Genomic DNA, 223,826 nt, shown 5'->3' with positions numbered 1-223,826 from the left:
GATCCGACACGTCGTACTGGCGCATCTCGCCGGTGCCCCAGCACGACACGTAGAGGAAGCGGTCGTCGAGCGACAGGTCGATGTCGGTCACGAGCGGCGGCACCGCGCCGAACGCTTGCAGCAACGGCGGCAGTTCGTCGGCCGCGGCCGGTTCGGGCGGGATCGTCGCGGTCTTCTTCACATGGAACTTGCCGTCCTCGCGCCACCAGGTCCAGATCGAGCCTTCGAGATTCGTCGTATCGACCACGACGCCGACGAATCCGTATTCGCGCACCGGGTCGTGCGCGGGCCGCACTTCGAGCGCCATCTGGTGCTGCGCGCCGAGATCGATCGTCTGCACGTTGCGCCGTGCGCGCAGGTCCCAGAAATGCAGCCGGTGCCCGTATTTGTTCGCGAGCAGGTCCTCGGGCACGATGCCGTTCTCGAATTGCGGCGGCAGCGCCCATTCGCTCGACACCATGTAGTCGCGCGGCAGGTTCCACCAGAAATCGTAATGCTTGTCCTGCGGGCCGCGATCGATCTCCCAGCGGCCGAGCACGTCGAAGGTTTCGCAATCCATGATGAAGATGCCGGGCGCGCCGTCGGTGCCGTCCTTGCCCGCGCCGCCGAGCGTGCTCACGTAGATGCCCTCGGGGCCGCAGTGGACGGTGTGCGGCCGCGAATAACCGGTCTTCGCGAAGATCTCGTCGGGTTCGATGATCTTGTGGATGCGCGCCTGCGTCGGATGCGGCTTCGTGTCGATCACGTAGATGCGCGACGAGCGCAGGCCGGGGATGATCAGGAAGCGGCGTTCGAGGAACGCATGGCCGGTCAGCGGCGACAGCGCCGACGAACACGCATTCCAGCCGAAGTGGTGAAACTCGTCGCCGGTGTTCGGCATCGTCACCGTGTGCACGATCTTTCCGTAGGTCGGCGAGCCGGGCTTCACGTCGATCACGGCGAGTGCGTCGGGTCTGGAAAAATCGGGGCTCAGCAACAACGTATAGGCAAACTGTTCCGCCGGCGCCTGCATCGCAAGCTCGGGCGAAGCGTGAAATGTCGGGTCAGGCCGCATGCTCATGGTGATGCCCTCTCGGTGGTATCGGATCACGGACGCACGGTCGTTCGCTGCTCGCGTGCGGGTCGAGGTTGCCGCGCGGCGCGTTGCTCGCCGGCGGGCGCGATCGGCAGGCGGACGCACGCGTTGGCGACACGCGCGGCGCCGTGCATCAGATCGTGAAAGCGGGTGAAGACGATGTACCGGATCGCCGCGCCCGGGGTGACACGGGCGCACGACATCGCGATGGTGAAGGTGAGGCGTCGGCTCGCGACGTGGCGGCGACCGGGCCCGCCACGCGGGCGATGTCTGTCAAGACGTGCATATCGATGTTCCGGCAGATGATGGGTACATCAGGGGCGGGCGTGCATCGGACGCTTTGCGTGGCCGGACGGTTTGCCGTCGCGTCACGCGTGCCTAAGTGTAGTCGAGAAACGAGCGGCCGGACGCGCGCGGCACCTGTGCGATCTGCCAGGTTCGCGCGCGAGTGAGATACTTGCCGAAGTGCCGCTGCGTCGCGTACCACGGACGCGCAGCGGCGAGACGGAACGGTGGCGCCGGCACCTGCGTGCCGGCCGCTGTCATCAACGAGGGTCTGATTTCATGGTGAACGAAATGCTTGAAACCGCGACGTTGGGAGGCGGGTGTTTCTGGTGCACGGAGGCCGTGTTTCTCGACGTCGACGGCGTGACGGCCGTCCAGTCGGGCTACGCGGGCGGGCACACGCGCAATCCCGGCTATCGCGACATATGCGAAGGCGACACGGGCCACGCGGAAGTCGTCAACGTGACGTTCGATCCGGCGCGCATCGGCTATCGCGAGATCCTCGAGATCTTCTTCGCGACGCACGATCCGACCCAGTTGAACCGGCAGGGCAACGACGCCGGCACGCAGTACCGGTCGGTCGTGTTCACGCATTCGGATGCGCAGCGCGACACCGCGCTGGACGTGATCCGCGAGCTGGAGCGCGAGCAGGTGTTCGGGCAGCCGATCGTCACGCAGGTCGTGCCGCTCGACGGCAACTACTGGCCGGCCGAGGACTATCACCAGAACTATTACGCGCGTAACCCGGGGCAGGGCTACTGCTCGGTCGTGATCGGGCCGAAGCTCGCGAAATTCCGGCAGAAATTCTCGCACCGGCTGAAGTCGCTGCGCGGCGCGTAAGCGCGCGACCGGCGGGAACGGGCCCTAAGCCGCCTCGTTGCGCCACTGCGCGCACGCGGCGGCGATCTCGCGCGCGAGCGCGATGCACGACAGCGGCGCGGAGCCTTCCGCCTTGTTGTTGATCGTGATGATCACCGGCTGGCCGGCCAGCGCGTAGCGCGCGGCGAGTTCGGCGAGCGCGGAGCGGGTGGCCGGATCCTCGTCGACGAGCTTGTCGAACGGCTCGTACTTCGCTTTCGCCTGTTCGTACTTGAAGCCGCCGTGCAGGCTCCAGCGCACGATCAGCGGGCCCGGCGCGTCGCCGTCGAGCAGCGCGAGCGCGGCGGCCTGGCGCAGCGGGTCGGGCATCCGCGCATGCAGGCCGACGCAGTAGCGCACGCCGAGCGCGGCGAGTGCGCGGATGAAGCGCGGCGTGAGCAGGCTCGCGTCGCGGATCTCGATCGCGTAGCGCGGGCCGTCGGTTTCCGACGGCAGCGGCGGCAGCGCCGCGAAGAACGCGGCGAGCCGGTCGATCAGCGCGGCCGGTTCGGCGAGCAGATGATCGGGCAGCGGCGAGAACTGGAACACGAGCACGCCGGCCTTCCGGCCGAGCCCTTCGAGGCACGGCTGCACGAATTCCCGGGTGGCGAGCTGCGCGTCGAGGAAGGTCGGGTTCGGTCCCGACGGCTCGCCGCGCCGGCCGCGCACGACCGCGTCTGTCACGGAGGCCGGCGCCTTCACGACGAAGCGGAAATCGTCGGGCACCTGCTGCGCGTAGCGCAGGTAGTCGGCGACGGACAGCGGGCCGTAGAACGACCGGTCGAGACTCACGCTCTTCAATAGCGGATGTGCGCCGTACGCCTCGAGCCCTTCGCGCGACAGTTTCGTCTGCGCGAAATCGCCGTCGTAGACGATGCCGTTCCAGCCGGGGAAGTACCACGACGACGTGCCGAGCCGGACGTTCGGCGGCAGGCCGGCCGCTGCGTCGGCGACGTCCGTTGCGATCGGCGCGGGCAGCACGCCGCGCCGGCGCCGGCCTTGCTTCGGCGGCGCGGCCGGCGGAGACGGTTCGTCCCACAGCAGGCCGGACGCGGGCGGCGGTGCTTCGTCGGAAGGGCGGGAGGCTGCGCGGGCGGGCGGCGCCTGCCGCGCATCGTCATGCGGGTTCGACGTCACGCGTTCATCGGCGTTTGCAGCGGGCGTGTCGTCCGCGGGCGGCGACGCGCGTGCAGCGTCCGCCGGCACGCCGAACAGGTCGAATTGTCCGTCGGCGTGCGACCCGTCCGTGTCGTCGTGCCGCTGTCGTTCCGGCGGCGCCTTGCGCCGCGTCCTGCCGTCACCCATGCATGCCCAGCGTGAGGCGCCGCCTAGCGCGGCAGCGCGTGTTCGTACATATAGCGCCGCGACCACGGCAGCGTTTTCGCGCTGCGTCCGGCCTTGCGGCACACGATCTGGAAGATCGACACATCGTCGTGCTCGAATGCATACGCGCAGCCGGCGAGATACACGCGCCAGATGCGGAATTTTTCGTCGTCGACGAGTTTCCGCGCTTCCTCGGCCTTCGCCTCGAAGTTTTCCGCCCAGATGTCGAGCGTGCGCGCATAGTGCCGCCGCAGGCTTTCGACGTCAACCGCTTCCAGCCCGCCGCGCTGGGCCGCTTCGAGCGCGAGGCTGATGTGCGGCAGCTCGCCGTCCGGGAACACGTAGCGATCGATGAACTCGCCGCCGCCGAGCGCCGTTTCGCCGCTTTCCGCGTCGGTCGACGTGATCCCGTGGTTCATTGCGATGCCGTCGTCGGCGAGCAGTTCACGCACCCGCGAGAAGTACAGCGGCAGGTTCTTGCGGCCGACGTGCTCGAACATCCCGACGCTCGTGATGCGATCGAACTGGCCGTCGACCTCGCGGTAGTCCTGCAGGCGGATCTCGATCTTGTCTTCCAATCCCGCGGCCTTCACGCGCGCGGTCGCGAGGTCGAACTGGTTCTGCGACAGCGTCACGCCGAGACACGTCGCGCCGAACTTCTGCGCGGCGCGCAGCACGAGCGCACCCCAGCCGCAGCCGATGTCGAGCAGGCGCTGGCCCGGCTGCAACTGGATCTTCGTCAGGATGTGGTCGATCTTCTTGATCTGCGCGGTGGCAAGATCTTCGTCGCCGTTCTCGAAGTACGCGCACGAGTACACCATGTTCTCGTCGAGCCACAGCCTGTAGAACTCGTTCGAGACGTCGTAGTGATACTGGATCGCCTTCTTGTCGGTGTTCTTCGTGTGGCTGAAGTAGCGCTTCACGCGCGCGAGCTTGCTCGCGCTCGTCACCGTGCTGCGCGCGAGCGAGTAGCTGATGTTGATGATGTCCGACACCTTGCCCTCGATGTCGATCTTGCCCTTCACGTACGCCTCGCCGAGATTGTCGAGGCTCGGTTCGAGCAGCAGCGGCAATGCCGACGCGCTGTTCACCTTCAGCGTGACCTGCGGCGCGCTGAAGGTGCCGAAATCGAGTTGGTCGCCGTTCCACAGCACCAGGCGTGCCGGTATGTTCGCTTTCGCCCGTACTTCGTCCGCCCACTGTGCCAGCTTCTTTTCCCAGAACATTTGGATTCTCCGTTTGTTCGTTGAATCGAATACAGCCAAGTATCTTGACGGCGCTCGCCGCTTGCGACGCGGGCGCCCGGATGCAACACGAGACACGACCGGCGTGCGCCGGCGCCGCGCTTACGGCGACAGGCGCGAGATCGTCCAGTCCGGCGACGTGTCGGCGTCGCGCGTATAGAGCAGGCGGTCGTGCAGCCGCGACGGGCGGCCCTGCCAGAACTCGATCGAGTCGGGCACGAGGCGGTAGCCGCCCCAGTGCGGCGGGCGCGGCGGGTTGTCGCCGTAGCGTTCGCTGACGGCCTGTTCGCGTGCTTCGAGCGTCGCGCGGCTGTCGATCACGGCGCTCTGCTCGGACGCCCATGCGCCGATGCGCGAGCCGAGCGGGCGCGACGCGAAATAGCGGTCGCTCTCCTCGGCGCTGGTTTTCTCGATCCGGCCTTCGATGCGCACCTGGCGCTCGAGCTCGATCCAGTAGAACAGCAGCGCCGCTTGCGGATGCTCGGCGAGGTCGCGGCCCTTGCGGCTTTCGTAATTGGTAAAGAAGACGAACCCGCGTTCGTCGACGCCCTTGATGAGCACGATCCGGGCCGACGGCCGGCCGTCGGCGCCGACGGTCGCGAGCGTCATCGTGTTCGGCTCGGGCAGTTGGGCGGCAAGCGCCTCCTTGAACCAGCGGTCGAACTGGACGAAGGGGTCGTGGGCGGCATCGGCTTCGTCGAGCGAAGCACGTGAATAGTTGATGCGGAGATCGGCGAGAGTCGTCATGTTATGCAAACGCTTCAATCTGGGGCCAGTATAGCGAACGCGCGAGAATCGTGCGTGCACAGTGGCGCGTGCGAGCGGGGAGTTCAGGCAAAATAGAGGGCTGCTCGACTTACGTTTTCCTTGCTGCCATGTCCACCGCCGACGCTGCCCCGCCCAGTTCTTTTGATCTTACCCCGAGCCCGAAAATCCAGCTTGACGTGGATCGAGAGCGGCGTTTCGGCGGCGTCGCGCGGCTGTACGGCGCGCCGGCGGCCGCCGCTTTCGAGCGTGCGCATGTCGCGGTGATCGGGATCGGCGGCGTCGGGTCGTGGACGGCCGAGGCGCTCGCGCGCAGCGCGATCGGCACGCTGACGCTGATCGATCTCGACAACGTCGCGGAAAGCAATACGAACCGGCAGATCCATGCGCTCGACGGCAATTACGGCAAGCCGAAGGTCGACGCGATGGCCGAGCGGATCGCGCTGATCGATCCCGCGTGCCGCGTGAACCGGGTCGAGGATTTCGCCGAGCCCGACAACTTCGACGCGCTGCTCGGCGGCGGTTTCGACTACGTGATCGACGCGATCGACAGCGTGCGCACGAAAGTCGCGCTGATCGCATGGTGCGTCGCGAAGCGGCAGCCGCTCGTCACGGTCGGCGGCGCGGGCGGGCAGCTCGACCCCACGCGCATCCGCATCGACGATCTCGCGCTGACGATCCAGGATCCATTGCTGTCGAAGGTGCGCGCGCAGTTGCGCAAGCAGCACGGCTTTCCGCGCGGGCCGAAGGCGCGCTTCAAGGTCAGCGCCGTGTATTCGGACGAGCCGCTGATCTATCCGGAAGCGGCCGCATGCGACATCGAGGACGGCGCGGAGCCGTCCACGGCCGCGCATGTCGCGGGGCTCAACTGTGCGGGATTCGGTTCGAGCGTGTGCGTGACCGCGAGCTTCGGTTTCGCAGCTGCCGCGCATGCGCTGCGCGCGATTGCGGCGCAGGCCGCCGGCTGAGCGGCGAAGCGCGGGCGTTGCTTCATGCTGCGGCGCGGGACACGCGCTGCCAGCGATACGGCGAACCAGCCGGGCCGTGGCGGCCCGGCCGGTCGTTCGTTCGTCAGTTGAGCGCCATGCTCAGCTTGCGTCGCCATGCGGTGACGATATCGGGGCGGTCGCCCGCCAGCTCGAACACCGAGATCATCGTCTTGCGGCCCAGGTCGTCGCCGTACGCGCGGTCGCGCAGCACGATTTCCAGCAACTGTTCCAGTGCACCTTCATACGCGCGCCGCGCGATCAGGCTCTGCGCGAGGTCGAAGCGCGCGTCGAGATCGCCGGGGTTCGCCGCGATGCGCGCTTCGAGCGCGTCGGTCGGCGGCAGGTCGGCCGTTGCGTCGAGTGCGTCGAAACGGGTCTTGATCGCCTGGTAGCGCGGATCGCCGCCTTCCACGATCTGCGGCGACAGGCGCTCTGCCTCGGCGCGCGCGACTTCGACCTGGTTGTTCGCGAGCAGCAGGTCGATCAGGTCGAGCCGCGCGTCGTCGAAACCGGGGTTCAGCGCGAGCGCCGCTTCGAGGTGTGTGAGCGCGTCGTCGTAGCGCGATTCGGCCATCGCGTATTGCGCGGCGCGGCGTTCGGCTTCCTCGGGCGCCGGCAGCAGCCGGTCGAGGAACGCGCGCAACTGGCCTTCGGGCAGCACGCCGACGAACTGGTCGACCGGGCGCCCGTCCGCGAACGCGATCACGTGCGGGATGCTGCGCGTCTGGAAGTGCGCGGCGAGTTCCTGGTTCTCGTCGACGTTGACCTTCACGAGCTTCCAGCGGCCTTCGTAATCGGCTTCGAGTTTTTCGAGCAGCGGGCCGAGCGTCTTGCAGGGGCCGCACCACGGCGCCCAGAAGTCGACCAGCACAGGCGTGTCCAGCGACGCCTCGATGACGTCTTTCTCGAATGTGGCAAGCGTGGTGTCCATGTCGTTCTCTTCGGTTCGAATATCGTCAGGATGGGGCCGGCGCGCCCCTTTTTCAACGCGGCTTCGACTCGGGCAGCGGAATCCACTCGGTTTCGCCCGGCACCTTGCCCATTTCCTGGCGCGTCCAGGCTTCCTTCGCGCGCGCGATCGCGTCGCGGCTGCTGGCGACGAAATTCCATTCGATGAAGCGCTCGCCGTCGATCTTGTCGCCGCCGAGCAGCATCGCGCGCGCGCCGCCGGCGCTCGTCAGCGTGACCGTTGCGTCCGGCGCGAGCACGGCCATCTGCTCGGCCGGAACCGGCGTGCCGTCGATCGCGAGATCGCCGTCGACCACGTAGACCGCCCGCTCCTCGTGCGACGCGTCGAGTTCGATGCGGCCGCCGGCCGCGAATTCGGCCGCGACATACAGCGTGCGCGAGAACGTCGTGACCGGCGAACGCAGCCCGAATGCGTCGCCGGCGATCACCGTCAGCGACACGCTGTGTTCGTCGCGCTTCGGCAGCGTGTCGGCCGCATGGTGCTCGAACGACGGCTCGGTGGTTTCGTGCGCGCGCGGCAGCGCGACCCAGGTCTGGATGCCGTGCACGGTGTGGCCGTTTGCGCGCTGCGCGTCGGGCGTGCGTTCGGAATGGACGATCCCGCGGCCGGCGGTCATCCAGTTCACGTCGCCCGGCACGATTTCCTGCCGCGAGCCGAGGCTGTCGCGGTGCAGGATCGCGCCGTCGAACAGGTAGGTGACGGTCGCAAGCCCGATATGCGGATGCGGGCGCACGTCGAGCCCCGTGCCGGCCGGCAGCGTGGCGGGCCCCATGTGATCGAAGAAGATGAACGGGCCGACGAGGCGCGCGGCGAGCGCGGGCAGCGTGCGGCGCACCTGCAGGTTGCCGATGTCGCGCACGTGCGGCTTCAGCAGGGCTTTGATCGAGGCGGTCATGGCGGGTCCTGTGGGGCGGCGGGGGATGCGGGTCATTGTACTGGCCGCACGCGATCGACGCGCATGGCCGATTCCATGCGCCCCGCACGGGTATCCGGCCCCGCGACGAATCCCCGGTAGACTGACCGGCTTCTCAGGAAAACGCCGGGCCGCCCCAGGTTTTCCGCCCCGAAGGAAGTCCCCTTGTGGGATGCCCCCCCTCGAGGGGCCTGGCGCGAAGCGACAGGGCCGGGGGCACTTTGCACAACGATTCGACAATCGAGGAGACGCCGATGATGGCCCCGAAGGACTTGCTGCTCGCGCTGGTCGTGATCCTGGCGTGGGGCGTGAACTTCGTCGTGATCAAGGTCGGCCTGCACGGGATGCCGCCGATGCTGCTCGGCGCGCTGCGTTTCACGCTTGCAGCCGTGCCCGCGGTGTTCTTCGTGCGCCGGCCGCAGATTCCGTGGCGCCTGCTGGTGCTGTACGGCGCGACGATCCAGCTCGGCCAGTTCGTGTTCCTGTTCACCGGCATGTACGTCGGCATGCCGGCCGGCCTCGCATCGCTCGTGCTGCAGTCGCAGGCGTTCTTCACGCTCGTGTTCGCGATGCTGTTCCTCGGCGAGCGGCTGCGCGTGCAGAACCTGGTCGGGCTCGCGATCGCCGCGGGCGGGCTCGTCGTGATCGCGGCGCAGGGCGGCCGTGCGATGACGCTCGCGGGTTTCCTGCTGACGATCTGCTCGGCCGCGATGTGGGCGGTCGGCAACATCGTCACGAAGAAGGTCGGGAAGGCGAACCTCGTGTCGCTCGTCGTGTGGGCGAGCCTCGTGCCGCCCGTGCCGTTTTTCCTGCTGTCGCTGTGGTTCGAAGGGCCGCAGCGGATCGCGACCGCGCTCGCCGGGCTGAACGGCGCGTCGATCTTCGCGGTCGTCTATCTCGCGTTCGTCGCGACGCTGCTCGGCTACGGGCTGTGGAGCCGCCTGCTGTCGCGCTACCCGGCCGCGCAGGTCGCGCAGTTCTCGCTGCTGGTGCCGATCGTCGGCCTCGCGTCGTCGGCGCTGCTGCTCGACGAGCACCTGACGCGCGCGCAACTGATCGGCACGGCGCTCGTGATGGGCGGGCTCGCGGTGAACGTGTTCGGCGGGAAACTGATGCGCCGCGTCGCGGTGTCGTGACGCGCCGGCACGCGCTGCGTGCCGGCGGTGGGGCGGGGTGGCCGGGTACGGCCGTCAGGCCATCCGGTTCTTCGCGAGCGGCGGATTCGCGGCGAAATAGCGCTTGATGCCGCGGAAGATCGCGTCGGCCATCTGGTCGCGATAGCTGTCGTCGTTGAGCCGGCTCTCTTCTTCCGGGTTGCTGATGAACGCGGTCTCGACGAGGATCGACGGAATGTCGGGCGCCTTCAGCACCGCAAACCCGGCCTGCTCGACCGAGCCCTTGTGCAGCTTGTTGATGCCGCCGACTTCCTTCAGCACGTAGTTGCCGTAGCGCAGCGAATCGCGGATCTGCGCGGTCGTCGACATGTCGAACAGCGCGCGGTTCACGGCCGCGTCCGCCGTCTTGATGTTGATGCCGCCGATCAGGTCCGACGAGTTTTCCTTGTTCGCCATCCAGCGTGCCGCGGCGCTCGTCGCGCCGTGGTCGGACAGCGCGAACACCGACGAGCCGCGCGCGGACGGCGTCGTGAACGCGTCCGCGTGGATCGACACGAAGAGATCGGCGCCCACGCGGCGCGCCTTCTGCACGCGCACGTTCAGCGGCACGAAGAAATCGGCGTCGCGCGTCATCATCGCGCGCATGTTCGGCGCGCCGTCGATCTTCGCGCGCAGCTTCTTCGCGATGTCGAGCGCGATGTGCTTCTCGTACGTGCCGCCGCCGCCGATCGCGCCCGGATCCTCGCCGCCGTGGCCCGGATCGATCGCGACCGTCAGCAGGCGCACGGTGCCGCCCTTGCCGGATTTCGGCGCGGTGAACTTGTAGGTGTCGCCGTCGTCGTCGCTGTCGTCGCGGCGCGCGATGACGGGCGGCGGCTTGACGGCCGGCTTCGCGGGCGTCGAAGGCGTGGCCGCGGCGGGCGGCGTGTGCGGTGTGGCCGGCGTGTTCTGCGCGAAGCGCTGGAAGAACGCGTCGCTGTTGTCGTTGCCCGCGACGGGCGGCGTCGACGGCCCGTTCAGCGCGCTCGGCGGCTGCATCTGCTGCGCGCGCGCCGTGTCGTTGAGCGCCTGTTCCTTGCGTTCCGTCTGCGCGATCAGGTCGGTCAGCGGATCGGGTGCGACGGCCGGATACAGGTCGAACACGAGCCGGTACTTGTAGGTGCCGACCGGCGGCAGCGTGAACACCTGCGGCTTCACCGAGCCTTTCAGGTCGAACACCATCCGCACGACGTGCGGCTGATACTGGCCGACGCGCACCGACTGGATCTGCGGATCGTTCGGCGCGATCTTCGACACGAGGTCGCGCAGCGCCTGGTCGAGATCGAGGCCGTTCAGGTCGACGACGAGACGGTCGGGACCCTGCAGCAGTTGTTGGCTATTCTGCAGCGGCTGGTCGGATTCGATCGTGACGCGCGTGTAGTCGCGCGCGGGCCATACGCGCACGCCGAGCACCGACGATGCATGCGCGAGCCGCGGCGCGACGAGACCGAGCACCAGCGTCGACGCGCCCGCGCACAGGATCTGGCGGCGCCGCCAGTTATGCGTCGCGGTGGCCGCCGATTCGATCGAGCGGAACGGTTTGATCAACATCTTTCGAGACATGCCTTTCCTGAAGCGCTGTACGCCCGGACGGTGAGGGCACGGCCTTCGCCATCCACGTCGAGCGAGAAAACCAGATCGGGCACGCCGAGCAGCGCGCCCGCCTGTTGCGGCCATTCGACGAGGCAGATCGCGCTGGAATTGAAATATTCGCGAAAGCCTGCATCGGACCATTCGGCCGGATCGTTGAATCGATACAGATCGAAGTGATAGACCTCGAGTTCCCCATCGCTGCGTTCGAGCGCGTACGGCTCGACGAGCGTATAGGTCGGGCTGCGCACGCGTCCCTGGTGGCCGAGGCCGCGCAGGATCGCGCGCACGAGGCTCGTCTTGCCCGCGCCGAGATCGCCGACCAGCTGGATCTGCAGCCCGTCGAACGCGTGCGCGCGGGCGAGATCGACGCGCGCCGCGTCGAGCGCGTGCGCGAAGCGGGTGCCGAAGGCCTCGGTCGCCGCTTCGTCGGCGAGTGCGATCACGCGCTCCGCGAACGGGGCTGGCAGCGTGACGGCATGAGGCGTATGGGACGTGGCTGGCATTCTCGTAAAATAGTGCGATGAACCGATTACCGGAACTCGCCGCATCCGACAGGCCTTCGACTCGTGCCGAAGGCGCGGCGCCGTGCGCGCTCGACGATGCGGCCTTGACTGCGCTCGCCACTCGCATCAGGGAGTGGGGGCGCGAATTGGGTTTCGGGGCGATCGGCATCAGCGATACCGATCTCTCGGATGCCGAAGCAGGCCTCGCCGCCTGGCTGGAAGCCGGATACCACGGCGAAATGGATTATATGGCGAAACATGGGATGAAACGCGCGCGTCCGGCCGAACTTGTGGCCGGTACGCGACGCGTGATTTCCGTGCGGCTCGCCTACCTGCCGGCCGAAACGCTCGCCGCCGGCGCGCCCGACGGCGAGCCCGGCGCGCTCGCGCCGCACGACTGGCGCGCACGCGAACGGGCGCGGCTCGACGATCCGCAGGCGGCCGTCGTGTCGATCTATGCGCGCGGCCGCGACTATCACAAGGTGCTGCGCAACCGGCTGCAGACGCTCGCGGAGCGCATCGAGCGCGAGATCGGCGCGTTCGGCTACCGCGTGTTCACCGATTCGGCGCCCGTGCTCGAGGTCGAGCTCGCGCAGAAGGCCGGCGTCGGCTGGCGCGGCAAGCACACGCTGCTGCTGCAGCGCGATGCGGGCTCGCTGTTCTTCCTCGGCGAGATCTACGTCGACCTCCCGCTGCCGACCGACGCGCACACGTCGCCCGACACCGCACCCGAGACGCCGGGCGCGCACTGCGGCAGTTGCACGCGCTGCATCGACGCGTGTCCGACCGGCGCGATCGTCGAGCCGTACCGCGTCGACGCGCGTCGCTGCATCTCGTACCTGACGATCGAACTGAAAGGCAGCATTCCCGAGCCGCTGCGGCCGATGATCGGCAATCGCGTATACGGCTGCGACGACTGCCAGCTCGTGTGCCCGTGGAACAAGTTCGCGCAGGCCGCGCCGGTGGCCGATTTCGACGTACGGCACGGCCTCGACCGCGCGACGCTCGTCGAGCTGTTCGGGTGGGACGCGGAAACGTTCGAGACGCGGATGCAGGGCAGCGCGATCCGGCGCATCGGCTACGAAAGCTGGCTGCGCAATCTCGCGGTCGGGCTCGGCAATGCGCTGCGCGCGAGCGCGGACCGGCTTGCGCCGCAGGCGCGCGACGCGATCGTCGCCGCGTTGCGCGCGCGGGCCGACGATCCGTCGCCGGTCGTGCGCGAGCATGTCGAATGGGCGCTGCGTGCCGCGTGAAGGCGGCGTAAAGTGTCGTCGGCGCGCGGCGGTGCCGCGCGCATCCATCGCTCAGGAGAGGGCAATGTTCAATGCAGTCATCGACGCGCCGTTCGGCAAGGTCGGCATCCGCACGGATGCCGAGGTGGTGCGCGAGATCGTCTATCTGCCCGAATCGGTGAAGTCGGTCGATCCGGATTCGCCGCTCGCGGAGCGCGCGGTCAAGCAGATCGAACGTTATTTCGAGCGCGCGTCGGCGCGTTTCGACCTGCCGCTCGCCGAAGTCGGCAGCGCGTTCCAGCACCGCGTGTGGGACGTGATCAGCGATATCCCGCCCGGCACGGTGCTGACCTACGGCCAGGTCGCGAAGCGGATCGGCAGCGCGCCGCGCGCGGTCGGCCAGGCGTGCGGCGCGAACTACTTTCCGCTCGTGATCCCGTGCCATCGCGTCGTCGCGGCGGGCGGCCTCGGCGGCTTCGCGAACCACGACGACAACGGTTATTACCAGAAGGTGAAGCGCTGGCTGCTGGCGCACGAAGGCGTGCCGTACTGATGAGCGAACCGCTGATTTCCCCCGAAGCCGACGGCGATGCCGCCGCGGCATCGCCCGCGCTGCTCGCGAGCCGTGCGTCGATCGACGTGTTCTGCGATGCGCTGTGGCTCGAGCACGGGCTCGCGCGCAACACGCTCGACGCGTACCGGCGCGATCTGGTGCTGTTTTCCCAATGGCTGGCCGCGACGCACGACGCACCGCTCGATTCGGCCGACGAGGCGATGGTGACGGGCTACATCGCCGCGCGCAGCGACGGCAAGGCGACGTCGTCGAACCGGCGGCTGTCGGTGTTCCGTCGCTATTACGGCTGGGCCGTGCGCGAGCATCGCGCGAGCGCGGACCCGACGCTGCGGATCACGTCCGCGAAACAGGCGGCCCGGTTTCCGTCGACGCTGTCCGAGGCGCAGGTCGAGGCGCTGCTCGGCGCGCCCGACATCGGCACGCCGCTCGGCCTGCGCGATCGCACGATGCTCGAGCTGATGTATGCGAGCGGGCTGCGCGTGAGCGAGCTCGTGACGCTGAAGACCGTCGAGGTCGGCCTCAACGAAGGTGTCGTGCGCGTGATGGGCAAGGGTTCGAAGGAGCGGCTCGTGCCGTTCGGCGAAGTCGCGCACGGGTGGATCGAGCGTTACCTGCGCGACGCGCGGCCGGCACTGCTCGGCGCACGCGCGGCCGACGCGCTGTTCGTGACCGCGCGCGGCGACGGGATGACGCGCCAGCAGTTCTGGAACATCATCAAGCGCCACGCGCAGCAGGCCGACGTGCGCGCGCACCTGTCGCCGCACACGCTGCGGCATGCGTTCGCGACGCACCTGCTGAACCACGGCGCCGACCTGCGCGTCGTGCAACTGCTGCTCGGTCACAGCGACATCTCGACCACGCAGATCTATACGCACGTCGCGCGCGAGAGGCTGAAGACGCTGCACGCGCAGCACCATCCGCGCGGCTAGCGCACGGGGGGCGCGCAAATCCGGCACGGCGCGGGCTCCGCCGGGCGCGCCGGCCAGCCGGCGTCAGACCAGTTCGCGTAGCTTGTGCTTCAGCACCTTGCCGGTCGACGCCGCCGGCAACGCGTCGAGTACGCGGATATGAGCAGGGCGTTTGTAGGGCGCCAACCGTTCCGCGCACCATGCGTGCAACGCCGCTTCGTCCGCCGCGGCACCCGGCACCAGCTCGACGAACGCGAGCACTTCCTCGTTGCCTTCGACCGCGCGGCCGATGACGGCCGCTTGCACGACGTCCGGATGTGCGTTCAGCACCTGCTCGACTTCGACCGGATACACGTTGAAACCGGACCGGATGATCAGTTCCTTGCTGCGGCCCGCGATTGTCACCGCGCCGTCCGCTTCCTGCCGCGCGAGATCGCCGGTGCTCAGCCAGCCATCCGGCGACACGGCCGCGCGCGTCGCATCCGCGTTGCGGTAGTAGCCGAGCATCACGTTCGGCCCGCGCACGCGGATCTCGCCGACTTCGCCTTGCGGCACGTCGGTGCCGTCCGGCGCGACGATCCGCATGTCGACGCCCGGAATCGGCACGCCGACCGAACTGTCGGCGCGCGGCGCGTCGAGCGGCGTCTGCGTGATCGTCGGGCTGCTTTCGGTCATCCCGTAGCCGTTGTGCAGCGGCACGCCGTACGTGCGCTCGACGCGCGCCTTCAGGTTCGCGTCGAGCGGCGAGCCGCCCGAATACGCGAAGCGCAGGCGCGGCGTGTGCCATGCGTGGCCGTGCGTGTGCAGGTGTTCGAGCAGCTTCGCGTGCATCGCGGGCACGCCCTGGAAGATCGTGACGCCTTCGTCGGCGAGCGCGACGCGCACGGCCTCCGGCGCAAAGCGCGGCGCGAGACGCAGCGTCGCGCCCGCATACAGGCTGCCGAGGCAGACCGACGCAAGCCCGTACACGTGCGACACCGGCAGCACCGTGTAGACGACGTCGTCCGGCGACACGCGGCGCAGCGTGCTCGACGTCGCCGCGATGAACAGCAGGTTGCGGTGCGACAGCATCACGCCCTTCGGCGCGCCGGTCGTGCCGGTCGTGTAGATCAGCGCCGCGCATTGCGCGGCACCGTCGGCGGCCACCGGTTCGGCAAGCGCGCTCGCATCGACGCGATACGACCACGCGCCGATGTCGACCGGCAGCGCGCCGGCCGGTGTAGCGCTGAGCCGCGCCGCGTGGGCGCGTGCGTCGGGCGATGGGTCGGTCGCGAACGCGATCAGCTTCGGACCCGCGTGCGCGGCGATCGCATCGAGTTCGCCGGCCGACAGCCGCGCGTTCGACACGAGCGCCCACGCGTCGAGGCGGGCGACCGCGAACAGCAGCACGATCTGCGCGACGCAGTTTTCCGCGACGATCATCACGCGGTCGCCGCCTTGCACGCCGAGGTTCGCGAGCCGCTCAGCCGCCGCATCGACGGCCTGCGACAACTCGCCGTACGACAGGCGGCGCGCGTCTTCGATCAGCGCCGGATGCGCGGGCGCGTGCTCGGCCCAGCGCGCGGGCACGTCGGCGATGCGGCCGGGCAGCGCGGCCAGCAGTGCTTTGACGTCGAGCGGCTCGGATGAACGGATGGTCGAGGGCATGGCGTCTCCAGAAAAGGGGCGGGCGGCGGCGTGACGATGTTTGCGAACGATCGTGCCATGACGGCGCGCACGCCACAATCGGCCAATCGGGCAATAGCGCTTCGCGATGTCCGCAATGATGATGAGCGGGATCGTTGCGGCGATGACGCGGGCCGCCAGGCGGAAAACGGGCCGCGAGTATACCGCCGGCGCGGGCACGCGATCGCGCGAGCGCTGGTCGTTCGCCATTAGAATGCCGCCATGAGCAAATCCAGACACGTGTCCGAAACCCCCGCGACCCAGCTGTTGCGCCGCCACGGCGTCGCGTTCGGCGAGCATCCGTACGAATACGTCGAGCACGGCGGCACCGGCGAATCGGCGCGCCAGCTCGGCGTCGACGAGCACAGCGTCGTGAAGACGCTCGTGATGGAGGACGAACATGCGAAGCCGCTGATCGTGCTGATGCACGGCGACCGCACCGTGTCGACGAAGAACCTCGCGCGGCAGATCGGCGCGAAGCGCGTCGAGCCGTGCAAGCCCGACGTCGCGAACCGTCACTCGGGCTATCTCGTCGGCGGCACGTCGCCGTTCGGCACGCGCAAGACGATGCCCGTCTACGTCGAGGCGACGATCCTCGAATTGCCGACGATCTACCTGAACGGCGGCCGTCGCGGCTACCTCGTCAGCCTCGCGCCGGCGGTGCTCACGTCGCTGCTCGGCGCGCAGCCCGTACAGTGCGCGAGCGTCGACTGAGGGTTTCACCTTCGTGGCAGCCCGCGCTCGTTCGGTAGAATGGGCGCCGTTTCGGCTTGCCGCGCACAGCCGTCCCTTTACCGATACGTTGAAAGAAGAGTCCTCCGCATGCAGATCCTGCTCGCCGCCCTCGTTGCCTACCTGATCGGTTCGGTGTCGTTCGCCGTCGTCGTCAGCGCCACGATGGGCCTGGCCGACCCGCGTTCATACGGGTCGAAGAATCCCGGCGCGACCAACGTGCTGCGCAGCGGCAACAAGAAAGCCGCGATCCTGACGCTCGTCGGCGACGCGTTCAAGGGCTGGATTGCCGTGTGGCTTGCGCGGCGCTTCGGCCTGCCCGACGTCGCGGTCGCATGGGTCGCGATCGCCGTGTTCCTCGGCCACCTGTATCCGGTGTTCTTCCGCTTCCAGGGCGGCAAGGGCGTCGCGACCGCGGCCGGCGTGCTGCTCGCCGTGCACCCGGTGCTCGGGCTCGCGACCGCGCTGACCTGGCTGATCGTCGCATTTTTCTCCCGCTATTCGTCGCTCGCCGCGCTGGCGGCGGCCGTGTTTGCGCCGGTGTTCGACGTGTTCCTGTTCGGCACGGGCCACAACCCGGTCGCATGGGCCGTGCTCGCGATGAGCGTGCTGCTTGTTTGGCGTCACCGCGGCAACATTTCGAAGCTGCTCGCGGGGCAGGAGAGCCGGATCGGCGACAAGAAGAAGGCGGCCGCGGACGGCGGCGCGCAGGACGGCGGGAAAGCCTGACGAAGCGGCGTTTGCCGCGCGCCGGGCGCGCCGCGTGTGCGGGGCCCGGCGGGATGACCGGACGGATCGGCCGGCGATCAGTCGCGGAAGTTGTTGAAGTCGAGCGGCGTATCGGTCACGTCCTTGCGCAGCATCGCGATCACGCCCTGCAGGTCGTCGCGTTTCGTGCCCGCGACGCGCACCGCGTCGCCCTGGATGCTCGCCTGCACCTTGATCTTGCTGTCCTTCACGAGCCGCACGATCTTCTTCGCGAGATCGCCCGTCACGCCTTTCTTCACGGTGACGATCTGCTTGACCTTGTCGCCGCCGATCTTCTCGACCTTGCCGTAGTCGAGGAAGCGCACGTCGACGTTGCGCTTGGCCAGCTTGCTGATCAGCACGTCCTTGACCTGGCCGAGCTTGAAATCGTCGTCGGCGAACAGCGTCAGCTCGCGTTCCTTCTGCTCGACGCGCGCGTCGGAGCCCTTGAAGTCGAAGCGCGTCGAAATTTCCTTGTTCGACTGCTCGATGGCGTTCTTCACTTCGATCATGTTCGCTTCGGAAACGACGTCGAACGATGGCATGGTTTTCTCCCTTGAGATGCGGGCACCCGGCTCGCGCGCGGGCACTCGCTATAATTGCGGACTGTTTGCCATTTTACCGATGCCCCTCCGTTTGCCCAAGGCCGGCCGTTCGCCGCCCCGGGCCGACGTGACCGCGAATGCCGATGCCTCCTGACGATTCCGCCCTGTCGCTGCTTCCCGACCATCCGCTCGCCGCGCACAACACGTTCGGCATCGTCGCGAACGCACGCGTCGCCGCGCGCATCACGCACGCGGCGCAATTCGAGGCGCTGCATCGCGACCCGCGCGTCGCGAACCTGCCGCAGCTCGTGCTCGGCGGCGGCAGCAATGTCGTGTTCACGCGCGATTTCGACGGCGTCGTGCTGCTCGACGAGATCGCGGGCCGCCGCGTCGTGCGCGAGGACGACGACGCGTGGTACGTCGAGGCCGGCGGCGGCGAGAACTGGCACACCTTCGTCGCGTGGACGCTCGAACACGGGATGCCGGGCCTCGAGAACCTTGCGCTGATCCCGGGCACCGTCGGCGCCGCGCCGATCCAGAACATCGGCGCGTACGGCCTCGAGATGAAGGTGTATTTCGACTCGCTGGTCGCGGTCGAGCTCGCGACGGGGCGCAGCGAGCGCTTCGACGCCGCGCGCTGCGCGTTCGGCTATCGCGACAGCTTCTTCAAGCGGGAAGGGCGCGGCCGGTTCGCGATCGTGTCGGTGACGTTCCGGCTGCCGAAGCGCTGGACGCCGCGGCTCGGCTATGCAGACGTCGCGCGCGAACTCGATGCGTGCGGCGTCGCGCAGGCCGCGGCGACCGCGCGCGACGTGTTTGACGCGGTCGTCGCGATCCGCCGCGCGAAGCTGCCAGATCCGCTCGCGCTCGGCAACGCGGGCAGCTTCTTCAAGAATCCGGTGATCGATGCCGCGCAGTTCGATGCGCTGCGCGCCCGCGCGCCCGATGTCGTGTCGTATCCGCAGCCGGACGGGCAGGTGAAGCTCGCGGCCGGCTGGCTGATCGACCGCTGCGGCTGGAAGGGGCGTGCGCTCGGCGCCGCGGCCGTGCACGACCGCCAGGCGCTCGTGCTCGTCAATCGCGGCGGCGCGACGGGTGTCGAGGTGCTCGCGCTGGCGCGGGCGATCCAGCACGACGTGTTCGCGAAATTTGGCGTCGAACTGGAACCGGAGCCGGTTTGCCTGTGAGCCGGGCGACGACGCCCGCGTGACGGAACCGCGGCGGCTTTCGCCGATTCCACACGGCAAGCCGTCCCTTTTTTTCTCGAGGCGCGCCGCTCGCGCGCCGTCGTGTCCCACATCGCGCCGCACCGCTCGGCGACGATGCGCGCGTCGCGCCGTTCTGCCGCCCGTCCATCCACGCCGTCGCGTCACCCCGGCCGCCGCACCCGTCATCCCCTTGACTCTCATTTAACCATGAAGTTAAATGAGAGTCATGCGTTCCACATCCGATTCCCTGTCTGCGGTGTTCTCCGCGCTGGCCGACCCTACCCGGCGCGCGATCCTGGTGCGGCTGGCCGAGGGCGCGGCGCCCGTCGGCGAGCTGGCCCGGCCGTTCGACATGTCGGCGCCGGCGATTTCGAAGCACCTTCGCGTGCTGTCGGAGGCGGGGCTGATCGAGAGGGAAGTCAATGCGCGCTGGCGAATCTGCCGGTTGCGCGCGGACGGGATGCGCGATGCGCACGGATGGCTCGAAGCCTATCGGCAATATTGGGAAGAGAGCCTCGATCGACTGACGGCGTTCGTCGAGCAAACGTGCGCGGGCGGCACGGCCGGCGACGACGCCCCACCTCGGCGGGAGAAGTCATGAGTCAGGCAGCGACATTTCATCTCGAGTTGAACCGGTTCATCCGCGCGCCGCGCGAACGTGTTTTCGACGCGTTCACGAACGAAACTGCGCTGGCGACCTGGCATTGTCCGCGCGGGATGAGCGTGATCGAAGCAAGCGCCGACGCGCGGGTCGGCGGCAAGTACCGCATCGTGATGGGCGGGCGCGACGGTTCGCGTCACATCGCGGGCGGCGAATACCGGAAAGTCGATCGCGTCGACTTTCTGGCGTACACATGGGTGTGGGAGGCCGGTTCGATGCCGGCCGACCTGAAGACGCTGATCGAGGTCACGTTCACCGACAAGGACGGCGGCACGCATCTGCACATGCGTCACAGCGGCTTTCCGGGCGAGCAGGAGCGCGATTCGCACATGGGCGGGTGGCAATCGGTGTTCAACCGGCTCAACGATCTGCTGGACCCGGAGGGCAGCGCGGGTACTGTCGTCGTGATCGGCGATCCGCGCAGCAGCTATTGCCGGACCGTGCGCATGGCGCTCGTTGAAAAGGGCGTCGCGTACACGTTGCAGCCGCTGCCGCCGCATTCGCCGGAAGTGCTCGCGCACAACCCGTTCGGACGCATCCCGGCATTCTGCGACGGGCCGATCGAGTTCTATGAAACGCGTGCGATCCTCGGTTATATCGACGAAGCGTTCGACGGCCCGAGCCTGCTGGCCCAGTGGGGCGTGACCGCGCATGCGCGCGGCGAGCAATGGATCAGCCTGATCAATTGCCACGCGTACGATGCGATGGTGCGCCGCTATGTGCTGCAGTACGTGTTCCCTAAAGGCGAGAACGGCCAGTCCGATCGCGCGGTGATCGACGCGGCGCTGCCCGACATCGACAAGCACCTGCAGGTGTTCGACGCGGCGTACGGCGGTCGCGATTACCTGGTCGGCAGCGAGTTGTCGATGGCGGATCTGTTCCTGGCGCCGATCCTGGCTTACGTGGGCATGTTCCCCGAAGGGGCGGAGTTGCTGCGGAAATACCCGAACGTCACGCGTGCGCAGGCGGTGATGCGCGAGCGGCCAAGCTTTGCCGCGACGCAGCCGGCACCGGGTTGAAGCGGGCATCGGCATGAGCGTGCATGCCGCGCGGGTGGCGGGAAAATAAAAAGCGCCGGCTGTGCCGGCGCTTGTCGCTTGCGACGAAGCAGCGCGCGTCAGTGCTTCAGCCGGCCGAGCAGCAGGAACTCCATCAGCGCCTTCTGCACGTGCAGGCGGTTTTCCGCCTCGTCCCACACGACGCTCTGCGGGCCGTCGATCACGCCGGCCGTCACTTCCTCGCCGCGGTGCGCGGGCAGGCAGTGCATGAACAGCGCGTCCGGGTTCGCGTGGCCCATCATTTCCTCGTCGACGCACCAGTCGGCGAACGCCTTCATCCGCGCTTCGTTCTCGGCTTCGAAACCCATGCTCGTCCAGACGTCGGTCGTCACGAGATCGGCGCCCTTGCACGCTTCGTTCGGATCGTCGAACACCTCGTAGAACGGCGCGCTGTCGGGCGACACGAGCTTCATGTCGAGCGCATAGCCCGGCGGGGTCGACAGGCGCAGCTTGAAGCCGAGGATCTGCGCGGCTTCGATCCACGTGTAGAGCATGTTGTTCGCATCGCCGACCCACGCGACGGTCTTGCCGGCGATCGGGCCGCGGTGCTCGTAGTACGTGAAGATGTCGGCGAGCACCTGGCACGGGTGGTATTCGTTGGTCAGGCCGTTGATCACCGGCACGCGGGAGTTCTCCGCGAAGCGCTTGATGACCTCCTGCTCGAACGTGCGGATCATGATGATGTCGACCATCCGCGAGATGACCTGCGCGGAATCCTCGACGGGCTCGCCGCGGCCGAGCTGCGTGTCGCGCGTGCTCATGAAGACGGCGTGGCCGCCGAGCTGGAAGATCCCGGCCTCGAACGACAGGCGCGTGCGCGTCGAGCTCTTCTCGAAGATCATCGCGAGCGTGCGGTCGTGCAGCGGGTGATAGGTCTCGTAGTTCTTGAACTTGCGCTTCAGGATACCCGTGCGTTCGAGCACGTACTCGTAGTCTTCCAGCGAGAAATCCTTGAACTGCAGGTAGTGACGAATGGTTTTGGCGGTCATGAAGCGAAATACGGCGGGTTTCACCCGGCAGCGAGGCCGGACGGCGCCGCCGTCGGGTGTGGATAACTCAAAGCAGCATAAAGGATTTTCTGTGCTTTGACGAGCCACGGAGAGAAGCGGGGCACGATCGCCGCGCGCGGCCGGCGGCACGGGAAGGGGGCGTCGGGACGACGCGCGATGGCGCGCTGCGGTATAATCGAAAAGTTTTCTCCAGCCCGGCAGGCAAGCCTTTTCGCGCTCTGCCGGACACAAGCCGTGCGCTGCACAAATCCGGTGCAGCACACCGGCGGCGCACGTCGACGTCCTGTTTTCGGGATATCCGAATGCTTGTGCCGCCGTCCATTCCAGCTTTGTGTTCGCGTATCCAGGCGCCGTCGCCTGGGCATCGCCGGGCCGTCACTTGGGTAACCACATGGCTGAATCCCCTCCGACCGAATTCTTCATTCAGGGCATCACGAAAGACGGGAAAAAGTTTCGTCCGAGCGACTGGTCGGAACGTCTGGCCGGTGTGATGGCCTGCTTCGGGCCGGGGGCGAGCGGGCCGAATGCGCGTCTCAAGTATTCGCTGTACGTGCGCCCGACGATGCTCGGCGACCTGAAATGCGTGATCCTCGATTCGCGGCTGCGCGACATCGAGCCGATGGCGTTCGATTTCGTGCTGAATTTCGCGAAGGACAACCACCTCGTCGTCACCGAGGCGTGCGAGTTGCCGGACTACGGCGCGAAGAAGTGATGCCGACGGGCGAGGGCGCCTGGTGCGCCCGCCCTGGCTGCCGCCAGCCGGTGCGATGCCCGGCGACAGGCAGCAAAAAAGCCCGCCTAGGCGGGCTTTTTTGCGATCGCAGGAAACAGGAACGCCCGCGCGAGCGGGCGTACCGGATTTACGCTGCTGCCTGCAGACCCTTGACGGCTGCGGCCAGGCGGCTCTTGCTGCGAGCGGCCTTGTTCTTGTGAACGATCTTCTTGTCGGCGATCGTGTCGATCGTCTTCACGGCAGCCTTGAACAGATCGGCAGCCTTTGCGTGGTCGCCGGCTTCAACAGCCTTGCGAACCGACTTGATCGCGGTACGGAATTTCGAGCGCAGCGCCGAGTTGTGCGAGTTTGCCTTCGCGGCCTGGCGGGCGCGCTTGCGTGCTTGTGCGGAGTTAGCCATGACGGTTCCTTATCCTGTCCTGTTTCCAGAGCTTGGAGCCTGACGGCCAAGCGCTGCTTTTCGATCCGTCCCCTGAGAACGATTGCCCAGGGGCGCATAAAAAAACGGTGAGTTTAACCGAGGCCGGGACATGAAAACGGCAGTTGCCGTGCATGTACGAGCCCAGAAACGGGCGATTATAGCAACAAAATCAAGCGAGTGGCAAGTTCAACGTGATACCCGCCGGGCGGGGCGCCGGCGGCGTGCGCGCTTTTCGGCATCGGCCGGTGGCCGGGCCACGCAACCTCCGTATAATAAGCGCCCCATGAATCTATTCCGAGCCCTGCTGACGGTCAGCGGCTTCACGCTGCTGTCGCGCGTGACCGGACTGGCCCGCGAGACGCTGATCGCCCGTGCGTTCGGCGCCAGTCAATACACCGACGCGTTCTACGTCGCCTTCCGCATCCCGAACCTGTTGCGCCGCCTTTCTGCGGAAGGCGCGTTCTCGCAGGCGTTCGTGCCGATCCTCGCCGAGTTCAAGAACCAGCAGGGGCACGATGCCACGAAGGCGCTCGTCGACGCGATGTCGACCGTGCTTGCGTGGGCGCTTGCGGTGCTGTCGGTTGTCGGGATCGCCGGCGCGTCGTGGGTCGTGTTCGCGGTCGCGTCCGGCCTGCACACCGACGGCCAGGCGTTCCCGCTCGCGGTCACGATGACGCAGATCATGTTCCCGTACATTGTGTTCATTTCGCTGACGACGCTCGCGTCCGGCGTGCTGAACACGTACAAGAGCTTCTCGCTGCCCGCGTTCGCGCCGGTGCTGCTCAACGTCGCGTTCATCGCCGCGGCCGTGTTCGTCGCACCGCACCTGAAGGTGCCGGTGTTCGCGCTCGCGTGGGCCGTCATCGTGGGCGGCGTGCTGCAGTTCCTCGTGCAACTGCCGGGCCTGAGGAAGATCGACATGGTGCCGCTGATCGGCCTCAATCCGTTGCGCGCGCTGCGCCATCCCGGCGTGAAGCGCGTGCTCGCGAAGATGGTGCCCGCGACGTTCGCGGTGTCGGTCGCGCAGCTTTCGCTGATCATCAACACCAACATCGCGTCGCGGCTCGGGCAGGGCGCCGTGTCGTGGATCAACTACGCCGACCGCCTGATGGAATTCCCGACGGCGCTGCTCGGCGTCGCGCTCGGCACGATCCTGCTGCCGAGCCTGTCGAAGGCGCACGTCGACGCCGATTCGACTGAATATTCGGCGCTGCTCGACTGGGGGCTGCGCGTCACGTTCCTGCTCGCGGCGCCGAGCGCGCTCGCGCTGTTCTTCTTCGCGACGCCGCTCACCGCGACGCTCTTCAACTACGGCAAGTTCGATGCGCATACCGTCACGATGGTTGCGCGCGCGCTCGCGACCTACGGGATCGGCCTCGTCGGCATCATCCTGATCAAGATCCTCGCGCCGGGCTTCTATGCGAAGCAGGACATCAAGACGCCCGTGAAGATCGCGATCGTCGTATTGATCGTCACGCAGATCTCGAACTACGTGTTCGTGCCGCTGATCAGCCATGCGGGCCTTACGCTGAGCATCGGCGTCGGTGCGTGCCTGAACTCGCTGCTGCTGTTCCTCGGGCTGCGCAAGCGCGGCATCTACCAGCCGTCGCCGGGCTGGCTGCGCTTCTTCATGCAGCTCGTCGGCGCGACGCTGGTGCTCGCGGGCGTGATGCACTGGTTCTCGATCAGTTTCGACTGGACCGGGATGCGCGCGCAGCCGCTCGATCGCATTGCGCTGATGGCCGCGTGCCTCGTGCTGTTCGCTGCACTATATTTCGGTATGTTGTGGGTGATGGGCTTCAAATACGCTTACTTCAGAAGGCGCGCCAAGTGACGACCGCAATGACCCGCGTCCTCGACTACTTCAGCACGCTCGTGGCGGACGACGACAGCCTGCCCGTCACGGAGACCGCGCTGTCGCTGGCGCAGGACGCGTATCCCGACCTCGACCTGCAGGGCACGCTGGCCGAACTCGACATGCTGGCGGCGCGGCTGCGCCGGCGGCTCGCCGACGATGCGGACCTGAAAGGCCGCGTCGCCGCGCTGAACGACTTCTTCTTCCGCGAGCTCGGCTTCGCGTGCAATCACAACGATTACTACGACCCCGATAACAGCCACCTGAACGCCGTGCTGAAACGGCGGCGCGGGATCCCGATCTCGCTGTCGGTGCTGTACCTGGAACTCGCCGAGCAGGTCGGCGTGCCGGCGCGCGGCGTATCGTTTCCCGGCCATTTCCTGCTGCGCGTCACGCTGCCGGACGGCGACCTGATCATCGATCCGACCAATGGCCATTCGCTGTCCGAAGCCGAGATGGTCGAGATGCTCGAGCCGTACGTCGCGCGTGCGGCCGGCGCGGTCGACAGCGCATTGCGCGCGCTGCTGCAGCCCGCGACGAGTCGCGAGATCATCGCGCGGATGCTGCGCAACCTGAAGACGATCTATCTGCAGACGGAACGCTGGCAGCGGCTGCTCGCGGTGCAGCAGCGGCTCGTGATCCTGTTGCCCGAGCACCTCGACGAGGTGCGCGACCGCGGTTTCGCGTATGCGCGGCTCGATTACCTGCGCCCCGCGCTCGAGGATCTCGAGCAGTATCTCGGCGAGCGGCCGGAGGCGGATGACGCGACCGTCGTCGAGTCGCAGGTGACCGAATTGCGGCAGCGGATGCAGCGCGACGGCGAGGACTGAGCCACCGCGCGACTGCCGGAACCCGGAATGAAATACGCCCGCATCACGGGCGTTTTTTTGCGCGCTTACTTCGGCTGCATCCGGATCGCGCCGTCGAGGCGGATCACTTCGCCGTTGAGCATCGGATTCTCGACGATCTGGCGCACCAGCATCGCGTATTCGGCCGGTTTGCCGAGCCGCGGCGGGAACGGCACCATCGCGCCGAGCGCGTCCTGCACGTCCTGCGGCATGCCGAGCAGCATCGGCGTCTCGAACAGGCCGGGCGCGATCGTCATCACGCGGATGCCGCTGCGCGACAGGTCGCGCGCGATCGGCAGCGTCATGCCCGCGACGCCGGCCTTCGAGGCCGCGTACGCAGCCTGGCCGATCTGTCCGTCGAATGCGGCGACCGACGCGGTGCTGACGATCACGCCGCGCTCGCCGTCGGCCGTCGGCGCGGTTGCGGCCATCGCGGCCGCCGCGAGCCGGATCATGTTGAACGTGCCGACGAGGTTCACGTTGATCGTCTTCGCGAACACGTCGAGCGGATGCGCGCCGTCCTTGCCGACGGTCTTCGCGGCGGGCGCGATGCCCGCGCAGTTCACGAGGCCGCGCAGCGTGCCTGCGCGCGTTGCCGCGTCGACGGCCGCCTGCGCGTCGGCTTCGCTCGACACGTCGCATCGTACGAATACGCCGCCCAGTTCGGTCGCGAGCGCGGCGCCCGCCGCCTCGTTCAGGTCGGCGAGCACGACCTTGCCGCCTGCCTGCGCGAGCATCCGCGCCGTTCCGGCGCCGAGGCCCGATGCGCCGCCCGTGATCAGAAAGACGTTGCCGCGAATCTCCATGACTGTCTCCTTTGTCGACCACCCTTGGCGCTTTAGCGCTCAGGGAGGTCCCATGCAAAGCGGTTGTGCTGTCCGATGCGAAGCGATCGGCTGAAAAGCCGTGCGCCGGTTGGCGGGGCGCATGCATCCAACCGATTGTACGAGGCGCCATCGCGCAGCGGCGAGACAAGAACGATCGTGCGAATCTCGGCCGGGCGAAAAAAAAGCCGCCCGGACAGGGCGGCTCGCGGTGCGCAACGCAGTGCTTTTACTTCAGTGCGTCGAACGCGCGTTCGCGGATTTCCTCGACGGTGCCGAGGCCCGAGATCTTGCGATACTGCGGCGCCTTCAGGCCGTTTTCCTCGCCGCGCTGCGCCCAGTCGCCGTAGTACTTGATCAGCGGCTTGGTCTGCGCTTCGTACACTTCGAGACGCTTCTTGACGGTTTCTTCCTTGTCGTCGTCGCGCTGGATCAGCGGTTCGCCCGTCACGTCGTCCTGGCCTTCGACCTTCGGCGGGTTGAACTTGACGTGGTACGTGCGGCCCGATGCCGGGTGCGTGCGGCGGCCGCTCATGCGCTCGATGATTTCCGAGAACGGCACATCGATTTCGAGCACATAGTCGATCGCGACGCCGGCGTCCTTCATCGCATCGGCCTGCGCGATCGTGCGCGGGAAGCCGTCGAACAGGTAGCCGTTCGCACAATCGGATTCCTTCAGGCGCTCCTTGACGAGACCGATGATCAGGTCGTCCGTCACGAGCTTGCCTTCATCCATGAAGCGCTTCGCTTCGATGCCGAGCGGTGTGCCGGCCTTCACGGCCGCGCGCAGCATGTCGCCCGTCGAGATTTGCGGGATGCCGAACTTTTCCTTGATGAAGTTTGCCTGGGTGCCCTTTCCCGCGCCGGGCGCGCCCAACAGGATCAAACGCATGGTGATATCTCCAAGTATGTAGATTCGTGTGGCGAGACGCAAAGGCGCCGGCGACTGCGTGCGCGGGGCTTGCCTGGCGCGTGGCGGACCGGTCTGATGCGGCGCGTCGGCTTCGGCGACGCGCGGCTGCCGGCAAGGCCGCGGGCGGGGTCAAGCGAGGACGCGCTGGTCGCGGACGGCTCGCACAATCGCCTGATTATGCCACGGGTTATTTTGAACCCGGCTGAAAAAGGGCCTGCACGCGCGCCAGATCGGCCGGCGTGTCGATTCCGGCTTCGGGCGCGGTCTCGGTGATTAGCACTGCGATGCGCTCGCCGTGCCAGAGCGCGCGCAGCTGTTCGAGCTGCTCGGCCTGTTCGATCGGCGCTTGCGCGAGCGACGGATAGGTGCGCAGGAAACGCGCGCGATACGCATAGAGGCCGATGTGCCGGTACACCGGAAATGCAGGGGCCGGCATCGTCGCGACGTCGGGCCAGTGCGGCTGGTACGCGTCGCGGCTCCACGGAATCGGCGCGCGCGAGAAGTACAGCGCGACGCTCTGCGCGTCGAGCGCGACCTTCACGACGTTCGGGTTGAACACGTCGGCCGCGTCGTGGATCGGGTGGGCTGCGGTCGCGATCGCGCAGGCCGGATGCGCGGCCAGGTGCGACGCTACGTCGCGCACGAGCACCGGGTCGATCAGCGGTTCGTCGCCCTGCACGTTGACGACGACGGTGTCGTCGCTCCACCCGAACGTCGCCGCGACTTCCGCGAGCCGGTCGGTGCCGGACGGATGATCGGCACGCGTCAGCACCGCTTCGAAGCCGTGATCGCGCGCCGCATCGAGCACGCTCTGCGCGTCGGAGGCGACGAGCACCTGCTGCGCGCCCGCTTCGCGCGCGCGTTCGGCGACGCGCACGACCATCGGCTTGCCGCCGAGATCGGCGAGCGGCTTGTTCGGGAGGCGCGTCGACGCGAGCCGGGCGGGAATGACGGCGATGAAGGGTTGCGGGTGAGTCATCGGGGGAAACGGTGAGAAGGACGGGGCGGGTGGCGCGTCCGGAGCCGGTCGCCCGGCGGCGTTCGGCGACCCGGCCGGGGCCGGGTCGCCTTCGAATCGTTGCGCCGCTCGAGCGGCCTGGCGGCTTAGCGGCCGGCCGGGTCGACCGGCGTGCCTTCGACGGTCTGGCGCGCTTCGTCGACGAGCATCACGGGGATGCCGTCGCGGATCGGGTAGGCGAGCTTGTCCGCGTTGCAGATCAGCTCCTGCGCGGCACGGTCATAGTGGAGCGGGCCTTTGCAGATAGGGCACACAAGGATTTCAAGCAGGCGAGCGTCCACGGAGTTTCTCCACAACGAGGGCAATGAGGCGAGGGTCGAGCGCGGCTTCGACAGGGACGACCCAGAGTCGAGCGTCGCGCCAGGAAGCGCCCAATTTTACTGCATCCTTCTCGGTGATCAGGATCGCATCGACGGCGTCGTCGACGAACGGATTGTCGGCAAACGCGTAGTGGTCGGGCAGCGCGCGCGTCGCCGGCGCGAGACCGGCCGCGCGCAGTGTCGCAAAGAAGCGCTCCGGCGCACCGATGCCGGCCGCGGCGAGCACGCGCTCGTGCGCGAACTGCGACAGCGGGCGGCGCAGCGCGGGCTGGTCGAGGTGCCACGCGGCGCCCGGCGTGAGCGCGAGCGCGTAGGTGTCGGGCCACGGCGGCAGCGCGCCGCTGTATGGGTCGTTGACGAGCGTGGCGTCGCGGTGCCGCGACAGCGGCTCGCGCAGCGGGCCGGCCGGCAGCAGGAAGCCGTTGCCGCCGAGCCGGTGGTCGAACACGACGAGCTCGACGGTGCGCGCGAGGCGGTAGTGCTGCAGGCCGTCGTCGCTGACGATCACGTCGACGTCCGGATGCGCGGCGCGCAGCGCCTGCGCGGCCGCGACGCGGTCGGGGCACACCCAGACGGGCGCGCCGGTGCGGCGCGCGATCAGCAGCGGCTCGTCGCCGCCCACGCTTGCGCGCGATGCGGGGGTGACCGCGGTCGGCGCTTTCACGTTCGCGCCGTAGCCACGCGACACGATGCCGGGCGTGAAGCCGGCCGCGCGCAACGCGTCGACGAGCGCGATCACGGTCGGCGTCTTGCCGGTGCCGCCGACGGTCACGTTGCCGACTACGACGACGGGCACGCCGACGTCGACCGACTTCTTCCAGCCCTGTGCGTAGGCGGTACGCCGCAGCGCTGCGCACAGGCCGAACACGCAGGCGAACGGCGTGAGCGCCCACGCGAGTGCGCCGCGCCGCTGCCATTCGCGTGTCAGGCGCGCTTCGAGCCGGCCGAGCGGGCCGCCGGGCGCGCTCATCGGGCCGGGCGCGGCGCGTCGTGCGCCGCGGCGTGGGACGGATTCGTCAAGGCGGATTCTCCGTTGGGCGGCGCATGCCGCGGGGTCTGCGGAAGGCGGCACTCTAGCGCGCCGCATGCGGACGCGGCAAGCGCGACCGGCCGACGCATCCCGCGGGGCCGGATCGCGACGGGCTGTGGATAACTCTGTGAAGAACTCCCCGGTCGATGGCCTCAAACGCCCGCCGGGTGGGCCTCGAATCGGATGAGAATCATTTCGAAAGGTTTAAAAATCTATAAAAATCAAAGTGTTATCGCGAATCGTCTGGTTTTTTTCGCGGTTTCAAAGCGTTTTACGTGCACGATTGCCAAAGTGTGGACACCTTCCGCGCGTCGCGACGCATGCGACCGGTGCTGGACGCCGTGCGCGTGTCGGACTATCGTGTCGCCGCCAGCATTCATCCGACCGTCCATGTCTTCCGACTCCCCTTTTGCAGCACCCGGCGCGACCCGCAGCGGCGACGAAGTGATTCCCGTTTCGGCGCTCAATCGCGCGATTTCGACGATGCTCGAGCGCTCGTTTCCGCTGCTGTGGATTTCGGGCGAAGTGTCGAATTTCACGCGCGCCGCGAGCGGCCACTGGTATTTCTCGATCAAGGACCAGCAGGCGCAGATGCGCTGCGTGATGTTCCGCGGCCGTGCCCAATACGCGGAATTCACGCCGCGCGAAGGCGACCGGATCGAGGTGCGCGCGGTCGTCACGATGTACGAGCCGCGCGGCGAAGTGCAGCTCAACGTCGAGGCCGTGCGGCGCACCGGGCAGGGGCGCCTGTACGAGGCGTTCCTGCGGTTGAAGGCGCAGCTCGAGGGCGAGGGCCTCTTCGCGCCCGAGCGCAAGCGGCCGCTGCCGGCCCACCCGCGCGCGATCGGCATCGTCACGTCGCTGCAGGCCGCCGCGCTGCGCGATGTGCTGACCACGCTTGCGCGCCGCGCGCCGCACATTCCGGTGATCGTCTATCCGGCGCCCGTGCAGGGTGCCGGTTCCGCCGAAAAGCTCGTCGCGGCCGTCGAGGCCGCGAATGCGCGGCGCGAGGTCGACGTGCTGCTGGTCTGCCGCGGCGGCGGCTCGATCGAGGATCTGTGGTCGTTCAACGACGAAGCGCTGGCGCGCGCGATCGCGGCGAGCGAGCTGCCGGTCGTCAGCGGCGTCGGGCACGAAACCGATTTCACGATCGCTGACTTCGCGGCCGACGTGCGCGCGCCGACGCCGACCGGCGCGGCCGAGCTCGCGAGCCCGCAGCGCGCGCTGCTGCTGCGCGAGGTCGGCGACCGCCAGCGTGCGCTCGCGCGCGGCATGGAACGCAGGCTCGAACAGCGCGCGCAGCAGCTCGACTGGCTCGCGCGCCGGCTCGTGAGCCCGGCCGAGCGGCTGCAGCGGCAGCGCACGCACGTCGAGCAGCTCGCGGTGCGGCTCGCGTCGGCGGCGTCGCGGCCGGTGCGCGACGCGCGCGCGCGGTTCGCGCTCGCGCAGTTGCGCTGGCAGCGCGCGCGACCCGATCCGTCACAGGCGCGCCAGGCGCTCGCGGGGCTGTCGCAGCGTCTCGCGGTTGCATTGCAGCGCCGTCACGAACGCGACACGGCACGTGTGTCAGCCTGTGCGGCGCGGCTCGAGGTGCTGAGCCCGCAGCGCACGCTCGAGCGCGGCTATGCGGCGCTCATCGATGCGCAGACGGGTCGCGCGGTGCGCGCGCCGAACGCGCTGAAGCCGCAGCGGCGTCTGACCGTGCATCTCGCCGAAGGCTCGGCCGACGTCACGCTCGCCGACGTGCAGCCGCGCCTCACCGATACGATCTGACGTTAACCGGCGCACGCGAAGCGACGGGTCGAAACGGGCGTCCCGCGCACGGGAACGGATGCGGCGCTCTGCCGGCTCGTCCTGCCGGACGATGCGCCAACATCGCTTTTCCGCATACCGCGGATAAATGGCCCGTGAGTTTGCGGGGTTATTCGTCCTCGCCTACAATCGGACGCTCGGCAGCATTCAACACAAGCCCCCCTACATACTCAACGAAGGAATCGCCATGGCTCATACGCTCCCGCCGCTCCCGTACGCTGAAGACGCACTCGCGCCGACCATCTCGCTCGAGACGATCCAGTACCACTACGGCAAGCACCATCAGGCTTATGTGACGAACCTGAACAATCTGATCCCGGGCACGGAATTCGAAAACCTGTCGCTGGAAGAGATCGTGAAGAAGTCGTCGGGCGGCATCTTCAACAACGCCGCGCAAATCTGGAACCACACGTTCTTCTGGAACAGCCTGTCGCCGAACGGCGGCGGCGCACCGACGGGCGCGCTGGGCGATGCGATCAACGCGAAGTGGGGTTCGTACGACGCCTTCAAGGAAGCGTTCACGAAGGCTGCAGTCGGCACGTTCGGTTCGGGCTGGGCATGGCTGGTGAAGAAGGCTGACGGTTCGCTCGACATCGTGTCGACGAGCAACGCAGCGACGCCGCTGACGACCGCCGACAAGGCACTGCTGACGATCGACGTGTGGGAACACGCGTACTACATCGACTACCGCAACGCACGTCCGAAGTTCGTCGAAGCGTTCTGGAACATCGTGAACTGGGACTTCGCAGCGAAGAACTTCGCGTAAGTCCGGCGCCTGCGCGCTTCTACAGCGCGCGGCACCCACGAAAAAGCCCTCGAAACGAGGGCTTTTTTGTTTTTGTCCGGCAAGACGGCGCGCGGGGCAAACGGACGATCCGCCGCGATAGCGCAACGCGGCGACGGCGGGGCGTCGCGTGGCGGCCGTTGCGCGGTGTTCAGTGCGTACCGTTGCCCAGCCCGCTCGCGTGGCGCAACGCGTCGATGTCGACGAGTTCGATCTCGCCGACATGCAGCCGCACGATGCCGTCGGCCTGCAGCGCCTTCAGCAACTGGTTGGTGGTCTGCCGCGTCAGCGACAGCATCGACGCGAGCGTTTCCTGCGACAGCCGCACGCGCGTGCGCCCGGCGCTGATGCCGCCGTAGCCTTCGGCGATCATCAGCAGGCGCGCGGCGAGCCGCTGCGCGGCCGGCATCACGCTCATCGATTCGACGGTCAGGAAGCTCAGGCGCAGCTTTTGCGCCATCAGCAGCGCGAACTGCCGCCAGTATTGCGGCGTCGCGTCGAGAATCGCGAGCAGCGCGGTTTGCGGCACGTGCAGCAGCAGCGCGTCGTCGAGCGCGATCGCGTCGTGCGTGCGCGGCTGGCCGTCGAACAGCGCGATTTCGCCGAACCACGTGACGGGCTCGGCGACCGTCAGCAGTGCTTCCTTGCCCTGCGGGTCGACCGCACCTATCGTGAGTGAACCGGCCAGTACCGCGTACAGCCCGCACGGCGGGTCGCCGCGCCGGAACAGCGCGTGGCCGGCCGGCAGGCGGCGCAGCGCTGCACGGCCGAGCAGGTCCGCGCGCAACGCGGGCGGCAGCGCGGCGAACCACGGGTTCGCTTCGATCTGCGGCAGGTAGGGGGCGAGCGACGAAGGCATGGGCACGCGATGTCGGGTAGCTGACAGAGGTTCTCGGGCGTGACGCGCATCATAGCGCTCAATAACCGACCAGGAGACGCGATGAAGACGCTCGAAGACCATCTTTCCCAGTATGCGGCCTACCATCGCGACGCGCGCAACATCGCGACGCATCTGGTCGGCATCCCGATGATCGTGTTCGCGGTCGAGGTGCTGCTGTCGCGGCCGGCGATCGGGATGCTGGCCGGCATCGCGCTGTCGCCGGCACTGCTGCTCGCCGTCGCGTTCGCGGTGTTCTACCTGCGTCTCGACCTGCGGTTCGGGATCGTGATGACCGCGCTGTTCGCGCTCGGCCTGTGGGCCGCACAGGCGCTCGCGCTGCTGCCGACCGCGCAATGGCTCGCGATCGGCATCGGCGCGTTCGTCGTCGGCTGGATCGTGCAGTTCGTCGGGCACTGGTTCGAAGGGCGCAAGCCCGCATTCGTCGACGATCTGGTCGGCCTGATGGTCGGGCCGCTGTTCGTCGTCGCCGAGGTCGCGTTCTTCGCGGGGCTGCGCGGCGACGTGCGCCGCGAAGTCGAGCGGCGGGCCGGGCCCGTGCACGGCGGCGCGCACTCGCATGTCTGACGCGCCGGTCTGCGTGGTCGGCGCGGGCGCCGTCGGTTGTTATCTCGGCGGCCGGCTTGCGGCAGCCGGCGCGCCAGTGACGCTGGTCGGCCGCGCGCGGATCGGCGACGCGATTCATCTGCACGGGCTCACGCTGACCGACCAGCGCGGCTATCGCGCGACGCTCGCGCCGGCCGATGTCGCGTTCGCGACCGATCCGGCCGCCGCGGCCACCGCGCGGCTCGTGCTCGTCGCGGTGAAGTCGGCCGCGACGCGCGACGCCGCGGCGCAGCTCGCCGGCGTGCTGCGGCCCGGCACGGTCGTGATCAGTTTCCAGAACGGCCTGCACAATGCCGACGTGCTGCGCGACGCGCTGCCGCAAGCGACCGTGCTGGCCGGCATGGTGCCGTTCAACGTGATCGAGCGCGGGCCCGGCGCGTTTCACCAGGGTTCGGCCGGCGCGCTCGCGGCCGAGGCGTCGCCCGCGCTGCAGCCTTTCATCGGCGCATTCGCGCGTGCCGGGCTGCCGCTCGCGCTGCATCGCGACATGCCGGCCGTGCAATGGGCGAAGCTGCTGCTCAACCTGAACAACGCGGTCAATGCGCTCGCGAACCTGCCGCTGCGCGACGAACTCGCGCAGCGTGCGTACCGCCGCTGCGTCGCACTGGCCCAGCGCGAAGCGCTGCACTGGCTTGCGCGCGCCGCGATCCGCCCCGCGCGGCTGACGCCATTGCCGGCCGCGTGGATCCCCGCCGTGCTCGATCTGCCCGATGCGGCTTTCCGCGTGCTCGGCGGCCGGATGCTCGCGATCGATCCGCTTGCGCGTTCGTCGATGTCCGACGATCTCGCGGCGCGCCGTGCGACGGAAGTCGAGTGGATCAATGGCGAGATCGTGCGGCTGGCCACACGCTTCGGCGCGCAGGCACCCGTCAACGCGCGACTGTGCGCGCTCGTCCATGACGCGGAAAACGCTGCGGCCCGTCCGGCGTGGCGCGGCCACGCGCTGTGGGCCGAGCTGACCGCGCAGGCGCCGCGCACGGGCGCCGCGCGGGCCGCGTAGGCCGGCTTTGCGCCATCGTTGCGCGGGTCGTACGCGATGCCACAGGCGGGGCGCAACGGCTAAGATGCGAGGTGCGTCATACGACGCCTATGCGGAGCCATCACCATGGTCGATCGCCCGACTCTCGACGCCTACGACGCCCATGCCGCGCAATATGCGCAGGACTGGCTCGACCAGGCCGCGCCCGACGACATGTATGCGCTGCTCGAACAGCATTTCTCGCCTGGGCCGACCGCCGACGTCGGCTGCGGAGCAGGGCGCGATACAGCCTGGCTCGCTTCGCGCGGCTTCGTCGTGCGCGGCTACGACGCGAGCGCCGCGCTGCTCGACGAAGCGCGGCGGCGCCATCCCGACCTGAGCTTTGAACTGTCCGCACTGCCGGCGCTGGCCGGCGTGCCGTCCGGCGCGTTTCGCAACGTGCTGTGCGAGACGGTCGTCATGCACCTCGAACACGCGGACGCGGCGGCGGCCGCCGCGCGACTGGCCGATCTCCTGATGCCGGGCGGCACGCTGTACCTGAGCTGGCGGGTGGCCGGAAACGGCGCGCTGCGCGACGAGCGCGGCCGCCTCTATACGCCGCTCGACTCCGCGCGGATGCATGCGGCGCTCGGCGCCGGCATGCACGTGATCGACGAGCATGAAGTCGTCAGCGCGTCGTCCGGCAAGCGCGTGCACCGGCTGATCGTGCGCAAGGCGGCCGCTGCCGCGTGAAGGCGGCGCGCCGTCGCGTTCATTCGCGGCTGAGCGCCGCTTCCCAGTTGATGTCGACGCACAGCACCTGCATGCCGGCCGCGACGGGTGCGGCGACCGACGCGGTCACGCACAGGTGTGCCTCGTTGATCGACAGGTAGGGCGGCGTCAGATGCACGCGGCCCGGCGCGCGCATCGCGTCGATGAAGTACGGGCGGCGCTCCCAGCTCGCGCCCTCGGAATGCAGCAGCGGCCGGAAGCGCTTGGCGCGCTGCGATACGCTGCCGCGCGCGAGCACGTTGTCGCCGATCTGGCGCCCCGATGCGTCGAGCAGGAAGCAGCGCGCGGTCTCGGGCAGCCCGAGCACGGCGGCGGCCGCGTCGGTGAGCGATGCGCCCGCGCCGAGCTTCTGGCTCGCTTCCTCGAGCGCGGCGACATACGGCGCGAGCCGTTCCGCCTGCTTGCGCTCGCGTTGCGCGACGCGCAGCCGCAGCGCGGCTGACAGCGTATCCATGCAGCCCGCGGCGGCCTGCGGTTGCACCGGGTCGACGCTTGGCCCCGCGAAATACTGGCCCTGCACGAAATCGACGTTGCACTCGAGCGCGATCATTGCGTCGCGCTCGGTCGACAGGCCGCCCATCAGCACGAGCTGGCCGGATTCGTGCAGCAGCGACACGAGCCCCGGCAGCACGCGTTCGAGATGCGAGTGCTCGCTCGCCTGCGCGAGGATGCCGCGGTCGAGCGTGACGATGTCCGGATGCAGGTGCCACACGCGGTCGATGTTCGAATGCTTCGCGCCGAACCCGCCGAGCGCGATCAGGAAGCCGGCCTTGCGCAGCCCGTCGACGATCGCTGCATAACGCGGCGTCTCGCCGCCCGCCTGCTCGGGCACCTCGAGCACCACGCGGTGCGGCGGCAGTCCGAGCGCCTTCAGGTTCGCGAGCAGCGCATCGCCGTAGATGGTGTCCATCAGCGCGGCCGGATGCAGGCTCAGGAAGAGCCATTCGTCGTGACTGTCGAACGCGTGGAAGTTGCCCAGATGCAGCGATTCGGCGAGCCGGCCGAGTTCGAGCAGGTCGCCGCGCCGTGCCGCCTGCGTGAACACCTCGTGCGACGCCACCTGGCGGCTTTCCTCGTCGTGCGCGCGCAGCGACGCGTGATAGCCGATCGCGCGGCGGTGCGACACCGAGAAAACGGGCTGGAACACGCTGAACACGGTGTAGCCGCCGTACAGCACGGTGCGCCGGTTCCCGTCGTCGCCGGCGACGGGGCGGGGCGGCTGAAAGCCGGGGGGATCGATTTCGATCATGCTCATGATGTCGGCCGAAGGAGGACTGCCAGTTTACCTAGAGAATAGGCGAGCAAGAAGCATGCACGGCATCGCGCCTCATGCGGCGGCCCGTCGCGGCCGGAGAATGGGGCATCGCGGCGCATTTCGCAGAGGCCGGCTGCACCGCAATGGTGCGCGCGGTGGCGGTGCGGCGCCCGAAACGGCGCGCGCCGCGCGTCACGCGCGCTCGGATGGGTCGGTCTTGCGCGCAGTGCTGCGGATCTCGGGTGCGAGCTGCGCGAAGATCCATGCGGACGCGGCCGTGATGATCCCGACGCAGATGAACGTCGCATGGAACGCGGGCAGCGTGTTGCTCGGCGTGACGGTGCGCAGCATGCCGGTGAACGTCGCGAGCAACGCGCCGGCGACCGTGACGCCGAGGCTCATCGACAGCATCTGCACGAGCGAGAACAGGCTGTTGCCGCTGCTCGCTCCGCCGGTGCCGAGATCCTTCAGCGTCAGCGTGTTCATCGCGGTGAACTGCATCGAGTTGAAGCCGCCGAACAGCGCGAGGTGCACGACCTTCACCCAGACGGGCACCGTGTCGCGCATCAGCGCGAAGCTCGCCATCATCACGCCGACCATGATCGTGTTCGCGAGCAGCACCTTGCGATAGCCGTGCCGCGTGATCAGGCGCGTGATGATCCGCTTCGAGAACATCCCGGCCGCCGCGACCGGCAGCATCATCAGCCCGGCCTCGAACGCCGAGTAGCCGAGGCTCACCTGCAGCAGCAGCGGGATCAGGTACGGCATCGCGCCGCTGCCGATCCGCGCGAACAGGTTGCCGAGCAGCCCGACGCTGAACGTGTGGATCCTGAACAGTTCGAGCGAGAAGATCGGCTGCGGCGCGCGCACCGCATATAGCCCGTACGCGACGAAGCACGCGAGGCTCAGGATCAGCAGCACGAGCACGGCGGCGTGCTGCATGCCGAGATCGGCGAGCCCGTCGAGCGACAGCGAAATCGCGACCATGCCGATCGTCAGCAGCAGATAGCCCTTCATGTCGAAGCGGCCGACGGCCGGGTTGCGCGAATCGGGCATCGAATAGAAGGTCGCGATGCAGCCCGCGACGCCGACCGGCACGTTGATCAGGAAGATCCAGTGCCACGACGCGATCTTCACGAGCCAGCCGCCGAGCGTCGGCCCGATCAGCGGGCCGATCAGGCCGGGAATCGCGACGAACGACAGCGCGGACAGGTAGCGTTCGGCCGGAAAGGTGCGCAGCACCGCGAGCCGCCCGACCGGCAGCAGCATCGCGCCGCCGACCCCCTGCACGACGCGGAACGCGACGAGCTGCGTCAGCGTATGCGCGTTCGCGCACAGCAGCGAACCGAGCGAGAACACCAGGATCGCGCTGAAGAACACGCGCCGCGTGCCGAACGTATCGGCGAGCCAGCCCGACACGGGGATCATCACCGCCATCGTCAGCGAATACGCGATCACGACCGACTGCATCCGCAGCGGCGATTCGCCGAGGCTCGCGGCCATCGACGGCAGCGCCGTGTTGACGATCGTCGCATCGAGCGTCTGCATGAAGAAGCCCGTCGCAACGAGCCAGAGCATCACGGTGAGGTTCTTTTCGCCGGGAGCGGCGGCGGGCGGGCGTTGGAACATGAAGGCGGGCGGTGGCGCGGGACAGCCGACATTGTAGGGAAAGCCGCCGCACGGTGCAGGTTCGGTGCAGGCGCAATGCGAAGCCCGGCCGGCGAATGTCCGTCCCCGTCGGCTGACCAGTACAGTTCAGCCAAAAGTGTCTGTCGCCGTATCTGTCCGTGTGCTGCCACTGTCAGAAATACTGGAGCCATCGAACCCGTGCGACCAGGAGGCTGCCATGCGCGAACTGCGACTTTACGTGATGGACGGTGACGAGCCGGCCGGACGGTGGCGGATCGTCGATCGCACCGTGCTCGAGGTGGCCGAAGGCGACGTCTGGGTGACCGTCGAGGGCCGGCCCGAAGACCACTGGCTCGGCGCCGGCGATTCGCTGACGTTGATGCCCGGCATGCGCGTGTGGGTCAGCGCGGGGCCGCACGGCGCGACCTTCGCGTTCGGTCCGCTCGCGGTGCCGGCCGTACGCGCCGCGCATGCGTGGTGGCGGCCGCTCGTCGCATGGCGCGACGGCCGCCGTCACACAGCCGCGTCGCTGCCGACGTAGCGCGCCCGGGGCCGGATCAGCTTGCCGTCCGCGTATTGTTCGAGCGCGTGCGCGATCCAGCCGGCCGTGCGGCCGGCCGCGAACAGCGTGAACGCCGCGCCGTCCGGCAGCGCGAGCGTGCGCTCCAGCGCCGCGAGCGCGAAATCGATCGCCGGCCGCAGGCCCGTTGCCGCTTCGACGCGCGCGGCGAGCGCGCGCGCCATGTGCAGCGCCGGGCGGTCGGGCGCGGCCGCGTGCAGTGCGTCGAGCAGCGCCAGCGCGCGCGGGTCGCCGTCGGGATAGAGCGGGTGCGCGAAGCCGGAAAGGGCCGTGCGGCCGCCGTCCGCGCGTTCGTCGTGCGCCAGCCGCAGCGCGAGGAAGCGATCGAGGTCGGCGGCGCGGGCCGCTTCGTCGAGCAGCGTGCCCGCGCGGAACGTCTCGCCGCCGTGGCGCGGCCCGGACAGCGCCGCGAGCCCGCCCGCGATCGCGCCGAACAGGTGAGTGCCGGTCGACGCGATGCAGCGCACCGCAAAGGTCGACGGATTCAGTTCGTGATCGGCGCACAGCACGAGCGCGCGGCGCAGCAGGTCGGCTTCGTCACGCCGTCGCACGCGCCACGCGGCCGCAAGCTGCCGGTGCACGGGCGCATCGCCCGGCGCGATGCCGGCGAGCGCGGCCGTCGCGACGCGCAGCAGCAGCGTGGCCGCATCGAGCTGCGCGTCGCGCCCCTGCGCCCACAGGCGCGGCAGCGACGCGGCCGCGGCGGGCAGCAGCACCAGCGTGCGTTCGAGCGGCGCGAGATGCGCCCAGCGGCGTGCCCAGTCGTCCCACTGAGCGGCGTCGAAACCGGTCGACGCGAGCGACGCGGCGGCAAGCCGCGCGGGCGGACAGTCCCAGAGCCTCGCGGCCGTCTGCTCCAGCGTCGCCTCGTCGGCAAGCGCGATCGCATCGGCGCCACGGTAGCGCAGGCGGCCATCGGCGATCTGCGTGATCCGCGATTCCAGCACGGGCACGCCCCAGTCGAGCGACCGCTCGGCGACGCCGCCCGCGCGTTTCGCGTCGGCGCGGCGGCGCGCGAGCAGGCGCACCTCGTCCGCGTCGTAGCGGCGGCGCTTGGTTGCGCCATCGGGCAGCGAGCGCAACAGCCCGCGACTCACATACGCATAGAGCGTGCTCACGCTGACGCCGAGGGTGCCGGCGGCTTCCTGCGCGCTGAGGGATGTCATGCCGGTCGCTCCTGTCGGGGCGCATGAAGCGCGGCCCCGCTACAACTATTCGTTATGTATTGATTCGTGCAATCAAGATTGATCGCGCCTGTCGCGAATTCTAGACTCGATTCCATCTCCCCTCCGACGCCGAGGCGCTCACTTCACCATGACACCCGAACTCGCATTGACGCATCTGTGGCAACTCGCACACGGCGACCGCGGCGCGCTGGCCCGCGCGACCGTGACGGGGCAGGACCCGACGCTGCCGTCGACGTTCCATGTCGGCACGCTCGCCGCGGCAACGATCGCGGCCGCCGGGCTCGCGGCGGCCGAATGCCACCGGCTTCGCACGGGCGTCGCGCAATCCGTCGACGTGTCGGTGCGCGACGCGCTCGTCGCGTTCCGCAGCGAACGCTACCTGCGCGTGGACGACGGTCCGCCGCCGGAGTTGCGTCATCCGGTGACGGGCTTCTACGAGACGCGCGACGGGCGCTGGATCCAGCTGCACGCGAACTTCCCGCATCACCTGCACGGGATCCTCGACGTGCTCGGTTGCGGCGCGCAGCCGGCCGACGTCGCCGCGGCGATCCGCACGTGGGACGGCGCGGCACTCGACACCGCGCTGGCCGAGGCTGGACTGTGTGCGGCATTGATCAGAACACCTGATGAATGGGCGGCGCACGAGCAGGCGCATGCGATTGCGTCGCTGCCGCTGTTCGAGATCGAGCGGATCGGCGACGCGCCGGTCGAGCCGATCGGCCGCGGCGAGGCCGGCCAGCCGCTCGCGGGCGTGCGCGTGCTCGATCTCACGCGCATCATCGCGGGGCCGGTCGTGGGCCGCACGCTGGCGTCGCACGGTGCGCAGACGCTGCTCGTCAACGGCCCGCACCTGCCGAACATCGCGCCGCTCGTGATCGACAACGGGCGCGGCAAGCGTTCGACATGGATCGACCTGCGCGACGACGCAGGCGTCGATACGCTGCACGCGCTCGCATGCGACGCGGATGTGTTCCTGCAGTCGTACCGGCCCGGCGCACTTGCGGCGCGCGGTTTCGCGCCGCAGGCGCTGGCGGAACTGCGGCCCGGCATCGTCTGCGTGTCGGTGTCCGCATACGGGCATGCGGGGCCGTGGGCGAAACGGCGCGGCTTCGACAGTCTCGTGCAGTCGGCGAGCGGGATCGCATGGCAGGAGCAGCAGGCCGCGCACGCGGACGAGCCACGCCATCTGCCGTGCCAGGCGCTCGATCATGCGACGGGTTATCTCGCGGCGTTCGGCGCGATGATCGCGCTCGCGCGGCGGGCGCGCGAAGGGGGAAGCTGGCACGTGCGGCTGTCGCTCGCGCAGACGGGGCGCTGGCTGCAGTCGTTCGGCGCCGTGCCGGACGGCCTGCAGGCGCCCGATCTCGCGGCTGCCGACGTGCGCGACCGGATCGACCGCGTCGCGTCGCCGTTCGGCACGATCGACGCCGTGCGGCCGGCCGAGCGGTTGTCGGCGACGCCGCCGTCGTTCGCGCGGCCGCCTGTGCCGCTCGGCACCGACGATGCGCGCTGGTTGTGAGCGCCGGCGGCGCGGCTTGCGTTACTTGCGCAGCTCGACGACGAAGTCGTAATAGTCGTTGCGGCAGTAGGTATCGGTCAGCTCGATCGCGCGCTGGTCCGACGTATAGCCGATTCGCGTGATCAGCAGCAGCGCGTCGTGCGGCGCGATGCCCATCTGCTCGGCGATCTCGTCGGTCGCGTTGACTGCGCGGAAATGCTGCAGCGCGCGCACGATCGGCGTGCCGCGCGCTTCGAGATAGCTGTACAGCGAACCGCCGATCGCCTGCGGATCGGGAATCAGCGTCGCGGGGAACGTCGAGTTCTCGACGGCCATCACGATGCCGTCGGCGAGGCGCAGGCGCTTCAGGCGCGTGACCGACGCGGCCGGCGACAGCCCGAGCTGGATCACCTCGTCGCGGTTCGCGGGCTGGATCTCGCGTGCGATCCATTGCGAGCTCGGCTTGAAGCCGCGGCGCTCGAGCATTTCGCTGAAGCTCGACAGCCGCGACAGCGGATCCTCGTAGCGCGGCTGGATGAAGTTGCCCGCGCCCTGCGTGCGGCGGATCAAACCCTGCTCGACGAGCAGCGCGATTGCCTTGCGCGCGGTGATGCGCGACACGCCGAGCGCATCGGACAGCACGCGCTCGGACGGCAGCGCCTCGCCGGCCGTCCAGCGATTGTCGTGGATTGCGTCGCCGAGCTTGCGGGCGAGTTGCAGGTAGAGCGGCGTGTCGTTGTCGGGGTCGGGGCGCAGGTCCTGCCAGCGGTCGTCCGTGGGTGACTTCATGGAATGGGTATCGATCAGGTTGCGGCCATTCTAAGTCATCATGCGGCGCCGTTATAGCCGGTTTTTGCCGTGCAATAGGCCGGTGTCGCGCCGATTGACTACACTGATGCGTCGTATTCCATGCTTCGGCCGCGGTGCGCGGCCACGAATCCGCAACGAGGAGCGCATGACAGACACGATCGCCACGGTCGTCCTGCCGGACGGCGAGACGATTCCGAAGCTTGGCCAGGGCACCTGGGAAATGGGCGAGCGGCCGGCCCGCCGCGCGGACGAGATCGCCGCGCTGCGCGAAGGCGTCGAACTCGGGATGACGCTGGTCGACACGGCCGAGATGTACGGCGAAGGCGCGACCGAGTCGCTCGTCGGCGAGGCGCTTACCGGCCTGCGCGACGACGTGTTCCTGGTCAGCAAGGTCTACCCGCATCATGCGAGCCGGCGCGGCGTCGTCGCCGCGTGCGATGCGAGCCTCAAGCGCCTGTGTACCGATCGGCTCGACCTGTACCTGCTGCACTGGCGCGGCTCGGTGCCGCTCGAGGAGACGGTCGAGGGCTTCGAGGCGTTGCGACGTGCGGGCAAGATCCGTCACTGGGGCGTGAGCAACTTCGATACGGCCGACATGGCCGAACTCGTCGACGAGGCGGGCGGCGGTGCGTGCGCGACCAACCAGATCCTCTACAACATCGCGCGGCGCGGCCCGGAATTCGACCTGCTGCCGTGGCTCGCCGAACACCGGATGCCGGCGATGGCGTACAGCCCGGTCGATCACGGGCGGCTGCCGAAGCGCTCGCCGCTCGACGAGGTTGCACGGCAGCGCGGCGTGTCGGTGATGCGCGTCGCGCTGGCATGGGTGCTCGCGCAGCCGGGTGTATTCGCGATCCCGAAGGCGTCGCGGATCGAACATGTGCGCGACAACCGTGCCGCGCTCGATTTCGTGTTGAGCGATGACGAGCGCGCGCAGCTTGACGCGTACTTCCGTGCGCCGCGCAGCAAGCGCGCGCTCGAGATGCTCTGACTGTACCCGGCCGGGCCACGCTTCCGGTCAGTGGTTGCCTCCGGACGATCCGCCGTTGCCGTTGCCAGTGCCGTTGCCGTGACCACCGCCATCGCCGTCGCCGTGGCCACCACCATGGCCGTGGCCATTGCCGTCACCGTTGCCGTGGCCGCTACCACCATTGCCGTGACCACCGCCATCGCCGTCGCCGTGGCCACCACCATGGCCGTGGCCATTGCCGTCACCGTTGCCGTGGCCGCTACCACCATTGCCGTGACCACCGCCATCACCGTCACCGTGGCCACCACCATTGCCGTGACCACCGCCATCACCGTCGCCGTGGCCACCACCATTGCCGTGGCCATTGCCGTCACCGTTGCCGTGGCCGCTACCACCATTGCCGTGACCACCGCCATCGCCGTCACCGTGGCCACCACCATTGCCGTGGCCATTGCCGTCACCGTTGCCGTGGCCGCCACCACCATTGCCGTGACCACCGCCATCACCGTCGCCGTGGCCACCACCATTGCCGTGGCCATTGCCGTCACCGTTGCCGTGGCCGCTACCACCATTGCCGTGACCACCGCCATCGCCGTCACCGTGGCCACCACCATTGCCGTGGCCATTGCCGTCACCGTTGCCGTGGCCGCCACCACCATTGCCGTGACCACCGCCATCGCCGTCACCGTGGCCACCACCATTGCCGTGGCCATTGCCGTCACCGTTGCCGTGGCCACCACCACCATTGCCGTGACCACCGCCATCGCCGTCACCGTGGCCACCACCATTGCCGTGACCACCGCCATCACCGTTGCCGTGGCCACCACCACCATTGCCGTGACCACCGCCATCGCCGTCACCGTGGCCACCACCATTGCCGTGACCACCGCCATCACCGTCGCCATGGCCGCCACCGTCACCATGTCCGCCATGGCCTCCGCCACCCGAGGTACCGCCACCCGAGGTACCGCCACCCGAGGTACCGCCACCCGAGGTACCGCCACCCGAGGTACCGCCACCCGAGGTACCGCCACCCGAGGTACCGCCACCCGAGGTACCGCCACCCGAAGTACCGCCACCCGAGGTACCGCCACCCGAGGTACCGCCACCCGAGGTACCGCCACCCGAAGTACCGCCACCCGAAGTGCCACCACCCGAAGTGCCACCACCGGAGCCACCGTTGCCGGACGAATTACCTCCTCGGCCCGTGCCGCTCGTACCGCCGGATGTTGCGCCTGTCGCTCCGCCGACACCAGCAGGTCCCACTGCACCGTTCCCGTTATTTCCGCCGCTGCCGCTGCCGCTGCCGCTGCCGCTGCCGCTGCCGCTGCCGCTGCCGCTGCCGCTGCCGCTCCCGCTCCCGCTCCCGCTCCCGCTCCCGCTCCCAGCGTTGCCGCCACTGCCGCTCGCGCCGGCACCTTTACCGCCAATTCCACCGCCGGCAAAGTCGTGCACCGCGCACGCAGCCGGATTGGCTGCGCAGGACGAAGCGTCCTCGACCAGCGTCATGACGGTGTCCGCGTTGGCAATCGCGTCGGGCGGGGCATCAGGTGTTGCGTTCTGTGCGACTGCATACGAGCAGCAGCACGCAAACGCGGCCGCGGCCATCAAGGTCGCGCGATAGCACCGTCCCGCCGCGCGGAACGGTTGTTTTGTCTTAAGCATCATGGCCTCCCCATGCGCGCGATGCCTCGTCGCCGCGCGACTATCTACGAGTGGTGCAGGGGGCCAGCAAAGATTCGTTATCCTATCGGCGGCCGATTGCCTTCGGGCCGGCGCTTGAAGCCAGCCGCGAACGCGGATCGGCACGCGGGCCCGCCGTGCGAAGCCCTATCAGCGAGATTCGTGCCACCGGCCGCTTACGCCCGCGGCGCAAGGCGCGCGTATGCATGCGACGGCGCATGAAGCGTCGTCGCGGGCGTTTTGTTTCCGAAATGAAACGTCTGAGCGATGCTCAGCGCGCCGGCGCGTCGGCCGCGCGCTGCCAGCGGTGGAACAGGATCGAGGCGATCCAGCAGACGAGGAACAGCGCGACGATGCCGTAGCCGATCGAGCCGAAGCGTTCGCCGAGCGCATCGAGCGCGTCGCGCACGGGGCCCGTCAGCGACAGCTTGTCGGCGAGCAGGCCGGCCGCCTCGATCCCGCCGATCGCAAGCGCGACGGCCGCCGACACGAATGTGATGCTCGCGTTGTAGAGCAGCTTGCGCTGCGGATCGTCCATCGCCCAGCCGTACGCATGAATCATCAGCACGTTGTCGGTCGAGTCGATCAGCGTCATGCCGGCGGTGAACAAGGCGGGAAACAGCATGACCGTATAGACCGGCAACCCCTGGCTCGCCTGTGCGGCGGCAATCGCGAGCAGGCCGATTTCGGTTGCAGTATCGAAACCTAGCCCGAACAGCACGCCGACCGGATACATGTGCCAGCTCTTCGACACGAACCGGAACAGCGGGCGCAGCAGCCGCGACACGAGTCCGGCCGGGCGGTGCACATGCGCGGCGCCGTGAGCGTGCTCCGGGGTGCCGCGATAGCGACGCCACACGTCGCGCAGGATCATCAGGTTCACGCACGCGAGCACGAGCAGGAAGGTCGCCGACACCGCCGTGCCGATCGTGCCGCCGATCTCGCGGAACGCATCGAACCGGTCGCGCAGCGCGAACGCGGTCAGCGCGATGCCGAGCGTCGCGGCGATCACGATCGTCGAATGGCCGAGCGAGAAGAACAGCCCGACGCTCACCGGACGCTGGCCGTCCTGCATCAGCTTGCGCGTTGCGACGTCGATCGCCGCGATGTGATCGGCGTCGACCGCATGACGCAGCCCGAGCCCGTACGCGATCGCCGCGGTGCCGAGCAGCAGCGGATGGTCGCGCAGCACCGCGAGCGCCCACAGCCAGACGGCGACGTTCGCGGCGATCAGGCCGGCGTAGAGGGTCAGCAGGCGGCGCAGGGCAGGGGTGGGCGGCATCGGGACGGTTCCATCTGACGAATCGCGATGCATTGTGGCATGCGAAAAAAGCGCGTGGCGTGCCGATCAAAAAGCCGCGAGCGGTCCGCACCGGACGAAAAAAAGCCCGTCCGGAACCGGACGGGCCTGTCATGCGGCGGGGCGCAAGCGCCCGGGGCTTACTTGGTCTTCGCGCTGATCACGCCTTCCGATACGTTGGCCGGCGTTTCCGCGTAGTGCTTGAACTCCATCGAGTACGTCGCGCGGCCCTGCGTGGCCGAACGCAGCGACGTCGAATAGCCGAACATCTCCGCGAGCGGCACTTCGGCGCGCACGAGCTTGCCGCCGCCACCTGCGATGTCCTCCATCCCCTGCACGATGCCGCGCCGGCTCGACAGGTCGCCCATCACGTTGCCCATGAAGTCCTCGGGCGTCTCGACCTCGACGGCCATCATCGGCTCGAGCAGCACCGGCTTCGCGCGGCGCATCGCTTCCTTGAACGCCATCGAGCCGGCCATCCGGAACGCGTTTTCGTTCGAGTCGACGTCGTGGTACGAGCCGAACGTCAGGTGCACCTTCACGTCGACGACCGGGTAGCCCGCGAGCACGCCGCTCTTCAGCGTTTCGGTGATGCCCTTGTCGACGGCCGGGATGAATTCGCGCGGAATCACGCCGCCCTTGATCTCGTCGAGGAACTCGTAGCCCTTGCCCGGGTTCGGCTCGAGCGTGATCACCGCGTGGCCGTACTGGCCGCGGCCGCCCGACTGCTTGACGAACTTGCCCTCGACATCGGACGCCGTCGTGCGCACCGTCTCGCGATATGCGACCTGCGGCTTGCCGACGGTCGCTTCGACGCCGAACTCGCGCTTCATCCGGTCAACCAGGATTTCGAGGTGCAGCTCGCCCATCCCCGAAATGATCGTCTGGCCGGACTCCTCGTCGGTCTGCACGCGGAACGACGGGTCTTCCTGTGCAAGGCGGTTCAGCGCGAGGCCCATCTTTTCCTGGTCGGCCTTCGTCTTCGGCTCGACGGCCTGCGAGATCACCGGCTCCGGGAATTCCATCTTCTCGAGGATGATCGGCTTGGTCGGATCGCACAGCGTGTCGCCGGTGGTCGCTTCCTTCAGGCCGACGGCCGCCGCGATGTCGCCCGCGCGCACTTCCTTGATTTCCTTGCGCTCGTTCGCGTGCATCTGCAGGATCCGGCCGAGCCGTTCCTTCTTGTCCTTCGTCGCGTTGAGCACCGTATCGCCGGATTCGACGACACCCGAATACACGCGGAAGAAGATCAACTGGCCGACGAACGGGTCGGTCATGATCTTGAACGCGAGCGCCGAGAACGGCTCGTCGTCGCTCGGATGGCGTTCCGCCGGTTTTTCCGGATCGGCGAAGTCGTGGCCGAGGATCGCCGGCACGTCGACCGGCGACGGCAGGTAGTCGATCACCGCGTCGAGCATCGCCTGCACGCCCTTGTTCTTGAACGCGCTGCCGCACAGCATCGGCACGATCTCGTTCGCGATCGTGCGCTTGCGCAGCGCGGCCTTGATCTCGTCCTCGGTCAGCGATTCATGGTCGTGCAGATACTTCTCGAGCAGTTCCTCGCTCGCTTCCGCCGCGGCCTCGACCATCTTCTCGCGCCATTCGTGCGCAAGCTCGACGAGATTCGCGGGGATCTCCTCGTACGAGAACTTCACGCCCTGGCTTTCGTCGTCCCAGACGATCGCCTTCATCTTGACGAGATCGACGACGCCCTGGAAATGATCTTCCGCGCCGACCGGAATCTGGATCGGCACGGCGACGCCCTTCAGGCGCTCGCCGATCTGCCGCTGCACGCGGAAGAAGTCGGCGCCGACGCGGTCCATCTTGTTGACGAACGCGATGCGCGGCACCTTGTACTTGTTCGCCTGGCGCCAGACGGTTTCGGACTGCGGCTGCACGCCGCCGACCGAGTCGTAAACCATGCACGCGCCGTCGAGCACGCGCATCGAGCGTTCGACCTCGATCGTGAAGTCGACGTGGCCCGGGGTATCGATGATGTTGATCCGGTGTTCCGGATAGTTGCCGGCCATGCCTTTCCAGAAGGCCGTGGTCGCCGCCGACGTGATCGTGATGCCGCGTTCCTGCTCCTGCTCCATCCAGTCCATCGTGGCCGCGCCGTCGTGCACTTCACCGATCTTGTGGCTCACGCCGGTGTAAAACAGGATGCGCTCGGTCGTCGTGGTCTTGCCGGCATCGATGTGAGCGCTGATCCCGATATTGCGATAGCGCTCGATGGGGGTTTTGCGGGGCACGTGAACCTCCTGGTGGTTCGGATCGTAAGCGGGCAGGCTGGGCCGGCCCGGGTTTGGAACAAGCGAGACTTAAAGCATAGCGCTTGCGCGTGGCTTTTGCAGATGCGGCCGGCACCGGCGGAATCAAGCCGGGCGGCGGCGCCGGCTGACGAAAAAAAAGCCGGCGCGCACGGGCGGCCGGCTTCGGTCGGGGCGCGGCGCGAGGCCGCGGATCGCCGTTACTGGGCCTTCGGCAGGCCGTCGAGCTTCATGCCGGGCTTGATGCCCTTCGCCGCGAACCAGCCCTTGCTCATTTCGAGCGCATAGACGCCGTTGTTGCGCGGGCAGTGGTTGTCGGTCGTCTCCGCCTTCATCTCGTCGATGTCGGTGATCGTGCCGTCCGCACGGATGAATGCGATCGACAACGGGATCAGCGTGTTCTTCATCCAGAAGCAGTGCACGGCATTCTCGTTGAAGACGAACAGCATGCCTTCGTTCGGCGCGAGCTGCGAACGGTACATCAGCCCCTGTTCGCGGTCGGCGTCGTTCGCGGCGACGGCCGCGTCGATCACGTACATGCCGGCGCGCAGCTTCACGTGCGGGAACTCGCTCGGCTGCTTGGCGCCGGGCGGCATCTGCGCGCTGGCGGCCTGCATGCCGAGGGCGAGGACGGCGAGCGCGGCGGGAAACACGGCGGCGCGCGCAAGGCGGCCGAGCGACGAGCGCAGGGAGAATTGCACAGCAAGGCTCCTATCTGGAAAACGAGACCCGCATGGTACGCGATGCGCGCCGGCGGGCACAAAAAAGAAAAAGGCAGATCGCCTTGCGGTGATCTGCCTTTCAACGCCGTAAGAACGGCAAGACTGCGTGTTCTTGACTGCGTTATTACAACCCGCTTGCTTAGTTCGAAGCAGCTGCCGGGGCTTCGGCTTCGCTTGCAGCCTTCTTCGCAGCGTGGTGCTTCTTAGCTGCGTGGTGCTTCTTGTGCGTTGCCTTCTTAGCCGGTGCCGAAGCAGCTTCTGCCGGAGCAGCAGCAGCCGGAGCGGCCGGAGCCGAAGCTTGTGCGAAAGCAGCCGTTGCGAAGAGGCCAGCGACCAGAGCGGCGATCAGTTTGTTCATGTTGTGTTCCTCAGCTTTAGTTAATTAACCAAATGACCCGGCATAGGAGTCATGACGTCTAACGGTGCCATCCACCTTTCGGTTGACAGACGCTTCGAGAAATTTCTCATTGCGCTGCGGGCGCCGAATCGTATTCGAAGAAAACGTCGCTTTCGTGACGCAAACACGGGTTCGGCTGCCAATGCCGGATAGCTCAGGGTGGCATCTGCGTGATTTAACGCGCGATCTTCGCAGGCGGTTGACGAAAAAGATGACGAAAAATTCGCGTGTCCGGAATCCGTCATCCGGCGGGCGCGAAACCGTCCCACGGCGCGCGTGGCGGCAGCGCAATTGTTTCGCCTGGCGCAATGCCGAGTGCGAATATATCCAGCGAACCGATGCCGACGCGCACCAGACGCAACGTCGGGAAGCCGACGGCCGCCGTCATCCGGCGCACCTGCCGATTCTTGCCTTCGGTGATCGCGAGCTCGATCCACGTGGTCGGGATCGCGGCGCGGTAGCGGATCGGCGGGTTGCGCGGCCACAGCGCGTCGGGCGGCTCGATGAACTCGGCGCGGCACGGGCGCGTCACGTAGTCGCCCAGATCGACGCCGCGCGCGAGCGCCTTCAGGTCGGCCGGGCCCGGCGCGCCCTCGACTTGCGCCCAGTAGCGCTTGACGAGCTTGTGGCGCGGCTCCGCGATGCGTGCCTGCAGCGCGCCGTCGTCGGTGAGCAGCAGCAGGCCCTCGCTGTCGGCGTCGAGCCGGCCGGCCGCATAGACGCCGGGCGTTTTTACCCAGTCGCCGAGCGATGGCCGCGTCTCGTGCGCGGAAAACTGGCAAATCGTGCCGAACGGCTTGTTGAGGGCGATCAGGTTCATGGCAGGGCGCCCGCCCGCGCGCCGCGGGAAGCGGGGTGGGCGGTCTATGGCAAATGGCGGAATCTTAATGCATAATACGGAACGGCAAGTCCTCTGTCTTATATAAGACATAAGTGAGGTCTTGATACGCAGTGCCGCGCTTCATGCCGAAGTGCCCGGTTGGGGCGCTAGAATAGCGGCTCGCTGTTGCCGTCACGGGGTGGCCATGCCGCGCCCCCGCCGCGCGCGCAGCTTCGACCAGCATCACCTGCTCAGCCACGTCACTGGAGTCGATCATGCCGTATCAGCACATCAAGGTTCCGGAAGGCGGTGACAAGATCACCGTCAACAAGGACTTCTCGCTCAACGTTTCCGATCAGCCGATCATTCCCTATATCGAAGGCGACGGTACGGGCTTCGATATCACGCCGGTCATGATCAAGGTCGTCGACGCGGCGGTCGCGCATGCCTACAAGGGCAAGCGCAAGATCCACTGGATGGAGATTTTCGCGGGCGAGAAGGCGACGAAGGTGTACGGTCCGGACGTATGGCTCCCGGACGAAACGCTGCAGGTGCTGAAGGAATACGTGGTGTCGATCAAGGGGCCGCTCACGACCCCGGTCGGCGGCGGCATCCGTTCGCTGAACGTCGCGCTGCGCCAGGAACTCGACCTGTACGTGTGCCTGCGCCCGGTCCAGTACTTCAAGGGCGTGCCGTCGCCGGTGCGCGAGCCGCAGAAGATCGACATGGTGATCTTCCGCGAGAACTCGGAAGACATCTACGCGGGCATCGAATGGGCCGCGGGCTCCGAGCAGGCGAAGAAGGTGATCAAGTTCCTGCAGGACGAGATGGGCGTGAAGAAGATCCGCTTCCCGGAAACCTCGGGGATCGGCGTCAAGCCCGTGTCGACCGAAGGCACCGAGCGTCTCGTGCGCAAGGCGATCCAGTATGCGATCGACAACGATCGCAAGTCGGTCACGCTGGTGCACAAGGGCAACATCATGAAGTTCACGGAAGGCCTGTTCCGTGACGCCGGCTACGCGCTGGCCCAGAAGGAATTCGGCGGCGAGCTGATCGACGGCGGCCCGTGGATGCGCGTGAAGAACCCGAAGACGGGCAACGAGATCGTGATCAAGGATTCGATCGCCGACGCGTTCCTGCAGCAGATCCTGCTGCGCCCGGCCGAATACGACGTGATCGCGACGCTGAACCTGAACGGCGACTACATCTCCGACGCGCTGGCCGCGCAGGTCGGCGGCATCGGGATCGCGCCCGGCGCGAACCTGTCGGATTCGGTCGCGATGTTCGAGGCGACGCACGGCACCGCGCCGAAGTACGCGGGCAAGGATTACGTGAACCCCGGTTCCGAGATCCTGTCGGCGGAAATGATGCTGCGCCACCTCGGCTGGACGGAAGCGGCCGACACGATCATCGCGTCGATGGAGAAGTCGATCCTGCAGAAGCGCGTCACGTACGACTTCGCGCGCCTGATGGAAGGCGCGACGCAGGTGTCGTGCTCGGGCTTCGGCGAAGTGCTGATCGAGAACATGTAAGTCCCCTTGCGGGGTGGGCCGGAGCGTTTCCGGCCGCCCCGGCGCCTACTGCCGGCGCCGGGGCGTTTCGTGGATGGCAGGTTTGTTGGCAGGGCGGTCCGGCATGCGGGCCGCGGCGCCGCGATGCGGCCCGGATGCCCTGCAAGGTAGAACATGACGGCCCTCGCAATACCACCGCCCGGCTGAGCCGGCGCGCTCCTTTCGCGACCGACCCGGTCGCTCCCCGCCGGTTACCGCCGGCGCTCCTCAGTCCAAATTTTCACGTAGCAACGCATCGACCATGTCCACTTCGCCCAAGATCATCTACACCCTCACCGACGAAGCGCCCGCGCTCGCGACCTATTCGCTGCTGCCGATCGTCAAGGCCTTCACGCGCTCGTCCGGCGTCGCCGTCGAAACGCGCGACATCTCGCTCGCCGGCCGCATCGTCGCGGCATTCGCAGACATCCTGCCGCCTGAGCAGAAGGGTTCCGACGATCTGGCCGAGCTGGGCCAGCTCACGCTGAAGCCGGAAGCGAACATCATCAAGCTGCCGAACATCAGCGCGTCGGTGCCGCAGCTCAAGGCCGCGATCGCCGAACTGCAGGCGCAGGGCTACAAGCTGCCGGCCTATCCGGAAGATCCGTCGACGGACGAAGAGAAGACCGTCAAGGCCCGCTACGACAAGATCAAGGGCAGCGCGGTGAACCCGGTGCTGCGCGAAGGCAACTCCGACCGCCGCGCGCCGCTGTCCGTCAAGAACTACGCACGCAAGCATCCGCACAAGATGGGCGCATGGCAGGCCACGTCGAAGGCGCACGTCGCGCACATGAGCGAAGGCGACTTCTACGGCAGCGAGAAGTCGGCGCTGATCGCCGATGCCGGCAGCGTGAAGATCGAACTCACGACGGCCGACGGCGCGAAGAAGGTCCTGAAGGAAAAGACGGCCGTGAAGGCCGGTGAAGTCATCGACGCATCGGTGATGAGCCGCAACGCGCTGCGCAGCTTCATCGAAGCGCAGATCGCCGACGCGAAGGCGCAGGGCGTGCTGTTCTCGGTGCACCTGAAGGCGACCATGATGAAGGTCTCCGATCCGATCCTGTTCGGCCATTTCGTGTCGGTGTTCTACCGCGACGCGCTCGCGAAGCACGCGGACGTGCTGGCGCAGGCCGGTTTCAACCCGAACAACGGGATCGGCGACCTGTACGCGCGCCTGAAGGACCTGCCGGCCGACACGCGCGAAGCGATCGAAGCCGACATCAAGGCCGAGTACGCAGTGCGCCCGCGCCTCGCGATGGTCAACTCGGACAAGGGCATCACGAACCTGCACGTGCCGAGCGACGTGATCGTCGACGCGTCGATGCCGGCGATGATCCGCGAGTCGGGCTGCATGTGGGGCCCGGACGGCGAACTGTACGACGCGAAGGCCGTGATTCCGGACCGCTGCTACGCGGGCGTCTACCAGGCCGTGATCGAGGACTGCAAGCAGCACGGCGCATTCGATCCGGTCACGATGGGCAGCGTGCCGAACGTCGGCCTGATGGCACAGGCGGCCGAAGAATACGGTTCGCACGACAAGACGTTCCAGATCCCGGCCGACGGCGTCGTGCGCGTCACCGATGAAGCCGGCAGCGTGCTGCTCGAGCATGCCGTTGAGTCGGGCGACATCTGGCGCATGTGCCAGACGAAGGACGCGCCGGTGCAGGACTGGGTCAAGCTCGCGGTGAACCGCGCCCGCGCGACCGGCGCACCGGCCGTGTTCTGGCTCGATCCGGCGCGCGCGCACGATGCGCAGATCATCGCGAAGGTCGAACGCTACCTGAAGGATCACGACACGAACGGCCTCGACATCCGCGTGCTGACGCCGGTCGAAGCGACGCGCTTCTCGCTCGAGCGCATCCGCGCGGGCAAGGACACGATATCGGTCACCGGCAACGTGCTGCGCGACTACCTGACCGACCTGTTCCCGATCATGGAACTCGGCACCAGCGCGAAGATGCTGTCGATCGTGCCGCTGATGGCCGGCGGCGGGATGTTCGAAACGGGTGCGGGCGGTTCCGCGCCGAAGCACGTGCAGCAGTTCGTCGAGGAAGGCTTCCTGCGCTGGGATTCGCTCGGCGAATTCCTCGCGCTGGCAGCGTCGCTCGAACACCTCGGCCACGCATACCAGAACCCGAAGGCGGTCGTGCTCGCGAAGACGCTCGACCAGGCGACCGGCAAGTTCCTGGACGAGAACAAGTCGCCGGCGCGCAAGGTCGGCGGCCTCGACAACCGCGGCAGCCACTTCTACCTGTGCCTGTACTGGGCACAGGCGCTTGCCGAGCAGACGGAGGACGCCGCGCTGAAGGCGCAGTTCGAAGGCGTGGCGAAGGCGCTGTCCGACAGCGAAGCGCGCATCCTGGAAGAACTGGCGGCTGCGCAGGGCAAGCCGCAGGCCATCGGCGGCTACTACCGTCCGAACGTCGACCTGACGAGCCAGGCGATGCGCCCGAGCGCGACGCTGAACGGCATCGTCGACGCGGTCGCCTGACGCCGGTCGCGCAATCGCGCGAGCCAATGCGTGTGCCGGCGCGGCGGGTTTTGCCGTCCGCCGCCCGACGCAAAAGGAAAACGCCCCGGACGCCCGGGGCGTTTTTCGTTGCAGGTTTGCCATTCAGACGTGAACGATTTCCCACTCGGCGATTTCGTGCGGCACCTCGAGCGTCGCCGTGTCCATTTCGGACAGTTGCGGGCAGTCGCCGCGGGAGATGTGGTCGGCTGCCACTTCGGGGCACGAGAACGCGCCGAGCAGGGCGTTGCCGAACGTCGCTTCCCAGCCGCCGTTACCCGGCAGGATGTAGAACGACCCGAGCGCTGAACCAAAGCGAAATCCCTTCATTTCCGTTCTCCCTTTCTGATTACAAGCGATTCTGTTGTGCCGCCCGCCGGCTCGGCCGGCTGTGGCCCGACTGGCTGCTTGCGGCTGGTTCCGTATCGAACGTCGTGGCGAAGCGTCAGTGCATGGAACAAAGTCTACGTCCGCGACCCGGCCGGATGGTGCGCGTAGAGCAGCTTCTCGAAACAAAAAATCCCATTTAAAAACAACGCATTATTTTTGTCGTTTTGTATTGCGGAACGATTTTTGGCATCGCGAAACAGGAAATTTGTGCCCTGCACCACGAATTTTTACAACGCAGGGACTTGTTCCGCATCGTGAAATATTGACGGTTTCGGGGGAGGAGGACGTGACGAGCGCCAATGCAGGGACGGACAGGCCGGTGCCGAGCGGTCGCCCGGAGGGCGTAATGGGAGCGGGTAAGCGGTGGTAGCGGTCGCCGGCGAAGGGCAGCGCATCGCGGATTGGCGCTTCCGTCGACGCGTGCCGAATCCGGCGCGACATCGCCGCGCACTGCGGCGTATCGCCGCCCGACCGGCGGCGGCACGCTTCGACAGGGGCCTGCGGTTATGATGACGCGGGCATCAGGTTTCGCGTCGCGCATCGGCATTCGAGCCGGCCGGCGCGGGCGTCGCGGCTGCCGCGCGACGCAGCATGGATAACGAGGAACGATTGATGATACGGAGAACCTTCCTGTCGCGCGCCATCGGTGTCGCGACCGCGTCGCTGTTCGCGCGCACGGCGTGGGCGCAGCATGCCGGTCATGCTGGAATGGCCGGCATGGATTCGATGGACGACATGCCCGGCATGTCAGGAATGTCGGCTCACGCGCAGCACGGCAAGCCCGCGCCGGCCGCGCTCGCGGCCGCCGACGCATTGCCGGCCGGCGCGCCGCTCGCGGCGTTGCGCACGCTCGCAAACGAAAGCCGCGAGCCCGGCACGTTCCGGGCCACGCTGGTGGCGCAGCCCGTTGCGCGGCCGGTGCTGCGCGGTGTGCGGCCGACCACGTTCTGGCAGTTCGGTGCGGGCACGCAAGGCCCCGTCGTCGGCCCGCTGATCGACGTGCGCGAGGGCGATACGGTCGAGATCAGGTTCGTGAACAAGCTGCCGCAGCCGTCGACGATCCACTGGCACGGCTTGCCCGTGCCGCCCGACCAGGACGGCAACCCGTCCGATCCCGTCGCACCTGGCGCGTCGCGCGTGTACCGCTTTACGCTGCCGAAGGGGAGCGCCGGCACCTACTGGTACCACCCGCATCCGCACATGATGACAGCCGAGCAGGTGTTTCGCGGGCTGGCCGGCCCGTTCGTCGTGCGCGCCGCGGACGATCCGCTCGCCGGCTGGCCCGAGCGCAACCTGTTCGTGTCGGACCTGAAGCTTGCGCGCGACGGCACGATTGCACCGAACGACATGATGGACTGGATGAACGGCCGTGAAGGTCAGTTCGTGCTGGTCAACGGCGCACGCCGGCCGCGGATCGACGTCGCCGGCGACGAACGCTGGCGCGTATGGAATGCGTGCAGCGCACGCTACCTGCGCGTCGCGTTCGACGACGGCCGCGCGTTCGAGCACGCGGGCACCGACGGCGGACTGTTCGACGCGCCGCGCCGCGTGACTTCGCTGCTGATCGCGCCGGGCGAGCGCGCGGAGCTACTGGTGCGCACCGGCGATCGCGCGTCGCGCGCGGTGCTGCAGGCGGCCGAATACGACCGCCGCAAGATGGCGATGTCGCACGACGACGGCCACGGCAGCCTGCCGCCCGATCCGGCGCTGGCGCTTGCCGATGTCGCGTTTGCGCCTGCCGAGGCGCGCGCGCTGCCCGCGACGCTGCGCGCGGTGCCGCCGCTGGGCGAACCGGTTGCGCACAAGACAGTCGCGTTCGGCGAAGAAATGGACATGGACGCGATGATGAAGGGCGCGGCACACGGCCGCCCGGCGGGCATGCGCTTCACGATCAACGGCGAGACCTACGCGCCGCACCGTGCGACGCTGACGAGCCGGCGCGGCGACGTCGAGCGTTGGGAGATCCGCAATGCCACCGACATGGACCATCCGTTCCACCTGCACGGCACGCAGTTCCAGGTGATCGAGCGCGCGTCGGGCGGCTCGCGCACGGCCGAACCGTTCCGCGCATGGCGCGATACCGTGAACGTGCGCAGCGACGAAACCGTGACGATTCTCGTCACACAAGACATGCCTGGCGAACGCATGTTTCATTGCCACATTCTCGAACACGAGGATCTCGGCATGATGGGCACGCTGAAGGTTGTGTAACGACGGCGCTAATGTGTTTCACATGCCGGATCAGTTTCCGATCTGCATGCGTGACAAGACAATACGTGTTCAATAATCGGGATTGAACGAAAAGGCCGGCCAATCGATAATCGATTGGCCGGCCTCAAAAAAAGAAACCCGGCGCAATGCGCCGGGTTTCTTCGTCCGATATCCGATGCCTTTATGCGGCCTGGATGTTCGACGCTTGCTTGCCCTTCGGTCCTTGAACGACGTCAAAGCTCACCTTCTGGCCTTCCTTCAGCGTCTTGAAGCCATTCATGGTGATAGCCGAGAAGTGAGCAAACAGATCCTCACCGCCCTCGTCGGGAGTGATGAAACCGAAGCCCTTCGCGTCGTTGAACCACTTAACGATACCAGTTGCCATACCTACTTCCCCTGTCACACAGTCGCTGCTACTTACCACGAGCACGCTCGAAAAGCTAAACGACCGGAAAATGCAGCCGTTCCCCCCTCACAAGCTCACCTCGGCCTCTTTCATTTCGCCAACCGGCAATTTGAAAAAAGTGCCAGCTTGATTGTTGGCGCTCTTTATTGGAGTGTCAAGTGGAATTTTTAGACGTATGGAGGGCCGTTGTAAAGAACCCATTTTCAGGGTTTTTCCGGCTTTGCTTCGCAGCATGCGGCCAAGCGCGGGGACTTGAAAAGCCGCATAATCGGCTCATATACCAGGCTCGAGTGACACGCGTTCGAGTCGTCCCGGCTTGTGGGATACTGGATGCGGATACGACGTTCCGGTGCGGTCCCCCTGACGGTTCGTGTTCCGCGCCACGCGTGAAAGCCGGCACCGCAGCCGGCTTTCGTATGGCGCGAAGACGATCGCGTGTTCCGGGATACCGGGGAGGGCGCCGGCCGGTCGGTCGGGTAATGGCAGGATTGCGGGCCTGTCCGAGTTGTTTAGAATGGGTGTATGGCGATTATCCCGGACAAGCAGGACAGTACCGTCCTGGAACGCAAGCAGCAGAAGCTCAAGCCGCCTTCGATGTACAAGGTGGTGCTGCTGAACGACGACTTCACGCCGATGGAGTTCGTCGTGATGGTGGTCCAGGAGTATTTCAAGAAGGATCGCGAGACGGCCACGCAGATCATGCTGAAGGTCCATCGCGAAGGGCGAGGAGTTTGTGGGGTCTATACGCGGGACATCGCGTCGACCAAGGTTGAGCAAGTCGTTACCCATGCGCGGCAGGCCGGGCATCCGCTGCAGTGCGTGATGGAGGAAGCATGATTGCCCAGGAATTGGAAGTCAGCCTGCACATGGCGTTCATGGAAGCACGCCAGGCGCGCCATGAGTTCATTACGGTCGAGCATCTGCTGCTGGCCCTGCTGGATAATCCGACGGCAGCCGAGGTGTTGCGCGCGTGCGCGGCAAACATCGAGGACCTGCGTCAGAACCTGCGCAATTTCATCCACGACAACACACCTACCGTCCCGGGCACCGACGATGTCGATACCCAGCCGACGCTCGGTTTCCAGCGCGTGATCCAGCGCGCGATCATGCACGTCCAGTCGACGTCGAACGGCAAGAAGGAAGTGACCGGCGCGAACGTGCTGGTCGCGATCTTCGGCGAGAAGGATTCGCACGCGGTGTACTACCTGCAGCAGCAGGGCGTCACGCGCCTCGACGTCGTGAACTTCATTTCGCACGGCATCGCGAAGACGAACAGCGGCGAAGCCGCGAAGTCGACCGACGCGAACGCGGAAAGCGAAGACGCGAATGCGCAGAAGGAAACGCCGCTCGCGCAGTTCACGCAGAACCTGAACCAGATGGCGAAGGACGGCCGCATCGATCCGCTGATCGGTCGCGAGCCCGAGGTCGAGCGCGTCGTGCAGGTGCTGTGCCGCCGCCGCAAGAACAATCCGCTGCTCGTCGGCGAGGCCGGCGTCGGCAAGACCGCGATCGCGGAAGGGCTCGCCTATCGCATTACGCGCGGCGAAGTGCCCGACATCCTCGCGAATGCGCAGGTCTACTCGCTCGACATGGGCGCGCTGCTCGCAGGCACCAAGTATCGCGGCGATTTCGAGCAGCGTCTGAAGACGGTGCTGAAGGAGCTCAAGGAGCGTCCGCACGCGATCCTGTTCATCGACGAAATCCATACGCTGATCGGCGCGGGCGCCGCGTCGGGCGGCACGCTCGATGCGTCGAACCTGCTGAAGCCGGCGCTGTCGTCGGGCACGCTCAAGTGCATCGGCGCGACCACGTTCACCGAGTATCGCGGCATCTTCGAGAAGGACGCGGCGCTGTCGCGGCGCTTCCAGAAGGTCGACGTGAGCGAGCCGACCGTCGAGCAGACGGTCGCGATCCTGCGCGGCCTGAAGTCGCGCTTCGAGGAACACCACGGCGTCAAGTATTCGTCGGGCGCGCTGTCGGCCGCGGCCGAACTGTCGGCGCGCTTCATCACCGACCGTCACCTGCCGGACAAGGCGATCGACGTGATCGACGAGGCGGGCGCCGCGCAGCGCATCCTGCCGAAGTCGAAGCAGAAGAAGACGATCGGCAAGAGCGAGATCGAGGAAATCATCTCGAAGATCGCGCGCGTGCCGCCGCAGAGCGTGTCGCAGGACGACCGCAGCAAGCTGCAGACGCTCGACCGCGACCTGAAGAGCGTCGTGTTCGGCCAGGATCCGGCGATCGACGCGCTGGCGGCATCGATCAAGATGGCGCGCGCGGGCCTCGGCAAGATGGACAAGCCGATCGGCGCGTTCCTGTTCTCCGGCCCGACGGGTGTCGGCAAGACCGAAGTGGCGCGCCAGCTCGCGTTCACGCTCGGCATCGAGCTGATCCGCTTCGACATGTCGGAGTACATGGAGCGTCATGCGGTGAGCCGCCTGATCGGCGCGCCGCCGGGCTATGTCGGGTTCGACCAGGGCGGGCTGCTGACCGAAGCCGTCACGAAGAAGCCGCATTGCGTGCTGCTGCTCGACGAAATCGAGAAGGCGCATCCGGACATCTACAACGTGCTGCTGCAGGTGATGGACCACGGCACGCTGACGGACAACAACGGCCGCAAGGCGGATTTCCGCAACGTCATCATCATCATGACGACGAACGCGGGCGCCGAGTCGATGCAGAAGGCGACGATCGGCTTCACGACGCGCCGCGAAACGGGCGACGAGATGACCGACATCAAGCGCCTGTTCACGCCGGAGTTCCGCAACCGCCTGGATTCGATCATCAGCTTCCGCTCGCTCGATGAGGAAATCATCATGCGCGTGGTCGACAAGTTCCTGATCCAGCTCGAGGAACAGCTGCACGAGAAGAAGGTCGACGCGCTGTTCACCGACGCGTTGCGCAAGCATCTCGCGAAGCACGGCTTCGACCCGCTGATGGGCGCGCGGCCGATGCAGCGGCTGATCCAGGACACGATCCGTCGCGCGCTGGCCGACGAACTGCTGTTCGGCAAGCTCGTCAACGGCGGTCACGTGACGGTCGACGTTGACGAAAACGACAAGGTGCAGTTGTCGTTCGACAAGCTGGCGAATCCGCCGCACAAGCCGAACGAAGAGACGGTCGAAGTCGAGTAAGCGATAATTCGTTGTTCATGCGAACGGCGCGGGAAGTTCTCCGCGCCGTTTCGTTTTATCCGGCGCCGGCGGCGCAATGGTGGTGCAGGGGAGTGGTAAGGCAGTGACACAACAACAACGGTCGTTCGACAACATCGTCGCGCGCGAACAAGGGTTGCGCCACGCGCTGACGTCGGGGCAGATGGCGATGATCGCGATCGGCGGCGCGATCGGCACGGGGTTGTTCCTCGGCAGCGGGTTCGCGATCGGGCTTGCCGGCCCGAGCGTGCTGGTCTCGTATGCGATCGGCGCGCTGATCGCGCTGCTGCTGATGGGTGCGCTCGCGGAAATGACCGTCGCGCATCCGACGGCCGGCTCGTTCGGCGCGTATGCCGAACACTACGTCGGCCCGCTCGCGGGCTTTCTGGTGCGTTATGCGTACTGGTTCGCGGTCGTGTTCGCGATCGGCACGGAGATCAGCGCGATCGCCGTGTTCATGAAGTACTGGTTCCCGGCCGTGCCCGGCTGGTACTGGGTGATCGGCTTCTCCGCGCTGCTGATCGCCGTGAACCTCGCGAGCGTCACGCTGTACGGCTCGGTCGAATACGCGTTCTCGCTGCTGAAGATCGCGGCGATCGTCGTGTTCATCGTGCTCGGCGCGTATTTCGTGTGGTCGGCGCCGGCCGCATCGGGCATCGGCTTCGCGAACTACACCGCGCACGGCGGTTTCATGCCGAAGGGGCCGTGGGGCACCTGGGTCGCGGTGATCGTCGCGATCTTCAGCTACATGAGCATCGAGGCCGTCGCAATTGCCGCGGGCGAAGCGCGCGATCCGCAGCACGCGGTCACGCGCGCGTTCCGCTCGACGGTGTTCCGGCTCGTGCTGTTCTACCTGCTGACGCTGTCGCTGATGCTCGCGATCGTGCCGTGGACCCAGGCCGGCACCGACGAAAGCCCGTTCGTGAAGGTGATGGCCGCGACGCACGTGCCGTACGCGGCGGGCGTGATCAACTTCGTGCTGCTGATCGCGGCGCTGTCGGCGATGAACAGCCAGCTCTACGTGACGACACGGATGATGTTCAGCCTGTCGCGCGCACGGCTCGCGCCGGCGGTGTTCGGCCGGCTCGGCACGAATGGCGTGCCGCGTGCGGCGCTGTGGATCTCGACGAGCGGCGTCGCGGTGGCGGCCGTGCTGGTTGCGCTGGCGCCCGACACGGCGTTCACCGTGATGATGGCGATCGCGATGTTCGGCGCACTGCTCACCTGGCTGATGATCTTCGTCACGCACCTGCGCTTCCGTTCGCAGTATCGCGGCCCCGCGCTCGCGTTCCGGATGTGGGGGCACCCGTTCGGCAGCCTGCTCGGCGCGGGGCTCGTCGCGGCGATCCTGTTCACGACCGCGTTCACTCGCGAATTCCGGATGACGATGGTGGTCGGCATCGTGTTCGTCGTGCTGCTGACGCTCGCGTATGCGCTGCACTACCGGCACCAGCACGCGCGCTGACGGTGCCAGCGCGGCCGCCCACGGCCGCGCCTGCCGGCCATCCCGATCTTCACGTTCGCTAAGGTTCCGTTAAGCCGGCGGCGACTAACATTCGATCCTGTCCGCGATGCGAGCCGGTACGCGCCGGCTCGCCGCTTTCCTGTAAAAAGGGGTTCGAATGAACAAACTTCCCGAAATCACGCTTGCGTTCTGGATCATGAAGATCTGCGCGACGACGCTCGGCGAAACCGGCGGCGACCTGCTGTCGATGACGCTGAACGTCGGCTACGCGGTGAGCTCGATCATGCTGTTCGGTTTCTTCCTCGTGACGCTGGGTGCGCAGCTCAAGACGACGCGCTATCGCCCGGCGATCTACTGGGCCGTGATCGTCGCGACGAGCACGGCCGGCACGACGATGTCCGACTTCATGGACCGCACGCTCGGCCTCGGTTATGCCGCCGGCTCGTCGATCCTCGTCGCGATCCTGCTGGCGATCTTCGCGGTCTGGCGGCTCAGCGGCGAATCGCTGTCGGTCGACCTGATCCGCACGCGCAAGGTCGAGCTGCTGTACTGGATCGCGATCCTGTTCTCGAACACGCTCGGCACCGCGCTCGGCGATTTTCTCGCGGACAGCTCGGGGCTCGGTTTCGGCGGCGGCGCGCTGCTGATCGGCGGGCTGCTTGCGGCGATCGTGCTCGCGCACTATTTCACGCGGATCTCCGGCGTGTTGCTGTTCTGGGCCGCGTTCGTGCTCACGCGTCCGTTCGGCGCGACGGTCGGCGACCTGCTGACGAAGCCGGTCGCGAAGGGCGGGCTCGCGCTCGGTACGGTCGGCTCGTCGGCCGTGCTGCTCGGCGTGCTGGTCGCGTTGGTGATCTATGCGAGCATCGCACAGGCACGGCGACGCGAACCGGTACCCGCTCGGATCGCGCAGCCGGTCAGCGAATGACGGCGAACGGAAAAAGAAAAGGGGCCGCGAGGCCCCTTTTTTGCGTTGCGTCGTTCAGTGACGGCCAGTGCTGCCGAAGCCGCCTGCGCCGCGATCGCTTTCCGCGAAGTCGTCGACGATGTTGAACTGCGCCTGCACGACCGGCACGATCACGAGTTGTGCGAGCCGCTCGAACGGGTTCAGCACGAACTCGGTCTGGCCGCGATTCCACGTCGAGACTATCAACTGGCCCTGGTAGTCGGAGTCGATCAGGCCGACGAGGTTGCCGAGCACGATGCCGTGCTTGTGGCCGAGGCCCGAGCGCGGCAGGATCAGCGCCGCATAGCCGGGGTCGGCGAGGTGGATCGCAAGGCCGGTCGGCACGAGCGTCGTTTCGCCCGGCTGCAGCGTGACCGGCGCGTCGAGGCACGCGCGCAGGTCGAGGCCCGCGCTGCCGGTGGTCGCGTAGGCGGGCAGGTAGTCGCGCATGCGCGCGTCGAGAATCTTCAGGTCGAGTTTCATGCGGTCGTCGAATCGGTCGGGAAAGGCGCGGCGGCGCAGACCGCCGCGCGGGAGATCAGATCAGGCGGTTGTCGGGCAGGCGCTTCGCGATTTCCGCGACGAGCGCATGCGCGAGTTCGTCCTTCGGCGCGCGCGGCAGGCGCGTGAGGCCGGCGGCCTCGAACAGCACGACTTCGTTGTCGTCGCGGCCGAACGTCAGCGGCCCGAGGTTGCCGACGAGCAGCGGCACGTTCTTGCGTTTGCGCTTCTCGTCGCCGTGCACGTCGAGATCGCCGCTTTCGGCCGCGAACCCGACGCAGAACGGCGGATCGGGCAGCGCCGCGACCGATGCGAGGATGTCGGGGTTCTCGACGAATGCGAGCGCCGGCATCTTGCGGTCGGCGGTCTTCTTCATCTTGTGCTCGGCCGGCTGTTCGACGCGCCAGTCGGCGACCGCGGCCACCGCGATGAAAATGTCGGCATCGGTGACGGCATGCATTACCGCGTCGTACATCTGCTGCGCGGTCTGCACGTCCTGGCGGTACACGCCCCATGGCGTGTCGAGCGCGACCGGCCCGGCGACGAGATGTACGTCGGCGCCGGCCTGCTGCGCGGCGCGCGCGAGCGCGAAGCCCATCTTGCCGCTCGAGCGGTTCGTGAGGCCGCGCACCGGGTCGAGCGGCTCGAACGTCGGGCCGGCCGTGATCAGCACGCGCCGATGCGCGAGCACCTTCGGCGCGAAATGCGCGACGATCGCTTCATAGATCGCCTCGGGCTCGAGCATGCGGCCGTCGCCGACTTCGCCGCACGCCTGCGCGCCCGAATCCGGGCCGAGCACCGACACGCCGTCCGCGCGCAGTTGCGCGACGTTGCGCTGCGTGGCCGGGTTTTGCCACATCTGGCGGTTCATCGCGGGAACGACGAGCAACGGACAGTCGCGCGCGACGCACAGCGTCGACAGCAGGTCGTCCGCGAACCCGTGCGCGAGCTTCGCGATGAAATCCGTCGACGCGGGCGCGATCACGATCGCGTCGGCTTCGCGCGACAGGTCGATGTGCGCCATGTTGTTGTCGATGCGCGCGTCCCACTGGCTCGTATAGACGGGCCGGCCCGACAGCGCCTGCATCGTGACGGGCGTGATGAATTGCGTGGCGGCTTCGGTCATCGCGACCTGCACGGTCGCGCCGGCCTTCGTGAGGAGCCGGGTGAGCTCGGCGATCTTGTAGCAGGCGATGCCGCCCGTCAGGCCGAGAACGAGGTGTTTTCCTGCGAGTTCTGCGTGTGCCAACTCAGGCCTCCAAGGGTCAAACGGGACGGCCGGCGCGAGGCCGGCCGTCGACGCCGAGTATGCGCGCTTAGCGCGAGCCGCGCACGCGACGCAGTTCGTCGTAGATCAGCAGCACCGCGCCGACCGTGATCGCGGAATCGGCGAGGTTGAACGCCGGGAAGTGCCAGGCGCCGAGGTGGAAATCGAGAAAGTCGATCACGTGACCGTACACGAGCCGGTCGATCACGTTGCCGAGCGCGCCGCCGAGGATCAGCGCGAGCGACACGCTGAACAGCCGCTGGTGGCCGTGGCGCTTCAGCAGGAAGCAGATCACGAGCGTCGCGCCGATGCCGAGCGCGGTGAACGCCCAGCGCTGCCAGCCGCTCGCGGTCGACAGGAAGCCGAATGCGGCGCCGCGGTTGTACACCAGCACCAGGTTGAAGAACGACGTCAGCGCATGCTGCGCGCCATACGCGAACGTTTTCAGGATCGCGATCTTCGACAGTTGATCGAACAGGATCACGATCAGCGAAATGCCGAGCCAGGGCGCAAGCGCGCCGCTGGCCGGTTTCGACAGGGTTTTCGCCATATTTAAGCAGCGCTCCGGATTTCGCCGTTCTCAAACAGGTTCGAGAAGCAGCGGCCGCACAGCGTCGGATGATCGGCGTGCGCGCCGACATCGTCGCGGTAGTGCCAGCAGCGTTCGCACTTCTGGTACTTCGATGCGGCCACGTCGACGCTTTCCTGTGCTTCATCGTCGACCTTGACGACCGTCGCGGCCGACGTGATCAGCACGAACTTCAGGTCTTCGCCGAGGCTCGTGAGCGCGTCGTAACGCGCGCCGCTCGCGTGCACGGTTACTTCGGCCTGCAGCGACGAACCGATGCGGTTCGCGGTGCGTGCTTCCTCGAGCGCCTTCGTCACGTTGCCGCGGACGTCGCGCAGCAGCGCCCACTTCTCGATCAGCGCGGCCGAGCCGTCGATTTCCGGATACGCGTAGTAGGTTTCCGTGAAGATCGTGTCGCTGGCCGGCTGAAACACCTTCCATGCTTCTTCCGCCGTGAACGACAGGAACGGCGCGAGCACGCGCAGCAGGCCGTGCGTCAGGTGGTACAGCGCCGTCTGCGCGGAGCGGCGTGCGCGCGAATCGGCCGCGCTCGTGTACAGGCGATCCTTCAGCACGTCGAGGTAGAACCCGCCGAGATCTTCCGAGCAGTACGTCTGCAGCTTCGCGACGACCGGGTGGAATTCGTATTTCTCGTAGTGGCCGAGCAACTCTGTCTGCAGTTGCTCCGAGAACGCGACCGCATAACGGTCGATCTCGAGCCATTCGCCGACCGGCACCGCGTGCTGCGCGTAGTCGAAGTCCGACAGGTTCGCGAGCAGGAAGCGCAGCGTGTTGCGGATACGGCGATAGCCTTCGGTCACGCGCTTCAGGATTTCCTCGGAGATCGCGAGCTCGCCCGAATAGTCGGTCGACGCGATCCACAGGCGGATGATTTCCGCGCCGAGGCGGTTCGCGACTTCATGCGGGTCGACACCGTTGCCGAGCGACTTGCTCATCTTGCGGCCTTCGCCGTCGACCGTGAAGCCGTGCGTGAGCAGGCCCTTGTACGGTGCGCGGCCGTCGATCATCGACGCGGTCAGCAGCGACGAGTGGAACCAGCCGCGATGCTGGTCCGAGCCTTCGAGGTACAGGTCGGCCGGGAACTGCAGTTGATCCTTGTGCGAGCCGCGCAGCACGTGCCAGTGCGTCGTGCCCGAGTCGAACCACACGTCGAGCGTGTCGCGGTTCTTTTCGTACAGGTTCGCGTCGTCGCCGATCAGCTCGCGCGGGTCGAGCGTCTGCCAGGCCTCGATGCCCGACTGCTCGACGCGTTTCGCGACTTCCTCGAGCAGTTCGAGCGTGCGCGGATGCAGCTCGCCGGTTTCCTTGTGCACGAAGAACGCCATCGGCACACCCCACTGGCGCTGGCGCGACAGCGTCCAGTCGGGACGGTTCGCGATCATGCTGAACAGGCGCTGCTTGCCCCACGACGGGTAGAACGCGGTCGCGTCGACGCCTTCGAGCGCCGTTTCGCGCAGCGTCTTGCTGCCGTCGCGCGGCGTCACGTCCATGCCGGCGAACCACTGCGACGTCGCGCGGTAGATGATCGGCGTCTTGTGGCGCCAGCAGTGCATGTAGCTGTGCGTGTACTTCTCGCTGCGCAGCAGCGAGCCGGCCGCGTTCAGCGCCTCGACGATCTTCGGGTTCGCATCCCAGATCGACAGGCCGCCGAACAGCGGCAGCGATTCGATATAACGACCGTCGCCCATCACCGGGTTGATGAAGTCCGAATCGGTCATCCCGTGCGCCTTGCAGGACATGAAGTCCTCGATACCGTACGCGGGCGACGAGTGCACGACGCCGGTACCGGTGTCGGTCGTCACGTAGTCGCCGAGGTAGACGGGTGCGGTGCGCTTGTAGCCGGGGTGGGCCGATGCGAGCGGGTGGTGGAAGCGCAGGTTCGCGAGCTTGACGCCCGGCGTGGTCGCGACGACGCGGCCTGTCAGCTTGAACTCTTCCATGCACGCGGCGACGCGCTCTTCGGCGATGATCAGCAGCCCGCGCTCGGTGTCGACCAGCGCGTAGACGATTTCCGGATGGAGGTTCAGCGCCTGGTTCGCGGGAATCGTCCACGGCGTGGTGGTCCAGATCACGATGCCGCCTTCGGCGCGCGGCAGTGCCGGCAGGCCGAACGCCTGCGCGGTCTTGTCCGGTTCCGCGAATGCGAACATCACGTCGATCGTCGGATCAGTGCGGTCCTTGTACTCGACTTCCGCTTCGGCGAGCGCCGAGCCGCAGTCGAAGCACCAGTTCACCGGCTTCAGCCCGCGATACACATAACCCTTCTCGATGATCTTGCCGAGCGCGCGGAGCTCTTCCGCCTCGTTGACGAAGTTCATCGTCTTGTACGGGTTGGCCCAGTCGCCGAGCACGCCGAGGCGCTTGAAGCCGACCTTCTGCTTCTCGATCTGCTCGGTCGCGTACGCGCGTGCCTTGCTCATCACTTCGGCCGCCGGCAGCGACTTGCCGAACTGCTTCTCGATCTGGATCTCGATGGGCATCCCGTGGCAATCCCAGCCCGGCACGTACGGCGCGTCGAAGCCGGCCATGTTGCGCGACTTGACGACGATGTCCTTCAGGATCTTGTTGACGGCGTGGCCGAGGTGGATGTCTCCGTTCGCATACGGCGGGCCGTCGTGCAGGATGAACTTCGGCCGGCCCTGGCTGGCCGCGCGGATCTTGTCGTAGATGCCGCGCTCTTCCCATTCCTTGACCCACTGCGGCTCGCGCTTGGGCAGGTCGCCGCGCATCGGGAACGGCGTGTCGAGCAGGTTGACCGGATACTTGGCCTGCGGTTTCGAATCGGCTTTCTTGTTGCTCATGATGGGATCGCTATCAAATCGGGGGACGCTCGTGCGTCGTGAATCGGGTATGCGCGCGCGTGTGCGACGCGTGGGTGCGGCGCGGGGCGCCGCCGTCCGGATCAGCTAATTCGGTCGGTTGCCGACGTCGCGAAGCCCGTTGCGCGGCTGCCCGGCGCACGGTCGCGCTCGATGAAGTACGCGCGTGCATTCGCGACGTCCAGTGCGATCGCGCGCGACAGCGCCTCGAGATCGTCGAATTTCGCTTCGTCGCGCAGCTTCTTCAGGAATTCGACGCGGATGAGCTTGCCGTACGCATCGCCATGCCAGTCGAGCAGGTGGACTTCGAGCAGCACGCGGCCCGAATCGTCGACGGTCGGGCGCAGGCCGAGGCTCGCGACGCCCGGCAGCGGGGCGGGGCCGAGGCCGTGCACCTGCACGACGAAGATGCCCGCGAGCGCCGGCCGCTTGTGCGCGATCGGCAGGTTCAGCGTCGGGAAGCCGAGGTCGCGGCCGAGCTTCAGCCCGTGCGCGACGTGGCCGCTGATCGCATAGCCGTGGCCGAGCGCCTGCGCGGCCGCGTCGAGATCGCCGGCCGCGAGCGAGGCGCGCACGCCCGAGCTGGAGATGCGCGTGCCGTCGCTGCCGGCCACCGTGCCCATCTGCTCGACTTCGAAGCCGTATTGCTCGCCGGCCGCCTTCAGCGTGTCGAAGGTGCCCGCGCGCTTCGCGCCGTAGCAGAAATCGTCGCCGACCATCATCCAGCGCGTGTGCAGGCCGTTCACCAGCGTACGCTCGACGAACGCCTGCGGCGACTGGCTCGCAAACGTGTGGTTGAAGTGCTCGACGACCACGCGGTCGACGCCGTGCTCGCGCAGCGCCTCGAGCTTGTCGCGCAGCATCGCGATGCGCGGCGGCGCGCCGGCCGGGTTGAAGAATTCGCGCGGGTGCGGTTCGAAAGTCATCACGCACACGGGCAGGCCGCGCGCGTCCGCTGCCGCGCGCACGCGCGCGAGCAGGGCCTGGTGGCCGCGATGGACACCGTCGAAGTTGCCGATCGTCAGCGCGCACGGGGCGCGGCTCTCGGCGTTGGGCAGGCCGCGGAAGACTTTCACGATAGCGGATGCAGCGTCGGGGAATGGGCGGTGGGATGCCGCAAAGCAGAAGATTATAAACGTTCGGGCGGGCCGGCGGCCGAGAAGGCGGGAAACGCGGGGGCGAATGGTAAAATTCGCGGATGAAAAAACTCGTGATCCTGATTTCCGGTCGCGGCAGCAACATGGAGGCCATCGTCCGCGCGTGCGCGCAGGAACGCTGGCCGGCCGAGGTCGCTGCCGTGATCGCCAACCGGCCCGATGCGGCCGGCCTGGCTTTTGCCGCGTCGCACGGGGTGGCGACCGCGGTGGTCGACCACCGGTCGTTCGACGGCCGCGACAGCTTCGACGCGGCGCTCGCCGCCGAAATCGACCGCTTTGCCCCCGATCTCGTGATCCTCGCGGGCTTCATGCGCATCCTCACGCCGGCATTCGTCAGACGATACGAAGGCCGGCTGCTGAACATTCACCCGTCGCTGCTGCCGAGCTTCAAGGGCATCCACACGCACCAGCAGGCGCTGGATGCGGGTGTCGCGCTGCATGGCGCGAGCGTGCACTTCGTGATTCCCGAGCTCGACAGCGGTGCGATCGTCGCGCAGGGCGCGGTGCCCGTGCGCGCGGGCGACGACGCGGTCGCGCTCGCGCGGCGCGTGCTGACGGTCGAGCATGTGCTGTATCCGCGCGCGGTGCGCTGGTTCGTCGAGGGGCGCTTGCGCCTCGAGAACGGCCGGGCAGTGGTGGCGCCGGAAGAGGCGCGCTGGATTTTCGCGGATCAACCGCATACCGAAACGAGTGAGGGCGTATGAAGCTGCACGGATTCCTGATCGGCCAGACCGAGACTTTGCTGGCCGAGGTGCTGAAGTTTGCCGGCCCCGCCGACGCGACGACGAGCCGGTTCTTCCGCGCGCACCCGAAGCTCGGGCATGCCGAGCGCGGCGTGATCGCCGAGGCCGTGTTCGCGGTGCTGCGCCGGAAGATGGAGTTTTCGCATCTTGCCGAGAGCGGCACGGGCACGCCCGCGCGGCGTCTCACGCTGCTCGGCCTGATGCAGACGGCCGGCCGCAATGCGCTGAGGCCGTTTTTGTCCGACACCGAGTCCGCGTGGCTCGAGCACGTGTCGAAGATCGATCCGGCGAGCCTGCCCGTGCGCGTGCGCACGAACCTGCCGGACTGGATCCACCAGGCGCTGTCGGCCCGTTTCGACGCCGAGGAGCTCGCGCAGCTCGCCGCCGCGCTGAACTACCCGGCGCCGCTCGACCTGCGCGCCAACGCGCAGAAGGCGACCCGTGACCAGGTGATCGACGCGCTGCGCGCGAACGGTATCGATGCGGGTGCGACGCCGTTCGCGCCGTTCGGCGTGCGGGTGGTCGGCAAGCCGGCGCTCACGCGCCTGAAGCTGTTCGAGGAAGGCCAGATCGAGGTGCAAGACGAGGGCAGCCAGTTGCTGTGCTCGCTGGTCGCGCCGCGCCGCGGCGAGATGATCGTCGATTTCTGCGCGGGCGCGGGCGGCAAGACGCTCGCGCTGGGCGCGATGATGCGCTCGACCGGGCGCCTCTATGCGTTCGACGTGTCGGAAAAGCGTCTCGCGAAGCTGAAGCCGCGCCTTGCGCGCAGCGGTCTGTCGAACGTGAACCCGGTGCTGATCGACAGCGAGCACGACGCGAAGATCAAGCGGCTCGCAGGCAAGATCGACCGCGTGCTGGTCGACGCGCCGTGCAGCGGCCTCGGTACGCTGCGCCGCAATCCGGACCTGAAGTGGCGCCAGTCGCGCACGGCGATCGACGAACTGACGCCGAAGCAGGCATCGATCCTTGCGAGCGCCGCGCGCCTCGTGAAGAAGGGCGGCCGGCTCGTCTACGCGACCTGCAGCGTGCTTGACGCCGAGAACGAGCGCATCGTCGAGCAGTTCCTGGCCGACCATCCCGAGTTCGTGCTGGTGCCCGCGCAGAAGGTGCTGGCCGACCAGCGCATCGAACTCGAGACGGGCGACTACCTGTCGTTGTGGCCGCACCGTCACGCGACCGACGGCTTCTTCGCCGCGGTGCTCGAGCGGCGCGCGCAGTAACGACGGCCCGGACGGACGATGGAGAATCTGCAGAGCCGCCTGCTCTCGCACCGGCTGGCATCGGTGATTCGCGACTTTCACCAGCCGGTGATGATCTGGCAGGCGGCGATCCTCGTCGGCGCGCTGTGTTTCGCGTGGGTGGCCGCGCGCTTCGTGCACGGCCGGATCGATGCGCGCCGCCGGGCGGCCGGACGCGCGCCCGGCGCGGGCGCGGATAGCCTGAAACGCGCGTTGTTTCCGTTGTTCGGCGGCGTCTTCGTGGGCGTCGCGCAGCTCGCGTTCGACCCGTTCATGTCCACGTCGCTGCTGTCGCTCGCGCTCGTGCCGTTGTTCGGCATCGGGCTGATCTACGTGCTGTTCTTCTTCGCGCGGCGCGTGTTTGCGCGCGACGGCCACACGCATGCGTGGCTGTCGATCGTCGAGAAGATCGTGTCGACCGCCGTGTGGGCCGCGATGGTGCTGACCGTGCTCGGCATCCAGCGCGACGTGCTCGGCTGGCTCGACAGCGTGCAGTTCCGCGTCGCCAATGCGCACCTCACGCTGCTGTCGCTGATCTCCGGCGCGCTGTGGGTCTGCGTGACGCTGATGGTCGCGATGTGGCTCGGCTCGGTGCTCGAGGATCGCCTCACGCGCGCAAGCACGCTCGACGCGAACCTGAAGGTCGTGCTGTCGCGGGTCGGCCGCGCGCTGCTCGTGTTCGCGGCGATCCTGATCGGGCTGTCGCTCGTCGGCATCGACGTGACGGTGCTCGGCGTGTTCGGCGGCGCGGTCGGCGTCGGCCTGGGCTTCGGGCTGCAGAAGGTCGCGAGCAACTACGTGTCGGGCTTCATCATCCTGCTCGACCGGTCGCTGCGGCTCGGCGACGCAATCAGCGTCGGCGGGCTGCAGGGTGTCGTCACGCAGATCCGCACGCGCTACACGGTCGTGCGCGGCCTCGACGGCAACGAGACGCTGATCCCGAACGAGAAGCTGATCACCGACGTCGTGCAGAACCAGTCGTCGTACCTGACGCGCGGTTACGCGAAGGTCGCGGTGCAGGTCGCATATACGAGCGACGTCGAGCACGCGCTGGCGTTGCTCGCGGACGCCGCGAAGGACGTGCCGCGCGTGCTGGCGGAGCCTGCGCCGACCCCGTATCTGGTGAGCTTCGGCGCGGACGGGATCGACCTGGAACTCGGCTTCTGGATCGAGGATTCGGCGAAAGGCACGTCGGGCGTGCGTTCGACCGTGAACCGCAACATCTGGCGGCTGTTCAGCGAGCACGGGATTTCGATTCCGTTTCCGCAGCGCGAAGTGCGCGTCGTCGGGTTGCCGGACGGTTTTGCCGGCGCGGGCGCTGCGGCCGGGCGCGATCCGGCGGCCGGCAGCGGCGCGGTGGACGGGCGCGCCCCGGCTGCGTAGCGCGCGTCGGGCGTCAATCGTATCGACCCCGCGGTCGGAACCGGATCGCGGGCCTTTCCAAGTCCGCCCATGGACTGTCCCGGTTGCGCCAGGGCAAGAAAATATTCATTTTTTACAAAGACTTGGAACGGTTGAAGTAAAATCCAAGTCTATTCGCGGTATGCTTTCATTTTTCTGACGCCTGCGCGAGCCGGTGTCGCTCTCATCTCATCACAGGTAACTGCCTTGTTGAATTCCCTGCTCGATTTTCTTTCCCACGGGCTCCTGCATTTTTCGTGGTGGCAGGTCGCGCTGTTCGCGCTCGCCGTCACGCACGTCACGATCATCGGCGTGACGGTCTACCTGCATCGCTGCCAGGCGCACCGCGCACTGGAGCTGCATCCGATCGCGAGCCACTTCTTCCGCGTCTGGCTGTGGATGACGACCGGCATGCTGACCGGCCAGTGGGCCGCGATTCACCGCAAGCACCATGCGAAGTGCGAGACCGAGGAAGATCCGCACAGCCCGCAGACGCGCGGCATCTGGAAGGTGTTCCTCGAGGGCGCCGAGCTGTATCGCGCGGAAGCGAAGAATGAAGAGACGATGCGCAAGTTCAGCCACGGCACGCCGAACGACTGGATCGAACGCAATCTCTATTCGAAGTACCCGATCCTCGGCATCAGCCTGATGATGGTGATCGACGTCGCGCTGTTCGGCGTGCTCGGCCTGACCGTGTGGGCCGTGCAGATGGTCTGGATTCCGTTCTGGGCGGCGGGCGTCGTCAACGGCTTCGGCCACTTCTGGGGCTACCGCAACTTCAACTCGGCCGATGCGAGCACGAACCTGTTCCCGTGGGGCATCGTGATTGGCGGCGAAGAACTGCACAACAACCACCACACGTTCGCGACGTCGGCGAAGCTGTCGAACAAGTGGTACGAGTTCGACATCGGCTGGATGTACATCCGCATCATGTCGGCATTCGGTCTCGCGAAGGTGAAGAAGGTCGCGCCGACGCCGCGCCTGAACAAGCCGAAGATGGTGCTCGACCAGGAAACGCTGCAGGCCGTGCTGTCGAACCGCTACGAAGTGATGGCGCGCTACGGCAAGGCCGTGAAGCGTGCGTACCGCCAGGAGCTCGCGCACCTGAAGGAGCTCGGTTCGAGCGAGAAGTACCAGTTGATGCGCGGCGCGCGCAAGTGGTTCCACAAGGACGCCGACGGCCTCGACGAGCCGCAGAAGAAGCTGCTGCCGGAAATCTTCGCGAACAGCCAGAAGCTGCATACGTACTTCCAGTTGCGCCAGGATCTCGCCGCGATCTGGGATCGTTCGACCGCGTCGCGCGAACAGCTTCTCGCGCAATTGCAGGATTGGTGCCATCGCGCGGAACAAAGCGGCATCAAGGCACTGCAGGAATTTGCGATGCGCCTGCGTCGCTACGCCTGATTCGAAATCGATTAGAATCTCAGGACGTCAAAAACCCCGCGTTGGCGGGGTTTTTTCATTTGGGCGGCCGGTTTTTGACGGAAGCGATCGGCACGGCTCGAATTTGTATGAGGCTTGGGGCAGCGGCGCAATGGTGCCCCGGGGCGAGCGTAGAGGATGGGATCGGAGTAGTGTTGAAGCGCTGATTCTGGTTGACCGTGAATCATGGGACCAGAGTAAGCGTTAAAGCGCTAACTCTGGTCGACCGCGAAGCATGGGACCAAAGTAAGCGCCAAAGCGCCAACTCTGGTCGACAGGAGATATGGAGATGCAATCGACGATCAAACCCGTCGAGTACGACCGGCCCGTCGCAGCAGGGACCGTGTGCGGCGTGGGACAGGCATGGGCCAAGGTGCCCGATGCACCGTCCCCCGAGGAGCGCGCTGCGCTGAAGGCGCGCATCAAGGCGCTGCTCGTGCGTGAAAAGGCCGTGCTGGTCGCGCACTACTACGTGGATGCGGAACTGCAGGAACTCGCCGACGAAACCGGCGGCTGCGTTGCCGACTCGCTCGAAATGGCCCGCTTCGGCCGCGATCACGACGCGCAGACGCTGGTCGTCGCCGGCGTACGCTTCATGGGCGAAACCGCGAAGATCCTGAGCCCGAACAAACGAATCCTGATGCCCGATCTCGATGCGACCTGTTCGCTCGACCTCGGCTGTCCGGTCGATGAATTCTCGGCGTTCTGCGATGCGCATCCCGACCGCACCGTCGTCGTCTACGCGAACACCAGCGCGGCCGTGAAGGCGCGCGCGGACTGGATGGTCACGTCGTCGATCGGCCTCGAGATCGTGGCCGACCTGCACGCGCGCGGCGAGAAGATCATCTGGGCGCCCGATCGCCATCTCGGCAGTTATATCCAGAAGAAAACCGGCGCGGACATGCTGCTGTGGCAGGGTTCGTGCCTCGTACACGACGAATTCAAGGGGATCGAGCTCGACCTGCTGCGCGCCGAATACCCGGACGCGAAGGTGCTCGTCCATCCAGAATCGCCGGAAAACGTCGTTGCGCAGGCCGATGTCGTCGGCTCGACCACGCAACTGATCGACGCGGCCGTCAAGTTCGACGCGACGCGCTTCATCGTTGCGACAGATCTGGGCATCCTGCACAAGATGCAGCTCGCGGCACCCGGCAAGACCTTCATCGCAGCGCCGACGGCCGGCAACAGCGCGACCTGCAAGAGCTGCGCGCACTGCCCGTGGATGGCGATGAACGGCCTTGCGAACCTCGCCGACGTGCTCGAACGCGGTCACAACGAGATCTTCGTCGATCCCGCGATCGGCGAGCGGGCGCGCCTGCCGATCGACCGGATGCTCGATTTCGCGGCCGCGCACAAGAAGCGCGTGCAGGCGAGTGGCGATCTGCAGCGCGACCAGCAACTGTTTGCGAACGTGGGGGCTGCATGACCGGTGCCGTATCCCCGCTTTACGACATCGTTCGCGAGCAATACGGCGCGGCATTCGACGACGCGATTGCGCGCAACGTTGCCGATGCGATTGCGGAAGACGTCGGCACCGGCGACCAGACCGGGCGGCTCGTGCCGGCCGGCGGGCGTCGCCGTGCGCGCATCATCGTGCGCGAGGAAGCCGTGCTGTGCGGCGTGCCATGGTTCGAGGCCGTGATCGACCGGATCGATCCGGCGATCACCGTGCAATGGCGCTACCGCGAAGGCGACCGGATGGCGCCCGATTCGACCGTCTGCGAGCTCGAAGGGCCGGCGCGCGCGCTGTTGACGGCCGAGCGCAACGGGCTGAACTTCCTGCAACTGCTGTCGGGCGTCGCGACCGCGACGCGCCGTTATGTCGATCGTGTCGAAGGCACGCGCGCGAAGATCCTCGATACGCGCAAGACGCTGCCGGGCCTGCGGCTCGCGCAGAAATACGCGGTGCGCGTCGGCGGCGGCGAGAACCAGCGTCTCGCGCTGTACGACGGCATCCTGATCAAGGAGAACCACATCGCAGCGGCGGGCGGCGTCGGCGAGGCGCTCGACGCGGCGTTCGCGCTGGATTCGGGCGTGCCCGTGCAGGTTGAAGTCGAGACGCTCGCGCAGCTCGACACGGCGCTCGCACATCGCGCGCAGTCGGTGCTGCTCGACAACTTCACGCTCGACATGATGCGTGAAGCGGTGCGCGTGGCGGCCGGCAAGGCCGTGCTCGAGGTGTCGGGCGGTGTCAATTTCGACACGGTGCGCGCATTCGCGGAGACGGGCGTCGATCGCATCTCGATCGGCGCGCTGACGAAGGACGTGCGCGCGACGGACTATTCGATGCGAATCGTCGACTGACCGAGCGTCATGCGATCAGACAAAAAAGCCGTTGGCATGCAAACGCCAACGGCTTTTTTCCTGTGCGGCCGCAGCCGCGAAGGGTGCGTCGTTCAGCGACGCGCGCGCGGCGTGAGTACGCTCGGCAGCGCCTTCGGCAGCGTGTGGGGCCAGTCGCGGCTGTAGTGCAGCCCGCGGCTTTCGCGGCGCGAGTGCGCACTCTTCACGATCAGCGTCGCCACGTCGACGAGGTTGCGCAGTTCGAGCAGGTCGCGTGTCACGCGGAAGTTTGCGTAGTACTCGTGGATCTCGTCACGCAGCAGCGACAGCCGGTGCTTCGCGCGTTCGAGGCGCTTGTCGGTGCGCACGATGCCGACGTAGTTCCACATCAGGCGGCGCAACTCGTCCCAGTTGTGCGCGACGACGACTTCCTCGTCCGCATCCGACACGCGGCTTTCATCCCATGCGGGCAGCGTGGCCGGCGTTTCGGCGTCGAAGCCGGCTGCCTCGATCGCCTCGGCCGCTGCACGGCCGATCACGAGGCATTCGAGCAGCGAGTTGCTGGCGAGCCGGTTCGCGCCGTGCAGCCCCGTGTACGACGTTTCGCCGACCGCGTACAGGCCCGCGAGATCGGTGCGCCCGGCGAGATCGGTCACGACGCCGCCGCACGTGTAGTGCGCGGCCGGCACGACGGGGATCGGCTGTTTCGCGATGTCGATGCCGAATTCGAGGCAGCGCGCATGGATCGTCGGGAAATGTTCGCGCAGGAACGCTTCCGGCTGATGGCTGATGTCGAGATACACGCAGTCGATCCCGCGCTTCTTGATCTCGAAGTCGATCGCGCGCGCGACGATGTCGCGCGGCGCAAGCTCGGCGCGCGGATCGTGCGCGGGCATGAAACGCGTGCCGTCGGGCAGCTTCAGCAGGCCGCCTTCGCCGCGCACGGCCTCCGAAATCAGGAACGATTTCGCATACGGATGGAACAGGCAGGTCGGGTGGAACTGGATGAATTCCATGTTCGACACGCGGCAGCCCGCGCGCCACGCCATCGCGATGCCGTCGCCGGTCGCCGTGTCGGGATTCGTCGTGTACAGGTAGACCTTGCCGGCACCGCCCGTTGCGAGCACCGTATGCGGCGCCTCGATCGTGATCGTGCGGTCGTTGTCGACGTCGAGCGCATACAGGCCGTGACAGCGGCGGCCGGGCAGGCCGAGCCGGTCCGACGTGATCAGGTCGATCGCATGGTGGTTTTCGAAGAACGTGATGTTCGGATGCTGGCGCGCGCGCTCCGACAGCGTCGCGAGCACCGCATGGCCGGTCGCATCGGCCGCGTGGATGATCCGGCGGTGGCTGTGGCCGCCTTCGCGCGTCAGGTGGAAGCCGAGTTCGGCCGCGTCGTCCTTCGTGAACGGCACGCCTTGCGAGATCAGCCATTCGATCGCTTCGCGGCCGTGCTCGACGATATAGCGCGTCGCGCCTTCGTCGCACAGGCCGCCACCGGCGACCAGCGTGTCGTCGACGTGGTTCTCGATACTGTCTGCCGAATCGAGGACTGCCGCGATGCCGCCCTGCGCGTTATCGCTTGCGCCCTCCATCATCGAACGTTTCGCGATCAGCGCGACACGTCGCGTGCTGGCCAGATTGAGCGCGACCGACAGCCCTGCCAGGCCGCTGCCGACGATCGCCACGTCGAATTTCATGCTGCATCTCCATCGTTACGCTTTTGATCTTGTGCGTTCCGGCGGCCATGGCCGCGGAAAGGGGAGAGCATACCGCGTCGGGCACGAGCGTGCGCGCAAAACAAAAAGCCCCGCATGTGCGGGGCTTTTCGGTCGCCGTCAGGCTGGCAGAAACCGGAGATTACTTGATCTTGGTTTCTTTGTATTCCACATGCTTGCGGACGACGGGATCGAACTTCTTGATCGCCATCTTTTCCGGCATGTTGCGCTTGTTCTTCGTGGTCGTGTAGAAGTGACCCGTACCAGCGGTCGACTCAAGCTTGATCTTGTCGCGGGCGCCTTTTGCCATGATTGTGCTCCTTGGGCTTAGGCTTCGCCGCGTGCGCGCAGGTCAGCGAGCACGGAATCGATGCCGTTCTTGTCGATCAGGCGCAGGCCGGCGTTCGAAACGCGCAGGCGCACCCAGCGGTTTTCGCTCTCTACCCAGAACCGGCGGTTTTGCAGGTTCGGCAGGAAGCGACGCTTGGTCTTGTTGTTGGCGTGGGAAACGTTGTTGCCGCTCATCGGCGCTTTCCCAGTTACTTGGCATACGCGTGCCATGAGAGCACTCCTAATACGCTAAATTCGGGGTTCGATCGCCGGTGAAGGTTCCATCGCACCGCCACGTGATCCATGGCTGCACTCAGAACGCCGTAGCCCTTGCAGACAAGGCCCTTCGATGGCTAGAACTGGTTGGAAAAAATACAGACGGCGATTCTAGCAGAAAAAGTTCAGGAAAATCAAACCTAATTTCGCTTCGTCGTTGCGGCGCCCTGGGTCGGGCCGCCGCGCCACAGTCTACAGCCAACCGGCACGTGCGAACGAAAAAGTGTCGCTGGTGCCGACGACGACGTGATCGAGCAGCCGCACGTCGACGAGTTCGAGCGCGTCGCGCAGCACGCGGGTCAGGCGGCGATCCTCCGCGCTCGGCTGTACCGCACCCGACGGATGGTTGTGTGCGACGATCAGCGCCGCGGCGTTCTGCATCATCGCGCGGCGCACGATTTCGCGCGGGTAGACGGCCATGCGCGTCAGCGTGCCGCGCGTGATTTCCTCCGTGTCGATCAAACGGTTGCGGGCGTCGAGGTACACCGCGACGAACACTTCGCACGGGTGCGTGCCGATCTTCAGCCGCAGATAATCCTCGACCGCGGCGGGCGAATCGATTTGCGTCCGCTCGCGTGCTTTCTCCTTCAGCATGCGTCGCGCGATCTCGGTAACCGCGGCCAGCCGCGTGGAGCGCGCGGGGCCGATGCCGGGGTGCGCCTCGAAATCGTCGGTCGTCGCCTCGAGCAGCCCGCGCAACGTTCCGAACTGCTTGACCAACGCGCGGGCGCTGGCGAATACGTCGTGCCCGGGCTTGCCGGTGCCGAGCAGCAGCGCGATCAGTTCGTCGTCGGTCAGCGCGGCCGGGCCGCGCTCCAGCAATCGCTCGCGCGGCCGCTCGGGCCGCCAGTCGCCCGGGCGGCGCTTGCGCCGGCGGATCGGGAGGACGCGGCCGGGCGGATCGGCCGGCTCGTCGGCGGTGTCGCGGCATTCGGCCGGCGGCAGGGCGAGGCAGGGTGACAGCATGCTCGAAACTCCATTGGCGGCGGGCTGGCTGCGCGACGTCGTCGCACTTTCCGCCTTGCGCGCTCAGGTGACTTACAATATTGGCTTTGCGCCGGGCCTTTCGGCCGTATCGGGCGCCGACTGAACGAGTAATTCATGAGCCTCATCGATCTATCCGAAGTGAAGCCCGGTTCCCACGTCACGTTGCATTACCGGCTGGCACTGGCCGACGGCGCCGACATCGTCAACACCTTCACCGACAAGCCCGCCACGCTGCTGCTCGGCGCGGGGCAACTGGCGCCGTCGCTGGAACAGATTCTGCTCGGGCTCAGGGTTGGAGACCACTCGACTTTTCAGCTAACCCCCGAACAGGGGTTCGGTCCCCGGAATCCCGACATGCTCCAGCGCGTGACGCTGTCGACGCTGCGCGAGAACGGGATGGTCGGCGACGATTTCACGCCGGGCGAGCTGATCGAGTTCAACGCGCCGGACGGCGGCCGGTATGCGGGGGTGCTGAAGGAAGTCAGCGAAACCTCGGCGCTGTTCGACTTCAATCATCCGCTCGCGGGCCAAGCGCTCACGTTCGAAGTGAAAATCATCGGAATCCTGTAATCATGAGCACCACCGATACGCTGTCCGGGCAGACCGTCGCCGCCGATGCCGAAATCCTGCTGGCCCAGCCGCGCGGCTTCTGCGCAGGCGTCGACCGCGCGATCGAGATCGTCGAGCGCGCGATCGCGATGCACGGTGCGCCGATCTACGTCCGCCACGAAATCGTCCACAACAAGTACGTGGTCGAGGATCTGAAAAAGAAAGGCGCGATCTTCGTCGAGGAACTCGAGGAAGTGCCGGCCGGCAACACCGTGATCTTCAGCGCGCACGGCGTGTCGAAGGCCGTGCGCGACGAGGCCGACGTGCGCGGGTTGCGCATTTACGACGCAACCTGTCCGCTCGTCACGAAGGTGCACGTCGAGGTGGCGAAGATGCGCCAGGACGGCGTCGATATCGTGATGATCGGGCACAAGGGCCACCCGGAAGTCGAAGGCACGATGGGGCAGGTCGAGCGCGGCATGCATCTCGTCGAGAGCGTCGAGGACGTGCAGAAGCTCGAGCTCGCCGATCCCGAGCGCATTGCGCTCGTCACGCAGACGACGCTGTCCGTCGACGACGCGGCCGAGATCATCGCGGCGCTGAAGGCGAAGTATCCGAGGATCCGCGAGCCGAAGAAGCAGGACATCTGCTACGCGACGCAGAACCGCCAGGATGCGGTGAAGTTCATGGCGCCGCAGTGCGATGTCGTGATCGTTGTCGGCAGCCCGAACAGCTCGAATTCGAGCCGCCTGCGCGAAGTGGCCGAGAAGCGCGGTGTGGACGCGTACATGGTCGATGCGCCCGACCAGATCGATCCGGCATGGGTCGCAGGCAAGCGCCGAATCGGCGTGACGGCCGGCGCGTCGGCCCCCGAAGTGCTCGCCCAGGCCGTGATCGCGCGGCTGCGGGAGCTCGGCGTGCGCAACGTCCGCGCGCTCGACGGCATCGAGGAAAACGTGTCGTTTCCGCTGCCGCGCGGGTTGAACCTGCCGCCCGCTGCCTGATTGCCGCATCGCACCCGCGGAACACCGAAGCGCGCCTCCAGGCGCGCTTTTTTTTGTGCGTCGAAACCGCAATCGCAACCATAATTCGCGGTCTCGGTGCAACCCGGTTGCTCTGCGCGTTCCCGAGCGTGTCTCAAAATTGGTTGCAATGCAGGAAAACCCCATCGAATCAGGATTATTGGCGTCCTATAAATGGAGTTACAATGCGCCCGTTTTCAGGCCGGAATGGCTTTGGAATCGGGTTTTGGCAAGGCGCGGGAGACCATTCAATGCATGTGAAGTTGGCTTACGCCGTGTCCGTCGCCGCACCGGTTGCAATGCTTGCCGGTTGCAGCAAAAAGAGCGACGACGGGGCGGGCAGGGAAGCTGCGGTGTTCGCGGCACCGCCGGCCAGCGGCGTGCGCGTCGCCGGAACCGGTCGTGCGGCGCCATCGGCGTGCCGCATCGCGCAATTGGGCAAGGACAAGGAAAACGGGGCACGTTTGGCGATCGAGGAAATCAACGCGCTAGGCCTGACGAACGATCAGGCAGCGGGCATGCAGGTTGTATCGCAACAAGCCGCCGGTCGCGGTGCGACAACGACCGTGCGCGCCGACCGACGGATGCCGGCTATGGCGCCCGGCGATGCGGGCAGCGTGGAGATCTCGCCGGCCCCCTTTCATTTCGATTCGACGAATCAGCGTGTCGCCGCGAGCGGTGATGTCGTGGCGCGCGGCCTGGTTCGTACGATGGATTCCGACGCAGTCCTGACGAATGTCGGGCGCGGCTTTCGCGATGCCTTGCCAGGCGACGCGGCACGGAATCCGATCTGCCCGGATGCGGGGCTTGCCTCGCACCGGACGGGAAAAGGCACGGATGCCGGGCAACCGGACGATGGCTGTCTCGGCATGCTGCCCTACGACTTCAAGGAGGCCACGAACACCGTCCTCGACGTCGTGACGATTTAGCGACGGGACTCATGACGGCACCGGAACAGTGCGGTGCCGTTTTTGTATCCGCTCCGGCGGCAGGTCCGGCCGTACAGGCCGGGCGGCGCGCGCCGGGACGATCCACACCCTTACCGGTATCGACTAGTACCCGCAGTGTCGCCGAGAAGGCGCGATTCCTCGCTTACCCGCGGGGCGCAACGTCCTCCGGCAGCACGGGCCAAGGAGCTTTAAATGGATATTTTCGTCCAGCAGGTTCTCAACGGGCTGGTGCTCGGCAGTGTGTACGCCATCATCGCGTTGGGTTACACGATGGTGTACGGCATTCTCGGCATCATCAACTTCGCGCACGGCGACGTGCTGATGATCGGCGCGATGGTCGCGTTGTCGGCCATCACCGTGCTGCAGAACCATTTCCCCGGACTCGGCAACATCGCGACGCTGACGATCGCCCTGGGCATTGCCGCGGTCGTCTGTGCATTCGTCGGCTTCACGATCGAGCGTGTCGCATACCGGCCGCTGCGCCGCGCGCCGCGCCTCGCGCCGCTGATCACCGCGATCGGCGTGTCGATCCTGCTGCAGACGGCTGCGATGATCATCTGGTCGCGCAACCCGCTGCCGTTCCCGCAATTGCTGCCGACCGACCCGATCAACGTGATCAAGGCCACCGACACGACGCCCGGCGCCGTGATCTCGGTGACTGAAATCGTGATCATCGCCGTTGCGTTCATCGTGATGGGCGGCCTGCTGCTGCTCGTGCACAAGACCAAGCTCGGCCGCGCGATGCGTGCGATCGCCGAAAGCCCGAACACCGCGAGCCTGATGGGCGTGAACCCGAACTTCGTGATTTCCGCGACGTTCATGATCGGCTCCGCGCTGGCCGCGCTGGCCGGCGTGATGATCGCGTCCGAATACGGCAACGTGCACTTCTACATGGGCTTCATCCCCGGCATGAAGGCGTTCACGGCGGCGGTGCTCGGCGGGATCGGCAACCTCGGCGGTGCGATGGTCGGCGGCGTGCTGCTCGGCCTGATCGAGCAGCTCGGTGCCGGCTACATCGGCAACCTCACGGGTGGCGTATTCGGCAGTAACTACCAGGACGTGTTCGCCTTCATCGTGCTGATCATCGTGCTGGTGTTCCGTCCGTCGGGCCTGCTGGGCGAACGTGTCGCGGATCGCGCGTAACGGAAGGGAGCAAACAACATGACATCCATTCAACCGATCGAATCCTCGACGTCGCTCGTCGAAGAGCGCAACACCACCAAGACCGTCGTCATCGGCATCCTGACCGCTGCGTTCGTGATCGCCGCGCCGATCATCATCGGCTCGGCCGGCGGCAACTACTGGGTCCGCGTGCTCGACTTCGCGATGCTGTACGTGATGCTCGCGCTCGGCCTGAACGTGGTGGTCGGCTTCGCCGGCCTGCTCGACCTCGGCTACATCGCGTTCTACGCGGTGGGCGCGTACACGGCGGCGCTGCTGTCTTCGCCGCACCTGACCTCGCAGTTCGAGTGGATCGCGGCCCTCGCGCCCGGCGGGTTGCATATCCCGTTCCTGATCATCGTGCCGATCGCGATGGCGCTGGCGGCGACCTTCGGGATCCTGCTCGGCGCGCCGACGCTGCGACTGCGCGGCGACTACTTGGCGATCGTCACGCTGGGCTTCGGTGAAATCGTCCGGATCTTCATGAACAACCTCGACCGTCCGGTGAACATCACCAACGGCCCGAAGGGGATCACGGGCATCGATCCGGTGCACGTCGGCGGCTTCAACCTGTCGCAGACGCACTCGCTGTTCGGCCTCCAGCTGCCGTCGGTCTACATGTACTACTACCTGTTCGTGCTGTGCTCGCTGCTGGTGATCTGGACGTGTACGCGCCTGCAGCACTCGCGTATCGGCCGCGCATGGGCGGCAATCCGCGAGGACGAGATCGCGGCGAAGGCGATGGGCATCAACACCCGCAACGTGAAGCTGCTCGCGTTTGCGATGGGCGCATCGTTCGGCGGCCTGTCGGGCGCGATGTTCGGTTCGTTCCAGGGCTTCGTGTCGCCGGAATCGTTCACGTTCTGGGAATCGATCGTCGTGCTGGCGTGCGTGGTGCTCGGCGGCATGGGCCACATCCCGGGCGTGATCCTGGGTGCGGTGCTGCTCGCGATCTTCCCGGAATTCCTGCGCTCGACGATGAGCCCGCTGCAGCATGCGCTGTTCGGTCATGACATCGTCGATACGGAAGTGATCCGCCAGGCGCTGTACGGCCTCGCGATGGTGATCATCATGCTGTACCGCTCGGAAGGCCTGTGGCCCGCGCCGAAGCATGAGGACAAGATCGCGAAACTGGCGAAGCGCGCCAGCAAGAAGCCGTTGCGCGCGTAACGAACGGACAAGGGGATATCCACATGAGCGACAAGCAAATCCGACTGTCCGTGCAGGGCGTGAACAAACGTTTCGGCGGCCTGCAGGCACTGTCCGACGTCGGCCTGCAGATCAAGGAAGGCGAGATCTACGGTCTGATCGGCCCGAACGGCGCCGGCAAGACGACGTTCTTCAACGTGATCACGGGCCTCTACACGCCGGACTCCGGCGACTTCAAGCTGGACGGCCAGAACTACACGCCGACGGCCGTGCACCAGGTGGCGAAGGCCGGCATCGCGCGCACGTTCCAGAACATTCGCCTGTTCGGCGGGATGACGGCCCTCGAGAACGTGATGGTGGGCCGCCACGTGCGGACCAAGCACGGTCTGCTCGGCGCGGTGTTCCAGACGCCGGCCGAACGCCAGGAAGAGCGCGAGATCAAGGAACGCGCGATCGAGCTGCTCGAATACGTGGGCGTGCTGCAATACGCCGACTACACGTCGCGCAACCTGTCGTACGGCCACCAGCGCCGTCTCGAGATCGCGCGGGCCCTTGCGACCGACCCGAAGCTGCTCGCGCTCGACGAGCCGGCGGCCGGGATGAACGCGACCGAGAAGGTCGAACTCACGCGCCTGCTCGACAAGATCCGCTCGGACGGCCGCACGATTCTCCTGATCGAGCACGACGTGAAGCTCGTGATGGGGCTGTGCAACCGGATGACGGTGCTCGATTACGGCAAGGTGATCGCCGAGGGTCTGCCGCAGGACGTGCAGAAGAATCCGAAGGTGATTGAGGCATATCTCGGCGCAGGGGTGCACTGATGGCAGCGGCAATGTTGAAAATCAAGGGCTTGCAGGTCAACTACGGCGGCATCCAGGCCGTCAAGGGCGTTGACATGGAAGTCCGTCAGGGCGAGCTCGTGACGCTGATCGGCGCGAACGGCGCAGGCAAGACCACGACGATGAAGGCGATCACGGGTCTCAAGCCGTATTCGGCGGGCGACATCGAGTACGACGGCAAGTCGATCAAGGGCATCCCGGCGCACGAACTGCTCAAGCGCGGCCTCGCGATGGTGCCGGAAGGCCGCGGGATCTTCGCGCGGATGTCGATCGTCGAGAACATGCAGATGGGCGCGTACCTGCGCAACGACACCGAGCAGATCAAGAAGGACGTCGACCGGATGTTCGGCTTCTTCCCGCGCCTGAAGGAGCGGGCGACGCAGCTCGCGGGCACGCTGTCGGGCGGCGAGCAGCAGATGCTGGCGATGTCGCGCGCGATTCTCTCGAAGCCGAAGCTGCTGCTGCTCGACGAGCCGTCGATGGGGCTGTCGCCGATCATGGTCGAGAAGATCTTCGAAGTGGTGCGCGAGATCTCGAAGGAGGGCATCACGGTGCTGCTCGTCGAGCAGAACGCGCGCCTTGCGCTGCAGGCGGCCGACCGTGCCTACGTGATGGATTCGGGCATGGTCACGATGGAAGGCGACGCGAAGCATATGCTCGACGATCCGAAGGTACGTGCAGCGTATCTGGGTGAGTAAGCGGATGAATGAGCGGGCCCGGTGATGCGCGGCGGCAGATGCCGCGTGCGTCGAGCCAGGGCTTTCGAAAGGCTGTCACGGGATACCGTGACAGCTTTTTTTTCGTGTCGTGCGACTCGGATCGAACTGTGCGCGCGGAGGTGACTCCATTCGACTGTTGTGCTGCGCATAGGGCGCGGGAAACGACAGGGTCGGTCGCCCGCCGCCGGTCGCCCGCAGCCGGTCGCCCGCAGCCGGTCGCCCGCAGCCGGTCGCCCGCAGCCGGTCGCCCGATGCCGGTCGCCCGCAAACCGACACACGGGCCGCGTAGCATCGACGACCCATCGGGACACGGAGAATACGCATGAGTCTGGACTACGGTTTCGTGAAGGCGAAGGTGACATCGGTGGCGCAGCTGAAGGGCTCGCCGCACGGCAGCGAGATCCAGTACCACATCCACCTGACGCTGGCGCTGCCGGGAGGCGACTGGGATGTCGCGATCAACGTCGGCACCAGCGATGCGGACGACTTGCTGAACTACAAGCTCGTCTACGATTTCCACCATCCCGTCACGCAGACGCTCGCGGCCGCGGCGGAAGGCTACACCGACCTCACGGGGCAGGCCGCGCTGCCCGCGCTCGACTACCTGCGCAGCGACATCCTGAACGAGACCGGCGCGTGGCGCGCGAGCGCGGTGATGGACGGCACCGAGAACCCGGAGCCGATCCCGTCGCTGCTGCGGCTCGTCAGTGCCGCGCAGTCGCAGGGCCTCGACGTCGTCGTGTTCGGCCGTACGTATGCGGAAGGCGACGGCATTCACGACACGCACATGAACCAGGGCTCGACAGGCCCGAACTACCTGCATCGCGCAGGCGACGACCATAACGACCACAACGACGTCTGGCAGGACGGCGCGCTGATCGTGCGGGTGAGCGATACGCAGTGGGCCGCGTATTTCGCGGCGTTCGAACAGCAGGCCGTGCCGACCGACGCGCTCGGCAATCCGCTGCCGGGCGCGGGGCCGATCACGCGCTGATACGGGCTGCCGCCGCCGGCTGCATCACGCGGCCGGCAGCGTCTTGCCGAACGAGATGCGCTCCTCGACGCGGTAGCCGAGCGCCGCATAGAAGCGGCACGCGTCGTCGTTGCCGGGCAGCACCTGCAGGTTGATCTTCAGGCAGCCGCGCGCGGCGAGCGCGCTTTCCGCGTGTGCGATCAGCGCGCGGCCGACGCCGAGCCGTCGCGCGTCGCTCGCGACGCCGAACGAGTAGAGCCAGCCGCGATGTCCGTCGAAACCCGCCATCAACGTGCCGACGACGCGCGCACCGCTGGTCGCGACGAAGAACAGTTCCGGCTGCGTCGCGAGCTTCAGCTCGATCGATCGCAGCGGATCGCGGTGCGGCGGCGCACCGGCTTCGTCGTACTGCGGGAACGCGTCGCGCCATACCGCGAGCACGGCATCGGTGTCGGCGCGTTCGAACGGGCGGATAGCGACAGCATCGGCGGCGGCATCCATCTCGGCGGTTTCCTTAGAGCGTGTCGAGGATCGACCGCAGCATCGCCATCATCTGGTCGATCTCTTCGGTCGTCACGTTCAGCGCGGGCATGAAGCGCAGCAGGTTCGGCCGCGCGGCGTTCAGCAGCAGGCCGTCGGGCTGCATGTCGCGCGCCTTCTCGACGATCTGCGGGCCGATGTCCTTGCCGAGCAGCAGCGCACGCAGCAGGCCTTCTCCGCGTTCGCCTTCGAAGCCGCGTTCTTCCGACAGCTCGAGCAGCTTGCGCTTCAGGTATTCGCCGCGTGCACGCACGCCTTCGAGGAAGCCGGGCGCGACGAGCTGCGAGATCACCGAATAGCCGGCCGCCGTCATCAGCGGGTTGCCGTTGTACGTGCCGCCCTGGTCGCCGGCCTCGAACACCGCGACGTCGGCCTTCGACAGCAGCGCCGCGAGCGGCACGCCGCTGCCGATGCCCTTGCCGAGCGTCATGATGTCCGGCTCGATGTCGGCGAGCTCGTACGCGAACAGCGTACCCGCGCGGCCGCAGCCGCTCTGCACTTCGTCGACGATCAGCAGCAGGTTGTGCTGCTTCGTCAGCGCGCGCAGTTCGCGCATGAACTCGCGCGTTGCCGGGATCACGCCGCCTTCGCCCTGGATCGGTTCGAGCATCACGGCGACGGTCTTGTCGGTGATCAGCTTCTCGACCGAGTTGATGTTGTTCAGCTCGGCCTTCGGGAAACCCGGCACCTGCGGCGCGTAGATCGTGTCCCAGCCCGGCTTGCCGCTGGCCGACATCGTCGCGAGCGTGCGGCCGTGGAAGCTGTGGTCGAACGTGATGATCTCGTACGCGCCGTTGCGGAACTTGCGGCCCCACTTGCGCGCGAGCTTGATCGCGCCTTCGTTCGCCTCGGCGCCGCTGTTCGTGAAGAACACCTTGTCGAACACGCTGTGCTGCGTGAGCAGGGCCGCGAGTTTCGCCATCGGTTCGTTGTAGAACGCCGGCGACGGGTTCAGCAGCGTTTCCGCCTGCTTCTTCAGCGCTTCGACGACGCCGTCGTTGCAGTGGCCGAGGCTGTTGACGGCCCAGCCCTGGATGAAGTCCAGATAGCGCTTGCCCGTGTGATCGTAGAGCCACGAACCCTTGCCGTGCGTAAACACGATGTCGGGGCGGTTCGTGATGTACATCAGCGAGTCGATCGGGTAATCGTTCAAGGGCATGGCAGCAGACTCCAGCGGGCGTTGAAAGGGAAACGGGCAATAAAAAAGCCACGGAAGGCCGTGGCTGGTGAGTTCGAACAGCTTGTGCGTAACCGGTGAAGCAGTGTGGGGGTTACGCGCGAGTCCGTGACGAGCCTGCGGCATCCGGGCGGAGCGGCGAGCGGCGACGTCGGAGAGCGGACAGGAAGCGGTTCATGTGCGCAAGCATAAGGCATCCCGCGCCCCACTGTAAACCGCCGCGATGCCACGAATGTGACATCGCGGCGTGCAGTGCGGCGCGCGGGCGGCGGGTCTCAGACCGGATGCGCGAGATCGGCTGCGCTCGTGAACGAGTCCGCGTAGAACTCGTCGGCCGGCAGTGCGTGGTGCTGCGTGAAGTCGCGCTGCGCGGATTCGACCATCACCGGCGCGCCGCACGCGTACACCTGACGGGCCGACAGATCGGGCAGGTCCTCGATCACCGCGCGATGGACGAAGCCCGTGCGGCCCGTCCACTGGTCGGCGTCGTCGGGCTCGGACAGCACCGGCACGTACTTGAAGTTCGGGATCTCGCGCGCCCACTGCTCGGCGAGCTCGCCGAGGTAGATGTCCTTCTTGCGGCGTGCGCCCCAGTAGAGCGTCATCGGGCGCGTGATGCCGCGGTGCTTCACGTGCTCGATGATCGCCTTGATCGGTGCGAAGCCCGTGCCCGATGCAAGCAGCACGATCGGCTTGTCGGAATCCTCGCGCAGGAAGAACGTGCCGAGCGGGCCTTCGAAGCGCAGGATGTCGCGCTCCTTCATCGCGCCGAACACGTGGTCGGTGAACTTGCCGCCCGGCATGTGGCGGATGTGCAGCTCGATCGGGCCTTCCTCGTGCGGCGCGTTCGCCATCGAGTAGCTGCGGCGCGAGCCGTCCTTCAGGATGAACTCGACATACTGGCCCGCGAGATACTGCAGGCGTTCGTTGGCGGGCAACTGCAGCTTCACGACCATCACGTCGTCGGCCTTGCGCTCGAGCGCGGCGATCCGGCACGGCAGCTTCTTGACCTGCACGCCGTCGACGCCGGCGATTTCGCGCACGTCGATCTCGAGATCGCATTGCGCCTTCGAGCAGCACAGCAGCGCGAGGCCGCGCGTGCGCTCGTCATTGGACAGCGCGGACGCGGCATGCGGGCCCTGCTCGATCTGGCCCGACACGATCTGGCCCTTGCAGGAGCCGCACGCGCCGTTCTTGCAGCCGTACGGCAGATGGACGTTCTGGCGCAGCGCGGCCGCCAGCACGGTTTCGTCCGACTCGACCTGGAATTGCCGGCCGCTTTGCTTGAGAGTGACGTTGAATGCCATAGAACCAAACTAGAACAAAATGTGGGGACCGTGCATGTCGCGCACGGCAGCTACAATGCAAACCCGTTGCGCGTCGCGCAACGGTGGCTACTGATTTCGCAACCAACATGATCGCGACACGAATCCTGCGCCGGCCGCGCGCACTGATCGTCGGCTGCGGCGACGTCGGCATGCGCTGCGTCGCGCAATGGCGCGACACGCGCCGCAACCTGCGGATCTTCGCGCTGACGAGCCACCCGGCCCGCCGCGACGAACTGCGTGCCGCGGGCGCGACGCCGATCGTCGGCGACCTCGATCGCCCGGCGACGCTCGGCCGCCTCGCGGGTCTGGCCCGCACGATCCTGCATCTCGCGCCGCCGCAGTCCGACGGCCGCGACGACCGGCGCACGCGTGCGCTGATCGCCGCAACGACCGTGCCCATGCGACGGCCAGCAGGGCCGCCGGCCCCGGCGGTCGGCCGGCTCCGAACGCTGCGCGCCGCTGCCCGACAGGCCGGCGCGCCCGTTCGGGCAGCGCGTATTGTACCCGACGGTCTTCGTGCGCCGAGGCTCGTCTACGCGAGCACGACGGGCGTATACGGCGATTGCGGCGGGGCGCGGATCGACGAAACACACCCGCTGCGTCCCGCGAATCCGCGCGCGTTCCGGCGCGTGTCGGCCGAGCGGCAACTGCGCGCGGCGACGGTGCGCGGCGTGCTGTCCGCGCGCATCGTGCGCATTCCCGGCATCTACGCGGCGAACCGTCTGCCGGTCGCGCGGCTCGAGCGCGGCACGCCGGCGCTCGAGCCGGCCGACGATGTCTATACGAACCACATCCACGCGGACGACCTCGCGGCCATCCTGCGCCGCGCGGCCGAGCGCGGCAGGCCGGCGCGCGCCGTGCACGCGTCGGACGACAGCGAACTGCGGATGGGGGAGTATTTCGACCGGGTCGCGCAGGCGCTCGGCCTGCCGCGGCCGCCGCGCATCAGCCGCGCGGACGCCGAGCGTCAGCTCGAACCGACGCTGCTGTCGTTCATGCGCGAGTCGCGGCGCCTGTCCAACGCACGGCTCAAGGCCGAATTGTGCGTGACGTTGCGTTATCCGACCGTAGACGATTTCCTTCAAACGCTCGCGCCGGGCAGCGCGTCAGGTCAGCGCCGGTAACGCCTCGATCAGCAGGAAGCACAGCAGCGCGCCGATCAGCGCGCCAATCAGGTTCGGATGATATTTGTGCTTCAGGTGCATCGCGGCCAGCAGCCCGCCGATCACGATGACACCGACGATCGCGAACGCGATCATCACGTACGACAGTTCGAAAGAATGGTTGATGTTCATGATGTCTCCCCTGCATCGCTGCTCGTACAGCTTGTGATTCGAGTATAGCGGGGGATCGTGCGGCCGAGACGCGGCCGGGCATCGAACGGTCGTGCGGATTTTCCCTTACAGGGTTTTGACGGGATTGCGCAGCGCTGAAAGGTCGGCGTCATCGAGCCACCGCCACGCGCCGGGTTCGAGGTCGTCCGGCAGCGCGAAGCCGCCGATGCTTTCGCGGTGCAGCAGCTCGACGCGGTTGCTCGCCGCCGCGACCATGCGTTTCACCTGGTGATACTTGCCTTCGAGGACGGTCAGCGCGAGCGCGTGCGTGTCGCGCGCGTCGGCGGCGACGGCCGCGATCGGCTTCGGCTCGCCGTGGAGCTGCACGCCGGTGCGCAGCGCATGCAGTTGCGTGTCGTCGAGCGGATGGCGCACGGTCGCCACGTAGGTCTTCGGCACCTTGCGCTTCGGCGACGTGTACGCGTGCACGAACTGGCCGTCGTCGGACAGCAGCAGCAGGCCTGTCGTGTCCTGGTCGAGACGGCCGACGCACTGCACGCCGCGCGCGACGAGCGGCGCGGGCAGCAGGCTGAACACGCTTGAATGGTGTTGTGGATCGCGCGAACACTCGTAGCCGGCCGGCTTGTTGAGCGCGAGATACGCGTGCGCGTGAAACGGCCAGGCCGTATCGTCGACCGAGAACATGAGGCCATCGGTGTCGAACGTCGCGTCGGGGTCGGTCGCGCTGGCGCCGGCGATGGCGACGCGGCCCGCTTCGATCAGGCCGCGGCACTGGCGGCGCGAGCCGAAGCCCTGGGTGTAGAGAATGCTTTCGAGATCCATAGCGCGCGCATTCTATCAAGCTGCGCGCGACCGGCATGGACACGCTTGCGCTGGTAAGCTGCCGGAACGCCGCGCAGCGCGCGGTGCTCGTTCATTTTTCACGGAAAGTCCATGCATTTCGATTCGTTCCCGTTCGGCCGCAAGGCTGCCGCCGTCATCCTTGCCGCGACCGTTTCGTCGGCCGCGTTCGCGCATGCGCATCTCGCGAAGAGCGATCCGGCGGCGGGTGCGGTGCTGACCGCCGCACCAGCCGCCGTCACGATCGACTTCACCGAGCCGCTGGAGCCGGCGTTCAGCTCGATCGTCGTCGTCGACGGCGACGGCAAGACGGTGTCGGACGGCAAGGCGCGCATCGATGCGTCGAACCGCAAGCGGACGACGGTGCCGCTCACGGCGGTCGGCACGGGCGCCTATACGGTGAAATGGGTGGCCGTCGCGACCGACGGGCACCGCACGCAGGGAGCGTACGGCTTCAGCGTGAAGTGACGCAACGGCGGCGGCAGGCCCGTGCCAGGGCTGCCGCCGCCCTTATCCGGCAGGGAGTTTCCCGCATGAATCCGACGACGCTCGATGCACTCGCCGATTTCCCCCGTCTGCTCGAAGCCCATTTCGCGGCCGTGCCCGACGGCTATGCGCGCTGGACGCCCGACGACTGGGCCGGGATCCCGAGCGAGCACTTCTCGCCGCTCGGGCAGCTCTGCCATGTGCGCGACATCGAAATCGACGGCTATCACGTGCGGCTGCGGCGGATGCTCGACGAAGATCGGCCGCTGCTCGAGTCGATCGACGGCGACGCGCTCGCGATCGAGCGCCGCTACAACGATGCGTATGCGTCCGACGTGCTCACGGCGATTCGCGAAGCGCGACGCGAGACGCTGAATCTCGTGTCGCGCCTCACGCCCGAACAGTTCGAGCGCGTCGGCGAGTTCGACGGCTACGGTTCGCTGACCGTGCGCGGGCTCGTCCATTACCTGTGCAGCCACGACCAGCAGCATCTGGCCGGCATGCAGTGGCTGCTCGGCAAGATCGACGCGGCGCTGTACGCGCGCTGAGCCGGCCGGCGGACGCGCCGCCGCGAGCGGATTCCGGCTCCGTTGTCGGTGCGGCAGATCACGCTACGACGTTCCGATTGGATCGATTTTCTGGATAATCCATCCAGCCGCGACCGGCTGACCGACGTGCCGCACGTGCCTACACTCCAAGCTTCGTTCAACGAAAAAAGGAGTCAACCGTGGCAACTCACACGCTCGCAGACAAGGTCGTCCTGATCGCAGGCGGCGCAAAGAATCTCGGCGGCCTGATCGCGCGGGACCTGGCGGGCCACGGCGCGAAGGCGGTGGCGATTCACTACAACAGCGCGGCGTCGCAGGCGCAGGCCGAGGAGACGGCCGCCGCGGTGCGCGCGGCCGGTGCCGAGGCCGCAACGTTCCAGGCCGACCTGACGACGGCCGCCGCGGTCGAGAAGCTGTTCGACGACGCGCAGCAGCGCTTCGGCAAGATCGACATCGCGATCAACACGGTCGGCAAGGTGCTGAAGAAGCCGTTCACCGAGATCAGCGAAGCCGAGTACGACGAGATGTTCGCGGTCAACAGCAAGTCGGCGTTCTTCTTCATCAAGGAAGCGGGGCGGCACCTCGAGGATCACGGCAAGCTCGTCACGCTCGTGACGTCGCTGCTCGGCGCGTTCACGCCGTTTTATGCGGCGTACGAAGGATCGAAGGCGCCGGTCGAGCACTTCACGCGCGCGGCGTCGAAGGAGTACGGCGCACGCGGGATCTCGGTGACGGCCGTCGGTCCCGGCCCGATGGACACGCCGTTCTTCTATCCGGCCGAAGGCGCCGATGCGGTCGCGTATCACAAGACGGCGGCCGCGCTGTCGCCGTTCAGCAAGACGGGCCTGACCGACATCGAGGACGTCGTGCCGTTCATCCGCCATCTCGTGACCGACGGCTGGTGGATCACGGGCCAGACGATCCTGATCAACGGCGGCTATACGACCAAGTAACCGACCGGACAAGCGGTCACATACCGTGCCGCGCCGGCCGCCGCCGCGGGCGCGCGGCGCACCGCAATGGGCAGATTGCGTGGACAATGGACGGGCGCGCAGCCGCGCGCCCGTTTTCTCTGTGCCGCCGGATACTGTCGCGATGCGCGATGGCTGGCGGCGACGGCCGTCCGAACCCACGTTCCTCGCCGATGGACAAGCTGGATCAGGTCAGAATCTTCCTGCAGGTTGCCGAGATGGGCAGCTTCATCAAGGCCGCGCATGCGCTCGACGTGCCGCGCGCGACCGTGTCGGCGGCCGTGCAGCAGCTCGAGGCGGGGCTCGGCACGCGCCTCTTGCACCGCACGACGCGCCAGGTGCAGTTGACCGCCGACGGCGTGCTGCTGCTCGAACGCGGGCGGCGCCTGCTCGCGGAGGCCGACGAGCTCGACCGACTGTTCCGCCGCCGCGACCGCGACGTGGTCGGGCGGCTGAATGTCGACGTGCCGAGCCGGATCGCGCGCCGCGTGGTCGCGCCCGCGCTGCCGTCGCTGTTTCGCCGCTACCCGAAGCTGCAACTGTCGCTCGGCTCGACGGACCGTTCGATCGACCTCGTGCAGGAGGGCGTCGACTGCGCGATCCGCGTCGGGCGGCTTGCCGACAGCAGCCTCGTCGTGCGGCCGCTCGGGCAGTTCACGCTGATCAACTGCGCGAGCCCCGACTACCTGCGCGAATGCGGCGTGCCCGAGCATCCGGATGCGCTCGCGCACGGGCACTGGGCGATCGGCTATGCGTCGCCGACGACCGGGCGCGAGCTCGGGTGGGAATACTGCGTGGACGGCGAGCGGCACATGCTGACGCTGCCGAGCCGCGTGATCGTCAACAACGCCGAAACCTATATCGCCGGCTGCATCGCGGGGATGGGGCTGATCCAGATTCCGCGGTTCGACGTCGAGCATCTGCTGGACAGCGGCGCGCTCGTCGATGTGATGCCCGGCCACCGCGCCGAGCCGATGGACGTGTCGGCCGTGTATCCGCACCGGCGGCACCGGTCGCGCCGGCTCAATGCGTTCGTCGATTGGTTCGGGGAGCTGATGGCGGACGCGTTGACGGGGGCAGCGGCCGGGAAGGGCGCGGAAGGCGACTGATCGGGGCGGCTGGTGTGCGTCGCATACCGTCGCGCGTGTTTCATTCAGTCGGCCAGCGCCGCGAACTGCCGGTTGCGCCCGACTTCCCGCACCGCTTCGATCAGCGCCGCGCCGACGCCGTCCGGCTTCGATGTGAACGCGTAGAAACGTGCGGCCGGCAGCGCGGGCAGGCCGTCCTGCGGCCCGCATGCGCGCAGCCCGTCGCGCAACTGGCTGCGCGCCAGCACGGTGACTGCGAAGCCCGCGAGTGCGGCCGACACGCAGCCGGCCATGCTGTTGCTCTCGAACAGCACGCGGAACGGCCGCAGCGCGGCGGCGAGCGCCGATACGGCGGCGTCACGATAGACGCACGGTTCCGGAAACAGCGCGAGCGGCACTTCGCCGTCGGCGTCGAGCGTGCGGTCCGACGCGAATGCCCACACGAGCGGCTCTTCCCACAGCAATTCGCCCGGCGCGTCGACCTGTCGGCACTGCTTGCCGAACACGACATCGAGCCGGCCGAGCGTCTGCTCGCGCAGCAGCGACGCGGTGATCCCGACCTTCAGCTCGATCGACGTGCGCGGGTGGCGATCGCGGAACGTGCGCAGCACCTGCGGCAGCCACGCACCCGCGAAATCCTCCGATGCGCCGACGCGCAGCCGACCCTGCGCCGGCGCGCCGCGCAGCCTCGCACGCACTTCGCGCTCCATGTCGACGATGTTGCGCGCGTACGCATACAGCGTGTCGCCGGCCGGCGTGAGCGCGATACGGCGCGTCGTGCGCGCGAGCAGCACGGTGCCGGCCGCCTGTTCGAGCCGCTTGATGTGGCCGCTGACGGCCGACGGCGTCAGCGCGAGGCGTTCCGCGGCCGGCGCGAACCCGCGGCTGTCGACGACTTCGAGGAAGGTGCGCAGCAGCGCGATGTCGAGCGAGGTCGACGCGGGGTCGGTCAGTGGTTCCATCGGTCGATTCAACGCAATATTCTAAGAATGAATAATGATACTCCGTGAATCGTGATGAAAGGCGAGCCTACCATCGTCTGCTCAAGTTGACCCGACGGAGAACACGATGACTGCCTATGCGCATGCGACGACCGCGTCGCTCGATATCGCCTATCTCGAATGGAACCCGCGCGGCGAACGCGTGGCCGTGCTGCTGCACGGCTGGCCGGACAGCCCGGTCGGCTGGGAGGCCGTGGCGGCGGCGCTGGCCGCGCGCGGCTACCGCGTACTCGCGCCCGCGCTGCGCGGCTTTGAGCCGACGCGCTTTCGCGACGCAACCGTGCCGCGCAGCGGCCAGCTCGCGGCGCTCGGGCGCGACCTGCTCGAATTCGTCGATGTGCTCGGCGTCGAGCGGCCCGTGCTGGTCGGGCACGACTGGGGCGCCCGCGCGGTCGCGAACGCGTGCGGGCTGCGCGACGGCGTCGCATCGCATCTGGTGATGCTGTCGGTCGGGTACGGCACCAACGATCCCGGTCAGCCGCTGTCGCTGCAGCAGGCGCGCAACTACTGGTATCACTGGTTCATGGCGACGCCGCGCGGCGAGCAGGCGCTGCGCGACGATTGCCGCGCGTTTGCCCGCGCGATGTGGGACACGTGGTCGCCGCCCGGCTGGTATCGCGACAGCGATTTCGATGCGGCCGCTGCCGCGTTCGATGGGCCCGACTGGATCGACGTCGTGCTGCATTCGTACCGGCATCGCTGGGGTTTCGCACCGGGTGCGCCGGCCTATGCCGACGACGACGCGCGGCTGAATCCGTCGCCCGTGCTGTCGGTGCCGACGCTCGTGCTGCACGGCGGCGCGGATGCCGTCAACCACCCGGACAGTTCGGCCGGGCGCGAACGGTTGTTCGCCGGGCGCTACGCGCGGCAGGTGCTGGACGGCGTCGGGCATTTTCCGCAGCGCGAGGCGTCGGCGGCGGTCGCGGACGCGATCCTCGGGTTCTGCGAGCGCGACTGACGCGCGCCGGCCGGCCCGGCGCGCAGCGGATCAAGCGAGGACGCGGGGTGCGAGCAGGTCGTCGAGGCCGATGTTCCGGAACATCTCGCGGCGGATACGATCGCCGACGCGGAACACTTCCTCCGCGCCGTCTTGCGACGGGTCGACGAACACGCGGTACGGGCGCTTGCCGGCCGGCGCGGCGACGAGATCGGCAATCGCCGTCGCGACGGCGCCGGCATCGGCGTCCGCGGGTTCGAGCGCGGCGAGGAGGGGGGCGGGCTGCGGCTGGCAACCCTTTAACGCGGTCCGTCAGCACATGCCGCCGTTGGCGCGCAGGACCTGGCCGTTGACCCACGCGCCGTCGGGGCCGGCGAGGAACGCGACGACGCCGGCGATGTCCCCGGGCTGGCCGAGCCGCTCCAGCGGGTTCATCTTCGCCATCCGGTCGACGAGTTCGGGGCTCTTGCCCTGCAGGAACAGCTCGGTCGCGACCGGCCCCGGCGCGACCGCGTTCACGCTGATGCCGCGGCCGCGCATCTCCTGGGCGAGCACCTGCGTCAGGCCTTCGACGGCCGCCTTGGTCGCGATGTACACGCCGTAGGTCGGCAGGCGCATGCCGATCACGCTCGACGACAGGTTGACGATGCGGCCGCCGTCGCGCACGCGCTTCGCCGCCTCGCGGCTGACGTTGAACGTGCCCTTCAGGTTGATCGCGACGGTCTGGTCGAAGGTCGCGTCGTCGACGTCGGCGATGGCGGCGAGCTTCATGACGCCCGCGCTGTTGACTACCACGTCGACGCGGCCGAACGCGCGCTCGGCCGCGTCGAACAGTGCGGCGGTCGCCGCCGGGTCGGCGACGTCCGCCTGCACCGCGACGGCTTCGCCGCCGTCGGCGACGATCGCGTCGACCACGTCCCGCGCGGGGCCGGCGCTGCCGGCATAGTTCACGACGACCCTGAAACCGTCCCGGGCGAGACGGCAGGCGATTTCCGCGCCGATGCCGCGCGATGAACCCGTGACGAGGGCGACCTTTTCCGTTGTGCTCATGTCCTGCTCCTTGGTTCGTGAGTGCCGTGCGAGCCGGCGACAGGACCAATGTAGGCTTCCTCGATCAATAAAAATAATGAATAATGATCAGATCAAGAATGACTGAAAGTATGTCTCATGGCATTCGACAGCAGGCTCCTGAGCGGTATCGGCGTGCTCTCGGCGGTGATCGAGGCCGGCACCTTCGCGCGCGCGGGCGAGGCGATGGGGTTGACCCAGCCGGCCGTGAGTCGCGCCGTCGCGCGGCTGGAAGAGCGCGTCGGCATCCGGATCTTCAACCGGACGGCGCGCGCGATCACGTTGACCGACGAAGGGCGGCGCTTTTACGAGGCGGTCGCGCCGCTGCTGGCCGGCATCGAGGAGGCGGCGGTCGACGCCGGCCGTTCCAGGGCGCGCGTCAGGGGGCGGCTGCGGGTCAACGTGGACGGCACCTTCGGCCACTACGTGCTGGCGCCGCGGATGGCGGAATTCCTCGACCGTTTCCCCGAGCTGTCCGTCGAAATCAGCGTGCGCGACCGGATGGGCGATCTCGTCGCCGACGGCTTCGACGTGGCGGTGCGCTTCGGCATTCCGGAGCCGTCGTCATACCGCGCGCGGCTGCTGCTCGAGACGCGCGTGCTCACCTGCGCGTCGGCGGCTTATGTCGCGCGTCACGGCGAACCGCGGCATCCGCACGATCTCGCGGACGGGCATCGTTGCGTGCTGATCCGCGATCCGGTAACGGGGCGGCCGTTCGAATGGGTCTTCCATCGCGGCAAGGAGGTGGTGTCGTTCGACGCCGGCGGCCGGCTGATGGTCAACGACACGGGCGCGCTGCTCGGCGCCTGCCTCGGCGGCGCGGGCGTCGCGCAACTGCTGGAACTCTACGCGCGGGACATCCTCGCCGACGGGCGGCTGGTCCTGCTGCTGCCGGAGTGGGCGGACGAGACGTTCCCGCTTTATGCGTATCACCACGCGTCGAACCTCGTTTCCGCGAAGGTGCGGGTGTTTCTCGACTTCGTCCGCGAGCTGATGGCCTGAGCCTGCACGGCGAAAGGCGGCCGGGCGGTGGTCCGGTCATTCGGTGCGATGGGGAATGTTGTCCGGGAACGGATAGGGCGCATGCGGCCCCGGCCAGTCGGGCACGGGCGGCGCGCTCAGCACGTCGCATCCGCCCAGCATGAGCGACAGAACCGCGGCGAGCACGCCGCGGCAAATCGGGCTTGAAATGGCGCGCGTGGACATGGCCTGCCTCCGTGCTGCGTTCCCTGATGCTTGGACCGCCGCGCGAGGGCATGCGTTGCGGGGCACGTTGCGTGCGGCAACAACAAAAAAACCCGCGAAGCGGTGAGCTTGCGCGGGTTTCGACAGGTGCAGCGCATGACGCTGCGAAATTCTGGTGCCCAGGGCCGGAATCGAACCGGCACGCCTTGCGGCGGGGGATTTTGAGTCCCCTGCGTCTACCAATTTCACCACCTGGGCTTGTTCCTGGCCGCGCATGCGATTGTGCGCGGCGAAACGCGGATTATGGCGGAAATCCGGATGCCGGGCAAGCCACCCGGTTGCCGGCGCGCGAGTTACTGGCTCAGGTAGACGAACCGGTCCTGTTTCACGATCCCCATCACGCTTGCCCGCTGGTCGAGCCCCACATGATCCTTGTCGCTGGAATTGACGACGCCGTTCGGCACGACGAGTTCGTGCGCCCGTTCGAGTTCCCGCCGCAGCGCCGCGCGAAACGCCGGCGTGCCGGGCTGCGCGGTCTTCAGTGCGCGGCCGACCGCGTCGGCGAGGCGCGGGTAGACGCCCGCCGCGTCGCCCGCGAACTGCGTGACGGTGCCGGCGCCGTACTTCGCCTCGTACGCGTCGACGAACGCGAGCGCGGCCTTGCGGGCCGGATGGTCGGCCGGCAGCGTGCGTGCGACGACGACCGGCTGGGTCGGGAACAGTGTTCCGTCGACGTCCTTGCCGCCGAGCTTGATGAATTCCGGCGTCGCGATCCCGTGCGTCTGGTAGATCGCGCCCTTGTAGCCGCGTTCGATCAGCGTGCGCTGCGGCAGCACGGCCGGCGTGCCCGAGCCCGCGATCAGGATCGCGTCGGGCTTCGCCGCGATCAGCTTCAGCGCCTGGCCCGTGACGCTCGCATCGGTGCGGTTGAAGCGCTCGGTCGCGACGACGCGGATCTTGCGCAGGTCGCCGAAGCGCGTGAACTCGTTCAGCCAGCTGTCGCCGTAGCTGTCCGCGAAGCCGATGAAGCCGACCGTCTTCACGCCGTGGTTCGCCATGTAGCGCGTCATCACGTCGGCCATCGCGCGGTCGCTCTGCGCCATCTTGAACGCCCAGGTGCGCGCGCCTTCCTGCGGCTCGACGATCGCGCCGGAGCCGACCAGCGTGATCATCGGCGTCTGCCCGGCGGCCACCGCGTCGAGCGCCGCGAGCGCGGCCGGCGTGACGTTCGGCCCGACCACGACGTCGACGTGATCCTCGTCGACCAGCTTGCGGATGTTGCGTACGGCGGTGCCCGGGTCGGACGCATCGTCGAGCACGGTCACCTGCACGGGCTGCCCGGCGATCGTCTTCGGCCACATCAGGATCGCGTTCTTGCTCGTGATGCCGATCGCGGCGGCCGGCCCGGTCGACGACAGGTCGACGCCGATCTTCAGGTCGGCATGCGCGGCTGCGCAGGCCAGTACGAGGGCAGCGCCGGCGGCGCGGCGCAACAGGGCGGGAAGCGTCATGCGGGAATCTCCGTCGGGCAGCAAAAAGGGGCGCGATATGCGCCCCCGGTGTTTATACACGCGGGTCTCAAGAACACGCCGGGCCGCCCCAGGTTTTCCGCCCCGAAGGAAGTCCCCTTGGGGGATGACCCCCTCGGAGAGCCTGGTGCGAAGCGACAGGTCCGGGGGCGCTTACAGCTCGTACGATTCGGCTTCGCCCTTGAGCGCCTGCTCGATCAGCTTGCGGTTCAGCGTCGGCGACAGCAGTTCGACGAGCGTATACACATAGCTGCGCAGATAGGCGCCCTGCTTGAGCGCGACGCGCGTCACGTTGCTGCCGAACAGGTGGCCGACCGGGATCAGCCGCAGGTTGCGGTCGCGCTCGGGATTGAACGCGATGTCGGCCATGATGCCGACGCCGAGGCCGAGCTCCACATAGGTCTTGATCACGTCGGCGTCGATCGCCTCGAGCACGATGTCCGGCGACAGCCCGCGCAGCGCGAACGCCTGGTTGATCTTCTTGCGGCCCGCGAACGCGTCGTCGTACGTAATCAGCGGATATTGCGCGAGATCGTCGAGCGACGGCGGCTTGCGTTCGAGCAGCGGATGATCGGCCGGCACGACGGCCGCGTGATGCCACTGGAAGCAGGGCAGCGACACGAGTTCCTTGTAGTCGGCGATCGCCTCGGTGGCGATCGCGAGATCGGCCTGGTCGTGGATCACCATCTCGGCCACCTGCGTCGGGCTGCCCTGCAGGATCGACAGGTGCACCTTCGGGAAGCGCTTCTTGAATTCGGCGATCGCGGCCGGCAGCGAGTAGCGGGCCTGCGTGTGGGTGGCCGCGATGGTCAGGTTGCCCTGGTCCTGTGCGGCATAATCTTTTCCGACCCTTTTAAGGCTTTCAACCTCCTGCAGGATCCGCTCGACCGACGCGAGGATGATCCTGCCCGGCTCGGTGAGCGAGCGCACGCGCTTGCCGTGCCGCGTGAAGATCTCCACGCCGAGCTCGTCCTCGAGCTCGATGATCGCCTTCGATACCCCCGGTTGCGACGTGTAGAGCGCCTTGGCGGCCTCGGTGAGGTTGAAATTCTGCCGGACGGCCTCGCGCACGAAGCGAAATTGGTGCAGGTTCATTTATAACCCTTCCGCATATCAACAGAATTTTTTAGTCGTTTGAAATATAAGGCGAGTTTATTACGATTCACCGGAGTTTTTCAAATATGGATATCTGTTTTCGTCATTAGCAATCCACCCGGCAGCGGAATGGCCGGCGGCAGTGACGGTGGAACGGAGATTCGGGCGCGACGTGGCTAGGACGTCGCGCGGTCACCACGAAAACCCCTGGGGTCCCCGAATGTATCAGTACGACCAATACGACCAGACGATCGTCGACGAGCGTGTCGCGCAGTACCGCGATCAGGTGCGCCGCCGCCTGTCGGGCGAGTTGAGCGAAGAGGAGTTTCGTCCGCTGCGTCTGCAGAACGGCCTGTACATGCAGCGCCACGCGTACATGCACCGCATCGCGATTCCGTACGGCAACCTGCGCAGCGACCAGCTCCGGATGCTGGCGCGCATCGCCCGCGAGCACGACCGCGGCTACGGCCACTTCTCGACCCGCTCGAACATCCAGTTCAACTGGATCCAGCTGGAAGACACGCCCGAGATCCTCGCGAAGCTCGCGTCGGTGCAGATGCACGGGATCCAGACGTCGGGCAACTGCATCCGCAACATCACGGCCGACCAGTTCGCGGGCGTCGCCCAGGACGAGGAGATCGATCCGCGTCCGTGGTCGGAGATCCTGCGCCAGTGGTCGACGTTCCATCCCGAATTCGCGTGGCTGCCGCGCAAGTTCAAGATCGCCGTGTCGGGCTCGAAGCACGACCGCGCGGCCGTGCAGATCCATGACCTCGGCGTGTACCTGAAGAAGAACGCGCAGGGCGAAGTCGTCGCGAGCGTCCTCGCGGGCGGCGGCCTCGGCCGGACGCCGATCGTCGGTGCGGTGATCAAGGAAGACCTGCCGTGGCAGCACCTGCTCACGTACTGCGAAGCCGTGCTGCGCGTGTATAACCGCTACGGCCGCCGCGACAACCTGTACAAGGCCCGCATCAAGATTCTCGTGAAGGCGCTGTCGCCCGCGAAGTTCGCGCAGCAGGTCGAGGAAGAGTGGCAGCACCTGAAGGACGGCCCGTCGACGCTCACGCAGGCCGAACTCGACCGCGTGTCGCAGTATTTCCAGCCGCCCGTCTACGAGAAGCTGGCCGACACCGACGCATCGTTCGAACAGCACCTGCTCGAGAACAAGGCGTTCGCGCGCTGGGTCGAGCGTAACGTCGCGCCGCACAAGGTGCCGGGCTACGCGGCCGTCACGCTGTCGCTGAAGGATCATCGCGTGGCCCCGGGCGACGCGACCGACCGGCAGATGGAGCTGGTTGCCGACTGGGCCGACGAATACTCGTTCGGCGAGCTGCGCGTGTCGCACGAGCAGAACCTGATCCTCGCGAACGTGAAGAAGCGCGACCTGTTCGCGGTGTGGGAAAAGGCGAAGGCGGCCAGTTTCGCGACGCCGAACATCGGTCTGCTGACCGACATCATCGCGTGCCCGGGCGGCGATTTCTGCTCGCTCGCGAACGCGAAGTCGATCCCGATCGCGCTGGCGATCCAGCAGCGTTTCGACGATCTCGACTACGTGTACGACCTCGGCGACCTGTCGCTGAACATTTCCGGTTGCATGAACTCGTGCGGCCATCACCACGTCGGCAACATCGGCATCCTCGGCGTCGACAAGGACGGTTCCGAGTGGTACCAGGTGTCGCTCGGCGGCGAGCAGGGCACGGGCCGCGACGGCGCGCGCCTCGGCCGCGTGATCGGGCCGTCGTTCTCCGCGGACGAAGTGCCGGGCGTGATCGCGAAGTTGATCGACACGTTCGTCGAATCGCGCGTCGACGGCGAGCGTTTCATCGACACGTACGATCGCATCGGCATCGCGCCGTTCAAGGAGCGCGTGTATGCGGCGCGCCAGACGGTGAACGCGTAACCAACCGGGTAGAAGGAATTAGCAGATGGCTTCGATTATCAAGAACCGCGCAGTGATCGACGATGCATGGCAGGTCGTGCGCGCGGCGGAAGACGGTGCACTGCCCGCGGTCGACGCATTGCCGGCCGGCAAGGTGCTGGTGCCGTTCGCGTGGTGGCAGGCCGAGCGTACGGCGCTCGTTGCCGCGAAGACGAAGGACGAACTCGGCGTGTGGCTCGCGCCGGACAGCGAGCCGGCCGATCTCGCGGCCGATTTCGGCGCGATTTCGCTGATCGCAGTCGACTTCCCGCGCTTCGCGGACGGCCGCGGTTACAGCATCGCGCGCCTGCTGCGCGAGCGTTACGGCTGGACGGGCGAGCTGCGCGCGATCGGCGACGTGCTGCGCGATCAGTTGCTGTACATGTCGCGTTGCGGCTTCGACGCATTCGCGGTGCGCGCCGACAAGGACATCCGCGACGCGCTGAATGCCTTCACGGAATTCACGCAGCGCTACCAGGGCGCGTTCGACGAGCCGGCGCCGCTGTTCCGCCGCCGCGCCGCCGTGACCGACGTAGCGACGCCCGACGCCAAGGTGGGCGCATGAGCACCGCGACCGCCACCGCGCTGACCCCGGAACTCGCCGCGAAGGTCGAGCGCCTCGACGCGCTGCTTGCGCAGATCGGCGCACGTCACGAGAAGGTGAAGTTCGCGAGCAGCCTTGCCGCGGAAGACATGCTGCTCACGCATGCGATCCTGTCGAAGGGCGTGTCGATCGGCATCTTCTCGCTGAACACGGGCCGCCTGCATGCGGAGACGCTCGGCATGATCGACCGCGTGCGCGAGCGCTACGGCTACGAAATCGAGCAGTTCCACCCGCAGCAGGATGCGGTCGACCAGTACGTCGCCGAGCACGGCCTGAACGCGTTCTACGAGAGCGTCGAGCTGCGCAAGTCGTGCTGCCACATCCGCAAGGTCGAGCCGCTGAACCGCGCGCTGGCCGACGTCGGCGCGTGGGTGACGGGCCAGCGCCGCGAACAGTCGGTCACGCGTGCCGAGTTGCACGAGGAAGAGCAGGACGAAGCGCGCGGGATCGCGAAGTACAATCCGCTCGCCGACTGGACCGAAGCCGACGTATGGGCGTACCTTGGTGCGTTTGACGTGCCGGTCAACCCGCTGCATGCGCGCGGCTACCCGAGCATCGGCTGCGAGCCCTGTACGCGCGCGATCCGCCCCGGCGAGGACAGCCGCGCGGGCCGCTGGTGGTGGGAGTCGCGCGATACGAAGGAATGCGGGCTGCACATCACGATCACGCCGATTCCCGCGACCGCCGAAGCCGGCGCCGCGCACTGAACGCCTCACAAGAAACTGAATATTGCGCCGCCTGCGACAGCGGGCGGCACGAACCCAGAAGAAGGACTGAAATCATGAGCACGACGCTCGAGCAATCCGCCTTTGCCCCGGCCACCGGCGGCGACAGCCGCATGGGCCACCTCGACTGGCTCGAAGCCGAGTCGATCCACATCCTGCGCGAACTGGTCGCCGAATGCAGCAAGCCGGCGCTGTTGTTCTCGGGCGGCAAGGATTCGGTCGTCGTGCTGCATCTGGCACTGAAGGCGTTCGGCCTCGGCGCGAACCGCAAGACGTCGCTGCCGTTCCCGCTCGTGCACATCGACACGGGCCACAACTATGACGAAGTGATCGACTTCCGCGACCGCCGCGCGCAGGAGCTCGGCGCCGAACTGGTCGTCGGCCACGTCGAGGATTCGATCAAGCGCGGCACGGTCGTGCTGCGCCGCGAAACCGATTCGCGCAACGCCGCGCAGGCCGTCACGCTGCTCGAGACGATCGAGCAGCATGGCTACACCGCGCTGATCGGCGGCGCGCGCCGCGACGAAGAGAAGGCACGTGCGAAGGAGCGCATCTTCTCGTTCCGCGACGAATTCGGCCAGTGGGACCCGAAGGCGCAGCGCCCCGAGCTGTGGAGCCTCTTCAACGCGCGACTGCATAAAGGCGAGCACCTTCGCGTGTTCCCGATCTCGAACTGGACCGAGCTCGACGTGTGGCAGTACATCGCGCGCGAGAACCTCGAACTGCCGTCGATCTACTACGCGCACGAACGCGAGATCGTGCGCCGCAACGGGCTGCTGGTGCCCGTCACGCCGCTCACGCCGATGCGCGAGGGCGAGACGAGCGAGCTCGCGCAGGTGCGCTTCCGCACGGTCGGCGACATCAGCTGCACGTGCCCGGTCGAGAGCGATGCGGACGACCTTGAGAAGATCATCGCCGAGACGGCGGTGACCGAGATCACCGAGCGCGGCGCGACCCGGATGGACGACCAGGCGTCCGAAGCCGCGATGGAAACGCGCAAGAAGCAAGGTTATTTCTGAAGCACACGAGGACATTCACATCATGAGCATCATCGAAAATACCGAAGACCTCGGCGTGTTGCGCTTCATCACCGCGGGCAGCGTCGACGACGGCAAGAGCACGCTGATCGGCCGCCTGTTGTACGACAGCAAGGCCGTGCTGTCCGACCAGCTGTCCGCGCTGTCGCGCGCGAAGAACAAGCGCACGGTCGGCGACGAGCTCGACCTCGCGCTGCTGACCGACGGCCTCGAGGCCGAGCGCGAGCAGGGCATCACGATCGACGTCGCGTACCGCTACTTCGCGACCGCGAAGCGCAAGTTCATCATCGCCGACACGCCGGGCCACGAGCAGTACACGCGCAACATGGTGACAGGCGCGTCGACCGCGCACGCGGCGATCGTCCTGATCGATGCGACGCGCATCACGGTCGAGAACGGCGTCGTGCAACTGCTGCCGCAAACCAAGCGCCACAGCGCGATCGTCAAGCTGCTCGGCCTGCAGCACGTGATCGTCGCGATCAACAAGATGGACCTCGTCGACTACAGCGAGGCGCGGTTCAACGAGATCCGCGACGCGTACGTCACGCTCGCGAAGCAGCTCGGCCTGACCGACGTGCGCTTCGTGCCGGTGTCGGCGCTGAAGGGCGACAACATCGTCGGCGCGAGCGAGCGCATGCCGTGGTACGCGGGCGAGCCGCTCCTCGACGTGCTCGAGTCGCTGCCGGTCGAGACGCAGGCGCATGACGCGCTGCGCTTCCCGGTGCAATGGGTCGCGCGCCAGGACGGCAGCTCGGCCGACGATTTCCGCGGCTACATGGGCCGTATCGAGTCGGGTGAAGTGAAGGTCGGCGATGAGATCGTCGTGCTGCCGTCGAACCGCACCGCGACGGTCGCAGAGATCGTCGCGCCGGTGCCGGGCGGCACCGCGTCCGTCCCGCAGGCGTTCGCAGGCCAGACGGTGACGATCCGTCTCGAACAGGATGTCGACGTGTCGCGCGGCGACATGTTCGTCACGACCGCCGAGCCGGTCGAGCCGGCCAGGAAGCTCGAGGCCGACCTGTGCTGGTTCGACGAAACGCCGCTGTCGCCGCAGCGCAAGTACCTGCTGAAGCAGACCACGAGCACGGTGTTCGCCAAGATCGGCGCGGTCAAGCAGGTGCTCGACGTGCATACGCTGTCGCACGCGACCGACCGTCACGAGCTGAAGATGAACGACATCGGCCGCGTCGCACTGACGCTGCAGAAGCCGATCGTCTGCGACACGTACGATGCGCATCCGGGCACGGGCGCGTTCGTGCTGATCGACGAGGCGACGCACCACACGGTCGCCGCCGGCATGATCCGGGCGTTCTCGGCGTAATCGGCAAACCGCGCGGCGAGCCGCGCCGCCATACGGCGGCGCGGGCCGCAGGACTAGCGAAGCGACAAACATGGGCAAGGTGTATCTGATCGGAGCAGGGCCGGGCGCGGCGGACCTCATCACGGTGCGCGGCGCGCGGTTGCTGGCGCAGGCCGACGTCGTGCTGCACGACGCGCTTGTCGAGCCCGCGATGCTCGACTACGCGCCGAACGCGCGCAAGATCGCGGTCGGCAAGCGCTGCGGGCAGCGCTCGACCGCGCAGCACTTCATCAACAAGCAGATCGTCGATGCGGCGCGCGAGCATGCATGCGTCGTGCGGCTGAAGGGTGGCGACCCGATGCTGTTCGGTCGCGCGGAAGAGGAAATGCGCGCGCTCGATGAGGCCGGCATCGACTACGAGGTCGTGCCGGGCATCACCGCGGCGCTGGCCGGCGCGGCGACGCTGAAGCGTTCGCTGACGCTGCGCGGCGTGTCGCGCAGCGTCGCGTTCGCGACGCACAGCCGTGCGCCGGGCAGCGACGAGATCCGCGAAGCCGCGCGCGCCGATTCGATCGTCTACTACATGGGCCGCGACAGCGCGCCCGGCATTGCGCAGGAACTGATCGACGCCGGCCGTGCACCGGCGACGCCCGTGGCGATCGTCGAGGCGTGCAGCACCGCGCGCGAACGCTCGCTGACGCTGACGCTCGCGCAGATGGCGGCGGGCGATGCGCAGGCGTGGCTCGATCCCGCGGAACCGAGCCTGCTGATGATCGGCGACGCGTTCGCCGAGCGCGCACGGCACGCGAAAACGGGCGATCCGCTGCGGGATGCGGCCTGAGCGGAATCCGGCTGGAGTCCGAAACGAAAAAAGCGCTGGCAGAAGCCAGCGCTTTTTCATTTGGGGCCGCCGTTTCGCTTACGCGTCGTCGCCGATCTGGTCGATGCAATAGCGTGCGATCGCGTCGAGCACGCCGTCGTCTTCGCCGACGGCCGTCGCGCAGCGGATCTCGACGCCCGGATGCGCGGCGCGGCATGCATCGACGAGCTGCGGCAGATCGCGGCGGACATGGCCGCCCTGGCCGAAGAACACCGGTATCACGGTGATGCGCGCGCAGCCGGCTGCGACTTGCGCGGCGACGGCTTCACCGAGCGACGGCGTCATCAGTTCGAGGAACGCGAGCGACACGTGCGGAGCAGGGGAGCCGGCGCCGCGCAGCCGCGCGGCGAGCCGTTCGAACGGCTCGGCCCAGCGCGGATCGCGGGCGCCGTGGCCGAACAGGACGATGCCGTGCGAGCTCATGTTGAAATCTCCGTCGTGACGCGGCGCTCAGTGCCGGTCGACCCACTTGAGTGCGAACAGGCCGAGCGCGAGATAGATCAGGCCCGGTGTCGCAGCAGTGAGCGGCGCGGGCCACGTGTTCAGCGTGCCGATGTGCGAGAACAGCGTATTGAGCAGCTGGAAGCTCATGCCGAGCATGATGCCGCCGAACACCTTCACGCCGACCACGCCCGCACGCGTGTGCAGGTATGCGAACGGCAGCGACAGCACGAGCATCACGAACACCGCGAACGGATACAGCAGCTTGCGCCACAGCGCGATGTCGTAGCGCTGCGTGTCCTGCTGGTTTTCGCGCAAGTGCTGGATGTAGCGGAACAGGTTGAAGATCGACATGCGCTCCGGCGATACGAGCAGCACCGACAGGATCTGCGGCGTCAGGTCCGAACGCAGCCGGTATTCGGGCAGCGACACCTGCTGCGACCGGTAGACGGGGTTCAGCGCGTCGGCCGGCTGGCCGCTGATCGGCTTGATCGGCGTGAGCTCCGTTTCGGTGACGCCCGTCAGCAGCCAGTGACCGGGCGGCTCGTAGCGGCCCGTCTGCGCGATCCGCAGGTTCTGCAGCTGGAATTTCGAGTCGAATTCGTAGATGCGCACGTTGCTGATCGTCGAGTCGGGCGACAGGCTGCCGACGTTGACGAAACGCGTGACCTGTTCGCCGTTTTCGCGGGCCGCGAGCGTGTCCTTCACCCACACGCCCGACTGGAAGTTCGACGACACCGACGCACCGAGCGCCTGCAGCCGCACGCGCTCCGACAACTGGTCGGCGTACGGGCCGACGAATTCGCCGATCAGGTAGGTGAGGATCACGAGCGGCACGCCGATCTTCAGCAGCGAGCGCAGCGCCTGGTTGGTCGCGAGGCCCGACACGCGGAAGATCGTGAATTCCGAATTCGCGGCCATTTGCGCGAACACGTAGATCGCGCTGATCAGCGCGGCGACCGGGATGATCTCGTAGAAGCGCGACGGCGTCTGCAGCGCGACGCGCAGCACCGCGTAGCCGAACTTGTAGTTGCCGTGCCCGACCGAGTTCAGTTCGCTGATCAGGTCGAAGAAGAAGAACAGGCCCGAGAACGCGAACAGGATGAAGACGAACGTGACGTAGATCTGTCGCGCGAAGTACTTTTCATAGAGCCGCATCGATCATGCTCCCGAGCGGCCGAACAGCGCGCGTGTAAACAGCGGACGATTGCGCACGCGCAACCAGAAGATGACGGCGACGATCGCCGCGACGAGCGCGTGCAGGCCGACGAGGCCGACGCCGAACGACATCTTGCCCTGCTCGATCTGCGCCTGCACGACGTTCAGCAGGTTCGAGTACGTGAGGTAGATCAGCACGGCCATCACGAGGTTGATCGTGCGGCTGCGGCGCGGGTTCTGGTACGCGAGCGGGATGCCGAGCACCATCAGGTTGAGCGCGATCAGCGGCAGCCCCGCGCGCCACGCGAATTCCGCGAGGTTGTCGCGCGTCGGGTTGCTCAGCAGCTCGGGTGTCGGCGTGCTGTTGGTGGTCTGCACGTTCACGACCGGCTTGCTCGTGATCTTCACGCCGTAGCGCTCGAACTCCATGATCTTGAAGTTCGGCTGGCCCGGCGTGCCGTCGTAACGGCGGCCGTCTTCCAGGACGACGAAACGGTCGCCGTCCTTCGTGGTTTCAGTATGACCCGTCTGCGACACGACGACGTTGACCTTGCCGTTCTCGGTCGACGTCACGAACACGTTCTGCACCTTGCTCTGATCGGGCGTCATCTTCTCGATGAAGAACACGCGATGGTTCGCGGCCGACTCGCGGAACTGGCCCGGCGCGAGCAGCGAGATCTCGTCGCGCTGCTGGAAGCGTGCCTTGATCAGCTTGCTCTGCTGGTTCGACCACGGCCAGCCGACGAACGCGAAGAACGCGATCAGCAGGATGATCGGCGCGGCGAACATGCCGATCGGCTTGATGAGGCGCGTGAGGCTCACGCCTGACGCGAGCCACACCACCATTTCGGAGTCCCGGTACCACCGGGTCAGCACGAACAGGATCGACACGAACAGCGTGACGACGAGCATCACGGCGAGGTAGCCGATCACGGTCAGGCCGATCAGCACGAGCACGTCCCGCGGATCGATTTCACCGGACGCGGCGTAGCCGACGATGCGGATCATCATCGTCGTGAGCATGATCGTGAGCAGCACCATGAACACGGCGCCAGCCGTATACGCAAGCTCGCGCTGGAGGGAGCGTTCGAAGATCATTCTTGATGAGAAGAGGGCGGGAGGCTGCGCACGCGTGGTGGAGCGCTCGCGCCGCCACGGGAAAAATAGCGGATAATTGCGGCTTTCATCCTTAGCCCAGATTTTATCCGAGGACAAGCGCGATGGACTTTAGCATAAAAGGCTGTGATTGGAGCAAAGGCGAGGCCAAGGGGTTCCTGACCGGGAAGTCCGACTGCATCGTGCTCGGCATCTTCGAGGCGCAGACGCTTTCGGGCGCGGCGCTCGACATCGACACGGCCACCAAGGGACTGATTTCGCGCGTGGTGAAGGCCGGCGACATGGACGGCAAGCGCGGCAAGACGCTGTTCCTGCACGAAGTATCGGGCATCGGCGCGTCGCGCGTGCTGCTCGTCGGCCTCGGCAAGCAGGATGCTTTCAATCAGAAAGCCTATAACGACGCGGTCACGGCCGCCTGGCGCGCGCTGCTGGCGACCAAGGTCGTCCAGGTCACGTTCACGCTCGCGCAACTGCCGGTCGACGAGCGCAGCTCCGACTGGGGCGTGCGCGCGGCAATCCTCGCGCTGCGCAACGAGACCTACCGCTTCACGCAGATGAAGAGCAAGCCGGAACCGGCGTCGCACACGCTCAAGCGCGTCGTGTTCAGCGTCGATCCGTCGGATGAAAAGGCCGCGAAGGTCGCGGTCAAGCAGGCCGTCGCGCTCGCGAACGGGATGGATCTCACCCGCGACCTCGGCAACCTGCCCGGCAACGTCTGCACGCCGACCTATCTGGGCAACACCGCGAAGAAGATCGCGAAGGATTGGGGCCTGAAGGCCGAGGTGCTCGGGCTCAAGCAGATCCAGGCGCTGAAGATGGGCTCGTTCCTGTCGGTCGCGCGCGCGTCGGTCGAGCCGCCGCAGTTCATCGTGCTGCACTACCAGGGCGCCGCCGCGAAGGCTGCGCCGGTCGTGCTGGTCGGCAAGGGCATCACGTTCGACACGGGCGGCATCTCGCTGAAGCCGGGCGAGGGCATGGACGAGATGAAGTACGACATGTGCGGCGCCGGCTCCGTGCTCGGCACGATCCGCGCGGTCGCCGAGATGGGCCTGAAGATCAACGTCGTCGCGATCGTGCCGACCTGCGAGAACATGCCGGGCGGCAACGCGACGAAGCCGGGCGACATCGTTACCAGCATGAAGGGCCTGACGATCGAGGTGCTGAACACCGACGCCGAAGGCCGCCTGATCCTGTGCGATGCGCTCACCTATGCGGAGCGCTTCAAGCCGGCCGCGGTGATCGACGTCGCGACGCTGACGGGCGCGTGCGTGATCGCGCTCGGCGGTCACAACAGCGGCCTGTTCTCGAAGGACGACGCACTCGCGGGCGAACTGCTCGACGCGTCGCGCGAGGCGAACGACCCGGCGTGGCGCATGCCGCTCGACGACGAGTACCAGGACCAGCTGAAGTCGAACTTCGCGGACATCGCGAACATCGGCGGGCGCCCGGCCGGCGCCGTGACGGCCGCGTGCTTCCTGTCGCGCTTCACCGACAGCTATCCGTGGGCCCACCTCGACATCGCGGGCACCGCATGGAAGGGCGGCGCCGCGAAGGGCGCGACGGGCCGTCCGGTGCCGTTGCTCGCGCAGTTCCTGATCGACCGCGCCGGCCAGTGATGGCGGTGCTGACGACGATGCGGGTGAGCGGGCAATGACGCGAATCGACTTCCATTCGAACGTCGGCGATTCGCTCGCGTACGCATGCCGGCTGCTGCGCAAGGCCTACCAGGCCGGGCAGCCGGTCGTCGTGCTCGCCGAGCCCGCGCGCCTGCGCGCGCTCGACGAGCGGCTCTGGACGTTCTCGCCGCTCGATTTCATTCCGCATTGCGGCGTCGACAGCGAGCACGCAGCCGGCACGCCGATCGTGCTGGCCGCCGATCTCGACCAGGCGCCGCATCATCACGTGCTGCTGAACCTCGGCGCAACCGTGCCCGCGCAGTTCGCCCGCTTCGAGCGCCTGCTCGAAGTGGTCGGCAATGCGCCGGACGAGCTGGCCGCGGGCCGCGATCGCTACCGCTTCTACCGCGATCGCGGATACGCGCTGAACAACTACAAGCAGGGCAGCTAGCCGCAACCGTCGACGGAGTGTTCTCGTGACGCAAGACGATTCATCCACGATCCCGACGCTGACCGACGTGCTGGTGCCGGGCAAGCCGGTGCCGGCGCGCGCGCCCGCGCCCGACGCGCCGCAGCCCCAGCCGCACGCCGGCGCGGCGATTCCGGTGCTGACCGACGTGATCGCGTCAACCGATTCCACGAAAACCGAGGCCGACCCCGAATTCGTCGTGATCGAACCCGTGCCGACGCTGCACGTGCCAACGGTCGAGCTGCCGGGCGACGTGGCGACGGCTGCTGCGGCGGCGATGGGCGAGACCGATGCGCCGGCCGAACCGGGCACCGCGGAGCACGTGGTCGCCGAGGACGCAGCGGCAATGAATGCGCCGCTCCAGTCATCGCTGGGCGACGACGATGTGTCGCATGCGTTCGCCGCGGTGGCGCGTGATGCGGTCGGGCACGCGTCAGAAACAGTCATGCCGGAGGCGGTCGTACCGGCTGCGGTGCCGCAGCCGGATGTGCAGGCAGCCGTCGGTCTGACGCCGGAAGATGCGCAGCATATCGCCGAGCGCCTGCGCAATCGGCTGACGAGCTATCTGACTGGAGCAGGGCGCGAGGCCATCGAGGCCCGCTGCCGCAATGCGCTGCATGAGCATTCGGCCTGGCTGGTCGGCCAGGTCACGCGCGAGGTGGCGCTGACGCTGGAAACCGAGGTCATGGACTGGGTCCGCGACGCGGTAGACGAAGAGATCGCGCGGCGCCGCGCCGGTCATTCGGGCTGAACACCCGGCCGTTTCGGCGACAGAAAAGAGGGTGCGGTTCCAGTAAGTGCCGGCAAAGCTGCCGGCGAGGGGCCGGTCAGCCGGTGCAAGCCCGCCTGTCGGCGGCGCCCGGCATAACGGTTGTGCCCCGTCCGGGGCATCCGGTTCAACGCAGCGACAGCACCCATTGCGCGAGCGCATGGGCTTCGCCGCTCGTCAGTTGCGTATTGGCGGGCATCGGCACGCTGCCCCACACGCCGACGCTGCCTTTCACGATCGATTGGGCAAGGTAATCGACGGCGTCGCCGCGCGCCGCATACTTGCCGGCGATGTCGCGGAACGACGGGCCCATCAGCGGCTTGCCGATCGCGTGGCAGGCCATGCAGTTCTTGCGCTGCGCGAGCGCAAGCCCGTCGGCCTGTTCCGCGCGCGCCGGCGCTGCGCTGCCGATCAGCAGCGTCACGAGCAGGGCGCGCAATATCGTCTGTTTCATGCGGTTCTCCGCCGGCGGGGACGGCCGGCCTCATGGTCCGCGCATTATAAAAGCAAAGGGAACGCACGTTTTGCGCGTTTCCCCGGCGGCCATTTCTATTGGGGTCGCATGTTGCGGCGGTATCGCGTCCGCCCGCGTCAACCCGTGACGGCGCCCTTGTTCGCCGGCCGAGCGAGGGCCGCGAATTTCGCGAGCACGCCGCGCGTATAGCGTGGCGCCGGCTGTTTCCACGCCGCGCGACGGCGCGCGAGTTCGGCATCGTCGACGTTCAGCTGCAGCAGCAGCTGGTGCGCGTCGATCGTGATCGAGTCGCCTTCCTGCACGAGCGCGATCGTGCCGCCGACGAACGCCTCGGGCGCCACGTGGCCGACCACCATGCCCCACGTGCCACCCGAGAAGCGCCCGTCCGTGATGAAGCCGACCGATTCGCCGAGCCCCTTGCCGATGATCGCGGACGTCGGCGCGAGCATTTCCGGCATGCCGGGCCCGCCCTGCGGGCCGAGGTAGCGCAGCACGAGGATGTCGCCTGCGAGGATCCGGTCGCCGAGGATCGCATCCATTGCGCTCTGCTCGTCGTCGAACACGCGTGCCGGGCCCGTGATCACCGGGTTCTTCAGGCCGGAGATCTTTGCGACCGCGCCGTCTTCCGCGAGATTGCCTTTCAGGATCGCAAGATGGCCTTCCTTGTACAGCGCGCGGTCGATCGGGAAGATCACGTCCTGGTCCGCGCGCGGCACGCTCGGCACGTCCTTCAGTTCGTCGGCGATCGTGCGGCCGGTGATCGTCATGCAGTCGCCGTGCAGCAGCCCCGCATCGAGCAGGATCTTCAGCACCTGCGGAATCCCGCCGGCCCGGTGCAGGTCGGTCGCGACGTACCGGCCCGACGGCTTCAGGTCGCAGATCACGGGCACGCGCTTGCGGATGCGCTCGAAGTCGTCGATCGTCCAGTCGACCTCGGCCGCATGCGCGATCGCGAGATAGTGCAGCACCGCATTGGTCGAGCCGCCGGTCGCCATGATCACCGACACCGCGTTTTCGATCGACGCCTTCGTGATGATGTCGCGCGGCTTCAGGTCGCGCTTCACGGCCTCGACGAGCACGCGCGCCGATTCGGCGGCCGAATCGACCTTCTCCTGGTCGGGGTTCGCCATCGTCGACGAGTACAGCAGCGACATCCCGAGCGCCTCGAACGACGAACTCATCGTGTTCGCGGTGTACATGCCGCCGCACGAACCCGACGTCGGGCACGCGTTCTGCTCGACGCCTTCGAAATCCTCCTGCGACATCCGGCCCGCGGTGAATTCGCCGACGGCCTCGAACGACGACACGATCGTCAGGTCGCGGCCCTTCCAGTGGCCCGGGCGGATCGTGCCGCCGTACACGTAGATGCCCGGCACGTTCAGGCGCGCGAGCGCGATCATGCCGCCCGGCATGTTCTTGTCGCAGCCGCCGACGACGACCACGCCATCCATCCATTGCCCCTGCACACAGGTCTCGATGCAGTCGGCGATCACCTCGCGCGACACGAGCGAGTACTTCATGCCTTCGGTGCCCATCGACATGCCGTCCGAAATCGTCGGCGTGCCGAAGATCTGCGGGTTCGCGCCGGATGCCTTAACGGCCTCGACGGCCGCGTCCGACAGGCGCTGCAGGCCGGAATTGCACGGCGTGATCGTCGAATGGCCGTTCGCGATGCCGACCATCGGCTTGTCGAAATCGTCCTTCTGGTAGCCGAGTGCGTAATACATCGAGCGATTCGGCGAACGGGCCACGCCTTGCGTGATGTGCTTCGAGCGACGGTTGTACGACATGGGGGACTCCATCGTTGTCTGGGCGACGCCCGTGAGCGGCGTGCCGGTTCGGATGAAACAAGAATGGAGTTTCCGGATTGGGATGTCCAATATATTATTTGTCGCTTATTAAGTCTTTTTGCGAATGAGTGACGCATGGCCGATCCGACGCCCGACCTGCGCCAGTGGCGCTATTTCATGACCGTTGCCGACGAGCGCCATTTCGGCCGCGCGGCCGAGCGTCTGGCGATGACGCAGCCGCCGCTGTCGCAGGCGATCCGGGCGCTCGAGGATGCGCTCGGCGTCGCGCTGTTCGTGCGTACCAAGCGCTCGGTGGCGCTGACGGCGGTGGGTGCGGCGCTGTTGCCCGACGTGCGCCGGCTGCTGGCGTCGGCCGATGCGCTGCCGCCGCTCGCGCGGCGGCTCGCGCGCGGCGAGGCCGGCTCGCTGTCGCTCGCGTTCGTGTCGACGGCCGATTACGGGCTGCTGCCGTCGCTGTTGCGCGCGTTCGGCGCGCGCTATCCGCAGGTGCGCCTGCAACTCTCGGAGGCGACGAGCGACGTGCAGATCGACGAACTCGTCGCCGGCCGCATCGACGCGGGGCTCGTCATTCCGCCGGTGCCGCCGCGTCACGCGGCCGGGCTGTCGTACCTGCCCGTCGTGCGTGAGCCGCTGGTGGTTGCGATGCCGGCATCAGCGTCCGACGCGCCCGAAGACGAACCCGTGCATCTCGCCGATGTCGCCGCATTGCCGCTCGTGATCTTTCCGCGTCGTTTGGCGCCCGGCTTTTATGACATCATTACGGGCTGCTACGGCGCGGCGGGGGAAACTCCGCGCATCGGCCAGGAGGCGATCCAGATGCAGACGATCGTCAGCCTCGTGTCGGCCGGCATGGGCGTCGCACTGGTGCCGCAATCGCTGCGTAACCTGCGGCGCACCGGCGTGGTCTACCGGCCGCTCGCCGGTCACGCGCCGGTCGTCGAGACAGGCCTCGTGTGGCGCACGGGCGACGTGAGTCCCGTGCTCGCCGGCTTCATCGACGTCGTGCGTGCGCAGGGCATCGCCGCGTGACGTGAACGATGGTGCATCGGTGCCGTCCAATGCGCGGTGCTGCGCGTTCGCGATCGCCGTACCGCATTCGAAAACTTCTTCGCTAACCCATGATCATTCACCCGAATTTCGACCCCGTTGCGATCCATCTCGGGCCGCTGGCCGTGCGCTGGTACGGCCTCATGTATCTCGTCGGCTTCATCGCGGCGATCGTCGTCGGCCGGATCCGCCTGAAGCTGCCGCACGTCGAGGCGCAGGGCTGGACCGCGAAGGACATCGACGACATGATGTTCTACGGTGTGCTCGGCACCGTGCTCGGCGGCCGGCTCGGCTATGTGCTGTTCTACAAGGCCGATTTCTACTTCTCGCATCCGCTCGACGTGTTCAAGGTGTGGGAAGGTGGCATGTCGTTTCACGGCGGCTTCCTCGGCGTGACGCTCGCGATGATGCTGTTCGCGTGGCAGCGCAAGCGCCACTGGCTGCAGGTCACCGATTTCGTCGCGCCGATGGTGCCGACGGGGCTCGCGGCCGGGCGGCTCGGCAACTTCATCAACGGCGAGCTGTGGGGCCGCGTGACCGACCCGACGGCGCCGTGGGCGATGCTGTTCCCGGGCGCGATGCGCGACGATGCGGCATGGCTGCCGAAACATCCGGCGCTCGTCGAGAAGTGGCATCTCGCCGACGTGTTCATGCAGTACCAGATGCTGCCGCGCCATCCTTCGCAGCTCTATGAAATCGCGCTCGAAGGCATCGCGCTGTTCTTCGCGCTGTTCTTCTTCTCGCGCAAGTCGCGGCCGATGGGCGCCGTGTCCGCGCTGTTCCTGATCGGCTACGGCCTCGCGCGCTTCACGGTCGAGTTCGCACGCGAGCCCGACGACTTCCTCGGCCTGCTTGCGCTCGGCCTGTCGATGGGGCAGTGGCTGTCGCTGCCGATGATCCTCGCGGGCATCGCGCTGATGGTCTGGGCGTATCGCCGTCGCGCGGCGCATGCGGCTGCGTGATGCAATACCGATGCGCGCGCAACTGGCGCGTGCATCGGCAACCCGCACGCAAATAAAAACGCCGGCCCTCGGGCCGGCGTTTTGCGTTTCCGACAGCCGCGCGTGGCGCGTTACTTCATCTGCACCGAGCCATTGACGGTGACCGACACGGTAGCCTTGCCGCCTTCGACCGCGATCGGTGCGCTCATCTTCGCGCTGTCCATCGGCGCCGCGGCCATCGCCATCATGCGCGGGTACGGCTGCACGTTGCGGCCGCTGCCGACGTTGACATCGCGGATCGTGTAGCTGCCGTAGCCGAACGCCTTCGCGGCTTCGTCCGCGCGGGCGCGGAACGACTTGATCGCTTCGGTCGTGAGCTTCTGCTCGGCCGTGCGCTGCGCTTCAGGCGACAGCGAGAACTCGACGTTCGCGACCTGCATCAGGTTCGACAACTGGCCTGCGAGCTTCGACGCCGCGGCGAAATCGCGCGATTCGAGCGCGACCTCGGTACGGCCGCGCCATGCGGAGATCTTCCCGTCGCGATCGGTACTCGGATACACGGAGAATGCGCCCGTGTGCGCGGTGACGCCCGATACGCCCTTCGCCTGCGACAGCGCGGCATCGGCGCGCTGGTTCAGCGCGGACGTGAGGCTGCCCGGATCCTTGGCCTGCTGTTCGTAGAACAGCGTGATGTGGATGATGTCCTGCGGCACGTCGGCGCTGGCCTGCGACGAAAGCGACAGCACGCCCGCCGGTTCCGGAAAGTGCGGGTTCGCGGCCTGCGCGTGCGCGGCGGGCGACGCGAGCGTCAGCGCGACGGGAACGGCGGCGGCGAGGGCGAGCGACAGCGCGAGTGCGGATTTCTTGGTCATTGTTGGACTCCTTGTGCGAGGGCGCGCACGCGGATCACGCGTGCACGACGCGGGCGTACCGCGCAACGAAAAAAACAGCCGGCCCGACAGGCCGACAGCGGTTGCTTAGGCTGCGCGAAAGACCCGCGAGTTCCGCGGCGGCCGAGTGTGCTGACGAGATTTGACCTTTGGCCTGCGCCTGCTGCGTGCACCTACTTCATCAGCTTTTCGGTGATGAACCGCCATTCGGCGCGCGTGACGGGCGTGATCGACAGCCGGTTGCCGCGTGCGAGCACGCGCATGTCGGCGAGTTCGTCGTGTTCGCGCAGTGCGGCGAGCGGCACGAGCGGCGCCTTTTTCACATAGCGCACGTCGACGAGCAGCCAGCGCGGCGCTTCCTGCGTCGACTTCGGGTCGTAATAGGGGCTTGTCGGATCGAACTGCGTGGGATCGGGGTAGGGCGTCGACGACACTTCGGCGAGGCCGGCGATGCCCGGCTCGGGGCAGCTCGAGTGATAGAACAGCACGCCATCGCCGATCTTCATCGTGTCGCGCATGAAATTGCGCGCCTGATAGTTGCGCACACCGGTCCACGGCAGCGAGCGCTGCGGTGCGTTGGCGAGATCGTCGATGCTTGCTTCGTCCGGTTCGGACTTCATCAGCCAGTATTGCATGGATCGTGATCGACGCAGAATGAGGCTGCTACAAAAGAAAACGGCACCGGGACTTGCCCGATGCCGTTGGATAGGTCCCCGCCTTGGCCGCTAGGCCGGCATCCTGAACCTGAGGTTCAGAATTGGTCGCAGTTAGCAGCACTTCGGGTACATCAGACAGAGTGACGCGCGCGCCCGTGCTACAAATTTCCGCAACCGTGCACATGGCATTGGTTCAAGGAATATATGACCTTGGCGAACCAGGCAGGGAAGCTGACTGAACTGTGTTTCGATGCGCCAATTTGACCACCGTTGATCGCCGAGATCAAGGAGAATCGACGCATCGATTAAAACGTTACTGCGTCTCGTGCTGTGCGAGCACCGCACCGAGCTGTTCGTTCATCTGGTGCATTGTACGACGGATTTCCTCCGCCGGAAATGCTTCACCGTGCCGCACGCTCGTTTGCAGCCGCAGCAATTCCGATGCGAGCGACAGCGCCGCCATCACCGCGATGCGATCGGTGCCGCGTACCGAGCTGTTCGAGCGGATTTTCGACATTTCGGCGTCGACGCGCGCGACCGCCTCGAGCAGCGCCGCTTCGGTCTCGGCCGAACAGGCGAGACGATAGGCCTGACCGAGAATCGAGACTTCGATCTGCTTGGTGCTCATGCATGTTCTCCGTGGCTGGCCGCGTCATCGCCATCCGTACGCGCCTGCGCATCCAGCAGGTCGAGCTGGTTGTCGGCTTGTTCCGCGCTTTTCGAGCGCGGCAGCTTTTCGAGAATCGCGTTCAGTTTCACCTGCGCGTCGTCGATCTTCGCCGACAGCGTGTCGCGCTCGGCTGCGAGCGCATTGCGTTCGTCGCGCAGTTGCGCGAGTTCCGCGCGGACCGTGTCCGCTTCCGCGCGCAATTGCGCGACCTGCTCCTCGAGCGCGAGCCGTTCCGAGTGATAGCGCTTGTTCAGCGAAATCAGACGGCCAATATTTTGAGATAAAGTTTCGAGTTCGTTGAGCATTTGCTGCGTCCTCTAAAGACCCAGCATTTTAGCGCGGAATAACGCGCAATCCGACATCTGTAACGTTTCCAGTCGTAACACCCCCGCTTCTTGCCGCGAATAGGCGCGTCCCGTGCGTGTCCGGACGCTTCCTTGACGCTCGCGCGAGCGGCTCCTAAACTGGCGCCGCCTCGGTGCTCGCGCGTGGAACGCGCGGTTAAACGGGAAGCAGGGCGCGGGCTCCGCCAGGAGACCGCCAACCTGCGCTGCCCCCGCAACGGTAAGCGGCCGCGTCCAGTGACGCAGGCCGGCTCGGGCGCGTTCCGCGTGCAGGTTTCGCACGCGGGCGCGGGCCACTGCGCGTCATCGCGCGGGAAGGCGAGCCGGTACGCCGCCAGCCCGGATACCGGCCGAGGCGGGGAGCCCGCACGGGCTTCGTGACGCGTGGCCTGCGGGGAGGCGGGGCGCGCAGTGCTTCACGGGATTTATCTTCATGCTGACCCCAATCGTCCGCACGGCGCTCGGCGCGCTCTGCGGATTGCCGCTTGCCGCCGCCGCGCAGACCGCGGCGAATGCCGATTCCGCGGCGTCCGCCGTACCCGCGACAACGTCCACGGTGCCCGCGGCCCAGCCTGCCGCTGCAACCATGCTCGAGCCGGTCGTCGTCACCGCGCAGCGCGCGCCGCAGGCGCTGGCCGACACGATTCCGCAAACCACCGTATTCGACGCGCAGGATATCGCCGCGCACCCGGGCGCCGACTTGCCGACGCTGCTCGCGCTCGCGCCCGGCGCGCAGATCGTGCGCAACGGCGGCCCGGGCGCGAGCGCGACGATGTTCCTGCGCGGCGCGGAGTCGACGCAGTCGCTCGTGCTGATCGACGGCGTGCGGGTCGATTCCGCGAGTCTCGGCGCCGCGCAACTGAGCCAGGTGCCGCTCGACCAGATCGAGCGCGTCGAGATCGTCAACGGCAACGTGTCGTCGCTGTACGGCTCGGGTGCGATTGGCGGCGTCGTGCAGGTGTTCACGAAGGATGGCGGCAATCATCCGCCGCGCTTCAACTTCGCGGTTGGCGTCGGCAGCTACGGCACGCAGACACAGCAGGCCGGCGTATCGGGCCGGCTCGACAGCGACGGGAAGACGACGTTCAGCGTGTCGATCGCACGCGACAAGGACAACGGTTTTTCCGCGCTCGACCCGGCGAAGAAGCCGAACGCGAACCCGAATGCGAACGGCTACCTGAACGAGAGCATCACCGCGGCGCTGCGCCACCGCTTCAACGACCGCTGGGATGCGGGTGTCAGCTACTTCCAGTCGAACGGCAACAACAGCTACGACAATGCGTGGGGCGTGCCGACCGACCTGAATAACCTCTATTCGCGCGTGCAGCAGGTGCGTGCGTTCGCGAACGGCAAGCTGACCGACTGGTGGACCGCTCACCTGAGCGTCTCGACCGGCAACGATCGCAGCCAGTCGGCGTTGAACGGCGTCTACACCGATCACTTCAATACCGACAACCGCCAGTACACGTGGCAAAACGATTTCCGCATCGCGCCTGAACACCTGATCCAGGCCGGCTACGAGCGGCTCGACCAGCAGTTCATGTCGAATGCGTATGCCGCGCCGCAGCGTCACGTGAATTCCGGCTGGATCGGTTACTCGGGGCGCTTCGGACGCCAGCAGTTCCAGGCGAACCTGCGCCGCGACCAGTACTCGGACTTCGGCGGCGCCAATTCCTACTATCTCGGCTACGGCCTCGAACTGACCGATCGCTGGAAGGTGACCGCGAGCTATTCGGATGCGTTCCGCGCGCCGAGCTTCAACGACCTCTATTACCCGATGGCCGGCAACCCGTCGATCCAGCCGGAGCGCAGCCATTCGATCGAGGCCGCGCTGCAGTACGCGTCCGATGCGGTCGGCGTGATGCGGCTCACCGCGTTCCAGACGCGCTACGCAAACCTGATCAACTATCGGCCCGACGGGAGCGGTTTCTACTATATTGCGCAGAACGTCGGCAGCGCGAAGGTGCAGGGGCTCGAAGGGTCGTGGCAGGGGCATGTCGGCGCGACCGACGTACGGGTTGCCGCCACGTTGCAGAACCCGGTCAACGAAACGCAGAATCAGGATCTCGACCGCCGCGCGCGACGTTTCGCGTCGATGGCCGTGAACCGCGCGTTCGGCGCGTGGCGCGTCGGCGGCGAATGGCTCGTGAGCGGCGCGCGCAACGATTCGGGCGGCGGGCGGCTCGGCGGCTACGGGATCGTCAACCTGTCCGCGCGCTACAACATCACGAAGTCGTGGTACGTCAGCGCGCGCATCGACAACCTGCTCGACAAGGACTACGAGCTTGCATATGCCTACAACACGCCGAAACGCGGCGCCTATGTCACGCTCGGCTGGCAGCAGCAGTAAGCAGATGCGCCGCGCGTCGTGCGCGGGGCCGTGCGCGGCATGAGCGCCGCGCGTGCCGCCGCGATCTGGGCCGCGCTGGCCGCTGCGGTCGCGTTGCTGTTCGTCGCGTCGCTGTCGATCGGCAGCGTGCCGATGTCGCCGTGGCAGGCGCTCGCGTCGCTCGTGCCGCATGGCGGCGACGCGCTGTTCGCCGACATCGTCCGCACGCTGCGCCTGCCGCGCGCGCTCGCGGGCTTCGCGTGCGGTGCGCTGCTCGCGCTTGCCGGTGCGCTGCTGCAGGTGCTGCTGCGCAACCCGCTCGCGGAACCGTACGTGCTCGGCGTGTCAGGCGGCGCGGCCGGGTTCGCGCTCGTCGCGATGATCGCGGGCGGTGCGTGGTGGCTCGTCGATGCGTCGGCGTTCGCCGGCTCGCTCGTGTCGGTTGCGCTCGTGCTCGGCCTCGCGCGCCGCGAGCTGTGGCGCGGCGATTCGCGCGACGCGTCGCCGCGGCTGCTGCTCACCGGTGTCGTGATCGCGGCAGGGTGGGGCGCGCTCGTCACGCTGCTGCTGTCGCTCGCGCCCGATGCGCGGTTGCGCGGGATCATCTTCTGGCTGACGGGCGACCTGAACGGCGTGACCGCACCGTGGTTCGCATGGGGTGCGCTGCTATTGGCCGCATGTGTTGCGCTGCCGGCTGCACCGCAATTGAACGTGCTGCTGCGCGGCGACGCGACCGCGCTCGCGCTCGGCGTGCCCGTCGCGCGCGTGCGTGTGCGGATCTATCTCGTCGCGTCGCTGGCCGCCGCGGCCGCGGTGACGACGGCCGGCACGATCGGCTTCGTCGGCCTCGTCGTGCCGCACGCGCTGCGGCTCGCGTTCGGCAACGACCAGCGCATGCTGCTGCCGGCCGCGATGCTTGCGGGCGGCGGCGGCGTGATGGCGGCCGACCTGCTCGCGCGCACCGCGATCGCGCCCGCGCAACTGCCGGTCGGCGTGATGACCGCGTTGATCGGCGTGCCGGTGTTCCTGTGGATGTTGTTGAGGAGGCCGATGCGATGACAAGTACCGCGCAGCACGCCGCTGCCGCCGGCAACGACATGGCCTGCGCAACCGTCGCCCTGACGTTGAAGGCCGGCGCGCGCACGCTGCTCGACGGCTTCACGCAGGCCTTCCGTCCCGGCGAAATCTGGTGCGTCGCGGGGCCGAACGGTGCGGGCAAGACGACGCTGCTCACGACGCTCGCGGGGCTGCAGCCGCCGGCCGGCGGGCGCGTCGAGATCGACGGCCGGCCGCTCGCCGCATGGAAGCCTGCGCAGCTCGCGCAGCGCCGTGCGCTGATGCCGCAGCAACTGCACGATGCATTCAGCGCGACCGTGTTCGACACGGTGCTGCTCAATCGCTTTCCGTATCTCGGCGGCTGGGGCTGGGGCTGGGAGCGCGACGGCGACCGCGCGGCCGCGCGTGATGCGCTCGCGACGTTCGACCTTGCCGCACTTGAGTCGCGCGACGTGCTGTCGCTGTCGGGCGGCGAGCGGCAGCGGGTCGCGCTGGCCGCGACGCTGTGCCAGGATGCGCCGCTGATGCTGCTCGACGAGCCGCTCGCGCATCTCGACCTGCATCACCAGATCGACTGCCTGACCGCACTGGCCGCGTGGCTCGATGCGGGCCCGCGCACGGTGCTGTTCTCGTGCCACGACCTGAATCTCGCGCGGCGTTTCGCGACGCATGCGCTGTTGCTCGACGGCCGCGGTCATGCATGGGCCGGCCCCGTGCACGACGTGCTGACGCCCGAGCGCGCGAGCGACGCGTTCGGCTATCCGCTCGTGCTGATCCGCGAGCATGGCCGCGATGCGCTGCTGCCCGCGTGGCCCGAGCGACAATGACCTTTTCCTTTACGATGCGCGGCGCAGGCCGCGCCAACGACACGGTTCTTCGATGACGACTCCGACCCAATTCCCGCCCGCGATCGCGCCGCTCGACGATGCGCTGCGCAAGCGCCTGCAGCATGTGATCGACCACAAAACCAAGCCGCCCGGCAGCCTTGGCCAGCTCGAGGCGATCGCGCTGCAGATCGGCCTGATCCAGCGCACCGAGCGGCCGGTCGTGCAGCGCCCCGTGATGATCGTGTTCGCAGGCGATCACGGGATCGCGGCCGAGGGCGTGAGTCCTTATCCGCAGGCGGTGACCGCGCAGATGGTCGCGAACTTCCTGGCCGGCGGCGCGGCGATCAACGCGTTCTCGGGCGTCGCGCAGAGCACGCTCGAGATCGTCGATGCGGGCGTCGCGTCGCCGCTGCCGCTGTCCGACCGGCTGGTGTCGCTGCCGGTCGCGCGTGGCACGCGCAACTTCGCGGTGGAGCCGGCGATGACGCACGACGAGGCGATGACGGCGCTTGCGGCCGGTGCGGCACGCGTGCGCCTGCATGCATCCCTCGGCACGAACGTGATCGGCTTCGGCGAGATGGGGATCGCGAACACGTCGTCGGCCGCGTGCCTGATGAGCCGCCTGCTCAGCGTGCCGATCGACGCATGCGTCGGGCGCGGCACGGGCCTCGACGACCAGGGCCTCGCGCACAAGCGCGCGGTGCTCGGCCGCGCGCTCGTCAAGCACTCGCACGCGATCGCGCCGCTCGACGTGCTCGCGACCTTCGGCGGCTTCGAGATCGCGATGATGACGGGCGCGTATCTCGCGGCCGCGAGCGAGCGGATGACGATCCTCGTCGACGGCTTCATCGCGACGGCCGCGCTGCTCGTCGCCGAGCGTATCGCGCCCGGCGTGCGCGACTACTGCGTGTTTTCGCATACGTCGCACGAGGCCGGGCACCGGCGCATGCTCGAGCATTTCGGCGCGAAGCCGCTGCTCGCACTCGACCTGCGGCTCGGCGAAGGCACGGGCGCGGCGCTCGCGCTGCCGCTCGTGCGCGCGGCGGCTGCGTTCCTCAGCGAGATGGCGAGCTTCGAGTCCGCCGGCGTCGACAATCGTGACGCCTGAGCGCGCGCACGGCGTGCGTGCCGAACTGCGCTACTTCTTCGTCGCGCTCGGCTATTTCACGCGCGTGCCCGTGCCGCGCGCGATCGGCTACGCAGCCGGCGATCTCGACCAGGCCGCACGCTATTTCCCGCTCGTCGGCGCATGCGTCGGCGCGTGGGGCGCGCTCGTCTATCTCGCCGCGCTGCGCGTGCTGCCCGCGTCGATCGCGGTCGGGCTGTCGATGGCCGCGACGCTGCTCGCGACCGGCGCCTTCCACGAGGACGGCCTCGCCGACAGTTGCGACGCGTTCGGCGGCGGCTATACGCGCGACGACGTGCTGCGCATCATGCACGACTCGCGGATCGGCACGTTCGGCGCGGTCGCGCTCGTGATTGCGCTCGGCCTGAAATGGCAGGCGCTCGCGGCGATGCCGCCGCTGCGCGCCGCATGGACGATGATCGCCGCGCATGCGGCGAGCCGCGCGGCGGCCGTGAGCCTGCTGATGTCGCTCGACTATGTGCGCCCCGAAGGCAAGGCGAAGCCGGTCGCGCAACGGATGGGCGCGCGCGCGGCGTGCGTCGCGGCGGTATTCGGATTGCCGTGGCTGTTCTGGCCGGACTGGCGCATGGGTGTCGCCGCAGGCGTCGCGCTCGTGCTCGTGCGCGCGTGGGCAGCCCGTTATTTCGTGAAGCGGATCGGCGGTTATACGGGCGACTGCCTCGGCTTCGCGCAGCAACTGAACGAACTGGCGATCTATCTCGTGGTGCTCGGATGGACGTCGTCCTGATCCGTCATCCGGCCGTTGCCGTCGAACCGGGCGTCTGCTACGGGCGCAGCGACGTGCCGCTCGCCGTGCCGGCCGATGCCGGCGTGCATGCCGTGTGCGCGCATCTGTCGGCGCTCGGTGCGCCGCGGCCCGAGCAGATCTGGACGAGCCCGCTGACGCGATGCGCGTCGGTTGCTGAACGGCTCGCGCAGGCATTCGATGTGCCGCTGCGATGCGATGCCGGCTGGCAGGAAATGGATTTCGGCGCGTGGGAAATGCAGCGCTGGGACGATATCGACCGTGCGGCGCTCGATGCGTGGGCGACCGACCTGATGCATGCGTGCGCGCATGGCGGCGAAAGCGTCGAGCGGTTCGCCGCGCGGGTTGCGCGGCAGGCCGACGCGGTTGTGCAGGTCAATCGGCCGCAGTGGGCGGTCACGCATGCGGGCGTGATCCGCGCGTTTGCGTCGCATGTGTTGCGTGTGCCGCTCGATACGCTGCTGTCGCGGCCGGTGCCGACAGGTGGTGTCGTCTGGCTGCGTGCGGACGATGCGGCGCGAACATGGGAAGTCGTGCACTGGGACGAATAGGCTCGCCTGAGCCAGCATGTGAACGACACAACGCGCGATCAAACCAACTCAAGCATCGAACGCATCAGTAGGTGCGCGACAAACGCGCAAGTCGCCGGAACTCAGCGCGCCGTCCGCCGCGCTCGTGCGGCGTCGAGATCCTCGCACAGCGCGGCCGCGCCTTGCGCGATCCGCGGCGACGGCCGCGTCAGCAGATCGCCGTCGATCGCGAACAGGTTGTTGCGCGCAACGGCCGTCAGCGCGGGCCACGCACGCCAGCGTGCAAGGCTCGGCAACGGTTCGTCCGAGCGCGTCGCGCCGGCGCTCGTCGTCACGATCGCTTCCGGATTCGCCGCGAGCACGGCCTCGTCGGTGACGGTCGGCGCGAGCGGCTTGAGCGATGCGAACACGTTGCGGCCGCCGCACAGCGCGATCACGTCGTTGATCAGGTGCGCGCCGTTGAGCGTCATCAGCGGGTGGTCCCAGACCTGGAAGAACATCGTGACGGGCGTGCGTGCGGCGTAACGTGCACGCAGCGTCGCGATGTCGCGCGCAAAGGACGTCGCGGCCGCATCGGCTGCCGGTTGCGTGCCGAGCAGCGTGCCGAGCCGGCGCAGCGACGACGCTACGTCGTCGAGATGTTTCGGTTCACTGAAGAACAGCGGGATATGCAGCGCGCGCAACGCGTCGGTCTGCCGCTCGGCGTTGCCGTGCCGCCAGACGACGATCAGGTCGGGCTTCAGCGCGGCGATCCGCTCGAGGTCGAGCGCCTTGTTGTCGCCGACGCGCGGCACCGCTTGCGCGGCGGGCGGATAGTCGCTGTACGTGACGGTGCCGACGAGCTTCGCGCCGCCGCCGGTCGCGTAGACCAGTTCGGTCGCGTGCGGCGCGAGGCTGATCACGCGCTGCGCGGGCGCAGGCAGCGTGACGGTATTGCCGGCGTCGTCACGCGTTGTGACATCCGCGTGGACGAGCGATGCATGAGCGAGCGCGGCCAGGGTCGCGGCCGGCGCCAGCCGGCGGAACTTGCACGGGCTCATGCGGATTCCTGTTGCAGCGTCGGCACGCAGTGCGCGAGCGCGTCGCCGAGGCGCTGCCACTCGGCTTCGCTGCCCGGCAGGCCGATGCGCACGCTCGACGGCTTCGCAAAGTGCCGTGTCCAGATCCCGCGTGCCGCGAGCGCCGCATGCAGCGCCGCGGCGCGCGGGTCGTCGGTCCAGCTGAAGAGCGGTGTCGCGCGAACCGCGAAGCCGTGCGTGCGCAGCAGTGCGGCCAGCCGCGCGCCGTCGGCCGCGAGCCGTTCACGCGCGGCGGCCTGCCATGCGCGATCGGCAAATGCCGCAGCGACCGCGTGACGCGCGGGGCCGCCGACGGTCCATGCGCCGAGCATGTCGCGCAGCGCGACGATCCGTTCGGGGCAGGCGAGCACGAAGCCCGCGCGGATGCCGGCGAGGCCGAAGAACTTGCCGACCGAGCGCAGCACGACGAGCCCCGGACGATCGACCTGCGGCGCGAGCGATTGCGTCGCACCCGTATCGGCGAATGCCTCGTCGACGATCAGCGTGCCGCCGCGCGCCGACAACTGCGCATGCCAGCCGAGCAGGCGTTCGGCCGGCACGAATTCGGCGGTCGGGTTGTTCGGATTCCCGACGATGACGTGACGCAGCGTCGCCGGCAGCGTATCCGCGCCGATGTCGAGCAGAACGACACGATGGCCGTGACGCGCAAACGCGGGCGCGTATTCGCCATAGGCGAGCGACGCGACGCCGGCGTCGCCGGTCGGCAGCAACGCAGGCAATGCGCGGATCGCGGCCTGGCTGCCGGCGACCGGCAGCACGTGCGTGGAATCGGGCGCGCGGTAGTACTGCGCGGCGCAGGCCGCGAGGCCGTCGCCGTCGTCCGGCAGCCGGCGCCACGCGTCGGCCGGGACGGGCGGCACCGGATAGCCGACCGGATTGATGCCGGTCGACAGGTCGAGCCACGCGTCGTACGGAATGCCGTGGCGGCGTGCGGCTTCATGCAGGTTGCCGCCGTGCGCGATGCGTGTGTCAGACATGATGGGTGGCCATGACGAGTGCGCCGCTCGCGACCAGCAGCGCGAGCCACAGCGCGAGCGTGCGTGTGACGAGCGACAGCGCGGCGACGATGTGGACGGCGGTCGCCGTTGCGCCGGTGCCGAGCGCCGGACGATCCTCGATCTCGCCGTGATAGACGGCCGGGCCGCCGAGCTGCACGTTCAGGCTGCCGGCGCCCGCGGCCATCACGGGGCCCGCGTTCGGGCTGTCCCAGTGGCGTGCCTGCGTGCGCCAGCAGCGCCATGCGGCGGCCGTATCGCCGAGCAGCGCGTAGCTCGCGGCCGTGAGGCGCGCGGGAATCCAGTTCAGCGCGTCGTCGAGCCGCGCGGCGGCCCAGCCGAAGGTCAGGAAGCGCGGCGTGCGGTAGCCCCACATCGCGTCGAGCGTGTTCGCGAGGCGGAACAGCAGCGCGCCGGGGCCGCCCGCGACGACGAACCAGAAGAGTGCGCCGAAGATCGCGTCGTTGCCGTTCTCGAGCGCCGATTCGACGGCCGCGCGCGACAACGCGCCTTCGTCGGCGTTGCTCGTGTCGCGCGACACGATACGCGCGGTCAGCGTGCGCGCGGCGTCGAGGTCGCGCCGCAGCAGCGCCGCGGCGATCGGTGCGACATGGTCGGCGAGGCTTTTCGCGCCGAGCGCGAACCACAGCAGCGCGACGTGCAGCGCGGCCGCGAGCGGCCACGGCAGCACGGCCACGAGCCATGCGGCGACGGCCACCGGCGGGACGACGGCTGCGGCCCACGCGGCGACGCCGACTACGCGGCCGTGCCGGCCGGTGTTCAATGCGCCTTCGATGCGCGCGGCGAGCCGGCCGAACGCGACGAGCGGATGCCAGCCGGCAGGCTCGCCGATCGCGCGGTCGACGATCGCGGCCGCGACCGCGAGCATCGCGACGACGGGCAGCGACAGCATCAGCATGACGGCGCTCCCGTCTTGAGGTCGAGCGGCAGCCCGGCGACGAGCAGCGTCACGCGCGTCGCGAGCGCGGCGACGCGCTGGTTCAGGCGCCCGAGTTCGTCGACGTAGCGGCGCGTGACCGACCCGAGCGGCACGACGCCGAGCCCGATCTCGTTGCTGACGATGATCACCTTCGCGCGCGCGCCGCGCAATGCGTGCTCGAGCCGCTCGACCTGCGCCGCGTACTGCGCATCGTCGAGCGGTTCGCCGTCGGCCGGGCACAGCAGGTTCGTGAGCCACAGCGTCAGGCAGTCGACCAGCAGGCATGCGTGCGGATCGTCGAGCCGCGCGAGCGTGCCGGCGAGGTCGACGGGCGCATCGGCGAACCCCCATGCGGCCGGCCGGCGCGCGCGATGATGCGCGATGCGCTGCGCGAATTCGGCATCCGCGGCGGTCGCGGTCGCGATGTAGGTGACGGGGCGGCCGCTGTCGGCCGCGAGCTGCTCGGCATGCGCGCTCTTGCCCGAGCGCGCGCCGCCGAGGACGAAGGTGAGGTCGTGCGGAATCATCGCGTGATTGTAACGGCGCGGGCGTACCGGCGCGGGCGATAATGCGGCCTTTGCTTCGCGACGACCTTTACACGATGAATGCACCCGAGCCGCGGCCGCACGGCACGCTGATGATCCAGGGCACGACCTCCGACGCGGGCAAGAGCACGCTCGTCGCGGGCCTGTGCCGCCTGGCGCGCCGTGCCGGCGCGCGCGTTGCGCCGTTCAAGCCGCAGAACATGGCGCTCAACAGCGCGGTGACGGCCGACGGCGGCGAGATCGGCCGCGCGCAGGCGCTGCAGGCACTGGCCGCGGGCGTCGCGCCGCATACGGATTTCAACCCCGTGCTGCTGAAGCCGACGAGCGACCGCGGCGCGCAGGTGATCATTCACGGCAAGCCGCGTTTGAACCTCGACGCGCGGGCGTATCACGACTACAAGCCGGTCGCGTTCGACGCGGTGCTCGAGTCGTATGCACGCCTGCGCGCCGGTTACGACACGGTGATCGTCGAGGGCGCCGGCAGCCCGGCCGAGATCAACCTGCGCGACGGCGACATCGCGAACATGGGTTTTGCCGAGCGCGTCGACTGCCCGGTCGTGCTCGTCGCCGACATCGACCGCGGCGGCGTATTCGCGCACCTGGTCGGCACGCTCGCGTGCCTGTCGGACAGCGAGCGCGCACGCGTGCGCGGCTTCGTGATCAACCGCTTCCGCGGCGACTTCAAGCTGCTCGAGCCGGGGCTCGACTGGCTGCGCGCGCAGACCGGCAAGCCTGTGTTCGGCGTGCTGCCGTACCTGCACGGGCTGATGCTCGATGCGGAGGACATGCTGCCCGCGCAGGCGCGCAGCGCCGCGGCACGCGGCGACGCCGGCGTGCTGCGCGTCGTCGTGCCCGCGCTGCCGCGCATCAGCAACCACACCGATTTCGATCCGCTGCGCGCGCATCCGCAGGTCGAGTTCACGTACTGGAAGAGCGGCCCGGTGCCGGATGCCGACCTGCTGATCCTGCCCGGCTCGAAGAGCGTGCAGCGCGACCTCGCATGGCTGCGCGACGCGGGCTGGGACGCGCTGATCCGTCGCCACCTGCGCTACGGCGGCAAGGTGATCGGCATCTGCGGCGGGATGCAGATGCTCGGCCGCACGCTCGACGATCCGCTCGGCCTCGAAGGCGCGCCCGGCAGCGTGCCGGGGCTCGGGCTGCTCGATTTCGACACGACGCTGCAGCCCGACAAGACGCTGAGGAACGTGACCGGACATCTCGCGCTGCCGGGCGGGGCCGCCGTGCGCGGCTACGAGATCCACATGGGCGACACGCGCGGGCCCGCGCTCGCGGCGCCCGCGCTGACGCTGGCAGCCGATGCCGCGCAGGGCGGCACGCGCCCGGACGGCGCGGTTTCCGCCGACGGCCAGATCCTCGCGACCTACGTGCACGGGCTGTTCGACGCGCCCGACGCGTGCGCGGCGCTGCTCGCGTGGGCCGGGCTCGACGGCGCGGAACGCATCGACTATCCGGCGCTGCGCGAGGCATCGCTGGAGCGGCTGGCCGACACATTCGCCGAACATCTCGACCTCGACGCGCTGTACGCCGAGTTTCGTTGAAGCGGCGCCGTGCCGCCCTCGCTTTTTCCGCCGGATCGCGTACAACACAGGAGGGCGGATGTCCGTCTGGAGGAGTGCGACGATGAAGGCTCGATGGTGGTGGAGCGTGCTGCTCGCGGCGCTGCTGGGCGCATCGGCGGTTGCGCATGCGTGCGATTCGTACGCCCCGAGCGGCAGCCAGTCCGGTTCCGGCGACGCTACACAAGGCAAGAGCGGTTACTGACGCGGGTATCGGGGCATGATCGGTCATGCCCCTTTTTACGGTCTTATTCGTTCCTTATAGGAATCAGTTAAAGCCGATTTGCATATTTATTGGTCGAATCGCTTCTAATAGAGTGGGGTGCATTCTCATCCACTCACGAAGGAATCCGCCATGACCCCCAATCGCCTGAACGATTTCGCCGCGACGCTGCTGCGCGTCGCGCTCGGCGTGCTGTACCTCGCGCACGTCGCGCAGAAGGTGTTCGTCTTCACGTTGCCCGGCGCCGCGCAGTTCTTCGCGTCGATCGGCCTGCCGGGCTGGCTCGCGTACCTGACGACGTTCGTCGAACTGGCCGGCGGCCTTGCGCTGCTCGCGGGCTTCCGCGTGCGCGTCGCCGCGCTCGCGCTGCTGCCGTTCATGCTCGGCGCAACGGCCGCGCATCTGCCGAACGGCTGGAGCTTCTCGTCGCCGAACGGCGGCTGGGAATATCCGGCGTTCTGGGCCGTCACGCTTGCCGTGCAGGCACTGCTGGGCGGTGGCGCGTTCGCGATCGGTGCACGGGAGGCCGCGGTTCAGCGCGCATGACGGGCGCGTGAGCGACACACGGTTCGGCGCAACCCGTTCCGGTGATCCCCCGTTTGCCGATATCATCGCTCCCTGTATCCGCAATCGAGCGGCGCCAGCCATGCGGCCGGCGCCGCGTGGCATTTTCGGGGGAATTCATGACGGTGATCGTGGTGGCGAATCCGAAGGGCGGCGTGGGGAAGAGCACGTTGTCCACCAATCTTGCCGGCTATTTCGCGGCGCAGGGCGCGTGGGTCGCGCTCGCCGACCTGGACCGGCAGCAGTCCGCGCACGCGTGGCTCGACCTGCGGCCGGCTGGCTTGCCGGCAATCGAGGCGTGGGATCTCGATCCGGACGCGCCGTCGAAGCCGCCGCGCGGCCTCGAATATGCGGTGATCGATACGCCGGCCGGCCTGCACGGCAACCGGCTCGGCGTCGCGCTGCAACTGGCCGACAAGGTGATCGTGCCGCTGCAGCCGTCGATGTTCGATATTCTCGCGACCCAGCAGTTTCTGGAGCGCCTCGCCGGCGAGAAGGCCATGCGCAAGGGCAACGTCGAGGTCGGGATCGTCGGGATGCGGGTCGATGCGCGCACGCGCTCGTCCGACCAGCTGCACCGCTTCGTCGAAGGGCTCGGCCTGCCGGTGCTCGGCTACGTGCGCGACACGCAGAATTACGTGCAGATCGCCGCGCACGGCCTCACGCTGTGGGACGTCGCGAAGAGCCGGGTCGACAAGGATCTCGAACAGTGGCGGCCGATCGTCGAATGGGCCGAGCGCCGCGTGCCGAAGGCCGAGAAGACGGAGAAGGTCGCCAAGGCGTCCTGATCGCGCGGCCGTCGGGCCGATGCACGACAAAATGAGAAAGGGCCGGATCCCGTGCCGAACGGGATCCGGCCCTTCGACCGCAAGCGGCGCAGCCGCGCCCGCGCGCCACGGCACGCGGGCGGCCGCTCGGGTTACGTCCAGTTCTGCGTCGGGACGTGATCGCGGTGGCCCTTGATCTTGTTGCCGTCGTCGATGAACACGAGCTTCGGCTTCCAGCCGGCCTGCAGTTCGGCTTCGTCGACCATTGCGAATGCCGCGATGATCACGAGGTCGCCGAGCTGCGCACGGCGCGCGGCCGAGCCGTTCAGCGAGATCATCCCGCTGCCGCGCTCGCCCTTGATCGCGTACGTCGAGAAGCGCTCGCCGTTGTTGATGTTCCAGATGTCGATCCGTTCGTTTTCGACGATGTTCGACGCTTCGAGCAGGTCTTCGTCGATCGCGCACGAGCCTTCGTAGTGCAGCTCGCAGTGCGTGACTGCCGCGCGGTGGATCTTCGATTTGAGCATGTGGCGCTGCATGGTGTCTCCGTGATGCGTCGTGAGAGGCGCGGGCGGGCGGCCCGTCAGATTTCCAGGTTGTCGATGAGGCGCGTCGCGCCGAGCTTCGCGGCCGCGAGCACGACGAGCGGCTCGCCGGCTTCGAGTTCGGCGGCACTCGGCGCGATCAGGTTCGCGCGGCGGCGGATCGACAGGTAGTCGGGCGCCCAGCCGCGCTCGGCCAGGTGCGTGCGCGCCAGTTGCTCGAGCTTGCCGAGGTCGCGCTCGCCGCCGAGTACGCTTTCGCGCATGCGCTGCAGCGTCTTCGCGAGTTCGGGCGCTTCCCGGCGCTCGTCGGCCGACAGGTAGCGGTTGCGCGACGACAGCGCGAGGCCGTCCTCGTCGCGCACGGTTTCGGCGGCGATGATGTCGACCGGCAGCGCGAGCTGATGGCACATGCGGCGCACGATCATCAGCTGCTGGTAGTCCTTCTTGCCGAACACGGCGACGCGCGGCTGCACGCAGGCCATCAGCTTCGACACGACCGTGCACACGCCGGTGAAGAAACCGGGCCGGAATTCACCTTCGAGGATCCCGCCGAGATCGTCCGGCGGAAGCACGCGGTATTCCTGCGGTTCCGGGTACATGTCGCGCTCGGTCGGCGCGAACAGCACGTAGACGTTTTCCTTCTGCAGCTTCTCGATATCGTCCTGCAGCGTGCGCGGATACTTGTCGAAATCCTCGTTCGGGCCGAACTGCAGCCGGTTGACGAAGATGCTCGCCACGACCGGGTCGCCGTGCTGGCGCGCAAGGCGCATCAGCGACAGGTGCCCTTCGTGCAGGTTGCCCATCGTCGGCACGAACGCCGTGCGGTTCTGTCCGCGCAACTGGTCGCGCAGTTCATGGATCGAGCTGATGACTTTCATGATCGGGTAGCGGGTTCCTCGCGCATGCGCGCGTTGGCGCCGCAGCGGCGGCGTCGGGGTCGAAGCGGAGAACGCCGGCGCGCGGGCGGCGCATCGGGCGTCGGCGGATTGTAGAGGATTTGGCCGCCAAACGCATCGAAAAGAGAACGATCGTTCACTTTTTAATCGGGCGTGCCGGAAACGAACCACGACCCGGGGGCGCGGCCGCCCGCCGCGGCGAAGCGGCGAGCGTCGGGATGAATCGGGAAAGCGGGACGGGCGGGCGCGGGTCTTACGCGGGGAGGTATGCGAGGCGCACGTAGATCGGCGCGAACGGCTCGGGCTGCGTGATCTCGACGAGCGATTCGCGCGCGAGTTCGAGCATCGCGATGAAGTTCACGACGACGACCGGTACGCCGCGCGACGTGTCGAACAGGTCGGCGAACTCCATGAAGCGCGCGTTCTGCAGCCGGCGCAGGATCAGGCTCATGTGTTCGCGCACCGACAGTTCCTCGCGGGAGATCTTGTGGTGCTGGACGAGCTTCGCGCGCTTGAGCACGTCGGCCCACGCGGCGCGCAGGTCGTCCGAGTTCACGTCGGGGAAACGCGGCGTGATGCTTTGCTCGATGTAGACGTCGGCGCGCAGGAAGTCGCGGCCGAGCTGCGGCAACCGGTCGAGGCGCTGCGCGGCGAGCTTCATCTGCTCGTATTCGAGCAGGCGGCGCACGAGTTCGGCACGCGGATCTTCCGCCTCGTCGCCGGTGTCGGCCTTCTTGACCGGCAGCAGCATCCGCGACTTGATCTCGATCAGCATCGCGGCCATCAGCAGGTATTCGGCGGCCAGCTCGAGGTTCGACGTGCGGATCTGGTCGACATAGCCCAGATATTGCGCGGTGACCTGCGCCATCGGGATGTCGAGCACGTTGAAGTTCTGCTTGCGGATCAGGTACAGCAGCAGGTCGAGCGGGCCTTCGAACGTCTCGAGGAAGATCTCGAGCGCGTCGGGCGGGATGTAGAGATCCTGCGGCAGCTTGAAGAGCGGCTCGCCGTACAGGCGAGCGAACGCCGCGACACCGTCGACCGTGTCGGGCGTCGAATCGGCGCCCGCGGGCGCGGCGATCGCGTCGTCCTGCCGGGCGGCGCTGGCCTCGTCGGCGGCGCTCACGTCGTCAGAAGTTCTGGTAGTAGACGTACGACGTTTGCTTCACGCCCGATTCCTGCTGCTCGTCGCGCTCTTCGAGGTCGATCGGCTGCTTGTCCCACAGCAGCGAACGGCCTTTGCGCTGCTCTTCCTCGAGCGTCGGCTTCTGTTGCTTGAGCTGGTTCAGGAACTGCGTGACGTCGGACTGGTACGGCATGGCTGGATTTTCCGTTTCGGGCGGCGCACGATGCGCCGGATTCGCGATGGCGGGATTTTACCGCATCGCGGGAACGGCCGGCGCCAATCGCGCGTCGAATCCGCGGGCGCGCACCTGCGGCGACGCGGTCCGGGCCCGTGCGCGCGCCGTTGCGCGCAAGCGTCAAAGCCTCGCGCGTGCGGGCATCGCCGCTGCCCTGTGGTCAAATACAGGGTTTCCACGAAACCGTGACAACCGAGGGCGAGGTCATATTTGGCGGGGCAGTCGAACCAGCAAGCACTCACGGCGCATGACGCAGGCCCGCGCGCGGCACGCAATCTCGCCGGCACCGCGGCCCGCGCCGCACGGGCGGCCCTCGCGGGTTGCATCGCCGCGTTCTTCGCGCTGCCGGCCCACGCGAAGTACGACGTCGACATCGACGCGCCGCGCTCGGTCCGCAAGCTGCTCAAGTCGCATCTCGATATTGCACGCTTCGCGAAGCGCGACGACATCAGCGAAGACCAGTTCGAGTTCCTCGTGACCGCCACGCCGCAGCAGGTGCGCGACCTGACCGCGACGGCCGGTTATTTCTCGCCGGTCGTGCGCACCGACGTGCGCACGCGCAGCGGCAAGCGCGACGTGCGCATCGCGGTCGATCCGGGGCCGCAGACCGTCGTGTCGACGGTCGACCTGACGTTCAAGGGCCCCGTCGACACCGAGGATCCGAAGCAGGAGGCCGCGACCCGTTTCGCGTTCTCGATGAAACCGGGCGACCCGTTCACGCAGTCCGACTGGGACGGCGCGAAGGGCGCGGCGCTCAGGCAACTGCAGTCGCGCCGCTATCTCGGCGCGAAGATCGTGTCGTCCGAGGCGCGCATCGACCCGCGCACGCAGCGCGCGACGCTCGCGGTCACGTTCGACAGCGGGCCGACGTTCACGATCGGCAAGGTCGATGTCGACGGCGTGCGTCGTTATCCCGAGAAGATCGTCACGAACGTCAATCCGCTGTCGGAAGGCGAGATCTACGACGTGCAGCGGATCACCGAACTGCAGCGGCAGTTGCAGAACACGCCGTACTACGCGAGCGTCGCGATCGACGTCGGCGACGATACGGCGAAGCCCGAGCGCACGCCCGTGCACGTGAAGGTCAGCGAGTTCCCGTACAACAACATCCGCGGCGGTGTCGGTTTCGCAACCGATACCGGGCCGCACGTGCAGGGCTCCTATACGTATCTCGACACGTTCGGCGCCGCGTGGCCGCTGACCGTGTCGGGCCGGCTCGACCAGATCCAGCAGTACGGGCAGGTCCAGCTGTCGATGCCGCCGGGCGAGAAAGGATGGACCAACAGCGTGCTCGCGTCCTATACGAATACCAACGTGTCGGACACGCGCATCTACAGCGCGCGGGTCGGCGTGCAGCGCACGCGCACCGGCCAGTTCATCGACTATGCGTATTCGCTGACGTACTACCAGGACCGGCTCGACCAGAACGGCGCGGGGCCGACCACGAGCCGCGCGCTCGTGCCGCAATGGGCCTGGACGCGCCGCAATGTCGACGATCCGCTGTTTCCGCGCTCGGGCAACCTGATCCACGCGGAGGCCGGCTTCGCAGTCAAGGGCGTGGCGACCGACCAGACCTTCATCCGCGGTTACGCGCGCGGCCAGCAATACCTGCCGGTCGGCAAGCGCGACCTGTTCGTGTTCCGCGCGGAGCTGGGCGGCGTGTTCACGAGCGGCAGCTCGACCGGCGTGCCGGCGTCGCTGCTGTTCCGCGCGGGCGGCTCGAACTCGGTGCGCGGTTACGGTTACCAGAGCATCGGCAACAGCGTCGACGGCTCCGTTTTGCCGACCAAGTACCTGATGACGGGCACCGCCGAATACCAGCACTGGTTCAACCGCGACTGGGGCGCCGCGACGTTCTTCGACATCGGCACCGCGACCGACGCGTGGGGCGAGAAGGTGTTTTATCCGGGCGTCGGCATCGGTGCGCGCTGGCGCAGCCCGGTCGGCCCGATCAACGTCGACGTCGCGTACGGGTTGCGCAACCACAGCGTGCGCCCGTACCTGACGCTCGGCATCGCTTTCTGAACGTACCGCTTCATCCACGACAAACCGCATGACGAAGGACCCGAACGACACGCCGCCGCCTCACGACCCGGACTCGCCCGACGGCGCGCCCGACGCGCCGCCGCGCGCGCCGCGCCGCGGACGCGCGGTGCGCGTCGTCGCGTGGACGCTCGCGACCGTCGTGCTGCTCGTCGTGCTGGCGGTGGGGCTGATACTGGCCGCGGCGACGACCGAGCGCGGCACGCGGCTCGCGTGGCAGGCGGCCGTGCGCGTGCTCGGCGGGCAGCTCGCCGGCACGCTCGACGGCGGAACGCTGGCGACCGGCGTGCGGCTGCGCGACTTCGCATGGACGAGCCCCGGCGGGGCGGGCACGGAAGTGCGCATCGACCGGATCGCGGGCCGCTGGGCGCTGACTCGCGCGCCGTGGCGGCTGTCCATCGCCTATCTTCGCGCGGGCACGATCGACGTGCGGATCGCGCCGGGACCGTCGACGCCGAGCACGACACCGCAGGACCTGAGCCTGCCGCTGCAGTTGCGGATCGACGACCTGCGCGTCGATCGCCTCGCGATCCACGACGGCGGTTCGACGACGCAGCTCGACCATATCGCGCTGAACGGCCGCAGCGACGGCCGTCACCATGAACTCGCGCTCGACAGCATCGATACGCCGTACGGCGCGCTGACCGCACGCGCGAAGCTCGACGGCGTGAAGCCGTTCGCGCTGACGGGCGAAGCCACCTACGCGGGCAAGCTGTCCGACGAGCCGGTCGACGCGCGGGCCCGCGTATCGGGTTCGCTCGAGGCGCTGGTTGCGGACGTCGACGCGAGCGGGATGAAGCTGAGCGGGCGCGCGCACGTCGAGGCCGCGCCATTCGGCGCGGTGCCGCTCACGCGCGCGTCGCTCGCGTTCGATCACGTGAATCCGCAGGCGCTCGCACCCGGCGCACCGGCCGCCGATCTCGCGGTGCGCGCGGAGCTCGCGCCCGTGACCGCGCCGGCCGGCGCCGCACCGGCGAAGGGTTTCGCGGTGACAGGCCCCGTGTCGATCGTCAACGCGAAGCCCGGCACGCTCGGCGACCACCTGCTGCCGGTGCTCGACGCGCACGCGAACGTGCATCTCGACGCGCACGCGCAGCGGATCGACGATCTCGCGCTGAAACTGATCCGCGACGGCAGCGTGACGGGCAACGGCACGCTGACGGGCGGCAAGGGCCGCTTCGACCTGAAGGTCGCGAACCTCGACCTGAACGCATTCGTCGCCGAGCTGCGGCCGATGCGCCTGGGCGGCCCGCTCGGCGTGACGCTCGCGGGCGACGTGACGACTGTCGACTTCAACCTGAACGACCCGAAGCTCGCGCTCGGCGCGCGCGCGAAGGTCGCGCTGACGCCGCAGCAGACGGTGCTGACCGACGCGCGCGTGACTGTGGCCAAGGGCCGTATCGACCTGACGGGTGTGTTCCGCCACGACGCGCATTCGAGCTATGACGCGAAGGCGACGCTGACGGCGTTCGATCCGCTGCTGCTCGCCGCGATGAGTGCGCCGAAGGCCGGTGGCAAGGCGGCCGCCAACGCAGCGGCGCCGGCCAGGCGCGGCGAGACGCGCGTGTCGGGCACGCTGACCGCGTCGGGCGCGTTTGCGCCGCAGGTGTCGACGAAGGCGACGTTCAAGCTCGGCGACAGCCTGTACGACGGCGTGCCGCTGACCGGTGCCGGCGTCGTGCAGCTTGCCGGCTCGCGGATCCTGCCGAGCAACGCGAACCTGTCGATCGCAGGTAACCACGTCGATTTGCGCGGCAGCTTCGGCGCGCCCGGCGACCGGCTGCGCTTCGTCATCGACGCGCCGCAGCTCGAGCGGCTCGGCTTCGGCGTCGAAGGGTTGGTGCAGGCGCAGGGCGACCTGACGGGCAGCTTCGCGCATCCGAACGTGACGGCCACCTACAAGGCCGAGCACGTCGTCGTCGGATCGAACCGGATCGGCGCCGCGCACGGCCGTGCGGACATCCGCGACGGCGCGCACGGTGCGCTCGTGTTCACGGCCGACGCGACCGACATCGCGCTCGGCTCGCTGAAGCTGAAATCGCTGCGCGCGAATCTCGACGGCACGCGCGCGAAGCACACGCTCGACGCATCGGCGCTCGGGACGGCCGGCGGCCGCGTGATCGACGTGACGCTCGCGGCGAACGGCGGCGTGGTGGAGAACCGCGACGGAATGCGCTGGGACGGCACCGTCACGCGTCTTGCGAACCGCGGCACGCCGGCCGTCGCGCTGCAGGCGCCGCTCACCGTGTCGGCCGGCGCCGGCCGCGTGACGCTCGGCGCGACGCGGCTCACGCTCGAAGGCGCGGCGATCGACCTGAAGTCGTTCGTGTTCGATCACGGCCAGATGCGCTCGGCAGGCTCCGTGAGCGGCGCGTCGGTCGCACGTTTCCTCGAGGTCCGCCAGGAGCTGACGGGCCAGCGGCCGCCGTTGCGTACCGACGTCGTGCTCGATGCCGACTGGGATTTCTCGCTCGGCGCGAACGCGACGGGCTACGTGCAGGTGAAGCGCCGCGGCGGCGACGTGACGATCGAGAGCGGGCGCGGGATCGCGTCGCTCGGCCTGACCGACCTGTCCGCGCGCGCAAGCTTCGCGCCCGGCAACCGGCTCAACGTGACGGCGCTTGCGAAGGCGAACCGGATCGGCACGCTCGACGCAAACGTCACGGTGCCGTTTGCGCTGCGCGACGGCATGTTCGGGGTCGTCGACGACGGCGCGCTGTCGGGCCGCATCGACGCCGACCTCCCGGCGCTGAAGACGACCGGCAACCTGTTCGGGCCGAGCTACCTGCTCGGCGGGCGCGCGGCGCTGAAGCTGACGGTCGCCGGCACGCCGGCGAAGCCGAACCTGTCGGGGATGCTGACGGGCGACGACCTGTCCGCGACGCTCGTCGACCAGGGCGTGCAACTGAAGGACGGCATCGTGCGCGTGAAGCTCGCGGAAAACCTCGTCGAATTCCAGCAGGTCGAATTCCACGGCGGCGACGGCACGCTGCGCGCGCTCGGCCGCGTGCGCCTCGACGGCGAGGCGCCCGACCTGACCGCGAGTATCGTCGCGGACAAGCTCGAACTGTTCGCGGCGCCGGACCGCAAGCTGTCGCTGTCGGGCAAGGCGACCGTCGCGAACGACGGGCCGCGCGGCGCGCTGTCGATCGACGGCAAGTTCGTCGTCGACCGTGCGCTGTTCGACCTGCCCGAGGAATCTGCGCCGCACCTGTCCGACGATGTCGTGATCGTGCAGCCGGACGGCACGGTGCGCGGCGAGACGCCGACGGGCACCGCGGTGGCGAAGCCGCAGGCGGCCGCGGACAAGCCGGCGCCGTCGCTCGCGCCGCGCGCGAACATCGACATCGGCCTCGGCAACAACTTCCGCTTCAAGGGCCACGGTGCGGATCTCGGCCTGCGCGGCACGATCACAGTGATGAGCGCGCCGGGCGTGCCGCTGCGCGCGGTCGGCAACGTGCGCGTGACCGAAGGGTCGACGTACACGTCGTTCGGCCGCAAGCTCGCGATCGAGAACGGCTTCTTCACGTTCAACGGGCCCGTGTCGAACCCGGGCGTCAACATCCTCGCGATGCGGCGCAACCAGGAGGTCGAGGCCGGCGTGCAGGTGACGGGCACGATCCAGTCGCTGACGGTCAAGCTCGTGTCGGAGCCGAACGTCACCGACAACGAAAAGCTGTCGTGGCTGCTGTTCGGGCACGGCACCGACCAGGGCAACAACGTCGGCCAGCAGGGGACGATGACGGCGGCGCTTGGGCTGCTCGGCAGCGTGACCGGCAAGCGCGTCGCGCAGACCTTCGGCCTCGACGAGTTCTCGATCGGCCGCAGCGATGTCGGCCTGACCGACCCGCAGGTCGTGCAGGTGTCGAAGGCGATCAACGAGCGCTTCGTGCTCGGCTTCGAGCAGGGCCTGCAGTCGGCGAGCAACGCATTCAAGGCAACGATCAACCTGACGCGCTTCTGGTCGGTGTCCGCGTACGGCGGCACGTTCCAGGGCGTCGACCTGAATTACACGCGGCGCTTCGACCGCTGGTTCAGTCAACGGTGACGGCGGGCGCGCATCGCGCCGCGCTCATATAAAAAGGCCCCGCACGCATCGTGCGGGGCCTTGTTCGTGCAAGCGGCGGCGCGCTCGGCTCGGCTTACTTCACGCGCATGCCGGGCTTCGCGCCGCTGTGCGGCTCGAGGATGTAGAGGCCCGGCTCGGCCTTTTCGTCGGTTGCCGACGCCGCGAGCACCATCCCTTCGGACAGGCCGAACTTCATCTTGCGCGGCGCGAGGTTCGCGACCATCACCGTCAGCTTGCCGACGAGCTGTTCGGGCTGGTACGCGGACTTGATGCCCGAGAACACGTTGCGGGTCTTTTCCTCGCCGATGTCGAGCGTGAGCTGCAGCAGCTTGTCCGAGCCTTCGACGGCCTGGCACGCGACGATCTTCGCGATGCGCAGGTCGATCTTCGCGAAATCATCGATCGAGATGGGTGCATCGTCGGCGCCGTTCACGACGGCCGGCTTCGCGTTCGCCTTGGCGTTCTTCGCATCCTTTGCGTCCTTCGCGGCGTTCGCACCCGCGGCGGCCGCGCCGGTCGTCTCGGCCTGCAGCGAATCGCGGTTCGCGGCGAGCAGCGCGTCGATCTGCTTCGGGTCGACGCGCGTCATCAGGTGCTGGTACGCCTTGATCGGCTGTTCCGACGACAGCGGCTTCGCGGCATCGGACCACGTGAGCGGCGCAATCCCGAAGAACGCCTCGACGGATTCGGCGACGCGCGGCATCACCGGCTTCAGCGCGAGCGACAGCAGGCGGAAGGCCTCGAGGCTCACGCTGCAGGTTTCGTGCAGCGCGACCGCGTTGGCCGGATCCTTCGCGAGCTCCCACGGCTTCGCGCCGTCGACGTATGCGTTCACGTCGTCCGCGAGCTCCATCGTGTGGCGCAGCGCGCGGCTGTATTCGCGTGCTTCGTAGTTCGCGGCGATCGCGGGAATCGCATCGCGCAGCTTCGCGACGAGCGGATGGTTCATCGCGCTGTCCTGCACGCGGCCGTCGAAGCGCTTGATCAGGAAGCCGGCCGCGCGGCTCGCGATGTTCACGTACTTGCCGACGAGGTCGCTGTTCACGCGCGCCTGGAAGTCGTCGAGGTTCAGGTCGATGTCTTCCATCGTCGCGTTCAGCTTCGCGGCGAAGTAGTAGCGCAGCCATTCGGGGTTCAGGCCCGTGTCGATGTAGCTCTGCGCGGTGATGAACGTGCCGCGCGACTTCGACATCTTCGCGCCGTCGACCGTCAGGAAGCCGTGCGCGAACACGTTGGTCGGCGTGCGGTGGCCCGAGAACTCGAGCATCGCGGGCCAGAACAGCGTGTGGAAGTACAGGATGTCCTTGCCGATGAAGTGGTACTGCTCGGCCTTCGCGCCCGGGCGGATCCACGCATCGAAGTCGATGCCGTTGCGGTCGCACAGGTTCTTGAAGCTCGCGTAGTAGCCGACCGGCGCGTCGAGCCACACGTAGAAATACTTGCCGGGCGCGCCCGGGATCTCGAAGCCGAAGTACGGCGCGTCACGCGAGATGTCCCAGTCGGCGAGCTTGGCCTCGCCAGCGTCGCCGAGCCATTCGCGCATCTTGTTGGTCGCTTCGGGCTGTGCGAGGCCGCTCACCCATTCGCGCAGGAACGTCTCGCAGCGCGGGTCGGACAGGCGGAAGAAGTAGTGCTTCGACGTCTTGCGCACCGGCGTCGCGCCCGACACGACCGAATACGGGTTCAGCAATTCGGTCGGCAGGTAGGTCGAGCCGCACACCTCGCAGTTGTCGCCGTACTGGTCCTTCGCGTGGCACTTCGGGCACTCGCCCTTGATGAAGCGGTCCGGCAGGAACATTTCCTTGACGGGGTCGTACGCCTGCTCGATCTCGCGCTCGGCGATCAGGCCGGCTTCCCGCAGCGCGAGGTAGATCTGCTCGCTCAGCACGCGGTTCTCGTCCGAGTCGGTCGTGTAGAAATTGTCGAACGACACGCCGAAGCTGTCGAAGTCGCGCTTGTGCTCGGTCCAGACGCGGTCGATCAACTGCTTCGGGCTCAGGCCTTCCTTCTCCGCGCGCAGCATGATCGGCGTGCCGTGCGTGTCGTCGGCGCCGATGTAGTAGACCTCATGGCCGTGCATTCGCAGCGTCCGCACCCAGATGTCGGTCTGGATGTACTCGACCAGGTGGCCGATGTGGATCTGCCCGTTGGCATAGGGCAGTGCGGACGTAACGAGGATCTGGCGGTCGCCTTGCGGCGCCGCAGCCTGCACGGAAGTGAGGTCGGATGCGGACATAGGGTCTGTAGAGGAACGGCGGAAATACGACGGGAAACTGCGATTCTAGCAGGGGCGCGGGGCGGGGAGGCGGGCGGCGCCGCGCAGCGGGCGCCGGAACGGGCGGGGCCGCGCAAACGGCGCGCCCGATGCTGCTGCTGCATTGCAGCACGAATTCTGCGGGCAAAAAAAACCGGGGCGGATACAGCCCCGGAGCAACAACGACAAGAGGAGAATGGTGACGCGCCGGCAACACCAGCCGCGTACCGTAAATACTGACCACGGCCCGCGACGGAAGTTCGAAATTTTTTTCGATTTGTTACCGGCCCCGACGGAAGCCTTGTCCGGCGGGGTTGCGCGGGCGGTTCGCCCGCGCCTTCCCCTCGTCGCGTGCTTACTGCGCCTGCGCTGCGCGCAGGTAGATTTCGACGCGGCGGTTCTGTGCGCGGCCGGCTTCGGTCGCGTTGTCCGCGATCGGGTTCGACGGGCCCATGCCTTGCGCCGACAGGCGGCCGCTGTTGACGCCGCGCTGCGCGAGCGCGTTCACGACGCTTTGCGCGCGGTTCTGCGACAGCGTCTGGTTCAGCTGCGCCGAGCCCGTGCTGTCCGTGTAGCCGACGACCGATGCCGTCACTTGCGGGTTCTGGTTCAGCGTCGTCGCCAGATCGTTCAGCAGCGGCGTGAATGCCGGCGTGATCGCGTACTGGTTCGTCGCGAACGTCACCGAGCTCGGCACGTTCAGCTTCAGCGAGCCGTCCGGCTGCTCGGTCACTTGCGTGCCCGTTTGCGCTGCCGACGGCGCGAGTTTGTTCCTGATCGCCTGCCAGTTGTAACCCGTCACTCCGCCGACCAGTGCGCCGACGCCCGCGCCGATCGCCGCGCCCTTGCCGCCGCCCGCCAGTGCGCCGATGCCTGCGCCCAGCGCCGCACCCGTGCCGGTACCGACGGCCGTGTTGGTGCCTTGCGGCGATGCGCAGCCGGCCAGCACTGCACCAGCCAGGGCGAAGACGGACAGGCGAGTCGCGATTTTCATGTTCATCTTGGATTCCTCTCTTGGTTGAACGAGTCGACAACGACGACAACAACAGTTTTACGGCTCCCGGCGCGGGCCGTCCGAAAAAAGGAAGGCCGGCCAGCGCTCGCGGCAGCCGCCGAGGTGGCCGCATGCCCAGTCCGTCAGCGTGGCTGTTCGGACAGTGCGACGCGTCAGCCTCTACAATATAGGCGGTTACGGGTCGATTTGGCCCCATAGCATGCCGCACGCGAAGAGTGCGCCGGGTCGCGCGTTCGCGCAATGGCATGCAACAGATTCTTTCACTTTTCCCGATTTTCGCAGCGTAATTTGATATTTTTTGACGTTTGCGCGCGAGAAAAACGTTTTCATGGAGTTTCGATGAGCATTGACCGGGCACAAGTCGACACCGCGCTGGCGGCTGTCGTCGACCCCAATACCGGCCGTCCGTATGCGGCGAGCAAGGGCGTGCGCAATGTCGCGATCGACGGCGATGTCGTGACGCTCGACGTGGTGCTCGGCTATCCCGCGCGCAGCCAGCACGACGACGTGCGCGCACGCGTCGCGGCGGCGCTCCAGGCCGTGCCGGGCGTGCGCGACGCGCGCGTCGCGGTGTCGCAGGAGATCGTCGCGCACACGGTGCAGCGCGGCGTGAAGCTGCTGCCGAACGTGAAGAACATCGTCGCGGTCGCATCGGGCAAGGGCGGCGTCGGCAAGAGCACGACGGCCGTGAACCTCGCGCTCGCGCTTGCCGCCGAAGGCGCGTCGGTCGGCATTCTCGACGCCGACATCTACGGCCCGTCGCTGCCGACGATGCTCGGCATCCACGGCCAGCGCCCCGAGTCGCCCGACAACCAGTCGATGAACCCGCTCGTCGGCCACGGGCTGCAGGCGAACTCGATCGGCTTCCTGATCGAGGAAGACAACCCGATGGTGTGGCGCGGCCCGATGGCGACCTCCGCGCTCGAACAGCTGCTGCGCCAGACCAACTGGCGCGAGCTCGACTACCTGATCGTCGACATGCCGCCCGGCACCGGCGACATCCAGCTGACACTCGCGCAGCGCGTGCCCGTCACGGGCGCGGTGATCGTCACGACGCCGCAGGACATCGCGCTGCTCGACGCGAAGAAGGGCCTGAAGATGTTCGAGAAGGTCGGGATTCCGATCCTCGGCATCGTCGAGAACATGAGCATCCACATCTGCTCGAACTGCGGCCACGAGGAGCACATCTTCGGCGCCGGCGGGGCCGAGCGGATGGCGAAGGACTACGATGTGACCGTGCTCGGCAGCCTGCCGCTCGACATCGCGATCCGCGAGCGGGCCGACAGCGGCACGCCGACGGTCGCGGCCGATCCGGACGGCGCGCTGGCGCGTCGCTACCGCGACATCGCGCGCGGGGTCGCGCTGGCGATTGCCGAGCGCGCGCGCGACATGACGTCGAAGTTCCCGACGATCGTTGTTCAAAATACGTAAAACCCTTGCGGGGCGGGGCCTCACGCTGTTTACGGCGCCGCGAGGCGCGGTATCATGGCGACTTTTCCCGGGTCCCTTTACCCGCCCGGCGCGACCGTCGTGTCAAACGACCGTCAGCCGGCATGAGGATCGAATGAAACAACGACATCACGGCGTACGCGCCGGCCGCGCGCGGCGCGCGCTGCTGGCCGCCGCCGCGCTGGGCCTGCTGGCCGGCTGTACCTCCTTTTCCTCGTCGCACGAAAAACGGGCCGACGCACAACTGCAGCCGACGGTCGGCTCGCAGGCGCGCGGCGCGGTGACGTTCGTCGAGCGTCCGGACGGCGTCCAGGTCACCTACAACCTGGTCGGCCTGCCGCCGAACAGCGATCATGCGCTGCAGGTGCACGAGCGCGGCGACTGCAACGCGGGCGACGGCTCGAGCGCCGGCCAGGTGTTCGCGCCGGCCGCCGACCGCCTGCGCGCGGGCGCTCGCGTTGCCGGCGATCTCGGCAACATCCATGCGGATGCGAACGGCGTCGCGGCCGGCTTCATCGTCGCTCCCGATCTGGCCCTCGACGGTGTGCGCTCGGCGATGAACCGCGCGGCGCTGGTGCACCGCGACCCGAGCGATCCCGCGTTCCCGCACCATGGCGCGGGCCCTGCGCTGGCCTGCGGCGTGATCCGTTGACGGCCGCCGCGTGCGCGGGCCGATGATCGCGTAAAATGTGCGCCTTTCCCGGCCGCCGCCTTGAACCGGCGGCCTTCGTTTACCGTCACGCAGCGTTTCCTGGCGCCCCGATATGAGTATCAAGTCCGACAAATGGATTCGGCGCATGGCCGAAGAGCACAAGATGATCGAGCCATTCATGCCCGATCAGGTTCGCGAGTCCGCGGACGGCCGCCGGATCGTCAGCTACGGCACGTCGAGCTACGGCTACGACATCCGCTGCGCAGACGAATTCAAGATCTTCACGAACATCAACTCGACGATCGTCGATCCGAAGAACTTCGACGAGGGTTCGTTTGTCGATTTCAAGGGCGACGTGTGCATCATCCCGCCGAACTCGTTCGCGCTGGCCCGCACCGTCGAATATTTCCGCATCCCGCGCACCGTGCTGACGGTCTGCCTCGGCAAGTCGACCTATGCGCGCTGCGGGATCATCGTCAACGTGACGCCGTTCGAGCCCGAGTGGGAAGGCTACGTCACGCTGGAATTCTCGAATACCACGCCGCTGCCCGCGAAGATCTACGCGAACGAGGGCGTCGCGCAGGTGCTCTTCTTCGAGAGCGACGAAGTGTGCGACGTGTCGTACGCCGATCGCGGCGGCAAGTATCAGGGGCAGCGCGGTGTCACGCTGCCGAAAACCTGATCTGGTTGCATAACGTCTCACCAGTTTCCGGGTGACCGCTGCGCGTGACGCGCCGCGGTCGTTCTTTTTGGAGAATCGCCCATGAAGTTTCGTTTCCCCGTCGTCATCATCGACGAAGATTTCCGCTCCGAGAACATCTCGGGCTCCGGCATCCGGGCGTTGGCCGAAGCGATCGAGAAAGAGGGCGTCGAAGTCCTCGGCCTCACGAGCTACGGCGATCTGACGTCATTCGCGCAGCAGTCGAGCCGCGCGTCGTGCTTCATCCTGTCGATCGACGACGACGAACTCATGCTCGGCGAAACCGGCCAGGACGGCGAGCTGCCCGAGCTCGCGACCGCGATCATCGAGCTGCGCGCGTTCGTGACCGAAGTGCGCCGCCGCAACGCGGACATCCCGATCTTCCTGTACGGCGAGACGCGCACGTCGCGGCATCTGCCGAACGACATCCTGCGCGAGTTGCACGGCTTCATCCACATGTTCGAGGACACGCCGGAGTTCGTCGCGCGTCACATCATCCGCGAGGCGAAGGTCTATCTGGACTCGCTCGCGCCGCCGTTCTTCAAGGAACTCGTCAAGTACGCGGACGAAGGCTCGTACTCGTGGCACTGCCCGGGCCACTCGGGCGGCGTCGCGTTCCTGAAGAACCCGCTCGGCCAGATGTTCCACCAGTTCTTCGGCGAGAACATGCTGCGCGCGGACGTCTGCAACGCGGTGGACGAACTCGGCCAGCTGCTCGATCACACGGGCCCGGTCGCGGCGTCCGAGCGCAATGCGGCACGCATCTTCAGCGCCGATCACCTGTTCTTCGTGACCAACGGCACGTCGACGTCGAACAAGATCGTCTGGCACGCGACGGTCGCGCCCGGCGACATCGTGCTGGTCGACCGCAACTGCCACAAGTCGATCCTGCACGCGATCACGATGACGGGCGCGATCCCGGTGTTTCTCACGCCGACGCGCAACCATTTCGGCATCATCGGGCCGATCCCGCGCGACGAATTCAAGCCGGAGAACATCCGCAAGAAGATCGAGGCGAACCCGTTCGCGCGCGAGGCGCTGCGCGAGAACCCGGACATGAAGCCGCGGATCCTGACGATCACGCAGAGCACGTACGACGGCGTCGTCTACAACGTCGAGATGATCAAGGACCTGCTCGGCGACCTGCTCGACACGCTGCACTTCGACGAAGCGTGGCTGCCGCACGCGACGTTCCACGACTTCTACCGCGACATGCACGCGATCGGCGACGGCCGCCCGCGCACGGGTGCGCTCGTGTTCGCGACGCACTCGACGCACAAGCTGCTGGCGGGCATCTCGCAGGCGTCGCAGATCGTCGTGCAGGATTCGGAGAACCGCACGTTCGACAAGCACCGCTTCAACGAGGCGTACCTGATGCACACGTCGACGAGCCCGCAGTACGCGATCATCGCGTCGTGCGACGTCGCCGCCGCGATGATGGAGCCGCCGGGCGGCACCGCGCTCGTCGAGGAATCGATCGCCGAGGCGATCGACTTCCGCCGCGCGATGCGCAAGGTGGACGCCGAATACGGCGACGACTGGTTCTTCAGCGTGTGGGGCCCGGACAACCTGTCGGAAGAGGGCATCGGTTCGCGCGAAGACTGGATGCTGAAGCCGAACGACCACTGGCACGGCTTCGGCCCGCTCGCGGAAGGCTTCAACATGCTCGACCCGATCAAGGCGACGATCATCACGCCGGGGCTCGACGTCGACGGCGAGTTCGGCGAGACGGGCATTCCGGCCGCGATCGTCACGAAGTACCTGGCCGAGCACGGGATCATCGTCGAGAAGACCGGCCTGTACTCGTTCTTCATCATGTTCACGATCGGCATCACGAAGGGCCGCTGGAACTCGATGGTGACCGAGCTGCAGCAGTTCAAGGACGACTACGACAACAACCAGCCGCTGTGGCGCGTGCTGCCGGAGTTCGTCGCGCAGCATCCGCGCTACGAGCGCGTCGGCCTGCGCGACCTGTGCGCGCAGATCCACGACGTGTACCGCGCGAACGACATCGCCCGCCTGACGACCGAGATGTACCTGTCGGACATGGAACCGGCAATGAAGCCGTCGGACGCGTTCGCGAAGCTCGCGCACCGCAAGATCGACCGCGTGCCGCTCGACGAGCTCGAAGGCCGCGTGACGAGCATCCTGCTCACGCCGTACCCGCCGGGCATTCCGCTGCTGATCCCGGGCGAGCGCTTCAACAAGACGATCGTGAACTACCTGCGGTTCGCGCGCGACTTCAACGAGCGTTTCCCGGGCTTCCACACCGACATCCACGGCCTCGTCGCGGAAGAGGTGAACGGCCGCGTCGAGTACTTCGTCGACTGCGTGCGCGACTGATGGCGATGCACGGAAGATTCCGGGCGATGCGCGCGGCGCTGGCCGCGCTCGTCGTCTGGGCGGCAGGGTCGGCGGGGCCGGCAGGGTTCGGCGTCGCACACGCGGAAGTCGCGGCGGCCGACCCGATCGACGTCGCGATGCGGCAATGCCTCGCGCGGCGCGACCGGTCGTCGCCGGCCGGCCAGATCCAGTGCATGGGCGAAGCGCAGCAGCAGTGGCAGGCGGTGATGGACGGCGCGTACCAGCGCCTGTTGAAGGATGCGCCGGCCGACGCGAAGCGCGGCTGGCAGGATAGCCAGCGCCGCTGGGCCACGTGGCGCAAGGATGAAGTCCATCTGCTGACGGCCGTATACGACACGACGCGCGGCACCGCGTACGCGATGTCGAGCGCCGACATGCAACTGCAGCCCGTGCGCGATCGCGCGCTGGCGCTGCGCGGCGCGGCCGACCGTTATGCGCCGCCGCCCGCCGCCGTACCGGTAGCGGCAACGAGCGGCGCGCAGGGCGGCGCGAGCGCGGCCCAGGGCGCGACCGCGTCGAACGGCAAGCCGGCGGCGAACGTGTCGCGCGATTCGGCCGTGCGCCGCGTGCGGCCGTGCGAACAGGATGCCGCGTGCGAGCACGCGCTGTTCGACCTGAACCGCTATTACCAGAAGCTGCGCCGCAAGATGCCTGCGCATTCGGCCGCGACGCTGGTGCGCGCGCAGCGCGCGTGGGTCGCGTTCCGCGACGCGACGGCGCCGCTCGTCGGCGAGGACGGGCGCGTGGACCTGATCGGTGCGCGCATCGCGACGATGAAGCGGTTGTCGGAGACGGCCGGCAACAAGTAACAGCCGTCGCGACGCCGGTCGTTCGGCGGCAAAACGAAACGGGCACCCGAGGGTGCCCGTTTGCATTTGGCGGCGTGCAACGCGCGCGCTTCGCGCGCGTGCCTATGCGGGCCGTTGCGGGTCGTACCGGCCGAACCACGACGGCACGAGCGCGACGGCATCGTCGAGCGAGGCGAGCACGTGCAGGCTCAGCGCGACGATTTCGGGTGTCGGCGCCTTCAGGTCGGGCACGGTGACGACCGACGCGCCGGCGCCGGCGGCCGATTGCGCGCCGAAGTCGCTGTCCTCGAACGCGACGCACGCGTGCGCCGGCACGCCGAGGCGTTCGGCCGCGAGCCGGTAGACGGCCGGATCGGGCTTGCCGCGCGCGACTTCGTCGCCGCCCGCGATCGCGCGGAAGAACGGCAGCACGCCGACCGCGTCGAGCCGCGCGCGGATCACGTCGCACGCGGACGACGACGCGACCGCGCACGGAATGCCAGCCTGCGCGAGCGCGTCGAGCAACGCGAACGCGCCGGGCTTCAACGGGAATTTCGGATGGGGCTCCGGCGCCGCGAGCTGTTCGCGTACGCGGATGCGCACGGCGTCGAACGTAGCGGGGTTGCCGATCAGCCGCGCCAGGATGACCTGGCCTTCGGCGAACGAGCGGCCGACGATCTGCAGGTAGTCGGTGGCCGTCAGCGCGACACCGTGTGCGTTCGACACGTCGATCCACGTGTTCATGATGGTCCGCTCGGAATCGACGAGCAGGCCGTCCATGTCGAAGAGCGCGGCGGAAAAGGTCATCGGCGGCATCCGGGAAGCGGGGCAGGCAATGGGCGGCGCAACGGCCGCCCGAATGAAAAACGGACGCCGAAGGCGTCCGTCCGGAACAGCGGGCTTACTGGCCGAGCGCGGCGCGGGCGGCCTTGACCGCCGCGCGCACCTGGTCGGGTGCGGTGCCGCCCGGATGGTTGCGGCTGGCGACAGAACCCTCGAGCGTCAGGTAGCCGAACACGTCGTCGCCGATCAGGTGCGCGACGTTCGGCAGCTCCTGCTTCATCTCGTCGAGCGTCAGGTCGGCGAGATCGATGCCGCGGTCGTCGCAGATCTTCACCGCGTGCGCGACGGCTTCGTGCGCATCGCGGAACGGCAGGCCGCGCTTCACGAGGTAGTCGGCGAGGTCGGTGGCGGTCGAGAAGCCCTGCAGCGCGGCTGCGCGCATCGCGTCCGGCTTCACGGTGATGCCGGCGACCATTTCGGCGAAGATCCGCAGCGTGTCGGCGACGGTGTCGACCGTGTCGAACAGCGGTTCCTTGTCTTCCTGGTTGTCCTTGTTGTACGCGAGCGGCTGGCCCTTCATCAGCGTCAGCAGTGCCATCAGGTGGCCGTTCACGCGGCCGGTCTTGCCGCGCGCGAGTTCCGGCACGTCCGGGTTCTTCTTCTGCGGCATGATCGAGCTGCCGGTGCAGAAGCGGTCGGCGATGTCGATGAAGCCGACGCGCGGGCTCATCCACAGCACGAGTTCTTCGGAGAAACGCGACACGTGCGTCATCACGAGCGCGGAGGCCGCCGTGAATTCGATCGCGAAATCGCGATCGGACACGGCGTCGAGCGAGTTCGCGCAGATGCCGTCGAAGCCGAGCGTCTTCGCGACCGCGTGGCGATCGATCGGGTAGCTCGTGCCCGCCAGTGCGGCCGCGCCGAGCGGCAGGCGGTTCACGCGCGTGCGGCAGTCGCGCATGCGCTCCGCGTCGCGCGAGAACATCTCGACGTACGCGAGCAGGTGGTGGCCGAACGTGACCGGCTGCGCGACCTGCAGGTGCGTGAAGCCCGGCATGATCGTGTCGGCGTTCTGTTCCGCGAGGTCGAGCAGCGCACCGCGCAGGTCGTTCAGCAGGCCGCCGATGCGGTCGATTTCGCCGCGCAGCCACAGGCGGATGTCGGTCGCGACCTGGTCGTTGCGCGAGCGGCCGGTGTGCAGGCGCTTGCCGGCATCGCCGATCAGCGCGGTCAGGCGCGCCTCGATGTTCAGGTGGACGTCCTCGAGATCGAGCTGCCATTCGAATTCGCCGCGCTCGATCTCGCCCTTGATCTGCGCCATCCCGCGTTCGATCGCGGCCAGGTCGTCGGCGCTGATGATCTTCTGCGCGGCGAGCATGTTCGCGTGCGCGAGCGAGCCGGCGATGTCGACGAGCGCGAGGCGCTTGTCGAAAAACACCGACGACGTGTAGCGCTTGACCAGCTCCGACATCGGTTCCGAGAAGCGGGCCGACCAGGCCTCGCCCTTTTTGTGCAGTTGGGACGTCATGGCGATTCTTCGAAGGGGAGTTGGGCGGCGTGCGCCGCCGAGGGAATCCCGCGATTCTAACATTCGCGGGCCCGGCGGCCGGCGCGGGCTAGCGCAGCGCGCAGGTCAGCGGGCCGATCCGCGGCAGCGTGCCGTCGTCCGGGCGCCGGTACGCGAATTCGACGCCGCAGCGGCGTCCGCCGCCGGAAATCTCCAGATGATTGTCCGCGGCGAGGCCGTCGACGAACGTGAGGCCGTCGTAGCCGACGATCGTGCGCTGGCCGCTTTCGACGTGCACGACGTCGAGGCCGGGCGGTAGCGGCGCGCCGTCCGGCGTGCGCAGCGCGATCGACGCCGCGCGGTAGCGCGTGACCGGGAAGCGCGCGAGCACGCCCGAGCGGGCCTGCGGCACGACGTCGAGCGTCGTGTCCGCGAGGCGCGCATCGGCCGGCAGCGTCGTGCCGTCGATCGCGACGCGATTGTGCTGGTATGCGCTCAGATCGGGCACCAGCAGGTAGCCGGTGCGGTCGGTCTCGCCGATCGGCCGGTTCTGGTGCAGCACCGGCACGCGCCCGGCATCGGTCGACACGAGCGCGAAGCCGTCGTCGATGCGGCGCGCCGTCAGCAACTGGCCGTTCATCAGCACGAGCGCGCCGGTCACGTCGACCGACGCGTCGCGCTGCCCGCCGAACGACTGTCCGAGCAGCGTGACCTGGCCCGCGCGGCCCAGGTATTGCAGTTGTCCCTGGCCGTAGCGCAGCGGGCCGTTCTCGCCGGCCTGCACGTTCCAGCCGAAGCCTCCGTCGTAGTCGGGCGCGCGCGACGCGCTGACCGCGCGGGTCGACTCGCCGTTCTGCCGGCCGACGTTCGCCGCGACCGACGTGTTGTCGCCGAGGCCGACGCTCAGGCTGACGAAGAAGCCGCGCGCGTTGTGCTGCCGGAAATCCTGGAAGGCGCTGACGGTCATCGACGCGAGCATCCCGACGTTGACCGACCACGCCGCCGAGCCGATCCGCGACGCGGGCGCGCCCGGGTATTTGAGGCCGAGATAGCTGAACGACAGCGTCTGCGCGCGGAGGAGCGGGAACGACACCGTCACGCGGTCGCTGACGGTCGCGACCGGCGTGCCTTCGCGCGCACCGAGGTCGCCGTAGCCGCCGAACGCGCGCAGCGTCTGCGCGTCGACCGAGAAGCGCGGCGTCACGTACTGGTAGCCGAGGCCGGCCTGCGCGCCGGAGAAGCGCCCGGCGCTGACGGCCAGCGACGCGTTCGCGACGCCCCCGCCGCCGATGCGCGCGAGCACGCCCGCGCCGGCGTCGTAGACGCCGCTCGTCGCCTCGGCGTGCGCCTCGGCCGTCAGCCGCTCGGTGACGCCGTAGCGCACCGATGCGCTCGCGGCCGGCGTGCGCGCATAGTCGAACGCGTCCTGGCCGTATGCGCGGCGCAGGAAGCCCGCCTCCACCGAATAGCTGGCGAGGCCGGGCGCGAGCAGGCGCGTGTCGACGTAGAGCGGGATCGACGTGGCGATCGTGCGGCCGAGCGCGTCGCGCGTGATCACCGTCGCGTTGCCGGCGCCGGTGATGCCCGGCACGCTGTTGATCACGAACGGGCCGCCCGGCACGTCGCCGCTGAACTGGCGTACGTTATTGACGTACAGGTCGACCGCCGACGGCACGACCGCGCTGCCCGACAGCGCCGGCACCGGGAAGGTCACGAGATCGGGGCGCAGGCCGAAGTTGCTGCGCCACTGCACGCCGCCGATGCGCAACGAGCGGGTCCACGACAGCGACGACGAGATGGTGTCGCCGAATTGGGTCGTCGTGAGCGTGCGCGGGTCGGACACCGTCCACGACGTGTCGTAGCGCATGTAGCGCTGCCCGTCGCGAGGGAAGAAGCCGATGCCGGTGTTGCTGAACACGCCGGCCGGATCGAAGTAGCGCGCCTCGGTCCACACCGCGAGCGGCGAATGCGCGGCGGTCTGCGCGTATGCGTCGTAGTTCAGCACGATGCCCCGGCCGGACGTCGCGGGCGGCGTGGCGGCGAGCCCGCGCGCGTCGAACGTGTGCGGAATGCGCAGCGCGTCGGGCACGTGCAGGTCGATCGTCTGGCGGCCCGGATCGTAGTCGTAGCGCAGGCCCGCGAGCGCGTCGAGCTCGACCGGCGTGTTCGACAGCGGCTGCGCGCGGTCGCCGCTTGCGATGCCGAGGTCGTTCAGGTCGGCCGACGCCGCGAACAGGTGCCCGTCGGCCTGCCGGAAGCGCGCGATCCGGTGGGTCGGCTCGCCGTTGATCGACACGTCGAGGTACAGCACGCCGGGCTCCGGGGCGGCGGAAGGGGGCAGCTCGGGGGCCCGCTGCGCGTCTGCGGTGCCCGCGCGCAGCGCCAGCGTGACGGCGGCGAGCCACGCGTATCGCCTGGCTGGCGTCGTTCGATCGGCATGTCGCGTCGTCGGCACGCGCAACGGGGCGGGAGGGGGACTGGCGCCGGGTTCAGCGCGGCGTCAGCCGGGCCTCGACGGGTTGCGTGTTCACCGTCGCGCGGATTTTCACGAACGGCGACGGGCGCGCGTCGAGCTTGAGCGGCCAGCGCCGCACGCTGCCGGCCAGCGCGTAGCCGAGCAGCCCGCGCGCGACTTCGTGCGTGTTGCCGTGCGCATCGACGAGCTGCACCGCGGAGAGCTGCGCGCGCCGGCCGCCGAGATTCGCGACCGACAGCCGCAGGCCCTGCGAATCGGCCTCGATGCGCCAGTCGAGCTGCGGCGGGGTGGGCGGTGCGGCGGGTTCGACGAACACCGGCACCGAGTAGCGCACGCGGATCGTGATGCCGTTCTGCGCCGGTGTGCCGGGCGCGGGCAGCTCGTCGATCAGCACGCGATAGCTTTCCTCCGTGACCGGGCTCGCGCGCGTGGTGCGCACGAGGCGGATCAACTGCTCGGCGTTCGCGCTGATCTGCAGCAACGGCGGCGACGCGGCGAGCGAATCGGTCGGCGTCAGCACGTCCTCGCCGTTCTCCTGCGTCCAGCGGAACGTGCGCACCTGGCCGTAGATCGGCTGCACGCCCGAATTGCTGAGCGTGACGCCCGCCGCCGCGACCGACGGCGGCAGCTCGAGCGTGACCGGCGAAATCTGCAGCGTCGCGGCCGGCGCGGCTGCAGCCGACGCGGCGCACAGTGCGGCGACAAGGCAGGGGCCGATCGCCACGGCGGGTCAGAAGTAGACGGTCGCGGTGACGGTGGCCTGGTAGGTGTCCGGTTTCGGGGTGGCTTGCGTCTGCACCTGGCCGTATACGTTGATCGTCTGGGCGGAGCCGTTGCCGGTGCCGCCGATGGTGTCGGTGCCCTGCGTGTTCCCCCAGATCGTCGTGTGGCCGCTGTCCTGGAACAGCTGGAAACCGACCGTCGTGCCCGTGTTGCCGCTGGTCGTGCCGGCCATCAGCCGCGCGTTGACCGTCGAGCCGGAGACGCCGCCCGCGTCGAGCCCGACGTTGTAGGGCGTCGTGTTGCTGCAGGTGACGGAGAGCGTGGTCTGCTGGTTGATCGCGGCCGTCAGTACGCCCGAGGCGCCGAATGCGAGCGGGTTCGCGCTGACCGAGCAGTTCGCCTGGATGGTCAGCGTGACGTTGAATTGCGCGGTGGCGGTGCCGTTGGAATAGATGGCGGCGGCGACAGGGCGCCAGGCCGGGGTGAGTGCGATGGCCGCCGCGATGGCGGTGGACAGCCCGTGACGCGTGATGGCGTTCATTGTGATGGTCTCCAGCCGTTCTGGGAGTGTCGACCCGGCCTGCGGTGCCCGAACCGCGTGATTCGCCGTGTCGACGGAACCGCACATTTGTCTGACTAGATTACTCTACGCATTTGGTTGCATGCAATGGTAGAAATGCGGACTAGTTCGCATTGCTTGAATATTGTGCGGGCGGGCGGCTGATCTGGATCAACGGTCGGGGCGGCAGCCGGGCCGCCGCCGGTACGAATGCTTTTCTATCGGGGGAAACCATGGCGGAGCGGCGGGCCGTGCGGGCGTACCGGTATCTGCATCGGGTGGCGTGCTGGCTGCTGGCCGCGCTGCTGTGCGGGCCGTGGCTGTCCGCGCAGGCGGACAGCTGCACGGTGAGCGCGCAGACGACGAGCTTCGGTTCGGTCAGCCCGATCACGCAGGCCGCGTACACGACGACCAGCACGGTGGGCGTGACGTGCACGTGGGATACGTTGAGTCTCAACACGACCGCGCTGGTCTGCCTGAATCTCGGCGCCACGAGCCCGCGCACGATGACGAACGGGGCGGCCAACCAGATGCAGTACGACCTGTACCAGGACAACGGCTATACGCAGGTCTGGGGCGCGGTCGCCAGCGGCACGACGCCGATGTCGGTCACGCTGGCGAGGCCGGGGATCGGCACGAGCGCGAACGCGACCCTGACCGTTTACGGCCGCATCGCGCCGAACCAGCCGACCGTGCCGAGCGTGAACAACAGCAGCACGCTCTACTCGCAGACGTTCGCCGGGAATCAGGCGTCGTACAGCTACAACTTCGCGCTGCTCGGCATTCAGCTGGTGCCATGCACGTCGCAGGCGTCGGCGGGCACGTTCGCGTATTCGACGAACGCGACCATCGTGAACAATTGCTTCATCAGTGCGACGAATGTTGCGTTTCCCGCAACGGGCGTGCTGGCGTCGGCGCAGACGGCAACCGGCTCGATCAGTGCCCAGTGCACGAACGGCGACGCGTTCCAGATCGCGCTGAACGGCGGCAGCAGCAGCAATGTCGCGGCCCGCACGATGCAGCGCGTGGGCGGCGGCGGCTCGGTCGGCTACCAGCTCTACCAGGACAGCGGCTTGACGAAGCCATGGGGCGACGGCACCGGCGGCACGTCGATGGCGACCGGCACCGGCAGCGGGCTCGCGCAGGCCATCACCGTCTACGGTCGCGTGCCCGCGCAGGCGACACCCGCGCCGGGCAACTACAGCGACACGATCACCGCGACGATCAGTTTCTGAGCCGGTTCAGTCGCGCACCAGCACGACCAGCTTCAGGTCCTCGCGGTGCGCGGGCTTCAGCGTGATCTGCTGGTACACGAGGCGGCCGTCGGCCGGATGGTCGAATTCACGCAGGCCGCCTTCGCGCTCGAACACGTCCTGCGACGCCCAGTACTGCGCGAACGCGTCGCTGCCGGCGGTCAGCGCGTCGATCAGCGCGCGGGTCGGCGCGTCGGCCAGGTGGCGGATCGAATCGGCGCGGAATTCGGCCGCGAGCCGCCGCGCGCGGGTTTCCCAGTCGACGATCAGCGTGCGCGCGGCCGGCGCCATGAACGTGAAGCGCAGCAAGTTGCGGTCGTGTTCGCCGTCGAGCCAGCCGGAAAAAAGCGCGGCGGCCGGCGCGTTCCACGCGAGCGCGTTCCATTGCCGGTCGAGCACGTACGCGGGCGTCGCGATCGCCGCGACGGTCGCGGCGAGCGTCGGCGGCAGGTCGCCGCCCGCGACATCGGGCTCGGCCGGGTCGCGCTGCGCGGCCAGTTCGAACAGGTACGCGCGCTCGGCCTTCGACAGCTGCAGCGCGACGGCGATCCGCGCGAGCGCGTCGGCCGACGCCGACACCGGGCGGCCCTGTTCGATCCACGTGTACCAGGTCGGGCTGACGCCGCACAGCTGCGCGACTTCCTCGCGCCGTAGCCCCGGCGTGCGGCGGCGCGGGCCGGGCGGCAGGCCGACGGCCTGCGGCGACAGCCGCTCGCGGTGGGCGCGGATGAATTCGCCGAGCGCGCGGGCGGGTGTGGCGTCGAGCGGCGGGACAGGGGCAGGGGCGGAGGACGGGTGGTTCATGCGGAAACGGCGAAGTGGAAGCGAGGATGCGGCAACGATCAGGCAGGTGTATCGAATACCAGAATAACTGCTTAACTTGTACTGGTACAAACGCAGGCCTATTGTAGCGGCTCGCACGCTGGCAGGCAGCGGGCGTCCCACAAAACGCGTTGCAGGGGGCGGGCGGAGCGGGCGCTGAAGCGCCCATCCCGGCCGACCGCGCAAGGCATGGGGCCGGATGCGAAGCATGGGGCTGGAGTAAGTGCTGAAGCACTAACTCCGGCCGACATCAGCGCTGACGCGCCCACTCCAGTCGACCGTACAAAAGGAGCGAACGATGAAACACCACGACCAGGTCGCCGACGCATTCGGCACGACGGCCGCCGCCTATCTGACGAGCACGGTCCACGCGACGGGCGCCGATCTGCAGACGCTCGCCGACGCGGTGAGCGCGACGCCCGATGCGGCCGTGCTCGATCTCGGCTGCGGCGCCGGCCACGCGAGCTTCGCGGTCGCGCCGCACGTGCGCGACGTGGTCGCCTACGATCTCGCCGCGCCGATGCTCGCGACCGTCGACGCGGCCGCGCGCGAGCGCGGGCTCGCGAATATCCGCACGCAGCAGGGCCCGGCGGAACAACTGCCGTTCGACACGGCGACGTTCGACTGGGTCGTGAGCCGGATGAGCGCGCACCACTGGCACGACATGCGCGCGGCGCTCGCCGAGGTGCGCCGCGTGCTGAAACCGGGCGGCCGCGTGCTGATGATCGACATCGCCGGCAACGATCATCCGCTGCTCGACACGTACCTGCAGGCCGCCGAAGTGCTGCGCGACGCGTCGCACGTGCGCGACTACCGCGCGGACGAATGGCTCGCGATGTTCCGCGATGCGGGTTTCGACGCGCACGTGCACAGCCGCTGGCGGCTGCCGATCGATTTCGACACGTGGGTCGCGCGCATCCGCACGCCGGCCGACAGCGTCGCTGGCATTCGCGCGCTGTGGGCACACGCGCCCGACGAGGTGCGCGGCTATTACGCGGTGCGGCCCGACGGTTCGTTCGAGCACGACGCGCTGTTGATCGACGCGCATTGACCGGGCCAGCCGGCACGGCACGCGGGTGCCGTGCGGCCCCCCGATGAAAAAAGCCGCGATACGCACCGTGGCGACGGTGACGTATCGCGGCTTCTGCGATGCCGGGTGGCGCGGAACGGGCCCGCGCCGCATGCGGATCAGCCCGTGTTGCGCAGGCCGGCCGCGATCCCGTTGATCGTCAGGTGAATCCCGCGGCGCAGCCGCGCGTTCGTGTCGCCCGCGCGGTGACGCTTGATCAGCTCGACCTGCAGGTGGTTCAGCGGATCGAGATACGGGAAGCGGTTCTTGATCGATCGCGCGAGCAGCGGGTTGGTCGCGAGGCGGCCTTCGTGCCCGGTGATTTCCGCCAGCGCCTGCGCCGTGCGCTCCCATTCCGCGACGATCCGCTCGAACACATGCTTGCGCAGCTTGCGGTCGGAGACCAGCTGCGCGTAGCGCGACGCGACCGCGAGGTCGGTCTTCGCCAGCACCATGTCCATGTTCGACATCAGGTTCGAGAAGAACGGCCAGGTCTTGTTCATCTTTTTCAGCAGCGCGACGCGCTTCGTGCGCTCGGCTTCATCCTGCGCGCCGTCGAGATACGCGCTCACCGCGCTGCCGAAGCCGTACCAGCCCGTCAGCAGCAGCCGGCACTGGCCCCACGAGAAGCCCCACGGAATCGCGCGCAGATCCTCGATCTTGCGCTGCTTCGGATCCTGCAGCTTGCGCGAAGCCGGGCGGCTGCCGATGTTCAGCTCGGCGATCTCGGTAATCGGCGTCGACGAGAAGAAGTAGTCGGTGAAGCCGGGCGTTTCATAGACGAGCGCGCGGTACGCGGCCATCGCCGAGTCGGACAGCGTCTGCATCGCGGCCTCGAACGCGGGCAGTTGCGCAGGGGCGTTCGACTGCGGCAGCAGCGACGCCTCGAGCGTCGCGGCGACGACCGTCTCGAGGTTGCGCCGGCCGATCTCGGGGTTCGCGAACTTGCTCGCGATCACCTCGCCCTGTTCGGTCAGGCGGATCTGGCCGTTCACGGTGCCCGGCGGCTGCGACAGGATCGCCTGGTAGGTCGGGCCGCCCCCGCGGCCGACCGTGCCGCCGCGGCCGTGGAACAGCCGCAGCGTGATCTTTCGGTCGCGGAACAGGTCGACGAGCGCGAGTTCCGCGCGATACAGCTCCCAGTTCGACGTGAGGAAGCCGCCGTCCTTGTTGCTGTCCGAGTAGCCGAGCATCACTTCCTGCTCGGCACCCTGGTGCGCGATCAGCGCATCGACGCCCGGCAGTGCGAAGTATTCGCGCATGATGCGCGATGCGTCGCGCAGGTCGGGGATCGTCTCGAACAGCGGGATCACCATCAGGCTGTTCCTCGCATGGCCGCCCGGCACGCCGAGCGCACCTTCGAGCAGCCCCGTCTCCTTCTGCAGCAGCAGCACCTCGACGAGGTCGCTGACGGTTTCCGTATGCGAAATGATGTAGTTGCGCACCGCGCGCGCGCCGAATTGCGCACGCACTTCGCGCGCCTTCTCGAACACGCCGAGCTCGCTCTGCGCGAGCGCCGAGTATTCGAAGTACGGCGAACGCAGCGGGCGCGGGTCGGCGAGTGCGGCGAGCAGCACGCGCAGCTTGTCTTCCTCGGCGAGCGCCGCGTAGTCGGCCTCGACGCCCGCGCGCGCGAACAGCTCGGCGACCACCGCTTCATGGATGTCGGAGCTCTGGCGCAGGTCGATGCTCGCGAGATGGAAGCCGAACACTTCGGCCGCGCGCACGAGAGGCGCGAGGCGCGGCGCGGCGAGCGACGTGCCGTGGTGTTCGTCGAGCGACGCGGTCAGCACCTTCAGATCGGCGACGAACGCTTCGGAATCCGCATACGGGATCGCGCGCACGGGCGGCGCGCCGCGGCCCGCGCTGCGCACGGGCACCGTGCCTTCGCCCACGCGCACGCGTGCGCTCGCGGCGAGCCGCGTGTAGATGCCGATCAGCGCGCGGCGATACGGCTCGTCGACGCGGTGCGGCGACTGGTCGGGCGATGCGGCGGCGAGCGCCTTCACGGCGTCGTTCGCGCCGACGAGCAGGTTCGACACCGACAGCTCGGCGCCGAGCTTGTGCACCTGTTCCAGATAGTGCTCGAGGATCACCGCGGCCTGGCGGTTGATCGCCTCGTCGAGCGTCGCCGCCGTCACGTTCGGGTTGCCGTCGCGATCGCCGCCGATCCAGCTGCCCATCTGGAAGAACGCGGGCACGCGCGCCTGCAGGCCGTGCTCGGCGAGCGCGGCCTCGATGTCGCCGTACAGCGCGGGCAGCTCGTCGAGGAAGGTCGCGCGGTAGTACGACAGCGCGTTCTCGATCTCGTCGCCGACCGTCAGGCGCGCGTCGCGCAGCATGCGCGTCTGCCACAGCGCGGTCACGCGCGCGCGCAGCATCGATTCGTTGTACTGGCGCTCGCGCGCGGTCAGTTCCTGGTCGCGCTCGGCCAGCAGGCGTGCGATGTCGTGCTGCGCGTCGAGGATGCTCTTGCGCTGCACTTCGGTCGGGTGCGCGGTCAGCACCGGCACGATCAGCGCGTCGTCGAAGAAGCGCTGCAGCAGCCGCTTCGACGCGTTGCCGGTCGTCTTCAGCTGATCGAGCGCGTACGCGACCGTGCCGGGCTGCGGTGCGGAGCCGGCCAGCGCGTGGATGCGGCGGCGGCGGTTGTGGTGGCGGTCTTCCGCGATGTTCGCGAGATGCGAGAAATAGCTGAACGCGCGCACGACGCTCACCGTCTGCTCCGGCGTCAGCTTGCGCAGCTTCTTCTCGAGCGTCTGCGCGGCTTCGCTGTCGTCCTCGCGGCGGAACTTGACCGCGGTCTGGCGGATCGTCTCGACGACGTCGAACACGGTGTCGCCTTCCTGCTCGCGCACGACGTCGCCGAGCAGGCGGCCGAGGAAGCGGATGTCCTCGAACAGCGGGCCGTCCTTGTCCTCGCGCGTGCGCGTGCCGGACTTCGGCGCGCCGGCCGTGCGGGCCGCGGGGCCGGCGGCTTTCGTCGCGCGTTTTGTCTGATGTATCGGGTCTTTCGGTTTCGTTGCCGTTTTCGCACGGCCGTTCGCGGCGATGGCGACGGTGTCCGTCGGGGCGTCGGAGGAGGACAGGGCAGCATTGCGGCGCGCCGTACGCGCCGATCCGGAAGACTTCACGATGGGTTTCCTTGGGAAAGCTCGAGTCAAAAGGAACTGCGGAAACTGCGGGAACTGCGGTCAAGCAACCAGCTACGTGCGGCACATCCGCACATCGGCGCCGCGACCCGCGCTGGGGCCGGTCCGGCGCAGGCTCCGGGCCCGGGCGGGCCGGGGCGTGCGTGCTACCATTGTTCGATCTTCAATCCCGTCCTTCGATGTTCCAGCAATGAATTCCGAGACCCTTGCGGCCGGGCCGCAACAGGCACAGCCGCCCGCGACGTTGACGATTGCTTCGCGCGAGAGCCGCCTGGCGATGTGGCAAGCCGAACATGTGCGTGATGCGCTGCGCAAATTATATCCAGCTTGTGACGTGAAAATCCTCGGGATGACGACCCGCGGCGACCAGATTCTCGATCGCACGCTGTCGAAGGTCGGCGGCAAGGGCCTGTTCGTGAAGGAACTGGAGAATGCGCTCGCCGACGGCCGCGCCGATCTCGCCGTGCATTCGCTGAAGGACGTGCCGATGGCGCTGCCCGACGGTTTCTCGCTCGCCGCGATCATGGAACGCGAGGATCCGCGCGACGCGTTCGTGTCGAACGACTACGCGTCGCTCGACGCGCTGCCGGCCGGCGCGGTCGTCGGCACGTCGAGCCTGCGCCGCGAAGCGATGCTGCGCGCGCGTTATCCGCATCTCGACGTGCTGCCGCTGCGCGGCAACCTCGACACGCGCCTCGCGAAGCTCGACCGCGGCGACTACGCGGCGATCATTCTCGCGGCCGCCGGCCTGAAGCGCCTCGGCCTCGACGCGCGAATCCGCGCGCTCATCGACGTCGAAGCCAGCCCGCCCGCGGCCGGCCAGGGCGCGCTCGGCATCGAGATCGCCGCGCACCGCAACGACGTCGCCGCATGGCTCGCGCCGCTGCACGACCCGCAGACCGCGCTTGCGGTCGAGGCCGAGCGGATGGTGTCGCGCGCGCTCGGCGGCAGCTGCGAGGTGCCGCTTGCCGCACACGCGGTGTGGCGCGCGGGCGAACTGTACCTGACGGGCCGCGTGTCGACGACCGACGGAAAGCGTGTGCTGACGGCCGAGGAGTGCGGTGCCGTCATGACCGTCGCCGATGCGCTCGCGCTCGGCCGCGCGGTGTCCGACGAACTCGAGGCGCAAGGCGCGCTCGACATCGTCAAGGCGCTGCTCGCCGGTTCGCAGGCCGGCAAGGGCGACGCCTGATGGCGGGCGGCACGCGCGCGTTCACCGCTGTCCTGACGCGCCCGGACGGCCAGTCGGACGCGCTGGCGTCGCAACTGGCCGATGCCGGCTGCGACGTGCTCGAATTCCCGCTGATCGATATCGCACCGGTCGACGATCCGGTGCCGCTCGACGCCGCGTTCGCGGCGCTTGCCGACTACGCGCTCGTGATTTTCGTGTCGCCGAACGCGATCGACCGCGCGCTCGCGCAGTACGGCGCGATCTGGCCGAACGCGCTGCCGGTCGGCGTGGTCGGGCCCGGCAGCGTCGCGGCGCTCGAGCGGCACGGCATTGCGGCGCCCGCGCATCGCGTGATCGCGCCGCAGGCGCCGGCCGACGGCGGCGTGCCCCATTACGATTCGGAAAGCCTGTTCGCGTGCATCGAGGCCGCGTTCGGCGGCGCGCAGGCGCTGGCGGGCAAGCGCGTGCTGATCGTGCGCGGCGACGGCGGGCGCGAATGGCTCGCCGACCGGCTGCGCGAGGCCGGCGCGGACGTCACGCTGGTCGCCGCGTACCGGCGCGTCGTGCCCGAGCCGCGCGTCGGCGCATGGGAGCGCGTGCACGCGCTGCTCGATGGCGCACCGCATGCGTGGCTCGTCACGAGCTCGGAAGGCGTGCGCAACCTGCACGAACTCGCGCGGGCGCACCTGAACGACGCCGAGATCGGCGCGCTGAAGCATGCGCCGCTCGTGACGCCGCACCCGCGGATCGAGCAGACCGCGCGCGCATTGGGTTTTGATAGGATTACGCTGACCGGCGCGGGCGATGAGCGCATCGTCCGCGCGTTTCGAACGATGGCCGACGAGGCCGTCCAACCGGCGACAGCCGCACCGGTGACTAAACGCATGACAGATACCAACGATTCCAAAAGCGTCGCTTCCCAGCCGGCCGCTGCATCCGCACCGCCGTCCCGTCCCCCTTATATGGCGTCCGAACCGCCCGCGCGCCGCGGCGGCAGCGCGGTGCTGTGGTTCGTGGTCGTCGTGCTCGGCTGCGCGGCGGGCGTCGGCGGCTATGCGCTGAACCGCAAGATCGACCGGCTCGACGGCACGTTCGTCGCGCGCCAGAAGGCGCTCGACGCGCAGACGGCCGAGACGCGCATGAAGACCGAGCAGGCGCTTGCGAGCACGCACCAGGTCGACACGCAGCTCGCGCAGCTCGACGGCAAGCTCGCCGACGCGCAGAGCGCGCAGCAGGCGCTGCAGCAGCAATACCAGGACCTGTCGCGCAACCGCGATGCGTGGATGCTCGAGGAGGTCGACCAGATGCTGTCGAGCGCGAGCCAGCAGCTTCAGCTGACGGGCAACACGCAGCTCGCGCTGATCGCGCTGCAGAACGCCGACGCGCGTCTCGCGACGTCGCAGAGCGCGCAGGCCGTCACGGTGCGCAAGGCGCTCGCGCTGGACATCGAAAAACTGAAGGCCGCGCCGGCAGCCGATCTCACGGGCCTCGCGATCAAGCTCGACGACGCGATCGCCAGGGTCGACGCGCTGCCGCTTTCCGGCGAGGCGATCGTGCCGCACGCGGCGCCGAAGGCCGCGCCGATCGAGGCCGCATCGACGGCCGTGGCCGGCGAGCCGCGCTGGAAGGTCTGGTGGCACGACTTCTCGGCCGGTCTCGGCCAGCAGTTGAAGGGCCTCGTGCAGGTGCGCCGGATCGACAACGCGGACGCGATGCTCGCGTCGCCCGACCAGGGCTACTTCGTGCGCGAGAACGTGAAGCTGCGCCTGCTCACCGCGCGCCTGTCGCTGCTCGCGCGCAACGACAGCGCGATGAAGGCCGACCTGCACGCCGCGCAGGCGTCGCTCGGGAAGTATTTCGATCAGGCGTCGAAGGACACGCAGACCGTCGAGGATCTGCTCAAGCAGGTTGACGGCGCATCGCTGACGGTCGCGGTGCCGAACCTGAATACGAGCCTGAACGCCGTTCAGCAGTTCAAGAGCCGGGGGTAACGATGACGCTTCGAGGAATCGTCTGGCTCGCGGTCCTGTTCGCGATCGCTGCGGCGCTCGCCACCGTCGGCCGTTTCGACGCGGGGCAGGTGCTGCTCGTCTATCCGCCGTACCGGATCGACGTGTCGCTGAACCTGTTCGTGATCGCCATCGTCGTGCTGTTCATCGTCGTGTATGCGCTGCTGCGCATCGTGCGCAACATCTGGCGCATGCCGCAGCGGGTCGCCGCGTATCGTGCGCGTTCGCGTAACGAGAAGGCGCAGGCGTCGCTGCGCGATGCGATCTCGAACCTGTACGCGGGCCGCTTCTCGCGCGCGGAGAAGGCTGCGCGCGACGCGCTGTCGGTCGACGCGAACCTGGGCGCCGCGAGTCTCGTCGCGGCCACCGCCGCGCACCGGATGCACGAGTACACGCGCCGCGACGACTGGCTGTCGAAGGTCGACGCGCCCGAATGGCAGGACGCACGGCTGCTCGCCGCGGCCGACATGCGCGCGGACGCGCGCGATGCCGATGGCGCGCTCGCCGCGCTGGCCGACATGCAGGCGGGCGGCAAGCGTATCCATGCGCAGCAGGTTGCGCTGCGCGCGCAGCAGCAGTTGAAGAACTGGGCCGAGGTGCTGAAGCTCGCGAAGGCGCTCGAGAAGCGCGAGGCGCTGCATCCGGCCGCGGCCGTGCGGCTGCGCCAGCAGGCCGCGGAAAACCTGCTGCGCGAACGCCGGCACGATCCGGATGCATTGCTCGAGGTGTGGCAGTCGCTGTCGCCGGTCGAGCGCCAGTCGCCGCGTCTTGCCGATCTCGCGGCCGATCTGCTGGTGTCGCTCGAGCGTCGCAACGAAGCGCGCCGTATCGTCGAGGAAGCGCTCGCGCACAACTGGGACGCACGCCTGCTGCGCCGCTACCCGGACACGGCCGGCGCCGACGCGCTGCCGCTGATCCAGAAGGCGGAAGGGTGGAAGAAGGATCACCCGGAGGATGCCGACCTGCTGTTCGCGCTCGGCCGTCTCTGCCAGCAGCAGCAACTGTGGGGCAAGGCGCAATCGTTCCTCGAAGCGGCGCTGAAGCTGGCCGACAACGAAGCGCTGAAGGTGCGTACGCATCGCGCGCTTGCGCGGCTGTTCGAGCAGCTCGGCGAAACCGACAAGGCCGCGAAGCACTACCGCGAAAGCGCACTCGCGATCACCGTGGTCTGACGCAGGCTGCGGCCGCCTGCTGCGGGCGGCCCGCTACGCTGCGCAACATGCCCCGAACGCCGGATGGCCTTCGGGGCATTTTCTTGTCCGCTGCGAGCCGGCGCCGGACGCGCTGCGCACTACGCGCCGAGCCTGCGTAGCAGGTCGTCCTCGTTCGCGACAAACCACACCGATTTCCCGCGATTGGATTCGCGAACGAGCGCGCGAAGCGCTTCGCTGCGCGCGAGCCAGCGGTCGATGTCGCCGACCACGCCGAGCCGGACGCCGTAGTTGACGAGCTTCTGCAGCACCGCGCCGGCCAGTCCGCTGTCGAGCCGGTAGAAATCGTCGTGCAGCGCCTCGGCGGGGATTGCGACCCAGTCGGCCTCATGCTCGTGCGCGAGCGCGACGAGGTCGAGCGCATCGCTTTCCCGCTGCACGAGGCCGGCGGAAGGATCGCGGACCAGCACGCGGCTGCCGGCTGCCTGAACGATTCGGTGGGGCATGCGGGTTGGTTCCGTCGTCATGATCGTCATGCGCCGCGCATCACTTGTCGACGAGCCGCTTCGGCACCGACAGCGCGAGCAGCCCGCCGAGCACGAGGAACCCCGCGAGCATGTACATGCCCGCGTCGTTGACCCCCGTCGCCTGCTTGAGCCAGCCCATCAGGTAGGGGCTCAGGAAGCCCGCGAGGTTGCCGATCGAGTTGATCATCGCGATGCCGGCCGCGGCGGCAGCACCGCCGAGGAACGCGGTCGGCAGGCTCCAGAACAGCGGCAGCGTCGTCAGGATGCCGATCGTCGCGAGCGTGAGGCCGAGCATCGCGAGCGCGGTCTGGTGCGCCCAGATCACCGACAGCACGAGCCCCAGCGCGCCGATTGCGGCCGGAATCGCGAGGTGCCAGCGGCGCTCGCGGCGCTTGTCCGCGCTGCGCGCGATCAGGATCATCGCGACCACCGCAGCCGCATACGGAATCGCCGACAGCAGGCCGATCGCGAACGTGTCGGTGACGCCCGTCGCCTTGATGATCGTCGGCAGCCAGAAGCCGACGCCGTAAAGCCCCATCACGAACGAGAAGTAGATCAGCGCCATCAGCCACACGCGCGGGCTCGACATCACGGCACCGAGCGGCAGGTCCTCCTTGGTCGCTTCCTCCGCGTCGACGTTGCGTGCGAGCAGCGCCTTTTCTTCGTCGGTCAGCCAGTTCGCCTTCGCGATCCGGTCGTCGAGCTTGAAGAACACGAGCACGCCGACCAGCACCGACGGGATGCCTTCCAGCAGGAACAGCCATTGCCAGCCGTGCCACCCGCTCACGCCGTTGAACGCCTTCAGGATGAAGCCCGACAGCGGCCCGCCGATCACGCCGGACAAGGCGACTGCCGTCATGAAGAAGGTCGTCATCCGGCCGCGCCGGTGCGCGGGATACCAGTAGGTGAGGTACAGGATCACGCCGGGGAAGAAGCCGGCTTCGGCGAGCCCGAGCAGGAAGCGCATCACGTAGAACATCGTGGGCGTCGTGACGAACATCGTCAGGATCGAGATCACGCCCCACGTCGCCATGATGCGTGCGATCCATACGCGCGCGCCGACCTTGTGCAGGATGATGTTGCTCGGCACTTCGAAGAGGAAATAGCCGAAGAAGAAGATCCCGGCGCCGAGCCCGTAGACGGTGTCGCTCAGGTTCAGGTCGCTCGCCATCTGCAGCTTCGCGAACCCGACGTTCACGCGGTCGAGATACGCGACCACGTAGCACAGCAGCAGGAGCGGCGTGAGCCGCCACGACACCTTGCGGTAGGTTGCTTCCTCGAATGCGCCGGACGAGCCCGGCAGCGATTGCGTCGATGTTGCCATGTTGTCTCCTGTCCTTATTGTTGGCCCGAACCGGCGCATCGGCGCCCGACCCGGTGTCGTGCGAAGCACTACGTGAATGCCGTGCCGGCCGGTGAATCCCGACGCGGCATGCGAACAGCCAGATGCGGCTAGATGCAGCGCCCGCCGTCGACTTCGAGGCAGACGCCCGTGATGAATTCTGCTTCGTCGGACGCGAGGTAAAGCGCCGCGTTCGCGATGTCCTGCGGTGTCGAGAAGCGGCCGAGCGGGATCGTCGCGAGGAAGCGGCGGCGGTTCTCGGGCGTGTCCTCGCAGCCCATGAACTCGGTCATCAGGCCCGTCTCGCCAAGCACGGGATTGATGCAGTTCACGCGGATGCGATCGGCGCCGAGTTCGGCCGCGAGCGACTTGCTCGCGGTGATCATCGCGCCTTTCGTGCTGTTGTACCAGACGAGGCCCGGGCGCGGCCGCACGCCGGCCGTCGACGCGACATTCACGAACACGCCGCCACCCTGTTCGCGGAAGTACGGAACGAAGGTCTGCACGCACCAGAACAGGCTCTTCATGTTGACCGCGTACACGCGGTCGAACTCGGCTTCCGACACGTCGAGCACCGGCTTGTTGCGGTGCGTGGTGCCCGCGTTGTTCACGACGATCTGCACCGAATGGAAATCGTCGAGCGCGGCCTGTTGCAGCGCGCGCCAGTCATCCTGCTTCGACACGTCGCCCGCCACCGCGATCGCCTTGCCGCCCGCGAGCGCGATCTCGCTCGCGACGCGCTCGGCCGCTGCCCCGTTCAGGTCGTTGACGACGACGTTCGCGCCTTCGCGCGCATACGTCTTCGCGATGCCTTCGCCGAAACCCGAGCCGCCGCCCGTGACGATGGCCGTCTTGCCGCTCAACCGCATGGTGTGTCTCCTGTGCTGGTTATGAGAGTCGTCGTGTTTCGTTGCGCGATGCGGCCGGCCGCTGCCGGCTGCGCTTCGCGCGCCGCGCGTTCAGCCGTGCCGGATCGCGATCGTCTTCAGCGCGGTAAAGCCGTACAGCGCCTCGAAGCCTTTTTCGCGGCCATGGCCCGAGTGACCGACGCCGCCGAACGGCAGTTCGACGCCGCCGCCCGCGCCATAGTTGTTGATGAATACCTGGCCCGCGCGCAGGCGCCGCGCGAGACGCATCTGGCGCGCGCCGTCGCGCGTCCAGATACCCGCGACGAGGCCGTACGGCGTGCCGTTCGCAAGCGCGACGGCTTCGTCTTCATCGACGAAGCGCATCGCGGCGAGCACGGGGCCGAACACTTCCTCCTGCGCGAGCCGGTGCGACGGCGGCACGTCGCGCAACAACGCGGGCGCCTGGTAGAAGCCGCTTTCGGGCGCGTCGGCGACGACCTGCCCGTGCGCGGCCATCGGAATGCCGTCGTGCTGCGCGTCGGACAGGAAATCCCACACGCGCTGCTGCTGCTTCGCGTTGATCAGCGGGCCGCAGTCGAGGTCGGCGCGGCTCGGGCCGACGCGCAGCCCGTTGAACGCGGTGGCGAGGCGCTCGACGAGCGCCTCGTAGACCGTGCGCTCGATCAGCACGCGACTGCCGGCCGAGCAGGTCTGCCCGCCGTTCTGCACGATCGCCGACACGAGCACGGGCAGCGCGGCTTCGAGATCGGCATCGGCGAACACGATCTGCGGCGACTTGCCGCCGAGTTCGAGCGTGACGGGCACGTGGTTCTCGGCGGCCATCTGCGTGACCAGCTTGCCGGTGGCCGGCGAACCCGTAAACGAGATGTGGTCGATGCCCGGATGGCGCGCGAGCGCGGCGCCGGCTTCATGGCCGTAGCCGGTGACGATGTTGAGCGCGCCGGCCGGCAGCCCGGCTTCGGCGGCCAGCTCGGCGACGCGCAGCACGGACAGGCACGCGTCCTCGGCCGGCTTGACGACGCACGCGTTGCCGGCCGCGAGCGCCGCTCCGACGCTGCGCCCGAAGATCTGCATCGGGTAGTTCCACGGCACGATGTGGCCCGTGACGCCGTGCGGCTCGCGCACCGTCAGCACCGTATAGCCGGCCTGATAGGGGAGGGTTTCGCCGTGCAGCTTGTCGGCGGCGCCCGCGTAGAACTCGAAGTAGCGCGCGAGCGCGGCGGCGTCGGCGCGTGCCTGCTTCAGCGGCTTGCCGGTGTCGCGCGCCTCGATCGCCGCGAGTTCCTCGATGGAATCGGCCACGCGTGCCGACAGCCGCATCAGCACGCGGCCGCGCTCGGCGGCGCTCGCGGCGCCCCATGCACCCGCGAATGCGTCGCGGGCCGCGGCGACCGCGCGCTCGATGTCGGGCGCGGTGCCGCGCGCGATCGTCGCGAACGGCTGGCCGTCGGACGGATCGACGACCGCGATCGTTTCCAGTTGCGCGGGCAACGTCCATTCGCCCGCGATGAAATGCTTCGCCTCTTCCATGCCTGCTCCTGTCGTTCGACGGCCGGACATCCGGAACGATTATCGCGCCGATCGTCATCCGGACGCCACCGGTCGATTGGCTATAATGGCGCATTCCGTTGAGGGACGCCTGCGGCGGTGCATCGGCCGCGGCGCCCTGTCCCGAATTCCCATCGACCTACAGAGAACGCTCATGAGCTTCAATCATGTTCCGGCCGGCAAGGACCTGCCGCAAGATTTCAACGTGATCATCGAGATTCCCGCGCAAAGCGATCCGGTGAAGTACGAGGCGGACAAGGAGCTGGGCCTCCTCGTCGTCGACCGCTTCATCGGCACGGGCATGCGCTATCCGGTGAACTACGGCTACATCCCGCAGACGCTGTCGGGCGACGGCGATCCGGTCGACGTGCTGGTGATCACGCCGTTCCCGCTGCTGGCCGGCTCGATCGTGCGTTCGCGCGTGCTCGGCATGCTGCAGATGACCGACGAGTCGGGCGTCGACGCGAAGCTGGTCGCGGTGCCGCACGACAAGATCTGCCCGATGACGGCGAACCTGAAGTCGATCGACGACGTGCCCGAGTACCTGAAGGATCAGATCAAGCACTTCTTCGAGCAATACAAGGCGCTCGAGAAGGGCAAGTGGGTGAAGGTCGAAGGCTGGGCCGGCATCGAAGCCGCGCACAAGGAAATCACCGACGGCGCCGCGAACTACAAGAAGTAAGCGGCGCGCCGGCCCGACGGCCGGTTCGTGTGAAACGCAAACCGCGCGTGTCTCCTCAGGAGGCCGCGCGGTTTTGTTTTGCGCGCGCGGTTTTCTTGCTTGCGGAAGGGGATGCGGGCGCGGGCGGCGTAGTGGTGGTCGGTGTGTCCTTCGCGCGTTTGGCGCGGCGTGGGACGACGGAGATTTCGGTGGCTTCGGTGGCCTCAGTGGCCTCGGTGGATTTCGCGGCCGACGGACGGCGGCGAGCCGGTGCGGGTGCGAGGGCGTCGCGTCCGTTCGTGACCGGCTTGCTGCTGGCCGCCAACGCTTTTCTTTTCGACGACGGGGGCGCGGCCTGTTGGTCTTTTTTTGGCGGCGTGCCGCGCGACGAGGTCTTTTTTACGACCGCATTGCCGCCGGTCTTCGCGCGCTTCGCGACCGGCTCGGCTTTCTCGGCTTTCTCGGTCTTCGCAGCAGGCTGCTCCATTTCAGCCATCTTCGTCGCGCTATCGACGTTCTCCGCCTTTGCCTTCACCTTCTTCCGCCCGCGCGCACCCGCCTTCAACCCGGCAACCTCGCCGCTCCCGTCGACCGTCACCCCCGCCGGCAGCACCGATTCCAGCGTCAGCAACCCTGCCGCCAGCTCACGCTTCTGCGCGGGCGTGAGCCGCTTCACCCAGTATTCGGCGCGCGACGCGCTCGACCGGTCGGGCAGCGGAAACGACGCGAGCACCGCGCGCGGCTTGCGCGAGCGCGTGTAGCGCGCGCCCTTGCCGGCCGCGTGTTCGTCGAAGCGCGCGGCAACGTCGGTGGTGATGCCCGTGTAGACGCTGTCGTCGGCGCATTCGATCAGATACAGAAACCAGGACATGGCAGGGCGGCGGGATGCGAAGCCGCCAGTGTCTCAGAAAAGCCGGGCGTCATCGCAGTCCATCACCGTGCCCGTCGCGAAAGCGGCTCGGCGCCGCGCCGAGTTCGCGCGTGAAGAAGCGCGTGAACGCGCTCGTCGAACGGAAGCCGACCCGCACGCCGATCTCGCCGATCGGCAACTGCGTATTCAGCAGCAGGTCGCGCGCCTCGCCGAGCCGCGCCTGCGCGACGAGCGCGTGAAAGCCGACCGCTTCGCGATGCAGCCGCCGGCGCAGCGTCCAGCGCGACATCGCGAAGCGTGTGCACACGTACTGCATCAGCGTGTCGGTCGGCACGTCGGCATCGTCGGAGGTACGCAGCCAGTCGCGCACGCATTGCTCGACGGACGAGCCGAATGTCGAGCGCACGCGAACCCGGTCGCGCGCGGCGTCGGCCGCGTGGCGCTGGATGCCGGCGAGCGGCGCGTTGTAGCGCTCGAACGGCGTGTCGAAGTGCGCGGAGCGCAGCACGATGCGGTTGTGCGCGGCATCGAACGACACCGGCGCGCCGAGCATGTCGCGCAGCGCGGCCGCGGGCGCGAACGCACGGCCGGCAAATTCGGCGTCGTCGACGCGCACGTGCGGATCGTACAGGCGAGCGAGCGCCGCGAGGATCGCGAGGTTCGCGAGCGCGCTGCCCGCGTGCAGGCCGTCTCCTTCGTTCACGTATTCGAGCGCGATCGCATCGCCGTTCTCGTGCGCGAAGACCCAGTCGACGTTGCCGATCAGCTCGCGATAGTGCAGGTAAGCGTGCAGCGCGTCGCGCAGCGTCGGCGCGTTGCACGTGACGCCCGCGAGCTCGGGGAACGGCACCAGCCACGGCACGGCCTGCGGCGGCGAGCGGTGCCAGGACAGTGGCCACGCGCTCGTCAGCCGCATCGCGGCGACGTGCTGGTCGCCCGCGATGCGGCGCGTGTCGTCGGCGAGCTCGGCCGGCCCGATGCCGAGCGTCTCGTAGAGCGGCGCGATGTCGATGCCGTTCGCGCGCGCGTCTTCGCACAGCCAGCGGTAGATCCGGACGGATACCGATTTCTGTCGCAACTCCATGTCTGTCTCCCTGTCGTCATGTCGTTCGGGTTTGTCCCCGCTGCGAGAGGTCAACGCATGCTCCTGCCGGTCAAGCGTGGTGACCGGTCGATTTTTAGACTCGGACGCTGGAGTGTGGCGACCAGTACAACAGATCGATTCAGGAGGATCAATGAAAACTTCGCTGTTCCGGTGTTCGACAATTGCGTCCGCGTGCGCGCTCACGGTGCTGCTCGCGTCGTGCGGCGGCGACGACATTCACGCGGGCCCGGTCGCGCCGGCCGACCCCGATGCCGCAGCCGACCAGCGCGCGGCCACGCTCGTCGCGCAACTGACGACCGACGAAAAGCTGCAGCTCGTGCACGGTACGGGCATGCCCGCGCTCGACCTGGGCGGCCCGTTTCCGGCCGACGCGCTGAACGGCGCGAGCTACATCCCGGGCGTGCCGCGGCTCGGCATTCCGGGCGTCAGCAGCGCGGATTCGGCGGGCGGCGTGAACGTCAAGAACGCGCGCGTGACCGCGCTGCCCGCACCGGTCGCACTCGCGGCAACGTGGGACCCGGCGCTCGCGGGCACCTACGGCACGCGCATCGCGCTCGAATTGCGCGCGCTCGGTTTCGCGGAAGGGCTCGGCGGCGGCGTGAACCTCGCGCGCGAACCGCGCAACGGCCGCACGTTCGAGTACATGGGCGAGGATCCGGTGCTCGCGGGCACGCTGAGCGCCGCGCGCACGAACGCGACGCAGGCGCAGAAGGTGATCGCGACGATCAAGCATTTCGCGTTCAACGACCAGGAAACCAACCGGATGACGATCGATTCGGTCGTCGACGAACGGACCATGCGCGAGGCCGAACTGCTCGCGTTCGAGATCGGCGTGAAGGGCGGCCAGCCGGGCAACGTGATGTGCTCGTACAACAAGCTGAACGGCGTGTATGCGTGCGAGAACCCGTATCTGCTGACGACGGTGCTAAAGAACGAGTGGGGCTTCAAGGGCGTCGTGCAGTCGGACTGGGGCGCGACGCATTCGACGGTCGCGGCCATGCAGGCGGGGCTCGACGAGGAACAGCCGGGCGCGGCCGACGACGGCAACGCGCCGCTCGGTTCCTACTTCAATACGAAGCTGCGTGCGGCGCTGCAGGCCGGCAGCGTGTCGGTCGCGCGGCTGAACGACATGGTGCAGCGCAAGCTGCGCACGCTGATCCGCATCGGCGTGATGGACGCGCCGCCGAAGGCGGGCGGTGCGATCGACGAAGCTGCCGGCAACGCCGATGCGCTCGCGATCGCACGGCAATCTGCGGTGCTGCTGAAGAACGCGGCCGCGCCCGGCGATGCGCAGCCCGTGCTGCCGCTGGCGGCCGGTGCGCTCAAATCGGTCGTCGTGATCGGTGGGCATGCGGATGCGGGCGTGCTGTCGGGCGGCGGCTCGGGCGCGGTGCCGGCGATCGACGGCAATGCAGTGACGACCTGCCAGCAGCCGGCCGACACGCTGTTCGGCGGCTGCGCGACCTGGTACAAGTCCGCGCCGCTCGCGGCGATTCGCGCGAAGGCGCCGAACGCATCGGTCAGCTATCTCGACGGGACCGACGCGAACGCCGCCGCGACCGTGGCCGCGCAGGCCGATGTCGCGATCGTGTTCGCGACGCAGTGGCAGACGGAAGGGCTCGACCTGGCGAGCCTGTCGCTGCCCGATGCGAAGGCCGATCCGTACAACCAGCAGTACGACCAGAACGCGCTGATCGCCGCGGTCGCGGCGAAGGCGAAGCGCACGATCGTCGTGCTCGAGAACGGCAGCCCCGTGCTGATGCCGTGGCTCGCGAACGTGCACGGCGTGCTCGACGCGTGGTATCCGGGCGTGCAGGGCGGCCAGGCGATCGCGGACCTGCTGTTCGGCGACGCGAACCCGTCGGGCCGGCTGCCGCTGACGTTCCCGAAGCAGGAGGCCGACCTGCCGCAACAGGCGATCGACCCGGCGAGCCAGCAATCGGTCTATGCGGAAGGGCTCGCGTACGGCTACCGCTGGTTCGACGCGAAGGCGATCGAGCCGCTGTTCCCGTTCGGCTATGGGTTGTCGTACACGACATATGCGCTTTCCGGGATGGCCGCGCGGGCCGACGGATCGGGCAACGTGACGGTTGGCGTGACGGTGGCGAACACGGGCGCGCGGGCCGGCGTGCACACGGTGCAGATCTACGCGGCGCTGCCCGCATCGCTCGGCGAACCGCCGAAGCGGCTCGTCGGCTGGGCGAAGGTCGCGCTGCAGCCGGGCGAGTCGCGCGCAGTCAGCATTGCGATTCCGTCGCAGCGTTTCGCGACCTGGGATGTGAACACGCATGCATGGCGGGTGAGTGCGGGCAGCTATACGCTCACGGCTGCCGCGTCGTCGCGCGATCCGCAGGCGCTGTCGCAGGCGGTGTCGCTCGCGGCGCGCTGACCGGCCGCGTCATGCGCCGGGCAGGCCCGGGGCGGCGCCCCGGCCGGCCCGGCGCCGAATTCGCCCGATGCGGGCCGGCGCACGTGCCGTCTCGCGCTACTCGGTGCCGCGCCGGAACGGATCGTGTTCGCGCAGTTCGTCGACGTACGCGTGGATATGCTCGGTCTCGCGTTCGAGAAAGCGCGCGACCGCATCCGAGAACGCCGGGTGCGCGAGCCAGTGCGCGGAGTGCGTGACGGTCGGCAGGAAGCCGCGCGCGAGCTTGTGCTCGCCTTGCGCGCCGCCTTCGAACGTGTCGAGCCCGGCCTCGATGCAGAATTCGAGCAACTGGTAGTAGGCCGTTTCGAAATGCAGGCAGGGCACGTGCTCGAGCGCGCCCCAGTAGCGGCCGTACAGCGTGCCGCCGCCGTGCTCGCCGCGCCGGTAGACGGCGAGCGCACTCGCGATCGGTTTGCCGTCGGCTTCCGCGATCACGAGCAGCAGGTTCTCGGGCATCGTCGCGCCGATCGTGCGGAAGAACTCGAGGTTCAGGTACGGGCTCGAAAAGTGTTCGCGGTAGGTCTGCCGATAGCAGCGCGAGAAGAAGCGCCAGTCGGCGTCGGTGATCTGGTCACCGGTGAGCCGCCTGAACGTCACGCCCGCATCGTGCACCTTGCGCCGCTCCGCGCGGATGTTCTTGCGCTTCTTCTGCTCGAGCGTGGCGAGGAAATCGTCGAAGTGGCGGTAGCCGTCGTTGAGCCAGTGAAACTGCACGCCTTCGCGCAGCATCATCCCCATCGATTCGAGCAGCCGCGCTTCGTCGCCGGTCGGAAACAGCACGTGCAGCGACGACACGTCGCTCTGCTCGGCGAATGCGAGCAGCGTGGCCGCGAGCCGGCGGCGCGCGTCGTCGTCGGCCGCGAGCAGGCGCGTGCCCTGCACCGGCGTGAACGGCACCGCGCACAGCAGCTTCGGGTAGTAGGGCAGGTCGTTGCGCTGGTACGCGTCGGCCCATGCCCAGTCGAACACGTATTCGCCGTACGAATGCTGCTTCGCGTAGACGGGCGCGGCGGCAACGAGGCGGCCGGTGCCCGCATCGGTCAGCGTGACGAAGTGCGGCGACCAGCCGGTATCGTCGACCGCGCAGCGCGCGACATGCAGCGCGTCGAGGAATTCGTGGCGCAGGAACGGCGTCGGCTGCGCGTCGCGCGCGAGCAGCGCGTTCCATTCGTCGGCCGGCACCTCCGCGGGGGACGACAGGATGCCCGTGCGATAATCGATGCGTTCGTGTTTCAAGCGTGAATCCGTACCGTTGGATGTTGCCGGATGCGTGCCGCCGTGGCCCGCACCGGGACGATTTCGTCAGCCGTTCAGGGCGCGCCGCCGGGCTGCGCCGACCCCGTCATGAAGACCCGACTCGCTCTCGCCCAGATCAACGTCACCGTCGGCGATTTCGCCGGCAACGTCGCGCGGATCGTCGCGGCCGCGCGCGCCGCGCACAACGATGGTGCGCAACTGATGGTCGCGCCCGAACTCGCGCTGTCCGGCTATCCGCCGGAAGACCTGCTGCTGCGGCCTGCGTTCTACGCGGCGGCGGCGGCCGCGCTCGACGCGCTCGCCGACGCGCTGAAGGCGTTCGACGGGCTCGCGGTGCTGGTCGGCCATCCGTTGCGCGACGTGGGCGGCGCTCCGCTCGCGCCAGCCGTCGATGGTAATGCAAACCGCCCGATCGAGCGCGGCGTGCCGCCCACCGACACCTTCAACGCGGTGTCGCTGATCGTCGGCGGCGAGATCGCCGGCACCTACCGCAAGCAGGATCTGCCCAATGCCGAGGTGTTCGACGAGAAGCGCTATTTCGCGACGGACGCCGAGCCGCTCGTGTTCGAGCTCAACGGCGTGAAATACGGTGTGATCATCTGCGAGGACGCGTGGCATGCATCGGCCGCGCAGATCGCGAAGGCGGCCGGCGCGCAGGTGCTGCTGATCCCGAACGGCTCGCCGTACCACATGAACAAGGAAGCGGTGCGCATCGACATCCTGCGCGCGCGGATCCGCGAGACCGGGCTGCCGATGGTGTACGTGAACCTCGTCGGCGGCCAGGACGAACTCGTGTTCGACGGCGGCTCGTTCGTGCTCGACGCGCAGGGCGCGCTCGTCGCGAAGATGCCGCAGTTCGACGAAGGGCACGCGATCGTCGAATTCGACGGTGCGCGGCCGCTGCCGGGCGCGATCGCGCCGGAGCTGTCGACTCATGCGCAGGTGTACCGCGCGCTCGTGACCGGTGTGCGCGACTACATCGGCAAGAACGGGTTTCCCGGCGTGCTGATCGGGCTGTCGGGCGGCGTCGATTCGGCGCTGGTGCTGGCCGTCGCGTGCGATGCGCTCGGGCCCGAACGCGTGCGCGCGGTGATGATGCCGTCGCGCTTCACGGCCGACATCTCGACCACCGATGCAGCGGAGATGGCGCGGCGCGTCGGCGTGCGCTACGACGAGATCGCGATCGCACCGATGTTCGACGCGTTCCGCGCGGCGCTCGCGGGCGAGTTCGCGGGCCGCGCGGAAGACGCGACGGAGGAGAACATCCAGGCGCGCATCCGCGGCACGCTGCTGATGGCGCTGTCGAACAAGTTCGGCTCGATCGTGCTGACGACCGGCAACAAGAGCGAGATGGCGGTCGGCTACTGCACGCTGTACGGCGACATGGCCGGCGGCTTCGCGGTGATCAAGGACATCGCGAAGACGCTCGTGTACCGGCTCTGCCGCTATCGCAACGAGACGGCCGACTACGCGCTGCGCGACGTGATTCCCGAGCGGATCCTGACGCGCGCGCCGTCGGCCGAGCTGCGCGAGAACCAGACCGACCAGGACAGCCTGCCGCCGTACGACGTGCTCGACGCGATCATGCGGATGTACATGGAAGAAGACCGGCCGCTCGCCGAGATCGTCGCGGCCGGCTATGCGCAGGCCGACGTCGAACGCGTGACGCGGCTCATCAAGATCAACGAATACAAGCGCCGCCAGGCGCCGATCGGCATCCGCGTCACGCACCGCGCATTCGGGCGCGACTGGCGCTATCCGATCACGTCGCGCTTTACCGAGCGTCTCGACTGACCCGCGCACGGCTTACAATCGGGATCGCGATTTTTCATCCAAACGAGCATCGAGGGACAACCATCATGAAACGCATCACAGCCATCATCAAGCCGTTCAAGCTGGACGAAGTCCGCGAAGCGCTCGCCGAGGTGGGTCTCACGGGCCTGACCGTGACGGAAGTGAAGGGCTTCGGCCGCCAGAAGGGGCATACCGAGCTGTATCGCGGCGCCGAATACGTGGTCGACTTCCTGCCGAAGATGAAGATCGAGGTGGTCGTCGCGGAAGCGCAGGTTGACCAGGTGATCGATGCGGTGATCGGCGCGGCGCGCACCGGCAAGATCGGCGACGGCAAGATCTTCGTGTCGGACGTCGAACGCGTGATCCGCATCCGCACCGGCGAAGAGAACGAAGCGGCCGTCTGAGCGCCGTATGCATCGGTGGGCCGCGTCAGGGCCCGTCATTGGCGTGAACAGGCCCCAAGCCGGCCCGCCAATAAAAAACGGTGCGATACCCGGTAGGGTACCGCACCGATACGCGCCTCTCGCAGCAGCGTGGAAAGTGTTGCCGAATCGTTCTTTGGACGGCGCCTGATCAGAACAGGTGCTGGATGCCGGCGTAGACGCCGGTCTGGCTGCCGCCCGGATGCGGGTTGCCCGTCGACACGGCCGTGCCGGCGCCGTTCGCGTTCAGGCTGAAGTTGGCCGTCGAGCTGTTGCGCACCGTCGCGACCTGCACGTCGAACAGCGTGCGCTTCGAGATGTTGTACGAACCGCCGACCGTGTAGATGTTCGCGTTGCCGCCGCCGTGGTTCGCGTTCACGTGATACACGGCCGCGATCAGCGCTGCCGCCGGCGTCGCTTGCCACGTCACGCCGCCCCAGACCTGCTGGGTGCCGGTGATGCCGTTGTTGACGGCCGGGCCGCCGCTGCCGTCCGCGTGCGACGACTGGTAGGCAGCCTGCAGCTTGAACTGGCCGAGGAACACGTTCGCGCCCGCGAAGTATTCACGCGAGTAGTTGAACACGTCCGAGAAGCGGCCGTTGCTGTCGCGCGTTTCGTCGTAGATGCCGCGCAACTGGAACAGCGAGTTCGTGTAGGTGATCTGCGCGCCGGCTGCACGGCCCGGCTGGCCGGACGTCGTGTTGCCGTTGAAGCTGGTGGAGTTCGAGAACGCGAACTGGCCGTAGAAGTCGAGGCCGTAGAACTGCGGCGACTGGTACGACACGTTGTTGCTGGTCTTGTTCCAGTTGCGGCCGCGCACGAGCGATGCCGACGACCAGCTCGACTGACCCAGCGGGTCGAAGTCCCACACGCCGTTCGCGATCGCGAGTTCGCGACCGAACAGCAGCGTACCGTAGCGGTCGTTCGAGATGCCGACCGTCGCGAAACGATCCCAGATCGAGCCGGACGTGCCGAGACCGCCGGTCATCGTGTTGAACGCGCCTTCGAGGTGGAACACGACCTTGTTGCCGCCGCCGATGTCTTCGCTACCCTTCAAGCCCCACAGGCTGGTGCCCCAGTCGCCGCTTTCCGCGCGCACTCGGTGGCCGTCTTGCAGGCCGTTCATGTACTCGATGCCTGCATCCAGGCGGCCATACAGCGTGACGCTGCTCTGCGCGTGCGCCGTTACCACCCCAGCAGCCATCAGCGCGGCCGCGACCAAAGCTTTCTTCATCATCTCCTCCATACCCTGTCAAAAAGTCAACCCAGACTGCACGAGATGCCCGGAGCGCGAGCGCCGGGCAAAAGCGGGATAACCAGGGAGACCTCGTGCAGGGCCGGTAAGCGCAGCACGCGGGCAAGCGGACGGAAAACCGTTGAGCGGTCCCGCGCAGCCGGGTCGGCCTGCGGGGTCTCCTTGTAGTGTCGTGAAGCTAAACTACATTTCACGAACTTCGTTTTGCTACTTTGGTTACTAATTTAGCAAAAATACAATTTTGTGGCGATGGAAATCGTTGTTTGACTAACAGCTGTCGCCAAATTGCCATGCAACAGGTGCCATAAGGGTTCGCAATTACCGGAAAACCCTTGTCCCGCAAGGGAGACACGAATTCCGCGAAGATGGGTCAAGGATTGCCACTATTGACGTTGTCGGGGCGCAGGCGTAAGCGCGAAAGAGGCGAAATTGGTAAGTATTTCGTAATGGATTGGCGGCCGTCGGATGTCGCTGCCCAGTGCCTGCAACGCCCGTCGCGCAAGGCGCGGGGCCGCTGCGCGTGGCATTCAGCCGGGGCCCGGCCGTGCATCGAGCAGTTGCGCGCGAATCCAGCGGTGCGCATCGGTGCGCGCATGCTTCGCGTGCGAGTAGACCTTCACCGTGTAGCGCGGGATCTCGAACGGCGCCGGGAAGATGCGGATCGGCGCCGCGTGCCGTAGCGCTTGCGCGGCGCGGTTCGGCACGGTCATCAGGAGTGCGGATTCCGCGATCACGAACGGCGCGGCGAGCACGGTCGGCAACTGCACGGCCACTTGCCGCGCGAGGCCGAGCCGGTCGAGCACGTAGTCGACGACGCCGCGCGATTCGTTCCACGGCGTGACGACCACGTGGCGTGCCGCCAGGTAATGGTCGAGCGTCAGCCGCCGGCGGATGTCCGGATGCGCGGCACTCGCGATCACGACGTAGTCGTCAGAGAACCAGTCGAAATCCTCGATGCCCGGCGTGTCGGCGGCCGATTCCTCGTGATAGCCGAGCGCGAAATCGATGCGGCCGGCCGCCAGCTCGTCGACGGAAATCTTCCGGTCGGAATGCACGACGCGGATCCGCAACCGCGGTGCGACGTGCTGGATGCGCGCGAGGAACGCCGGCAGCACCGCGAACGCCGTGTAGTCGGTCGCGGCGAACACGAACGTGCGGTCGCTTTGTGCGGGATCGAAGCGGCGCGCGCGGGCGAGCCCCTTCGACATCGTGTCGAGCGCGTCGCCGGCCCACGTGGCGATGTCGTCGGCGCGCACGGTCGGCTGCATCTCGTTGCCGAGGCGCACGAACAGCGCGTCGCCTATCGCGTCGCGCAGCCGCGCGAGCGCGTGGCTCAGCGCGGACGGGCTCATCGCAAGCTCGTGCGCGGCCGCGGCGACCGACCGGTGGCGGTACAGCGCGTCGAACGCGAGCAGCAGGTTCAGGTCGAGACGGCGCAGGTCGGGATGCATCATGTTCAGGTCGAGATGAAGAAACTGCACTTCCTGCAGGCACGGCGTGAACGTAGCATGACGGTCTGATCGGCGCCAGCGCTGTTGTGCGGCGCCGCTTTCCGTTTCAAGTCCGGGCCGGAGGAGGGCTCAACCCGTGCAAATCGACATCCGTACCGCCACCGTCGCCGACGTGCCGCTGATCCTGCGTTTCATTACCGAGCTGGCCGTCTACGAGAAGGCGGAGCACGAAGTGATCGCGACGCCCGCGTCGCTCGAGCGCAGCCTGTTCGGCGAAGGGTCGCCGGCGCGTGCGCTGGTGTGCGAGGTCGACGGCGAGCCGGCCGGCTTCGCCGTGTATTTCTTCTCGTATTCGACGTGGCTTGCCCGGCAGGGGCTCTATCTCGAGGATCTGTACGTGTCGCCGCGCTTTCGCGGCGCGGGCGCCGGGCTGCGGCTGCTGAAGGCGCTCGCGCGGATCGCGGTCGAATCGGGCTGCGGGCGATTCGAATGGAGCGTGCTCGACTGGAACGAGCCGGCGATCCGCTTCTACGAGAGCGTCGGCGCCGCACCGCAGAGCGAGTGGGTGCGTTACCGGCTCGCGGGCGACGAATTGCGCGCGTTTGCCGACAGCGCGCCGGTGAGCGCCGCGTAAACGAAATACGGGCGCCGCGGGGCGCCCGTTCGCACGTCGCGCACGTCGTGCGTTACTTGAGGCTGCCCGACAGGAACCCGCGCAGGCGTTCGCTCTTCGGGTTGGCAAACACCTCGGCCGGCACGCCTTCTTCCTCGACGCGACCCTGGTGCAGGAACATCACGTGGTTCGACACGTTGCGCGCGAAACCCATCTCGTGCGTGACGACGATCATCGTGCGGCCTTCCTCGGCAAGCTTCTGCATCACCTTCAGCACTTCGCCCACCAGCTCCGGGTCGAGCGCCGACGTCGGCTCGTCGAACAGCATCACGTCCGGATGCATCGCGAGCGCACGCGCGATCGCGACGCGCTGCTGCTGGCCGCCCGACAGGTGCGACGGATACTGCTTCTCGACGCGCGGCGCGAGGCCGACCTTCTCGAGATACGCGCGCGCCCGCTCCTCGGCTTCCTTCTTCGGGATGCCGAGCACGTTCACCGGTGCTTCCATCACGTTCTCGATCACGTTCATGTGCGACCAGAGATTGAAGTGCTGGAACACCATCGACAGCTTGGTGCGCACGCGCTGCAACTGCTTCGGATCGGCCGCGCGCAGCGCGCCCGCCTTGTCGAGCGCGGTGCGCACTTCCTCGCCGTCGACGAAGATGCGGCCGGCATTCGGCTGTTCGAGGAAGTTGATGCAGCGGAGCATCGTGCTCTTGCCGGAGCCGGACGAGCCGATCACGCTGATCACGTCGCCCGAGTTCGCCTTCAGCGACACGCCCTTGAGCACCTCGTTGTCGCCGTACCGCTTGTGCAGATCGTCGACGAAAAGCTTCTGAGTCTGGGAGTTCATCAATAGTCCTGCGAAAACTTACTTGCCTTGCGGGCGCAGATACGCGAGCCAGCGGCGCTCCGCCTGGCGGAACAGCCACACGAGCGCGAACGAGATCACGAGGTAGAGCAGGGCGGCGATGCCGAACGCATGGAACGACATGTAGGTCGCCGAGTTCACGTCGCGGGCGATCTTCAGGATGTCCGGCACGGTCGCGGTAAACGCCACCGTTGTCGCGTGCAGCATCAGGATCACTTCGTTGCTGTACAGCGGCAGCGCGCGGCGCAGCGCCGACGGCAGGATCACGCGGCGATACATCGTGAACGGCGTCATCCCGTACGCGCGCGCGGCTTCGATCTCGCCGTACGACGTCGCCTTGATCGCGCCCGCGAAGATCTCGGTGGTGTACGCGCAGGTATTCAGCGTGAACGCGAGCAGCGTGCAGTGCATCCCGTCGCGGAAGAACGCGTCGAGCACCGGCGTGCCGCGCACGGCCTGCAGGCTGTAGAGGCCCGTGTAGCAGAGCAGCAGCTGCACGTAGAGCGGCGTGCCGCGGAACACGTACGTGTAGAGCCACACGGCGCTCGACAGCCACTTCCTCTTCGACACGCGCGCGACCGCGAGCGGCACCGACAGGCAGAAGCCGAGGCCGATCGATACGACGAGCAGCCACAGCGTGATCGCGACACCGGTGATGCGATAGCCGTCGGTGTAGAGATAGTTGCGCCAGTATTCTTGGATGAGTTCGATCATAGGTCAGCCTTGCGGACACCGGTCGAGTAGCGCTTTTCGAGCCATATCAGCACGAAGTTCGAGATCGTCGTGATGGCGAGGTAGACCGCTCCCGCGATCAGCGTGAAGAAGAAGAACCGCAGCGTACCCTTGCCGGCGTCCTGCGACGCCTTCACGACGTCGGCCAGGCCGATGATCGACACGAGCGCGGTCGACTTCACGAGCACCTGCCAGTTGTTGCCGATGCCCGGCAGCGCGAAGCGCATCATCTGCGGGAACATGATCCGCGTGAACACCTGCCAGCTCGTCATCCCGTACGCGCTGCCGGCCTCGAGCTGGCCGCGCGGCACCGACAGGAACGCGCCGCGGAACGTCTCGGTGAAGTACGCGCCGTAGATGAAGCCGAGCACGAGCACGCCGGCGAGGAACGGATCGATGTCGATCTGGTCCCAGCCGAGCGCGTCGGTCGCCATGTTCAGCCAGATCTGCAGGCTGTAGAACAGCAGCAGCATCAGCACGAGGTCGGGTACGCCGCGGATCAGCGTCGTATAGACGGTGCCGACGCCGTTCGTCACGCGGTTGCGCGACAGCTTCGCACCCGCGCCGAGCAGACCCAGCAGGAACGACAGCGCAAGCGAAAGCACCGCCAGTTTGACGGTTTGCCAGGTGCCTGCGAGGATCAGCGGGCCGTAACCTTGTAGAAACATATGTGGTCCTTGACGGCGCACGCAGTGCGCCGCGAAAGACGCGTCCGCCAAGCAGCGCGGAACGCCCCGTGCGTATCATGACCGTCCGCCCCGGCAACGGTGCCGGGCGAGCCCGTCGCGCGAGCGGCGGGCAAGGGGGCGGGCGGCGCGTGGTTGACTGCCTGTACTGCCCGGACGCGGGGCCGCCCCCGCATCCGTTGCTTCTTCTTGTCGGCGCTCAGCGGGCCGCAGCCGAATAGACGCTGAACGAGAAGTACTTGTGCGACAGCCGGTCGTACGTGCCGTCCTTGTGCATGTCGGCCAGCGCCTGGTTGATCTTGAGCTTCAGGTCCGTATCTTCCTTGCGCAGGCCGATCGCGGTGCCGTCGCCGATCGTCTTCGGATCCTTCACTTCCGGCCCGGCGAACGCGAAGCCCTTGCCGCGCGGCGTGCGCAGGAAGCCGTAGTCGGCCTGCAGCTCGTCCTGCAGCGTCGCGTCGAGGCGGCCCGAGCCGAGATCGGCATAGACCTGGTCCTGGTTCTGGTAAGGAATGATCGTCACGCCCTGCGGTTCCCAGTACGCCTTCGCGTAGGTTTCCTGCGTCGAGCCCTGCTCGACGCCGACGCGCTTGCCCTTCAACGACGCCACCGTCGGCAGCAGCGGCGAGCCGGTCTTCGCGATCATCCGCGCCGGTGCGTCGTACACCTTGTCGGAGAAGTCGATCTGCTCACGGCGCTTGTCCGTGACGGTCAGCGACGACACGATGACGTCGTACTTCTTCGCCTTCAGCGCCGGGATGATCCCGTCGAGGTCCTGCGCCACCCACACGCATTTCACGTTGATCCGCTTGCAGATCTCCTTGGTGAGATCGACGTCGAAACCGACGATCTCGCCGCTCGGCGCGGTCGACTCGAACGGCGGGTAGCTGGCATCGACGCCGATCCGCACGGTCTTCCACTCCTTCGCGAAGGCGCTGCCCGCCACGAGGGCGAGGGCGGCGCACAGGGCGGCCTTCTTCATTTCCATCCTTCTGTTTTTCCGGGGGCGCTCGCGGCCGGTGGGACCGGGCGCCGCGGCGTATTCTAGACGGCCAAAATTCGCCGATCGGCGTTCTGGCGATGGCGGCCGCCGGACGGGCGAACGCCAAAAGGGCGGTATTTTACCCGAACGCGATACCCGGAAAACGGCAATCCGGCGCGATCGATCGATTCTTCGATTCGGCTGTTGCGGTAATCGCAGTATTCGCAACGGGTATTGTGTCAATTGCAGCCGCGGATGCAACGATGCGGTGCGCGGTCGACGGATTGTGGCGTGGTCGACGCAACCTTACAGTTGGAGCACGCCAGAAATAGTGCGTCTCACGGAGTGCCGCCCCATGTTCCAGATCCGTCGCGCCGCCGATCGCGACCAGCGCAGCCACGGCTGGCACGAATCCCACCACAGCTTTCCCCGCGCCGCCGGTCGTGGCGGCGCGCCGGCGTTCGGCGCGCTGCGCGAACTGAACGAGGAGTGCATCGCGCCGACCCGCGGCTTCGGCATGCGTCCGTACCGCGACGCGGAAATCGTCACCTACGTGCTCGACGGCGCGCTTGCGTACCGCGACAGCCTCGGCAGCGGCGCGATCGTCCGCGCGGGCGGCGTACAGCGCACGAGCGCCGGCACGGGCATCATGCTGAGCGAAACCAACGCGTCGCGCGACCAGCCGCTGCGCCTGCTGCGGATCTGGCTCGCGCCGGCCGGGCCGGGCGGCCGGCCCGGCTACGTGCACACGCGCTTTGCCGACGACGACCGGCGCGGCCGGCTGCGGCTCGTCGCGTCGCCGGACGGCGACGACGGCTCGCTGCCGGTGCACGCGGATGCACGAATCTTCGCGGGATGGATCGACGGCGACGAGCGGGCGGCGTTCGACGTGCCGGCCGGCCGCCGCGTCTACGCGCATGTGGCGCGCGGCGAGGTGGAGATCAACGGCCGCGCGCTGGCGGCGGGCGATGGCGCGGGCATCGGCGGCGTGGACGCGGTCACGTTCGCGCGCGGCCGGGCGGCCGAGGTGCTGCTGTTCGACGTCGCCTGAACGAAAAAGGGGGCGCGAGCCTGCGCCCGCGTCCCCTTCGGCGCCGCTCCGGGGAGCGGCTTGCCGGCTTACTGCGCCGGCGCCGACGCGCCCTTGGCCGCGCGATGCTGCTCCCAGCGTTCCTTCATCTTCTCGTGGCGCTGCTGCATCTGCGCGAACTGCTGCTTGAGCGCCGTGCTGACCGTGGTCTTCTGCTGGTCGTTCAGCCCGTTGTAGAACGCGAGCCATGCGGCGGACGTCTGCTCGCGCAGTTGCGCGTTCTGCTGTTCGGCCTGCTGGCGCGCGGCGTGCAGCGCGCTCAGGTCGAGGATCGGCTGGTTCTGTTGCGCCTTGAACTGCTCGCGCATCTGCTCGTGGCTCTTGCGCATCGCATCACGGTTCTGCTTCATCGTGTTGACGGCCGTCTGCCATTGCTGTTCCTGCGACGCGTTGAGCTTCAGCTGGTCGTGCAATTTCATGATCGCGCCGAACGGGCCGCCGTCGTGCCCGTGCATCTGGTGCATGCCGGGGCCGCCCGGCGGCGGCATGTCGTTGGGCTGCGCGGCATGCGCGGTGCCGAAGGCGAGAGCGAGCACAGTGGCGGCCGCGATGGCCACGCGGGAAGTCTTCTTATACATTTCAGAAACTCCTTGTATCCAAAGGGTCCGGCGATGCAGTCCGGGGAAAGCCAGGTACCGCATCCGGTAAGACGCAGGTTAGCGATGCGGGCCCCGGCCGGTGTTACGCGGGGCGGTGGCCCGGTTACCGCGCATTACAGTTCCCTTGCGCGGTAACCCGCAGTAACCCTTTCGTCCCTTTGTTTCGTTCTTCGACTCCGCCCTCGCGCGGTAAACTTCAAGCCATGACTACCCAGATCCTCATCGTCGACGACGACCAAGAACTCCGAGACCTGCTGCGCGACTATCTCGTGCGCCAGGGGATGGAAGTGTCCGTGCTGCACGACGCGGCGACGCTCGAGAAGCGTCTCGAGCGCGAGCGGCCCGACCTGATCGTGCTGGACCTGATGATGCCGGGCGTGGACGGCCTGACCGCGCTGCGCCAGTTGCGCGCGGCCGGCGACGACATCCCCGTGATCATGCTGACCGCGCGTGCGGACGACGTCGACCGTATCGTCGGGCTCGAACTCGGCGCGGACGACTACCTCGGCAAGCCGTTCAACCCGCGCGAACTGCTCGCGCGCGTGCAGGCCGTGCTGCGCCGCCGCCGCGCGACGCCGTCGGCAGCCGCGCCCGAACAGCGCGAGCCGTTCGCATTCGGCCGCTTCGTGCTCGACTTCCAGGGGCGCACGCTGTCGGTCGACGGCAAGCCGGCCACGCTGTCGAGCAGTGAATTCGCGCTGCTGAAGATCTTCGTGAACCATGCGCTGCGCACGCTGACGCGCGAGCGGCTGCTCGAACTGCTGCACGGGCCCGAATACGACGGTACCGACCGCGGCATCGACGTCCAGGTGTGGCGCCTGCGCCGCATCCTCGAAACGGATCCGTCGACGCCGCGCTTCATCCAGACGGTCCGCGGGCGCGGCTACGTGTTCGTGCCCGACGGCGAGGCCCATGCGCAAACCCATTGATTCGCTGTTCGGGCGGCTCGCGCTGCTCGTCGTTGGCGTCCTGCTCCTGTCGCACTTCGCGTGGTTCTTCGCGATGCGGCTCGAGCGCAACCAGATGCAGACGCGTTACGCGGTCGAGGAGGCCGCGTTCCTGGTCGACGCGGTGCGCCAGCACGTCGAGCGCACGCCCGACCAGCCGTTGCCGTCGCGCGTGCGGCTCGTGACGCCGGATAGCGCCGACGTGCCGAACGGCGATCCGTCGAGCCTGCCGGCGGCGCTCAAGCGGTTCCGCGACGACGTGAGCGAGCGGATGCCGCCCGGTACGCGCGTCGAGGTCGGCGCGCCGGGTCATCCTCCGGTGCTGTGGGTGAAGGAGCCGTCTGACCGCAACTGGATCGTGGTGCCCGTGCAGCCGCTGCGTCCGCCGCGCTCGCTCGACCGGATGCTGTTGTGGCTCGGCACGATCTTCTCGGCCGGCGTGATCGCCGCATTGTTCGCGGCCTGGCAGTTGCAGCAGCCGCTGCGCTCGCTGGCGCGCGCGGTCGCGCGCTTCGGCCGCGGGCAGCCGGTGCCGCCGCTGCGCGAGCGCGGCCCGCGCGAGTTGCGCCAGCTCACGCATGGCTTCAACCAGATGGTGGAACAGGTGTCGCAGGCCGACAGCGATCGCGCGGTGATGCTGGCGGGCGTTGCGCACGACCTGCGCACGCCGCTTGCGCGGATGCGGCTGCGCGCGGAAATGATGGACGACGCGCGCTTGCGCGACGGCGTCGTGCGCGACGTCGACTCGATGTCGCACATCGTCGACCAGTTTCTGGTGTTTGCGCACGGCGGGTCCGACCGCAGCGAGCCGGTGCCGGTCGACCAGGCCTGCGAGCGGGTCGCACGCAGCTATCGTGCGGTCGCGCCGAATGCGCCGGCGGTCCAGACGCGGCTCGACGCCGATCCGGGCTTCCGGCTGCCGACGGCGACGCTCGACCGGATCCTGTCGAACCTGCTGGACAACGCGCATGCATACGGCGCGCCGCCCGTGCTCGTCGAGACGGCGCGCACGCCGACCGGCTACGTGTTGTCGGTCAGCGACAGCGGCGGCGGGATCGCACCGCGCGACCTCGCGGCCGCGACGCGGCCGTTCGTGCGGCTCGACCCCGCGCGCGGCGGGAACGGCCACAGCGGGCTCGGGCTCGCGATCGTCGAGCGGCTCGTGCTCAGGCTGGGCGGGGCGTGCGACATCGGCAACCGCCCCGAAGGCGGTCTGCGCGTCGCGATGACGTTTCCGTTCGAGGTCGTGCCGAAGGACGAACCTCACGCACAGGCCGCGTAAGCGGCTGCGGCGCCTGCCCGGGCCGGCAAGCGCCGCGCGGCATCATTCGAACAGCGTGCCGAGCGTCTCGGCTGCGTTGCTGTCGATCGTGTTGTAGGTCACGGTGGTGGCCTCGAAGATGTAGACGGTCGTATAGCGGCCGAGGCGCTCCAGGATTTCCTCCTGCAGCGATTCCGGCACGACGTTCATGTTCAGGTACCACGCCGTCGACGACAGCCGCGTCTGGAACGACCCGTACTCCTGCATCAGTTCGTAGAACGCGTCGGCATCCTGATCGCGGCAGACGATCACCAAGTTTCCTGCCATTCCCTTCCTCCCGCTCGTCGATCGATCCCCAGGGTCGGTTTGCAGATGGGGCGTGCATGCGCAGCCACGAGAACGGCCGCAACAGCCCCCGGGGGCTAGCCCCGATCATACCCGCTTCGCCGCATCCGGCTCGTGACGCCCGACATGGTTTCCACCTGCGTGCGGCTGGCGGGTTCACGGCCGGCCCGGATCACGGCATAATTCGGGCCTGCATGCCGGCCGAACGACTGCGGCCGGGCTGCCCCGTACCGTGCACCCGCCGTCCGCCCGCGCGCCGGGCACGATCCGTGCGCCGCCCGTGGCGGGCGCCGTCGCGCCGCCCCCGGACGGTTGTACCTGAAATACAGGTTGGTGTAGTGTCGTGCCGTCGCGAGCCGACTCGACCGGGCCGCGCGGGGGCGCAGCTTGCACGCGCTGCGCATCGCGCCTGCGCGAGATCGTCAGTCAATCGAATTACCGCGCCCGTGCGCTTTGCCATGAATCAACATCGACTGCCGGCTTCGTTCGGCCTTACCGGGGAGGGCGCCTGATGGACGTCGGATTCTTCAATCCGAACCGGACCGCCAACGCGTCCGCGTGGCGCGTTCTGCCGAACCGGTGGGACTTCATCGCGTTTCCGCTGATCATCTGCCTGCTGGCGATGGCGATCGTCGGCTTCCACGAAACGATGGCACCGATCGGGACCCTGCAGACGCAGAAGATCTCGCTCGATCCGTCGAACCTGCCCGAATACGCGTTGCGCACCACGTTGCGGATGCTCGCGGCGATGGTCGCGTCGCTCGTGTTCACGCTCGTGTACGGCACGCTCGCGGCCAAGAGCCGTCGCGCGGGCATGGTGCTGATCCCGATCCTCGACATCCTGCAGTCGGTGCCGGTGCTCGGCTTTATCTCGTTTACGGTCACGTTCTTCCTCGCGCTGTTCCCGAGCCGCGTGCTCGGCGCCGAGCTCGCGGCGATCTTCGCGATCTTCACGAGCCAGGCATGGAACATGACGTTCAGCTTCTACCAGTCGCTGCGCACGGTGCCGCGCGATCTCGACGAAGTGTCGCGGGGCTTCCACCTGACGTCCTGGCAGCGCTTCTGGAAGCTCGAGGTGCCGTTCTCGATGCCGGGCCTGATCTGGAACATGATGATGTCGATGTCGGGCGGCTGGTTCTTCGTCGTCGCATCGGAGGCGATCACCGTCGGCAACCAGACCATCACGCTGCCGGGGGTCGGCGCATATCTCGCGCAGGCGATCTCGGACAAGAACCTCGGCGCGATCGGCTGGGTGATCCTCACGATGACGGTCGTGATCCTGGCCTATGACCAGTTCCTGTTCCGCCCGCTCGTCGCGTGGGCCGACAAGTTCCGGATGGAGAACACGAGCTCGGGCAACGCGCCGGAGTCGTGGCTGCTCGACCTCGTGCGCCGCACGCGCCTGATCCATCAACTGCTCGTGCCGGCCGGCTGGTTCTTCGCCAAGGCTGCGCGGATTCCGCTGCGCGTGCCGCTGTCGGGTGCGATGCGCTTCGCGCTGCCGCGCGTCGAGAAGAAGGCGTCGCGCACGGTCGACATCGCATGGGCGGCCCTCGTGCTGATCGGCACGGCTTATATCGTGTGGCGCGTCGTCAGCTTCGTGTCGACCGGCGTGACGATGGCCGAGGTCGGCCACGTGCTGGTGCTCGGGCTCATCACGCTGCTGCGCGTGGTCGTGCTGATCGCGATCGCATCGGTGATCTGGGTGCCGATCGGCGTGTGGGTCGGGCTGCGCCCGAAGCTGGCCGAGAAGCTGCAGCCGCTCGCGCAGTTCCTCGCCGCGTTCCCGGCGAACCTGCTGTTCCCGGTGTTCGTGATCGTGATCGCGCGCTTCCACCTGAACCCCGACATCTGGCTGTCGCCGCTGATCGTGCTCGGCACGCAGTGGTATATCCTGTTCAACGTGATCGCCGGCGCAACGTCCTACCCGAACGACTATCGCGAAGCGGCGACAAACTTCCGCATCCGTGGCTGGCAGTGGTGGCGGCAGGCGATCCTGCCCGGCATCTTCCCGTACTACGTGACCGGCGCGATCACCGCGTCGGGCGGCGCGTGGAACGCGAGCATCGTGTCGGAAGCCGTGCAGTGGGGCACCACCAAGATCGAGGCGCACGGCCTCGGCGCGTACATCGCGCAGACCACCGCCGCCGGCGACTTCCCGAAGATCATCCTGGGCATCGCCGTGATGTCCCTGTTCGTCACCCTGTTCAACCGCCTGCTGTGGCGCCCGCTGTATGCCTATGCCGAAGCGAAGCTGCGGCTCGACTGAGACCGATTGAGAGCGAAACGCGATGCACAATCCGAATGCTGTAAACGCCCCCGTCCAGACGTCCCAGCCGCCGCGCCTCGGCGAGGAAATCCTGCGCGTCGATCACGTTTGCCGCGGCTTCAACAAGACGCAGGGCGAACTGCTCGTGCTCGACGATGCGAACCTGTCGCTGCGCGAAGGCGAGATCGTCGGGCTGCTCGGCCGTTCCGGCTCGGGCAAGTCGACGCTGCTGCGGATCATCGCCGGCCTGATCGAACCGACCGGCGGTGAAGTGACCTACCTCGGCCAGCCGCTGCGCGGCCCGGCCGAAGGTGTCGCGATGGTGTTCCAGACCTTCGCGCTGTTCCCGTGGCTCACCGTGCTGCAGAACGTGGAGGCCGGCCTCGAAGCGCTCGGCGTCGGCGCGCGTGAGCGGCGCGAGCGTGCGCTCGCCGCGATCGACCTGATCGGTCTCGACGGTTTCGAGAACGCGTATCCGCGCGAGCTGTCGGGCGGCATGCGCCAGCGCGTGGGCTTTGCGCGCGCGCTCGTCGTGGATCCGACGATCCTGCTGATGGACGAGCCGTTCTCGGCGCTCGACGTGCTGACGGCCGAGACGCTGCGTACCGACCTGCTCGACCTGTGGACGCAAGGGCGGATGCCGATCAAGTCGGTGCTGATCGTCACGCACAACATCGAGGAAGCCGTGTTCATGTGCGACCGGATCCTGGTGCTGTCGTCGAACCCGGGCCGCGTGATCGCCGAGATCAAGGTGCCGTTCAAGCATCCGCGCAACCGGCTCGACCCGGCGTTCCGCAAGCTCGTCGACGATATCTACGCGAAGATGACGGCCCGCCAGACCGGCGAGGCGACGAAGAAGGGGCTCGAGGTCGGCAGCTGGCTGCCGCAGGTGTCGACCAACCTGATGGCCGGCCTGATCGAAACGCTCGCGATGGCGCCGTACCATGGACGCGCCGACATGCCGGAAATCGCGCGCACGCTGCATCTGGAAGTCGACGATCTGTTCCCGATCGCCGAAGTGCTGCAATACCTCGGTTTCGCGGACGTGCGCGAAGGCGACGTGTTCCTGACGCCGCCGGGGCGCGTGTTCGCGGAATTCGGTACGCAGGAACGCAAGCTGATGTTCGCGGATCACCTGCTGAAGCACGTGCCGCTGGCTGCGCGGATCAAGAAGGTGCTGAACGAGCGTCCCGGCCATCGTGCGCCGCGCGTGCGCTTCGAGCAGGAACTCGAGGATTCCCTGTCGGACGGCGCGGCCGAGGAAACGCTCGACGCGGTGATCGACTGGGGCCGTTATGGCGAGATCTTCTCGTACAACGACCAGACCGAGATCTTCAGCCTCGAGGACGTCGAGTCCTGAAGTCTGCAAGTGGATGTGCATGGATTGACATCCGTGTGAACAAAAAAATCAATATAAAACAACGTAGTGTGTGATCGTGTCCTGATTTTTGTGTTGACTTAGATACCTTTGTGTTCGCACATTTTGCCTACATGGTGCCTACTTGAGGCTGGGATGGCAAAGCAAAGTTTTACAGCGGCGCGGGTTGAGGGCTTCGGATGTGAGCCAGGAAAGCAGCAGACAATCCATTGGGATGCAAAGACGCCTGGCTTAGGTTTGCGTGTGACTGCGGCTGGCACGCGGGCCTACGTGTTCGAGTCTCGGCTGTTCGGCAAAACCGTCCGGTTGACCATCGGTGATGCTCGAGCTTGGGATCTCGGTAAGGCTCGCATCGAAGCTGGCAAGTCGAAAAAACGCTGGTTAACGAGGGCAAAGATCCGAGGGAAGTGAGGGCCGACCAACGGGCGGCCCATGAAGCCCGGCGGGCAGAGGCTCGCAGGAAGGACGTAACGTTTGGTGAAGCGTGGGACGATTCCGTGACGGGATGCCGACTGTTTAGTTGCTGGTTGCCTGTCCTGTCGCAAGCGACTCACTTTACGCTTTGGCAAGCCGGGGCCGCTATGATTCCGGTCCCCAAATTGCTAATGATTCGAGCGTTGTCGCCGGGTCTGCTGGGGTGCCGCCAAGGCGTTTTGTCGGGGCAGCGTCACGCGGGATGTGTTCGGTACGGCGAGAAAAGGATCCGGTCGGAGATTTGCTATCCTAGTTCCCATCGTTTCGAGCTGAATACGCATGCATTGAGGCGCTCAAGTGGACCCAGGCCGTCAATTTGCCTTTCATAATCCCGAAGCGTTTCTTGCAATGTCCGTACGGGTGGCGCTGAGGGATACGTCTGCGGCTGATAAACCGGACTATGCTCGGCTGCCGCCGCCAGTTCGTTATCGGGCCGCAGGAACGTTGGACGCATGGGATCGCGTGAGACTGGAGGCGCAGAAGGTTTGGCAGTTCGATTTCCAAACGAGGCTGGCGTCGCACCCAATCGATCAGCTCTTCGACGAATTTCCGAGATTCGTGACGACCTGTGTTCGGTCATTGGCAGCCGGCCTGGACCCGCAGGATCTGGAAAACGCCCGTCGCAGCTTGACCTGGTAGATTTACCATGCCAGCAACGGCGCAATGAACGAACCGACCGCCGCGCTTCATCGATTTGCATACATTGCAGACGATGTGCCGATCGGTCTGGTTGAATTTCCGGCGCCGGCGCTTTGCATTATTCCCAATTCTGCGTGGCAAGGATACAAAGACGATGGTATCCGCGCGATTGCCTTGTTCCGACGTAGGCTCGAGTCAGAGACGACGAGCGCCGACCAGTTGACGATGGTGACCTGGCAGGAATTCAGCAGCGGTGACTTTCGTACACAATTGGTCACCTATCCGCTGGATGAGCCTGATCGCACGGTCAAACAGATACTCGAAGATCTGAACAACCAATGTGCTCCAGAGAGGCGAGAGACGGCTCTTGTCTATTGGCAGCAGGTATTCGACTACATCGTAAAATTGATGCTGTATCTGAAGCTTCCAGATGCGCATGTAGAAGCCGATCTTGCTTATAGTCGGGCACCGAGGGAGTTCAAGGGACTAGGGCAGCGCAAACGTCGAGAACGACTCGCGGAGATCGAGTACTTGTACGATCGACATATCGTGGGACCAGCGGTTCTGGATTGGGAGCCGATTGGTGCGGAAGGCAATGAGACTGCCGTACCGCATCACGAAAAGAGTCCGCACTGGCGTCGCCCGCATTTCAAGATGCAGCCGCATGGTCCGCAATCGTCGTTGCGCAAAGTCATTTTTGTTGGGCCGACAATTGTGCGCTCCGACAAGCTTGGTTTGTAATCTCTTGGATGGACTGGATGCCGTCGGATAGTCCCATGTGCGGGACTCGCGTTGTGTATCATCCCGACTGCTATTTGACGAACGAGCGAGCACATTTATGTACAAGGCCGTAGCCTTTGTCGTGATCGGAGTCGGCTTTTTGATCGCAGCGGCGATAAACGTTCAGCTGACGCGTGAATTCATGCGGACGTCGATCATGGTGCCGGGCGAAGTGGTGAAGTTGAACGCGGGCGGTTATCACCCTGAAATCGAGTTCATGACCAAGTCAGGCGAACACGTTTCGTATCCGCAAGGCGGTATCGTGTCAAAAATGGCCGTCGGCGATCGACCGCAGGTGCGCTATCTTGCCGAGAATCCGATTCCGACTGCGAGAATCGATCGGTTCGATGCGATCTGGGGGAATGCGGTCTTTTTCGCTGCCTTCGGATTGGGCTTCATCGTTTGTGGGCTGATCAACCTTCCGTCACGACAATAACCAGATCACTGGGGCGCGGGCATGTCATTTCTGAGGCTGAGCAAGTGGACCTATAACACCGGGGCAGGTCACTGCACCCAAGTGGCCGGTAGACTGGACGAATCCGGAGCAAGTTGCCAATGCTCGGAACGTGCGACTGGAATACCATCAAGGTCTGGCTGACGAGAGTGCATGGGTGTCCGATATGCGTGCCAGTGGCGCCAGCGAAGAAAGTATTGGGCGGCAGATTGTCGACATGCGAAATCAAACCCGAATGTCGAAATACTCCGAGGACAAGCTGCCGGTATTGTATGAGCGCAATATGGCCAAATACGGTAATAAGTATGGGCCGACCTACGAAGCGCTGCTTCAGAAATATGGTAGCCCGGAGGGTGTAATCGCTGCAGGAACAAGAAGCAATCCTGCAATGGATATTCTTACGGGTATCGCGTAGGTTGGGGAATGATGAAGAATGTGCAACTCGGGGTGATTAATCATCCGTCCAGGTTTGTGGAGCTGAATGTCGACACAGGGTTGTTTTCTGCTTTGGCAGGAGATGCATATGTGGCGCGCGGAAATTACATGGCTGTCGAAGGCCAGGAAGTTGCTGTTTTTACGGCAGATCGGCAGCTTTATCTTCAGTGGAATAAAAGGTGCTGGAATTTTGAGGATCTTGGTCGTAACGTCAAGTACGAACACGATTTTCAACGAGGGATGACGACTTTCTCCATTGACGGCCATGCCATTCAATATCCTGCATGGTGGGTTGGCGATGAAACATTTGATCCGAATTTGCCAGAGCTGGATGAAGACGAGGATCATTTCGCATATATCGCGAGCTTGACTAAAAACAAGGAATTGCAGCGATCCTTGATCGATGTCTGGAGCCGCTAGATGTGAGACTGGCCCGAATTCAATCCTGCTCTTGATTGGAAGATTCCGGCTCTTCGGCGTAGGCTGAGTCGACCCCGGAAGGTGCATTTGTCAGCAAATTTCTGCGGCAGTCATTCACTGACGCGCGTACAGATAAGGTGGATGTTGAAGCGGGAAGATATTCCGTACTCCGCGCTGCCTTCAGCGTTGGCGGCGTTGATCCCTGAGGCCATTTTTCTGATGGTGCTCGAGAACGCCGAGTCGCAGACGGTCATCGTTTGGTACTCCGACGCGAAAATCGGTCGTCAACATGAAGTCGAGTTTTCGCCGAAGTCGGGGCGTCTGCTGTCACGCAGCGAGCGCGAAGCACGATTCCCAGTGGAGCGGCAGATAGTTCTGCGAGACGGGATCCGGGTGCAAATGGGCAATAGGCTTGAGGCCGATACCGACGTTCGCTATGAAACCCATACCGCATACGATCCAGTGACGTCGTCGAAGCTTGCAGTTGGCGAGCAGATGTTCTTCATGCGGTTTCTGGGCGAGCCCGAGACAGTCGTTCGGCAAGCGATCGAAAAGACGAAGTTCCCGAACACTTATGCGGGATGGAGCGCAATCGAGCGCACGCGCTATTGGGTTGGCGTGCTGTATCGTGCGCGTCGCCAGACGGGGGAGTCGGGAATTCATGAAGATGAAGCTTTCCAGCTAGCATTGTTGAAGCAGATGCGAGAGATGGATCCTGGTATCGATGGCATTCTTCCGGCAGTCCTGGCCGAGTTGAGTCGAATGGAAATGGTCAGTCCGGATGTCATGCGAGCGGCGTTCAATCAACGTACAGGCGCATCGATTTGATTGCCCCGAGGGCGCACGCATTGGCTGATCGGCAACTCGTGGTCGATAAGGCCTCATTTTAGGGAATTGTCTTGCATGACCGATAAGAATCCGGATTTTTCACCGATCCGCATGAGAGCGCGCGGCTTCGTGTCGCAAGGGCGTATCGAGGATGCGCTCGGACTGTATGGTGACATCCTGAAAGTCGCGCCGAACGATGCCGCGACATACGCCGATCGCGGCACGACCTTCGCGATGATCAAGAAGACGGATCTTGCATTGAACGATCTGAACCGGGCCATCGAACTGGGGTACACGGACCCGTCGGCGTATTGCACGCTCGCGACTATTTTCCTCGAAGGCGGCGGCTACCAGAAGTCGCTGGATTATTTCGACAAGGCGCTGAAGCTCAATCCCGATCAGCCTTTCGTCTATTTCAACCGCGCAAGGGCCTACGAGACGCTGGGCGATCTCAAGGCGGCAATCGCGGATCTGGAGCGATGCCTGTCCTACAACCCGGACGATGCGTTGTCCGCGAAGATCAAGGACAGGGTGACGCAGCTTCGCGCACGCACGTAACGACTGCCCGGTTACGTGTACGCAGAACGGCGAGGGCGCCGCACGTCCTGCGCCGCGCATCGCCCGGTCACTGCAAATTCCCCCACCGATCGACAGCCGGTTCGACCGACGCCCACTTCCAGTGCGTGCCTTGCTGGCACGCATTCGCGAAATACCAGTCGGCCTTGTCGCCGTCCTTCACCGAGAACGCGAATTCCTTGCACAGCGCGAGCGCCGACGAGTACGCACGCGTGACGCGCACTTCGCCTTCGCCGTTTTCCAGCGGCAGCGTGTTCTTCACCTTCCACGGTTTCACTTCGCCGACGGCCAGGCTGCCGGCCGCCTTGGCGATCGCGTCCTGCTGGTTCTGATGGAGTTGCTTCATCGTGCGGTTGACGGCCTCGTCGGTCGCGGCCTGCACGGCAATCCCGACGCCGACGCCCACCGCCGGGTTCGCCGTGACGAGGCCCGTCGCCGCGCCGGCGAGCGCGCCGCTCGCCGCACCGACCGACCCGCAGCCCGACAGCGTGGCCGCTGCCGCGCAAAGCGCGCCGATCGCCGCGATACGGATCGCGACGCTCATTGCAGCGCGCCCCAGCGTTCGGTCGCCGGTTCGGCCGACGCCCATTTCCACACCGGGCCGTCACGGCAGATGGTGGCGACGTAGAACGCCGATTGCGCGGCCTTGTCGGGTTTCGCGGGCGTGTCGACCGCGAACACGATTTCCTTGCAGTCGAGCGGACCGACGCTGATCATCCGGCTGACCGTCACGCGGCCCTGCTCGTCGTCCTCGATCGGGAACGAGTGGTGCGTCGACCACGGCGCGACGCCGCCCACGTCGAGCGGGCCGGCCGCCTTCGCGATCTGTTCCTGCGTGTAGCGGTGCGCGACGCGCTGCGAGTACTGGACGCCCGCACGCGCGCCGGCGACGGCGCCGAGGCCGATGCCTGTCGCGACGGCGGCGTTGTTGGTGACCTTGGAAGCGATCGCGGCGCCCGCGATACCGGCGCCGGCTGTCGCGCCTTCGCTGTACAGCGAGTTGCAGCCGGACAGCAGTGCGGCCGTGGCGAGTGCGGCCAGCACGACGCGCGCCGGCATGGCCCGGCGCGACGATTCGAAACGAATGTTCATCCCTGAATGCAAGTCCTGTCTGGGTGAGCGGCGACGCTTGCGCGCCCCATGCCGCGTCATTGTTTCGCAATTGTCATAGGAAAAATGCAAAGCTTTGACAAATCGCCGGACGGCATGGCGCGCGTGCGCGCGGCGCTATTCTCGGACAGATGGCTGACGCAGGGTCGAAACGTTACAAATTGAAGGTAATTGTTACCTTGGCGTGCGAGGAACCGACCTAGACTGTTCTGTTATGGAATGTTTCTACGGCGGCTTCGAGCCGCGCCTCCTATGAGACACCCAGCCATGCGTCGTCCGAAACGGTTTTCGCATCGGCCACCCGACGCGGGGGCGGACCAACCGCGTCCGCAGACCGACGCGCCATCCGCACCGCCTGCCGGTGCGCCCGGCGAGACGCCGTCCGACGGCGATCACAACCAGGGCGGCGCCCGCCCGGAAGGGCTCGACTATCAACGCGACCTCGGCCAGGAGCAGGACGCTTGATTCCGTCGTCGTCGCATTCCGCTGCCGCACTTCGTTGCATTTCTCGGAACTGAATCGCCACGCGGGCCGCCTTCGGGCCGCCGCGTCCGGCTTGGCGCGCGCCGCGCGCCAGCCAATCGAATCGAGGGGGGAAGCCGCATGAGCAGATTGATCGTGGTATCGAACCGTGTCGCCGTCGGCGAGGACACTCGCCCGAGCGCGGGCGGTCTCGCCGTCGGCGTGATGGACGCGCTGAAGGAAACCGGTGGCGTCTGGTTCGGCTGGAACGGCGAGATCGTCGGTGCACCGGACACCGAGCCCGCGATCCAGCGGGACGGCAACGTCACGTATGCGACGGTCGGGCTGACCCGGCGCGACTACGACCAGTACTACCGCGGCTTCTCGAACGCGACGCTGTGGCCGGTATTCCACTACCGCGGCGATCTCGCGCGCTTCGACCGGCAGGAGTACGCGGGCTATCTGCGCGTGAACGCGATGCTCGCGAAGCAGCTCGCGGCGCTGCTGCGGCCCGACGACCTGATCTGGGTACACGACTACCATCTGCTGCCGTTCGCACATTTCCTGCGCGAGCTCGGCGTGAAGAACCCGATCGGCTTCTTCCTGCACATCCCGTTTCCGTCGCCCGACATGCTGCGCCTCGTGCCGCCGCACGAGGAACTCGTGAAGTTCATGTGCGCGTACGACGTCGCGGGCTTCCAGACCGATGCCGACAAGCAGGCGTTCACCGACTACATCGAGCGGCGCGGAATCGGCGCGGCGAGCGACGACGGGATGCTGCACGCGCACGGCCGCGTCGTGAAGGTCGCCGCCTATCCGATCGGCGTGCATCCGGACGCGATTGCGCAGGCGGCCGTCCAGTACGGCACGCGCAAGCCGGTCAAGATGCTGCGCGAGGCGCTCGACGGCCGCAAGCTGGTGATGAGCGTCGACCGACTCGATTACTCGAAGGGGCTCGTCGAGCGCTTCCAGTCGTTCGAGCGGATGCTCACGAATGCACCGGGCTGGCAGGGGCGCGTGTCGCTCGTGCAGATCGCGCCGCCGACGCGTTCCGACGTGCAGACCTACCAGGACATTCGCGAAACGCTCGAAGGCGAGGCCGGCCGCATCAACGGCCGCTTTTCGCAACTCGACTGGACGCCGATCCAGTACCTGAACCGCAAGTACGAGCGCAACCTGCTGATGGCGTTCTTCCGGATGTCGCAGGTCGGCTACGTGACGCCGCTGCGCGACGGGATGAATCTCGTCGCGAAGGAATACGTCGCGTCGCAGGACCCGGCCGATCCGGGCGTGCTCGTGCTGTCGGAGTTCGCGGGAGCGGCGGCCGAGCTGACCGGTGCGCTCCTCGTGAATCCGTACGACCTGTCGCAGATGGCCGAGGCGCTCGAGCGCGCGCTGTCGATGCCGCTCGCGGAGCGGCAGGCGCGTCACGAGGAGAACCTCGCGCGGCTGCGCGAGAACGACCTGTCGGTCTGGCGCGATACGTTCGTCGCCGACTTGCGCAGTGTCGCGGCGGCCGCGTCGGTCACGCAGCGCGCGGGCCGGCGGGTTGCGCATGCGTGAGTTAGCGCACGGAGCCGGGGACGACGACGCGACCGACGACGCCACTCGCCGTTTCTTCGTCGTGACGGGCGGCCCGGGCTCGGGCAAAAGCACATTGCTCGACGCGCTCGAGCGCGCCGGTTTCGCGCGCTCGCAGGAGGCCGGTCGAGGCGTGATCCGCGACCAGGTGGCCGTCGACGGCCACGCGCTGCCGTGGCGCGACCCGGCTGCGTTCGCCGAACTGATGCTGAGCTGGGAGATGCGCTCGTACCGTCTCGCGCGGCACGCGCGCGGGCCCGTGTTCTTCGACCGCGGCGTGCCGGACGTGGTCGGCTACCTGCGGCTGACGGGGCTGGCCGTGCCCGCGCACGCGGAAGCCGCGGCGCGCCGTTTCCGCTATCACCGGCGCGTGTTCGTCGCGCCGCCGTGGCCTGACATCTACGCGCAGGACACCGAGCGCCGGCAGGATTTCGCTGAAGCCGTACGCACCTACGATGCGATGGTCGATTGCTATACGTCGTACGGGTACCGGCTGATCGAGTTGCCGCGCGTGAGCGTGAAGGCGCGCGTGCGCTTCGTGATGGACGCGCTCGACGCCGCGTGACGCGCGTGTGCGTGTGCGGCGCGCCTCGGTGTCAGGCCGCCGCGTCCGGCCGCGGCGACGCGATGCGCAGCATGCTCACGACCGCGGCCACCGCCGCGAAGGCCGTGGCGACATACAGCGCGATCGTCGGCCCGCGATCGGGCGCGAGCCCGAAAATCAGCGCAACGAGCGCGGCGCCGAGCGTCTGGCCCGTCAGCCGCGCGGTGCTCAGCATGCCGCCGGCGCCGCCGCTGCGCTCGCGCGGCGCCGACGACAGCATCGCGCGGTTGTTCGGCGACTGGAACAGCCCGAAGCCCGCGCCGCACAGTGCCATCCGCCACACGATGTCGACGGTGCCCGGGTGCGCGCCGATCGTCGCGAGCGACAGCAGCCCGGCCGCGAACAGCGCGAGCCCGATCCCGCCGAGGATGCCGGCCGAATAGCGGTCCGACAGCACGCCCGCGAGCGGCGCGGCGAACACGATCACGAGCGGCCACGGCGTCATGTACAGGCCGGTCTCGACCTGCGAGAAGCCGAGCGAATTCTGCAGCCAGAACGGCAGCGCGACGAACGCGAGCATCTGCGACGTGAACGACGCCGTCGACGTATAGACCGACAGCGCGAACATCGGGATGCGCATCAGGTCGACGGGCAGGAGCGGCGCCGGCTGCGACAACTGACGTTTCACGAAGAAGTAGCCGACGACGAGCGCGACGGCCAGCTCGGCCGCGACGTATGCATGGCGTTCGCCGTGCCCGAGCCCGTCGACGGCCGTGATCAGCAGCCCGAATACGCACGCGTTCATCAGCGCGCTCGGGAAATCGTACGGCGCGTCGTGCAGCGGGTTGGCCGGCAGCGCGCGCACGCTGCCGAGTACCGCGGCGATGCCGATCGGCACGTTGACCGCGAACAGCCACGGCCACGACGCGAACGACAGGATCGCGGACGCGACCGTCGGCCCGATCGCCGACGACAGCGCGACCACCATCGCATTGATCGACAGCCCGCGCCCGAGCAACGACGACGGATAGATCATCCGCACGAGCGCCGCGTTGACGCTCATGATGCCGGCCGCGCCGAAGCCCTGGATCACGCGCATCACGGCCAGCATCGGCAGCGAGCCGGCGAGCGCGCAGCCGAGCGACGCCGCGGTGAAGAGGGCGAGCCCGGCGATGTAGATGCGGCGATAGCCGATGCGCTCGCCGAGCGACGCGAGCGGCAGCAGCGTGATCGTGACCGCGAGTTGGTACGCGTTGACGATCCAGATCGACGCGGCGTCGGATGCGTGCAGGTCGCGCGCGATGGTCGGCAGTGCGACGTTCGCGATGGCGCCGTCGAGCACGGCGAGCGTGATGCCCAATGCGACGCAGACGATCGCCCAGTAGCGTTGCGGAAGCGGCAGGCCGGTATCGGCGTTCATGACGGGAGCGAAAGCGTGGTTGTCCGCGCGCCCGGTTGCCGGTTGCGTGCGCAACCATGCGAAAAGGGTGGAGGCGGCGATGAACGGCCCGGCCGGCGCGGCTGCACCGGACCGGGGCCGGTCGAGTGTATCACCGGGCCGCATTGCGCGACGCCGGCGCGGGCACTCAGCCTTCGAAGTCGAGGCCGCCGAGCCGCACGAGCGGGTCGGCCTGCGTGCGCGACGCGAGATCGATGTCGCGCGCGCCCTGCCACGCGCCCAGCTTTTTCGGCAGCGCGGCCAGGTAGTGCTCGAAGCGCTGCGGGCCGTCCGGTTCCATCAGCCGCTCGATTTCGTCGGTGTCCCAGGTCAGCTCGAGATTCAGCGGATGCACGAAGCCGCTCACATGCTCGTGCGGCGCGCTGCGGATCTGCACGCGCGTCGGGTGCCCGTGCCCGCCGTACGGGACGACGTCGGTCAGCACATGATCGGCGAAGAAGGCGGCGATTGCCTGCGCGATGCGCGGCGCGAATTCGGTATCGAAACGGCGGGCGGTTTCGGGCTGCATGAAGGCGTCTCCTGTGTGCCGAAAATCGTAGCACGGCGGCGCTGGGTTTCGGCGTGCGCGATACGCGTAATGGCGCGTTACCACTTGCTGCATCTATTACGGCTGCGTGCCGCCACAATGCATCGCATCCAGTACCACTTCGCGTGGGAGTCCATCATGAAAAAGATTGCCGCAGTGTGTGTCCTCGCCGGTTCGCTCGTCGTGGCGGGCCCGGCGTCCGCGCATGGCCGCGACGGCGGCGCCATCATCGGCGCCTTGATCGGCGGCGCGGTGCTGGGCGCAATCGTGACGTCCGCGATGAATCCGCCCGTCGTGTATCAGGCGCCCGCGTACCAGGCACCGGCCTATCAGCCGCCGACGTACTACCAGGCGCCCGCGTACCAGCAGCCTGCCTATCCGACCTACCAGCAGGCGCAGTACCAGGACGACGGCCCGAACTATTGCTACGACCGCTACCAGCGCGCGTATGTGTGCGGTGCGCCGGTGTCGCGCGGCTACGCGCAACCGGCCGGCTGGTAAGCAGGCAGGTGCGCGACGCATGACCGGGTTCGGTGCCGGCTGGCCGGCGCCCGCCGAAATTCGCTTCGCTGGACCGGACGACAAAAGGCCCTCGCTTCATGCGAGGGCCTTTGTTTTTTCCGCGGCCGCCTGTTCGTCCACGTGACGCGCCGGCCATCGGCGGGTCGTGCGCGGATACAAACGGTTGCAAATGTGCGTCAGTGGCGATGGCCGCCGCCGCCGTCGCCATCGTTCCAGTCGCCGCGGTGTCCGCCGCCGCGTCCCCAGCCGTTGCCGCGGTTGCCGCGATCGCCGTCCCAGCGGTGGTAGTCGCGCCGGCCGCGATCCCAGTCGCGGCCGCGATCCCAGTCGCGCCCGCCGCCGCCACCCCAGATGTTGACCGTGCCGTACACGGGGGAAGGGCCGTACGCGTAGCCGGGATCGGAATAGTAGGGCTGTCCGTAGCCGTATCCGGCGTCGGGAGCGACGACGCAGCCGGCCAGCAGGGTCGCGACGCCGGCGGCAGCAATGAGCTTCAGCATGATGTTCTCCGTTGGTTCCCGTATAAGTACCGCGCGCAGGGATTGCCGGCTGTTCGGAATTGTGTCGTCAAATTACAGCGCCGTAAGGTCTCGCGGCGAAAGTGTTAGCATCCAAGGCCCATTTGTTTTTCAGGAGCACATCGATGAAATTCGCGATCCGGGCCGCCCTGGCCGCTTTCTGCGTCACGACTGCCGCCGCGTGCGTGGCGGGCCCCGCATCGGCGCCCGCCGTGCCGGCCGAGTCGATCAAGATGTTTCCGCAGGCAGCGGCCGGCCAGCAGCGCGCCGTGATCGCGCTGCCCGCGCTCGAGAACGAGGGCGATGCGCGCGTTGAGCTGATGATCGGCAAGACGCTGCAGACCGACTGCAACCAGCAGTGGTTCGGTGGCGAGCTGACCGCCGAGGACGTGAAGGGCTGGGGTTATACGTACTACCGGCTCGCCGACGTGAAGGGGCCGGCGTCGACGCTGATGGCGTGCCCGGGCCAGGCGCCGCAGCAGCGGTTCGTGCAGGTGCGCGGCGACGGTCAGCTGCTGCGCTACAACAGCCGCCTGCCGCTCGTCGTCTATGTACCGGACGGCTTCGAGGTGCGCTATCGCGTGTGGCATGCGTCGAAGGACGTGCAGCACGCGGCGAAGCAGTAACGTGCCGGCGCGGCCGCGCGCGGCCGCGGCGTCCTGCCGCTAGGCGCCACTCGCGCCGACGAGCGCCGGCCACGCGGCCAGCGCGGCTTGCGCGACCGCCTCCAGATCGCGACGGCTCGCGCCGTCGCGCGCCTGGATCGACATCCCCTGTTGAACCGTCACGTAGTACCGCGCGATCGCGTCGAGGTTCGCGTGCGCCGCGATCTCGCCGGTCGCGACACCCTGCGTGAGGCGCTCGCGCAGCGCTTCGACCGTGCGTTCGCGCATCGCGATCAGCGTTTGCCGGACGGTGTCGGAACGCTCGGCCGGGTGCAGTGCCGACAGCACGATCAGGCAGCCGGCCGGCTTCGACCGCCGCGTGAACACGCGCGCGGTATCCATCAGGTAGTTCCGCATCGCGTCGTACGCGCTGCCGGCCTGTTCGACGCCATCCCAGATTTCCCGTCCCTCCGTTGCGCGGTAGTGCTCGAGCGCCTGCCGGAACAACGCTTCCTTGCTGCCGAACGCCGCATACAGGCTCGGTGACGCAATGCCCATCGCGGCCGTCAGGTCCGCCATCGACGCACTCTCGTAGCCGAGGCGCCAGAACACCTCCATCGCGCGATCCAGCGCCGCTTCCTTGTCGAAGCTTCTCGGTCGGCCACGTTCAGCCATTGCTTCCCTTCCTTCGTCGATATCTGTATCGATCGATAAAATAATTCAATTGACAGCGTCGCGCAACTTGCCACATTCTGTGTCGACCGTTACATAAATAAGGAAAGGAACGAACATGGATCGACTTCAGGGCAAGCGCGCACTGATCACGGGCGGCAGCCGCGGCATCGGCGCGGCCATCGCGAAACGGCTGGCGGCCGATGGTGCGGACGTCGCGATTACCTACGAGAAATCGGCCGAGCGGGCGCAGGCCGTCGTCGCCGGCATCGAGGCGCTGGGCCGTCGCGCGGTCGCGATCCAGGCCGACAGTGCCGATCCGGTTGCCGTGCGCAACGCGGTCGATCGTGCTGCGGAGGCGTTCGGCGGTCTCGACATCCTCGTGAACAACGCGGGGATCTTCCGGGCCGGCACGCTGGACGACCTGACGCTCGACGATATCGACGCGACGCTGAACGTGAACGTGCGCGCGGTGATCGTCGCGTCGCAGGCGGCGGCGCGGCATCTCGGGGAGGGCGGGCGCATCGTGTCGACCGGCAGTTGCCTCGCGACGCGCGTGCCCGATGCGGGGATGAGCCTCTATGCGGCGAGCAAGGCCGCGCTGATCGGATGGACGCAGGGGCTCGCGCGCGATCTCGGGCCGCGCGGCATCACGGTCAATATCGTGCATCCGGGCTCGACGGATACCGACATGAATCCGGCCGACGGCGAACATGCCGGTGCGCAGCGTTCGCGGATGGCGATTCCGCAGTACGGCAAGGCCGATGACGTGGCGGCGCTCGTTGCGTTCGTCGTCGGGCCGGAAGGGCGGTCGATCAACGGGACAGGATTGACGATCGATGGCGGTGCGAACGCATAAATGGCGATGCCCGGCGTGACTTGGCCGGGCGGCGTTGCGTTCGTTATCGGCAGCCGAGTCGTCGATGCTCGGTTTCCAGGTTGGCCCGCTTGTCGTAAGCCTGCAGTTCGTTGCGCGGCTTGCCGTCCGGGCCGATTCCGCGCACGACCTTCTGGCCGCGGTCGGGTGCATGCGTCACAGCGTCGATGCCGGCCGCCAGTTCCCTGCAGCGTGCGTCGGAGGACGCGTTTTCCGGGCGCGGTGCTGCCGCGCCTGTGACGTTGGCGAGGCCCGGGCTGACATAGCGCTGTTTCGCGTGCGCCGTGCCGGATGCGGTGCCGGTATCGGCGGCGTTCGCCGTGCAGGTCAGGGCCGAAAGTGCGGCCATTGCCGCGATCGTTCGAATCATGGTCGGGTTCGTGTACATGCGAAGGTTCGGGATTCTACGCAATCCCCGGTGCATGCCCGTGGCGATTGGACGGAGTGCGATCACGTGTCGCATGTCATGGAGATGAATTCGAGAGGATCGCAAACGGTTTGTGTGTGAGGTGCACAGCGTGTGCCAGTCGGGTGAAGGAGTTCATTTACAAAAACGCCAGGCGTACTTACGATGAGGCCACCTCGGGCTCGCAAGAAATCGTATGCGTACAGTCGATCGGGCGATGCTTGCCGCGCTCTGCCTTGGCCTCACCGCGTGTGGCGGCGGCGACAACAATGCTGCGCCGGCAACGCAGACCGTTGCGAACACACCTACATCCCCCGCCGTGCCTGCCAGCGCGGCATCCGGCGCGACGACTTCGTCGACGAATCCCGCAAACCCGGTGCCGGCGCCGGCGGCCAGTCCGGCCGGCACGACGCCCGGTGCAGCGCTCCCGCCCGCCCAGGGCGCAAACACCGTTCTCGTCGCTGACGTGACGGTCTTTCCGGCCGCCGACGGCAGCGATCAGGCCGACGCATTGCAGAGAGCATTCGACAGCCTGAAGGCCGGCCAGCGCCTGGTCATCGCGCCGGGCCGCTACGTCGTCGGGCATTCGCTCGCGGTGACCGTGCCCCAGGTGGTGATTTCCGGATACGGCGCGACGCTGGCCGCCACGAATCCGGCCGACCAGACCATCGTGATGAGCGGCGCCGGTTCGACGCTCGTGGGCGTGACGCTGGCCGGCACCGGAACGACGCGGCTCACGACGCCGGCTTCGACCAAGGTCGAGGTGACGGGCGCGGGCGTCCAGGTGCTTCGCGTGACGATCGATGGCGGTGCCAGTGGCGGGATCTTCGTGTTCGGCGGCAGCGGCGTCGCGATCGTCGGCAATACCGTCCGGGCGACGCTGGCCGACGGCATCCATACGACCTACGGTTCGACCAACGTGCTCGTGCAGAACAATACGGTGACGGGCGCCGGCGACGACCTGATCGCCGTCGTCAGCTATGTCGGCGACGGCCGCCTCAACAGCAATGTGCTGATCGACCATAACGCGGTGTCCGGCAATGCGTGGGGGCGCGGTATTTCGGTGGTCGGCGGCCAGGCCGTGACGATCTCGAACAACACGGTCGACGGCGTGCAGAAGGCGGCGGGCATCCTGGTTGCACAGGAGGACAGCTCGAAGACCTACGGCGTGTCGAACGTCGTGATCACCGGCAATGTCGTGACCAACATCCAGAACTCGAACGTGAACAACGGGTTGCAGCCGACGCAGCAGGCGGCGATCGAACTCGACACGTGGACGGGAACGGTCACGGACGTCGCGGTGACCGGCAATCGTGTGTCGGGTTCCGGTTATGCGGGTTTCAGGGCGTATGGAAACGTGTGCTCGTTCAGCGTGACGGGCAATACGTTCTCGTCGATAGCTGGTTCGCCGGTGTCGCTGTTGTCGAGCGGTTGTGCGGCGGGCCAGATGGTCGTCGATGCGAACCGGTTGGGCGACGGAAGTGTGCTGGCACGGCCGGCAGGTGCGTCGGCGACGGGCACGTTTACCGTGACGGGCGCGGATGCGAGCCTGATGCCGCAGGTGCGGACGGGGGTGATGTGAGGAGCGGGCGCCGGGGTTCGGCGAGGGGCGGTCGCCTGACGGCGTTTTGCGTGCGCGGTTCCGGCAGGTCGAGTCCGGCAGTGAGTCGTGAACAAGGGAGCGTGCGGGAAATTTTTGGTCCCCGACTGAACCGCACCGAATTTTGTGGAGGCTCGGATTCTTGAGAGAATCGAGCAATGAACAAGAAGGCAACCAAGTTTTCCCCGGAAGTCCGGGAGCGCGCAGTGCGTCTGGTACGTGAGCAGCGTAGCGAACATCCGTCGATGTGGGCGGCGGTCGAATCGATTGCGCCGATGATCGGCTGTACGCCGCAGACACTGCTGGATTGGGTCAAGCGCGAGGAGATCGATCGTGGGGAACGTGATGGCGTGAGCACGGCCGAGCGTGAACGCATCAAGGCCCTGGAGCGTGAGGTCAAGGAACTGCGCCGTACCAACGAGATTCTCAAGCTGGCGAGCGCGTTTTTCGCCCAGGCGGAGCTCGACCGCCGATTCAAGTCCTGAAGGCCTTCGTCGATCAGCATCGCGACACCTTCGGGGGCGAGCCGATCTGCAAGGTCTTGCGGATTGCCCCGTCGAGCTACCGACGCCATGCTGCGCGGCTTCGTGACCCGTCCAAACGCTGCGCTCGCGCCAAACGCGATGAGGTCCTGCAACCCGAGATCAAGCGTGTCTGGCAGACCAACATGCAGGTCTACGGTGTGCCGAAGGTCTGGAAGCAGATGAACCGGGAGGGCATTGTGGTCGCACGCTGCACGGTCGGGCGGCTGATGAAGCGGCAGGGCTTGCGAGGCGCAGTTCGCGGCAAGCGAGTTCGCACGACGAATCCCGATACGAGCGCCCCGTGCCCGCTGGACCGGGTCAATCGGCAGTTCAAGGCTGAGCGGCCGAATCAGCTTTGGGTGTCCGACTTCACCTATGTCTCGACATGGCAGGGTTGGCTGTACGTGGCGTTCGTGATCGACGTGTTTGCCCGTCGCATCGTCGGTTGGCGCGTCAGTTCGTCGATGAGCACGGACTTCGTTCTGGATGCGCTTGAACAGGCGCTGTACGCGCGCCAACCGGGCGAAGATGGGACTTTGATACACCACTCCGATAGGGGGGCTCAAGGCGGATTCAACTGGTCGTCGCAACATCTCCAGATTGGAGCTGTTGAATGGGACGACCACTGGGATGGGGCTCGGAACAAACGGGAAGGCCCGTCATGCGATCACCTGGCAGACCGGGTGTCAATCAACTCGATTCGAAGCGAGCATTCTGGAAGTGCATTGCACAAGGTATGGAGACCGAGGCCGCAGCGCTGGCGTGTAACGTATCGCAACCGTTGGGGCCGCGATGGTTTCGTGAAGCGGGCGGCATGGCACCGATCGACCTGGCGCCACACTCTGGGCGCTATCTGTCATTTTCGGAGCGCGAAGAGATCGCGCTGCTGTGGGCGCAGGATTGCAGTGTTCGTGAGATTTCGCGAAGGCTGCAACGGTCGCCGTCAACGATTTCACGCGAGCTACGCCGTAACGCAGCGACCCGCGGTGGTACTCTGGTGTATCGGGCAACGGTTGCCCAATGGAAAGCTGAACGCGCGGCCGAGCGTCCGAAGGCTTCGAAACTGGCAGAGAACGACCAGTTGAGGACATATGTGCAGGATCGCCTGGCTGGAACGGTCACTGACTTTCGGGGCAAGCCGATTCCCGGACCTAACGTTCCGTGGAAAGGACGAAGACAAGGACGTCGTGCGGACCGTCGCTGGGGCACTTGCTGGAGTCCGGAGCAAATCAGTCGGCGAATTCAGATTGACTATCCCGATGATCAATCTATGCGGATCTCCCACGAAGCCATCTATCAGGCACTCTACATTCAAGGCCGGGGCGCTTTGCGACGAGCGCTTACTGCTTGCCTGCGTTCGGGCCGTGCACTTCGCGTGCCGCGGGCCAGGACGCAACAGCGCGGAAAGCACTTCGTCACTCCGGAGGTTATGATCAGTGAACGCCCTGCAGAAATTGCTGATCGTGCTGTTCCAGGGCATTGGGAAGGCGACCTGATCATTGGCCTTAACCGCTCGGCGATTGGCACTCTGGTTGAGCGCACCACCCGGTTCACGATGCTGCTGCATCTTCCTCCAATGGAGGGCCATGGAGTCGGGGTGCGCGCCAAGAACGGGCCAGCGCTGGCAGGTCACGGGGCAGAGGCTGTTCGCAACGCTATCGCGACAAAGATCGCGCTACTACCCGAGCATTTGCGCCGATCACTGACATGGGATCAAGGCGCAGAGATGGCCCAGCATGTACAGCTACGAATCGACACGGCTCTGGAAATCTACTTCTGTGATCCCCAGAGTCCATGGCAACGCGGGACGAATGAAAACACGAACGGCCTACTGCGACAGTACTTTCCGAAAGGCACAGACATGAGTCGATATACCGAGCGTGAACTCGACGCGGTCGCGAACACACTGAACTGTCGACCACGTAAAACGCTCGGATGGAAGACGCCAGCGGAAGCATTCCACGAACTGTTATCCGAAACATAACGATGAGTGTTGCGACGACTCCTTGAACCTAAGCAATACGTCAGCATTCGGTACAGCGAACGCTTGGCCGAGGCGGGTATCGAGCCGTCCGTCGGCAGCCGTGGCGACAGCTACGATAACGCGCTGGCTGCAACGATCAACGGTCTCTACAAGACGGAACTGATTCATCGACGCGCCCCGTGGAAAACGCGGGAATCCGTCGAACTGGCGACCCTGGAATGGGTGGCCTGGTACAACCATCATCGGTTGATGGAGCCGCTCGGCTATATCCCGCTTGCCGAAGCTGCGGCAAACTATTACCGGCAACTCAAAAATGATGCTGAAGTGCCTGCATTAACTTAAACCAACCGGCCTCCACGATTCCCGGTGCGGTTCACTCCTGCGCTGCGACGCGCTTGTGGTGCTCTCCTTCGCATAGCTTTCAACTGGCACGATTAGCCAAGCAATTGACAATCTTTCCGATGTGAAAGGTTCAGTGCATTTGCGTGCCAGCCTGTCAATTTTGGTTAAATGAGGCCCATGTACATGTAGGCGCCGCACCAATCTCCTGCTCTCGTCTGTAGATTTGGTACTCTGTAATGTACGAAATGGTGATTCGCTCGTCCCGGTATGTGGGTTGATCGCCTAAACCAATACGAAATCGAAAAAAATCGAGAGGGCGGCTGTGTCACTATCCGAAACAATAAGTAGCTTTGCCGCGGGGGCGGTTGACTGGAATAGGCGTCCTGTAGCGCTGAACTTTGGTCGGTTGCAAAGCACCTTGGGGCATTTGCTTGCGCTTCAGCACGCAAACGTTCGCGAGGGGTTAATGGCCGGCATCCACGGGCACCTCACCTGCGTGTCAGCTCGCCATGATCTTTCACCGAAGCTGTTCATTGGTGTGCCTATCTCGGTGCGGCTTGTCACCGACCGTGGTCAGCTTCATTTGATCAACGCGATCGTCCAGGACGTACAGATTGGTCAGAGCGACGGCGAACTCTGCGTGTACCAGCTCACAGTCTGCGACGCTCTGTCTCTGATGGACAAGCGCACCAATTCTCGAGTGTTTCGCAAGCTGAGTGTTGTGGACATCCTTGGGACGCTGTTCAACGAATGGCGGCAGCGCAGTCCTGCTCTGGCTCGTGCGTTCGAGTTCGACCTGTCCGGTCTGAGGCGCGATCGCTATCCGGCTCGCGAATTGACTCGACAAGTAAACGAATCAGACGCGAAATTCGTACGTCGCCTGTTGCGTCGCGAAGGGATCACGATTTTCGCCAAAGCCGGAGCGGCTCAGGGCGAGCGCACTGCCCACGACGACACACCGATACATACGCTGGTGTGTTGCGATGATCCCGGGGCGTTACCTGAAGCGCCGGCTGGCACGGTGCGCCTGCACCCTCGTGACGCCGGCACGGAGGAGCGCGATACAGTCACGTTGTTTGCGCTGCATGCGCGGCTGGTGCCGGGCATGACCAGTCGCCCATCGTGGGACTACAAGAAGGCTCGAATTGACGAATCGACTGCCGCGGGCAGCGTTGATCAGGGCGAGGCCGGCAATGATCTTGCGAAGCTCTTGACCGACGTCGCGATCGACGTCCCGCATGCAGGTGACTCGTGGGACGATCATGAACGGCTCACGCGCGCGCGGATGCTTGCGCATCAGTTCGAGGCCGAGCAGTACGACGGAGCAAGCGGCGTACGCGATCTTGCCGTTGGCACATGGATCACCTTGGCTGGCGATCCCGAGTGGGACATGCAGTCGACCGACAAGAGACAGTTCGTTGTGACGTCGATCGATCACGAGGTCTGGAACAATCTTCCGAAGGGATTGACCGAGCGCGTGCAGGCGTTGTTCGCTGCAAGCCACAATCTTGCGTTCCAATCACGTCCGCGGCCGTCTGCGTCGGCGGAAGAGGCTGTTGGGCGCAAAGTAATAATGAGCCACTTCGCGCGAAGTAAATCTAAGCCACCTTTCAGTACAGTCAGCCTTTTGCGCGCAAAGGCTGGCGATGCTCCAGAAGGAACAGTGGATGCAAATCCATGTGCTCAAAGCCCAAGGCGTATCGGAGCGCGAGATCGCGCGGCGCCTGGGCATTTCTCGCAACACGGTGGCGCGGTACCTGTCGGCTGAGGAAGTGCCGCGCTACAAGCCGCGTGAACCGCGGCCAACCAAGCTCGGAGCGTTCGAGGCGTACATCATCGAGCGCATGAGGGCCGCAGCACCGGAGACCATCGCAGCGCCGGCGCTGCTGCGCGAGTTGCGGGCGCGCGGCTACGAGGGCCAACTGCGAAGCCTGCAGGCTTTCATGAACACGCATAAGCCCATGCCGAAGCCCGATCCAGTCGTAAGGTTCGAGACCGAGCCCGGTCGGCAGATGCAGTGCGATTTCGTTGTCTTCCGACGAGGCACCGACCCGCTTTACGCCTTCACCGCCACGCTCGGCTTCAGTCGTTGGCGCTGGGCACGCTTCACCACCGATGAACGCGCCGAGACGCTGGTTGCCTGTCATCATGCGCTGTTCGAAGCCTTGGGTGGCATTCCTCGCGAGATCCTTTACGACAACGCCAAGACCATCGTTGTCGAGCGCGATGCTTATGGCGACGGCCAACATCGCTGGCACGCCGGCCTGCTCGATCTGGCCAAGCGGTACGGCTTCCTGCCCAGATTGTGCCAACCGTACCGCGCGCAGACCAAGGGCAAGGTCGAGCGATTCCACCGCTATCTGCGCGGCAATTTCTATGTGCCGCTGGCAAGCCAGCTTAAACAATCCGGCTTGATGCTCGATGCCGCGACTGCGAACGTCGAGGTGAGTAAATGGCTGCGCGACGTGGCCAACCAGCGCGTGCATCCGGTTACCGGGCAGGCACCCGCGATTCTGTTGGAGCAACGAGAACGGGCTTGCTTGCTCGATATGCCTGGCTACACATTGCCCCGATTGCCGGCTCGCGCCGTCGCTCGGCCGCGCGTTGATCCCGCGATGTCGATCCAGCACCCGTTGTCCGTCTACCAGCAATTACTGACCGAGGTGCGCGCATGAACTTGCAGCAGGAACGCATCGACGGGCACTGCCAAAGCCTGAAGCTCGAGGGACTCATGCACCGATACGTCGCTCTGGCCAGCGACGCGGCGGCCAAGCAATGGAGTTTCCTCGACTTCCTCGAGAACGCGCTCGCGCACGAACGAGAGACGAGGCAAGTTCGTTCGCGGCAAACACTGGTGCGCATGGCCGGGTTTCCCGCCATCAAGACACTGGATGACTACGACTACAGCTTCGCCGTCGGGGCCCCGCGCGAGGCAATCGACGAGCTTGCCACGCTACGCTTCATCGAGCGAGGCGAGAACGCCGTGTTGCTTGGTCCGTCGGGCGTGGGCAAGACGCACCTCGCGATCGCCATCGGATATGCAGCGACGCAGGCCGGCATCAAGACGAAGTTCATCACGGCGGCGGATCTGATGTTACAGCTCGAGGCTGCACGCCGACAGGAGCGATACGACGCCGTTCTTCGGCACAACATTCTCGGCCCGAGGCTGCTCATCGTCGATGAGATCGGCTATCTACCGCTCTCGGGCGATCAGGCCAGTCACTTCTTCCAGATCGTCGCCAAGCGCTACGAGCGTGGCTCGATGATCCTGACCAGCAACCTGCCGTTTGCGCAGTGGGACGAAACCTTCGGCGGCAACACCACCCTCACTGCAGCGATGCTCGACCGCATCCTCCACCATGCCCACATCATCCAGATCAAAGGAGACAGCTACAGACTGAAACAGCAACGCAAAGCCGGGCACGTCCCGACATCGAAGAAGTAACGACTGGCTCAGTTTTACTTTGCGCGATCAGGCGCGAAGTGGCTCAGATTTCAAATGCGTTTGACAGAGGCGGACACGCGTTACGAAAATACATTCACCTGCGTGCGCCGTGGTGTACCGCTCACACCGGCCTACGATCCGAAAATCGATTTACCGCCGGTGCACCTGCTGACAGGTGTGATCGTGACGCGTGATGGTGAGGAAGTCGTCTGCGACGAACTCGGCCGAGTTTACGTGCGGATCCAAGGGCTCGATCCGGCGGATCATACCCACGCGCAAGGCGCCGGCACCAACGACAACGTTGGTGATAGTGCTCCGATCCGTGTCGCATCGAGCCTGGCGGGAACGCAGTTCGGGGCTTCGTTCCTGCCTCGTGCTGGGATGGAGGTTTTGCTGGGCAGCATCGGAGGCGATCCTGACCGGTTGGTGATCATTTCGGTGCTGGGGAACGGCGTGAATCAGCCGGCTACATTCACCCATACCGGCTCATTGCCGGGCAACCGCTATGTGTCCGGGATCAAGACAAAGGAAATTAAGGGTAAGCGGTATAACCAACTCAGGCTGGACGACACGCCGGGGCAAATTTCCAGCCAGTTGGCGAGTGAGCATGCGCATACCCAATTGAACCTTGGCTACCTGACCCAGCCACGTGACAACGGCGCGGGGCAGGATCGTGGCGAAGGCGCGGAGCTGCGCACTGATGCAGCGGCCGCCTTACGGGCGGCGCAAGGCATTCTGCTGACGACCTATGCGCGGTCGCAGGCGAGCGGCGGGCAACTCGACCGCGACGAATTACTTCAATTGCTCGGTGAATGTACCGAGCTATTTAAGTCGCTCGGTGATTACGCCGGGCAGCACGGCGGACAGGCTGCTGATACGGCAGGTCAGGTCGCTGTCTCGCAAGCGTTCAAGAATTGGGCGCCAAGCAGCGGTACGTCGGAATCCGGATCTGGGCCGGCAACAACTTCGCAGGCCCTGATGGCATTAGGTGCGCAGGCAGGGTCGGTCAATGTCACTCCAAAGACGCATGTTACCTACGCGGGTGAGAACATCGATCAGGTCGCGCAGCAGCATCTCCAGTTGATGAGCGGCCAGCGTTTTAACGCGACTGCAGGTCAGGGGATGCAGTTATTTGCGCGTGGCACAGGGATGCAAGCCGTAGCTGGTGAAGGCCCGATGCTGCTGCAGGCTCAGGCTGATTCGCTAACGGCGAATGCGCAGAAGGGGGTTAAGATCGCGACCAACGAAAACGAAGTGTTGGTTACCGCGCCGACAATTCGGTTAGTCGCTGAGGATGGCAGCTACATCAAGATCGGCGATGGTGTGACGCTTGGCACGAGCGGCGATATCAAGCTGCTATCAGCTTCGCATCAATGGGGTGGACCATCGACGCAGCAAGCCTCAAAGACCGCATTTGCAAACCAACCGACCGATCAGCGCTTCCGATTGCATTTTCCAGGACAGGATGGCGATACGCCGGTTGCTGCGAACCGCGCATATCGGATGACGCTGGACGATGGGCGCGTCGTTGAAGGCAAGAGTGGTCCCGATGGCTTGACCGATCTCGTATCGGACGACGCGATGCGGATCGTCAAGATCGATATCCTGAAAAATTCGCTCGCTTGAGCAAGCTACGACGATGACCAATACCTCGCAACCGACTGTTGTTACGCAGGGCATGGCTGTCACGATGTCCAATCGTCCCGGCCCGCGAAACGTCCAAATTCCGGCCGATCGGCCCGGCGTTGTAATTTTCCTCCATGGCGTTAATGATCCGGGCGCCAACTATGATCACATCGAGCAGGGGTTATGCGAAGGGTTGAACGAACGCCTCAGTCGCAGCGATCTGAAGCCGGGTGTGTATGGCGCTCTCTTTAACAAGGCCGTGAAGTATAAGAGTGACAATCCCAACTTTGATCAGTGGAAGGACATCAAGTACGATCCGGACACCTATCTTTATCAGCGAGCCGAGGTAACTGAAGGTCAGGGCAAGACTCATAGTATGTTTATCCCGTTTTATTGGGGATATCGAGCGTCGGACGGCGAGATCAAAGGCGGAGAAAAAAACCCGTCGACGTTTCGTGGTCAGTACCAGGACGGCAACGGCAACCGCCTGGGCAAGAAGTTCGCGAAGGGCGGCGGGATGTTCAACAATGCCACTACGAATATTCCGGCGATGTACGATGCTGGCTGGATGGACAACGCTGCAAACTGGGGCGCCGGTCTGTTCATGAGCGACTACCAGTACAGTTCGACAAGCCCGAAGCGGCACTACTACGTTCTGGCAGCGGTACGTCTCGCAATGCTGATCCGCGAGATACGGAGAGTTGATCCGAACGAAACGGTAACGGTAATGGCCCATAGTCAGGGAACCGTTATTACGCTGCTTGCGCAGGCAATGCTTGCTGAGAGTAAAGAGGACGGTTCGCGATGTGCTGATTGCGTGATTTTGGCTGACAGTCCATACAGCCTGACTGAGCCCGCTATCGCGCAGGCTGCTCAGCCGAGTGCAACTCCTTATACGCTTCGCGGCAAGCTCAATACTCTCATCAACATTGTCCAGTCAATCACCGCACATCCACACTCGGAGCCGCCGCTATCGCAACTCATCTGTAAGGACGACAACCCAGATCATCAGGGGCGAACCGGACGCGGATGGAGTCCCGCGCAGGCAAGCCGAAAAGACAAGGATGGCAAGGTCTATCCGTTCACGGAACGGGACAATCGAGGCAAAGTTTACTTGTACTTTTGCACCGAGGACGCCACGGTCGATCTTATGACAGTCAAGGGTATAGGCACGCATGGTGTGCCGGATACTGTCGACGAAATATGGCAGGGAGCACGCAAGTTGTTGGGGATGCCGATGAAATCCACGACCACGCTAAAGGCGATGGACGTGCTGAAGTCGCATCGGTTCTATCAGCGACTCTGGTCGAAGGTCTCTACCGATTTATACGGTCGGCCCCGTTTCGTTGGGAAAAAGCCCGAATACTATGATGGTCAATACCTCGGGGACGACCGAAAGTTTGAGAAGCGCTTGATTAACGCAGACGAGTTGTTTCCCCCGTATCAGCCAAATCTCTATGGTGATGAAGCAATTCGTGGCACGGAGCGCAAGCCGGGTAAGGATAAGCCGGACTACGTGGCACGTGACACTCTTCTCGGTAATCCAAAAGCTAAAGTGAAGTTTATTCCATTGGCGGACTTGCCCGAAGATGTACGTAAGCAAGGCAGTCCGGCGATCATGAAATGGTATAACAGCAAGATTGCGGATCCCGAAGATCAAACCAATGTCGTTCGCGCGGCTGACGGATATGGAATACATTGGGAGCGTGAGGAGTCGCCCAACGAGACGCGAGCGCGATTGGAAACGGATAGTGGTAAATGGGATGATAATTCATACCATTCCGCGATTTATCGAGATTCGAATAACATGCGACGTGTTGCGGCTATGGATGTTGCGATTGGTCAAGCACGCAGTCTCGATGACCCGGATATGAGGAAGCTGTTGGTGGCGATTGCTGATTGGAAATTGGATTCAACAAAACTTAAAGAAGTTCAGAATAACAAGTGTTATGGAAATTTGCTTGGTTCGTCTCAGGGGATAATTGAAAAAAGTTCTAAGTATTATTCTCGGGGAGAGTTTCCGTCCGACATTGTTCCCAAAACGCCACCAAAGATGGTGGACGGGGAGACATTTGCTCAACGCGAGAAACGCCAATGAATGTAAGCTTGTCACCTTTGTCGCGCCCCCGGTTGCGCGGGTACGTGTTGATACTGTTCGCGCTGGCGTTGGCTTGGACGGCTGTTACGCTGGTGCGGTCATATCACTACTGGGAAAACACTGGCATCGAGGATCCGCATATGGGCAGTACGATACGCAACGGTTTTTTGGTAATTGTAGGCTTGGTTGCCGCTGCATATGCTGGGCAGTGGATCTGGCGAGCGTCGCATGGCGAAGGTCGGGCAGCAACGGTGCAGCCTGTTGCGACGGCCGCTGAAGTGGTCACGCCGCAGACGAACTCCGAGAACGCAAAAATTTTGGCAGGGACGGGGGCCAAATACGCATTGGAGATTCGTGCGGTTGGGTTGGCGGTAACAGGACGACACCAAGACACGATCTGGAAGCAAATTGTCGAAAAATCGAATAATTACGAGACGGTTCTTTCCTCCGACCCGAAGGATTACGGGGAAAATCCGGATGAACGTAGGACCTTTGCAGAAGTGGCTGCTGGCGCCTCATTTAAATATGCCGCTGGCGAAGCTGTTGATCACTGGCCGGTTCCTGTGATTATTTATGGGCCGCCAAAAGGGGCTGATAGCCACTATCGAGCGGCATATGAAATTTCCGATGTGCGCCAAAAGGCCGGGCTTGGCGTTACTCAATTTCTTTGGTTGGATGACGCCAATGCCAGCAGCGCAGCACCTGCTATCGACAAGCTTTTCGAATTTTTCGACGAGCATCCTGATGTTCCGGCTGCGCTGGTGATGAGTCAAGATAGTATGGTTAATCGTTGGGGGTTAAATACGCCTGGGGCACCTAAAGAGCCGCAGGGCGCGTTTATTCCACCTGTCGTCGATAGCATGGGCGCATTGCTTGTCGCTAGAACGGATCGGGTTAATAAACTCGTTCGCCCATATCAGGTCGACATGCCAGGTGATATCGACAACACAAAGACTCAATACGACGTCGTCAAGCTGTGGAACTTCTACTGGAAGGAGGATAGTGCTTTTTCCGACAAGGTAGAGGCTGAAGCCGGCGGGCACTTTTATGGCCCTCCGACAATGCGCTCCGACTGGTGGATATCGAAATTGCCCGAGTTGTGGAAAGAGGTGACAAACAAGGGGCCAGGAGAATTCAAGTCTAGTCCGTACCTACCGGTTCGCTGGGCCAACTGGCAAGTCGAGGAGTTCGATGAGGCGCCTCTGTTGGGCTACCTTCATCGTCCTGTCGACGTCAAATTGACCGATGACAACGGGAAG

210 protein-coding genes, 1 tRNA gene, 1 other RNA gene, 6 pseudogenes, 1 riboswitch and 1 other annotated feature (2 of these 220 cut by a window edge) are annotated in these 223,826 nt (G+C 67.0%); of the genes and pseudogenes, 118 read left to right on the top strand and 100 right to left on the bottom strand.

Features of this window, described 5'->3' with window-relative positions; genetic code table 11:
* Window positions 1-1,060, bottom strand: partial view of a selenium-binding protein SBP56-related protein gene (locus tag ABD05_RS02925; RefSeq protein WP_047898880.1) — the 5' portion only. The gene continues 347 nt to the left of window position 1, outside the view; only the first 1,060 of its 1,407 coding nucleotides appear in the window; its start codon is at window positions 1,058-1,060; the stop codon falls past the left edge of the window.
* Between the two features lie 579 nt (window positions 1,061-1,639).
* Here ABD05_RS02925 and msrA point away from each other — a divergent pair.
* The gene (msrA, locus tag ABD05_RS02915) at window positions 1,640-2,200 is read left to right on the top strand and encodes a peptide-methionine (S)-S-oxide reductase MsrA (RefSeq protein WP_047898878.1); all 561 of its coding nucleotides are present in this window, start codon (window positions 1,640-1,642) and stop codon (window positions 2,198-2,200) included.
* A gap of 24 nt (window positions 2,201-2,224) precedes the next feature.
* Here msrA and ABD05_RS02910 read toward each other — a convergent pair whose 3' ends face one another.
* The 3 genes from ABD05_RS02910 to pdxH all read right to left on the bottom strand — a co-directional run bounded on the left by ABD05_RS02910 (window position 2,225) and on the right by pdxH (window position 5,532).
* A complete protein-coding gene (locus ABD05_RS02910; RefSeq protein WP_047898877.1) occupies window positions 2,225-3,523 on the bottom strand; it encodes a DUF72 domain-containing protein in 1,299 nt (432 codons plus the stop codon).
* Window positions 3,524-3,546: 23 nt separating this feature from the next.
* Entirely contained in the window at window positions 3,547-4,767 is a 1,221-nt protein-coding gene (locus ABD05_RS02905) for an SAM-dependent methyltransferase (protein WP_047898876.1), read from the bottom strand.
* 120 nt (window positions 4,768-4,887) lie between these two features.
* The gene (gene pdxH, locus ABD05_RS02900) at window positions 4,888-5,532 is read right to left on the bottom strand and encodes a pyridoxamine 5'-phosphate oxidase (RefSeq protein WP_047898875.1); all 645 of its coding nucleotides are present in this window, start codon (window positions 5,530-5,532) and stop codon (window positions 4,888-4,890) included.
* A gap of 128 nt (window positions 5,533-5,660) precedes the next feature.
* On the opposite strand from pdxH, the gene tcdA reads away from it, so the two are divergent.
* Window positions 5,661-6,518 carry a tRNA cyclic N6-threonylcarbamoyladenosine(37) synthase TcdA gene (gene tcdA, locus ABD05_RS02895; protein ID WP_047898874.1) on the top strand — a complete coding sequence of 286 codons (858 nt, stop codon included), beginning with the start codon at window positions 5,661-5,663 and terminating at the stop codon, window positions 6,516-6,518.
* A gap of 103 nt (window positions 6,519-6,621) precedes the next feature.
* Here tcdA and trxA read toward each other — a convergent pair whose 3' ends face one another.
* Together trxA and ABD05_RS02885 are read right to left on the bottom strand one after the other, a co-directional pair.
* On the bottom strand, window positions 6,622-7,470 hold the full coding sequence (gene trxA, locus ABD05_RS02890) for a thioredoxin (protein ID WP_047898873.1): 849 nt from the start codon (window positions 7,468-7,470) through the stop codon (window positions 6,622-6,624).
* Window positions 7,471-7,522: 52 nt separating this feature from the next.
* Window positions 7,523-8,404, bottom strand: a complete 882-nt coding sequence (locus ABD05_RS02885; protein WP_047898872.1) for a pirin family protein — start codon at window positions 8,402-8,404, stop codon at window positions 7,523-7,525.
* A 275-nt stretch (window positions 8,405-8,679) separates the two neighbouring features.
* On the opposite strand from ABD05_RS02885, the gene ABD05_RS02880 reads away from it, so the two are divergent.
* Window positions 8,680-9,558, top strand: a complete 879-nt coding sequence (locus ABD05_RS02880) for an EamA family transporter (protein ID WP_175804829.1) — start codon at window positions 8,680-8,682, stop codon at window positions 9,556-9,558.
* Window positions 9,559-9,612: 54 nt separating this feature from the next.
* Here the strand turns inward: ABD05_RS02880 and ABD05_RS02875 are convergent, their stop codons facing one another.
* Together ABD05_RS02875 and tsaE are read right to left on the bottom strand one after the other, a co-directional pair.
* Window positions 9,613-11,139, bottom strand: coding sequence for an N-acetylmuramoyl-L-alanine amidase (locus tag ABD05_RS02875; protein WP_047898870.1), 1,527 nt, complete (start codon window positions 11,137-11,139; stop codon window positions 9,613-9,615).
* Window positions 11,121-11,672 (bottom strand): tRNA (adenosine(37)-N6)-threonylcarbamoyltransferase complex ATPase subunit type 1 TsaE, encoded by a 552-nt coding sequence (tsaE, locus tag ABD05_RS02870; RefSeq protein ID WP_047898869.1) that lies wholly within the window; start codon window positions 11,670-11,672, stop codon window positions 11,121-11,123. Before tsaE ends, ABD05_RS02875 begins: the two co-directional genes overlap by 19 nt.
* A 17-nt stretch (window positions 11,673-11,689) precedes the next feature.
* Here tsaE and queG point away from each other — a divergent pair, with 17 nt between their 5' ends.
* The 3 genes from queG to xerD all read left to right on the top strand — a co-directional run bounded on the left by queG (window position 11,690) and on the right by xerD (window position 14,407).
* A complete protein-coding gene (queG, locus tag ABD05_RS02865; protein ID WP_047898868.1) occupies window positions 11,690-12,925 on the top strand; it encodes a tRNA epoxyqueuosine(34) reductase QueG in 1,236 nt (411 codons plus the stop codon).
* 64 nt (window positions 12,926-12,989) lie between these two features.
* Entirely contained in the window at window positions 12,990-13,457 is a 468-nt protein-coding gene (locus ABD05_RS02860) for a methylated-DNA--[protein]-cysteine S-methyltransferase (protein WP_047898867.1), read from the top strand.
* Window positions 13,457-14,407: a site-specific tyrosine recombinase XerD gene (gene xerD / locus ABD05_RS02855; RefSeq protein ID WP_047898866.1), complete on the top strand. Its 951-nt coding sequence runs from the start codon at window positions 13,457-13,459 to the stop codon at window positions 14,405-14,407. The genes ABD05_RS02860 and xerD overlap by 1 nt, the downstream gene beginning before the upstream one ends.
* Window positions 14,408-14,470: 63 nt before the next feature.
* Here the strand turns inward: xerD and ABD05_RS02850 are convergent, their stop codons facing one another.
* Window positions 14,471-16,033, bottom strand: a complete 1,563-nt coding sequence (locus ABD05_RS02850; RefSeq protein ID WP_047901048.1) for a class I adenylate-forming enzyme family protein — start codon at window positions 16,031-16,033, stop codon at window positions 14,471-14,473.
* 240 nt (window positions 16,034-16,273) lie between these two features.
* On the opposite strand from ABD05_RS02850, the gene ybaK reads away from it, so the two are divergent.
* Window positions 16,274-16,765, top strand: a complete 492-nt coding sequence (gene ybaK, locus ABD05_RS02845) for a Cys-tRNA(Pro) deacylase (protein ID WP_047898865.1) — start codon at window positions 16,274-16,276, stop codon at window positions 16,763-16,765.
* A 108-nt stretch (window positions 16,766-16,873) separates the two neighbouring features.
* Complete coding sequence (plsY, locus tag ABD05_RS02840; protein WP_047898864.1) at window positions 16,874-17,512, top strand: glycerol-3-phosphate 1-O-acyltransferase PlsY; 639 nt, start codon at window positions 16,874-16,876, stop codon at window positions 17,510-17,512.
* A 77-nt stretch (window positions 17,513-17,589) separates the two neighbouring features.
* Here plsY and ABD05_RS02835 read toward each other — a convergent pair whose 3' ends face one another.
* On the bottom strand, window positions 17,590-18,075 hold the full coding sequence (locus tag ABD05_RS02835; protein WP_047898863.1) for a YajQ family cyclic di-GMP-binding protein: 486 nt from the start codon (window positions 18,073-18,075) through the stop codon (window positions 17,590-17,592).
* Window positions 18,076-18,212: 137 nt separating this feature from the next.
* Between ABD05_RS02835 and murB the strand changes: the two genes are divergently transcribed.
* The 3 genes from murB (at window position 18,213) to ABD05_RS02820 (ending at window position 20,963) form a co-directional block, all read left to right on the top strand.
* On the top strand, window positions 18,213-19,262 hold the full coding sequence (murB, locus tag ABD05_RS02830) for a UDP-N-acetylmuramate dehydrogenase (RefSeq protein WP_047898862.1): 1,050 nt from the start codon (window positions 18,213-18,215) through the stop codon (window positions 19,260-19,262).
* Between the two features lie 247 nt (window positions 19,263-19,509).
* Window positions 19,510-19,884 (top strand): ArsR/SmtB family transcription factor, encoded by a 375-nt coding sequence (locus ABD05_RS02825; RefSeq protein ID WP_047901047.1) that lies wholly within the window; start codon window positions 19,510-19,512, stop codon window positions 19,882-19,884.
* Entirely contained in the window at window positions 19,881-20,963 is a 1,083-nt protein-coding gene (locus tag ABD05_RS02820; protein ID WP_047898861.1) for an SRPBCC domain-containing protein, read from the top strand. The genes ABD05_RS02825 and ABD05_RS02820 overlap by 4 nt, the downstream gene beginning before the upstream one ends.
* 98 nt (window positions 20,964-21,061) lie before the next feature.
* On the opposite strand, the gene argF is transcribed toward ABD05_RS02820, so the two are convergent.
* Window positions 21,062-21,991: an ornithine carbamoyltransferase gene (gene argF, locus ABD05_RS02815; RefSeq protein ID WP_047898860.1), complete on the bottom strand. Its 930-nt coding sequence runs from the start codon at window positions 21,989-21,991 to the stop codon at window positions 21,062-21,064.
* Window positions 21,992-22,403: 412 nt separating this feature from the next.
* Here argF and ABD05_RS02810 point away from each other — a divergent pair, with 412 nt between their 5' ends.
* The gene (locus tag ABD05_RS02810) at window positions 22,404-22,724 is read left to right on the top strand and encodes a DUF3579 domain-containing protein (RefSeq protein ID WP_047898859.1); all 321 of its coding nucleotides are present in this window, start codon (window positions 22,404-22,406) and stop codon (window positions 22,722-22,724) included.
* A 148-nt stretch (window positions 22,725-22,872) separates the two neighbouring features.
* Here the strand turns inward: ABD05_RS02810 and rpsT are convergent, their stop codons facing one another.
* Window positions 22,873-23,145: a 30S ribosomal protein S20 gene (rpsT, locus tag ABD05_RS02805; RefSeq protein ID WP_047898858.1), complete on the bottom strand. Its 273-nt coding sequence runs from the start codon at window positions 23,143-23,145 to the stop codon at window positions 22,873-22,875.
* 304 nt (window positions 23,146-23,449) lie between these two features.
* On the opposite strand from rpsT, the gene murJ reads away from it, so the two are divergent.
* Entirely contained in the window at window positions 23,450-25,000 is a 1,551-nt protein-coding gene (murJ, locus tag ABD05_RS02800) for a murein biosynthesis integral membrane protein MurJ (RefSeq protein ID WP_047898857.1), read from the top strand.
* An 8-nt stretch (window positions 25,001-25,008) separates the two neighbouring features.
* Window positions 25,009-25,851, top strand: a complete 843-nt coding sequence (locus tag ABD05_RS02795) for a SirB1 family protein (RefSeq protein WP_047901046.1) — start codon at window positions 25,009-25,011, stop codon at window positions 25,849-25,851.
* 65 nt (window positions 25,852-25,916) lie between these two features.
* Here the strand turns inward: ABD05_RS02795 and ABD05_RS02790 are convergent, their stop codons facing one another.
* From ABD05_RS02790 to lpxK, 5 genes are all read right to left on the bottom strand, one after another.
* The gene (locus ABD05_RS02790) at window positions 25,917-26,675 is read right to left on the bottom strand and encodes an SDR family NAD(P)-dependent oxidoreductase (protein WP_047898856.1); all 759 of its coding nucleotides are present in this window, start codon (window positions 26,673-26,675) and stop codon (window positions 25,917-25,919) included.
* A 247-nt stretch (window positions 26,676-26,922) separates the two neighbouring features.
* Entirely contained in the window at window positions 26,923-27,585 is a 663-nt protein-coding gene (gene adk, locus ABD05_RS02785; RefSeq protein WP_047898855.1) for an adenylate kinase, read from the bottom strand.
* A gap of 208 nt (window positions 27,586-27,793) precedes the next feature.
* Window positions 27,794-28,585, bottom strand: a complete 792-nt coding sequence (kdsB, locus tag ABD05_RS02780) for a 3-deoxy-manno-octulosonate cytidylyltransferase (RefSeq protein WP_047898854.1) — start codon at window positions 28,583-28,585, stop codon at window positions 27,794-27,796.
* Between the two features lie 125 nt (window positions 28,586-28,710).
* Window positions 28,711-28,905 (bottom strand): Trm112 family protein, encoded by a 195-nt coding sequence (locus tag ABD05_RS02775; protein WP_010090898.1) that lies wholly within the window; start codon window positions 28,903-28,905, stop codon window positions 28,711-28,713.
* Window positions 28,886-29,914 (bottom strand): tetraacyldisaccharide 4'-kinase, encoded by a 1,029-nt coding sequence (gene lpxK, locus ABD05_RS02770; RefSeq protein WP_047898853.1) that lies wholly within the window; start codon window positions 29,912-29,914, stop codon window positions 28,886-28,888. The genes ABD05_RS02775 and lpxK overlap by 20 nt, the downstream gene beginning before the upstream one ends.
* Before the next feature lie 450 nt (window positions 29,915-30,364).
* Between lpxK and xseA the strand changes: the two genes are divergently transcribed.
* Together xseA and sodB are read left to right on the top strand one after the other, a co-directional pair.
* Window positions 30,365-31,747, top strand: a complete 1,383-nt coding sequence (gene xseA / locus ABD05_RS02765) for an exodeoxyribonuclease VII large subunit (protein ID WP_047898852.1) — start codon at window positions 30,365-30,367, stop codon at window positions 31,745-31,747.
* 226 nt (window positions 31,748-31,973) lie between these two features.
* Complete coding sequence (gene sodB, locus ABD05_RS02760) at window positions 31,974-32,552, top strand: superoxide dismutase [Fe] (RefSeq protein WP_011352986.1); 579 nt, start codon at window positions 31,974-31,976, stop codon at window positions 32,550-32,552.
* Between the two features lie 169 nt (window positions 32,553-32,721).
* Here the strand turns inward: sodB and ABD05_RS02755 are convergent, their stop codons facing one another.
* Window positions 32,722-33,429: a Crp/Fnr family transcriptional regulator gene (locus ABD05_RS02755; protein ID WP_047898851.1), complete on the bottom strand. Its 708-nt coding sequence runs from the start codon at window positions 33,427-33,429 to the stop codon at window positions 32,722-32,724.
* An 81-nt stretch (window positions 33,430-33,510) separates the two neighbouring features.
* On the opposite strand from ABD05_RS02755, the gene ABD05_RS02750 reads away from it, so the two are divergent.
* The 3 genes from ABD05_RS02750 (at window position 33,511) to ABD05_RS02740 (ending at window position 35,785) form a co-directional block, all read left to right on the top strand.
* Window positions 33,511-34,035 (top strand): Mpo1 family 2-hydroxy fatty acid dioxygenase, encoded by a 525-nt coding sequence (locus ABD05_RS02750; RefSeq protein WP_047898850.1) that lies wholly within the window; start codon window positions 33,511-33,513, stop codon window positions 34,033-34,035.
* A complete protein-coding gene (locus ABD05_RS02745; RefSeq protein WP_047898849.1) occupies window positions 34,028-35,074 on the top strand; it encodes a 2-dehydropantoate 2-reductase in 1,047 nt (348 codons plus the stop codon). Before ABD05_RS02750 ends, ABD05_RS02745 begins: the two co-directional genes overlap by 8 nt.
* Before the next feature lie 105 nt (window positions 35,075-35,179).
* Window positions 35,180-35,785, top strand: coding sequence for a class I SAM-dependent methyltransferase (locus tag ABD05_RS02740; protein WP_047898848.1), 606 nt, complete (start codon window positions 35,180-35,182; stop codon window positions 35,783-35,785).
* A 19-nt stretch (window positions 35,786-35,804) separates the two neighbouring features.
* Here the strand turns inward: ABD05_RS02740 and ABD05_RS02735 are convergent, their stop codons facing one another.
* Entirely contained in the window at window positions 35,805-37,079 is a 1,275-nt protein-coding gene (locus tag ABD05_RS02735; protein ID WP_047898847.1) for an EAL domain-containing protein, read from the bottom strand.
* A 192-nt stretch (window positions 37,080-37,271) separates the two neighbouring features.
* Complete coding sequence (gene mdtD / locus ABD05_RS02730) at window positions 37,272-38,708, bottom strand: multidrug transporter subunit MdtD (protein WP_047898846.1); 1,437 nt, start codon at window positions 38,706-38,708, stop codon at window positions 37,272-37,274.
* Between the two features lie 217 nt (window positions 38,709-38,925).
* Between mdtD and ABD05_RS02725 the strand changes: the two genes are divergently transcribed.
* Window positions 38,926-39,249, top strand: coding sequence for a DUF2917 domain-containing protein (locus ABD05_RS02725; RefSeq protein WP_047898845.1), 324 nt, complete (start codon window positions 38,926-38,928; stop codon window positions 39,247-39,249).
* On the opposite strand, the gene ABD05_RS02720 is transcribed toward ABD05_RS02725, so the two are convergent.
* Window positions 39,222-40,454: a citrate/2-methylcitrate synthase gene (locus tag ABD05_RS02720; RefSeq protein WP_047898844.1), complete on the bottom strand. Its 1,233-nt coding sequence runs from the start codon at window positions 40,452-40,454 to the stop codon at window positions 39,222-39,224. The genes ABD05_RS02725 and ABD05_RS02720 overlap by 28 nt on opposite strands.
* 148 nt (window positions 40,455-40,602) lie before the next feature.
* On the opposite strand from ABD05_RS02720, the gene ABD05_RS02715 reads away from it, so the two are divergent.
* Entirely contained in the window at window positions 40,603-41,994 is a 1,392-nt protein-coding gene (locus ABD05_RS02715; RefSeq protein ID WP_047898843.1) for a CoA transferase, read from the top strand.
* Window positions 41,995-42,015: 21 nt separating this feature from the next.
* Here the strand turns inward: ABD05_RS02715 and ABD05_RS02710 are convergent, their stop codons facing one another.
* Window positions 42,016-42,762 (bottom strand): GntR family transcriptional regulator, encoded by a 747-nt coding sequence (locus ABD05_RS02710; protein WP_047898842.1) that lies wholly within the window; start codon window positions 42,760-42,762, stop codon window positions 42,016-42,018.
* 166 nt (window positions 42,763-42,928) lie between these two features.
* Here ABD05_RS02710 and ABD05_RS02705 point away from each other — a divergent pair, with 166 nt between their 5' ends.
* Complete coding sequence (locus ABD05_RS02705) at window positions 42,929-43,774, top strand: aldo/keto reductase (RefSeq protein WP_047898841.1); 846 nt, start codon at window positions 42,929-42,931, stop codon at window positions 43,772-43,774.
* Window positions 43,775-43,852: 78 nt separating this feature from the next.
* Complete coding sequence (locus ABD05_RS39510; RefSeq protein WP_053059924.1) at window positions 43,853-45,658, top strand: hypothetical protein; 1,806 nt, start codon at window positions 43,853-43,855, stop codon at window positions 45,656-45,658.
* 49 nt (window positions 45,659-45,707) lie between these two features.
* Here the strand turns inward: ABD05_RS39510 and ABD05_RS02695 are convergent, their stop codons facing one another.
* From ABD05_RS02695 to ABD05_RS38490, 6 genes are all read right to left on the bottom strand, one after another.
* Window positions 45,708-46,718 (bottom strand): HoxN/HupN/NixA family nickel/cobalt transporter, encoded by a 1,011-nt coding sequence (locus ABD05_RS02695; protein ID WP_047898840.1) that lies wholly within the window; start codon window positions 46,716-46,718, stop codon window positions 45,708-45,710.
* A gap of 158 nt (window positions 46,719-46,876) precedes the next feature.
* A complete protein-coding gene (fusA, locus tag ABD05_RS02690) occupies window positions 46,877-48,988 on the bottom strand; it encodes an elongation factor G (RefSeq protein ID WP_047898839.1) in 2,112 nt (703 codons plus the stop codon).
* A 218-nt stretch (window positions 48,989-49,206) separates the two neighbouring features.
* Entirely contained in the window at window positions 49,207-49,707 is a 501-nt protein-coding gene (locus ABD05_RS02685; protein ID WP_047898838.1) for a DUF192 domain-containing protein, read from the bottom strand.
* Between the two features lie 160 nt (window positions 49,708-49,867).
* Window positions 49,868-50,086: a hypothetical protein gene (locus ABD05_RS35600; protein WP_072444916.1), complete on the bottom strand. Its 219-nt coding sequence runs from the start codon at window positions 50,084-50,086 to the stop codon at window positions 49,868-49,870.
* Window positions 50,087-50,366: 280 nt separating this feature from the next.
* Window positions 50,367-50,945 (bottom strand): pseudouridine synthase, encoded by a 579-nt coding sequence (locus ABD05_RS02680; protein WP_047898837.1) that lies wholly within the window; start codon window positions 50,943-50,945, stop codon window positions 50,367-50,369.
* A gap of 64 nt (window positions 50,946-51,009) precedes the next feature.
* Window positions 51,010-51,222 carry a hypothetical protein gene (locus ABD05_RS38490; RefSeq protein WP_034178830.1) on the bottom strand — a complete coding sequence of 71 codons (213 nt, stop codon included), beginning with the start codon at window positions 51,220-51,222 and terminating at the stop codon, window positions 51,010-51,012.
* Between ABD05_RS38490 and icd the strand changes: the two genes are divergently transcribed.
* Window positions 51,221-52,477, top strand: coding sequence for an NADP-dependent isocitrate dehydrogenase (gene icd / locus ABD05_RS02670; RefSeq protein ID WP_034178829.1), 1,257 nt, complete (start codon window positions 51,221-51,223; stop codon window positions 52,475-52,477). The genes ABD05_RS38490 and icd overlap by 2 nt on opposite strands.
* Window positions 52,478-52,757: 280 nt before the next feature.
* The gene (locus tag ABD05_RS02665) at window positions 52,758-54,986 is read left to right on the top strand and encodes an NADP-dependent isocitrate dehydrogenase (RefSeq protein WP_047898836.1); all 2,229 of its coding nucleotides are present in this window, start codon (window positions 52,758-52,760) and stop codon (window positions 54,984-54,986) included.
* A gap of 123 nt (window positions 54,987-55,109) precedes the next feature.
* Here ABD05_RS02665 and ABD05_RS02660 read toward each other — a convergent pair whose 3' ends face one another.
* Window positions 55,110-55,334, bottom strand: a complete 225-nt coding sequence (locus ABD05_RS02660) for a hypothetical protein (protein WP_047898835.1) — start codon at window positions 55,332-55,334, stop codon at window positions 55,110-55,112.
* Between the two features lie 672 nt (window positions 55,335-56,006).
* Between ABD05_RS02660 and ABD05_RS02655 the strand changes: the two genes are divergently transcribed.
* Entirely contained in the window at window positions 56,007-57,605 is a 1,599-nt protein-coding gene (locus ABD05_RS02655) for a multicopper oxidase family protein (protein ID WP_047898834.1), read from the top strand.
* Between the two features lie 181 nt (window positions 57,606-57,786).
* On the opposite strand, the gene ABD05_RS02650 is transcribed toward ABD05_RS02655, so the two are convergent.
* The gene (locus ABD05_RS02650) at window positions 57,787-57,990 is read right to left on the bottom strand and encodes a cold-shock protein (protein ID WP_006478030.1); all 204 of its coding nucleotides are present in this window, start codon (window positions 57,988-57,990) and stop codon (window positions 57,787-57,789) included.
* Window positions 57,991-58,533: 543 nt separating this feature from the next.
* Between ABD05_RS02650 and clpS the strand changes: the two genes are divergently transcribed.
* From clpS to ABD05_RS02630, 4 genes are all read left to right on the top strand, one after another.
* Complete coding sequence (clpS, locus tag ABD05_RS02645; protein WP_006398529.1) at window positions 58,534-58,848, top strand: ATP-dependent Clp protease adapter ClpS; 315 nt, start codon at window positions 58,534-58,536, stop codon at window positions 58,846-58,848.
* Window positions 58,845-61,145, top strand: coding sequence for an ATP-dependent Clp protease ATP-binding subunit ClpA (gene clpA, locus ABD05_RS02640; protein WP_034178825.1), 2,301 nt, complete (start codon window positions 58,845-58,847; stop codon window positions 61,143-61,145). Before clpS ends, clpA begins: the two co-directional genes overlap by 4 nt.
* 103 nt (window positions 61,146-61,248) lie before the next feature.
* The gene (locus ABD05_RS02635; RefSeq protein ID WP_047901044.1) at window positions 61,249-62,628 is read left to right on the top strand and encodes an amino acid permease; all 1,380 of its coding nucleotides are present in this window, start codon (window positions 61,249-61,251) and stop codon (window positions 62,626-62,628) included.
* Between the two features lie 157 nt (window positions 62,629-62,785).
* Window positions 62,786-63,556 (top strand): COG4705 family protein, encoded by a 771-nt coding sequence (locus tag ABD05_RS02630; RefSeq protein WP_047898833.1) that lies wholly within the window; start codon window positions 62,786-62,788, stop codon window positions 63,554-63,556.
* 54 nt (window positions 63,557-63,610) lie between these two features.
* Here ABD05_RS02630 and dut read toward each other — a convergent pair whose 3' ends face one another.
* The 5 genes from dut to ABD05_RS02605 all read right to left on the bottom strand — a co-directional run bounded on the left by dut (window position 63,611) and on the right by ABD05_RS02605 (window position 69,826).
* Window positions 63,611-64,057, bottom strand: a complete 447-nt coding sequence (gene dut, locus ABD05_RS02625; protein ID WP_047898832.1) for a dUTP diphosphatase — start codon at window positions 64,055-64,057, stop codon at window positions 63,611-63,613.
* Window positions 64,058-64,112: 55 nt separating this feature from the next.
* Window positions 64,113-65,324, bottom strand: a complete 1,212-nt coding sequence (gene coaBC, locus ABD05_RS02620) for a bifunctional phosphopantothenoylcysteine decarboxylase/phosphopantothenate--cysteine ligase CoaBC (protein WP_047898831.1) — start codon at window positions 65,322-65,324, stop codon at window positions 64,113-64,115.
* Between the two features lie 67 nt (window positions 65,325-65,391).
* Window positions 65,392-65,892, bottom strand: a complete 501-nt coding sequence (gene lspA / locus ABD05_RS02615; protein ID WP_047898830.1) for a signal peptidase II — start codon at window positions 65,890-65,892, stop codon at window positions 65,392-65,394.
* Window positions 65,893-65,894: 2 nt separating this feature from the next.
* On the bottom strand, window positions 65,895-68,732 hold the full coding sequence (ileS, locus tag ABD05_RS02610; RefSeq protein ID WP_047898829.1) for an isoleucine--tRNA ligase: 2,838 nt from the start codon (window positions 68,730-68,732) through the stop codon (window positions 65,895-65,897).
* A gap of 101 nt (window positions 68,733-68,833) precedes the next feature.
* A complete protein-coding gene (locus tag ABD05_RS02605; protein ID WP_047898828.1) occupies window positions 68,834-69,826 on the bottom strand; it encodes a bifunctional riboflavin kinase/FAD synthetase in 993 nt (330 codons plus the stop codon).
* A gap of 122 nt (window positions 69,827-69,948) precedes the next feature.
* Between ABD05_RS02605 and purN the strand changes: the two genes are divergently transcribed.
* The 6 genes from purN to nadC all read left to right on the top strand — a co-directional run bounded on the left by purN (window position 69,949) and on the right by nadC (window position 77,015).
* A complete protein-coding gene (gene purN / locus ABD05_RS02600; RefSeq protein WP_047898827.1) occupies window positions 69,949-70,611 on the top strand; it encodes a phosphoribosylglycinamide formyltransferase in 663 nt (220 codons plus the stop codon).
* Window positions 70,608-71,870: an RsmB/NOP family class I SAM-dependent RNA methyltransferase gene (locus ABD05_RS02595; RefSeq protein WP_047898826.1), complete on the top strand. Its 1,263-nt coding sequence runs from the start codon at window positions 70,608-70,610 to the stop codon at window positions 71,868-71,870. The genes purN and ABD05_RS02595 overlap by 4 nt, the downstream gene beginning before the upstream one ends.
* Window positions 71,871-71,888: 18 nt before the next feature.
* Window positions 71,889-73,271 carry a mechanosensitive ion channel family protein gene (locus tag ABD05_RS02590; protein WP_047898825.1) on the top strand — a complete coding sequence of 461 codons (1,383 nt, stop codon included), beginning with the start codon at window positions 71,889-71,891 and terminating at the stop codon, window positions 73,269-73,271.
* 225 nt (window positions 73,272-73,496) lie between these two features.
* On the top strand, window positions 73,497-74,693 hold the full coding sequence (locus ABD05_RS02585; RefSeq protein WP_047898824.1) for a DesA family fatty acid desaturase: 1,197 nt from the start codon (window positions 73,497-73,499) through the stop codon (window positions 74,691-74,693).
* Window positions 74,694-75,000: 307 nt separating this feature from the next.
* A complete protein-coding gene (gene nadA, locus ABD05_RS02580) occupies window positions 75,001-76,137 on the top strand; it encodes a quinolinate synthase NadA (RefSeq protein ID WP_047901043.1) in 1,137 nt (378 codons plus the stop codon).
* Window positions 76,134-77,015: a carboxylating nicotinate-nucleotide diphosphorylase gene (nadC, locus tag ABD05_RS02575; RefSeq protein WP_047898823.1), complete on the top strand. Its 882-nt coding sequence runs from the start codon at window positions 76,134-76,136 to the stop codon at window positions 77,013-77,015. Before nadA ends, nadC begins: the two co-directional genes overlap by 4 nt.
* Window positions 77,016-77,107: 92 nt before the next feature.
* Here nadC and nadB read toward each other — a convergent pair whose 3' ends face one another.
* The 4 genes from nadB to radC all read right to left on the bottom strand — a co-directional run bounded on the left by nadB (window position 77,108) and on the right by radC (window position 80,284).
* A complete protein-coding gene (nadB, locus tag ABD05_RS02570) occupies window positions 77,108-78,694 on the bottom strand; it encodes an L-aspartate oxidase (RefSeq protein ID WP_047898822.1) in 1,587 nt (528 codons plus the stop codon).
* 160 nt (window positions 78,695-78,854) lie between these two features.
* Window positions 78,855-79,022 (bottom strand): 50S ribosomal protein L33, encoded by a 168-nt coding sequence (gene rpmG / locus ABD05_RS02565; RefSeq protein ID WP_006478046.1) that lies wholly within the window; start codon window positions 79,020-79,022, stop codon window positions 78,855-78,857.
* A gap of 17 nt (window positions 79,023-79,039) precedes the next feature.
* Window positions 79,040-79,273, bottom strand: coding sequence for a 50S ribosomal protein L28 (gene rpmB / locus ABD05_RS02560; protein WP_004186391.1), 234 nt, complete (start codon window positions 79,271-79,273; stop codon window positions 79,040-79,042).
* 237 nt (window positions 79,274-79,510) lie between these two features.
* The gene (gene radC / locus ABD05_RS02555) at window positions 79,511-80,284 is read right to left on the bottom strand and encodes a RadC family protein (protein ID WP_047898821.1); all 774 of its coding nucleotides are present in this window, start codon (window positions 80,282-80,284) and stop codon (window positions 79,511-79,513) included.
* Between radC and ABD05_RS39275 the strand changes: the two genes are divergently transcribed.
* The 9 genes from ABD05_RS39275 to ABD05_RS02515 all read left to right on the top strand — a co-directional run bounded on the left by ABD05_RS39275 (window position 80,283) and on the right by ABD05_RS02515 (window position 87,688).
* Window positions 80,283-80,408, top strand: coding sequence for a hypothetical protein (locus ABD05_RS39275; protein WP_261309824.1), 126 nt, complete (start codon window positions 80,283-80,285; stop codon window positions 80,406-80,408). The two genes, radC and ABD05_RS39275, sit on opposite strands and share 2 nt — an antisense overlap.
* Window positions 80,409-80,419: 11 nt before the next feature.
* Entirely contained in the window at window positions 80,420-80,875 is a 456-nt protein-coding gene (locus tag ABD05_RS02550) for an FKBP-type peptidyl-prolyl cis-trans isomerase (protein WP_047898820.1), read from the top strand.
* Between the two features lie 2 nt (window positions 80,876-80,877).
* Window positions 80,878-81,858: a 4-hydroxy-3-methylbut-2-enyl diphosphate reductase gene (gene ispH / locus ABD05_RS02545; RefSeq protein ID WP_047898819.1), complete on the top strand. Its 981-nt coding sequence runs from the start codon at window positions 80,878-80,880 to the stop codon at window positions 81,856-81,858.
* Window positions 81,859-82,127: 269 nt separating this feature from the next.
* Window positions 82,128-82,805 (top strand): amino acid-binding protein, encoded by a 678-nt coding sequence (locus ABD05_RS02540; protein ID WP_047898818.1) that lies wholly within the window; start codon window positions 82,128-82,130, stop codon window positions 82,803-82,805.
* 213 nt (window positions 82,806-83,018) lie between these two features.
* Window positions 83,019-83,969 (top strand): branched-chain amino acid ABC transporter permease, encoded by a 951-nt coding sequence (locus ABD05_RS02535; RefSeq protein ID WP_047898817.1) that lies wholly within the window; start codon window positions 83,019-83,021, stop codon window positions 83,967-83,969.
* Window positions 83,970-83,987: 18 nt separating this feature from the next.
* Window positions 83,988-85,157, top strand: a complete 1,170-nt coding sequence (locus tag ABD05_RS02530) for an ABC transporter permease subunit (protein WP_047898816.1) — start codon at window positions 83,988-83,990, stop codon at window positions 85,155-85,157.
* A gap of 23 nt (window positions 85,158-85,180) precedes the next feature.
* On the top strand, window positions 85,181-85,957 hold the full coding sequence (locus ABD05_RS02525; RefSeq protein ID WP_034178806.1) for an ABC transporter ATP-binding protein: 777 nt from the start codon (window positions 85,181-85,183) through the stop codon (window positions 85,955-85,957).
* The gene (locus ABD05_RS02520) at window positions 85,957-86,673 is read left to right on the top strand and encodes an ABC transporter ATP-binding protein (RefSeq protein WP_047898815.1); all 717 of its coding nucleotides are present in this window, start codon (window positions 85,957-85,959) and stop codon (window positions 86,671-86,673) included. The genes ABD05_RS02525 and ABD05_RS02520 overlap by 1 nt, the downstream gene beginning before the upstream one ends.
* Before the next feature lie 343 nt (window positions 86,674-87,016).
* Complete coding sequence (locus tag ABD05_RS02515; protein WP_047898814.1) at window positions 87,017-87,688, top strand: DUF2278 family protein; 672 nt, start codon at window positions 87,017-87,019, stop codon at window positions 87,686-87,688.
* Window positions 87,689-87,712: 24 nt separating this feature from the next.
* Here ABD05_RS02515 and ABD05_RS02510 read toward each other — a convergent pair whose 3' ends face one another.
* From ABD05_RS02510 to ABD05_RS02500, 3 genes are all read right to left on the bottom strand, one after another.
* Window positions 87,713-88,168 carry a GNAT family acetyltransferase gene (locus ABD05_RS02510; protein WP_047898813.1) on the bottom strand — a complete coding sequence of 152 codons (456 nt, stop codon included), beginning with the start codon at window positions 88,166-88,168 and terminating at the stop codon, window positions 87,713-87,715.
* A gap of 13 nt (window positions 88,169-88,181) precedes the next feature.
* On the bottom strand, window positions 88,182-89,366 hold the full coding sequence (locus ABD05_RS02505; protein ID WP_047898812.1) for an acetylornithine transaminase: 1,185 nt from the start codon (window positions 89,364-89,366) through the stop codon (window positions 88,182-88,184).
* Window positions 89,367-89,659: 293 nt separating this feature from the next.
* Window positions 89,660-90,691 carry a CDP-6-deoxy-delta-3,4-glucoseen reductase gene (locus ABD05_RS02500; protein WP_047898811.1) on the bottom strand — a complete coding sequence of 344 codons (1,032 nt, stop codon included), beginning with the start codon at window positions 90,689-90,691 and terminating at the stop codon, window positions 89,660-89,662.
* Window positions 90,692-90,798: 107 nt separating this feature from the next.
* On the opposite strand from ABD05_RS02500, the gene ABD05_RS02495 reads away from it, so the two are divergent.
* On the top strand, window positions 90,799-91,836 hold the full coding sequence (locus tag ABD05_RS02495) for an NAD-dependent epimerase/dehydratase family protein (RefSeq protein ID WP_047898810.1): 1,038 nt from the start codon (window positions 90,799-90,801) through the stop codon (window positions 91,834-91,836).
* Here the strand turns inward: ABD05_RS02495 and ABD05_RS02490 are convergent.
* Together ABD05_RS02490 and ABD05_RS02485 are read right to left on the bottom strand one after the other, a co-directional pair.
* Entirely contained in the window at window positions 91,819-92,007 is a 189-nt protein-coding gene (locus ABD05_RS02490; protein WP_047898809.1) for a hypothetical protein, read from the bottom strand. The genes ABD05_RS02495 and ABD05_RS02490 overlap by 18 nt on opposite strands.
* 105 nt (window positions 92,008-92,112) lie before the next feature.
* On the bottom strand, window positions 92,113-92,829 hold the full coding sequence (locus ABD05_RS02485) for a pseudouridine synthase (protein ID WP_047898808.1): 717 nt from the start codon (window positions 92,827-92,829) through the stop codon (window positions 92,113-92,115).
* A gap of 111 nt (window positions 92,830-92,940) precedes the next feature.
* Between ABD05_RS02485 and copC the strand changes: the two genes are divergently transcribed.
* The 4 genes from copC (at window position 92,941) to ABD05_RS02465 (ending at window position 95,961) form a co-directional block, all read left to right on the top strand.
* On the top strand, window positions 92,941-93,315 hold the full coding sequence (copC, locus tag ABD05_RS02480) for a copper homeostasis periplasmic binding protein CopC (protein ID WP_047898807.1): 375 nt from the start codon (window positions 92,941-92,943) through the stop codon (window positions 93,313-93,315).
* A 65-nt stretch (window positions 93,316-93,380) separates the two neighbouring features.
* Entirely contained in the window at window positions 93,381-93,881 is a 501-nt protein-coding gene (locus ABD05_RS02475; RefSeq protein WP_047898806.1) for a DinB family protein, read from the top strand.
* A 179-nt stretch (window positions 93,882-94,060) separates the two neighbouring features.
* Window positions 94,061-94,834 carry an SDR family oxidoreductase gene (locus tag ABD05_RS02470; RefSeq protein WP_047898805.1) on the top strand — a complete coding sequence of 258 codons (774 nt, stop codon included), beginning with the start codon at window positions 94,061-94,063 and terminating at the stop codon, window positions 94,832-94,834.
* Window positions 94,835-95,025: 191 nt separating this feature from the next.
* A complete protein-coding gene (locus ABD05_RS02465) occupies window positions 95,026-95,961 on the top strand; it encodes a LysR family transcriptional regulator (RefSeq protein ID WP_047898804.1) in 936 nt (311 codons plus the stop codon).
* A gap of 44 nt (window positions 95,962-96,005) precedes the next feature.
* On the opposite strand, the gene ABD05_RS02460 is transcribed toward ABD05_RS02465, so the two are convergent.
* Window positions 96,006-96,902, bottom strand: coding sequence for a LysR family transcriptional regulator (locus ABD05_RS02460; protein ID WP_047898803.1), 897 nt, complete (start codon window positions 96,900-96,902; stop codon window positions 96,006-96,008).
* Window positions 96,903-97,008: 106 nt separating this feature from the next.
* Between ABD05_RS02460 and ABD05_RS02455 the strand changes: the two genes are divergently transcribed.
* Window positions 97,009-97,899, top strand: a complete 891-nt coding sequence (locus tag ABD05_RS02455; protein WP_047898802.1) for an alpha/beta fold hydrolase — start codon at window positions 97,009-97,011, stop codon at window positions 97,897-97,899.
* Between the two features lie 30 nt (window positions 97,900-97,929).
* On the opposite strand, the pseudogene ABD05_RS39505 reads toward ABD05_RS02455, so the two are convergent.
* Together ABD05_RS39505 and ABD05_RS02450 are read right to left on the bottom strand one after the other, a co-directional pair.
* Window positions 97,930-98,297 (bottom strand): annotated as a pseudogene (locus ABD05_RS39505) (oxidoreductase); the annotation flags it as partial.
* Complete coding sequence (locus ABD05_RS02450; protein WP_047898801.1) at window positions 98,191-98,928, bottom strand: SDR family oxidoreductase; 738 nt, start codon at window positions 98,926-98,928, stop codon at window positions 98,191-98,193. The pseudogene ABD05_RS39505 and the gene ABD05_RS02450, both read right to left, overlap by 107 nt.
* A 117-nt stretch (window positions 98,929-99,045) precedes the next feature.
* Between ABD05_RS02450 and ABD05_RS02445 the strand changes: the two genes are divergently transcribed.
* Window positions 99,046-99,948: a LysR family transcriptional regulator gene (locus tag ABD05_RS02445; RefSeq protein ID WP_047898800.1), complete on the top strand. Its 903-nt coding sequence runs from the start codon at window positions 99,046-99,048 to the stop codon at window positions 99,946-99,948.
* 36 nt (window positions 99,949-99,984) lie between these two features.
* Here the strand turns inward: ABD05_RS02445 and ABD05_RS38550 are convergent, their stop codons facing one another.
* The 4 genes from ABD05_RS38550 to ABD05_RS02430 all read right to left on the bottom strand — a co-directional run bounded on the left by ABD05_RS38550 (window position 99,985) and on the right by ABD05_RS02430 (window position 102,755).
* Window positions 99,985-100,152: a hypothetical protein gene (locus ABD05_RS38550; protein ID WP_167347840.1), complete on the bottom strand. Its 168-nt coding sequence runs from the start codon at window positions 100,150-100,152 to the stop codon at window positions 99,985-99,987.
* A gap of 152 nt (window positions 100,153-100,304) precedes the next feature.
* Window positions 100,305-100,389: transfer RNA gene (locus ABD05_RS02440), tRNA-Leu, on the bottom strand.
* Between the two features lie 95 nt (window positions 100,390-100,484).
* Entirely contained in the window at window positions 100,485-101,642 is a 1,158-nt protein-coding gene (locus tag ABD05_RS02435) for an ABC transporter substrate-binding protein (protein ID WP_047898799.1), read from the bottom strand.
* A gap of 171 nt (window positions 101,643-101,813) precedes the next feature.
* Window positions 101,814-102,755 (bottom strand): CysB family HTH-type transcriptional regulator, encoded by a 942-nt coding sequence (locus ABD05_RS02430; RefSeq protein WP_047898798.1) that lies wholly within the window; start codon window positions 102,753-102,755, stop codon window positions 101,814-101,816.
* 220 nt (window positions 102,756-102,975) lie between these two features.
* On the opposite strand from ABD05_RS02430, the gene ABD05_RS02425 reads away from it, so the two are divergent.
* The 6 genes from ABD05_RS02425 (at window position 102,976) to cobA (ending at window position 109,180) form a co-directional block, all read left to right on the top strand.
* Window positions 102,976-104,655 carry a nitrite/sulfite reductase gene (locus ABD05_RS02425; protein WP_047898797.1) on the top strand — a complete coding sequence of 560 codons (1,680 nt, stop codon included), beginning with the start codon at window positions 102,976-102,978 and terminating at the stop codon, window positions 104,653-104,655.
* A 25-nt stretch (window positions 104,656-104,680) separates the two neighbouring features.
* Window positions 104,681-105,238, top strand: a complete 558-nt coding sequence (locus ABD05_RS02420) for a DUF934 domain-containing protein (RefSeq protein WP_047898796.1) — start codon at window positions 104,681-104,683, stop codon at window positions 105,236-105,238.
* Window positions 105,235-105,984 (top strand): phosphoadenylyl-sulfate reductase, encoded by a 750-nt coding sequence (locus ABD05_RS02415; RefSeq protein ID WP_047898795.1) that lies wholly within the window; start codon window positions 105,235-105,237, stop codon window positions 105,982-105,984. Before ABD05_RS02420 ends, ABD05_RS02415 begins: the two co-directional genes overlap by 4 nt.
* A gap of 74 nt (window positions 105,985-106,058) precedes the next feature.
* Window positions 106,059-107,021 (top strand): sulfate adenylyltransferase subunit CysD, encoded by a 963-nt coding sequence (gene cysD, locus ABD05_RS02410; RefSeq protein ID WP_047898794.1) that lies wholly within the window; start codon window positions 106,059-106,061, stop codon window positions 107,019-107,021.
* 22 nt (window positions 107,022-107,043) lie between these two features.
* Entirely contained in the window at window positions 107,044-108,360 is a 1,317-nt protein-coding gene (locus ABD05_RS02405) for a sulfate adenylyltransferase subunit 1 (RefSeq protein ID WP_047898793.1), read from the top strand.
* 70 nt (window positions 108,361-108,430) lie between these two features.
* Complete coding sequence (gene cobA, locus ABD05_RS02400; RefSeq protein ID WP_047898792.1) at window positions 108,431-109,180, top strand: uroporphyrinogen-III C-methyltransferase; 750 nt, start codon at window positions 108,431-108,433, stop codon at window positions 109,178-109,180.
* Between the two features lie 78 nt (window positions 109,181-109,258).
* Here the strand turns inward: cobA and ABD05_RS02395 are convergent, their stop codons facing one another.
* Genes ABD05_RS02395 through lptF form a run of 3 tightly spaced genes read right to left on the bottom strand, consistent with a single transcriptional unit; the run spans window position 109,259 to window position 111,916 of the window.
* A complete protein-coding gene (locus tag ABD05_RS02395; RefSeq protein WP_047898791.1) occupies window positions 109,259-109,642 on the bottom strand; it encodes a sirohydrochlorin chelatase in 384 nt (127 codons plus the stop codon).
* Between the two features lie 27 nt (window positions 109,643-109,669).
* Entirely contained in the window at window positions 109,670-110,818 is a 1,149-nt protein-coding gene (lptG, locus tag ABD05_RS02390) for an LPS export ABC transporter permease LptG (protein ID WP_047898790.1), read from the bottom strand.
* 3 nt (window positions 110,819-110,821) lie between these two features.
* Window positions 110,822-111,916, bottom strand: coding sequence for an LPS export ABC transporter permease LptF (gene lptF, locus ABD05_RS02385; protein WP_047898789.1), 1,095 nt, complete (start codon window positions 111,914-111,916; stop codon window positions 110,822-110,824).
* Window positions 111,917-112,038: 122 nt separating this feature from the next.
* Here lptF and ABD05_RS02380 point away from each other — a divergent pair, with 122 nt between their 5' ends.
* Genes ABD05_RS02380 through ABD05_RS02370 form a run of 3 tightly spaced genes read left to right on the top strand, consistent with a single transcriptional unit; the run spans window position 112,039 to window position 114,770 of the window.
* Window positions 112,039-113,550 (top strand): leucyl aminopeptidase, encoded by a 1,512-nt coding sequence (locus ABD05_RS02380; protein WP_047898788.1) that lies wholly within the window; start codon window positions 112,039-112,041, stop codon window positions 113,548-113,550.
* 34 nt (window positions 113,551-113,584) lie between these two features.
* Window positions 113,585-114,001 carry a DNA polymerase III subunit chi gene (locus tag ABD05_RS02375; RefSeq protein ID WP_047898787.1) on the top strand — a complete coding sequence of 139 codons (417 nt, stop codon included), beginning with the start codon at window positions 113,585-113,587 and terminating at the stop codon, window positions 113,999-114,001.
* A gap of 25 nt (window positions 114,002-114,026) precedes the next feature.
* Complete coding sequence (locus ABD05_RS02370; protein WP_047898786.1) at window positions 114,027-114,770, top strand: DUF2486 family protein; 744 nt, start codon at window positions 114,027-114,029, stop codon at window positions 114,768-114,770.
* 145 nt (window positions 114,771-114,915) lie between these two features.
* Here the strand turns inward: ABD05_RS02370 and ABD05_RS02365 are convergent, their stop codons facing one another.
* The gene (locus tag ABD05_RS02365; protein ID WP_047898785.1) at window positions 114,916-115,242 is read right to left on the bottom strand and encodes a c-type cytochrome; all 327 of its coding nucleotides are present in this window, start codon (window positions 115,240-115,242) and stop codon (window positions 114,916-114,918) included.
* A gap of 137 nt (window positions 115,243-115,379) precedes the next feature.
* Window positions 115,380-117,053, bottom strand: coding sequence for a dihydroxy-acid dehydratase (ilvD, locus tag ABD05_RS02360; RefSeq protein WP_047898784.1), 1,674 nt, complete (start codon window positions 117,051-117,053; stop codon window positions 115,380-115,382).
* Between the two features lie 135 nt (window positions 117,054-117,188).
* On the opposite strand from ilvD, the gene ABD05_RS02355 reads away from it, so the two are divergent.
* On the top strand, window positions 117,189-118,103 hold the full coding sequence (locus ABD05_RS02355) for a LysR family transcriptional regulator (protein WP_047898783.1): 915 nt from the start codon (window positions 117,189-117,191) through the stop codon (window positions 118,101-118,103).
* Window positions 118,104-118,192: 89 nt separating this feature from the next.
* A complete protein-coding gene (lgt, locus tag ABD05_RS02350; RefSeq protein WP_047898782.1) occupies window positions 118,193-119,083 on the top strand; it encodes a prolipoprotein diacylglyceryl transferase in 891 nt (296 codons plus the stop codon).
* A gap of 110 nt (window positions 119,084-119,193) precedes the next feature.
* On the opposite strand, the gene ABD05_RS02345 is transcribed toward lgt, so the two are convergent.
* The 5 genes from ABD05_RS02345 to ABD05_RS02330 form a co-directional block, all read right to left on the bottom strand.
* Window positions 119,194-119,934, bottom strand: coding sequence for an SIMPL domain-containing protein (locus ABD05_RS02345; RefSeq protein ID WP_034178771.1), 741 nt, complete (start codon window positions 119,932-119,934; stop codon window positions 119,194-119,196).
* 191 nt (window positions 119,935-120,125) lie between these two features.
* The gene (locus ABD05_RS02340; protein ID WP_047898781.1) at window positions 120,126-120,587 is read right to left on the bottom strand and encodes an EVE domain-containing protein; all 462 of its coding nucleotides are present in this window, start codon (window positions 120,585-120,587) and stop codon (window positions 120,126-120,128) included.
* 71 nt (window positions 120,588-120,658) lie between these two features.
* Window positions 120,659-120,840: non-coding RNA, 6S RNA (gene ssrS, locus ABD05_RS35400), on the bottom strand.
* Between the two features lie 81 nt (window positions 120,841-120,921).
* Window positions 120,922-121,236 carry a cell division protein ZapA gene (locus ABD05_RS02335; protein ID WP_011352906.1) on the bottom strand — a complete coding sequence of 105 codons (315 nt, stop codon included), beginning with the start codon at window positions 121,234-121,236 and terminating at the stop codon, window positions 120,922-120,924.
* Window positions 121,233-121,583 carry an ATPase gene (locus ABD05_RS02330; protein WP_006478092.1) on the bottom strand — a complete coding sequence of 117 codons (351 nt, stop codon included), beginning with the start codon at window positions 121,581-121,583 and terminating at the stop codon, window positions 121,233-121,235. Before ABD05_RS02330 ends, ABD05_RS02335 begins: the two co-directional genes overlap by 4 nt.
* A gap of 154 nt (window positions 121,584-121,737) precedes the next feature.
* A riboswitch (cobalamin riboswitch) is annotated at window positions 121,738-121,991 on the top strand.
* A gap of 64 nt (window positions 121,992-122,055) precedes the next feature.
* Between ABD05_RS02330 and ABD05_RS02320 the strand changes: the two genes are divergently transcribed.
* The 6 genes from ABD05_RS02320 to cobC are packed head-to-tail and all read left to right on the top strand — an operon-like array spanning window position 122,056 to window position 128,277.
* Window positions 122,056-123,972, top strand: a complete 1,917-nt coding sequence (locus tag ABD05_RS02320) for a TonB-dependent receptor domain-containing protein (protein WP_047898780.1) — start codon at window positions 122,056-122,058, stop codon at window positions 123,970-123,972.
* A 39-nt stretch (window positions 123,973-124,011) separates the two neighbouring features.
* Window positions 124,012-125,010, top strand: a complete 999-nt coding sequence (locus ABD05_RS02315; protein ID WP_047898779.1) for a FecCD family ABC transporter permease — start codon at window positions 124,012-124,014, stop codon at window positions 125,008-125,010.
* Entirely contained in the window at window positions 125,007-125,834 is an 828-nt protein-coding gene (locus tag ABD05_RS02310) for an ABC transporter ATP-binding protein (protein WP_047898778.1), read from the top strand. Before ABD05_RS02315 ends, ABD05_RS02310 begins: the two co-directional genes overlap by 4 nt.
* 52 nt (window positions 125,835-125,886) lie before the next feature.
* On the top strand, window positions 125,887-126,942 hold the full coding sequence (gene cobT, locus ABD05_RS02305) for a nicotinate-nucleotide--dimethylbenzimidazole phosphoribosyltransferase (RefSeq protein WP_047898777.1): 1,056 nt from the start codon (window positions 125,887-125,889) through the stop codon (window positions 126,940-126,942).
* On the top strand, window positions 126,932-127,708 hold the full coding sequence (locus ABD05_RS02300) for an adenosylcobinamide-GDP ribazoletransferase (RefSeq protein WP_047898776.1): 777 nt from the start codon (window positions 126,932-126,934) through the stop codon (window positions 127,706-127,708). Before cobT ends, ABD05_RS02300 begins: the two co-directional genes overlap by 11 nt.
* Complete coding sequence (gene cobC / locus ABD05_RS02295; RefSeq protein ID WP_047898775.1) at window positions 127,693-128,277, top strand: alpha-ribazole phosphatase; 585 nt, start codon at window positions 127,693-127,695, stop codon at window positions 128,275-128,277. Before ABD05_RS02300 ends, cobC begins: the two co-directional genes overlap by 16 nt.
* A gap of 101 nt (window positions 128,278-128,378) precedes the next feature.
* Here the strand turns inward: cobC and ABD05_RS02290 are convergent, their stop codons facing one another.
* Genes ABD05_RS02290 through cobU form a run of 4 tightly spaced genes read right to left on the bottom strand, consistent with a single transcriptional unit; the run spans window position 128,379 to window position 131,797 of the window.
* Entirely contained in the window at window positions 128,379-129,296 is a 918-nt protein-coding gene (locus ABD05_RS02290) for a cobalamin-binding protein (protein WP_047898774.1), read from the bottom strand.
* Window positions 129,293-130,312: a threonine-phosphate decarboxylase CobD gene (gene cobD, locus ABD05_RS02285; protein WP_047898773.1), complete on the bottom strand. Its 1,020-nt coding sequence runs from the start codon at window positions 130,310-130,312 to the stop codon at window positions 129,293-129,295. Before cobD ends, ABD05_RS02290 begins: the two co-directional genes overlap by 4 nt.
* Window positions 130,305-131,249 (bottom strand): adenosylcobinamide-phosphate synthase CbiB, encoded by a 945-nt coding sequence (cbiB, locus tag ABD05_RS02280; RefSeq protein WP_047898772.1) that lies wholly within the window; start codon window positions 131,247-131,249, stop codon window positions 130,305-130,307. Before cbiB ends, cobD begins: the two co-directional genes overlap by 8 nt.
* Entirely contained in the window at window positions 131,243-131,797 is a 555-nt protein-coding gene (gene cobU, locus ABD05_RS02275; RefSeq protein ID WP_047898771.1) for a bifunctional adenosylcobinamide kinase/adenosylcobinamide-phosphate guanylyltransferase, read from the bottom strand. The genes cbiB and cobU overlap by 7 nt, the downstream gene beginning before the upstream one ends.
* Window positions 131,798-131,871: 74 nt before the next feature.
* Here cobU and ABD05_RS02270 point away from each other — a divergent pair, with 74 nt between their 5' ends.
* The 4 genes from ABD05_RS02270 (at window position 131,872) to ABD05_RS02260 (ending at window position 134,967) form a co-directional block, all read left to right on the top strand.
* Window positions 131,872-133,374 carry a cobyric acid synthase gene (locus tag ABD05_RS02270; protein ID WP_047898770.1) on the top strand — a complete coding sequence of 501 codons (1,503 nt, stop codon included), beginning with the start codon at window positions 131,872-131,874 and terminating at the stop codon, window positions 133,372-133,374.
* Window positions 133,375-133,456: 82 nt separating this feature from the next.
* Complete coding sequence (locus tag ABD05_RS38545; RefSeq protein WP_167347839.1) at window positions 133,457-133,597, top strand: hypothetical protein; 141 nt, start codon at window positions 133,457-133,459, stop codon at window positions 133,595-133,597.
* A gap of 150 nt (window positions 133,598-133,747) precedes the next feature.
* On the top strand, window positions 133,748-134,161 hold the full coding sequence (locus ABD05_RS02265; RefSeq protein ID WP_047898769.1) for a DoxX family protein: 414 nt from the start codon (window positions 133,748-133,750) through the stop codon (window positions 134,159-134,161).
* A gap of 137 nt (window positions 134,162-134,298) precedes the next feature.
* Window positions 134,299-134,967: a ParA family protein gene (locus ABD05_RS02260; RefSeq protein ID WP_047901042.1), complete on the top strand. Its 669-nt coding sequence runs from the start codon at window positions 134,299-134,301 to the stop codon at window positions 134,965-134,967.
* A 131-nt stretch (window positions 134,968-135,098) separates the two neighbouring features.
* Here the strand turns inward: ABD05_RS02260 and panD are convergent, their stop codons facing one another.
* The 4 genes from panD to ABD05_RS02240 form a co-directional block, all read right to left on the bottom strand.
* A complete protein-coding gene (gene panD, locus ABD05_RS02255) occupies window positions 135,099-135,485 on the bottom strand; it encodes an aspartate 1-decarboxylase (protein ID WP_031398432.1) in 387 nt (128 codons plus the stop codon).
* Between the two features lie 44 nt (window positions 135,486-135,529).
* Window positions 135,530-136,369 carry a pantoate--beta-alanine ligase gene (panC, locus tag ABD05_RS02250; RefSeq protein ID WP_047898768.1) on the bottom strand — a complete coding sequence of 280 codons (840 nt, stop codon included), beginning with the start codon at window positions 136,367-136,369 and terminating at the stop codon, window positions 135,530-135,532.
* 271 nt (window positions 136,370-136,640) lie between these two features.
* The gene (locus ABD05_RS02245; RefSeq protein WP_047898767.1) at window positions 136,641-137,513 is read right to left on the bottom strand and encodes a segregation and condensation protein A; all 873 of its coding nucleotides are present in this window, start codon (window positions 137,511-137,513) and stop codon (window positions 136,641-136,643) included.
* A 4-nt stretch (window positions 137,514-137,517) separates the two neighbouring features.
* Window positions 137,518-137,706 carry a DUF3460 family protein gene (locus tag ABD05_RS02240; protein WP_047898766.1) on the bottom strand — a complete coding sequence of 63 codons (189 nt, stop codon included), beginning with the start codon at window positions 137,704-137,706 and terminating at the stop codon, window positions 137,518-137,520.
* A 252-nt stretch (window positions 137,707-137,958) separates the two neighbouring features.
* On the opposite strand from ABD05_RS02240, the gene ABD05_RS02235 reads away from it, so the two are divergent.
* Entirely contained in the window at window positions 137,959-139,773 is a 1,815-nt protein-coding gene (locus tag ABD05_RS02235) for an autotransporter assembly complex protein TamA (protein ID WP_047898765.1), read from the top strand.
* Window positions 139,774-139,801: 28 nt separating this feature from the next.
* The gene (locus ABD05_RS02230; RefSeq protein WP_047898764.1) at window positions 139,802-143,839 is read left to right on the top strand and encodes a translocation/assembly module TamB domain-containing protein; all 4,038 of its coding nucleotides are present in this window, start codon (window positions 139,802-139,804) and stop codon (window positions 143,837-143,839) included.
* Between the two features lie 94 nt (window positions 143,840-143,933).
* On the opposite strand, the gene metG is transcribed toward ABD05_RS02230, so the two are convergent.
* Window positions 143,934-146,096, bottom strand: coding sequence for a methionine--tRNA ligase (gene metG / locus ABD05_RS02225; RefSeq protein ID WP_047898763.1), 2,163 nt, complete (start codon window positions 146,094-146,096; stop codon window positions 143,934-143,936).
* Window positions 146,097-146,469: 373 nt separating this feature from the next.
* On the bottom strand, window positions 146,470-147,114 hold the full coding sequence (locus ABD05_RS02220; RefSeq protein ID WP_047898762.1) for a YiaD family glycine zipper/OmpA-like lipoprotein: 645 nt from the start codon (window positions 147,112-147,114) through the stop codon (window positions 146,470-146,472).
* Window positions 147,115-147,468: 354 nt separating this feature from the next.
* Here ABD05_RS02220 and apbC point away from each other — a divergent pair, with 354 nt between their 5' ends.
* The 5 genes from apbC to ABD05_RS02195 all read left to right on the top strand — a co-directional run bounded on the left by apbC (window position 147,469) and on the right by ABD05_RS02195 (window position 153,103).
* A complete protein-coding gene (gene apbC, locus ABD05_RS02215; protein ID WP_047898761.1) occupies window positions 147,469-148,560 on the top strand; it encodes an iron-sulfur cluster carrier protein ApbC in 1,092 nt (363 codons plus the stop codon).
* A gap of 133 nt (window positions 148,561-148,693) precedes the next feature.
* The gene (gene sodC, locus ABD05_RS02210) at window positions 148,694-149,230 is read left to right on the top strand and encodes a superoxide dismutase [Cu-Zn] (protein WP_047898760.1); all 537 of its coding nucleotides are present in this window, start codon (window positions 148,694-148,696) and stop codon (window positions 149,228-149,230) included.
* Between the two features lie 112 nt (window positions 149,231-149,342).
* Entirely contained in the window at window positions 149,343-149,912 is a 570-nt protein-coding gene (gene dcd, locus ABD05_RS02205) for a dCTP deaminase (protein ID WP_047898759.1), read from the top strand.
* A gap of 81 nt (window positions 149,913-149,993) precedes the next feature.
* On the top strand, window positions 149,994-152,273 hold the full coding sequence (locus tag ABD05_RS02200) for an arginine/lysine/ornithine decarboxylase (protein ID WP_047898758.1): 2,280 nt from the start codon (window positions 149,994-149,996) through the stop codon (window positions 152,271-152,273).
* Complete coding sequence (locus ABD05_RS02195) at window positions 152,273-153,103, top strand: lysozyme inhibitor LprI family protein (protein ID WP_047898757.1); 831 nt, start codon at window positions 152,273-152,275, stop codon at window positions 153,101-153,103. The genes ABD05_RS02200 and ABD05_RS02195 overlap by 1 nt, the downstream gene beginning before the upstream one ends.
* A gap of 102 nt (window positions 153,104-153,205) precedes the next feature.
* Here ABD05_RS02195 and ABD05_RS02190 read toward each other — a convergent pair whose 3' ends face one another.
* The 5 genes from ABD05_RS02190 to ABD05_RS02170 form a co-directional block, all read right to left on the bottom strand.
* Window positions 153,206-153,889: an HAD family hydrolase gene (locus ABD05_RS02190; RefSeq protein ID WP_047901041.1), complete on the bottom strand. Its 684-nt coding sequence runs from the start codon at window positions 153,887-153,889 to the stop codon at window positions 153,206-153,208.
* 94 nt (window positions 153,890-153,983) lie between these two features.
* Window positions 153,984-155,393, bottom strand: a complete 1,410-nt coding sequence (gene argH / locus ABD05_RS02185; protein ID WP_047898756.1) for an argininosuccinate lyase — start codon at window positions 155,391-155,393, stop codon at window positions 153,984-153,986.
* A gap of 88 nt (window positions 155,394-155,481) precedes the next feature.
* Window positions 155,482-157,833 (bottom strand): fimbria/pilus outer membrane usher protein, encoded by a 2,352-nt coding sequence (locus ABD05_RS02180; protein WP_047898755.1) that lies wholly within the window; start codon window positions 157,831-157,833, stop codon window positions 155,482-155,484.
* 28 nt (window positions 157,834-157,861) lie between these two features.
* Window positions 157,862-158,572 carry a fimbrial biogenesis chaperone gene (locus ABD05_RS02175; protein WP_047898754.1) on the bottom strand — a complete coding sequence of 237 codons (711 nt, stop codon included), beginning with the start codon at window positions 158,570-158,572 and terminating at the stop codon, window positions 157,862-157,864.
* 6 nt (window positions 158,573-158,578) lie between these two features.
* The gene (locus tag ABD05_RS02170; protein WP_047898753.1) at window positions 158,579-159,112 is read right to left on the bottom strand and encodes a Csu type fimbrial protein; all 534 of its coding nucleotides are present in this window, start codon (window positions 159,110-159,112) and stop codon (window positions 158,579-158,581) included.
* Window positions 159,113-159,363: 251 nt separating this feature from the next.
* Here ABD05_RS02170 and ABD05_RS02165 point away from each other — a divergent pair, with 251 nt between their 5' ends.
* Window positions 159,364-160,365 carry a Csu type fimbrial protein gene (locus tag ABD05_RS02165; protein WP_047898752.1) on the top strand — a complete coding sequence of 334 codons (1,002 nt, stop codon included), beginning with the start codon at window positions 159,364-159,366 and terminating at the stop codon, window positions 160,363-160,365.
* 6 nt (window positions 160,366-160,371) lie between these two features.
* Here ABD05_RS02165 and ABD05_RS02160 read toward each other — a convergent pair whose 3' ends face one another.
* The gene (locus tag ABD05_RS02160; protein ID WP_047898751.1) at window positions 160,372-161,187 is read right to left on the bottom strand and encodes a helix-turn-helix transcriptional regulator; all 816 of its coding nucleotides are present in this window, start codon (window positions 161,185-161,187) and stop codon (window positions 160,372-160,374) included.
* Between the two features lie 316 nt (window positions 161,188-161,503).
* Between ABD05_RS02160 and ABD05_RS02155 the strand changes: the two genes are divergently transcribed.
* A complete protein-coding gene (locus tag ABD05_RS02155; RefSeq protein WP_047898750.1) occupies window positions 161,504-162,256 on the top strand; it encodes a class I SAM-dependent methyltransferase in 753 nt (250 codons plus the stop codon).
* A gap of 137 nt (window positions 162,257-162,393) precedes the next feature.
* On the opposite strand, the gene ppc is transcribed toward ABD05_RS02155, so the two are convergent.
* On the bottom strand, window positions 162,394-165,408 hold the full coding sequence (ppc, locus tag ABD05_RS02150) for a phosphoenolpyruvate carboxylase (protein ID WP_047898749.1): 3,015 nt from the start codon (window positions 165,406-165,408) through the stop codon (window positions 162,394-162,396).
* Window positions 165,409-165,616: 208 nt separating this feature from the next.
* Between ppc and hemC the strand changes: the two genes are divergently transcribed.
* The 3 genes from hemC to ABD05_RS02135 are packed head-to-tail and all read left to right on the top strand — an operon-like array spanning window position 165,617 to window position 169,778.
* Window positions 165,617-166,618, top strand: coding sequence for a hydroxymethylbilane synthase (hemC, locus tag ABD05_RS02145; RefSeq protein ID WP_047898748.1), 1,002 nt, complete (start codon window positions 165,617-165,619; stop codon window positions 166,616-166,618).
* Window positions 166,618-168,588, top strand: coding sequence for a fused uroporphyrinogen-III synthase HemD/membrane protein HemX (hemDX, locus tag ABD05_RS02140; protein ID WP_047898747.1), 1,971 nt, complete (start codon window positions 166,618-166,620; stop codon window positions 168,586-168,588). Before hemC ends, hemDX begins: the two co-directional genes overlap by 1 nt.
* Before the next feature lie 2 nt (window positions 168,589-168,590).
* Window positions 168,591-169,778 carry a heme biosynthesis protein HemY gene (locus ABD05_RS02135; protein ID WP_047898746.1) on the top strand — a complete coding sequence of 396 codons (1,188 nt, stop codon included), beginning with the start codon at window positions 168,591-168,593 and terminating at the stop codon, window positions 169,776-169,778.
* A 119-nt stretch (window positions 169,779-169,897) separates the two neighbouring features.
* On the opposite strand, the gene ABD05_RS02130 is transcribed toward ABD05_RS02135, so the two are convergent.
* From ABD05_RS02130 to ABD05_RS02115, 4 genes are all read right to left on the bottom strand, one after another.
* Window positions 169,898-170,263, bottom strand: a complete 366-nt coding sequence (locus ABD05_RS02130) for a DUF4180 domain-containing protein (RefSeq protein ID WP_047901040.1) — start codon at window positions 170,261-170,263, stop codon at window positions 169,898-169,900.
* 40 nt (window positions 170,264-170,303) lie between these two features.
* A complete protein-coding gene (locus tag ABD05_RS02125) occupies window positions 170,304-171,608 on the bottom strand; it encodes an MFS transporter (protein ID WP_047898745.1) in 1,305 nt (434 codons plus the stop codon).
* A 128-nt stretch (window positions 171,609-171,736) separates the two neighbouring features.
* Window positions 171,737-172,495, bottom strand: coding sequence for an SDR family oxidoreductase (locus ABD05_RS02120; RefSeq protein WP_047898744.1), 759 nt, complete (start codon window positions 172,493-172,495; stop codon window positions 171,737-171,739).
* Window positions 172,496-172,585: 90 nt separating this feature from the next.
* Window positions 172,586-174,025 (bottom strand): aldehyde dehydrogenase family protein, encoded by a 1,440-nt coding sequence (locus tag ABD05_RS02115; protein ID WP_047898743.1) that lies wholly within the window; start codon window positions 174,023-174,025, stop codon window positions 172,586-172,588.
* Between the two features lie 172 nt (window positions 174,026-174,197).
* Here ABD05_RS02115 and ppa point away from each other — a divergent pair, with 172 nt between their 5' ends.
* Window positions 174,198-174,725, top strand: a complete 528-nt coding sequence (gene ppa / locus ABD05_RS02110; RefSeq protein ID WP_034178734.1) for an inorganic diphosphatase — start codon at window positions 174,198-174,200, stop codon at window positions 174,723-174,725.
* A 55-nt stretch (window positions 174,726-174,780) separates the two neighbouring features.
* On the opposite strand, the gene ABD05_RS02105 is transcribed toward ppa, so the two are convergent.
* Together ABD05_RS02105 and ABD05_RS02100 are read right to left on the bottom strand one after the other, a co-directional pair.
* A complete protein-coding gene (locus ABD05_RS02105) occupies window positions 174,781-175,575 on the bottom strand; it encodes a GIY-YIG nuclease family protein (RefSeq protein WP_047898742.1) in 795 nt (264 codons plus the stop codon).
* A gap of 49 nt (window positions 175,576-175,624) precedes the next feature.
* The gene (locus ABD05_RS02100) at window positions 175,625-176,659 is read right to left on the bottom strand and encodes a helix-turn-helix transcriptional regulator (RefSeq protein ID WP_047898741.1); all 1,035 of its coding nucleotides are present in this window, start codon (window positions 176,657-176,659) and stop codon (window positions 175,625-175,627) included.
* Window positions 176,660-176,810: 151 nt separating this feature from the next.
* Here ABD05_RS02100 and ABD05_RS02095 point away from each other — a divergent pair, with 151 nt between their 5' ends.
* The gene (locus ABD05_RS02095) at window positions 176,811-179,069 is read left to right on the top strand and encodes a glycoside hydrolase family 3 C-terminal domain-containing protein (RefSeq protein WP_047898740.1); all 2,259 of its coding nucleotides are present in this window, start codon (window positions 176,811-176,813) and stop codon (window positions 179,067-179,069) included.
* Window positions 179,070-179,165: 96 nt separating this feature from the next.
* Here the strand turns inward: ABD05_RS02095 and ABD05_RS02090 are convergent, their stop codons facing one another.
* Window positions 179,166-180,344 carry a GNAT family N-acetyltransferase gene (locus ABD05_RS02090; RefSeq protein WP_047898739.1) on the bottom strand — a complete coding sequence of 393 codons (1,179 nt, stop codon included), beginning with the start codon at window positions 180,342-180,344 and terminating at the stop codon, window positions 179,166-179,168.
* Window positions 180,345-180,452: 108 nt separating this feature from the next.
* On the opposite strand from ABD05_RS02090, the gene ABD05_RS02085 reads away from it, so the two are divergent.
* Both ABD05_RS02085 and ABD05_RS02080 read left to right on the top strand, forming a co-directional pair.
* Entirely contained in the window at window positions 180,453-182,159 is a 1,707-nt protein-coding gene (locus ABD05_RS02085) for an NAD+ synthase (protein ID WP_047901039.1), read from the top strand.
* Window positions 182,160-182,224: 65 nt separating this feature from the next.
* Window positions 182,225-182,563, top strand: a complete 339-nt coding sequence (locus ABD05_RS02080; protein WP_006398637.1) for a P-II family nitrogen regulator — start codon at window positions 182,225-182,227, stop codon at window positions 182,561-182,563.
* Between the two features lie 169 nt (window positions 182,564-182,732).
* Here the strand turns inward: ABD05_RS02080 and ABD05_RS02075 are convergent, their stop codons facing one another.
* Window positions 182,733-183,818 (bottom strand): porin, encoded by a 1,086-nt coding sequence (locus ABD05_RS02075; protein WP_047901038.1) that lies wholly within the window; start codon window positions 183,816-183,818, stop codon window positions 182,733-182,735.
* A gap of 545 nt (window positions 183,819-184,363) precedes the next feature.
* A complete protein-coding gene (locus ABD05_RS02070) occupies window positions 184,364-185,290 on the bottom strand; it encodes a LysR family transcriptional regulator (protein WP_047901037.1) in 927 nt (308 codons plus the stop codon).
* Between the two features lie 133 nt (window positions 185,291-185,423).
* Here ABD05_RS02070 and ABD05_RS02065 point away from each other — a divergent pair, with 133 nt between their 5' ends.
* Window positions 185,424-185,921, top strand: coding sequence for a GNAT family N-acetyltransferase (locus ABD05_RS02065; RefSeq protein ID WP_047898738.1), 498 nt, complete (start codon window positions 185,424-185,426; stop codon window positions 185,919-185,921).
* Between the two features lie 52 nt (window positions 185,922-185,973).
* Here the strand turns inward: ABD05_RS02065 and ABD05_RS02060 are convergent, their stop codons facing one another.
* From ABD05_RS02060 to ABD05_RS02045, 4 genes are all read right to left on the bottom strand, one after another.
* The gene (locus ABD05_RS02060) at window positions 185,974-186,753 is read right to left on the bottom strand and encodes an ABC transporter ATP-binding protein (RefSeq protein WP_047898737.1); all 780 of its coding nucleotides are present in this window, start codon (window positions 186,751-186,753) and stop codon (window positions 185,974-185,976) included.
* Between the two features lie 18 nt (window positions 186,754-186,771).
* Window positions 186,772-187,485 carry an ABC transporter permease gene (locus ABD05_RS02055; protein WP_047898736.1) on the bottom strand — a complete coding sequence of 238 codons (714 nt, stop codon included), beginning with the start codon at window positions 187,483-187,485 and terminating at the stop codon, window positions 186,772-186,774.
* Entirely contained in the window at window positions 187,482-188,171 is a 690-nt protein-coding gene (locus tag ABD05_RS02050; RefSeq protein ID WP_047898735.1) for an ABC transporter permease, read from the bottom strand. Before ABD05_RS02050 ends, ABD05_RS02055 begins: the two co-directional genes overlap by 4 nt.
* Window positions 188,172-188,388: 217 nt before the next feature.
* Window positions 188,389-189,171: an ABC transporter substrate-binding protein gene (locus tag ABD05_RS02045; protein WP_047901036.1), complete on the bottom strand. Its 783-nt coding sequence runs from the start codon at window positions 189,169-189,171 to the stop codon at window positions 188,389-188,391.
* Between the two features lie 355 nt (window positions 189,172-189,526).
* On the opposite strand from ABD05_RS02045, the gene ABD05_RS02040 reads away from it, so the two are divergent.
* The gene (locus tag ABD05_RS02040; RefSeq protein WP_047898734.1) at window positions 189,527-190,222 is read left to right on the top strand and encodes a pirin family protein; all 696 of its coding nucleotides are present in this window, start codon (window positions 189,527-189,529) and stop codon (window positions 190,220-190,222) included.
* A 68-nt stretch (window positions 190,223-190,290) separates the two neighbouring features.
* Here the strand turns inward: ABD05_RS02040 and ABD05_RS02035 are convergent, their stop codons facing one another.
* Window positions 190,291-190,839, bottom strand: coding sequence for a Spy/CpxP family protein refolding chaperone (locus tag ABD05_RS02035; RefSeq protein ID WP_047898733.1), 549 nt, complete (start codon window positions 190,837-190,839; stop codon window positions 190,291-190,293).
* A gap of 224 nt (window positions 190,840-191,063) precedes the next feature.
* On the opposite strand from ABD05_RS02035, the gene ABD05_RS02030 reads away from it, so the two are divergent.
* Both ABD05_RS02030 and ABD05_RS02025 read left to right on the top strand, forming a co-directional pair.
* Window positions 191,064-191,789, top strand: coding sequence for a response regulator (locus ABD05_RS02030; RefSeq protein ID WP_047898732.1), 726 nt, complete (start codon window positions 191,064-191,066; stop codon window positions 191,787-191,789).
* Window positions 191,773-193,089 (top strand): ATP-binding protein, encoded by a 1,317-nt coding sequence (locus tag ABD05_RS02025; protein ID WP_047898731.1) that lies wholly within the window; start codon window positions 191,773-191,775, stop codon window positions 193,087-193,089. The genes ABD05_RS02030 and ABD05_RS02025 overlap by 17 nt, the downstream gene beginning before the upstream one ends.
* A gap of 42 nt (window positions 193,090-193,131) precedes the next feature.
* Here the strand turns inward: ABD05_RS02025 and ABD05_RS02020 are convergent, their stop codons facing one another.
* A complete protein-coding gene (locus ABD05_RS02020; RefSeq protein ID WP_011352846.1) occupies window positions 193,132-193,395 on the bottom strand; it encodes a double-stranded DNA-specific endonuclease in 264 nt (87 codons plus the stop codon).
* A gap of 529 nt (window positions 193,396-193,924) precedes the next feature.
* Here ABD05_RS02020 and ABD05_RS02015 point away from each other — a divergent pair.
* The 9 genes and pseudogenes from ABD05_RS02015 (at window position 193,925) to ABD05_RS01980 (ending at window position 201,648) form a co-directional block, all read left to right on the top strand.
* Window positions 193,925-195,682, top strand: a complete 1,758-nt coding sequence (locus tag ABD05_RS02015; RefSeq protein WP_047898730.1) for an ABC transporter permease — start codon at window positions 193,925-193,927, stop codon at window positions 195,680-195,682.
* A 22-nt stretch (window positions 195,683-195,704) separates the two neighbouring features.
* A complete protein-coding gene (locus ABD05_RS02010; RefSeq protein WP_047898729.1) occupies window positions 195,705-197,042 on the top strand; it encodes an ABC transporter ATP-binding protein in 1,338 nt (445 codons plus the stop codon).
* A gap of 153 nt (window positions 197,043-197,195) precedes the next feature.
* Window positions 197,196-197,560, top strand: a pseudogene (locus ABD05_RS35585) (Arm DNA-binding domain-containing protein); the annotation flags it as partial.
* Window positions 197,561-198,197: 637 nt separating this feature from the next.
* A complete protein-coding gene (locus ABD05_RS02005) occupies window positions 198,198-198,914 on the top strand; it encodes an AcrVA2 family anti-CRISPR protein (RefSeq protein WP_053059922.1) in 717 nt (238 codons plus the stop codon).
* A 97-nt stretch (window positions 198,915-199,011) separates the two neighbouring features.
* Entirely contained in the window at window positions 199,012-199,389 is a 378-nt protein-coding gene (locus tag ABD05_RS02000) for a DUF3592 domain-containing protein (protein WP_047898728.1), read from the top strand.
* Window positions 199,390-199,564: 175 nt separating this feature from the next.
* Complete coding sequence (locus tag ABD05_RS37280) at window positions 199,565-199,822, top strand: hypothetical protein (RefSeq protein WP_148669049.1); 258 nt, start codon at window positions 199,565-199,567, stop codon at window positions 199,820-199,822.
* 8 nt (window positions 199,823-199,830) lie between these two features.
* Entirely contained in the window at window positions 199,831-200,262 is a 432-nt protein-coding gene (locus ABD05_RS37275) for a hypothetical protein (protein WP_148669048.1), read from the top strand.
* 141 nt (window positions 200,263-200,403) lie between these two features.
* Window positions 200,404-201,090, top strand: coding sequence for a hypothetical protein (locus ABD05_RS01985; protein ID WP_047898725.1), 687 nt, complete (start codon window positions 200,404-200,406; stop codon window positions 201,088-201,090).
* The gene (locus ABD05_RS01980; RefSeq protein WP_148669047.1) at window positions 201,091-201,648 is read left to right on the top strand and encodes a tetratricopeptide repeat protein; all 558 of its coding nucleotides are present in this window, start codon (window positions 201,091-201,093) and stop codon (window positions 201,646-201,648) included.
* Between the two features lie 67 nt (window positions 201,649-201,715).
* Here ABD05_RS01980 and ABD05_RS01975 read toward each other — a convergent pair whose 3' ends face one another.
* Both ABD05_RS01975 and ABD05_RS01970 read right to left on the bottom strand, forming a co-directional pair.
* Window positions 201,716-202,210: a hypothetical protein gene (locus ABD05_RS01975; RefSeq protein ID WP_047898723.1), complete on the bottom strand. Its 495-nt coding sequence runs from the start codon at window positions 202,208-202,210 to the stop codon at window positions 201,716-201,718.
* On the bottom strand, window positions 202,207-202,758 hold the full coding sequence (locus ABD05_RS01970) for a hypothetical protein (RefSeq protein ID WP_047898722.1): 552 nt from the start codon (window positions 202,756-202,758) through the stop codon (window positions 202,207-202,209). Before ABD05_RS01970 ends, ABD05_RS01975 begins: the two co-directional genes overlap by 4 nt.
* Window positions 202,759-203,043: 285 nt before the next feature.
* Between ABD05_RS01970 and ABD05_RS01965 the strand changes: the two genes are divergently transcribed.
* From ABD05_RS01965 to ABD05_RS01955, 3 genes are all read left to right on the top strand, one after another.
* Window positions 203,044-203,241, top strand: a complete 198-nt coding sequence (locus tag ABD05_RS01965) for a hypothetical protein (protein WP_047898721.1) — start codon at window positions 203,044-203,046, stop codon at window positions 203,239-203,241.
* Between the two features lie 138 nt (window positions 203,242-203,379).
* Window positions 203,380-204,801, top strand: a complete 1,422-nt coding sequence (gene otsA / locus ABD05_RS01960) for an alpha,alpha-trehalose-phosphate synthase (UDP-forming) (RefSeq protein ID WP_047898720.1) — start codon at window positions 203,380-203,382, stop codon at window positions 204,799-204,801.
* Window positions 204,794-205,384, top strand: a complete 591-nt coding sequence (locus tag ABD05_RS01955) for an AAA family ATPase (protein ID WP_047898719.1) — start codon at window positions 204,794-204,796, stop codon at window positions 205,382-205,384. Before otsA ends, ABD05_RS01955 begins: the two co-directional genes overlap by 8 nt.
* A 31-nt stretch (window positions 205,385-205,415) precedes the next feature.
* Here ABD05_RS01955 and ABD05_RS01950 read toward each other — a convergent pair whose 3' ends face one another.
* Window positions 205,416-206,783, bottom strand: coding sequence for an MFS transporter (locus ABD05_RS01950; RefSeq protein WP_047898718.1), 1,368 nt, complete (start codon window positions 206,781-206,783; stop codon window positions 205,416-205,418).
* A gap of 166 nt (window positions 206,784-206,949) precedes the next feature.
* Entirely contained in the window at window positions 206,950-207,330 is a 381-nt protein-coding gene (locus ABD05_RS01945) for a DUF5594 family protein (RefSeq protein ID WP_047898717.1), read from the bottom strand.
* Window positions 207,331-207,447: 117 nt separating this feature from the next.
* Between ABD05_RS01945 and ABD05_RS01940 the strand changes: the two genes are divergently transcribed.
* Entirely contained in the window at window positions 207,448-207,849 is a 402-nt protein-coding gene (locus ABD05_RS01940) for a hypothetical protein (RefSeq protein WP_047898716.1), read from the top strand.
* A gap of 197 nt (window positions 207,850-208,046) precedes the next feature.
* Here ABD05_RS01940 and ABD05_RS01935 read toward each other — a convergent pair whose 3' ends face one another.
* A complete protein-coding gene (locus ABD05_RS01935) occupies window positions 208,047-208,370 on the bottom strand; it encodes a hypothetical protein (RefSeq protein WP_047898715.1) in 324 nt (107 codons plus the stop codon).
* Between the two features lie 143 nt (window positions 208,371-208,513).
* Here ABD05_RS01935 and eco point away from each other — a divergent pair, with 143 nt between their 5' ends.
* Window positions 208,514-209,014, top strand: coding sequence for a serine protease inhibitor ecotin (gene eco / locus ABD05_RS01930; protein ID WP_047898714.1), 501 nt, complete (start codon window positions 208,514-208,516; stop codon window positions 209,012-209,014).
* Window positions 209,015-209,053: 39 nt separating this feature from the next.
* Here the strand turns inward: eco and ABD05_RS01925 are convergent, their stop codons facing one another.
* On the bottom strand, window positions 209,054-209,668 hold the full coding sequence (locus ABD05_RS01925; RefSeq protein ID WP_047898713.1) for a TetR/AcrR family transcriptional regulator: 615 nt from the start codon (window positions 209,666-209,668) through the stop codon (window positions 209,054-209,056).
* A gap of 115 nt (window positions 209,669-209,783) precedes the next feature.
* Between ABD05_RS01925 and ABD05_RS01920 the strand changes: the two genes are divergently transcribed.
* Complete coding sequence (locus ABD05_RS01920; protein WP_047898712.1) at window positions 209,784-210,524, top strand: SDR family NAD(P)-dependent oxidoreductase; 741 nt, start codon at window positions 209,784-209,786, stop codon at window positions 210,522-210,524.
* A 43-nt stretch (window positions 210,525-210,567) separates the two neighbouring features.
* Here the strand turns inward: ABD05_RS01920 and ABD05_RS01915 are convergent, their stop codons facing one another.
* Window positions 210,568-210,912 (bottom strand): hypothetical protein, encoded by a 345-nt coding sequence (locus ABD05_RS01915; protein ID WP_047901035.1) that lies wholly within the window; start codon window positions 210,910-210,912, stop codon window positions 210,568-210,570.
* 232 nt (window positions 210,913-211,144) lie between these two features.
* On the opposite strand from ABD05_RS01915, the gene ABD05_RS01910 reads away from it, so the two are divergent.
* The 10 genes and pseudogenes from ABD05_RS01910 to ABD05_RS01865 all read left to right on the top strand — a co-directional run.
* The gene (locus ABD05_RS01910; RefSeq protein ID WP_238594086.1) at window positions 211,145-212,530 is read left to right on the top strand and encodes a right-handed parallel beta-helix repeat-containing protein; all 1,386 of its coding nucleotides are present in this window, start codon (window positions 211,145-211,147) and stop codon (window positions 212,528-212,530) included.
* A 176-nt stretch (window positions 212,531-212,706) separates the two neighbouring features.
* Window positions 212,707-213,638 (top strand): annotated as a pseudogene (locus ABD05_RS35580) (IS3 family transposase); the annotation flags it as partial.
* Window positions 212,988-213,104: a sequence feature (AL1L pseudoknot), on the top strand. It overlaps the preceding pseudogene by 117 nt.
* A gap of 47 nt (window positions 213,639-213,685) precedes the next feature.
* The gene (locus ABD05_RS35575; RefSeq protein ID WP_082146117.1) at window positions 213,686-215,056 is read left to right on the top strand and encodes an IS30 family transposase; all 1,371 of its coding nucleotides are present in this window, start codon (window positions 213,686-213,688) and stop codon (window positions 215,054-215,056) included.
* 33 nt (window positions 215,057-215,089) lie between these two features.
* Window positions 215,090-215,398 (top strand): annotated as a pseudogene (locus ABD05_RS01900) (integrase core domain-containing protein); the annotation flags it as partial.
* 322 nt (window positions 215,399-215,720) lie between these two features.
* Window positions 215,721-216,953 (top strand): annotated as a pseudogene (locus tag ABD05_RS35570) (type VI secretion system Vgr family protein); the annotation flags it as partial.
* A gap of 91 nt (window positions 216,954-217,044) precedes the next feature.
* Window positions 217,045-218,073 (top strand): IS21 family transposase, encoded by a 1,029-nt coding sequence (gene istA, locus ABD05_RS01885; RefSeq protein ID WP_047898709.1) that lies wholly within the window; start codon window positions 217,045-217,047, stop codon window positions 218,071-218,073.
* A complete protein-coding gene (gene istB, locus ABD05_RS01880) occupies window positions 218,070-218,843 on the top strand; it encodes an IS21-like element ISBcen13 family helper ATPase IstB (protein ID WP_047898708.1) in 774 nt (257 codons plus the stop codon). The genes istA and istB overlap by 4 nt, the downstream gene beginning before the upstream one ends.
* A gap of 66 nt (window positions 218,844-218,909) precedes the next feature.
* Window positions 218,910-220,469: pseudogene (locus ABD05_RS01875) on the top strand (DUF2345 domain-containing protein); the annotation flags it as partial.
* Window positions 220,470-220,482: 13 nt separating this feature from the next.
* Window positions 220,483-222,567, top strand: a complete 2,085-nt coding sequence (locus ABD05_RS01870; protein WP_047898707.1) for a T6SS effector phospholipase Tle3 domain-containing protein — start codon at window positions 220,483-220,485, stop codon at window positions 222,565-222,567.
* A 44-nt stretch (window positions 222,568-222,611) separates the two neighbouring features.
* Window positions 222,612-223,826 carry the 5' portion of a type VI lipase adapter Tla3 domain-containing protein gene (locus ABD05_RS01865; protein ID WP_279613302.1) on the top strand. It continues 420 nt past the right edge of the window, so only the first 1,215 of its 1,635 coding nucleotides appear in the window; it begins with the start codon at window positions 222,612-222,614; its stop codon lies beyond the right edge, outside the window.

The organism is Burkholderia pyrrocinia (assembly GCF_001028665.1).
In the GTDB taxonomy this organism is placed as follows: Bacteria; Pseudomonadota; Gammaproteobacteria; order Burkholderiales; family Burkholderiaceae; genus Burkholderia; species Burkholderia pyrrocinia.
Note: the sequence above shows the minus strand (reverse complement) of the source record. Positions and strands in the feature narration are given on the sequence as shown.

Coding starts and splice junctions, on each gene's coding strand:
- msrA (WP_047898878.1), top strand. CDS start 1,640: ATGGTGAACGAAATGCTTGAAACCGCGACGTTGGGAGGCGGGTGTTTC.
- ABD05_RS02910 (WP_047898877.1), bottom strand. CDS start 3,523: ATGGGTGACGGCAGGACGCGGCGCAAGGCGCCGCCGGAACGACAGCGG.
- ABD05_RS02905 (WP_047898876.1), bottom strand. CDS start 4,767: ATGTTCTGGGAAAAGAAGCTGGCACAGTGGGCGGACGAAGTACGGGCG.
- pdxH (WP_047898875.1), bottom strand. CDS start 5,532: ATGACGACTCTCGCCGATCTCCGCATCAACTATTCACGTGCTTCGCTC.
- tcdA (WP_047898874.1), top strand. CDS start 5,661: ATGTCCACCGCCGACGCTGCCCCGCCCAGTTCTTTTGATCTTACCCCG.
- trxA (WP_047898873.1), bottom strand. CDS start 7,470: ATGGACACCACGCTTGCCACATTCGAGAAAGACGTCATCGAGGCGTCG.
- ABD05_RS02885 (WP_047898872.1), bottom strand. CDS start 8,404: ATGACCGCCTCGATCAAAGCCCTGCTGAAGCCGCACGTGCGCGACATC.
- ABD05_RS02880 (WP_175804829.1), top strand. CDS start 8,680: ATGGCCCCGAAGGACTTGCTGCTCGCGCTGGTCGTGATCCTGGCGTGG.
- ABD05_RS02875 (WP_047898870.1), bottom strand. CDS start 11,139: ATGTCTCGAAAGATGTTGATCAAACCGTTCCGCTCGATCGAATCGGCG.
- tsaE (WP_047898869.1), bottom strand. CDS start 11,672: ATGCCAGCCACGTCCCATACGCCTCATGCCGTCACGCTGCCAGCCCCG.
- queG (WP_047898868.1), top strand. CDS start 11,690: ATGAACCGATTACCGGAACTCGCCGCATCCGACAGGCCTTCGACTCGT.
- ABD05_RS02860 (WP_047898867.1), top strand. CDS start 12,990: ATGTTCAATGCAGTCATCGACGCGCCGTTCGGCAAGGTCGGCATCCGC.
- xerD (WP_047898866.1), top strand. CDS start 13,457: ATGAGCGAACCGCTGATTTCCCCCGAAGCCGACGGCGATGCCGCCGCG.
- ABD05_RS02850 (WP_047901048.1), bottom strand. CDS start 16,033: ATGCCCTCGACCATCCGTTCATCCGAGCCGCTCGACGTCAAAGCACTG.
- ybaK (WP_047898865.1), top strand. CDS start 16,274: ATGAGCAAATCCAGACACGTGTCCGAAACCCCCGCGACCCAGCTGTTG.
- plsY (WP_047898864.1), top strand. CDS start 16,874: ATGCAGATCCTGCTCGCCGCCCTCGTTGCCTACCTGATCGGTTCGGTG.
- ABD05_RS02835 (WP_047898863.1), bottom strand. CDS start 18,075: ATGCCATCGTTCGACGTCGTTTCCGAAGCGAACATGATCGAAGTGAAG.
- murB (WP_047898862.1), top strand. CDS start 18,213: ATGCCGATGCCTCCTGACGATTCCGCCCTGTCGCTGCTTCCCGACCAT.
- ABD05_RS02825 (WP_047901047.1), top strand. CDS start 19,510: ATGCGTTCCACATCCGATTCCCTGTCTGCGGTGTTCTCCGCGCTGGCC.
- ABD05_RS02820 (WP_047898861.1), top strand. CDS start 19,881: ATGAGTCAGGCAGCGACATTTCATCTCGAGTTGAACCGGTTCATCCGC.
- argF (WP_047898860.1), bottom strand. CDS start 21,991: ATGACCGCCAAAACCATTCGTCACTACCTGCAGTTCAAGGATTTCTCG.
- ABD05_RS02810 (WP_047898859.1), top strand. CDS start 22,404: ATGGCTGAATCCCCTCCGACCGAATTCTTCATTCAGGGCATCACGAAA.
- rpsT (WP_047898858.1), bottom strand. CDS start 23,145: ATGGCTAACTCCGCACAAGCACGCAAGCGCGCCCGCCAGGCCGCGAAG.
- murJ (WP_047898857.1), top strand. CDS start 23,450: ATGAATCTATTCCGAGCCCTGCTGACGGTCAGCGGCTTCACGCTGCTG.
- ABD05_RS02795 (WP_047901046.1), top strand. CDS start 25,009: ATGACCCGCGTCCTCGACTACTTCAGCACGCTCGTGGCGGACGACGAC.
- ABD05_RS02790 (WP_047898856.1), bottom strand. CDS start 26,675: ATGGAGATTCGCGGCAACGTCTTTCTGATCACGGGCGGCGCATCGGGC.
- adk (WP_047898855.1), bottom strand. CDS start 27,585: ATGCGTTTGATCCTGTTGGGCGCGCCCGGCGCGGGAAAGGGCACCCAG.
- kdsB (WP_047898854.1), bottom strand. CDS start 28,585: ATGACTCACCCGCAACCCTTCATCGCCGTCATTCCCGCCCGGCTCGCG.
- lpxK (WP_047898853.1), bottom strand. CDS start 29,914: ATGAGCGCGCCCGGCGGCCCGCTCGGCCGGCTCGAAGCGCGCCTGACA.
- xseA (WP_047898852.1), top strand. CDS start 30,365: ATGTCTTCCGACTCCCCTTTTGCAGCACCCGGCGCGACCCGCAGCGGC.
- sodB (WP_011352986.1), top strand. CDS start 31,974: ATGGCTCATACGCTCCCGCCGCTCCCGTACGCTGAAGACGCACTCGCG.
- ABD05_RS02755 (WP_047898851.1), bottom strand. CDS start 33,429: ATGCCTTCGTCGCTCGCCCCCTACCTGCCGCAGATCGAAGCGAACCCG.
- ABD05_RS02750 (WP_047898850.1), top strand. CDS start 33,511: ATGAAGACGCTCGAAGACCATCTTTCCCAGTATGCGGCCTACCATCGC.
- ABD05_RS02745 (WP_047898849.1), top strand. CDS start 34,028: ATGTCTGACGCGCCGGTCTGCGTGGTCGGCGCGGGCGCCGTCGGTTGT.
- ABD05_RS02740 (WP_047898848.1), top strand. CDS start 35,180: ATGGTCGATCGCCCGACTCTCGACGCCTACGACGCCCATGCCGCGCAA.
- ABD05_RS02735 (WP_047898847.1), bottom strand. CDS start 37,079: ATGAGCATGATCGAAATCGATCCCCCCGGCTTTCAGCCGCCCCGCCCC.
- mdtD (WP_047898846.1), bottom strand. CDS start 38,708: ATGTTCCAACGCCCGCCCGCCGCCGCTCCCGGCGAAAAGAACCTCACC.
- ABD05_RS02725 (WP_047898845.1), top strand. CDS start 38,926: ATGCGCGAACTGCGACTTTACGTGATGGACGGTGACGAGCCGGCCGGA.
- ABD05_RS02720 (WP_047898844.1), bottom strand. CDS start 40,454: ATGACATCCCTCAGCGCGCAGGAAGCCGCCGGCACCCTCGGCGTCAGC.
- ABD05_RS02715 (WP_047898843.1), top strand. CDS start 40,603: ATGACACCCGAACTCGCATTGACGCATCTGTGGCAACTCGCACACGGC.
- ABD05_RS02710 (WP_047898842.1), bottom strand. CDS start 42,762: ATGAAGTCACCCACGGACGACCGCTGGCAGGACCTGCGCCCCGACCCC.
- ABD05_RS02705 (WP_047898841.1), top strand. CDS start 42,929: ATGACAGACACGATCGCCACGGTCGTCCTGCCGGACGGCGAGACGATT.
- ABD05_RS02695 (WP_047898840.1), bottom strand. CDS start 46,718: ATGCCGCCCACCCCTGCCCTGCGCCGCCTGCTGACCCTCTACGCCGGC.
- ABD05_RS35600 (WP_072444916.1), bottom strand. CDS start 50,086: ATGAACAAACTGATCGCCGCTCTGGTCGCTGGCCTCTTCGCAACGGCT.
- ABD05_RS02680 (WP_047898837.1), bottom strand. CDS start 50,945: ATGAACCTGATCGCCCTCAACAAGCCGTTCGGCACGATTTGCCAGTTT.
- icd (WP_034178829.1), top strand. CDS start 51,221: ATGCCGTATCAGCACATCAAGGTTCCGGAAGGCGGTGACAAGATCACC.
- ABD05_RS38490 (WP_034178830.1), bottom strand. CDS start 51,222: ATGATCGACTCCAGTGACGTGGCTGAGCAGGTGATGCTGGTCGAAGCT.
- ABD05_RS02665 (WP_047898836.1), top strand. CDS start 52,758: ATGTCCACTTCGCCCAAGATCATCTACACCCTCACCGACGAAGCGCCC.
- ABD05_RS02660 (WP_047898835.1), bottom strand. CDS start 55,334: ATGAAGGGATTTCGCTTTGGTTCAGCGCTCGGGTCGTTCTACATCCTG.
- ABD05_RS02655 (WP_047898834.1), top strand. CDS start 56,007: ATGATACGGAGAACCTTCCTGTCGCGCGCCATCGGTGTCGCGACCGCG.
- ABD05_RS02650 (WP_006478030.1), bottom strand. CDS start 57,990: ATGGCAACTGGTATCGTTAAGTGGTTCAACGACGCGAAGGGCTTCGGT.
- clpS (WP_006398529.1), top strand. CDS start 58,534: ATGGCGATTATCCCGGACAAGCAGGACAGTACCGTCCTGGAACGCAAG.
- clpA (WP_034178825.1), top strand. CDS start 58,845: ATGATTGCCCAGGAATTGGAAGTCAGCCTGCACATGGCGTTCATGGAA.
- ABD05_RS02630 (WP_047898833.1), top strand. CDS start 62,786: ATGAACAAACTTCCCGAAATCACGCTTGCGTTCTGGATCATGAAGATC.
- dut (WP_047898832.1), bottom strand. CDS start 64,057: ATGAAACTCGACCTGAAGATTCTCGACGCGCGCATGCGCGACTACCTG.
- lspA (WP_047898830.1), bottom strand. CDS start 65,892: ATGGCGAAAACCCTGTCGAAACCGGCCAGCGGCGCGCTTGCGCCCTGG.
- ileS (WP_047898829.1), bottom strand. CDS start 68,732: ATGAGCAACAAGAAAGCCGATTCGAAACCGCAGGCCAAGTATCCGGTC.
- purN (WP_047898827.1), top strand. CDS start 69,949: ATGAAAAAACTCGTGATCCTGATTTCCGGTCGCGGCAGCAACATGGAG.
- ABD05_RS02595 (WP_047898826.1), top strand. CDS start 70,608: ATGAAGCTGCACGGATTCCTGATCGGCCAGACCGAGACTTTGCTGGCC.
- ABD05_RS02590 (WP_047898825.1), top strand. CDS start 71,889: ATGGAGAATCTGCAGAGCCGCCTGCTCTCGCACCGGCTGGCATCGGTG.
- nadA (WP_047901043.1), top strand. CDS start 75,001: ATGCAATCGACGATCAAACCCGTCGAGTACGACCGGCCCGTCGCAGCA.
- nadC (WP_047898823.1), top strand. CDS start 76,134: ATGACCGGTGCCGTATCCCCGCTTTACGACATCGTTCGCGAGCAATAC.
- nadB (WP_047898822.1), bottom strand. CDS start 78,694: ATGAAATTCGACGTGGCGATCGTCGGCAGCGGCCTGGCAGGGCTGTCG.
- rpmG (WP_006478046.1), bottom strand. CDS start 79,022: ATGGCAAAAGGCGCCCGCGACAAGATCAAGCTTGAGTCGACCGCTGGT.
- rpmB (WP_004186391.1), bottom strand. CDS start 79,273: ATGGCACGCGTATGCCAAGTAACTGGGAAAGCGCCGATGAGCGGCAAC.
- ABD05_RS39275 (WP_261309824.1), top strand. CDS start 80,283: ATGCTCGAAACTCCATTGGCGGCGGGCTGGCTGCGCGACGTCGTCGCA.
- radC (WP_047898821.1), bottom strand. CDS start 80,284: ATGCTGTCACCCTGCCTCGCCCTGCCGCCGGCCGAATGCCGCGACACC.
- ABD05_RS02550 (WP_047898820.1), top strand. CDS start 80,420: ATGAGCCTCATCGATCTATCCGAAGTGAAGCCCGGTTCCCACGTCACG.
- ispH (WP_047898819.1), top strand. CDS start 80,878: ATGAGCACCACCGATACGCTGTCCGGGCAGACCGTCGCCGCCGATGCC.
- ABD05_RS02540 (WP_047898818.1), top strand. CDS start 82,128: ATGCATGTGAAGTTGGCTTACGCCGTGTCCGTCGCCGCACCGGTTGCA.
- ABD05_RS02535 (WP_047898817.1), top strand. CDS start 83,019: ATGGATATTTTCGTCCAGCAGGTTCTCAACGGGCTGGTGCTCGGCAGT.
- ABD05_RS02530 (WP_047898816.1), top strand. CDS start 83,988: ATGACATCCATTCAACCGATCGAATCCTCGACGTCGCTCGTCGAAGAG.
- ABD05_RS02525 (WP_034178806.1), top strand. CDS start 85,181: ATGAGCGACAAGCAAATCCGACTGTCCGTGCAGGGCGTGAACAAACGT.
- ABD05_RS02520 (WP_047898815.1), top strand. CDS start 85,957: ATGGCAGCGGCAATGTTGAAAATCAAGGGCTTGCAGGTCAACTACGGC.
- ABD05_RS02515 (WP_047898814.1), top strand. CDS start 87,017: ATGAGTCTGGACTACGGTTTCGTGAAGGCGAAGGTGACATCGGTGGCG.
- ABD05_RS02510 (WP_047898813.1), bottom strand. CDS start 88,168: ATGGATGCCGCCGCCGATGCTGTCGCTATCCGCCCGTTCGAACGCGCC.
- ABD05_RS02505 (WP_047898812.1), bottom strand. CDS start 89,366: ATGCCCTTGAACGATTACCCGATCGACTCGCTGATGTACATCACGAAC.
- ABD05_RS02500 (WP_047898811.1), bottom strand. CDS start 90,691: ATGGCATTCAACGTCACTCTCAAGCAAAGCGGCCGGCAATTCCAGGTC.
- ABD05_RS02495 (WP_047898810.1), top strand. CDS start 90,799: ATGATCGCGACACGAATCCTGCGCCGGCCGCGCGCACTGATCGTCGGC.
- ABD05_RS02490 (WP_047898809.1), bottom strand. CDS start 92,007: ATGAACATCAACCATTCTTTCGAACTGTCGTACGTGATGATCGCGTTC.
- ABD05_RS02485 (WP_047898808.1), bottom strand. CDS start 92,829: ATGGATCTCGAAAGCATTCTCTACACCCAGGGCTTCGGCTCGCGCCGC.
- copC (WP_047898807.1), top strand. CDS start 92,941: ATGCATTTCGATTCGTTCCCGTTCGGCCGCAAGGCTGCCGCCGTCATC.
- ABD05_RS02475 (WP_047898806.1), top strand. CDS start 93,381: ATGAATCCGACGACGCTCGATGCACTCGCCGATTTCCCCCGTCTGCTC.
- ABD05_RS02465 (WP_047898804.1), top strand. CDS start 95,026: ATGGACAAGCTGGATCAGGTCAGAATCTTCCTGCAGGTTGCCGAGATG.
- ABD05_RS02460 (WP_047898803.1), bottom strand. CDS start 96,902: ATGGAACCACTGACCGACCCCGCGTCGACCTCGCTCGACATCGCGCTG.
- ABD05_RS02455 (WP_047898802.1), top strand. CDS start 97,009: ATGACTGCCTATGCGCATGCGACGACCGCGTCGCTCGATATCGCCTAT.
- ABD05_RS02450 (WP_047898801.1), bottom strand. CDS start 98,928: ATGAGCACAACGGAAAAGGTCGCCCTCGTCACGGGTTCATCGCGCGGC.
- ABD05_RS02445 (WP_047898800.1), top strand. CDS start 99,046: ATGGCATTCGACAGCAGGCTCCTGAGCGGTATCGGCGTGCTCTCGGCG.
- ABD05_RS38550 (WP_167347840.1), bottom strand. CDS start 100,152: ATGTCCACGCGCGCCATTTCAAGCCCGATTTGCCGCGGCGTGCTCGCC.
- ABD05_RS02435 (WP_047898799.1), bottom strand. CDS start 101,642: ATGACGCTTCCCGCCCTGTTGCGCCGCGCCGCCGGCGCTGCCCTCGTA.
- ABD05_RS02430 (WP_047898798.1), bottom strand. CDS start 102,755: ATGAACCTGCACCAATTTCGCTTCGTGCGCGAGGCCGTCCGGCAGAAT.
- ABD05_RS02425 (WP_047898797.1), top strand. CDS start 102,976: ATGTATCAGTACGACCAATACGACCAGACGATCGTCGACGAGCGTGTC.
- ABD05_RS02420 (WP_047898796.1), top strand. CDS start 104,681: ATGGCTTCGATTATCAAGAACCGCGCAGTGATCGACGATGCATGGCAG.
- ABD05_RS02415 (WP_047898795.1), top strand. CDS start 105,235: ATGAGCACCGCGACCGCCACCGCGCTGACCCCGGAACTCGCCGCGAAG.
- cysD (WP_047898794.1), top strand. CDS start 106,059: ATGAGCACGACGCTCGAGCAATCCGCCTTTGCCCCGGCCACCGGCGGC.
- ABD05_RS02405 (WP_047898793.1), top strand. CDS start 107,044: ATGAGCATCATCGAAAATACCGAAGACCTCGGCGTGTTGCGCTTCATC.
- cobA (WP_047898792.1), top strand. CDS start 108,431: ATGGGCAAGGTGTATCTGATCGGAGCAGGGCCGGGCGCGGCGGACCTC.
- ABD05_RS02395 (WP_047898791.1), bottom strand. CDS start 109,642: ATGAGCTCGCACGGCATCGTCCTGTTCGGCCACGGCGCCCGCGATCCG.
- lptG (WP_047898790.1), bottom strand. CDS start 110,818: ATGCGGCTCTATGAAAAGTACTTCGCGCGACAGATCTACGTCACGTTC.
- lptF (WP_047898789.1), bottom strand. CDS start 111,916: ATGATCTTCGAACGCTCCCTCCAGCGCGAGCTTGCGTATACGGCTGGC.
- ABD05_RS02380 (WP_047898788.1), top strand. CDS start 112,039: ATGGACTTTAGCATAAAAGGCTGTGATTGGAGCAAAGGCGAGGCCAAG.
- ABD05_RS02375 (WP_047898787.1), top strand. CDS start 113,585: ATGACGCGAATCGACTTCCATTCGAACGTCGGCGATTCGCTCGCGTAC.
- ABD05_RS02365 (WP_047898785.1), bottom strand. CDS start 115,242: ATGAAACAGACGATATTGCGCGCCCTGCTCGTGACGCTGCTGATCGGC.
- ilvD (WP_047898784.1), bottom strand. CDS start 117,053: ATGTCGTACAACCGTCGCTCGAAGCACATCACGCAAGGCGTGGCCCGT.
- ABD05_RS02355 (WP_047898783.1), top strand. CDS start 117,189: ATGGCCGATCCGACGCCCGACCTGCGCCAGTGGCGCTATTTCATGACC.
- lgt (WP_047898782.1), top strand. CDS start 118,193: ATGATCATTCACCCGAATTTCGACCCCGTTGCGATCCATCTCGGGCCG.
- ABD05_RS02345 (WP_034178771.1), bottom strand. CDS start 119,934: ATGACCAAGAAATCCGCACTCGCGCTGTCGCTCGCCCTCGCCGCCGCC.
- ABD05_RS02340 (WP_047898781.1), bottom strand. CDS start 120,587: ATGCAATACTGGCTGATGAAGTCCGAACCGGACGAAGCAAGCATCGAC.
- ABD05_RS02335 (WP_011352906.1), bottom strand. CDS start 121,236: ATGAGCACCAAGCAGATCGAAGTCTCGATTCTCGGTCAGGCCTATCGT.
- ABD05_RS02330 (WP_006478092.1), bottom strand. CDS start 121,583: ATGCTCAACGAACTCGAAACTTTATCTCAAAATATTGGCCGTCTGATT.
- ABD05_RS02320 (WP_047898780.1), top strand. CDS start 122,056: ATGCTGACCCCAATCGTCCGCACGGCGCTCGGCGCGCTCTGCGGATTG.
- ABD05_RS02315 (WP_047898779.1), top strand. CDS start 124,012: ATGAGCGCCGCGCGTGCCGCCGCGATCTGGGCCGCGCTGGCCGCTGCG.
- ABD05_RS02310 (WP_047898778.1), top strand. CDS start 125,007: ATGACAAGTACCGCGCAGCACGCCGCTGCCGCCGGCAACGACATGGCC.
- cobT (WP_047898777.1), top strand. CDS start 125,887: ATGACGACTCCGACCCAATTCCCGCCCGCGATCGCGCCGCTCGACGAT.
- cobC (WP_047898775.1), top strand. CDS start 127,693: ATGGACGTCGTCCTGATCCGTCATCCGGCCGTTGCCGTCGAACCGGGC.
- ABD05_RS02290 (WP_047898774.1), bottom strand. CDS start 129,296: ATGAGCCCGTGCAAGTTCCGCCGGCTGGCGCCGGCCGCGACCCTGGCC.
- cobD (WP_047898773.1), bottom strand. CDS start 130,312: ATGTCTGACACACGCATCGCGCACGGCGGCAACCTGCATGAAGCCGCA.
- cbiB (WP_047898772.1), bottom strand. CDS start 131,249: ATGCTGATGCTGTCGCTGCCCGTCGTCGCGATGCTCGCGGTCGCGGCC.
- cobU (WP_047898771.1), bottom strand. CDS start 131,797: ATGATTCCGCACGACCTCACCTTCGTCCTCGGCGGCGCGCGCTCGGGC.
- ABD05_RS02270 (WP_047898770.1), top strand. CDS start 131,872: ATGAATGCACCCGAGCCGCGGCCGCACGGCACGCTGATGATCCAGGGC.
- ABD05_RS38545 (WP_167347839.1), top strand. CDS start 133,457: ATGAAGGCTCGATGGTGGTGGAGCGTGCTGCTCGCGGCGCTGCTGGGC.
- ABD05_RS02265 (WP_047898769.1), top strand. CDS start 133,748: ATGACCCCCAATCGCCTGAACGATTTCGCCGCGACGCTGCTGCGCGTC.
- ABD05_RS02260 (WP_047901042.1), top strand. CDS start 134,299: ATGACGGTGATCGTGGTGGCGAATCCGAAGGGCGGCGTGGGGAAGAGC.
- panD (WP_031398432.1), bottom strand. CDS start 135,485: ATGCAGCGCCACATGCTCAAATCGAAGATCCACCGCGCGGCAGTCACG.
- panC (WP_047898768.1), bottom strand. CDS start 136,369: ATGAAAGTCATCAGCTCGATCCATGAACTGCGCGACCAGTTGCGCGGA.
- ABD05_RS02240 (WP_047898766.1), bottom strand. CDS start 137,706: ATGCCGTACCAGTCCGACGTCACGCAGTTCCTGAACCAGCTCAAGCAA.
- ABD05_RS02230 (WP_047898764.1), top strand. CDS start 139,802: ATGACGAAGGACCCGAACGACACGCCGCCGCCTCACGACCCGGACTCG.
- metG (WP_047898763.1), bottom strand. CDS start 146,096: ATGTCCGCATCCGACCTCACTTCCGTGCAGGCTGCGGCGCCGCAAGGC.
- ABD05_RS02220 (WP_047898762.1), bottom strand. CDS start 147,114: ATGAACATGAAAATCGCGACTCGCCTGTCCGTCTTCGCCCTGGCTGGT.
- apbC (WP_047898761.1), top strand. CDS start 147,469: ATGAGCATTGACCGGGCACAAGTCGACACCGCGCTGGCGGCTGTCGTC.
- sodC (WP_047898760.1), top strand. CDS start 148,694: ATGAAACAACGACATCACGGCGTACGCGCCGGCCGCGCGCGGCGCGCG.
- dcd (WP_047898759.1), top strand. CDS start 149,343: ATGAGTATCAAGTCCGACAAATGGATTCGGCGCATGGCCGAAGAGCAC.
- ABD05_RS02200 (WP_047898758.1), top strand. CDS start 149,994: ATGAAGTTTCGTTTCCCCGTCGTCATCATCGACGAAGATTTCCGCTCC.
- ABD05_RS02195 (WP_047898757.1), top strand. CDS start 152,273: ATGGCGATGCACGGAAGATTCCGGGCGATGCGCGCGGCGCTGGCCGCG.
- ABD05_RS02190 (WP_047901041.1), bottom strand. CDS start 153,889: ATGACCTTTTCCGCCGCGCTCTTCGACATGGACGGCCTGCTCGTCGAT.
- argH (WP_047898756.1), bottom strand. CDS start 155,393: ATGACGTCCCAACTGCACAAAAAGGGCGAGGCCTGGTCGGCCCGCTTC.
- ABD05_RS02170 (WP_047898753.1), bottom strand. CDS start 159,112: ATGAACGCCATCACGCGTCACGGGCTGTCCACCGCCATCGCGGCGGCC.
- ABD05_RS02165 (WP_047898752.1), top strand. CDS start 159,364: ATGGCGGAGCGGCGGGCCGTGCGGGCGTACCGGTATCTGCATCGGGTG.
- ABD05_RS02160 (WP_047898751.1), bottom strand. CDS start 161,187: ATGAACCACCCGTCCTCCGCCCCTGCCCCTGTCCCGCCGCTCGACGCC.
- ABD05_RS02155 (WP_047898750.1), top strand. CDS start 161,504: ATGAAACACCACGACCAGGTCGCCGACGCATTCGGCACGACGGCCGCC.
- hemC (WP_047898748.1), top strand. CDS start 165,617: ATGAATTCCGAGACCCTTGCGGCCGGGCCGCAACAGGCACAGCCGCCC.
- hemDX (WP_047898747.1), top strand. CDS start 166,618: ATGGCGGGCGGCACGCGCGCGTTCACCGCTGTCCTGACGCGCCCGGAC.
- ABD05_RS02135 (WP_047898746.1), top strand. CDS start 168,591: ATGACGCTTCGAGGAATCGTCTGGCTCGCGGTCCTGTTCGCGATCGCT.
- ABD05_RS02130 (WP_047901040.1), bottom strand. CDS start 170,263: ATGCCCCACCGAATCGTTCAGGCAGCCGGCAGCCGCGTGCTGGTCCGC.
- ABD05_RS02125 (WP_047898745.1), bottom strand. CDS start 171,608: ATGGCAACATCGACGCAATCGCTGCCGGGCTCGTCCGGCGCATTCGAG.
- ABD05_RS02120 (WP_047898744.1), bottom strand. CDS start 172,495: ATGCGGTTGAGCGGCAAGACGGCCATCGTCACGGGCGGCGGCTCGGGT.
- ABD05_RS02115 (WP_047898743.1), bottom strand. CDS start 174,025: ATGGAAGAGGCGAAGCATTTCATCGCGGGCGAATGGACGTTGCCCGCG.
- ppa (WP_034178734.1), top strand. CDS start 174,198: ATGAGCTTCAATCATGTTCCGGCCGGCAAGGACCTGCCGCAAGATTTC.
- ABD05_RS02105 (WP_047898742.1), bottom strand. CDS start 175,575: ATGTCCTGGTTTCTGTATCTGATCGAATGCGCCGACGACAGCGTCTAC.
- ABD05_RS02100 (WP_047898741.1), bottom strand. CDS start 176,659: ATGGAGTTGCGACAGAAATCGGTATCCGTCCGGATCTACCGCTGGCTG.
- ABD05_RS02095 (WP_047898740.1), top strand. CDS start 176,811: ATGAAAACTTCGCTGTTCCGGTGTTCGACAATTGCGTCCGCGTGCGCG.
- ABD05_RS02085 (WP_047901039.1), top strand. CDS start 180,453: ATGAAGACCCGACTCGCTCTCGCCCAGATCAACGTCACCGTCGGCGAT.
- ABD05_RS02080 (WP_006398637.1), top strand. CDS start 182,225: ATGAAACGCATCACAGCCATCATCAAGCCGTTCAAGCTGGACGAAGTC.
- ABD05_RS02075 (WP_047901038.1), bottom strand. CDS start 183,818: ATGATGAAGAAAGCTTTGGTCGCGGCCGCGCTGATGGCTGCTGGGGTG.
- ABD05_RS02070 (WP_047901037.1), bottom strand. CDS start 185,290: ATGATGCATCCCGACCTGCGCCGTCTCGACCTGAACCTGCTGCTCGCG.
- ABD05_RS02060 (WP_047898737.1), bottom strand. CDS start 186,753: ATGAACTCCCAGACTCAGAAGCTTTTCGTCGACGATCTGCACAAGCGG.
- ABD05_RS02055 (WP_047898736.1), bottom strand. CDS start 187,485: ATGATCGAACTCATCCAAGAATACTGGCGCAACTATCTCTACACCGAC.
- ABD05_RS02050 (WP_047898735.1), bottom strand. CDS start 188,171: ATGTTTCTACAAGGTTACGGCCCGCTGATCCTCGCAGGCACCTGGCAA.
- ABD05_RS02045 (WP_047901036.1), bottom strand. CDS start 189,171: ATGAAGAAGGCCGCCCTGTGCGCCGCCCTCGCCCTCGTGGCGGGCAGC.
- ABD05_RS02040 (WP_047898734.1), top strand. CDS start 189,527: ATGTTCCAGATCCGTCGCGCCGCCGATCGCGACCAGCGCAGCCACGGC.
- ABD05_RS02035 (WP_047898733.1), bottom strand. CDS start 190,839: ATGTATAAGAAGACTTCCCGCGTGGCCATCGCGGCCGCCACTGTGCTC.
- ABD05_RS02030 (WP_047898732.1), top strand. CDS start 191,064: ATGACTACCCAGATCCTCATCGTCGACGACGACCAAGAACTCCGAGAC.
- ABD05_RS02025 (WP_047898731.1), top strand. CDS start 191,773: ATGCGCAAACCCATTGATTCGCTGTTCGGGCGGCTCGCGCTGCTCGTC.
- ABD05_RS02020 (WP_011352846.1), bottom strand. CDS start 193,395: ATGGCAGGAAACTTGGTGATCGTCTGCCGCGATCAGGATGCCGACGCG.
- ABD05_RS02015 (WP_047898730.1), top strand. CDS start 193,925: ATGGACGTCGGATTCTTCAATCCGAACCGGACCGCCAACGCGTCCGCG.
- ABD05_RS02010 (WP_047898729.1), top strand. CDS start 195,705: ATGCACAATCCGAATGCTGTAAACGCCCCCGTCCAGACGTCCCAGCCG.
- ABD05_RS02005 (WP_053059922.1), top strand. CDS start 198,198: ATGAACGAACCGACCGCCGCGCTTCATCGATTTGCATACATTGCAGAC.
- ABD05_RS02000 (WP_047898728.1), top strand. CDS start 199,012: ATGTACAAGGCCGTAGCCTTTGTCGTGATCGGAGTCGGCTTTTTGATC.
- ABD05_RS37275 (WP_148669048.1), top strand. CDS start 199,831: ATGATGAAGAATGTGCAACTCGGGGTGATTAATCATCCGTCCAGGTTT.
- ABD05_RS01985 (WP_047898725.1), top strand. CDS start 200,404: ATGTTGAAGCGGGAAGATATTCCGTACTCCGCGCTGCCTTCAGCGTTG.
- ABD05_RS01975 (WP_047898723.1), bottom strand. CDS start 202,210: ATGAGCGTCGCGATCCGTATCGCGGCGATCGGCGCGCTTTGCGCGGCA.
- ABD05_RS01970 (WP_047898722.1), bottom strand. CDS start 202,758: ATGAACATTCGTTTCGAATCGTCGCGCCGGGCCATGCCGGCGCGCGTC.
- ABD05_RS01965 (WP_047898721.1), top strand. CDS start 203,044: ATGCGTCGTCCGAAACGGTTTTCGCATCGGCCACCCGACGCGGGGGCG.
- otsA (WP_047898720.1), top strand. CDS start 203,380: ATGAGCAGATTGATCGTGGTATCGAACCGTGTCGCCGTCGGCGAGGAC.
- ABD05_RS01955 (WP_047898719.1), top strand. CDS start 204,794: ATGCGTGAGTTAGCGCACGGAGCCGGGGACGACGACGCGACCGACGAC.
- ABD05_RS01950 (WP_047898718.1), bottom strand. CDS start 206,783: ATGAACGCCGATACCGGCCTGCCGCTTCCGCAACGCTACTGGGCGATC.
- ABD05_RS01945 (WP_047898717.1), bottom strand. CDS start 207,330: ATGCAGCCCGAAACCGCCCGCCGTTTCGATACCGAATTCGCGCCGCGC.
- ABD05_RS01940 (WP_047898716.1), top strand. CDS start 207,448: ATGCATCGCATCCAGTACCACTTCGCGTGGGAGTCCATCATGAAAAAG.
- ABD05_RS01935 (WP_047898715.1), bottom strand. CDS start 208,370: ATGCTGAAGCTCATTGCTGCCGCCGGCGTCGCGACCCTGCTGGCCGGC.
- eco (WP_047898714.1), top strand. CDS start 208,514: ATGAAATTCGCGATCCGGGCCGCCCTGGCCGCTTTCTGCGTCACGACT.
- ABD05_RS01925 (WP_047898713.1), bottom strand. CDS start 209,668: ATGGCTGAACGTGGCCGACCGAGAAGCTTCGACAAGGAAGCGGCGCTG.
- ABD05_RS01920 (WP_047898712.1), top strand. CDS start 209,784: ATGGATCGACTTCAGGGCAAGCGCGCACTGATCACGGGCGGCAGCCGC.
- ABD05_RS01915 (WP_047901035.1), bottom strand. CDS start 210,912: ATGATTCGAACGATCGCGGCAATGGCCGCACTTTCGGCCCTGACCTGC.
- ABD05_RS01910 (WP_238594086.1), top strand. CDS start 211,145: ATGCGTACAGTCGATCGGGCGATGCTTGCCGCGCTCTGCCTTGGCCTC.
- ABD05_RS35575 (WP_082146117.1), top strand. CDS start 213,686: ATGGGACGACCACTGGGATGGGGCTCGGAACAAACGGGAAGGCCCGTC.
- istA (WP_047898709.1), top strand. CDS start 217,045: ATGCTCCAGAAGGAACAGTGGATGCAAATCCATGTGCTCAAAGCCCAA.
- istB (WP_047898708.1), top strand. CDS start 218,070: ATGAACTTGCAGCAGGAACGCATCGACGGGCACTGCCAAAGCCTGAAG.
- ABD05_RS01870 (WP_047898707.1), top strand. CDS start 220,483: ATGACCAATACCTCGCAACCGACTGTTGTTACGCAGGGCATGGCTGTC.